Origin of the sequence: Planomonospora sp. ID82291, assembly GCF_015711645.1 — a bacterium.
GTDB lineage: Bacteria > Actinomycetota > Actinomycetes > Streptosporangiales > Streptosporangiaceae > Planomonospora.
In genome coordinates, this window is sequence record NZ_JABTEX010000003.1 from 686,652 (window position 1) to 917,337 (window position 230,686).

Consider the following 230,686-nt stretch of genomic DNA (forward strand, 5'->3'; position numbering starts at 1 on the left):
AGGAACAGGCCGGCGCGGGCGCGCTCGTCCACCGACAGCTCGAGCAGGTCGACGCCGTCCAGCAGGACCTGGCCGCCGGTGACGGTGTACTTCGGGTGACCGGCGATCGCGTAGGCGAGGGTGGACTTGCCGGAGCCGTTGGGGCCCATGATGGCGTGCGTCTCACCGGCCCTCACGGTCAGGTTGACGCCGCGCAGGATCTGCTTGTCCTCGACGGCGACCTGGAGGTCGCGGATCTCAAGGGTTGACCCCGAGCGGACTCGGCTCGAATCAGACACTTATGACTCCTTCGAGAGCGAGACGAGCACGTCGTCGCCGTCGATCTTGACTCGGTAAACGGGAACGGGCTTGTTGGCGGGCGGGCCGGTGGGCTTGCCCGAGCGCAGGTCGAAGCACGAGCCGTGCAGCCAGCACTCCAGGGTGCCGTCGTAGACCTCGCCCTCGCTGAGCTTGACCTCGGCGTGCGAGCACACGTCGTGCAGCGCGTGGACCTCGCCGCCCTGGCGGACCAGGGCGACGGGGGTGTCGCCGACCTCGACGCCGATCACTCCCCCGTCGGGGATGTCGGCGAGCTTGCAGACGGTCTCGAACGTCACCGCTCGAGCTCCGCCTCGACCCTGGCGAACACGCGCTCGCGGAGCTCGGGGAGCTCGATCTTCTCCAGCAGCTGCGCGAAGAAGCCCCGGATGACCAGGCGCCGGGCCTCGTCGAACGGGATGCCGCGGGCCTGCAGGTAGAAGATGTGCTCGTCGTCCAGCCGGCCGGAGGCGCTGGCGTGGCCCGCCCCCGCGACCTCACCGGTGAGGATCTCCAGGTTCGGCACCGAGTCGGCGCGGGCGCCGTCGGTGAGCAGCAGGTTGCGGTTGAGCTCGTAGGTGTCGGTGCCCTCGGCCTCGACCCGGATGATCACGTCGCCGATCCAGACCGCGTGGGCGCCCTCGCCCTGCAGCGCGCCCTTGTAGACCACGTTGCTCCTGCAGTCGGGCTGCGAGTGGTCCACCAGCAGGCGGTGCTCCAGGTGCTGGCCGGCGTCGGCGAAGTACAGGCCGGTCAGGTCGGCGTCGCCGCCGGGGGCGGTGTAGGCGACCGACGGCGAGAGCCGCACCAGGTCGCCGCCGAGGGTGACCACGAAGCTGCGGAAGGTCGCGTCCCGGCCCAGCCGGGCGTGGTGGTGGGAGACGTGCACCGCGTCGTCGGCCCAGTCCTGCAGGCTGACGACCTTGAGCGTGGCGCCGTCGCCGACGACGAACTCGACGTTGTCGGCGTAGACCGCGCTGCCGGTGTGCTCCAGGACGACGACGGCCTCGGCCATCGGCTCCAGCACCACGACGGTGTGGCCGAAGGCCGCGCCCTCGCCCGAGCCGGTGAAGGTGATCACCGTCGGCGCGGAGGCGACCGCCTCGCGCGGGAAGGTGACCACGGTCGCCTTCTCGAAGGAGGCGTAGGCCTGCGCGCTGACCCGGTCGGCCGGCACGTAGGCCGCGCCGATGCGGGCGTCGCCGCGGCCGGCGGTCTCGACCGCGGCCTCGGGGGCCGCGTCCACGGTCACCAGCACGCTGCCGGAGGCGGCGGCGGTGCCGTCGTGCAGGCCCTTCAGCCGGGAGAGCGGGGTGAAGCGCCACTCCTCCTCGCGGCCGGTCGGAACCTCGAAGTCGGCCGGATCATAGGACGACTTCGCGTGCAGGCTCGACAAGGGTTTGGTTTCCAGGCCCATCAGCCGACGGCCCCTTCCATCTGCAGCTCGATCAGGCGGTTCAGTTCCAGCGCGTACTCCATCGGCAGCTCGCGCGCGATCGGCTCGACGAAGCCGCGCACGATCATCGCCATCGCCTCGTCCTCGCCCAGGCCGCGGCTCATCAGGTAGAACAGCTGGTCGTCGGAGACCTTGGAGACGGTGGCCTCGTGCCCCATCGACACGTCGTCCTCGCGGACGTCGACGTAGGGGTAGGTGTCGGAGCGGCTGACCTGGTCGACCAGGAGCGCGTCGCACTTGACCGTGCTGGCGCTGCCGTGCGCGCCCTCCTCGATCTGGACCAGACCGCGGTAGGAGGTGCGGCCGCCGCCGCGGGCGACGGACTTGGAGATGACGGTGGAGGAGGTGTGCGGCGCCAGGTGCACCATCTTGGCGCCGGCGTCCTGGTGCTGGCCCTCTCCGGCGAAGGCGACGCTCAGCGTCTCGCCCTTGGCGTGCTCGCCCATCAGGTAGACGGCCGGGTACTTCATGGTGACCTTGGAGCCGATGTTGCCGTCGATCCACTCCATGGTCGCGCCCTCGTAGGCCACGGCGCGCTTGGTGACCAGGTTGTAGACGTTGTTCGACCAGTTCTGGATGGTCGTGTAGCGGCAGCGGGCGCCCTTCTTCACGACGATCTCCACGACCGCGCTGTGCAGCGAGTCGGAGGAGTAGATCGGCGCGGTGCAGCCCTCGACGTAGTGGACGTAGGAGTTCTCGTCCACGATGATCAGGGTCCGCTCGAACTGGCCCATGTTCTCGGTGTTGATCCGGAAGTAGGCCTGGAGCGGGATCTCGACGTTGACGTTCGGCGGCACGTAGATGAAGGAGCCGCCGGACCAGGTCGCGGTGTTCAGCGCGGCGAACTTGTTGTCGCCGACCGGGATGACCGAGCCGAAGTACTCCTTGAAGAGCTCCTCGTGCTCGCGCAGGCCCGTGTCGGTGTCGACGAAGATGACGCCCTTCTCCTCGAGGTCCTCACGGATCTTGTGGTAGACGACCTCGGACTCGTACTGGGCGGCGACGCCGGCGATGAGGCGCTGCTTCTCCGCCTCCGGGATGCCGAGCTTGTCGTAGGTGTTCTTGATGTCCTCGGGCAGCTCGTCCCAGGAGGTCGCCTGCTTCTCGGTGGAGCGCACGAAGTACTTGATGTTGTCGAAGTCGATGCCCGAGAGGTCGGAGCCCCAGGTCGGCATGGGCTTCTTGCCGAAGAGGCGCAGCCCCTTGAGCCGGAGGTCCAGCATCCATTCCGGCTCGTTCTTGAGCGCGGAGATGTTGCGGACGACCTCCTCCGACAGGCCTCGCCTCGCCGCGGCGCCGGCCACGTCAGAGTCGGCCCAGCCGAACTTGTAATTCCCGAGGCCTTCCAGCTCCGGGCGGTCGGTGACAGTCACCTTCCGGTCTCCTTGCTCGATTCGTCGATCGTTCTATGACGGGGCGGGCTCACGTGGGTGGTGCACACCCCGTCGCCGTGGGCGATGGTCGCGAGCCGCTGCACGGGAGTGCCGAGGATCTGCGCGAACGCCTCCGTCTCGGCCTCGCACAGCTGCGGGAACTCCGCGGCCACGTGCGCCACCGGGCAGTGGTGCTGGCACAGCTGCTCGCCGCCGACCTCGGCCTTGCTCGCCGAGGCGGCGTAGCCGTCGGCCGAGAGCGCCTCGGCCAGGACGCGGACCCGCTGGTCGGCGGGGACCTCGTCCATCCCGGGGCGCAGGCGGCCGACCAGCCCGGACACCTGCGACCGCGCGAACTCGGCCACGGCCTCCTCGCCCAGGCGGTCGGCCAGGAAGCGCAGGGCGCTTCCCGCCAGGCCGTCGTAGGCGTGCTCGAAGGCGCTGCGCCCGGCGTCGGTGATGGCGAACAGTTTCGCCGGCCGTCCCCGGCCACGCTGCCCGCGGGGCCGCGCCGTACGGGGTTCGATCATCCCGTCGGCGAGCAGCGCGTCCAGGTGGCGGCGGACGGCGGCGGGGGTGAGCCCGAGCCGTTCGCCGAGGGCGGCGGCGGTGATGGGTCCGTGCTCCAGGATGAGCCGGGCGACGCGCGCACGCGTGCCGCTCTCGGCGGGCACGCCGGAGTGCCGCGCTTCGGCGGCCTCCCGTGTGTCCGACATCCGGTTCACGTATTTCACAACATCAGTGTGGCGTAATTACTTCCCCCCTGCCAAACCGGAGGGCCGATCGTTGCCAATGCAATACATCACGCAGGCAAGGCTTACCTAACCTGCGGAAACACTCCGGGCCGACCGCCGCAGACCGGTGAAGGCGGCCAGGGCCGCGGCGGCGAACGCCGCCAGCACGACGGCCATCGGCAGCGCCGATCCGCCGCCGCCGATCCCCACCAGCGGGGCCGCGAGGCCGCCGAGCGCGAACTGCAGGACGCCCAGCAGCGCCGAGGCGCTCCCGGCGACCTGCTGGGGCTGGTCGGCCAGCGCCAGCGCCCCGGTGCCGGGCAGCACGAGGCCGGCGCCGCACATCATCACCAGCAGGCCCGCCACCAGCGCGCCGAGCGGCAGCCCGGCGACGGCCACGACGACCAGCGCCGCGCCTCCGGCCACGTACAGCAGCAGCCCGGCCGTGATCAGCCGCGCGGGCGCCGCCCGGCGCCCGGCGAGCCGCCCGCCGGCCTGGGCCGCGGCGGTCAGGGCGAGCGCGTTGAGCGCGAACACCAGCGAGTACGTCTGCGGCGAGGCCCCGTACACCTCCTGGATCACGAACGGGGAGCCGGAGATGTAGGCGAACAGGGCGCCGAACCCCAGGCCGCCGGCCAGTGCGCAGGCCAGGAAGGAGCGGTCGCGCAGCAGGTGGCCGAAGGTGACGAGGGTCTGCCGCAGCCCGCCGCGCTCCCGGTCGCCGGGCGGGAGCGTCTCGCGCACGCCGAGGAGCGCGGCGGCCAGCAGCGCCAGTCCCGTGACGCTCAGCACGGCGAAGATCCCGCGCCAGGAGGTGTGCGCGATCAGCTGCGCGCCGAGGATCGGGGCGAGGATCGGGGCGAGCCCGCTGACCAGCATGAGGGTGGCGAAGATGCGCGCGATGGCGGCGCCCTCGTACAGGTCGCGGACGACGGCGCGCACGATCACCAGCGCGGCGCCGCCCGCGATCCCCTGGAGCAGGCGGGAACCGATCAGCCCCTCGACCGACGGCGCGAAGGCGCACAGCAGCGAGGCCGCGGCGTAGGCGGTGATGCCGATCACCAGCGGCCTGCGCCGCCCGAACACGTCGCTGAGCGGGCCGGCCACGATCTGGCCGGCCGAGACGCCGATGAGGCAGGCGGTGAGGGTCAGCTGCACCTGCGCCTGTCCGGTCCCCAGCTCGGCGGTGATGGCGGGCAGCGCGGGCAGGTACATGTCGATGGAGAGCGGCCCGATCGCCGACAGGGCGCCCAGGACCAGCAGCAGGAGCAGCCCGCCGCGCCGCGCCGCCCCCGGGCGCGCGGCCTCCCCTCGCGTCTCCGGGCGTACGGACTCCTCCGGTGCGACGTCGGCCGCGGTCATCCTGTTCTCCGTCCCTCACAGGCCCCCACGGGCCACGGTGGGCCCACGGGGGCCGGGAGTCCCCAACGAGATCAGGTCATCCGATATTCCCCATATCGGATTTTTCGAAAAGCGGCCGCGTCACCCGGGCCGGTCGGGGGCGAGCAGCGCGAAGGGCGCGAACTCCGGGTCGGCCACCACGGCGGCGGGTCCCCGGGACGTGCTCACCCGCTCGGTGAGGACCGAACCGCCCAGCTCCCCGACCTTCGCCACCGCGGCGCCGAGGTCGGCGACCGCGAAATGGGTCAGCCAGTGCGGCGGCACGTCCGGCGGCGTCCGCGGGCCCATCGGCGCCATCCCGGCCACGGGCCGCCCGCCCGCCCGCCACTCGGTGCGCTCCGCGCCGCCCCGGCCGTCCTCCCGGGCCTCCCAGCCGAAGACCGCCGGGTAGAAGGCCTCCGCCGCCGCGGTGTCGCGGGTGACCAGCTCGCTCCAGGCGAACGCGCCCGGTTCGCCGACCAGTTCCGCGCCGTGCATCTCCTCCGCCTGCCAGGCCATGAAGAAGGCGCCCGAGAGGTCCCGGAAGGCGGCGGTCCAGCCGTGCTCGAAGACCCGCACGGGCTCCAGCACGACCCCGCCCCCCGCCGCGCGCACCTTCGCGGCCGTGGCGGCGACGTCGTCGACCGCCACGTGGACGTTCCAGACCGAGGGCGCGCCCTCGCCGAAACTCGGCGCCACTCCGGCCACCGCCCTGCCGCCGAGCGTGAACCGCCCGTAGCCGCCGGAGTCCGGGCGCGGGTCGACGGCCAGCTCCCAGCCGAAGAGCTCCCCGTAGAACCCCGCCGACAGGGTGACGTCGGTGCTCGACAGGTCGACCCAGCACGGGACGCCGGGCTGGTAGCCGCTCCGCTCGGACACTCCGACCCCCTGTCGGTCATGACTCGGACGCGCCCAGCCTGACATGCGCGTGAGGGGGCCCCGGCGGGCCGCCGGGGCACTTGGCGGGATCCGCCCGAAGCCTTTTACCGGGCGTGGACGGCCCGCCGTCCGCCCGGCCCGCGCCGCTCCGCGGGGAAGGGCGCGAGCGGGACCGCCCGGGACAGTCCCTAAACTCATGGCCATGGACTCCCCAGCCGTCGAGATCATCGATCTGGTCAAACGGTACGGCCGAACGACCGCGATCGACGGCCTGAGCCTGCGCGCCGCCCGCGGCGCGGTCACCGCCGTGCTCGGCCCCAACGGCGCGGGCAAGACCTCCACCGTCGAGATCTGCGAGGGCTTCCGGCGCCCGGACGGCGGCACGGTCAGCGTGCTCGGCCTCGACCCGGCCCGGCCGGAGCTGCGGGCCCGGGTCGGCGTGATGCTCCAGTCCGGGGGCGTGCCTCCGGCGATGCGCTGCGGCGAGTGGCTGCGGCTGGTGGCCCGCTTCTACGCCCACCCGCTCGACCCGGCGGCGCTGCTGGACCGGCTCGGGCTGGCCGAGCACGCCCGCACGCCGTACCGGAGGCTGTCGGGGGGCCAGCAGCAGCGCGTCTCGCTGGCCGCGGCCGTGATCGGCCGCCCGGAGCTGGTCTTCCTCGACGAGCCGACCGCCGGGCTGGACCCCCAGGCCCGCCACGCCTGCTGGGAGCTGGTCGCCGCCCTGCGGGCCGCGGGGGTGTCGGTGGTGCTCACCACCCACCACATGGACGAGGCCGAGAAGCTCTCCGACCACGTGGTGATCATCGATCACGGCCGCGTGGTGGCCGAGGGCACCCCCGCCTCGCTCACCGGCGCCGAGCGGCAGCTGCGCTTCCGCGCCCGGCCGGGGCTCGCCCTGGACGAACTGCTCACCGCGCTGCCCGCGGGCAGCGCGGCCAAGGAGTCCCCCGCGGGGCACTACATCATCGAAGGGCAGGTCGGCCCCGAGCTGCTGGCGACCGTGACGGCCTGGTGCGCCGCCGAGGGCGTCACCGCCGACGACCTCAGCATCGAGCGCCGCACCCTGGAGGACGTCTTCCTCGAACTGACCGGCCGGGAGCTGCGATGACCGTGAACACCCCCGCGCCGGGGCCGGACCTGACCCCGGCCGGCGCCGCCGCGCCGCTGCCCGCCATGGTGCTGGCCCAGGCGGGCGCGGAGATCCGGGCGACGCTGCGCAACGGCGAGCAGCTGCTGCTCACGATGATCATCCCGGTGCTGCTGCTCGTCGGCTTCTCCAGCGCGCCGCTGGTGGACGTCGGCGGCGGCTCCCGGGTGGACTTCACCACCCCCGGCGTGCTCGCGCTGGCCGTGATGTCCACCGCCTTCACCGGCCAGGCCATCGCCACCGGCTTCGAGCGCCGCTACGGCGTGCTCAAGCGGCTGGGCGCGACCCCGCTGTCGCGGACCGGGCTGCTGCTGGCCAAGACGCTCGCGGTGGTCGCGGTCGAGGCCGTGCAGGTCGCGGTCATCGCCGGGGTGGCGCTCGCGCTGGGCTGGCGGCCCGGCGGCTCCCCGCTCGCGGCGCTGGCGCTGATCGTGCTGGGCACCGCCGCGTTCAGCGGGCTCGGCCTGCTGATGGCCGGCACGCTGCGCGCGGAGGCGACGCTCGCCGGGGCCAACCTGGTCTACCTGCTCCTGCTCGGCTGCGGCGGAGTGATCTTCCCGCTCTCGGCCTTCCCCGACGCGGTGGAGCCGGTGCTGGAGCTGCTGCCCATCTCCGCGCTGGCCGGCGGGCTCCGCGCGGTCCTGTCCGGCGGCTCGGGCCTGCCCCTGGCCGGCGCGGCCGTCCTGGCGGCCTGGGCGGCCCTCACGCTGGGTCTCGCATCGCGGACGTTCCGCTGGGAGTAGGCACGGCCATTCCGCGGAGTCGGGCGAGGTCTTCTATCATCCCCCGGTGACCATCACCGGAACGCGGTCCGCGGCCGCTCCGGCGGCACGGCGCACGGGGCGGGTCCTCGGGCCGTACGCGGCCGTGGGGATCATCGCCGCGGCCGTCGCCGCCGTCGGCTCCTGGACGGCCTCCCTGTCGTCGGACGAACTGGCCACCCACAGCGCCGTCCGCCGGAGCGCGGCGGGCCTGTGGGAGCTGGCCCAGCACATCGACGGGCACTTCCTGCCCTACTACGCGTTCATGCACCTGTGGCTGGAATTCGGCCAGGCCGAGTGGTGGATGCGCCTGCCGTCGGCCCTCGCCACCGGCGCCGCCGCGGTGCTCGTGGCCGACCTGGGACGCCGGCTGCACTCCCTGCCCGCGGGGCTGCTCGCCGCCGCGGTCTACACGGCCCTGCCCTCGGTCTCCTACCAGGGGCAGAACGCCCGCTCCTACGCCTTCGCCGCGGCCGCGGCGGCGCTGGCCGCCTGGGCGCTGCACCGGGCGGTCGAGGAGCCGGGGCGCCGCCGCCGGTGGGCGGGATACGCCGCGGCCGTCGCGCTGCTCGGCTCCACCCAGGTGTTCGCGCTGCTCACGCTCTCGGCCCACCTGATCGTCGCGGTGCCGTACGGCAGGAGCGTCCTGGTCCGGGTGCTGCCGGCGATGGGCGCCGGCTGCGTTCCCGGCGCGGTGTGGCTGGCCGTCGGGTTCGCCGAGCGGCACGCCGTCAGCTGGATCCGGCTGCCCGAGCCCTCGGTCTTCCTGGCGCTGCCGAAGATGGTCGGCGGCACCCCGGCCGCCGGCTGGATCCTGACGGGGGTCGCCGCGCTCGCGCTGCTCCCCCGCGGGCGGCGCGCCCCCGGCAACTGGACGGCGGGCCTGGTGGGCTGGGCGCTGCTCCCGCCCGCCCTGCTGTTCGCCGTCTCCCACCTGGTCGCCCCGGTCTACGTCGACCGCTACCTGTTCGCGACCGTGCCCGCCTACGCGCTGCTGGCCGGGCTCGCGCTCGCCTCGCTGCCCCGGGCCGCCGCGCCGCTCGCCCTGGCGGGCCTCGTCGCGGGCGCCGTCCCCGGGCACCTGGGGCATCTGGACCTGCGTGGGCCGGACGGGCGCCAGGAGAACTTCCCCCGGGCGGTCCGGATCATCGAGCAGGGGGCGCGGCCCGGCGACGCGATCGTCTACGGGCGTTCCCGGATGCGGGAGGGGTTCCTCTACTACGGCGGGCGGCGGCTCCCCGACGACGTGCTGCTCGACGGGACCGGCCCCCTGCCGGACTCCTTCGGCTATCCGGAGCGGGACGACGTCGCCGCGGCGACCGAGGGGCGGCAGCGCGTGTGGGTCGTCTGGATCGGGGACACCGGGGCCGCCGCACGCGTCGAGAGGGTCGACGCGCTGACCGGGGCCGGGTTCGCCCGGGTCAAGGCCTGGCATGCCGGCCGGGTGCCCGGCATGACGGTGGCGCTGTACGTCCGGCGGTCGCCCTCCGGCGGCTGAGCGCGGCCGTCCGCCGACCCGTCCGCCGACCCGTCCGCCGGCCCGTCCGCCGGCCGGGACCGCGGAGACGGCGGGCGCCCCGGCGGGACCGGCGGGCCGGCGGAACCCCGGCACAGTAAGGTGCATGCAGCCGTAGAGCCCCTGAAGGAGTGCGATGACCGCCGAAGCCCTGCCGGGAGCAGCAGAGCCGTACCGTCCGGGCCGCGGGCCGGGCGCGCTGCTGCGGAGCGCCGCGGACGCCGTCCCGCCCTCCGGCCTGGTGCTGCTGGCCATCCTGTCGGTCCAGGTCGGCGCGGGGTTCGCCAAGGAGCTCTTCGCGCACCTGCCGCCCAGCGCCGTGGTGCTGCTGCGGATCGGGATGGGCGCGCTGGTCCTGTGCGTGGTGGCCCGCCCCCGGCTGCGCGGGCTGACCCGGGCCGACCTGGGGGTCGGCGTCGCGTTCGGCGCGGCGCTGGGCCTGATGAACATGACGTTCTACGAGGCGCTGGCCCGGCTGCCGATGGGGATCGCGGTGGCCATCGAGTTCCTCGGCCCGCTCGGCGTGGCGGTGGCCGCCTCGCGGCGCCGCCTGGACCTGCTCTGGGTCGCGCTGGCCGCCTCGGGCATCGCGCTGCTGGCGCCCTGGGGCCAGGCGTCCGGGCTGGACCTGGTCGGGGTCGGCTTCGCCCTGGCCGCCGGGGCCTGCTGGGCCGCCTACATCCTGCTCGCGGCCGCGGTGGGGCAGCGCTTCCCGGGCACCGGCGGGGTGTCCTTCGGCATGCTCGTCGCCTTCCTGCTGTCGGCCCCCCTCGGCATCGCCTCCGGCGGCGCCGACCTGCTCCAGCCGGAGCTGCTGCTGATCGGCCTGGGCGTCGGGCTGCTGTCGTCGGTCATCCCCTACTCGATCGAGCTGGAGGCGCTGCGCCGGATGCCCAAGCGGGTGTTCGGCATCCTGATGAGCCTGGAGCCGGCCATGGCCGCCCTGGTCGGCCTGCTCGTCCTGGGGGAGGTCCTCGACGCGCGCGAGTGGGCCGCCATCGGCTGCGTGGTCGCCGCCAGCGTGGGGGCCACCCGCGCCGCACGCTGACCGGGACGGGCCAGCGGCGGGACCACCGCGCCCGCCGCCTACCATGTGACCCGTGAACCAGCTCCTCGACCGGCCCGCCCGGCGCGCCGCGCACCCCTTCCTGAGCGTGTGGTCGCCCACGACCGCCACCATGCGCCTGTGGGCCCTGATCATGGTGGCCGTCAACGCGGGCATCACGGTGACGGGCGCGGTGGTGCGGGTGACCAAGTCGGGACTGGGCTGCCCCACCTGGCCGCAGTGCACCCCGGACAGCTTCGTCCCGGCCGCCCATGACGGGATCTCGCCGCTCAACACGGCGATCGAGTTCGGCAACCGGCTGCTGACCTTCCTGGTGCTGGTCGTGGCGGTGGCCTGCGTGATCGTCGCGCGCCGCCTGCCGGAGCGCCGGCGCGTCCTGGTCCGGCTGGCCTGGATCCAGCCGTTCGGCGTGGCCGTCCAGGCGTTCTGGGGCGGTGTGGTGGTGCACAGCGCGCTCAACCCGGTCACCGTGAACGTGCACTTCCTGTTCTCCGTCGGCATGACGGCCGCGGCCTGCGTGCTGTACGCCCGTGCCGGAGAGGGCGACGCCGCGCCGGAGCCGCTGGTCCACCCCGGCATCCGCACGCTCGGGGCCGTCCTGGTCGGCGCCGTGCTCGCGCTGATCCTGGCGGGCATGATCGTGACCGGCACCGGCCCGCACTCCGGGGACGACCTGGCCTCCCGGTTCCCCTTCGACATCGAGACCGTGGCCAGGATCCACGCCGACGCCGCCTACCTCGTGGTGGGCCTGACGTTCGCGCTGGCGTTCGCGCTGCACGTGACCGGCGCGCCCGGCCCGGCGCGGCGGGCGGCGCTGACGCTGCTGGCCGTGGAGCTGGCGCAGGGCGTCGTCGGCTACGTCCAGTACTTCCTGGCGGTGCCCGCGTTCCTGGTCGGCCTGCACGTGCTCGGCTCGACCCTGGTGTGGATCTGCACGCTGCGGGTGGTCTTCACGCTCCGCTCCCGGGGCCCGGCGGGCGTTCCCGCCGCCGGGGCGTCCGAGGCGGCCGCCCCGGACGCCGTCCGTGCGTGACCCCGCGGACGGTCCCGGACCCCGGCCCGGACCTCCGGCCGGGCGGCCGCGCCGTACGGTCCCCCGCGCCGTGTCCGCCTCCGTGTCCGCCCCCGTGTCCCTCCTCGCGTCCGTCCGGCGCTCCCGCGCGGCGCTGCGCCGCTGCTACCAGGCGGCGGTGGCGCTGAGCGTGCTGGCGGTCGCCCCGCTCACCTGGGCCTGGCTGACCAGCTCCGGCCACCGGGTGGTCGCCGACTCCTCCCCCGGCTGGACGGCCGAGGTGCCGCAGGCGCCCGTCGCGCTGGTGCTGGGCGCGGCCGTGCACGGCGGGCGCCCCTCCCCCATGCTGGCCCGACGGCTGGACGTCGCCGCCGAGCTGTACCGGGCGGGGCGGGTGCGCGCGCTGCTGCTCTCCGGTGACAACGGACGCCGCGGCTACGACGAGCCGACCGCGATGCGCGACCACCTGCTCGCCCGCGGGGTGCCCGGCCGGGCCCTGGTCCTCGACTACGCGGGCTTCGACACCTGGGACTCCTGCGTGCGCGCCCGCGACGTGTTCGGCGCCACCCGGCTGACCGTGGTCACCCAGGTCTTCCACCTGCCCCGGGCCGTCGCGCTGTGCCGCGCGGCGGGCCTGGAGGCCTCCGGCGTCGGCGACGACTCGGCCCGGCGGTGGGCCTCGACCACCTACGCCTACGCGGTCCGCGAGTTCGGGGCGGCGGCGAAGGGGTTCCTGGACGCGGTGGTGCTGCGCTCGGATCCGGTCTTCCCCGGCCCCCGGGAGACCACCCTGGACGCCGCGCTGCGCGCGCGGGGCTGACCGGCTACGGGGCCCGTCCGCCGGGCGGGCGGCTCCAGGGGGCCGCCCCGTTCTCCTGCCCTCCGGCCGGGACCGCCGCCGCGGGGAAGCTGCGGCGGGCCTCGGCCATGCACTGCAGCAGCGCGTACTGCTCCTCGTCGAAGGTCCGCTCGCCGATCGTCCGGTGCGCGGCCCGCTCGTGGAGCAGGCCGAGCTCGGTGGCGGCGAGCTGGTAGTCGGTCATCGCCCGCAGCCCGGCGCGCCCGCCGTTCGTCCTGGCCCAGTGCCGGGCCTGGCGGCGGCCGGGCAGCGAGGAGAGCATGTAGACGTCCTGCGGGCCCACCAGCCCGGTCGCCTGGTAGGCGGGCAGGTAGGTCTGGATCAGGCCGACGATGCGCCTGCGGTCGCGGACCACCACGCCGATGAGCACCAGCAGCACGGTCATCAGCAGCAGGTAGGCGCCGGCCAGCCCGGTGAACCCGGCGTAGAGCGTGAAGCCGTTCCAGATGCCGTGCAGCAGCATCGCGCCGACCCAGCCCGCCGCGATGACGCCCACCTGCCCCGGGCGGTGGCGCTGGGCGGCGTAGGCCACCGCGATGCCGATCATCGAGGTGAACAGCGGGTGCGCGAACGGCGAGAGCACGCCGCGCAGCACGGCGGTCACCGCCAGGCCCTGCGCGCCGGTGTCGCCGAGGGCGCTGACGTAGTAGCTGACGTTCTCGCTCATGGCGAAGCCGAGGCCGACCATGCTGGCGTAGATGACGCCGTCGGTGGGCCCGTCCAGCTCCGCCCGCCGGAACCTGAGCAGGCCCAGCAGCACCAGGCCCTTCATCGTCTCCTCGACCAGCGGGGCGCCGAACGTCGCGGCGAGGTTGCGCGCCTCGGTCTGCTCGAGCATCGCGGACTGCCAGAGGTAGAGCAGGTTCAGGGAGTTGACCACGCCCGCCACCAGGACGGCCACGCCCGCTCCCCAGCCGAAGGCGAAGACCAGGTTGCCGCGCGGCTCGGGTTCCATCCGGTCCAGCGCGAGCACCGCGGCCAGCAGCACCGGGACCGGGGCCAGCGCCAGCGCCAGCGCGATGAGGAAGTGCACCGGGTCGCCGTGGCGCAGGTCGAAGGAGAACGACACCAGCGCGCACAGCCCGGTCGCGACGAGCCCGGCGATCAGCCCGACGGACGGGCGGTCCTTGAACACCCATCGGGGATCGCGGCTCGCCATGGGGCAACGGTAACCGATCGGCCGGAGGCTGTCCCCCGGCCACCCGTCCACCTGCGGTCATGCCGGTGCAGGCCGCCGGCCGGGGCGCTGCCGGACACCGCCGGCTCAGACGAGCATCGAGTCGATCGCGACGGCGAGGAAGAGCAGCGCCAGGTAGGCGTTGGACCAGTGGAAGAAGCGCATCGGCCGCAGGTCCACCCCGGTCTTGCCCGCGTTGACCCGGCCCAGCAGGCTGTGCACCTCCCACAGGCAGGCGGCGCCGAGCACGGCGGCCACCGCCGGGTAGAGCGGGGTGGTGCCCGCCAGCGGCCACAGCAGCAGCGAGCAGAGCACGGTCGCCCAGGTGTAGACGATGCTCTCCAGCACCACGCGGCGCTCGGTGGCGACCACCGGGAGCATCGGGACCTTCGCCGCGGCGTAGTCCTCCTTGTAGCGCATGGCCAGGGTCCAGGTGTGCGGGGGCGTCCAGAAGAACACCACGCCGAACAGCACCACGGGGGCCCAGTCCAGGCGGCCGGTGACCCCGGCCCAGCCGATCAGCACCGGCATGCAGCCGGCGATGCCGCCCCACACCACGTTCTGGGCGGTGCGCCGCTTGAGGACCATCGAGTAGACGAGGACGTAGAAGAGGTTCGCGGCGAGCGAGAGCCCGGCGGCGAGCCAGTTCACCGTCAGCCCGAGGCCGAGGGTCGACACGGCGCCGAGGACGAGGCCGAAGACCAGCGCGTTGCCGGGCGGCACCTGGTCGCGCGCCAGGGGGCGGCGGCGGGTGCGGCGCATCGCGGCGTCGATGTCGCGGTCGATGTAGCAGTTCAGCGCGTTGGCGCTGCCCGCCGAGAGGGTGCCGAACACCAGCGTGTTGACGGCGGTCCAGAGCGGCGGCAGGCCCTTGGCGGCCAGGAACATCACCGGCAGCGTGGTGATCAGCAGCAGCTCGATGATCCGCGGCTTGGTCAGCGCGACGTAGGCCTTGACCACGTCGCCGAGCGAGCGCGGCGCGTCGTCCGGCGCCGCGCCCTCCTGGAGCGGGGCCGTCGGTTGCTTGTCGGTCAGCACCATCTAGGGCGCTTCCAGCACGTGCGGGGTCAACTGCTCAACCTCGTGATCGACGACGCGGATCCGTGAATGCGGGCACCAGCCAGCGTGTGGACTCACTGTAGTTGCAGCGGGGGGCGGTCCCGGCACGGGGGTGCGAAGGCCTCCGGCGAGTCCCCCGTGCGGCCCGCGCCGGGGCCCCGGCGAGGCCCCCGCTCCGGCCCGCAGTGGGACGCCTCTCACTGGGTAGGTCATCGGTGCTGCTCACAACTCCCGTGACCGCGCTCCGGCTGGGCCTACGCCACGGTAGCAAGGTCGAACCGTTAGGGTCCGTTGTGGGCGGGAAATGCCAACCGGCGCCACCGATACGACTAGATCCGGAGATCGAGCACTTGAGCAGCGAACTCGTGCCAGCCCTCGAATGGACCGACCTGGACCGCCGTGCGGTCGACGTCGTCCGGGCCCTGGCGATGGACGCGGTAGAGAAGGCGGGGTCGGGCCACCCCGGCACCGCGATGAGCCTGGCCCCCGCCGCATACCTGCTTTTCCAGCACGTGATGCGACACGACCCCTCCGACCCGGCCTGGGCCGGCCGGGACCGTTTCGTGCTGTCCTGCGGCCACTCCAGCCTGACCCTGTACATCCAGCTCTACCTGTCGGGCTACGGCCTCACCCTGCACGACCTGGAGATGCTGCGCCAGTGGGAGAGCCTGACCCCGGGCCACCCCGAGCACGGCCACACCGCCGGCGTGGAGACCACCACCGGCCCGCTCGGCCAGGGCATCGGCAACGCGGTCGGCATGGCGATGGCCGCCCGCCGCGAGCGCGGCCTGTTCGACCCGGACACCGCGCCGGGCGCCTCGCCGTTCGACCACATGGTCTGGTGCATCGCCTCCGAGGGCGACATCGAGGAGGGCATCAGCCACGAGGTCAGCGCCCTGGCCGGCCACCAGAAGCTGGGCAACCTGGTCGTCGTCTTCGACAGCAACCACATCTCCATCGAGGACGACACCCAGATCGCGCTGAGCGAGGACGTCCTGGCCCGCTACGAGGCCTACGGCTGGCACGTGCAGACCGTCGACTGGACCCGGACGGGCGACTACGTCGAGGACGTCCAGGAGCTGTACGACGCGCTGGAGGCGGCCCGCGCCGTCACCGACAAGCCGTCCTTCATCCGGCTGCGGACCGTCATCGGCTGGCCCTCGCCCGGCAAGCAGAACACCGGCAAGATCCACGGCGCGGCGCTCGGCGAGGAGGAGGTCGCCGCGACCAAGAAGGCCATGGGCATGGACCCGGCCACGTCCTTCGACGTCCCGGCCGAGGTGCTGGAGCACGCCCGCCGCGTCGTCCAGCGCGGCCGCGCCGCGCGCGCCGAGTGGGACAAGGCCTACGCCTCCTGGCGGGAGTCCGCCCCCGAGCGCGCCGAGCTGTTCGACCGGGTCTCCCGGCGGGAGCTCCCCGACGGCTGGCACAAGGCGCTGCCGGCCTTCGAGGCCGGCTCCTCGGTGGCCACCCGCAAGGCCTCCGGCGAGGTGCTCAGCGCGCTCGCTCCGGTCCTGCCCGAGCTGTGGGGCGGCTCGGCCGACCTGGCCGAGTCCAACAACACCACGATGAAGGGCGAGCCGTCCTTCATCCCCGAGGAGCACCAGACCAAGGCCTTCCCGGGCGGCCCCTACGGCCGGACGCTGCACTTCGGCATCCGCGAGCACGGCATGGGCGCGATCCTCAACGGCATCGCGCTGCACGGCGGCACCCGCCCCTACGGCGGCACGTTCCTGGTCTTCAGCGACTACATGCGCCCGGCCGTACGGCTGGCGGCGCTGATGAAGCTGCCGGTCACCTACGTGTGGACGCACGACTCCATCGGCCTGGGCGAGGACGGCCCGACCCACCAGCCGGTCGAGCACCTGTGGTCGCTGCGCGCGATCCCGGGCCTGGACGTGGTCCGCCCGGCGGACGCCAACGAGACCGCCGCCGCGTGGCGGGCCGTGCTGGAGCACACCGACCGCCCGGCCGCGCTGGCGCTGACCCGGCAGAACCTGCCGGTCTACGAGGGCACCGCCGACCCCGGCAAGGTCGCCAAGGGCGGTTACGTCCTGCAGGACGCCTCCGACGGCCAGCCCCGGGTGATCCTGATCGCCACCGGCTCGGAGGTCGAGCTGGCCGTCGAGGCGCGCACGGCCCTGGAGGCCGAGGGCGTGCCGACGCGGGTCGTGTCGATGCCGTGCGTCGAGTGGTTCCAGGCCCAGGACGCCGCCTACCGGCAGACCGTGCTGCCGCCCGCGGTGCGCGCGCGCGTCGCCGTGGAGGCGGGCATCGCGCTGGGCTGGCGGGAGTTCGTCGGAGACGACGGAGTGGTGGTGAGCCTGGAGCACTTCGGCGCGTCGGCCCCCTACCGCACCCTCTTCCAGCAGTTCGGCCTCACCGCCGAGCGCGTGGTGGCCGCAGCGAAGGGAAGCCTCGCGAAGACCGGGGCCGACAAGGGCGAGACGACGGGAAACTGATCATGAGCGAGATCCTGAAGAGCCTCTCCGGCCACGGTGTTTCCATCTGGCTGGACGACATCAGCCGCGAGCGCCTGCGCAGCGGCGACCTTCAGTCCCTCATCCGGGACAAGGGCGTGGTCGGCGTCACCTCCAACCCGACCATCTTCGCCTCGGCGCTGAGCAAGGGCGACGCCTACGCCACCCAGCTGCACGACCTGGCCGTGCGCGGGGTGGAGGTGGAGGAGGCGGTGCGCGCCATCACCACCTACGACATCCGCTGGGCCGCCGACGTGCTGCGCCCGGTCTACGACGCCACCGGCGGCGTGGACGGCCGGGTCTCCATCGAGGTGGACCCGCGCCTGGCCCGGAGCACCGACAAGACGATCGCCGAGGCGCGCGCGCTGTGGTGGATGGTCGACCGGCCCAACCTGTTCATCAAGATCCCGGCGACGGTCGAGGGCCTGCCCGCGATCGCCCAGGCCATCGGGGAGGGCATCAGCGTCAACGTCACGCTGATCTTCTCCCTGGAGCGCTACCGCGCCGTGATGGACGCCTGGCTGACCGGTCTGGAGCAGGCCAAGGCCGCCGGCCTCGACCTGGCCGGCATCGAGTCCGTGGCCTCCTTCTTCGTCAGCCGCGTCGACACCGAGATCGACAAGCGCCTGCAGGCGACCGGCGCCCCCGAGGCCGAGGCGCTCAAGGGCAAGGCCGCGATCGCCAACGCCCGCCTGGCCTTCGCCGCCTTCGAGGAGGTCATGAACTCCCCGCGCTGGCAGGCGCTGCAGGCCGCCGGGGCGCGTCCCCAGCGTCCGCTGTGGGCCTCCACCGGCACCAAGGACCCGAGCTACCCCGACACCCTCTACGTCGACGAGCTGGTCACCGCCGGGACGGTCAACACCCTGCCGGAGAAGACCCTCGACGCCGCCGCCGACCACGGCCGGATCACCGGCGACACGATCCGCCCCTTCTACGAGCAGGCCTGGAACACCATGGCCGCGCTCAAGGAGGCCGGGATCGACTACGACGACGTCGTGCGGACGCTGGAGGACGAGGGCGTGGAGAAGTTCGAGGCCTCCTGGAACGAGCTCCTGGCCACCGTCACCGCCGAACTGCGGAAGGCGTGAGTCCCATGGCAGTCTCCGTGACGTTCAACGAGGACCGTCTGGCCGAGCAGGCCGCCGAGGCGGTCCGGTCCCTCGTCGCCGACGGGGTGCACGAGCGCCTGTCCGCGGGCGACGCCACGCTGTGGGGCGAGGAGGCCCGGGCCGAGGCGGCCGTCCGCCTGGGCTGGCTCACCCTGCCCCTGACCAGCCGGGAGCTGCTCCCCGAGATCGGCATCCTGGTCGAGCGGGCCCGGGCGCAGGGCCTGGACCACGTGGTCCTGGCCGGCATGGGCGGCTCCTCGCTCGCCCCCGAGGTCATCTGCGCCAGCGCCGACGTGCCGCTGACGGTGCTCGACACCACCGACCCGGCCCAGGTCGGCCGCGCCCTGGCCGACCGGCTGGAGCGCACCGTCGTCGTGGTGGCCAGCAAGAGCGGCGGCACGGTCGAGACCGACAGCCACCGCCGGATCTACGAGCAGGCCTTCCGCGACGCCGGGATCGACCCGGCCGAGCGGATCGTCGTGGTCACCGACCCGGGCTCGCCGCTGGAGCAGTCCGCCATCGAGGCGGGCTACCCGGTCATCCTCGCCGACCCCAACGTGGGCGGGCGCTACAGCGCGCTGTCGGCGTTCGGCCTGGTGCCCAGCGCGCTGGCCGGGGCCGACGTGCTGAAGCTGCTCGACGACGCCGCCGCGGTGCAGCCGCTGCTGGCGCAGGCCGAGGGCAACCCCGGTCTGGAGCTCGGCGCCGCTCTGGGCGCCGCCGCGCTGGCCGGGCGCGACAAGCTGGTCCTCGAGGACGGCCTGTCGGAGATCAACGGCCTGCCCGACTGGATCGAGCAGCTGGTCGCCGAGTCCACCGGCAAGTCCGGCAAGGGCATCCTGCCGATCGTCGGCGCCGACCCCACCGACGCCGACGACGAGCTGGTCGCCGGGATCGACTCCGACGGCTCGGTGACCGTCGCCGGCCCGCTGGGCGCGCAGTTCCTCGTCTGGGAGTACGCCACCGCGGTCGCCGGCCGGGTCCTGGGCATCGACCCGTTCGACCAGCCGAACGTGACCGAGTCCAAGGAGAACACCAACCGGCTGCTGGCCGCCGGCGAGCTGCCGGCCGGCGCTCCGGCGCTGGTCGACGGACCCGTCGAGGTGTACGGCGAGGGCCTGGAGGACGCCAAGGACCTGTCGGAGGTGTTCACCCGGCTGCTGCGGGACATCCCGGACGACGGCGGCTACCTGGCGATCATGGCCTACCTCGACCGGGAGGCGGCCTTCGACGCCCCCGTGGCCGAGGGCGCCTCGTTCGAGGCCATGACCGACGCGTGGAGCGCGGCCGACCCGGCCACGCTGCGCGGCCTGCTCGCCGTACGCACCGACCGGCCCGTCACCTTCGGGTGGGGGCCCCGGTTCCTGCACTCCACCGGCCAGTACCACAAGGGCGGCCCGCAGAACGGCGTGTTCCTGCAGATCACCGGTGCGGTCGAGGCCGACCTGGACGTGCCGGGCAAGCCGTACACCCTGGGCCGGCTCCAGCTCGCCCAGGCGCTGGGCGACCAGGGCGCGCTGACCGGCCGGGCGCGCCCGACCGTGCGACTGCACCTGACCGACCGCGCGGCCGGGGTCGCGCGCCTGCTCGCGGCAGCGCGGGAGGTCTGAATGACCGACCAGGAGCAGGTGGGCACCCCCGAGGAGTCCGTGGCCGCCGCATCGGCGGCCGCGGTCACCGGCACCACCGAGGAGGTCGTGGCGGCCAACCCGCTGCGCGACCCCCGCGACAAGCGCCTGCCCCGCGTGGCGGGACCGTGTGTACTGGTCCTGTTCGGCGTGACGGGCGACCTGGCGCGCAAGAAACTGCTCCCGGCGATCTACGACCTGGCGAACCGGGGGCTGCTGCCCCCGGGCTTCTCCCTGGTCGGTTTCGCCCGCCGCGACTGGGCCGACCAGGACTTCGCGAAGCTGACGTACGACGCGGTCAAGCAGCACGCGCGCACGCCGTTCCGCGAGGAGGTCTGGAAGCAGTTGTCGGAGGGCGTCTTCTTCTGTCCGGGCGAGTTCACCGACGACGGTGCGTTCGACGCGCTGGCGATGATGCTCAAGGAGATCGACGAGACCCGGGGCACCGGCGGCAACTACGGGTTCTACCTGTCGGTGCCGCCGAAGTTCTTCCCGGTCGTGGTCGAGCAGCTCAAGCGGACCGATCTGGCGCACGGCCCCGCCGGGGCCTGGCGCCGGGTGGTCATCGAGAAGCCGTTCGGGCACGACCTGAAGAGCGCCCACGAGCTCAACGCGATCACCAGCGCGGTCTTCCCGGAGAGCTCGGTGTTCCGCATCGACCACTACCTGGGCAAGGAGACCGTCCAGAACGTCATGGCGCTGCGCTTCGCCAACAACCTGTTCGAGCCGATCTGGAACCGCGGGTACGTCGACCACGTCCAGATCACGATGGCCGAGGACATCGGCATCGGCGGCCGGGCGGGCTACTACGACGGCATCGGCGCGGCCCGCGACGTGATCCAGAACCACCTGCTCCAGCTGCTGGCGCTGGTCGCGATGGAGGACCCGACCTCCTTCGACGCCGACTCGCTGCGCCGGGAGAAGGAGAAGGTGCTCAAGGCGGTGCAGCTCCCGCACGACCTGTCGCTGGCCACCGCCCGCGGGCGGTACGCCGCGGGCTGGCAGGGCGGTGAGCCGGTCGTCGGCTACGTCGAGGAGGAGGGCATCCCCGCCGACTCCATCACCGAGACCTACGCCGCGATCAAGCTGGAGATCGCCAACCGCCGCTGGGCGGGGGTGCCGTTCTACCTGCGCACCGGCAAGCGGCTGGGCCGCCGGACGACCGAGGTCGCCGTGGTGTTCCAGAAGGCGCCGCACCTGCCGTTCAGCAAGGACGACACCGAGATCCTGGGGCACAACGCCCTGGTCATCCGGGTCCAGCCGGACGAGGGCATCACCGTGCGGTTCGGCTCCAAGGTGCCGGGCACCGCGATGGAGGTCCGGGACGTCTCGATGGACTTCGCCTACGGCGAGTCGTTCATGGAGTCCTCCCCCGAGGCCTACGAGCGGCTGCTGCTGGACGTGCTGATCGGCGACCCGCCGCTCTTCCCGCACCAGCGCGAGGTGGAGCTGTCGTGGAAGATCCTCGACCCGATCGAGGAGTTCTGGGCCTCGCAGGGCCCGCCGGAGGAGTATCCGGCGGGCAGCTGGGGCCCGGCCTCGGCCGACGCGATGATGGCCCGCGACGGACGCGTCTGGAGGAGGCTCTAACGATGACGAGCTTCATGCTCACCGACACCACCGCGTCGAAGATCTCCTCCCAGCTCACCCATCTGCGCCACCAGCTGGGCAGCCCGGCGGTCGGCATGGTGCTGACCCTGGTGGTGCTCTGCGACGAGGGCAGCCAGTACGACGCGGTGCGCGCCGCGACCGAGGCGGCCCGCGAGCACCCCTCGCGGATCCTGGTCGTCATCACCCGCGGCGCCGACGAGCCGAACCGGCTCGACGCGGAGCTGCGGGTCGGCGAGAGCACGCCGGGCGAGGTGATCCTGCTCCGGCTGTACGGCGAGCTGACCCGGCACGCCGACTCGGTGGTCAGCCCTCTGCTGCTCACCGACACGCCGGTGGTCGCCTGGTGGCCGGGGGAGTCCCCGGAGGTGCCCGCCGAGGACCCGGTCGGGGCGCTCGCCCAGCGCCGGATCGTCGACGCCCGTGCGGCGACGCCGTCGGTGCGGGCGATCGCGAGCCGGGCCCGGGCCTACGTGCCGGGCGACACCGATCTGGCGTGGACCCGGCTGACGCCGTGGCGGAGCCTGCTGGCCGCCGCGTTCGACCAGCCGGTGGGCAAGGTCAAGAGGGGCCTGGTGGAGGGCTCGCCCGACCACTCCAGCGCCCCGCTGCTGGCCGCCTGGCTCGGTGAGCGGCTGGGCGCCCCGATGAAGGTGGCGGAGTCCGGCGGCCCCGGCCTGACGGCGGTCAGGCTGACCACCGCCGAGGGCGACATCGTCATCAGCCGCTCCGACGCGCGGCTGGCCACGCTGTCGCGCCCGGGGCAGCCGAACCGCCAGGTGGCCCTGACCCGGCGGCCGACGGCGGAACTGCTCGCCGAGGAGCTGCGCCGGCTGGACCCGGACGAGGTCTACGAGGCGGCGATCCGGCGGGTCGCCCGCACGCACAAGTCCTGACGGGAGGGCGTCCCGCGGCCGGTCCGCGGGACGCCCTCCCGCCGGGTCCCGCGGCTCCGGGCCTTCCGGTTCCTCCGCGACCCCGCGACCCCCGCGGGTCTTCCGATTCCTCGAATCAGAGAGAGCGCGCTGTGAGTGTTCCCAACGTCGTCGTCCACCGCGACGCCGACATGCTGGCCAAGGCCGTCGCCGCCCGGGTGATCACCCGTCTGGTCGACGCGCAGTCGGCCACGGGCTCGGCCTCCCTGGTCCTGACCGGCGGCACCGTGGGCATCGCCACCCTGGCCGAGATCGCCGCCAGCCCGGCCCGCGACGCCGTCGACTGGCGCAACCTGGACGTCTGGTGGGGCGACGAGCGCTTCCTGCCCTCCGGCGACCCCGACCGCAACGAGACGGGCGCCCGCGCGGCGCTGCTGGACCACGTCGACCTCGACCCGGCGCGCGTGCACGTGATGCGCGGCCCCGACGCCGGGCTGACCGCCGAGGAGTCGGCGGACGCCTACGCCGAGGAGCTGCGCCGCGCCGCCCGGCCCGAGGACCACGGCCCGGCGCCCTCCTTCGACGTGCTGCTGCTGGGCATGGGCCCGGACGCCCACGTGGCCTCGCTGTTCCCGGAGATGCCCGCGCTGTACGACACCCGGCCCGCGGTCGCGGTGCACGGCTCCCCCAAGCCGCCGCCCACCCGGATCTCGCTGACGATGCCGGTCATCCGGGGCGCGCGCGAGGTGTGGGTGGTCGCGGCGGGCGCGGACAAGGCGGGAGCCGTACGGCTGGCGCTGTCGGACGACTCGGGACCGGTGCAGGTCCCGGCGGCCGGCGCCCGGGGGCGGCGGCGCACCCTGTTCCTGCTGGACCGCGCCTCCGCGGCGAAGATCCCCGCCTCCCTGAGCCGGATCTCCTCTCCCTGAGGGGACGAAATTCGGATGCGCACCATCTCGTGATTTAGGCATCATTTCGGTCATGACGATGAGGATCGCGGAGCCGGAGCGGCTGGGACGGAGCAGGCTTCCCGACGGCCGGTCGCTGGGCTGGGCCGAGTGGGGGCCGACGGGCGGGGCGCCGGTGCTGCTCTGCCCGGGAGCGGCCACGAGCCGGTGGCTGGGGTTCGGCGCGGACGTCCTGGACGACCTCGGGGTCCGCCTCGTCTCGGTGGACCGCCCCGGCCTCGGCGCCTCCGATCCCGCGCCCGGCCGGACGCTGCAGGGCTGGGCGGACGACGTGCGCCGCCTCGCCGTGGACCGCAGGCTGGACGGCCTGGCGGTCGTCGGCTACTCGCAGGGCGCGCCCTTCGCCCTGGCGTGCGCGGCGGCGGGGCTCGCCACGTCCGCGGCGATCGTCTCCGGCACCGACGAGCTGGCCGCGCCCGGATTCGCCGACGCGCTGATCCCCCAGGTCCGGGGCATGGTGGAGGCCGTGGCGAGCGATCCCGCCGCCGCGGAGGCGTCCTTCGCCGGCTTCGGCGACCCCGAGACGATGTGGCAGATCGCCATCGCGGGGGCTTCCGCCGTCGACCGTGAGGTCTACCTGCAGCCGCCGTTCGAGCGGGCCTACCGCCGGGCCATGGCCGAGGCGTTCTCCCAGGGACCCGCCGGGTACGCCCGCGACACCGTCCTGGCCTCGGGCCGCTGGCCGTTCGACCCCGCGGGCATCGCCGTCCCGGTCGACCTCTGGTACGGCCCGCACGACACCAGCCCGGTCCACTCCCCCGACCTCGGCGCCACCCTGGCCCGCCGCATCCCCACCGCCCGCCGCCGCGTCGTCCCCGAGGCGGGCGGCTCGCTGCTGTGGACCCACTCGGCGGAGATCCTCCGCTCACTGCTCCGAGGCGCCGCCGGCGCCTGAGCGAGCCCGGTCGCGGTCGCGGCCCTCCCGCCGGGCCGGTCACCGCCCGCACGGACCGGTCACCGCCCGCACGGACCGGTGGCGACCGTCTCCGGTCCGTCCTCGACCACCTCGGGCCCGTCACCGCCTCCACGGACCGGTCGCCGGGGCCGGGCCTACATCAGCGCCGACCCGTCGGCGGCGTCCGCCGAGGACTGGGACGCCGGCCGCTTCGCGGCCGAGCACCTGAGCGCCTACCTGGGCGAGTGCGCCGGCTGGGCGGCCGAGGACGGACGGATCGGGTAGCGCCGGGTGCTGCCGGGCCTGGGCGGCGCTCAGGCGCGGATGGCCCCCGGGCATGAACGGCCCTCGGACATCGGCGGCGCTCATCCGCGGGCGGCCTCCGGCGGCGGGTCGCCGGTGAGGGCGGCGATCACGGCGCCGACCAGGTGCTCCTCGACTTCGTCGGCGCTCCTGCCCCGGTCGGCGGTCAGCTGCTCCCAGACGGGGACCGAGGTCATCGCCCACGCCAGGTCGGCGGCGACGTCCGGGGCCAGGCCGGGCCTCAGCCGCCCGGCGGTTCCCAGCCGGCGCGCGGCGAGGAGGAACCCCTCGTGGAGCTCGCCCATCCGGTCGTTCCAGGCCGCGGCGGCGTCGGGGTCGTCACGACGGGAGGCCAGCAGCACCGAGGCCACCGGATGGATCGTCGCCGCGTAGCGCAGCCAGGCGCGCAGGAAGGCGCGGAACGCCTCGACGGGCTCCTCCCCGGTCAACGCCCTCTCGCAGCGCGCGCGGATCCCGTCGCGTTCGTCCATGTCCCGCACGACGGCCACGAGCAGGCTCGCCCGGGAGCCGAAATGGAGGTAGACCGCCTGCCGGGAGATCCCGGCCGCGCGGGCCACATCGGCCATCGAGACCCGGGGCCCCTGCTCGGTGATGAGCCGCCGGGCGGTCTCCAGGATGCGCGATCGCGTGCTTGACACGTGTCAAGCATAGCCCTAGCTTGACACGTGTCAAGCAGAAGGCTCCTGAGGAGGCACCCGATGGACACCACCCACCCGGCGGCCGTCGCCGCGCTCACCGCGATGGGCGCGGTCGGCGCCGGCGACCGGGACGCCTGGCTCGCCTGCTACGCGCCGGACGCCGTGCTCCACGACCCGGTCGGCGGCTCCCCGCTGGACCCCGACGGCACCGGACTGCGGGGGACGGCCGCCCTCGAACGCTTCTGGGATCTCACCGTCGCCGCCAACGAGGTGCGCTTCGAGATCGCCGCGGTGCATCCGGCGGGCGATGAGGCAGCGGTCGTGGCCTCGGTCTCCGTCCGCTTCCCCAGCGGCGCCTCCGCCGGCTACGACGGCGTCTTCGTCTACCGTGCAGGCGGCGACGGGCGGATCGTCTCGCTGCGCGCCTACTGGGACCTGGGACCCGTCCTGTCCGCACTCGGCGGCTGACGAACCCCGGCGACCTCGCGGAGCCGGCCGGGCCGCGGAGTCCTGGTCGGTCCGGGGGCCCGTCGGCGAGCCGGAGACCGGGTCCGGACGCGCGGCGGAGACCATCCCGCCGGGTGCTCTCAGAGCAGGGCGTCGATCTCGGCGGTCAGGGAGCGCTGGGCCGCGGGGTCGAGGTAGGAGGCGGTGACGGCGTTGCGGGCCAGGACCGCCAGAGCCGGGCGGTCGAGGCCGAAGACGTCGGCGGCGACGCGGTACTCGTTCGTCAGCGTGGTGGCGAACATCGGCGGGTCGTCGCTGCCCAGCGTGACGGACAGGCCCTCGGCCAGCAGGCGCGGGAGCGGGTGGTCCTCGATCCGGGCGACCTGGCCGGTGCGGACGTTGGAGACGGGGCAGACGTCCAGCCAGATCCGCTCGTCGCGCAGCCGGGCGACGAGGCGGGGGTCGTCCAGGCAGGAGATGCCGTGGCCGATCCGCTCGGCGCCGAGGTGGTCGACGACCTCCCAGATCGTCTCGGGACCGGTCATCTCCCCCGCGTGCGGCACGCTGTGCAGGCCGGCGGCCGTGGCGGCGCGGAAGGCGTCCCGGAAGGCGTCGCGGTGGTGGACGCGCTCCTGCTCGATCCCCGCCAGGCCGAAAGCTACCAATGCCCGGGGAGGATTCTGCAGAGCGTGGTCCAGGGTGACCCGGGCGGCCTCGGCGCCGTACTCGCCGGGGATGTCGAAGATGTACCCGATCCGGACGCCGTGCTCGTCCAGGGAGCGCCGGGCGGCCAGGTCCAGCGCCTCGGTGACCTCCTTCGGCGGCATCCCGACGACGTGGTGGGCGTACGGCGTGACGGTCACCTCGGCGTAGCGCCCGTTCTGCGCGGCCAGGTCCCGGGCCAGGCCCGTCACCAGGGTGGCCACGTCCTCGGGCTCGCGGACCAGGGCGTTGACCGCCCCGTAGGCGGCGGCGAACTCGGCGAAGTCGCGGAACCGGTAGAACGCCCGCAGCTCCTCCTCGGTGGTCGGCACCCCGCCGCCGGGGTGGCGGCGGGACAGTTCGAGCACCGTGGGCACCGACGCCGAGCCGACGAGGTGGACGTGGAGCTCGGCCTTGGGCAGCGCGTCGATGAAGTCGTGGATCGTCATGCGGCCGACCTTAGGCAGCCGGGGCGGCAACCGGATAGAGATCGGACATAAATCTCACATGAGAATGTCAGGATAGGCCGATCGGCCGGTCCTCCCGCTGGGCGGCGGAACGGGCGCATAGTGGGGGGCAAGAGCAACTCGACGCCCCCATCGGAGGCCCTCCGTGTTCGAGCGCTTCACCGATCGTGCCCGCCGTGTCGTGGTCCTGGCCCAGGAGGAGGCCCGGCGGCTCGGCCACGACCACATCGGCACCGAGCACGTCCTGCTCGGCCTGCTCAGCGAGGAGGGCGGCGTCGCGGCCCGCGCGCTGCAGTCCTTCGGCCTCGGCCTGGAGCAGGTCCGCGGCGACGTCGAGGAGGTCGTCGGCCGGGGCTCGGACCCGCCGCCCGGGCACGTCCCGTTCACCCCCCGCGCCAAGAAGGTGCTGGAGCTGTCGCTGCGGGAGGCGCTCGACCTGCGCCACACCTACATCGGCACCGAGCACCTCCTGCTCGGCCTGATCCGCGAGGGCGAGGGGCTCGCGGCGCGGGTGCTGACCGATCGGGGGGCGCGGCTGGAGGCCGTACGGGCCCACGTGGTCGCGGTGCTCGGCGGCCGGGGCCACCGGGGCCGGCTCGTCACCGCCGAGGAGGTGCTCACCGGGCTGGGGCCGTCGCTGGTCGAGAAGCTGGACCGGATCCAGGAGAGCCTGGACCGGATCGGGCGCCGCCTGGACGCCCTGGGCGCTCCGCAGGGGCCGCACGGGCCGGAGGGCCCGGTGACGCGGCCCGCGGCGGAACCGCAGGGGGCCGGGGCGGCGGAGGCGGCGGTACGGCTCGCGGCGGGGGCGGCGGAAACGGGAACGGCGGAGCCGGAGATGCGGCCCGCGGCGGAGCCGGGGATGCGGCCCGCGGCGGAGCCGCCGGAGGCGGGCACGGCCGGGCGGGAGGGGTGATCCCCCTGGTTCGAAGGGCCCTGAGCTCCCTTCGAACCAGGGGAGCCGGTGACGGGTTCAGCTCGGGGAGGCCGTCGCCATCACGCCTATGGCCAGCCTGGCCTCCACCACGCCGGGGTCGTCGGTGTAGCCGAGGGTCGCGCCGAGCGAGACCAGGAGCCGGCGCATCCGCACGTTGTCGGAGAGCAGCGTCGCCCTCACCTCGGCGAAGCCCAGGTCGCGGGCCTCGGCGACGAGCATCCGGGCCAGGGCGGCGCCCAGCCCCCGGCCCTGCCAGCGGTCCTCGACGAGGAAGGCCATCTCGGCGATCCCGGGGTCGGGGGTGAACATCAGGCTGGCCAGCGCGACCACCTGCCCGTCGCGCCCGGCGACGACGGAGTGCCCGCGCCCGCGGTCGCAGAGCCGGTCGAAGACGCGCTCGGGCAGCGCGGGCATCGCGGTGAAGTAGCGGAAGCGGCGGCTCTCCGGTGAGCAGCGGTCGTGCAGGTCGCGGACGGCCTCGCGGTAGACGGAGGTGAGCGGCCGGATCTCGGTCTCGGTGCCGTCGGCCAGCTTGACGGACCGCTCGGCCGGGTCGACCTCCTCGGCCGGGGGCTGGGCCAGCCGGACGAACGCGGCGGCGCGGGCGGCCTCGGTCAGCGTGAACGGCAGGTCGCCGCGGCGCAGCCGGATCGCCCGGCGGGCGGCCACCGGCAGGGTCAGCAGGGTCGGGTCGGGCAGGTCGCTCATGTCGGAACCGTAGACCCACCGGGCGTCGTCGGCGCGCAGCAGCTCCTTGAGCAGCTCCGGCAGGCGCCAGGGCGCGGTCCGCAGCCGGGAGGCGAGCAGCAGGGCCCGGGTGGGCTCGTCGGTCAGCTCGTGGGCGCAGGCCGGCACCACCTGGACCCGGCGCCCGCCGACCGCCTCCAGCGCCTCCCGCACGGCCTCGGGGGCGGCGGGGATCTCGGCGACGAACTCGTCCACCGTGCCGTCGGCGTCGGGGTGGACGCTCAGGCCGAGGATGTTGCCGCCCTTCTCCGCGAGCGCGGCGGCCAGCGAGGCCAGCCGTCCCGGCCGCTCGTCCACCGTCGTACGAATCCGCAAGAACCCCATCGGAACGCTCCTTCCGTCTGGCACAGAGCCTGACGGAGCCCTGTTACGGCGCTGCTACGCGGGAGTGAGGCCGCCGTTACGTCTCCAAAGATCATTCATGACGCGGTTACGCAACGGTTTCCGTCGGGAGGCGCGGCCCGACTGACGGATATAGCAGGATGTGGGGACATGAGCACGCTTGTCCCCCTTTCGGATGACTTCGTCAACGGTGACGTCTCCTTCTGGTTCCGCTCCCTCGGCGTCCCCGAGGCGGGAACCCCACTGGAGGGCGACCGCGACGCCGACGTGGTGATCGTCGGCGCCGGTTACACCGGCCTGTGGACCGCGTACTACCTGAAGAAGGCCGATCCGGCCCTGCGCGTCGTCGTGCTGGAGAGGGAGTTCGCCGGGTACGGCGCGTCCGGGCGCAACGGCGGCTGGCTGGTCGGCGAGCTGGCCGGGACCCCCGAGCGCTACGCGCGCACGCACGGGGACGACGCGGCCCGGCGCTTCCAGCGGGTGATGTTCGAGACGGTCGACGAGGTCGTCGCCGTCGCCCGGGACGAGCGGATCGACGCCGACGTCGTCAAGGGCGGCGTCACCACCGTGGCCACCAACGCCGCCCAGGAGCGGCGCCTGCACGAGCTTGTCGCCCACGCGCGCCACTGGGGCTGGACCGAGGGCGACCTGCGGCTGCTGGAGCCGGACGAGCGGGAGCGCCGCCTGCGGGTCAGCGGGGCGGTCGGCGCGGTCTGGAGCCCGCACTGCGCCAGGATCCAGCCGGCCAGGCTGGTCCGGGGGCTGGCCGAGACCGTGCGGGGGCTCGGCGTGGAGGTCTTCGAGCGCACCCCGGTGACCGGGATCGCGCCGCGCACGGCGCGCACGCCGTACGGGACGGTCCGCGCGCCGTACGTCATCCGGGCCACCGAGGGGTTCACCGCCGGGCTGCGGCAGTACCACCGGGCCTGGCTGCCGATGAACAGCTCGATGATCGTCACCGAGCCGCTGGGCGCGCTCTGGGACGAGATCGGCTGGGAGGGCTGCGAGCTCCTCGGCGACCTGGCGCACTACTACATGTACGCCCAGCGGACCGCCGACGGGCGGATCGCGTTCGGCGGTCGCGGCAAGCCGTACCTGTACGGCTCGCGGGTGGACGACCGGGGGCGCACGCACGCCTGGACGGTCGAGGCCCTGTGGGAGCTGCTGACGCAGATGTTCCCCGCGGTGCGGGCCTCGCGCGTGGCGCACACCTGGTCCGGGGTGCTGGGCGTGCCGCGCGACTGGTGCGCGACCGTGCACGTGGACCACGCCACCGGGATCGGCTGGGCGGGCGGCTACACCGGCCACGGGGTGACCGCGGCCAACCTCGCCGGCCGTACGCTGCGGGACCTCGTCCTGCGCGAGGAGAGCGAGCTGGCCTCCCTGCCGTGGGTGGACCGCAGGGTGCGAAGCTGGGAGATCGAACCGCTGCGCTGGATCGGGGTGCACACCATGTACGACCTGTACCGCCGGGCCGACGCCCGGGAGCGGACCGGGCTCGGCCGCACCTCCGTGCTGGCCCGGCTGGCCGACTCCATCACCGGCCGCTGACCCGGCCGCCGCCGCCCCTACCACCGACACCGCCGCGTGCGCCGCCGCGGCCCCGGCGGCCGACACCGCCGCCGGGACACCGCGGCCGCCGACCCTGTCGCCGACCCGGCGACCCGATGACCGCAGACCCCCAGGAGACCTCCGAGGTGAACGCATGACGGACCTGCTCTTCCGGGGCGGGCGCGCCTTCCTGGCCGCCGGCTCCTTCGCCGAGGCCGTACTGGTCCGCGACGGGCGGATCGCCGCCGCCGGGGCCGAGGCCGACCTCGCGCGGCTGGCCGCCCCCCGCTGCGAGACCGTCGACCTGGGCGGCGGCCTGCTGATCCCGGGGATCACCGACGCCCACCTGCACCCGGTCCAGGCCGGGCTGGAGCGGGCCAGGTGCGACCTGTCGGGGGTCTACGGTCTCCCGGAGTACCTGGAGAGGATCTCCGGCTACGCCGCGGCCCATCCGGACCGGGAGTGGATCGACGGCGGCGGCTGGGACATGTCGGCCTTCCCCGGCGGCCTGCCGCACCGCGCGCAGCTCGACTTCCTGGACCGGCCCGCCTACCTGATCCAGCGCGACCACCACGCCGCCTGGGTGAACGGCCGGGCCCTGGAGATCGCCGGGATCACCCGCGACACCCCCGACCCTGCCGACGGCCGGATCGAGCGCGACGCCGACGGCACGCCGAGCGGCGTGCTGCACGAGGGCGCGATGGACCTGGTGGGCCTGCTCACCCCGCGCCCGACCGGGCGGGACCTGCTGGAGGCGCTGCTGGCGGCCCAGTCCCACCTGTTCTCCCTGGGGATCACCGGCTGGCAGGACGCGATCGTCGGCTCCTACGCCGGATCGGACGACCAGCTGCCGACCTACGTCTCCGCCGCGTCCTCCGGGAGGCTGAAGGCCCGCGTGGTCGGCGCGCTGTGGTGGGACCGGACGCGCGGCGCCGAGCAGATCGGCGAGCTGCTGGAGCGGCGCAGGGCCGCCGAGGGCCTGGAGACGTTCCGGGCGACCTCCGTGAAGATCATGCAGGACGGCATCGCCGAGAACTTCACCGCCGCGGTGATCGAGCCCTACTGCCGCTGCGGCGGGACGGGCCTGTCCTACGTCGATCCCGAGGCGCTGAAGGGATACGTCGCCGCGCTGGACCGGCACGGCTTCCAGGTGCACTTCCACGCGATCGGCGAGCGGGCGGTGCGCGAGGCGCTGGACGCGCTGGAGGGCACCGACCCGGCCACCCGGCTCGACCGCCGCCACCACATCGCGCACCTGCAGATCGTCACCCCGGCCGACGTGCCGCGCTTCGCCCGGCTCGGCGTCACCGCCAACCTGCAGCCGCTGTGGGCCACCCACCACGCGCAGATGGACGAGCTGACCCTCCCCTTCCTGGGCGAGGAGCGCTCGTCGTGGCAGTACCCCTTCGCCGACCTGCTGCGCGCGGGGACCCGGTTCTGCGCCGGCAGCGACTGGCCGGTCTCCAACGCCGACCCGCTCCAGGGCATGCACGTGGCGGTCAACCGCACCGAGCCGGGCGGCTCGGTGCACGCGGACTACCCGACGGCGCAGACGCCGTTCCTGCCGGGGCAGGCGCTCGACCTGGCCACCGCGCTGACCGCCTACACGGCCGGGTCGGCGTGGATCGACCACGACGACGAGGCGGGCACGATCGCCCCCGGCAACCGCGCCGACCTCGTGGTGCTGGACCGCGACCCGTTCGCCGGGCCGCCGGAGGACATCTGGCGCACGAAGGCGGCCATGACCTTCGTCGGCGGCGAGCAGGTGCACTGACCCGCCTGCACGCGGAGAACAACACCGAATAGGACAAACAGTCATTAACGCATAGCATGCATCGGCAACCGTCGCCCCCGGAAACAGACGTGCATGCGCGAACACCGCTCTCCGCATCCCCCCGCCCGCCCCGAGCAGGCCGTGGGGACCTCCGGCACGCCCCGGCACCGCAGGCGCGCGGGCGGAGGTGCGCGGCCGGGATTCCTGCGGAGCGCGGGCAGGGACGCCCGGCCGGGATCCCTGCGGCGCACGGACGGACGTGCGCGGCCGGGATTCCTGCGGAGTGCACGCGGAAGGGCCCGGCCGGGACCGCTGCGCGGTGCGGGCGGAGGAGCACGGCGGTTCGGCCTGCCCTCGCTCCTCGCCGTCCTGCTCCTCCTCGTCGCGGGGGTCATGCTGTCGTCCACCCGCACCGGCGACGAGACCGTCGTCCTGAAGTTCTACGACGCCGCCGGGAAGGGCGCCGAGCTGACCGGCGCGGCCGTCAAGAAGGTGATGCACGGCAGCGGCGGCTCCGACAGCGACGCGCTGCTCGACCCGGCGACCCTGCAGGTCGTGCGGGAGTGGCCGCTGTACGCCGGGGACCCGCCCGGCCGCTGGCGGTTCGACGTCCCGGACCGGGCGGTGGCCTTCGCCGTCAACTGGCCGACCTCGCGCGGCTACTCCACCGTGATCCTGGACAACGGCGGGACCGGTTTCACCGGCCGCGGGACCGTCGTCTTCAACCACCAGGCGGCGCTGGACGCCCGGCGCAGGCTCGACGCGGCGCTGGCCGTACGGAGCGGCTACCGGCGCTCGGCGGCGTTCGAGCGCGCCTACGCCGCGGCCGCCGCCGAACTGGACCGGGCCCGCGCCGCGGCCTCCGACGCCGAGCGGGGCGGCCACGGCCAGCGCGCGCTGGACGCCCTGCACACCGCGAACGACCTGATGCTCGGCGAGTACGGCCCCGCCTCCGCGGCGGCCCGCGGCGCGGAGACCTGGACGGGCCTGACCGTGACCGAGGTCGCCGGGCACCGCGGGCGGCCGGAGCTGGCGCGCTGGCTGACCGGGCCGGACGGCTGGGTGCGGATCGTCTTCGAGCCGGACGAGGACCGCGGTGACCCCGGGCACTACCGGGCCGCGGTGCGGGCCGCCCGCGCCGCCGGGCTGAAGGTGCTCGGCCAGCCGCTGGACTCGGCCTTCGCCCGGGAGAACACCCGCGCCGCCTACCTGGCCAGGGTGAAGGCCTACGTCGACGCCTACCCGGAGATCGAGGCGTGGGAGGTGGGCAACGAGGTCAACGGCTGCTGGGTGGACGGCGGCTGCACGGGCCAGCGGCCGGTCGCGGACGACGACCGGATCACCAACAAGATCGCCGACGCGGCCGCCTACGTGCGCGCGGTCCGGCCGCAGGCCAAGGTCGTCGTGACGCTCTACTGGCAGCTGGGCACCGACGCCGCCCGGTGGTCCGTCTTCACCTGGGCCAGGGAGAACCTGCCCGCCGCCGTCCGCGAGGACGTCGACGTGGTGGCGCTCTCGGTCTACGCCGAGGACGCGCCGCTGGGGCTCGCCTTCGACCAGGTGATGAACGCCCTGCACGCGGAGTTCCCGGAGCAGAGGATCGCGCTGGGCGAGCTCGGCTACTGGAGCGCCGACACCACCAAGGCGTACTGGGCGTTCGACGCCGCCGACACCGCGGCGGCCCGCCGGGCGCTGGCCGGGCACTACTACGCCGCCGCGCTCGGCTACCCGTGGAGCCTGGGCGGCGGTTTCTGGTGGTACTTCGTCCAGGAGGTGCCGGGCGACGCCGGGCTGCAGAACGCGATCCGCGACGTGTCCGGGCGGCTGTCCGGTGAGGCGCCGTGACCGGCCCGGACCGGCGCGGCGACGGGCTGCAGCGTGTCCGCTCGCTCACCGCACCCCCGCGGACGGTGCGGGCGGTGCGGCCGGTGCGGGCGCGTCACGCGGCCCGGCACCGGCAGCGGTGTCAGGCCTCGGGGACCGCCGCGGCCAGAAGCCGCGCCAGCTCGGCCGGCTTGGTGATCATGGGCCAGTGGCCCGCGTCGAGGTCCACGAATTCGAGGTTCTTGGCCCTGGCCAGCTCGGGCACGTCACCGGCGGCGATCCACTCCCGGGCCTGGGCGGGGGTGAACTCGGGGCACACGACGAGGACGGGGACGGCGAACCGCCGCTCGTCCGTCAGGCGCACCACGCCCTGCGCCACCCCGGCGGGGACGGGAAGCGCCGCGGACGCGAACTCCCGCCGGGCCTCCTCACCGAGGTCGGCGGAGTCCGGTCCTTCGAACGGACCCCAGCCGGGGAAGGGCATCACGCCGTCCTCCAGCGCGAAGAAGTCGGCGTAGGCCTGCCCGTCGGCGGCCGGGAAGCCGCCGACGAGCGCGACCTTGGCGACCCGCTCCGGGCGCGCGTCGGCCGCCAGCCAGGCCAGGGTGCACGCGGCGGAATGCCCCACCACCATGGGCGCTCCGGCCGCCGAGTCCACGGCGGAGAGCACGGCCGCCACCTGGTCGTCCAGGGTGGCCGAGGCCGATCCGTCGCCCTGCCCGGGCAGGGCGACCGGCACGGGGCGGTGGCCGAGCGCCTCGAGTTCGGCCGCGACGTCGCTCCACGCCGATCCGTCGAGCCACAGTCCGGCGATGAGCAGGATGTCCATGATCAGTCCTTTTCCTTCGGCGCGTTCCGGCGAGGTCCCGCCCGCGGGGCCCGGGCAGGACGTCAGACTAGAACCTGCCCCGGACATTCTGCTGTCCGTTCATCCCGCGCCTCCCGACTCGATGACGACCCCGCGCGGCGCGGCGGCGTCCGGCTCCAGGAAGCGCAGCAGCTCCTCCCCCTCCGCGGTCAGCCCGGAGAGCGCCTCCCGCGGCAGCGGCTCGAAGGGGGTCAGCCGCAGCACGGCCGCCTTCCGCCCGACCTCCGCCTGCCAGGTGCCGCGGACGGTGCCGTCCCACAGGAAGACGGCCCGCACCCGGAGGTTCTTGGTGGTGACGCGCCCGCGGTACTCCTCTGCCATCAGCCGGGTGCGGTCGGCGTGGGCGAGCACCAGGCTGTCGAAGTCGGGCAGGAAGCGCGCCGGGGCCGGCGTGTCCTCGTCCGGGCGCGGGGCGCCGGGCAGGTCGAACAGCTCCCTGCCCTTCTCGTCGCGGAAGACGGCCAGCCGGGGGCGGAGCCCGTCCAGTACGGCGCGCAGCCCCTTCAGCCCGGTCCAGGTCTGCGCGTCGGCGGCGGTGGCCGGGCCGAAGGCCGCCAGGTAGCGCAGCACCAGCTCCCCTGCCGGGTCCCCCGGCTCCCCCGGCTCCTCGGTCCTCCCGGTCTCCGTACCAGGCGCGGCATCCGGCGGAGCGTCGGGCGGAGCGTCGGGCGGAGCGTCGGGCGCGGCACCCGACAGCATGTCGGACAGAGCACCCGGCAGCATGTCGGGCGCGGCGCCCGGCAGCCTGTCGGACAGGGCATCACACGGGACGTCCAGCAGCTCCTCGGCCAGGGCGAACTTCGCGGCGGGCGGGAAGGCCCAGCGGTCCTCGGTGGGGACCATGGCCAGGGGCAGGCTCATCCGTACGGCGTAGCCCAGCGCGCGCTCGTCGACCTCGGGGAAGTGCCGCTGGAGCAGGGCGCGCAGCTCGGTGAAGTCCCGCGGCCCCTCGGCGAGGACGGCGCGGGCGACGGGCAGCAGCGCGCCGAGGTCCAGCCCGGCGGTCAGCTCGCCGCGCCCGCGCAGGGCGGCGGCGAGCGACGGCGCCAGGACCGGCCGGAACCTCGCGTAGTCGGCCGCGCTCACCAGGTGCAGCGTGGCCCGCATCATCGTGGCGCGGACCACGGCGCGCTCGTGCAGCGCCCGGTGCAGGTCCTCGCGGCGGAAGCCCTCCAACCGCGTCCACAGGCCGGTGAAGGGGTGCCGGGGCTCCTGCGCCTGCATGCCGCCGAGCCGCTCCACCGCCGTGACGACGTCGCCCTCCTCCCGGGCGAGCAGCATCTGCCGGGCCAGCGTCGCGCGGCCGAGCCGCCGTGCCGTCAGGGTCTCCATGCCCCCATCGTGCCGCCCGTACCTGACAGCCGGCGACAGGTACGGGCGGCTTCTCCGATACGGCAGGCCCGCGCGCCGACCGGAGCGTAAGGTCTCCGCATGCCCGCGAAGAACGACCTCGTATCGCTCGGCGACATCGAGTTCGCCCTGCCCGACGCCCTCAAGGCAGGCTCCCCCGACCCGGTGGTCGCCCGCCTGCTCGCGGCCGTGGACGATCCCTCCCGCCGCGACGACGACTTCGAACCCGCCTTCGCCATGGTCGCGGTGAGCGGGGTCCTGGAGGACTTCGGCCGCCTGGAGGAGGCGCTGGCCACCCTGCGGCGGGCCGACGCCGAGGGCATCCGCGACGACCGGACCGAGCCGAAGGCCTGGATCGCGGCGCTGCTGGTCAAGCTCGGCCGGACCGACGAGGCCGCCGAGGTCTTCCAGGAGGTGCGGCGGGCCGGCCGGGACGACTGGAGCGCCTACGAGATCTACGGCGAGTCCGTCGAGGAGACCGGCGACCTCGCGGGCGCGCTGAAGCTCTTCGCCTCCGGCGAGGCCCGGTCCCGCGACGCCGGGGACGGCTTCGGCACCGAGCAGCTGGGCACGGCGGTCGGCCGGGTACGGCGGGCCATGGGGTTTCCCGACGAGGCTCCCCCGCCGGAGCCGTCGGCGGTGCGGCGTCTCCTCGCCGAGGACCACGGTCTGGGGACAGGCGGCTACGACCTGGAGGCGGACGACCACGACCGCGCCACGACGGACGTCGAACCGTTCTGGCCCCGGGCCGACTTCGAGCGCCTCCTCGGCCGCTGGCCGTCACTGGCGGAGTCCGAGGGGGCGGACTGGGACGCGCACCGGGCGGAGGTGGAGACCGGCGCCCTGGAGGCCGGGGAGCTGGACGTCCGGGTCGCCCTGCTCCGCTGCTCGTTCGAGGACTTCGCGTCCTTCGCGGAGCGGGCCGGCGGGCGGCCCGACGCGGACACGGTTCTGGCCTACGCCGAGAGCCGCGGCCCGGACGCCGACCTGGTGCCCTGGCCACCCGAGCGCAACGCCCCCTGCTGGTGCGGCTCCGGCCGCAAGTACAAGCAGTGCTGCCGCCCCCGGGGCTTCGCCTCCCCCTCCTGAGCTCCGGTCAGGAACGGGAGGCGCGGGAGTGTCCCGCCGTGGTCGCAACGCCTCGGCGCGGTCGCCGTTCACCCGCTCGGCCCTGTGAAAGCGATCCGCTCCGCGAGTTCCCGCGCCTCCCGGTCGAGCCGTTCGGGCGGCGCTCCGAGGTCGAGGACGTGCGCGGTGACGGTGATGCCGGAACCGGTGATGCGGTACGGCCCGGCGGGCGCCTTCCCCGCGGCGTAGACGAGGTGCCCGTGGTCCAGGCCGAGGGCGGTGCAGTAGGAGATCATCTGGAACAGGTGCCCGGCGGGCGGGTCCCCTTCCATCACCTGGTACTTGGCGTCGACCACGGTCACCGGCCGGCCGCGGCGGTGGGCGATGATGTCGGGCCGGAACCGCACCCGCCCGCTCCGGTCCAGACGGTGGCTCCCCCGCTGGGCCTCGCAACGCACGCCGTACGGCGTCAGCAGGTCGCGCAACCGGGCGGTGAGGAAGCGTTCGAAGACCTGGGCCAGGTCGAGGACGAACCCGTTGATCCGTACGGCGGGACGCCCGGCCTGCTGGAGCGACGATCCGGCGAGGACCAGCTCGGCGAAGCGCAGGGCGGGCACGTACCGCTCGTTGAGCCGGGTGGCCCGCCAGCTCGGGAGCGGGGCGCCGGGGCGGACCGGGACGACGCCGATCAGGCGGGCCGCGAGATGGCGCAGAAGCCCGGCCGTGGCGGCGGTGACACCGGGGACGCTCCGTAGCCGCTCCAGGGCGCCGAGCAGGATGCGGTTCTCCGCGATGTCAGCGGTGTGGTCGTCGAAGGCCACCTCCAGCGGCACGGGCATGCCGAGCCTGCGACCGAGCTGGGCGCCGGTGCGGACGCGGCCGCGCACCACGGTGAGCGCCTCCTCCCGGTGGACGTAACCGTGCAGCACCCCGCCGTTCAGGGCCTCCTCCGCCAGGCGCGCGAAGGCGTCCGCGACGGCCGCCACCAGCGTCTCGGCCTCGGCGACCTCGACCCGGCCCCGCCGCCAGACCGGGGCGCCGCCCGCGTGGCCGACCAATCCCAGCAGGTGGCCGACCGGGATCTTGGGATGGAGGCGCAGTTCCAGCGCGCCGTCGCCGGTGCCGAGCCGCACCGTCCCGACTCGCTGCCGCCCGGCCACCCGCCACCGTCCGGAACGGTCCGGGGTGACGGCGACGAGCTCGGGGACCGCGACCAGCGTCGCCACCTGGGCCGGGGTCAGCGGGAGCACCGCCGACGACGTCTCGGTCAGCTCGACGACGGGGACGGTCTCGACAGGTGTCCCGGCGGCGTTCACGGCAGGTCGATCCCCAGCGTCTCCAGGAGCGCGGCCAGGCCGTACTCCTGCTCGACGTCGGTGCCGCTCCCGTAGAGCTGGTCCTCCAGGAGCGGGAGGATCTCGGTCGCCCAGATCCGCTCCAGCCCGCGCCGGTGCGCGGCCTGGCGGGTCATCAGGTAGGACGGGCCGACCGCCCGGTCGGGGTCGGCGAGGCGGCGGTTGACCTCGTCGAGCAGGCGGGCGGAGGTGTCGGGGAGGTTCTTCTCGGTCAGCCAGCGGCGGAGCAGGCCGTCGACGGGCGGCCGGTCGGGGGCGAGCGCGCGGAACGCGAAACGGCGGCGCATGGCCGCGTCGACGAGCGCCACCGAGCGGTCGACGGTGTTCATCGTGCCGATGACGAACACGTTCTCCGGCAGCTTGAACTTCTCGTGCGGGGAGTACTGCAGGCTGATCTCCCGGTTGCGGTACTCCAGCAGGAAGTACAGCTCGCCGAAGACCTTGGCCAGGTCCGCCCGGTTGATCTCGTCGATGACCAGCACGAAGGGCCTGCCCGGTTCGGCCTCGGCCGCCTCGACGGCCCGCTTGAACGGGCCCGGGACCAGCTCGAAGCCGATCGTGCCGTTCTCCGCCGGGCGGGGGCGGAAGCCCTCGACGAAGTCCTCGTAGCCGTAGGAGGGGTGGAACTGGACCAGGTCGGTGCGTTCGGGACCGGCCAGTTCCTCGGCGAGGCGGGTGGCGAGGAAGGTCTTCCCGGTGCCGGGCGGGCCGTAGAGGATGAGCTGGCGTTTGGCCGCCAGCAGGTCGGCGGTCTCCCGCAGCCAGTCATGCGGCATCAACAGCTTGGCCGCGAACGCGGTCGTGATCTCCGGGACCACCAGCGGCTGCGTCTCGTCGACGATCTTGACGTCGTCGGTGACCTCGTCGTCCAGGCCGGCCTCGGCCGCCAGCTCGGCCATCACCCGGGTGAGGTCGACGACCGTGCGGCGGTCGCGCAGCCGCGCCTGGGCCGCCTCGGACAACCGGCGCCGGCTCAGTGGGCTCTCAGTACTCCACTCGACCGGCCGCCGCCGTGCCAGGTCACGGCCGTCGGTGTCGTCGTAGAAGGCGTCGCCGGTGACCTTCCCGACGTAGACGGTGTCCCCGTCCACGGTGGCGACGAGGTCACCGGGCTGCATCTCGGTGAGGAACCGCGAGAGCTGGCGCACGTGGGCGGACCTGCTCTCGTTCACGGCGTCCGGGTACGCCTTGGTGACCACGGCTCCGATCTCCTCCCGGGAGGCCCCGGCGGGGATCTCGTCGGCCTCGGCCCAGGCGACGGAGCAGAACCCCTCCTCCAGCCAGCGGGGGATGACGTTGACATCCTTCACGTTGGCGCCCCGCACTAACCAGCCCTTCTGCGGACGGGGCCGCTCCGGAGGGTGCCACTTCGACCGCCAGGGTTCGGCGTAGAAGCCGACCGGGCGGCCGCTCTCCTGCTCCAGCCTCCTGCGGATCTCGGCGAGGTCGCGGTCGACGTCCCCGGCGGGCCCGGCGAGGCGATCGGCGAAAGCGTCGCGGATCAGTTGCTTGTGCCGCTCGCTGGCGATGGGCTCGTAGGTGCCGGGGAAGAGCAGGAAGAGCAGGATGTGCAGCTGGGACCGGGCGCGGTACTTGCCATCGTGGTCGGCGAACACCGCCTGGGCCAGGTCGCGGAAGGCCCACGGGTCGCCCAGCAGACGCTCCCGCTCCGCGGGCGTCGACTCCAGCAGCCGTACAGTGACCCGGATGAGGAAGGCGAACTGCGCCCAGCGGTAGTTGAGGAACGCCTGCCCTCCCTTGATGGAGCCGGTGGAGGCGGCCTCGGCGAGGTCGGCGGGGATCGCGGCCCGGCGGGGCGTCCACGACAGGACGGTCTCGATGATCTCGAACTTGCGGTCCTGGCCGACCGTCCCGGCGTTCAGCGGCACCAGGTTGACGTACAGCAGCTCGGCCGCGAGCACGACGGCCTCGTCCGAGGCGTCCGAGATCTGGCGTTTGAGCTTGACCAGGAACTCGTCCGTCGAGCCGTCGTAGTTCTCGACGAACCGGTGGAGCAGCTCCCGCGCGGCCGGGAGGGTCCAGGCTTCCAGCTCCGGCGCGAAGGCCGACCGGCCGGTGAGGATCCCGGTCCTGAACACCTTCTGCGCGGCGGTGCAGACGATCGCATGCCGTTCGGCACCCATCAGCCCTCCATCTCGTCGGTCACTCAGCGTTCGGTCATGAGTACCCTACGAGATGGCGCGCGACACACCAAGGCGTGGTTCGAACCAGGCAGCTGGTCGGACGGGAGGCGTGCCGCGAAGGAGGTTCGCCGCCCGGCCGCGTCCGCTCACTCGGTGTCCCGTGCCGACGGCGCCCGGCCACGGCGGTGGAAAGCGAGGGCGGCCAGGCCGAGGAGAACGGCCCACACGACGCAGTAAGCACCGAAGAGCGCACCACCGCGGTCCGAGAGCAGGGCACCGCCCGTCATGCCCACCGCTCCCGCGGCCGCCATCGCCGCACACACCCACAGCAGCACCAGCAGCGTCCGCCGCCACAGCAACCGCCGAACCGGCGCCAGGGAGACCACCAGCAGGGAGATGATGATCAGGCCGGACGCGGCGTTGCCCCACTGGGCCAGTGCGACCTGTCCGGATCCATAGCCGAGGTACTCCTCCGGGGCCACCCGGGGACCCCCGGTGACGCCGAGGCGCCCTTCGAGAGCGAAGTGGACCTTGGACACGACGTAGAGCGACGTCCAGCCGATCGCCGCCCAGGCGATCCAACGCCCGGTCCGAACAGTCATGCGGCGATCTTCTCATTCGTGCGATCTTCCGGAAGATCCGGGGCGCGGAATCCGGCCACCCCGCGAACGGCAGCGGAAGCAGCCACCCCGGAACGTCACGGTAGGCTCTTCAGCGGTCCCCGACCGTCACCCGTCACGCTGTGCACTCCTTGAAACCAAGAACCACCCTCAGAGGAGCTCGGTCGTTCCATCGCTCCCGTGGAAGGCCGTGGTTCGGCCGGGTGCTGGGCTCAGAGGCACTCCACGTATGTTGATCACGGCCTTCTCCTGAGAGGAATCCCCAGCATCATGGCCTCCATCCGCCACGAAATCGTGATCGACGCGTCCCCCGAACACATCTGGGATGCGCTGCGCGACGTCGGCGCCGTACATCGACGCCTGCTGCCCGGCCGCGTCACCGGCACCCGGCTCGAAGGCGACCAGCGCTTCCTGACCTTTCCCGATGGGCACGTGATCCGTGAGCTGATCGTCGCGATCGACGACGACGCCCGCCGCCTGGCCTACTCCGTCGTCGAGGGCGCGCGGCCGACGATCGAGCACCACCACGCCTCGTTCGAAGTCCGCCCCGAAGGCGACCGGGCGGGCCGGCTGATCTGGACCACCGATGTCCTGCCGCACGCGCTCGCCGCCGAGATCCGGATTCGCGTCGAGCGCGGCGCGATGGAGATGAAGCAGGCGATCGAGGCCGCGGCATGCGGGTGAACCCGGGTCGGCACACTGATCCATCCGCACGTTCGCCTGTATCCGGCTCTGTCCGCGAGGCCGTGCACCGGCGATGAGCGTCTTGCGCGAAGCAGGTTCGCTGAGACAACCGGTCGTGTTCTCGGAGAACACTGTTGGCGATTCCACCCCGCAGCGCTGAGGCGCCGCACCAGCTCGCGATCGTCTCGGTTCTGCAGTTCCTGGAGAACCTGTCGGACCGCCAGCCGCCGCATCGAGAGGATCAAGAGTAACCGAACTGGCCGAGGCGGTGCTGGGCGATCTCGATCTCGGCGGGGGTGAACAATTCCGCGAACTCGGGCCGGACGACCAGGGCCTCCACCGTCAGGTCGAGCCGTCCCCGCTCCCACAGCGCCGCGAAGCCGTCGGAGACCGCCGGGGCATTCAGCAGTTTGCGGGCGGTGGTGAGGCTTCCGTGCTCGGCGAGCATGCTCAGGAAGTAGGTGGCGTGGTAGTTCGCCTCGCTGCGGGCACGGTCGTAGATCGAGCGCATCGCCTGGTCGAACGCGACACTCACCGGACCGGCCGGTTCCGGCGCGGTGCCGGGGACCGTCTCCTCCTCACCCGCGACGGTCATATTGCGGCGGTTCACGTAGCCGAGCAGAGCGTCGACGGAGGTGAACACGAGATAACCCAGCTCCTCCAGCCGGGGCAGGTCCGCGACGTCGGGGTCGAGTTCCAGCACCACGGGCCGGTCCTGGCCGAGCTGGAGCCCATCGGGCCAGAACGCCTCGGCCACGGCCAGGGCGCGACCGGTGGCGGGGTCGGCGATCTCACTGTCGAGCGTGGGCTCGGCGTAACCCAGCCGGACGATCTCCTCGACCATGGCCTTGATCTGCGCGGCACGGACGTCGTCCTGCTCGTCGGCCACGACGGTGATCGGCTGGAGCTCGACGGCCGCGGCGGCGGAGGCTCCGTCGCGAAGCTCGCTCAGGAACGACTGCGCGGCCTGGGCCAGCAGTTCCCGGCGGGCGACGAGGAAGTCACGGTAGCGGTCGACGCGCCACAGCTCGGGATCGGTCGGAATCCACTGCGAGGCGAGCACCCCGGGATGCCTCTCCTCCGCCTCGGCGAAGTACTCCTCGGGGGAGCGCTTGCCGATCACGAGGTTGGTGTCCTGGGTCAGGAAGCAGAAGTTCGCGACGGCGTTGACGTCCCCCCGGTCGTATCCGGCCTTGTACAGCAGGGCCTTGGGGAAGATGTGGTGGACCTGGAGCGTGGTGAGCTTGCCGAGCATCTCGGCGCGCAGTTCCAGGCCGCTGCCGAGGTCGCGGGCGCCCTTGACCCGGGTGAGCATGTACAGCAGCGGGTAGAACCGCGATCCCCGGGTGGACGCCTCGAAGTCGTGCGGCCGGATCTCCAGGTTGCCGCCGCGCCAGCGCTGCAGGGTGGAGATCAGCCCGTCGATGCCGGAGCGTTCGGCGACCTCGTAGTCCTGGGCGAGCACGGTCTCCGTCGAGCCGGCGAAGCGCCCCCACAACGCCGAGTGGACGTACCAGAACAGGACCCGGTCGCGCTGGGCCGCGTCGAGGAAGCGCCCGCCGGGCGTCAGGTGGAGCAGCCGGGAGACGACGGGGATCGCGTAGCGGCCCATGAGGACCTGCTCGTGGTCGAGGCCGAGCCGTCCGGAGACCGCGTCGAGGAAGGTGCCGATGTAACCGACGGATTTCGTCAGAGCGGTCTCGAACTCCTTGTCGGCCACCGAGTCGAGCGCGGTGAACACCGCCCGGCCGGTGGCGACGGCGGTGGTGTTGCGCAGCAGCCAGTCCAGGGAGAAATCGAACCCCGCCTCCCGCCACCGCTCCAGGTGGTCGCGCATCACCTGGCGGGCCGGTGACCACTGGGCGCAGATCTTGGCGAGCGCGAGGTCGCCCTTGGACAGTGCGGTGCCGCCGGAGTTGACCCGGTTGAAGATGTCGACGACGACATCGACGTCCTTGTCCGGACCGGTGATCTTCTCTTCGTGGAACTCGCGCTGGAGCAGGTTCGACAGCCGGTTCAGCCGCTCGAGGTAGGTGGCGAACTTCTCCGGGAAGCGGCCGAACTCGCGGATGAACGGCTCGAGCCCTTCGGTGAAGAGCCGGGTGACATCGACCCACCGCACGTCGTCGCGCATCTTCGCGGGGCCGTAGAACTCGAAGGTCTCATCCTCGACGTTGAACCGCAGACCGGTGAAGGCCGCCGGGTCGCCCTCGAAGAACTCCGGGGGGCGCCCGCGGACGACCTCGTACAGCGAGGTGATGCGCTGCTGCCCGTCGAGCAGGAGCAACCGTACTCCGCCATCGGGGCTGCTGCCGCGAACGGAGGCCATGTCGGGCTCGGTCTCCCAGAGCAGAAGGCCGCCCACCGGATATCCCTTGTACAGGGAGCGCATGAGCCCGCGGACCTGGTCGCGGTTCCAGACATATCCCCGCTGGAACTCCGGCAGCAGCACCGTGCCGTTGTCGATCTGGTGGAGGAGCAGCGACAGAGTGGCCATTGTCCGCCTTCCATGGCTTGGCGATCCGATAAGGAGATCAATAATTACGTATTGCGCTTCCCTTGTCACCAAAGGTCATCGAACGAGTCCCGACAGAAAAGGACTCGGTGCGCCGTGCCAGGACACGTTGAGCTGCTCCCGGGCCCGCGTGCACGCGACGAACAGCAGGCAGCGCTCACGCTGCAGGTCCTGGGCGTTGGTGAGCTCGTCCTCTTCCACAGGGGTCACCGCGCTCGACGACGGCAGCTGGTGCTCCCCGACGCCGATGACCGCGACGCACCGGAATTCCAGTCCCTTCATCCGGTGCATGGTCCCGGCGCGCACGACCTCGTCGGCCTCCTGGACCTTCGCCAGCGACCCCGCTCTGACACCCGCCCGTTCCAGGACCGCGATCGCCGTGTCGGCCAGCATGTTGGAACGCGCCGCGATGCCGATCTCGCCGGGGGCGACTCCGGCGTCCAGCCACTGGCGGACCTTCTCGGCGAGCGCCTCCAGTTCACCCCGCTGCGAGCCGAACCCCCTCAGCTCGGGCGGGCGGCCGTGGACCTGCGACCGATAGCCCGCGACCGTGTCGAGTCCTCCGTCCATGTCGTCGATCGGCTCACCGCGCAGCATGCCGAGGCTCCAGGCGAGGATCTCGGCGGTCGTGCGGTAGTTGATGGTCAGCCGGGACGAGCGCCCGGCGACCTTGATACCGACGTCGCGCAGCGAGACGCGGCTGCTGTAGATGCGCTGGTGGGTGTCGCCGGCCACGAAGACGTCGTCGGGCCCTTCGGCGACGGCCGCGCGCAGCAGCCGCCACTGCACCGGATGCAGGTCCTGCGCCTCGTCGACGACGACGTGCCGGTACGGCCTGTCGGCCCGCTCCTCCAGCAGCCGGGTCGCCTCGACGCAGACCGTCTCATGGGTCCACACCTTGCGCCGCTTCAGCTCCTCCTGGAACTCCCAGACGGCCTGCCAGAGCTGCGCCTTCTGCCGGGCGCCGAGGCGGCGGCCCCGCCCGGCTCGCTTGGCCGCGAGGTATCCGGCGGCGTCGGTCACCTGCTGGGCGAGCACAACGTGCCGCCACTCCTCGGCGAGGAAGGTCTCGGTGAAGGACAGCTCCAGCCGTTTGACGATCTTCCGCCAGATCTCCTTCTCCTCCTTGTCCCGGAGGATTGCGGGCCGGCCGTGCCGCTCGGTGAAGACCTGGTGGGAGAGCTGGTCGACGTGGCGCGCGTCGATGCCGTCACGGATCTTGTCCGATCCCGCCAGCAGCCGCAGTCCTGCCTCCAGGGACGCCGAGAGCGTGGAGGTGAAGGTGGTGACCAGGACAGGTCCGCCGGCGAGACCGGCGAGGTGGTGGGCCCGGTGCAGCGCCACGACGGTCTTGCCGGTGCCGGGGCCGCCGGTGACGCGGGCGGAGCCGCTGAACGCGGCCCGCACGACCTGCTCCTGCGCCGGATGGAGGTAGATCTTCCAGAGCGCGAACGGGTTCCGGAACACCTCCATCAGCTCATCCGGGCCGTCGACCAGCACCACCCGCCCGGGAGAGCGCTCGACGGCCGCGGCGATGTCCTCGGTGTCGTACGGCTCCCGCTCCGGGGCCGCGCCGAGCTCGGCCCAGACCTCCTCGGGGGTGAGCCCGGCGGCCAGGCCGTACAGCGCGTCCCACTGGCTCTGCGGCAGGAACGCCCTGGCCGCCTCCAGCTGGATGACGTCGGTCAGCGCGCGGGCGAAGGCGAGGGTCTGCTCGTCGACGCCGAGCCGCGTCAGGTCGGCGTCCGCGACGTCCTCGAACAGCAGCCGGGGGGCGCGATCGGCCATCCTGGCCAGTTCCGGCAGCGTGGCGTCGATGGCGATGCTGTCGCGGATCTCGATGCAGCCGGTGAGCGCGTTCACCGAGGCCTTCCGCCGCCCGGCCCAGGCGTAGGCGTCGTCGTGCGGGAGCACCTTCAGCAGGGTGAAGGTGTCGCCGGTCTCCGGCGCGAGCACGACCCCGCGCCAGAACTTGTCGATGCGGATGGTCCGGAAGCGGTCGTCCTTGGGGTTGTTGAGCTTCTCCAGGTGCAGTCCGGTGTGCGTCGCCTCCTCGAACTTGCCGAAGACCTCGGCGACCCGGGTCTGGACGGAACGCTCCAGTTTCCCGTAGTCGACGAGGAAGTCCTTGTCGATCCCCAGCCTCGCCACGCGTTCCCCTTCCGAGGCGGCCCTTACCGCCCGCACACATCTGTATGAACGATCGGCACCCGGTCTGCCGGTGTTAGCCGTCGAGCCTTTCGAGGACTTCCCGGACCCTGACGGCGTTGATGTGGCCGGGGCCGTACCGCCGTTCCAGGTCGGGGAGGAGTCCTCCCAGCGTCCGCCCGGCCTCGACTCTCCTTCCGGAGCCGAGTTCCAGCAGCCCGATCTGACGGCGGAGCTCCAGGATGCGGTCCTCGTCGACGCCGAGACTCCTCTCGTCGTCGAGGAGCCGCCCGAGCAGTTCCAGGGCGGGACCGGCCTGCCCGAGCATCGCGTGACAGTTGGCCTCCATCAGGCGGCAGCGCAGCACGAGGTCGTCGCCGGGGCCCTCCAGCTCCGCCACGTCGGCGGCGAGCCTCTGGAACTCCGGGGCCGCGCGCCGGTAGTCGCCGCCCAGGAAGAGCACGTCGGCCAGTTCGATCCGCAGGTCGATCACGGTACGGTCGGCCGCGCCGTACAGCCGGACGGCCGGTGCCACGGCCTGCTCGAGCACCCCCGCGGCCTGGACGAACCGCGACTCGGCCTTGAGCGCGGCGGCGTCCTTGCGGGCCACGGCGACGACGAGCGAATCGGCCTCCGAGGGCAGGACGCGCGCCGCGGGCCGGGCCGGCTCACGCGCCGCGGGCCGTACCGGCTCGGCCGTCGGGTGGGCGGCGGGCACGACGGAACGGTCCGCGGGCGGAGGCGCGGGGGCGTCGATGCGGCTGACCACGGCCGCGTACATCCGCGCCGGGTGCAGCGCGGAGGTGTCCACGTAGCCGGGCAGCGGCGGAAGCTCACGGCAGAAGTCCAGCAGCCGTTCGTAGACCACGGCCGCGGAGGACGGACGCTTCTCCGGCTCCTTGGCCAGCAGCCGGAGCAGGAGCCGCTCAAGGCCCTCGGGGGCGTCGCGCCGCCGGGTGCGGAGCGGCTTCGGCGGCTTGTCGGCGTGGTTGCGCATGGATGCCAGGGCGGTGGCACCGGCGAACTGGTTCTCACTGGTGAGCAGCTCGTCCAGCACGACGCCGAGGGAGTACAGGTCGCTTCTGGGGCTGGTGGCGCCCGACTCGGCCTGTTCGGGTGCCATGTACTGGGGGGTGCCGACGGCGACGCCGGTCCCGGTGAGCCGGGTCTCGGTGCCGGAGAGAGCGGCGGCGACCCCGAAGTCCAGCACCTTGACGGTGCCGTCGGGGCAGAGCATCAGATTGCTCGGCTTCAGGTCCCGGTGGACCAGGGAGCTGGCGTGGGCGACGGCCAGCACCGAGCAGACCTGGGCGGCGATCGCCGCGGCCCAGGCGACCGGCACCTCCTCCACCTCGTCGAGCAGCGAGGAGACGGGGCAGCCGTCGAGGAGCTGCATCACCATGTACAGGTCGTCGCCATCCGACCCGCAGTCGTAGACGGCGGGCACGCCGGGGTGCTGCAGCCGGGCGGTGATCCGCGACTCGCGCACGAACCGCTGGATCAGCTCCTGGTCGGGCCGGCCGCCGGGCAGCTTGTCGGTCCGGATGAACTTCACCGCGACGGGCCGGTCCAGGCGCTTGTCGTAGCCGAACCAGACCTCGCCCATGCCGCCGCCCTGCCGGGAGAGCGGATCCAGCTCGTAACGGTCGCCGATCGTTCGCTTCTTCAACCCGCTCCACCCCTCGCCACATCGGTGGTTTCCGGGAAAAACGTACACGCTCCCCTGGCGGTGGGCCGGGCTTCTCCCCTCGCTCCACCTGGGGCGGATCGGCTGTCGCCCGGCCCCGTCACCGCTCCCTCATTTCAGCCTCGTCAACGTGCCCTTGGCACGCAGTTCGGCGATGTGCTCGGCCGCCCGCCGTGGCGCCGTCCCGCCCCTGACGAGCAGCCCGGCCTCGATGTTGCGGGACACCCCGGACTGGGTGAGGTTGGCGCTGGAGACCAGCAGCGCGCGCCGGTCGGCGACGGCGAGCTTGGCGTGCATCTTCGCGCCCTTCGTCTCACGCCTGCCGACCGGCCACTGCCACAGCTGCATTCCCTCGACCGAGGCGAACGCCGAGGCGGGTTCGGCTCCGGCGAGCGCGCTGCCCGCGCCCTGCAGGGTCTCCACCACCGCCATGACCGAGACGTCGCGTGCCACGGCCGCGCGCAACGCCTCCAGCAGCGGTTCGTACGGCATGGCGGAGTAGGTCATGAGCACCAGCTCGTGCGCGGCCTCACCGACGAGCTCGACGAGCACCCGCCCGGTGGAGCGGACCGGTACACCGTGGGTGCTCGGCCCGCTCCACACCGGTTCGACGGAGACCGTCGCCCGGCGGTGTTCGTATCCGGCGGCGACCCCGCGCAGGTAGGCGGCGAACTCGCCGTACGGCATGCCGAGCGCCTCCCTCGCCGCGAGGATCACCTGCGCCGCCTCGGGAAGGCCGGGGACCGGCGCCACGTTCACGACGGAACTCGCCGGCTCCCCCGCGGCGATCCGGTCGGCCAGGGTGCGCACGTGCACCGGGCCGAACCGTTCGACCGCGTCGGCGGCGGCCTCCTCCAGCGCGGCGCGGGCGGCGCTCATGGCAGTTCGGGGTAGATCGCCAGACCGGCGTCCTCGTCGATGGGCACGACGAACCGGCGGTCGAGGAAGCGGTTGCCCCGCTCGCAGGTCGTCTCGGACACGAACAGGCACACGTGGCAGGCGGCGCCGTGCAGGAAGTCCTCCGGTTTGCTCGGCAGCCGTTCGGCGCAGAGCGGGTCGGAGGAGCAGTGCCGGGCGTCGGCCAGCGCACGGCGGGTCAGCCGGACCAGCTCGTCGGGTTCGGCCAGGGAGACCAGGCCGCCGAGGGTGCCCTCGGCGTCGGGCACGGCGGTGTAGATGAGGATGCCGCCGCGCGGGTCGTCCTCGTTGCCCGCGTAGATCCGCTCGGCGAGGCTGGCGGAGTTGTAGCCGCATTCCAGCGCGATGGTGCGGATCAGCAGGTGCGAGAGCGTGTGCAGAGCGTAGTAGCGGGGGCCGGGCCAGCCTCGGTAGCGGGTCTCGTCGTCGAACGTCAGACCGGTCCGGGCGGAGTAGCGGTGCTCGCGGAAGCGGCCGTAGGCCTCGCGGTGCCGCCGGAAGGCCTCGGACTCCTCTACGCGGGCCTCCCAGCCGGTCAGCAGGTCCTCGGGAAGCCGCAGGAAGACGCCCTCTCCGCACACCTCGCTCGCCGGCACCCAGGTGGACTTGGACCGGGAGAGCGGGACCCGGAGCACCAGCTCCGGGTCCTCCGGATCGGGAGCGTCCAGCCGGGTGAAGCCGACCATGGCGCGGACCTCTCGGAGCCGCTCGACCTGGACCACGTCGGAGAAGAAGCCCTTGAGCAGGGGCGGCACGCCCTCCGGATCCCGGTGGGCGGTGAAGTCGTCGCTCGGCTCGGGCAGGACCGGGCTGGAGAACACCTGCCACTCGGGCGTCAGCAGATCCGGGTACCCCTCCGCCTCCTGCTCGTCTCCTGTCTCCTCCTTCTTGCGATGCTGCTGGATGGCCGCCCAGAGCTCCTTGTCGTTCCACTTCTCGAACTCGAAGGAGAGCGGCGGCATCGTCCGCATGAACAGCAGCGTCTCAGGCCCGGCGACGGCCTGCAGGTTGCCCCAGAAGTGCTCGACCTTGCCCTCCAGCTCGCCCGCTCCCACCTGGGGGACGAACAGCGCCGACAGGGTCTGCGGGAACCACTGGTTGGAGGCGCCCACCACGAGCACGTGGAGCTGCTTGTCGCAGCCGTTCTCCGCGTGGGTGCCCAGGTGCGGGTGGCGGCCCCGGCACCGGGGAAGCCGGTCCCGGCCCTTGCGGTCCATCGCCTCGCGGATGTTCCGCGTGGCCTTGCAGCGCTGGCAGCTGATCTGCACGTTGGCGCCGATGTTCCCGCCGCGGTCCTCCATCAGCAGGTTCGGCTTGGACGCGACCGAGCAGGCATCGCCCTGGTGGACGAACTCCAGGTAGGGGAAGTCGTCCAGGTGCCCGGCCGTGCAGGCCAGCACGAAGCGGGCACCGACCACGAGGCGCTTCCTGTTCCCCTTGCCGCACTCGTGGAAGAACTTGGCCTCGTGCGGCTTGCGGGGCTTGTCGTTCTCGAAGCCGAACGCGCGGGAGTCGATACGGGCCAGCAGGTTGCAGGCGGTGCAGCGCATCCAGCCGGGGAACGGCATGACGGGCACGCCGGTCCGCGACGCGTCGCCGTTCGGGTTGGTGTCGGTGCCGGGGATCCACGGGGCGGGCCGCATCTCCTTCACCGTCTTGCCGAGCATCGCCTGCACGGCGGCGAGCAGCCGCGGCTCGGTGATGACGGCGGCGTTGTCGCCCAGCTTGTCGTAGCGCCAGTCGTCGAGCCCTCGCACCAGCACCGAGAAGCTCGGCAGGTCGACGATGGAGCCCACCCCGGAGGTGAACATCAGGTGGCTGGGGCGGACCGCTCCGACCCGGCGCCGGTACGGCGAGAACTCCGCCATCACTTGCCCTCCCCATCCGGCGCGGAAACGGCGTCCGTGCCTGTCTGGCCGCCGTCGGGCGGCAGGAAGCTCCACGGGGGAGCACCGACCGGCGTCTCGAAGATCCCGCCGCCGGAGCCGGCGGACGGGAGCAGCAGGTTGATCTCGTTCTCGGTCTCCCGCATGGAGTTGCCGACCGTGAGCGGCCCCCAGGGCCCGTTCCCGGCCCGCTCCAGCAGCCCGATCACGATCTCCTTGCTGGTGCTCTTCTTCGGCTCGTACCCGAGCCGCGCCGGGCCGTCCTTCGCCGTGTTCCACTTGTCGATCACGGTCTGGATCCGCTCCGCCAGCGCCTCCCGGCCGCGCGGCCCGCCCGCCACCTCGGCCCGCGCCAGGAACCGCTCGACGATCCGCTCGACGACCGGCCCGTCCAGCTTCACGTCCTCGGCGTCGCGGTTGCACGAGTGGGACTCCTCGGCGTTGCGCACCGCCGCCGCGAACGTCGCGGCGGTGCCCCGGTCCAGGGCGCGGCGCGTGTACGGCGTGACGGACAGAGCCTCGACCTGGCGGTAGAACGTCGCGTGGTAGTGCTCGAAGTCCTCGTAGTGCGCCAGGTCCCTCGGGCGCGACCAGTTGTAGAGCGTGACGACCAGGCCCGGCTTGGTGGCCTCCCGGCCGACGCGGGAGGACGCCTGGATGTACTCGGCGGTGTTCTTCGGCTGGCCCGTCATGACCATCAGCCCGAACCGGGGCACGTCGACGCCGACCTGGAGCATCGAGGTGGCGAGCACCACGTCGACGGGCGGCCGGGCGGTCCGGCGCATGCTCCGCAGCTCGCGGTACCTCTCGGCGAGCGGGTGGGCCCGCCGCCGCTTCGTCTCGTCCTTCTCCCGCATGATGTCGGTGATCTCCGCCCGGCACTCCTCGATCCGCCGGGAGGTGTCCAGCTCCGCGTCGAAGCCGATCTCCAGCTGCTTGAGCACCTGGCTGATGTCGCCGGAGGAGATGCGGGAGGTGAGCTCGACGGCGTTCAGCATGTCGGTACGGCTGAGCAGCCGGTTGGACAGGCCCTTGCGGGTGCCGTTCACCCTGACCCGGGTGGTGACGTCGTCGTCGAGGTAGCGGCGCATGCCCGCCAGCTCGCGGGTGGCGTTGAAGTAGCCGACGAGCGTCATGTAGGGGTCGGCGGCCTCGCCGTACCGGTCGAAGACGGTCTGCCCGGCCAGCAGCAGGATCTCGGCGAGCCGGATCTCCGCGGACTTCAGGCGCACGCCGTGCGCGCAGACGCCCAGGTAGCGGCGGCCGGGGGTGGCCGGGGTGACCTCGACCTGCCGGGAGAAGAACGTGTCGGACACGTCGATGACCTGCGGCGGGAAGACCGCCAGGTCGCGGCCGAAGACGCCGAGCACCTGCCGGGCGGCCCGCTTGGTCGTCGCGGTCGAAGCGATGATCTTCGGTCCTGTGGGGCGGCCGCCGACGGTCCAGGTGCACAGCTCGTCCACCGCGGCCTCGAACAGGCCGACCGTGGTGCCCAGGGCGCCGGAGATGAGGTGCAGCTCGTCCTGGATGATCAGGTCCGGTGGGCGGAGCCGCGCCACGGGGCGGCTCTCGGTCTTCGGCAGCCTGCCCTTGGCGTGGTGCTTGCCGCCGCACTCGGCCCGCTCGTCCATGTCGGGGTGGCGGTAGCCGTGCCGGGGGCAGCGCTGGCCGACCCGGCCGAACAGGTGCCCGGCGAACCCGCGCCACGGCAGCTGCGCCAGCTTGTCGACGGTGGCGATGACGAGGCTGGGCACCAGCCGGTAGATCTCCTCGTCGACGGTGAGGATCGGCAGGCCCTCCCGCCGCGCGTACACCGCGTCGTCCAGCTTCGCCCCGGCCGGGGCCAGCGGGTCGCCGGCCAGCAGTCCGCGGAGCATGCGGTCCTCGCCGAGCCGGGAGAACGGGCACACCTCGGCGTCGCCCTCGCTGCCGCGCCCGCAGTAGAGCAGGATACGGCGGCGGCCCTCGTCGACGTCGATGTTCCGGCCGGCGACGAGCTTCTCCCCGCACCAGGGGCACGACAGGGTCTGCAGGACGTTGGCCCGGAGACTGTCGGGAGCCTCCTTGGCCTCGGTGATCTGGTCCGACGCCTCCGCGAACCAGTTGGGCGAGACGCTGCCGCCCACCCAGAGGCCGATGCGGAACGGCTCGGTGCCCCAGGTCGCCGGGTCCTCGCGGCGGACCACCTCGGCCGCGCAGACCAGGGCGGCGGCCCGCTGGAACTGCTGGGCGGTGAGCAGGCGCAGGGTGTAGCGCATGAGCACGGAGACGCCGTCGAGGCCGTTGCGGGCGTGCTCGCCGGTGCCGACGGTCTTCTGCAGCCGCCGGATCGCGAACGTGTAGGCGGTCAGGCCGAGGTAGGCCTCGGTCTTGCCGCCGCCGGTGGGGAAGAAGAGCAGGTCGACGGTGGCGGTGTGGTCGGCGGCCCGCTCGGGGTGCGCGGGGTCGGTCAGCGACGGCAGGTTGAGCAGCACGAACGCGAGCTGGAACGGCCGCCACGAGGCCGCCTTCGCGCCCTGCTCGCCGATCTCCGCCATCGCCTGCGGGTAGCTCAGTCCCTGCTCCTCGCGGAGCTTGGCGACCGCCGTACGGCGCCGCTGCAGCGCCATCGTCCGGTTGGCGAAGCGGAACGCGGCCAGCGCCTGCCCGTGCCGCTCGGCGGTGAACTCGGGCTCGCCGCCCACCGTCTCCGGGGTTCCGCAGAGCAGCCTGATCCCAGCCCGGACGCGGGAGGCGGCCTTGCGCGCCTGGTGCACGGCGACCGCCGCGGCCTCCTGGAGCGGCTCCGGCAGGGTGGGGATGCGGGCCTCCTGCTCGTCCAGCCAGGAGGCGTAGCCGTCGGCGAGCGGGGTCAGCCCGGCGGCCAGCGTCTCGGGCGTGCCGTCGGCGAGGGCGTCCATGGAGAGCTCGACTCCGGCCAGGGCGGTGCCCTCGCCGACCGGTGCGACGGTGGCGGGCACGTCGTGGACCGGCAGCCAGGTGGTGCGGAGCAACTCGGCGCGGCGCTCTCCCTCGGCGACCTCGGCGTGCACGGCGACGTTGCGCCCGTTGGCGTAGCGACGCTCGTCCCGGTAGAGCAGCCGCAGGTGCTTCTCCTCCAGGTCATCACCGGCCCCGCCGGAGGTGCCGGTGGCACCGTCGAGCGGGTCGTCGACCGGGAGGAAGACCGCCGGGCCCTGCCCGGGGACTGCGGTCACGGTCAGCCCGGCCTGGAACAGCCACGCGGTGTCGGACCGCTTCTCCGGCTCGGCCTGCTGGTTGACCAGCGCCAGCTCGACGACCCGCCGCCCGTCCTTCTGCGGCCGTACGGCGAGCGTCAGCAGCACGCCGGGGGCGTCGGGGCCGTCCATGGTGAGCGGGATCTTCTGCGACGGCTCCCCGTCGAGCCGGACCACCCTGTACTGGTTCATCTGCTCGCGCGTCCAGACCGTCCTGGTCCGCGCCTTGCCTTTGGCGTCCTCGACCTGCTTCGATCCGGGGGTGTAACGGCCCCAGGCGGCGGTGACCTCGAGTGCGTCGACGTCGCCGGGCACGGCGAACGACAGGCCCATGGAGGAGGCCCAGAGCCGGCCGAGGTTCTGCGGGGTGGGCCGGTCGGCGAGCTCGCCGTCCTCGGCGTCGCCCTCGACGCCGAGCTCGGTGTCGGGCACCTCGTCGGCGTCGTCCACGGCGAGCTTCGGCGACGGCTTCGGGCCGAGCATGCCGACCAGGTAGCGGTCGCGCGGCCCCATCACGTGGTGCGGCAGCTCCTCCGACTCGCCGTCCCACGGCCCGAGCAGGTCACGCGCCACCAGCTCCTGGAAGGCGTCCCGCACCTCGAACGAGCCGGCCTGCTCGAAGTCCTGCGGCGTCCCCAGCCCGTGCCGGAGCCGGTCGATCCGCTCCTGCTTCGGGTCGTTCTTCTGCTCCTGGTCGGGCATGACCGTTCTCCCCTCCTCGGCGCCGTTCCCGCTGCCGCTCGGAGCGGCACCGGGGCCGAACAGGTCGTCCTGCTCCGCTCCGGCCGCGAACAGCTTCTCCTGCCGGTCGAACACGTGGGGGCGTCCTCTCAAGTTGCGCATGTAGTTGTACAAGTACGGGTAGCATCAGCGCATGGCGAAATTCCTGCAAGTCGAGCCCCTGGCCAGCGCCCGTGCCCAGCTCAGCGAGACGATCGCCCGTATCAGCGAGCAGGGCGTCCAGGCCGAACCCGTCGTGATCGGCCGCCGCCGCAAAGCTGAGGCCGTTCTCATCAGCTTCGAGCTCTACGAGCGGCTCGCCGACCTCATCGACGAGATCCAGCTCGCCCCTCTGCTCCGGGAACGACTCGCCGGAGTGACGGAGAGCCCGGACCTGACCCTGGAGGAGGTCGCCGACTCCCTCGGGATCGATCTCGAAGAGCCGCTCGCGCCCCGCCCGGACGGGCATGAGTCCGTGGCATGAGGTAACGGCCTGACATTCACTCCGAAGGGTAGCGATTCCGCTACTCTTCGACTTATGCTCCCCGCGCACACCGCCATCTACACTCGTGACATGAGCGACAACGCGTTCGAGGTCCCGTTGAACGAGGCCGACGGCCACCTGCCCGACGTCATCACCGCCGCCGCCGAGCGCCACACGATCGCCTACCTCACCGACCAGGGGCGCCGCGTCGCAGCGATCGTCCCCGCCGATGAGGCGTGGTATTGGACGCCCGGCTGGCAGGCGGCCGAGGCCGAGGCGGACGCCGATGCGCGCGAGGGCCGGACTCGCGTCTTCGCCACCGCCGACGGTCTCTTCGCCGAGTTCGACACGGTACGCGGAGACGTCGGCGAGTGAAGTACGAACGCACGGCGTCGTTCCTCCGCGACATCTCACGACTGCCTCCCGAGCACTACGTGATGTTCAGAGACGCCGTCTACAAACATCTGCTTCCGGCGATCGAGCAGGGAGCCCACACGGGCCAGGCGTCCTGGCCCGTACGGCTCCGCGTCCACAAGCTCACCGGCACCGACGTCTACAGCCTGACCTGGAACTTCTCGTCTCCGGACGGTCGGGCCACGTTCCGCTTCGTCGCCACGGACGACGGTGAGCCCGTCCTGCAGTGGCGCAGGGTCGGCGACCACTCGGTCTACGACCGCCCCTGACCCATCGGACATCAGAACAGCTCGCCCGTCGTTCCCTCGGCCGCCTTCAGAGCCCGAGGAACCTTGGACCGGGTGGTCTTCTTGTCGTGGAGCCCCTTGGCGACCTCTTCGGCGTAGCGGGCGTGGTTAAGCTCCAGGAGGCGGTCCACGAACTCCCGCTGCACGTCTACGGAACCAGGCTGTGCGGCGGGTGCCACGGTGTAGCGCATCTCCCGGCCACCGATCTTGTAGTGGCCGTGGCCGAGGCCCTGCTCGATGAGGTTGTCCCAACCGTAGGCGCGGCATACTGCCTCGTCGATGTCCCGGTGGATACGGGCTCTTCGAAGTTAAGCGGGGTTGAGGCATCCGCGACCTCGTCGGGTAGTGGCGCAGCGGGTGCGTAGACGCTGGTTTTCGGGATTGCGGAAACCGTAGGCGTCTCGGGCGACCGTCTTGATCACTCGGTTGGTGCCCTCGGAGCCGGCGTTGGTGACGCCGGTCCGGTACCTGTCAAACCGGTTGGAACATCAAGCTACGTGCGGTGTTTGTGGTGAGGCCTCGGCTTCGGGAGCCGTTGACGGCTTGTTGATCCACACCCGGGAGGGCAGCGGCGGCGGACAGGGCCGCCGGCCGCGGAACCGTTCGGGGTGGGCCAAGAAGGCCGCGTCCAAGGTCGCGACCCGCCGGGCGTGAATCTCGACCGCGGAGCCGTCGTGCACCGACGCCGGAGTGTGCATGCCGATCCCAGAATGGCGATGCTCGTTATTGTAATACTGGAAGAACTGCCCGCAGAAGACGTTGGCATCTTCAATGGAACCGAATTCCCCGGGAAATGCCGGACAATATTTGAGTGTTTTAAACTGCGCTTCGGAATACGGGTTGTCGTTGGACACGCGCGGACGGGAATGAGACTGATCGATTCCCAGCAGTGCGAGCAGGCCGGAAACGGTGTTCGACGTCATCGAGGTACCCCGGTCGGCATGAATCGCCTCCGGGGCGATCCCGCCGTTGGCCTCGATCGCGTGCTCGATGAACTCCTTGGCGAGGATCCCGGTCTCCGTCGGCCAGATCTCCCACCAGACGGTTTTCCGCGAGAAGATGTCGATGATGACGTACAGCAGATAGTACGTACCGCGCGAGGGGCCTTTCAGCTTCGTGATGTCCCACGACCACACCTGGTTCGGGCCGTCGGCCTCCAGCTCGGGTTTCTTCTTGGCCGGGTGGACGGCCTGGGCCCGGCGCTCACCGGCCGTGCCGCGCATCCGCAGCAGCCGGTACATGGTGGCCTGCGAGCACAGGTAGACGCCCTCGTCCAGCAGCATCGCCCACGCCTGGCCCGGAGACTTGTCGGCGAAGCGGGGCGAGTCCAGCACCGCCAGCACCTGCGCCCGCTCGTCCTCGGACAGTTCGGCCGGATGGTGAAACGGGCGGCGCGGTCCCAGCCGGGGCGGGACGGGATTGCGGTGCCGGTGCAGCGTGGCCCGGGATCTCCCCAGGACCGCACATGCCCTGACCGTGCCGATCGTTTCCTCCATCGCGGGGAAATGCTCGTCGAGGATCCGGTTCAGCTCTTGTCGGAGTCCGCGCTGCTTGAGATGTCCTGCAGCAGCGCGAATGCTTTTCCCGCGATGTCCAGGGCGGTCCTGGTCTTCCCCAGCTCGCCGGCGAGTCTTTCATTGCGGGCTTCGAGTTTGGCCGCGTCGGCCTTGAGCTTCTTGTTCTCGGCGCGCAGCCGGGCCATTTCCTCGGACTCGGCGCTGCGCGCGGGCTTTCCCGTCGAGGCGGCCAGGGTGCCGCCTTCAGCCTGCTTGCGCCAGTGCTCGATGTGGGAGTGGTACAGCCGTTCCCTGCGCAGCAGGGCGCCGCGCTCGGGGCTGCCTTCGGGCAGGGCGTCGAAGGCCGCCAGGATCCGCGCCTTGTAGGCCTTGGTGAAGGTGCGCCGCTTGGGCCGGCCCGGCTGCTGGGAGGTCACGCGACCATCCTGCCCGGTCATGGCGGTCTGGTCGGCGAGTGTCATCGTCACTGTCGTGGTGGTCCTGTCTCGCCCTGCTTCATATCAGAGGGAATCGTACGTCCCATGTCTCACAGCAGTCTGACAGAGAGGGGTCTGGATGAACGCGAGGATCTCGGGCCACCAGGTCTCGACCGTGCTCGCCAAGCGGTGGAGCTCGGACAGGCCGGAGGCCGCGCATCGGTCGTAGAAGCGAAACAGCCGCTCGGCGATGACCGCGCGATCGGGGTGCGTGCGGGCCAGCGCGAGCAGGTCGAGCAGGTCTTCCTTGGCGTTCCACGCGGCCAGGATCGGCACACCGATCCGCTTCGGCAGCGCCATCAGGTCATCGACCATCGGATCAAGCTGCGAGCCGTGCATCCGGGCGGCCGAGCGGGTCAGCCGGTTGCGCAGCTCCCATTCCCGGTTGCCCTTGCGCCCGCGCCGGCCCCGCACCTGAACGGTGACGCGGCGGCGGACCTCGGTGACCGCGGCGTTGGCCAGCTGCACGATATGAAAGTGATCGATCACCAGCCTGGCCTGCGGTAACACCGCCCGGACCGCGGACTTGAAGATGGTGCACATGTCGATCGCGACGAAGGCCACGCCATCGCGCCAGGCCTGGCTACGCTCGCCGAGCCAGCCGGTGACGGCGGCGCTGGTACGGCCTTCGACCTGGCCCAGCAGCCCTTGCCCGCCGGAGATGTCGACGAAGCCGACATGCCAGCGGTCCACGACGGTCTGCCAGGTGCCGGTGGTCTCCTCCCAGCTCCAGCGGGGCCGGCCACGGCGGATCTCGTCGATCCCCAGCACCGTGACGGGGGCAGGCTGATCGGGCAGGACGCGGGCGGCGTGCGCGGTGAACGCCGCCCAGGCCACCGGCCAGGACACGCCATGGTCGCGAGCCGACTGCACGATCGTCCTCCCTCCGTCGGCGACCGCCGCCCCGGTGGCCTGGCGTAATCGCGCCGTCAGCCGGGCCCGGGCCGGGACCTGGGCGACGTGCTCGGTGAACGTCCCTCGCGGGCAGGCCGACTCGTCGCAGTACCAGCGGCGTTTACGCCAGCGCAGGTCACAGCGGCGGCCCGCGACCGGCAGATCACGTGGGCGGGTGGTCACCCACTCCTTGACCCGGGCCGCCGGCGTCCCGCACTCGGGGCAGGCCCGGGCGGTCTCGTCGGCGGTGACCAGATGCACGATCGGCCCCTGTCCGCACTCGTTCCCGTCCTGACCTGCTGTGATGACGTCGACGACGGCCAGGCCCTCCAGGCCCAGCAGCCGGGTCGTATCGTTGACCATGCTCGCGGCTCTTCTGTTGTCGTTCTTGCCTAGACAACAGGAATGATCAAGGAGAGCCGCGGGCTCCCTCAAGAGGCGATCTCAGCCCCGAACGGCCCGGTGAGTGTTCAGACCCCGGCTAAGTTCGAAGAGCCGCTCTTCACCGCCCGGTGGATCGTCGCCCCCTCGGCCATGATCTGGTCCAGACCCACTTCCCGAGTGTCCCCCTGGGCCAGAGTGTTGGTGGCGATCAGCCCGGTCTGCCCCGTCGCGTTGAGCAGATCATGAGCACGAAGCACGAAGTACGCGACCAGGTCAGCGCTCCCCCGCGTGCCACGGCCGATCGCCTCCACCAGATATTCTCGGTAGGCCACGCCCAGTGACCCCGTGAGCTTCTGGCCGCCGAGGAACGGCGGATTACCGATGACGGCGTCGAAGCCGGGACCACCCGGTCGGGGCCGGACCAGAGTGTCGCCCGATTCTTTGGAACCTCCACCGGCCCGCTCCGCGAAGACCTCGGGAAAGATCAGCGGCCAGTGGATCGGCCGACGGTCGAGGGAGCCGTCGGCCTGATCGAGGGCCAGCCACCTGCGGAGCTGGATGCGGGCCTTCACCTCCGCCCCCTCCGCCCTCCTGCTCACCGCGTCGGCAAACTCGGCGGCCTTGATCGAGGCGACATCGGCACTCACCTTCCATCCTTCGGCCGTCGAACCGTACCGGCCGCGACCGCCGTCGACATCCAGGTCGGGGGCGGTGACGTCGTAGATCTCCCGCGCCAGCGCGCCGCCCACGGCGAGGTCGGCGAAGAGCCGGAGCTGCGCCGAGGCCACCTCCGCGTCGGCGAGCCGCGACCGCTTCCTAGCCAGTGCGCCCAGCGGATCGTCGCCCAGCTCGATCTCGGCGATCTCCCGGCGGCTCTCGGCCAGTTCCGCGACCTTGACGCGCACTCCGGCCGTCCAATCGAAGATGGCCTCGTGGACCTTCCTGCCCCGCGCCGGATCCATGTGCATGTATTCGAGCTGCTCCAGCGAGGTGATGCCGAGCAGCGCGTCCCCCACCACCAGCCGGTCATCCACGAACGTGAAGGGAAGCTTCAGGTCCCGGTGCATGGAAACGAGCCAGAGGGAGAGCTTGGCCATCTCCACGGCCATCGGGTTGATGTCCGCGCCGTACAGGCAGTGTTCGATGATCTGCCGCCGGGCCCCGACCACCACCGGATCGGCGTCGGCGTCAGTCGCGTGGTCTCCGGCCCGCGCACGGTATTTGAGAGCATCTTCGTCCTCCTCCCGGACCCAGGCGTCGACCAGCGCGTCGCCCAGGTAGCGGGCCGCCGCGACCAGGAACGCCGCCGAGCCCATCGCGATGTCGGCGACCTTTAGACCCAGGATCTCCTGCGACGACTTCGGCTTCCACTGCGAGCGGTCGGCCGTCTGCAGCGGGCCGACGTGGTAGAGCAGCGGCTCCAGCGCGCCCTCGACAACCTTTTCGGCGAGGTCACGCGGCGTGTAGTGGGTTCCGGTGTTCTTCCGCAGCGGCGACTCGGTGACGTACAGCGCCCCAGGCAGGATGACCACGGGCAGGCCTTGCAGATCCTCGCGGATCACTCCGAAGAACGGCAGCAGACGTCGGGCCAGGTCGGCGTCGCCGCCGGTGACGGCGAGCAGGCGGCGGGTCGCCTCCAGCGTGGCGGCCTCGTCCATCGGGGCGAGTCGCTTGCGCAGCGCGGCGACCGAGCCGATACCGGAGTCCTTGTACTTCTCGGCGAGCGCAGCGGCGAGGTCGCCCCCGGCCCCGGCGAGCCTCTCCAGCGCGGTGAGCTCGACCTCCTCCTCCTTGCCGGCCTTGCCGACCAGTCCCACCACGGTGTCGGCGGCGCGGAAGCCCTCGTAGGAGAGCAGGCCCTCGTAGAGCCGATCTGCTCGACGTCGAGGGAGCGGAAGCTGAGCGTGCGGCGCTCGCGGTTCTTACCCGTGCCGACCGTGACGTACTGCACGGCGCGGAGCATGTGCAGCACGGTCCGGTCGTCGATGGTGAGCGGCATCCACGAGTGGGCATCCGGGTCGAACAGGGAGCCGTCGTGGGCGTGCATCGTCAGCCGGGGGTGCTCCACCCCGCGGTGCACCGCCCGGAAGAGGGCGAGCAGGCGGTTCCAGGCGGCGTGGCTGTGGGCCAGCTCCTCCTCGCTGCCTTCCAGCGCGCGCTGCTCCAGCTCCGCGCAGAGCCGACCGGCCGAGTAGGCGGCGGCGTAGACCGCGTTGTCGGAGGGGAGCAGCTTGCGTTCCTCGGCGAAGAGCAGGAAGACGATCCGCATCATGACGGAGACCGCACCGCGGTAGACGTCGTGCGCGCTCACCTCACCGGGTACGCCGGCCCGGCCGAAGGCGGCGACCAGCAGCTCGACGGCCTGGCGGACCTGCACGCCAAGGGCCTCGGTGATGTCCTCCTGGCTGTCCAGGCTGGCCGCCAGCAGGGCGGGCAGCCGTACGGCCTCGGGGACGGAGAAGAAGCGGTCGCGGTTGAGCAGGGAGACGAAGGCGCGCACCACGTCGCGCTCGGCCGCCTCCGGCCAGGAGACGGCGTCGAAGGTGGCCGTGGTGGTGGTCTTGCCGCGGGGCGCCCAGACCAGGGTCCACCAGCGGCCGTCGGTGACCAGGCCCAGTTCGACGCCGTGGTGGCGGCAGAGGTGGGCGACCCGGTCGGCGGGGGTGGCCGCCCACGTGGAGGTCTTCATCCGGGCCGTCGGCCGGCCGCTGCTGATCATGCCGATGAGCCGGGCGGTGGCGGGCGCGGCGGCCTCGCCGGGAACGGCCAGCGCGAAGGACGGCACGAGCGTCGTCTCGTGCTCGGGCACGTCGACCCTGAGGGCGTCGAGCCCGCCGTCGAGACCGCCGAAGTGCACGGCGTCGCCCCAGCGCAGGAGGGTGCGCAGGCAGTACTCGATCCAGGCGCGGCGGTCCCCCGGCCTGTAACCGCCGCCCTTCTGCCAGGCCGCGTGGGCGAGGCGGAGCCGTTCGCGCTCCTGCTTGTCCAGCCCGTCGAGGGCCTTCCAGGTGGAGCGGAGCACCGGCAGGCTGAGGAACGGGCCGGAGACCTCGACCAGGCTCAGCCAGTCGCGGTGGTTGACGTCGCGGGTGAACGTCTTCATCGGGTCGCCTCCCGCTTCGGCACGACGAAAACCACGGCCACCGGGAACCGGTGCGCCTGCGGATCGCGGTAACGCGCTTCGATGACTTCGATCTCGCGATCACGTTCCTCTTTCAGACGGGACAAGCGGCTCTCCCAGGATCTGCGGTCTCTGCGGTACTGTTCGAGCTCTTCCCCGACCTTGGTCAGCTCGATACGGCTGAACAGCGCGTCGGCCCCGTCGCCCTCGGCGAGCTTGGCGCGGAGAGTGGTCTCGAACCGGTCGAGATTCTCGATGATGCGCTTCTTCTCGGCTTCCTTGCGCTGGACCAGCTTGCGGGCGAGCTGGTCGCGCTTCTGGTCCTTGCCGTCGATGCGCCAGTCGATCGACTGCTTGACCGCGTCGCTCACCCCCGGCCAGGCGGCTGCGAGGCGCTGCCGTACCGGGGCGGAGGCAGGGGTGCCCTCGGTGAGGCCGCGGCCGAGGATGCCGCCGAGCTGGCCGAGGTTCTCCAGCCGCCGGAACCGCCCGTTCTCCGGCACCCAGCCGCCGGCGTACAAGACCTCCTCGTGCAGCCGGACGCCGTCGCCGCCGACCAGGACGTAGCGGAAGAACGCGCCGACCAGGGTGGTCTCCAGGGCCGGGTCGTCGCTGACCACGGCGGTGACCCGGTGCAGGCCGATCTCGCTGTTGGAGACGGCGGCGCGCAGCAGCCGGGTGGACATGGCGACGAGCGGGTGGCCCAAGTGGGCGAGGACCACGTCGTCGCGGACGCGGCCCTCCGGGTCGAGCCGGGCGGCCGGGTCGAACGTCACCGGGCGCTGGCGCGGCGGCTTGCCGTCCTTGGTGAGCTTCTCCAGCAGTCCCGCGCCGGCGCGCTCCCACGAGCCGGTGAGCGGCGGCACGCTGTACAGGCCCTCGGCGAGGTGCTTCTCGTCGAGGTGCGGCGTGAGCGGCTGCTGGCGGGCGAGCTCCAGCGCGGTGTCGACGACCCGCTTGACGTTGGCCGGGGTGATGCCGAGCTCCGCGACGGTGTCGTCGAGGTTGGCGCGGAGCCTGCGGACCTGCTCTCCGACCTCGGTCTCGGCCGGAACGGTCTCCCTCCCGCCGGCGTGCTCGACGTCGTAGTCGGCGATGTCGCCGAGCATGCGCCCCTGCACGGCCCTGACAATGACGGCGTTGACCGAGCCGAGGTCCTCCTCCATCCGCGCGACCTTGGTCGCCACCCGGGAGAGGAACTCCAGGTCGGCCTCGTAGGAGTCGACCCGCTTGTCCCAGCCGGCGCCGACGAAGTGGCGGATGTCCGGGGTGTGCTTCTGGCCCCACCGGTCGATCCGGCCGATGCGCTGCTCCAGCTTGTTGGGGTTGAACGGGATGTCGTAGTTGATCAGGCGGTGGCAGTGGTTCTGCAGATCGATGCCCTCGCTGGCGGCGTCGGTGGCCAGCAGGATGCGGACCGGGTGCTCGCCGGGGTCCTGCTGGAAGGCGACGCGGAGCCGTTCCCGCTCGTCGGCGGCGATCCCGCCGTGCAGGATCTCCAGCCGCTCACCGGCCAGGTCCTCCTGGAGGAGCAGGTTCTCCAGCCACTTCTGGGTGTCGCGGTACTCGGTGAAGACCACGACCCGCTCGTCGGTCCAGTGCTCACCGGGGCGGCAGACGCCCTTGAGGTACGTGATCAGCTCGCGGGCCTTGGCGTCGGGCGCGGCCTCGTAGTCGCGCGCCCAGGCGCGCATCCGCTTGAGCAGGGTGATCTCGTCCTGGGTGGCGGCGCCCTGGAGCGGTCCGGCCAGGCCGATCGCGTCGTCCTCGGCCTCGGCGAGCGGCTCGTCGTCGAGGGTGCCGCTCTCCTCCCAGAACTCGTCCATCCAGTCCTCGCCCTCGTCGTCGGCGGGCGAGACGGCCGGGGCGGTCTGGGCGGCGGCCCCGGAGCCGCCGACCGTGTCGAGGTAGACGTCGAGGGTGCGGCCGAAGGCCGAAGGGCTGGAGAACAGGCGCTTCTTCAGCAGCAGCGTGACCAGGTCGGCTGCCTTGCGTCCCTTGACGCTCTTGTTGAGCCGGGCCCGGCGGACCTTCGCGAACTCCTTGAGCAGGTCGTGGATCTCGCGCTCGTCGGCGGGGTAGACGACCGGGATCGCACCGGTCGTGCGGTCGAGGAACTTCTTCGTCCCGTCGGGGTTGACGATGTGCCGCTTGAGGCGGCGGATCACGGTCTCCTTGACGGCGGCCGGGTCGGGGTCGACGCCGCGGGCGAAACGCTGGTCGTCGAGGATCTCCAGCAGCGCGGTGAAGCTCGCCTGGTAGCCGTTGTGCGGGGTCGCCGAGAGAAAGAGCCGGTGGGTGAAGTGCGGGGCCAGGCGGCGGATGAGCTTGGTCTGCTGGGAGTCGACGGCGTAGACCTGCTTGGGCGCGGCGGGGGCGGCGTGGTGGGCCTCGTCGAGGATGAGCAGGTCGAAGCGGCGCTCCGGGCTCCTCGGGTCGAGCACCTCGTCCAGCAGCCGCTGGGCCTTGACCCCGCGCAGCCACGGCAGGCTGACGATGGTGAGGGGATGGACCTCGAAGGGGTTGGCGGCGCTGCCGTGCGTGCGGCGGACGATCGCGCAGCGCTCGGTGTCGACGATCGTGAAGTCCAGGCCGAACTTCTCGGCCATCTCGTCCCGCCACTTGAGCGTGAGACCGGCCGGGCAGACGATCATGATCCGGCGGGCGCGGTGCCGGAGCAGGAGCTCCTGGGCGACGAGCCCCGCCTCGATGGTCTTGCCGAGGCCGACGTCGTCGGCGAGGAGCAGGTTGACCCGGGGCGCGTCGAGCGCCCTGGCCACCGGTTCGAGCTGGTAGTCCTCGACCGCCACACCCGACCGGAAGGGCGCCTGCAGGGTCTTGACGTCGGCGCTGGTCACCGCCGACCAGCGGATGGCGTCGAGGAAGGCGGTCAGCCGCTCCGGCGAGTCGAAGCCGTCGGGGTGACGTCGGGCAGCGAGCCGCTCGGCAGGACGCGCCGGCCGGGCTCGATCTCCCAGATGACGTCGAGGGTCTCGCCGTACCGGCCGTCCTCGACGCTCTGCAGGGTCACCAGCGTGCTGGTCTCGCCGGGATCGACGTTGCTGACCACCCAGCGCTGTCCCCGGATCGCCACCAGGTCACCGTCGTCCGGGAGTCTCTCCGCCGTCGCACTCGTCACTGACCACTCCTCGCCAACCGCTTCTCACCGGCGCACGTTACCGACCGCAGCCCCATCATCACAGAATAGGGAACCCCGCAAGGTCGGACGAACACCCATAAAGTGCATAAAGCCGACTGCAACCAGAGAGCTCACCCTGGAAGCGTGGACGGGACTTTACGCCTCTTCTCTGGTCAATGTCTACAGGCACAAAGTCTCTTGTGTCCTCGATTCACATCTGATACATCTCTCTTATGCATCCAGATCTGCCGTTCTCCCACTAGCACCGGCACGAGACCGCCGAACCGCCGGAACGGCCTCCTCTATCGGTCCCCGGAGAAAGCATGACCGGTCCGCTGCAGCAGGTGAGCGGCGATCGATCTCATTACGGGAACGGTCCACCGCTCCTCCGCGACGCCATCCCCGACACTGTGCCCGCAACGGACCGGCGTTCCGCCTTCGGTGGGCTTCATCCGCTCCCGACACCCCGACAACGGAGGACGCATGGGCACCCTCGACCGAACCGTCGTGATCGCGGAGGAGCAACGCGCCGTGGATCACGCCTACGACTGCGTCGGCCTGGACCAGCAGACGATCAACCGGATGCGCGCCGGATTCCGTTCCGACTGCCCCGACGCCGGGCTCTCCTCCCACCCCGACCTGCCGTCGGAGTTCGGAAGACGTGAGGACCTGGGCGGTCTCGCACTCGTCACCATGCGGGTCGATCTGACCGACGACCCCGACGACCGGTTGACCTGGTACCTCGGCCGCCGCACGGTGCGCGACGGCTCGGGCGACCTCGTGGTGGCGAAGTGGACCAGCCCGCAGGCGACCGAGTGGCGCCTGGCCACTCCCGGCAGGCCGCGGAACGTCCGGCTGCTGCGGAGCCTGCGGTGCGACGAGCGCACGGTGCTGGACTACAGCGACGACGAGATCCAGCCGCGGACGGCGGCCCCCGCTGCTCCGGGGGCCGCTTCCTCCCCCGGCGTCCCGGTCATGCCGGCCGCGGACCCTGTAGCGGAGGAGGACGCCCCGGAGGACGTCGACCCGTTCCTCCTCGCCGACCTCGACCTCGCCCGTGACGGGCGGATGCGCGACATCGTGGAGACCATCCGGCGCGATCAGCTCCGGCTCGTCGCCGACGAACGCCAGGGCCTGCTCGTCGTCCAGGGCGGTCCCGGCACCGGAAAGACCGCCGTCGGCCTGCACCGCGTCACCTGGCTGCTCGACAACAAGCGGTTCGCCTCGGGTGAGGTGCTGGTGGTCGGCCCGCACCGGGAGTTCCTCCAGTACGTCGGCCAGGTCCTGCCCCGCCTCGGCAGCCGGGACGTGAGCACCGTCGACATCGCGCAGCTGTGGGAGGGCGAGGTCCGCGGCGCCGACTCTCCGCGGGCCCACCTCGTCAAGTCCGACGAGCGGATGGCGCAGGTCCTGCGCCGCGCCGTGGAGGAGCACATCCGCCCGGACGCCCTGGCCGACGGGCCGGAGGAGGAGCTCGCCTTCACCTTCAGGGGGGCGACACTGCGGGTCCCGCTCGCGGAGCTCGAGGGAATGGCCCGTGAGGCGCAGAGTGCGGGCGGGCCCTACCTGGTCCAGCGCCGCCGGTTCGTCGACCGCGTCCTGGACCGGCTCATGCACGAGTACTCGTCGGCCACGCGCAGGCAGGCGCTCGACGAGAAGTTCCGGGCCCAGCTCGAGAAGCAGCCACGCGTGGCCAAGCTGCTCAACTCCGCCTGGCCGACGATGAGCGCCGAACGTGCGCTGCGCCAGCTGCTGGACGACGAGGACGCCCTGCGTACGGCGGCCTCCGGCCTCCTCACGGTCGAGGAGCAGCAGGCCGTGCTCCGGCCGCAGGCACGGCGCATCGCCGACGAGCCGTGGACCCTCGACGACCTGGTGTGCCTGGAGGAGCTGCGCCACCTGCTCTCGGGGGACGAGTCCCGGCGCTACCGGCACATCGTCGTCGACGAGGCGCAGGACCTCACCCCGATGCAGGCCCGCTCCCTGGCCCGCCGGTGCCCCACGGGTTCCATGACCGTTCTCGGCGACCTCGCCCAGACGACCGGAACCCGCCAGTACGACGTCTGGGGCCGGCTCGCCGGCATCCTCGCAGGCTCCGACGGCTGGCACATGGCCGAGCTCACCGTGGGGTTCCGGGTGCCCCGGGAGGTCATGGACTTCGCCGCCCCGCTGGCCGCGGAGGTCTCGCCCTCCACCGCCTTCCCCCGGCCGGTACGGCCCGCCGCCGAGGGAGCCCTCACCGTCGCGCGGTTCGATCCTGACGAGATCGCGGGCGAGGCGGCCTCCCGCGCGCTGGAGCTCTCCGAGGCGAGGGATGGTGAGGCCCGCTCGGTCGCGCTGATCGTCCCGGACGACGAGAGGCTCCTCACCGAGGTGCGACGGCACGTCTCGGCCGCCCTGGACCGGGCTCCCGCCGCCGAGCACGAGCGGCGGATCTCCGTCCTCCCCGCGGCCACGGCCAAGGGGCTGGAGTTCGACCACGTGCTGGTGCTGGAGCCGGCCGCGATCGCACAGCAGGGACCCGCCGGGCTGCGGCAGCTGTACGTCGCCGTCACCCGCTGCACCCAGTCGCTCACGATCATGCACTCCGCCCCGCTCCCCGCCGTCCTCAGCGGACCCGAGCCCGAAGCCGCCCCCGCCGAGGAGACCGCCACCATGCACGACACGACCGCCTCTCCGGCCGCCCCGACCTCCGCGATCTCCCCGGCGGCGAACACGACGGCCGTCAGCACCGCGACCGCTCCCGAGCGGTACGACAGCAAGGACCACTTCCTTTCCTCGCTGCACGGCAGGATCCGCGCCGACAGGCAGGGGCATGCGCACCAGCAGCTCCTCTACGGCCTGGTCGCCGAGTTGTTCGGCGCCCGGCTCCAGCCCTCCGCGGACTCTCCCTTGGCGGACATCACCTGCGAGGGACCCGACGGGACCGTCCTGTACGAGATCGCGGCTGAGGGCACCGGGACCTACGCGGAGATGCGGAATGCGGCCGTGCGGTTGCTGGAGATCGAGCACGCCATGGGCGGCAAGCAGGCCGACCACCTGTTCCTCGTCCTCCCCCAGGCACCCCAGGACGCCTGGGCCCCCGATGCTCTCTTCGCGATGTTCAACATCTCGGTGATCTGGAAGACCCCCACCGGCTGGGACGGCGCCAACGCGGACATCGCCCTGGCCCGGTCGTCGACCACCGGACCAGGCTCCGGAGAGTGACGGAACGGGATCGCATAACCTCGGATAGATCGATCGGGAAATGGAAGTTTCCCTGCTCACGGGGGTGCCGATGTCCGTTTGGGAGCTGTGTTGGAGAACCTTCCCTCAGGCTGCTCCGACGACCGTGAATCCGACGTGATGGGGCAGCCTCCCGCGGAGAGCGGGCCCGAGGCGGATGGCGATCCGGGCCGGCGGACGGCCAAGGAGATGCTCAGATCGCTGGAGGAGGACCCGACGCTCGTCACCGGGATCGTCCGGAGCGGCTATCTGGCGGTCGTGCCGCGCGGCGTCGCGCTGAAGGGGGCCGAGCGGCGGGAACAACTGGTCAACGCGCGCACCTACGGCGACGTGAGACGTACTGCGTGGGGCGAGTGGGTCGACGATCGGGACATGCTCCTCGACCACTACTACGACCAGTACGTGGCCGAGCACCCGGACGTCGACCTGGACGGCCTGGCCGACGAGGAGCTGTGGGACCTGGTGAGCCCGTCGGACGACGCGCCGTTCTCGATGGACGGGCATCCGGCCTTCGACTCCTCTGTCTCGGACAGCGCGCAGTCGTACGAGGCCGACATCGATCTCACCACCGACGCCTGGATCCCCCGCGAGATCGCATCCTGCTACGGGGAGAGGCCGAGCGGTTGGTCCGCGATGCCGGCCCGGGAATATGAGGAACCGGACTTCCTCTATCCCGAAAGGCACCGGGAGGAGATCGAGACCGAGCTGCGCGGGCACGGATTCACCGTCGTCCACGACGAGCGGCTCATCCTGAAGTACATGACAGGGCGCTGACCAGCCGATCGAGACACACGCTTGCCACATCTACGGCAGGAGCGAGCCGACGGTCGAATCCAAGACGAGAGGGAAGCGCCGGGCCGATCGGCAACGCCCCTCCTCGCTTTGAGGTGTGCTTCCACCTGCTCTGTATCGATGATCCAGTGAATACAAATTTTTCTCCGTGAGCTCGATTCACCCTTGCAGATCACAATGTTCGTCTATACAGTCATTCGCAGGCTGAAAATGACAAATACCGCTATAGGTGCATTGTCGGCATTATCGGGGTCCAAGGGTCAGGAGGACGCCGAGCCGTACCGTCCCACTCCGCCTGCGCTGACTGGAGTCCCCATGGCAAGTCCCGGAAGGCCGAGCCTCGTCACCGTCATCCAGAAGGCACTGGCGAACGGGCCGGTATCGGCCGATGAGCTGCTCACCACCGCCCATCAGGCTGGACGACGGATCGATCCCGGGGTGCTCTGGGAGACCTGCGCCACCCACGCCCTCGCCGACCTCCGGGACGGCATGTGGGTGCCGCGAGGATGGGCTCAGCCCTCCGCCGCGTTGCCCCTCCCCCGGGACTCCGTCGAGGAGCGGGCCGCTGCGGAGGCGACCCGGCTGGCCATGTCGCTCGGCCTGCCCGCACACGAGCCCGTACCTCCCGCCGGCCCCGTGGCGCCCGAGTGGCCCGACGTGGCCAGAAAGGCGGCGGCAGCGCTCCGCCACGAACTGACGGCCGTCTCCAGACGCCGGGTCCAGACCGATGTGCCCTTGATCGCGGTCACGAGCACGGCGCCGCCGGACGGCCGCCTGCGGCGGTTCGAGGCGCAGGGGGAGGTCGGCGCCTCCGAGGGCACCTCCGCCACCTTGGTCATCAAGAACCAGCAGTTCCAGGCCGAGATCGTGTCGGTGTTCGGCAGCGTGGTCACGCTGTCGGTGTCGCCTGACACTCCGGTGGTGACCGAGGCGACGCTACGCACGGACCTTTCGTGGCTACTGGCCGAACAGAGCAAGCGGCTCAACGAACTCGCCCACGGTGGCCCCGGTTTCGACACGGTGGCCGCCCTGGCGGCCGTGACACCACCCGAAGCCGGGGCACCCGTCCGCCTCACGGAGCCGATCAGCGCCACAGGGCTCAACCAGGGGCAACGCCAGGCGGTACAGCTGGCACTCACCCCCGGTGTGACCTGGCTGTGGGGTCCACCCGGCACCGGCAAGACAACGACCGTCGCCGCCCTGATCGCCGAGCTGTGCACGCGCGGGAAGCGGGTGCTGCTAGCGGCGCCGACCAACGCGGCACTGGACGTGGCGATCCAGGCCTCGCTCAAGCGCCGGGCCGCTCTGGCCGACGGCTCGCTCGTGCGGATCGGCCAGCCCGCCGACCTCTCCCTGGCCCCTCAGGTCCTCGTGGACGAGATCGCCGCCGACCGGGGGGAGCTCCTGGCCCGGCACCGCGTCGATGCGGGGCGCCAGGTACGGCAGGACCGCAAAGCCCTCGACGCGCTCAAGAAGCGGGAACTGACCCCCGCCGAGGAGACCGAACGGTTGCGGCTGGAGAACCGGATCGCCGAATCGCAGGCGCTCATGCGAGAACTGGACCGCAAGCTCAAGCAGGTCCGGCGGCAGATCTGCCGGGAGGCCACCGTGGTGGCCGCCACCGCCCACCAGCTCACGATGGAGACCCTCAAAGAGCTCACCTTCGACGTCGTGATCCTCGACGAGGCCAGCATGACCACGGCCGCGCTCGCCATGCTCGTGGCCGGAGCGGGCAGCGGGCACACCGTCATCACGGGCGACTTCCGGCAGCTGCCGCCCGTGGTGATCACCGACACCCCCGAGGCGCAGGACTGGCTGCGCCGCAGCCCGTTCGAGAAGGCGGGCATCCCCGCCGCGGTCTCGGAGCGCAGGGATCCGCCCCGCCTGGCCGCCCTCACCGAGCAGTACCGCATGCGCCACGGCATCGGCGACGTCGTCAGCACCGCCTTCTACGACGGCCGGCTCTCCACGGCGCCCGGCACGGCGAGCAGAGCCGTGCGCAGCCGAGCGTCCTGGGCCAAGGCCGAGCTGGTCGTCATCGACACCGTGTCCATGCGCAGCCGTACCGCGCGCAGGCAGGGCGGCCTGTCGCGCTACAACCTCGCCCACGCCCAGTTGGCCGCCTCCCTCACCGGCGGCGCCGGCGCGACGGCGGCGGACCTCGGCATGATCACCCCCTTCGCCCCGCAGGCCCGGTTGCTCGAAGCGCTCCTGCCGGACGATCGTCTGGAGGAGTGGGCGGCTTCCACGGTCCACCGCTTCCAGGGCGGTGAGCGGGACATCGTCCTCTACGACACCGTCGACACCGGCCGCGGCGTCCTGCCGCTCAACCGGTGGTTCACCGAAGGCCACGCCGGCGGGGAGGGCGCCCGTCTGCTCAACGTCGCGGCCAGCAGGGCACGCGACCACCTCGTGGTCATCGGCGCGCTGGACGCCCTGCACCGCAGGACCGCCGCCTCCCGCGACCCCGTGTGGACGTTCTTCGCACACCTCATCGACGGCGCCACGCCGATGCCCTGGCAGTCGGCGGTCTCCGCGGGACCGACCGAGCTCATCGAAGACGACCTCCTGGAACGCCTGCGGGACGACATCAAACGAGCCGCGACCGTCGACATGTGGTTGCCCCGCGGCTCCCTGCGCAATCTGCCCTCGCTTCTTCCCGAACTCACCTCCGGCCGCAGTGATGACTCGGGAGCCGAAGCGGTGACGGTCTGGGTGGAGCCGGACCCGGACGGCTACCTGCCCGTCGAAGCCCTCCAGGCCCGGCGGGAGGGGGTCAACATCCGGCCCTGTCTGCCCGTTCTCGAATCCGGTGCCATCCTCGGCGACGTCGTCTGGTCTTCTTCGGAACCGCTGCTCGGTCCGGAACCGGGAGTCGTGCTCCGAACCGAGCACCGTGCCTTCGCCGACGCCGCACGCCGGGCGCAGCGCCGCCGTCCCGGGGCGGGAGCACCGGGAAGCGGGCAGCTCGGCGACGGCTGCGGCCGCTGCCGTCGCATGCTGGTCCGCTACGAACAGGACCGGCGCGGCAGGACCGAGCTCCGCTACGAGTGTCCGGCCTGCGGGGCATAGGCACCCGACCTGCTCGTGATCGCTGCCCTTCCCCATCGCCCGGAGCAGCGGACGGGCCCGCTCCCGCCCGCATCCGGCACGTCAGCCGGAGGAACCGAGGAGGAGAGATCCCTCCGGCATGGCGGAGGGATCTCCGACCTGGGCGGTCGAGCCGCGCCGTCCCTCAGGAGGCGAGGAAGACCTCGTCGAGGTGCCATTCGAGCACCTCGGCGCTGGGCCGGTCGCGGCGCTGGTGCGGGAGGGCGATCTCCGTTCCCGCCCTGCGGTAGAACTCCTCGCCGTTGCCGAACTCCTCCCGGAGCCGGGGGCTGACCCGCAGCCGGTACTTCGGGTCCACCGCCAGGTAGCCGCGGTCGAACAGAGTGTGCACGTCCGAGCGGAGCAGCAGCCCGTTGTCCAGGCGGTGCTGGCCTCCGGCGGCGACGGGGCGGATGTGCGCCGCCTGCAGGACCGGCCGGATCCTGTCCCCGGTGACGGCGCAGCGCCGCTCGTAGGCGTGCAGGACGACGGCCTGGAACGCCTGCTGGCCGAGCCGCCGGGGCGCCAGCCGCGGATCGCCGTAGACCGGGCCGTCGAGGTGCCACGGCTCGGACAGGTCGACCTCCACGCCGATGCCCATCCGGTCGAGCAGGCCGTGGAAGTAGGCCGCTTCGGGGTGGACCGCCAGGTCGTAGCCCTTGCCCTGGACGATGTTGGAGGCGAAGTCCGGCGGCGCTCCGGCATCGACCTCCCCGGGGAAGAAGCAGACGTCGCGGACGATGACGCAGCCGATCACCGGGTCGTCGCCGGGTCCCATCGGCTCGCTGCGGTAGCGGCCGACGCGGCCGCGCAGCTCCGCCAGGCCGGCCGCGCCGTTGCCCTCGCCGAAGAACTCCCACGCCTCCGAGACCCGGAGCCGGGCGAAGCCGCTGTAGAAGCCGCCGCCCACCACGCGGTTGTGCGGATAGTGGCTCTTGAAGAAGAACGGCTCGCCGTGGCTGAGGACCTTGAACTCCCGTGCGCTCGACGGGCGCCAGAAGTTGACCTCGCCCACCTCGGGACGGGCGGCCAGGAAGCGGTACCACTCGGCGTCGGTCACCCCGACATATGCCTTCACACCAGTGATTGTGCATCCTTGAAGATCGCCTGTGCCAGGTGATCCTGAAGTTCACAGCCGATGAAGCGGTCCCGTTGCCCGGCCGGCCTCCTGGAGAACGACCGGTGCAGACCCTGGAGCACCCGTCAGCGCTCCCGGGAACGCGTCTCCCGAATCAGCAGACGAACTTCACTGTTCAGGCGGTCGCGGAGCTCCCTGACCTGGATGCCGGGATCTGGATGCCGGGGACTCGCCCTCGCTCGCGCGGTCGCACGGACCGCACACCGACATCCGAACCGTCACGCCGAGGTCCTGTCAGCAGGCGGCGGTTGCCGGTCGAGGAGGAGGACCGCCGGACCTCCCCACGGATCCCAGCGGAGGGTGACCAGGTCGGAGCCGTATTCCCGGGCCAGCCGCCGGCGCAATTCCTGATCGAAGGCGTTCACATCCAGGATGACCAGGTTCCGCTCGGGGTCGATCCCGGCGCCGAAGACCCTGTCGTCGGCGAGCGGTCCCGGGTCGAGCTCCAGCACGGCCATGAGCTCCGCGGTGCTGTTCCGGGCCCGCCGTACCTCGGGAGTGATCGTGAACGGCGTGCGCACGCCGTTGGGCCAGGACACACCGCGAAGCGGCGCGACGGCCAGCTCACGCCCGTGCGCGCTGGTGTAAGGGGCGACGAGCCGCCATGGATGGCGCAGCAGGTACGGCGGGGCGAGGTCGTCCGGATGCGCCTCGGCCCGGCCCTGGGCCAGGTCCAGCGCGTGGTTGTACGGCTCGATCCGCGAGTCGTAGGGCTCGTCGAGGATGTCCGGCGGTTCCCAGTGGACCTCGACGGACTCCGCGGTCGCGTGCTGCAGGATCACCTTCCCCGGCAAGAGGAAGGCGGGTACCGCCGTGATCCCGTAGAGGAGGAGCAGCACGGCGAACGACCGAAAGGCGCGCATGGGGCGCATGGGATGGAGTCTAGGCCGGCCTGCCCGGTGAACCGGCTCACCGCGGGCGGCCGGGAGCCGCGCCTGCTCCTCGAGCTCACCGGCCGCCGCCGCGCCGTACGAGCCCGGCCCGGAGCCGCCGGGCCCGTCCTGCGGCGGTGGCCCCGCGTCATTTCACGCTGACGTCCAGGAAGATCGGTTTCTTCCCGGCGAACAGCGGGGTCCCGTCCGCGCTGGTCATCTTCCAGAAGATCTTGCATCGGGCCGGGCGGTCGGCGGCGCGGACGCGCACCGCGATGTCGACGACCTCACCCGGCGCGGTCGGCTCGATCTCGACCCGCTCGGGAGCGCGGCACGGAGCGGTGTTGATCCGGGTGAGGTACCGCCCCTGCCAGGGAACGGCTCCGGCGTTGCGGATCCGCCACACCTTGGTGAAGCGCTCCCCCCTGCGCACCTCGGTCCCGTCCGGATACGTGACATCCCCTTCGAAGAGGGAGTCGTCGCGCAACACCGCCGTCCATGCCGACGGCTCGGGCGGCGCGCCTCCTTCCCCCGTGTCATCGCCGTCGAGCGGCGAGAACAGGATGACCATCGCGCCGGTGCCACCCGCGAGAACGGCGGACAGCACGCTCAGGACGGCCGGCTTGCCGATGCGGAACGACCGTGCGGCCGGAACGGACCTCTTCCCCACCGGCCCGTTCCCCACCGGCCCGTTCCCCACCGGTCCATTCCCCACCGGTCCATTCCCTGCCGGCCCGTTCCCCACCGGCCCGCCCTCCATCGCGGAGGAGGCCGGCAGGCTCTCGGTCCTGGCCTGCTCCCAGTACGCCCGCCACTCCCGCTCGGTCTCCCGCTCGTCCTGTCCCAACCGGCCGATCGCGAGGACCCGGACGAACTCCCACGTCGTCTCCCAGCTCGGGAGCGTCCGCCCCCGGGCGGCCGCCGCCAGCGACGACTTCGAGGCCGCCGCTCCCAGACTGGACGACATCTCCGCGAAAGACGGATCTCCCGCTCTCTCCTTGAGCTCCCAGAGCCGGTGCGCGAGCAGCGCCACCGGGCTGGAGTCCGGATCGGGCCGGGCGGGCCTCCGCCCCCGCCGTGGCCCCGGCTTCTCCGGGAGCGAATCCGGTGACCTGCGCACGTCCAATGGCTCCGGCATCCCCCACCCGTTCTGGTCGGCACCGCATTCCATCCGCACCTGCGGATCCGGCGCGACCCTTTCCGGCAACAGTTTCCGAACCGAGGAGATTACCGGAATTCGTCGGGATGCTTCTCCGTAGCCGCCCATGGCGTCACCGCCGCGGGGATTCGACGCGGGCCTACGCGGACCTTCACGGACCTTCACTGGCCATCGCGGACACTCCGGCGGAGGGGTACGGCGTGCGCTGCGCCGTACCCCTCAAGGCCGACCGCGCGGGGTCAGGCGCGGCCTCCGTCGGTGATGGAGACGATCGAGGCGGTCTGGAACTTCTTGTGCCCCTTCCCGTCGGCCCCGACGACCGCCGTGTACGACTTGGTGGTCCAGCCCAGGCTGTACTTGATCTTCAGCTTGCGCTTGTTGTCGCACCGGTTGTGCCAGTACACCGTCACGGAGGTGTTGCCGTCCCCCCACGACCAGGCGAAGCAACCGGCGACGCCCCGGTGGACCTCCGCCGACGCCGGAGCCGCGGTGCCGACGCCGAGACCGGCGACGGCGAGGGAGGCGGCCACGACGACGGCGGCGCGGGTGCGCAGGTTCGTCCTACGGGAATACGCAGACATGGAGGTCTCCTTGTTCGATGAGTGTGGTCTTCTGGATGCGGTCACCGCACCGGTACGGCGCATCCGTCCGTCCGGCCCGGCGCGCGGTCGCACCCGGGACGGAGCGGCGCGTCCGGCGACCGCGGAGGATCGATCGACGATGTGCCATGAGTCCTCACGGCTTACGGATCACTTCGACGCAGACTCCGGATGAGCTAGCAGCTGCCGGGCAGCGTCACCTTGTTGGGCATGCTGTTATCGATCTTCTTGCTGCCCTTGCTCTTGGCGCCGACGGTGAAGCACTTGTAGAAGATCGTGCCGTTCTCCCGGACGAACTGCAGCTTGACGGCCCGCTTCTGGTTGCAGTGGTTGTTGTAGTACACGGTGGTGGTCACGTTGCCGTCACCCCAGGAAACGTTGATCTTCTCTCCGCTGGGCGACGCGCACGCGGCGGACTTCCTGTGGACGTCGGCGGAGGACTCCGCGGTGCCGGCGGCGGCGACGGACGGGACGCACAGCACGGCGAGAGCGGCTACGGCAGGCGCCAGTTTCCTGTAGTTCAAGGTGGCTTCCTTCGTTTTTCCGACACGGCCCGGCCGGCTCGGTGGCCGGCGCGGGAGGGCGCGGTCGCGGTCGGGAACCGCGAGCGCCGGGATCTCCGCCAGCTTGCCCGCCGCTCCCGGTCCGACCAAGCGATCTCCGTCCAGAGCTGCGGCTCTGGACCGACTTTGGACTCTGGACAACCGGCTTTGGACTTTGGACAAATGGGGAGCCGCCCCCGAGCGTCACCGAGAACGCCCCGTCCTGGAGGTCATCGGCCGGGCCAGAGCCCGGTGAGCGCCAGCGCCTCCTCTGGCGTCGAGGCGTACTCGACGCCGGGGACCGGGCGCCCGTCACCGTCCAGGATCCGCCAGCCGCCGAACTGGACCACGGGGACGCCGCCCCGGCGCATCGCGAGCGCCAGTTCCGAGAGCGTGCCCCACGACCCGCCGATGACGATCACGGCGTCGCCCGAGTTGACGATGATGCCGTTGCGCGCCTCCCCGACACCGGTCGGGATCACGATGGACAGGTCCCGGCAGGCATCCCGCCTGTCCTCCCCCGGCAGGACACCCACCACCGTCCCGCCCGCCGAGCGGGCCCCGGCCGCCACGGCGGCCATGACCCCGGTGTGACCACCGCAGATCACCACCGCTCCGCGCTCCGCCAGCAACCGGCCGACCTCGCGGGCGTTGGACTCGTCCCCGCTCGTGCAGTCGCGCGGGCCGCACACCGCCACCTGGATCGCCACAACGGGATCCTGTCAGCGAACGGCGGTCACCGGCCCCGAGACATGGGATGGGCGGCGAACACCGGGTGCCGGCCGAGGGACACGGGGCAGGCGGTGAGCGACGCGGCCGGCCCGAGCGGAGTGGCGCGTCCTGGAGGCCGTCTTCCGGGACGTGCGCCGTCGGGGCCCGTCGGCGGCCCCTTCTCTCCGGAAGCCCCACCGCACGCACGAGAGGTGCTATAGATCTTACGGACCGTGACCCCCAGGAGACCCGATGCCCCTCCACACCGAGCTCACCGGCAACCCGGACGTCGTCCGGCTCTCGGCGAGCGCCCTCGACCGCCGCGAGCGGGACTGCCCCGCGTCCGCCGCCGCCAAGGCCTATCCCGCGATGCGGCCGGTGGTCCGCGACCGGCGGCGCTACCCGCCGTGGGCCTCCTTCCCGCTCGGCCTGGTCGTCTCGGCGCTGGACTTCGTCGAGCACGACGGCTACGACCCGGACGTCGCGGCCGGGATGGCGGTCGAGGAGAGCCGTGATCCGGTGCACCGGGGCGTGGCCCGCTGGGTCCGGCACGCCTGCCGCACCTACGTGGAGACGTCGGAGAGCCTGGCCGCCGAGCTGGCCGCCGAGGGCGTCGAGCTCCACCTGGACGGCCGGCCCCGGGTGGTGCAGCACGGCACGCGGGGCGCCTCGGCGGTGGAGATGCGCGCGCTGACCGCGTGGGGCCGCTGGTACGCCTCGCCGGACGGCTCGGTCGTCGAGTTCCGCCGGCTGCGGATGCGCCGCCCGGCGGGACGGCGCAGCGACCACTCCACGCTCGCCATGGCCTACGTCGCGGCGGCCGGGGACCGGGTCGTCGACCCCCGCGACGTCTACCAGGCCGTTCCCATCCCGGTCGAGGGCGGCGGGGTGCGGCCGCAGCGGATCCGGGTGGTCGAGATGGGCCTCACCGACGCCGACGCGCGGGTGCTCGTCGACGCGGCCCCCGAGGAGGTACGGCAGGCGTACCTGGCCTCCGTCCGGCCGGTGGCCGCGCGGCTGCTGACCGACGACCGCCGTGCCCCCGGGTCCGGCTGCGCCGAGTGCAGGCTGTTCGGGTCCTGCGAGGCGCTCGCCCGGACGCCGGGGCTGCTCGGGCTGTCCGGCCCCGGGACGCACCGCCGTACCTGGTCGGTCACCACGGCCCGGCAGTACCAGGTCTGCCCCGCCCAGTCGCACCTGCGCGACCTGCGCCTGCCCGTGGAGGAGGCCGAGGGCTCGGCGGTCCGGCGCGGGCTGCTGGTGCACCGGTGGCTGGAGACCGCCCACGGCAGGCCGGGGAGTCGGCCGTGCACGCTCGACGACCTGCCCGACCCCACCGGGAGTTTCCGCGGCCTGGCCGAGCAGGTGATGAGTCCGGGCGAATACCGGCAGATCTGGCCCTACCTGGTCCAGCACGTGGACGTGTGCCCGCTGCGCGGTCCCGGGGAGATCACCGGCGTCGCGCCGGAGCCGAGGGTGGCCGCCTACGACTCCGCGGCCGACGTCGTGGTCGTCGCGAATCCGGACCTGCTGCGCCGGGTGGACGGCCGTCTGGTCTACCGGGAGCAGAAGACCTCGCTGACGGACCGCGGCATCACCGCGGAGAACGCCCTGGAGCTGGTCCCGCAGCTCGCCCTGGCGGTCTGCCTGATCGCGGGCGGCGTCTTCGGGGACACCGCCGGGACCGTCGAGCTGGAGCAGCTCACCCCGGCGTCGGGCACGGTGATCGAACTCGACGCGGCCGACCCCGGGGTGGTCGCCGCCGCACGGGCCGTCCTGGCGGAACTGGCCGGTCCCTGGCACCGGGACACCGCCTTCCGGGCGAACCCGGGGCCCTGGTGCCGGTTCTGCCCCGTCTCCCGCTGGTGCGGCGACGCCTCCCGGGCGGACGAGGGACCCTTCATGACGGTCGACGGCCTGGTGATCGACCCGGTCACCGGCGAGATCCTGGAGTCGCCGGGCTGTACGACCAGCCGGGTCGAGGCGGTCACCGGCGTGCTCACCGGGGCGGAGGACGACGACGCGCCGCCCTTCTGAGGGTTCCCGCGCCTTCCGGTCACCGGGATCGCTCTCCGCGGCCCCGCCTTCCGGTCACCAGGATCGCCCTGCGGATCGCCCCGCCGGCCGAGCACCGGGACCGCCCTGCGGATCGCCCCGCCGGCCGAGCACCGGGACCGCCCTGCGGGTCGCCCCGCCGGCCGGTCACCGGGACCGCTGCGGGGCCGCGGAGAGCAGGGTGAGGCGTCTCAGCGCCCATTCGACCGGGCCCTGCCGGTGGCGGCGCAGCCACCAGGCGCTCAGCGTCAGCAGGACCGCGTAGATCACCGCGGCCACGCCCATCACCGCGATCGGGGGCAGCTTCCCCGCCAGCGCCAGGCCGTACCCGGTGAAGACCAGGCAGGCCAGCACCGACTGGCCGATGTAGTTGGAGGCCGCGACCCGGCCGGCCGGGGCCAGCGCGCCGCCGGCCGCCGGGAACCGCCGCACCAGGGCCAGCAGGATGACCACGTAGGCGGCCGACAGCAGCGGGGAGGTCACGTTGTTGACCGCCAGGCCGACCAGTTCCACGGCGCCGCCCGCCTGGGACGACCAGGTGAAGAAGACCGCGGCGGGCAGGCCGACGCCGTAGCCCAGCCACAGGATCCGGGGCGCCAGGTGGGCCCAGCGCTCCCGCTCCTCCAGCAGCCGCGACTTCCCGGCCGCCAGTCCGAACAGGAACAGCGCCATCGCCATCGGGCCCTGGCCGAGCCACACGAACGCCGCGAGCATCGGGTAGGTCTCGACCTGGAACCGCAGGAAGTCCAGCGGCCCGCCGGTGACCAGCGCCTCGGCCCGCGCGGCGGCGGCCGTGTCGGGGAGCGGGGCCGCCGCGCCGCTCGGGTCGAGCAGGACGAGCCCGGCGAGCAGGAGCCAGACCGCCGACATCACGCCGATGATCCAGCAGCCGGCCTTGACGGCGGTCCTGGGTTCGATGCCGCGCATCGTCAGCAGCAGGAGGCCGAGTGCGGCGTAGAGGGTGAGGATGTCGCCGATCCAGAGCAGGAACCCGTGCACCACCCCCAGGGCGAACAGGCCCAGGCAGCGGCGGACCATGCGGGACGTGACCTTCTCGCCCCACGAGCGCATCTGCAGGGTGAAGGAGTAGCCGAACAGGAACGAGAAGATCACGTAGAACTTGGTCAGCACCAGGGTGCTGACGACGAGGGCGACGGGGCCTTCGCTGATGGGCAGGGTGCCGACGCCGAAGGCGTATCCGGGGTCGGCGAGGAAGCCGATGTTGGCGATCAGGATGCCGCCCAGCGCGAAGCCCCGCACGGCGTCGATCTCGTGAATGCGCCTGGACGCCGGCGCCGCGGTCTCGATCATGTCCTCGATGCTAGGAACCCCGTGTACGGCGCACATCGGACTTCGGACGGCGGTGGTGCGACCAAAGTCGACGGCGGCCGTCCGGTCCCGGCGGCAGGGACCGGACGGGACGATCACCCGGGTTCAGGTGGCGGTGGAGATGACCACGCGGCGGTTCTTCGCCCGCCCCTCCTCGGTGGCGTTCGGCCGGACCGGCCGGCCCTCGCCGTACCCGGTGGCCTCCAGCCGCGAGCGGTCCAGCCCTCCCCTGGTCGTCAACCAGTCCAGGACGGCCTGCGCGCGGTCCCGGGACAGGGTGAGGTTGTAGGCGTCCTCTCCCTGGGAGTCGGTGTGGCCGTCGATGCGGATGGTCGCGTCCGGAGCGGCCTTGCGGGCGATCTGCCGGGCGATGCGCCTCAGCTCGGCCGCGGCGGCCGGTTTGACGGCGGCGCTGTCGAAGTCGAACAGGACATCCGCGTCGAGGCTGAAGGCGATCGTGTCCTCGCCTTCCAGGACCTCGCTCTCACCGGCCTCGTACGCCTTCAGCTCGGCCGCGCGGATCTCCACGGCCCTCACCTCCACCGCGGGCACCTCCACCGCGGGCACCTCCACCGCCGGAATGCACTCCCTGCGGTCGTTGCACGTGTACGGCCGGATGAGGAACGGCCGGATGACGAAGTGACGGATGATGTACGGGCGGATGATGTACGGCCGGATCACGTACGGGACGAATCCGCCGCCCTTCGGCTCGGCCTGGCACACCTCGGGCGCCGAGACGCCTTCGGCGCGGACCGCCTCGGCCCTGACGGCCTCGGCCCGTACGGGGTCGATCTCGATGCCCCCCGCGTTCACGCCCGGGATCTCCACCGCGGGGATCTCCACGGCCGGGATCGTCACCGGCGGGATGCTCGCCGCGCCCAGGCAGCCGCCGGGGGCGGGCTTGATCTCGGTGCACTGGGCGGGAACCCGCTGGGCCGGGATGTCCACTCCGGGGATCGTGGCCGCCGGTATCCTCTCGCCGCCGATCACGGCCTCGGGGATGTGGACCGGGTCGGCGTGCACGGCCGGGATCTCCACCGCGGGGAGGAGCTCGCCGTGGGGGCAGGCGGTCGGCTCGGCGGTGGGCTGCGGCGAGGCGGTTCCCCGCTCCGCGGCTGCGGACGAGGAGCCCGCGGCCGGAGGGGTGGGGGTCGAGACCGCGTGAGACCGGTGCTCCCGGTCGCCGTCACCGCCGGTTCCGATCCTGCTTCCGGTTCCGGTTCCGCTTCCGGCCGGCGACAGGCCGCAGGCCGCCAGCGTGGCCACCAGCAGGGCGGAGACGACGGCGATCACTGCTCTCATGCGCGGTCCTTCCCTTGTGCGCCGGCTCCCTTGTGCGCCGACGAGACCGGCATCGGGTCACGGACCCCGTGGGTGCCCTCGCCGGATGAGAGGTCACCGAAGGAACGGTAGGCCCAGAGAGCTCCCGCAGAACATCACCCCCGGTTTGAAACCCGGCTCCACCTTCCGCGGTAGCGCGTCTCCACCTGCCGCGGTAGGCCGCGGCAGGAAGGCGACCGGCGGGCGGCGGGCGGCGGCATCGGAGCCCTTCCGCCCGCCGGCGCCTGCTTCGGCACGCTGGGAGGGCTCGGGGGATCGGCGCATCCGCCGCCCGCCGGCCGCCTTCCTGTGCACCTCCGCCGCGCACCGGTACATGATGGCCTCGATGCCCGCCGCCGAACCCAGACGAGGACCCCGATCATGAACGACTCCGCGACCGCCGTCCCGTACCCTTCCCGCGTCCGGGGGTGCCTGCTCGGCGGGGCCGTCGGCGACGCGCTCGGCAACCCCGTCGAGTTCACGTCCCTGGCCGAGATCCGCGCGCGGTTCGGTCCGGCCGGGCTCACCGGCATGGTCGAGACCGAGATCACCGACGACACCCAGATGACCCTGTTCACCGCCGAGGGGCTGATCCGCGCCCGCCTGCACGGCGGCGATCCCCTGACGGCCGTGCACGACGCCTACCTGCGCTGGCTCGACACCCAGGACCACACCGCCCCGCGCCCCGAGGACGACGGCTTCCGCACCGGATGGCTGCGCACCGAGCGGTGGCTGTACGCCCGGCGCGCCCCCGGCAACGCCTGCCTGTCCGGCCTGCGCTCCGGGATCGCCCCTCCCCCGCCGGAGACGCCCCTCGCCCACGGGCCGGTCAACCCCGGTTCCAAGGGCTGCGGCACCGTGATGCGCTCGGCCCCCTTCGGTCTCGTCCGCGGCCCGCAGGAGCAGCCCTCCACGGGTGATCGGGCCGCCGCGGCCGATCCGGTCGCCCTGGCCGCCGCCGCCGCGCGCATCACCCACGGCCACCCCACCGCCGCGGTCGCCTCCGGCGCCCTGGCCCACCTCGTCGGCCGGCTCGTCGCCGGGGACCCGCTGCCCGAGGCCGTCGAGTCGACCGACCGGATGCTGGCCGCCCTCGACGGGCACGGGCCCGAGCACCGGGAGACCCGCGAGGCGCTGCGCGCCGCCCGGCGGCTGGCGGAGGCCGGCGGCCCCGCGCCGGAGAAGGTGGAGACCCTGGGCGGGGCCTGGATCGCCGAGGAGGCGCTGGCCATCGCCGTCTACTGCGCCCTGGCCGAACCTGACCCGCGCCGGGCCCTGCTGCTGTCGGTCAACCACTCCGGCGACGCCGACTCCACCGGCGCCGTCTGCGGCAACATCGTCGGCGCGGCGTACGGCGAGGCCGCGCTGCCCGCCGACTGGGCCGCGATCGTCGAGGGCCGCGACACCGTCCTGCGGATCGCCGACGACCTCGCCGCCGCCTTCACGGCTCCCGTGCGGGGCGCCGCCGCCTCCGCGGGCCCGGCCCGCGACCTCGCCGCCCGCTATCCCGCGGACCGGCCCTCCCGGCAGCGGTGATCGACACACACCGTGAAGCGACCCTACGCTTGTGTGAACGCCGTCGATCTCCGTCGGATACGCTTCACCCCTGATTTGCGGAGTGCTGGCCGTACGTTCCCCCGTTCGAAGGCGGTTCCTGCCCATGGCATCTCAGGTGACGCGGTTGTACCAGGCGGTGCTGCGTGACCGGGAACCGCCGATCTCGATCCGGCTGCGCCGCACCTTCTCCGCGTGGACCGAGGCGAAGGGCTTCCCGCCCGCGAGCGCGGCCCAGGCCCGGACCGAGCACGAGGCCGGCGGGGCCCGCCTGGTCATGGAGCGCCGGGGCGGCTGCGGGCGCTACACGCTCGACGAGCCGGTCCCGGGCGGGACCCTGCGCACGCAGGTGACCTACGCCGAGTCCGTGCCGGGCATGACGGGCTGGGTCGTCGTCACCGTGGAGCAGCACGGCGGCCGGGAGCCGGAGGCGGTCACCGCCCCCGGCTTCCTCCCGGCGTACCTGCGCACCGCCCGGATCACCGATGGCGCCGTGCACGTCGAGGACGCCGCGGTGGTGCTCGACGAGACCGAGGTGGACCGGTTCGTCCGGACGCTGGCCGATCCCCGCCGCCGGGTCCCGGCCGTGGTCGTCTCCGTGGACGCCCAGCGGTCCGAGGCGGGCCGCGCCCACGCCGACCGCCTGGCCGCCGCCCTCACCGGTGCGGCCCTGGTCGCGCGGCTGGCGGACCTGCGCGCCCAGGACCGGTTCAACGAGGCGCTGGGCGAGCGGCTCGGCGTGTACGGCGGCGGCGTCCGCACCTACGTCACGCCGTTCGACCCCGCCGGGGAGCGCTACCCCGAGCGACACCTGACCATGGGGGGTCCCCGGCTCCGGACCCAGGGCGCCGCCGCGCTCGGCGTGGTCGTCGACGGAGCGCTCGGCAGGACCGCCCGCGCCGAACTCCCCGACGACGTCCGGCGGACGATGGGGGCCGTGCGCCGGGTCCTGTCCGGTACCGCCGAACTGCGTGCGATCGCCGCCGCCGCGGCCCCGGTCCCCGCCCCGGTCGACCTCAGCCGCGAGGAGCTGCGGCGCGGGATGATGGCCCTGACCCGGCAGCCGGCGCCACCCGCCGCATCGAAGAACGCCGCCGCACGATCCGCCCCGCGGCCGGGAGACCCGCGGCCCGGGGATCCGCCGCCGGGCGAAGCGGGGCCGCGAGAGGCGCGGCGGGCCGGGACGGGTCCGGGTGCCTCCGGTTCCGGCGTCCCGGACGTCGGGGACGGCGTCCCGGGTCTCGGGGACGTCGGGGACGGCGGGCGGGGCGTCTCCCCCGTCCCGTCTCCGGCCGCCGGGCCGGGCGCCGGGACCGCGGTGTTCGACGTGGCCGGTCTCGTCCGGGCGGTGGCGGACACGGTGGTCAAGGAGCTGCGCGGTGAGCTGGAGAGCGCGCTGAACCTGGCCGCGTCGTCCGCCTCCCCCGACGACGAGCCGGGCCGGCTGCTCCGTGAGATCCGCGTTCTGGGCGCGCACGTGGCCGGACTGCGCGACCTCGTCGCCGAGCGGTGGCGGGACGTCCCTCCCCGGCCGGCCGAGCAGCAGGCGGGGACGCGGACGGAGGCGCGGACAGGGGCGCGGGCGGGGACACCGACGGAGGGCGGGTCCGGACGCCCGGACCCTGAGCGGTTGCTGCTCCAGAAGGAGTACGCCGATTCCGCCGCCGAGGCCCGCAGGCTGGCCCGGCGGGTGCGCCGGCTGGAGCGGATGCTGGCCGAGGCGGGCCGCCCGGCCTACGGCACGGCCGCCGAGGAGGACGTCTTCGAACCGACCGGCCTGGTGGACGTGCTGGTCAGGGCCCGCACGACCCTGCGGCACGTCTGCATCGGCGACACCGACGGCCCGGCCGCCCGGCTGGACCTGGACCATCCGGCGCTCTGCCGTACCTGGGCGGCCAAGGCCTGGGACGCATTGTGCGCGCTGGACGAGTTCGCGGGGGCGCGCTCCTCGGGCGCGTTCTCCGGCGGGTTCTACGACTGGTGCGCCACCGGCGCGGACGGCCGCCGCACCATCCCCACCGGGATGCTGGCCATGCGCGAGTCCAGGAGCGTGACCGGCAGCGCCAAGTTCAGCGAGCCCCGGGTCTTCGCCGTCCCGGAGGAGGTCGCCCCGGCGGGCCGGCTCCTGATGGAGGCGCACGTGAAGCTGCGGCCCGTCGGCTACCCGGCGCCGCGGATGTACTTCCACGACGACTCCGGCGGCGCCACCGGCAAGGTCTGGATCGGCTACCTCGGGGACCACCTCCCCAACACCCGCACCAACTGAGGCGCCCGGGGCCCGCCCGTTCCCCGTCCCCTCCTCCGGCCCCTCCTCCGTCCGCGCCGCCGCGGCGCCCCGCACCGCGATGCCGCGTACGGCCGCGGCCCGCGGGTTCACCGCCCCCGGACCCGTGCCGTCAACCGACCGCCCGCAGCCCCGCGAGCACCAGTGAGCAGACCGCGTCGAAGGCGGCGCCGATCTCCGGAGCGGACCATTCGGCGAGCAGGGCGTCGACGGCCTCCTCCAGATGGAGGGACAGATGTCGGCATCTGTCCCTCCATATCCGTCGCCCGATCGTCGTGAAGTAAATAATCTTTGACATCATGTCGATCGTGCTTTACGTTCATCATGTCGGCTTTGTTTTACATGGAGGCACGGTGACGACGATGACGGCGACGATGAGAGCGATGGTCCGGGACGCCTACGGCCCGCCCGACCGGCTGGAGCTCCGCGACCTCCGCCGGCCTGCGGCAGGCCCCGACGACGTGCTCGTGCGGGTCCGCGCGGCAGGCGTCGACCAGGGCACCTGGCAGCTCGTCACAGGCCTGCCGTACCTCATCCGCCTGGCGGGCTACGGGCTGACCAGGCCGAAGGTCCCCGTCCCCGGCCTGGACGTCGCAGGACGCGTCGAGGCGGTCGGCGAGCGCGTCACCCGGTTCCGGCCCGGCGACGAGGTGTTCGGCACCTGCGACGGCGCCCTCGCCGAGTACGCGTGCGCTCCGCAGGACAGGTTCACGCCCAAGCCGGCGAACGTCACGTTCGAGCAGGCGGGAGCGGTCCCGACCTCCGCCGTCGCCGCCCTCCAGGGGCTCCGCGACGCCGGCGGGATCCGGGCCGGACAGCGGGTGCTGGTCATCGGGGCGGGCGGCGGCGTGGGGACGTTCGCGGTGCAGCTGGCCAAGACGTTCGACGCGCACGTCACCGGCGTGTGCAGCACGGCCAAGACGGACCTGGTCCGGTCCATCGGCGCGGACGACGTCATCGACCACACCCGCGAGGAGGTCGCGGACGGGTCGCGCCGCTACGACCTCGTGCTCGACACCGGGGGGCACCGCTCGGTCACCCGGCTCCGGCGGCTCCTCACCCCCCGCGGGACCCTCGTCATCGTCGGTTCCGGCGGGAGCGGCCGGGGCGGCGGCCGGTGGACGCAGGGCGCGGGCCGCCAGCTCCGGGCGATGGCGCTCTCCCCCTTCGTGGGCCAGAACCTGCGCGGGCTGATGTCGGCGGCGCGCCAGGAGGACCTCCGGCTGCTCGGAGAGCTCCTGGAGAGCGGGAGGATCACCCCGGTCGTCGACCGGACGTATCCGCTGGACGAGCTCCCCGCGGCGCTCCTGCACCTGAGGAGCGGCCGCGTGGCCGGCAAGGTCGTCATCACCATGTGAGACGCGGCCGTCCGACCGGCGAGGCCGCCGTCGGGTGAGGCACGGCACGGAGTGACCCGGACCACACGGCGGGCCCCTCATCCGTGCCCGCGGGCCGCCGATCGGAGGGAGGCAACCGACGCCGCAGGCGTCCGTCCAGCGGGGACGGCGGCACGGCGTCCCGTGAGGGACAGGACGAATGGAACGCCTCCCCCGACTCCTCCTCGGCGGTGGCCTGGCCGTCGCCCTCGCCTCCTCCTCTGCCGCCGCGCTCCCGGCGGCCGCCGCCGTACCCGGTGGCGCACCGGTCTCCGGGCCCACCACCGGGCCCACCACCGGGCCCGTCACCGGGCCCACCACCGGGCCCGTCACCGGGCCCGTCACCGCGCGAACCGGTGCGTCGGCCGCCGTGTCGGTGCCGCCGGGCATCCGAGGGCTGGACGTCAGCTCCCACCAGCCCGGCGTCTCCTGGCCCACGGTGTACCGGGACGGCGCCCGGTTCGCCTACGTCAAGGCCACCGAGTCGACCACCTACCGCAACCCCCGCTACGCCGAGCAGTACCAGGGGGCCCGGGAGGCCGGCCTGATCAGGGGCGCCTACCACTTCGCCCTGCCGCACAAGTCCGGCGGCGCCGCCCAGGCCGACCACTTCTTCCGCAACGGCGGCGACTGGACCCCCGACGGCTGGACCCTGCCGGGCGTGCTCGACATCGAGTTCAACCCGTACCAGTCCTCCAACGGCCTGGACATGTGCTACGACCTGTCGCCCGCCCGGATGACGGCCTGGATCCGCGACTTCAGCGACCGCTACCTCGCCCTGGCCGGCCGGCGGCCCGCCGTCTACACCAACACCTACTGGTGGCAGACCTGCACCGGCGGCAGCGCCGCCTTCGGCGACCACCCGCTCTGGCTCGCCCGCTACTCCTCGGCCGTCGGGGCCCTGCCCGCGGGCTGGACGGCCCACACCATCTGGCAGCACGCGGACTCCGGCCTCTTCCCCGGAGACCAGAACGTCTTCAACGGCACCTACGAGCAGCTGAAACAGCTGGCCACCGGCCGGAGCACCGTGGGCCCGGTAAAAGAACCGGTGAAGGAACCCGTGACGACGCCCGGGGCGGCGCCCGTGAAGGCACCCGCGACAGCGCCCGTGAAGGCACCCGTGAAGGCGCCCGCGCGCACGGCGGCCAGGGCCGCCACCCGCGTCTCCTCGCTGAACGCCGGCCCCGAGCCGGTCCGGAAGGGCCGGAGGCTGACGGTCTCCGGCACCCTGCGCCTGTCCGCCGGCACCCGGCGCGCCGTCGCCGGGCAGCGGGTCCTGATCAGGTTCCGGCCGCGCGGCTCCGCCGTCTGGCGGACGGCGGGCACCGCCGTGACCGCCGCCGACGGGACCTTCCGCCGGACGTTCCGGGCCGCCGGGGACGGCCACTGGCAGGCGGCCTACAGCGGCGACGCGCTGCGCCTGGCCTCCCGGAGCGGCAGCGACTACGTCGACGTGCGCACCGGCCGGTGGTGACCGGGGCGGGCGCGGAGCTCCGTCAGCGCGTGCGGCGGCGGTAGGGGATCCACAGGCCCAGGCCGTAGACGCCGAGGCCGAGCAGGACCATGAAGGCGATCACCGGCCACTGGAGCGCTTCGGGCAGGTGGAGCGCGAGGAACCAGCTCCGGTCCTCGGTCCCGTTGACCTTGAGGACGCCCGCCACGATGCCCTGCGGGAACAGCGGGATCGCCCCGAGCGACCAGCAGACGGCCGTGATGATCTGCTCGCGCTTCGGCAGGTCGTCGAACCTCGCCCAGCTCCCCGGCTTGGCCGCGGGCCGCTTGCCCGTCCGCATCATGTGCAGCAGCTCGGGTCCCTGGGCGTGCAGCCGCCGCTGGGCGAGCAGCCCGAAGCCCCACAGGCACAGGCCGCCGGTCAGCACGCCGACGGCGACGCCCGCCCAGCCGTACAGCGCCGCCGCCACCGCCGCCGGGGCCCCGGTGAGCGCCACCAGGACCAGGACGGCGTAGGCCAGGCCGGTCATCGCGCCGTCGTCCTCGCTGGAGCGCAGCGGGTTGTTGCCCCGCCGGTGCGGGTCGATGCCGGGCACGAGCGCGTAGACCGCGATCAGCGGCACGAGCCCGGCGGCGCCGCCGAGCAGCGCGGCGGTGAGCGCGAGCGCCATGGGCCAGGGACCGCCGGTCACGGAGGTCAGGCCCAGGGTCAGCGCCGCGGCCACCGGCCCGACGGCCAGCAGCCAGGCCAGCTGCCGGCCCCGCACGTCGGCCGCGCCCGGGGAGAGCAGGGTCAGCCAGAGCTCGGTGCCGTCGACGCCGTAGAGGTTGGCCGACATCGCGGCGGCCATGATGATGAAGATCGGTCCGGCCCAGGGCAGCATGGCGTTCCAGCCCAGGACCAGCGGGGCCGCGGCGAAGAACACGCCGTAGGCGACGGCGAAGGTCAGCTGGTGGGTCCGGACCAGGTCGCGCGACCAGGTCCGCAGTTCCTTGGCCATCACGGCGCCCGTCGCGGTGGCGGCGGTGATCGGTCGCCGCCCCCGGGCGGACGCCTTGACCGAGCCGGCGCGCCGGGCGAGCAGCGCGGCCCAGGTGGCCAGCAGCAGCGCGACGAGCACCGCGAGCGCGCCCAGCGCGAGCCCCGCACGGCCCCACTCCCCGGTTCCGGCGGCCTCGACCGCGGTCAGCCCCCAGCCGGAGGGCAGCAGGCGCACCGCCGCGGACGCCCCGGCCGGGACCCCGCCCGTCTGCCCCAGCGCGACCGCGAAGACCCAGCCCTGGCCGAGGGCCGCCAGGATCGCGCCGTTGACCAGGCCGGCGCCGATCGCACCCGCGCGCGAGCGCAACGCCAGGCCCATCACCGCGACCGCGACCCTCGACAGCAGGACGAAGACCGCCAGTTGCAGGAGCACCGCGGGCAGCGCGACCGGCACGGCCGCCGGGCTCTGCCGTACTCCGAAGACGACCAGCCCGGACAGGGCCAGCAGGCTGATCGCGGGCGCGACCCCGACGAAGGCGGAGACCAGCAGGCCCGCCGCCAGGCGGCGCGGCGCAAGGCCGAGCGAGGTGAAGTACTCGGGGCGGAGCGTCTCGTCGCCGCCCCCGGCGAAGACCGGGCCGAAGATCCAGCCGAGCATCCAGACCGCGTAGGCCGCGGCGAGCAGGTCACCGCTCTGGAAGGCGGCGTACAGCGTGCCGCCCGCCAGGACGAGCCCGAGCACCCCGCCCATCACGATGGAACCGGCCTTCTGCCCGCTCATCGAGTTGCGCAGCACGGCCAGCTTCATCGCGGCCATGGTCCGGGGAACGGTCAGCGCGACAGCCACGACAGCCCCCTCGACCCGGTGTCGGACGAGCCGACGAGCCCGACGAAGGTGTCCTCCAGGGAGCGGTCGCCCCGCACCTGCTCCAGCGGGCCCGCGGCGGCGACCCTGCCCCGGTCGATCACCGCGACGTGGTCGCAGAGCTGCTCGACCAGGGCCATGACGTGGCTGGACAGCACGATGGACCCGCCCCCCGCGACGAACCCCCGCAGGATGGTCTTGATCGTGGCCGCCGAGACGGGGTCGACGGCCTCGAAGGGCTCGTCGAGCACGAGCAGCCGCGGGGCGTGCAGCAGGGCCGCGGCCAGCCCGATCTTCTTGCGCATGCCCGTGGAGTACTCGATCACGAGGGTCTTCTCGGCCTGGTCGAGTTCCAGCACCGACAGCAGCTCCTGCGCGCGGGCGGCGACGACGTCCTTGGCCAGTCCCCGCAGCAGGCCGAGATAGGTGAGCACCTCCCGGCCGGTCAGCCGTTCCGGCATCGCCAGGCCGTCGGGCAGCACACCGACCATCGCCAGGGCGCGGGAGGGGTCGGACCAGACGTCCGCGCCGAAGATCCGGGCGCTGCCCCCGTCGGGGCGCAGCAGGCCGGTGGCCATGGACAGCGTCGTGGTCTTGCCGGCACCGTTCTGACCGACCAGTCCGTAGAAGGAGCCCGGCGGAACGGTCAGGTCGACATGGTCGGCGGCGACCTTCTCACCGAAGGTCTTGGTGAGGCCGGCGATCTCTAGTGCAGGGGTCATGGAGGTCTTCCGTGTCACGGGCGGGGGAAGATCGCCGGGAAAAGGGCGTTCATCCGACGATCGGTAAATTCGATCATGTAGGACGACGCACTGTCCAGTGCCCCGCACGCCGGCGGCGGGTGCGGGTGCGGGTGCGGCGGTCCCCGCTTCCGCGGCGGACCGATGACCGCCGTCGCGAGCCCGGTCCCCGATTCCCGGTCCCCGGCTCACCGCGACCCGCGACCGGTCCCCGGTTCACCGCGACCCACGACCCGCGACCCGCGACCCGCGACCGGCGACCGGCGACCGGCGACCGGAACATTTTCCGGATCATCCGCGACCGGGACGAAAACCCCCACGTCAGCAGAGGTCCGCATGGCGGAAGGACACCTCCTCCCGCTCCGCCCGGACCGTCGACGCGACAACGTTTTCGCAGGTCAGAGCAAACATGAACACACCTTTCACGTTTGCCAGACCTGAACGCCCTGCTCGAGGATGAACGCATCACCGCCGAAACCCCGTCCGGGGTCTCTTCGGCGTGCCCGCATTCCATCCGGACATCCGCGCTCCATCCCGAGGAGGGGACCATGATCCATGCCCGAGGACTCACCCGGAGGTTCACCGTCAAGCGGGAGACCGTCGAGGCCGTGCGCGGCATCGACCTCGACGTGGAGGCCGGCCGGCTCGTCGCCGTCCTCGGTCCGAACGGGGCGGGGAAGTCCACCACCCTGCGCATGCTGACCACCCTGCTCCCGCCGACCTCGGGATCCGCCACGGTGGCGGGCCGCGACATCGTGGCGGATCCGGCCGGGGTGCGCGCCCGCATCGGCTACGTCGGCCAGAAGAACGGCGCCGGCGAGAACTTCCGCGTCCGCGACGAGCTGGTGACCCAGGGCCGCTGCTACGGCCTGACCCGCGCCGCGGCCGACCGGCGGGCCGACGAGATGCTCGACCTGCTGGAGCTCCGGCCGCTGGCCGCACGCAAGCCCGGCACGCTCTCGGGCGGGCAGCGGCGGCGCCTCGACATCGCCCTGGGACTCGTCCACCGGCCCGGCCTGCTGTTCCTGGACGAGCCGACGACCGGGCTGGATCCGCAGAGCCGCGCCGACGTCTGGGAGCACATCCTGCGCCTGCGCGCGGAGTACGGCACGACGATCCTGCTGACCACCCACTACCTGGAGGAGGCCGACGCCATGGCCGAGCGGGTGGTGGTCATCGACCACGGCCGGATCATCGCCGACGGGACCGCCGCCCGGCTCAAGAACGACCTGGCCGGCGACCGGGTCACGGTCACCGTCCACGACGCCGCCGACACCGCGCGGGCGGCCGCCGTCGCCGCGCGGATCGCCGCGCCGGACGGGGTGAGCGCCGAGGGGGTGACCGTGCGGCTCCGGGTGCCCCGCGCGGACGCCGCCCTGCCGGAGTACCTACGGGCCCTGGAGGCGGCCAGGGTGAAGGCCGCCACCGCCGAGACCTCCCGTCCCACACTGGACGACGTGTTCCTCGCCCTCACCGGCCGCACGCTGCGGGAGGGCGACGGCGAGGGCGCCGCCGCGTGAGCCTCCGACTCCACGACCCGTCGACCGCGGGGACGCCTCCGGCGGGCGCTCCCCACCCGGGGGTCCCGGCGGCCGCTCCCGCCGGAACCCCCATGGCCGCTCCCGCCCGGGAGAAACGGCGTCCGCTCGTCCACTCGAGAAGGACGACCGCTCCTCCGCTCAAGAAGAAGGTGTGACATGAACCTGCGATTCGCCCGCGACACCGCGACCGTCTTCTCCCGCGAGTTCGCGCCCGTGCCGCGCGAGGCCCTCGGTCTGCTGTTCACCATGGGCCAGCCCCTGCTCTTCCTCTTCCTGTTCGGCCCGCTGCTGGCGGGCACGCCGGGTTTCGGCGGGGCGGGCGGCGGTTCTCCGTGGCAGTGGTTCGTGCCCGGCATCCTGGTCATGATGTGCCTGTCCGGGCCGATGATGGCCGGATACAACCTCCTGGTCGAGCTCATCGGCGGCTCGCTGGAGCGGATGATGGTCACCCCGCTGAGCCGGACGGCGATGCTGGTCGGCCGGACCCTGAAGGAGTTCGCGATCCTGCTGGCGCAGGCCGTACTGATCATCGCTCTGGCGGTGCCGCTGGGCTTCCGGCTCCACTTCGCCGGGGTGCTGGCGGGGCTGGTGCTGCTGGCCGTGGCCGGGATCGGGCTGGGCACGCTCTCGTTCGCGCTGGCGATCGCCTCCCGGCCCGGCGGCGAGCTGTTCTACGGGGTCACCCAGCTGGTGATGTTCCCGCTGCTGCTGCTGTCGGGCATGCTGCTGCCGATGGACTTCGGCCCGGCGTGGCTGCAGACCGCCGCCGCGTTCAACCCCGTCACCTACATCGTGGAGGCCGAGCGGGCGCTGTTCGCCGGCCGCCTCACCGACGCCTCGGTGCTGTACGGCGCGCTCTGCGCCTGCGCCGTCGCCGCCGCGGGCCTGGCGCTGGGCACCCGGTCGATGCGGCGCGGCGTCTGACCCGGCCCGCCGCCCGGCCCCGCGGCATCAGGGGTGCGGGCGGCTCCGGGACGGCTGCTTGAGCTCCAGATCGCCGAGGAGCGCCTGCGTGGCGGCGGCGACGGCGTCCACCGCCCGCTCGAACGCCTCGGCGTTGCGCGCGGACGGGGAGCGGAACCCGGAGATCTTGCGGACGTACTGCAGGGCCGCGGCGCGCACGTCATCACCGGTCACGTCGCTGCTGTAGGGCTCCCGGAGGGTCTTGATGCTCCGGCACATGAAGGGACCTCGTTTCATCTCCGCCCGGCGCCCATGCCTCCCGGTGGTCGGGACCGCTCCCGCGGAGCGGCCACCGGGAAGGATCGGCGCCGGGAACCGCTCAGGCTCCGACGAGGGTGGCCGGGTCGACCCGGTCGACCGCGTGCAGCGCCCAGCGCATCCGCTCGCGGTACGTCTCCGGGTGGTCTCCGGCCTCCTGGGCCACACAGGCCACGCAGTCGGCGATGTCGTGCCGGCAGACGCGCAGCCGGTCCTCGATGGCGGCGCGCACCTGCTCCGGCGAGGGGTCGTCCGACGCCTGCAGCGCGGAGGCGAACAGGACGTCGGCCAGGTCGGACATGCTCATCACGGTGGTGGGCATCGTGTGCCTCTCTCCCCGGAGACCGCGGGACCCGGTGGGGTCGTGCGGGCTCCTTGAATCGTCCAGCTCGGGCTCACCCCTCCAGCATGCCTCCCGCCACCGACATTTTCCGGCGGGTGCGGCCGGTCACCTGAATCCGAAGACGCCCGCCTCCTCCAGGACCATCCCGGCCAGGGCCCCGGCCGCGTCGACCCGGCCGAGCGACTTGGCCGCCTTCGACATGTCGGCGCAGAGCCGCGGGTCCCCCAGGAGGACGTCGAGCTCGGCGAGCAGGTGCTCCGGCTCGGGACCGTTCTCCAGCAGCGCCCGGGCCGCTCCGGACTCGGCCAGGTAGCGGGCGTTCTGGCGCTGCTCGTCCCCGGCCGACGGCACCAGGGGGACGAGCACGGACGGCTTGCCCACCGCCGTCAGCTCGGCGACGGCACCGGCCCCGCTGCGGGAGACCACGACGTCGGCGGCGGCCAGCACGTCGGCCAGTTCCTCGCCGACGTAGGGGACGGGGCGGTAACGCTCCCGCAGGTGCTCGGGGAGTCCCTCGGCGGTCCGGGTGAGCTGGTCGATCCAGCCGGGACCGCACTGGTGCAGCACCTGCGCCCGCTCCAGCAGCACGGGCAGGATCCCCTCGACCAGCGTGTTGATCTGGCGGCTGCCCTGCGCCCCCCCGGTGACGTACACCAGGGGCACCTCCGGCGAGAAGCCGAAGTGCCACCGGCCGGACGGGGCGTTGCCGCGCAGCAGGTGCGGCCGGACCGGGTTGCCGGTGACGGCGGCCCGCTCGCGTGCCGGGGCGGGCAGGTGCTCGATCGACGAGGGGTGGGTGAGCGCGATCCGGGTGGCGAAGCGCGCCAGGATGCGGTTGGCCAGACCGAGCGCGGTGATCTGCTCGTGCATCACCAGGGGGCGGCGGAGCAGCCGGGAGGCCAGTCCCAGCGGCACGCAGACGTACCCTCCGGTGGACAGCACCACGTCCGGCCGGTAGCGGGCGGCGATGCCGAAGGCCTGGAGGATCCCGACCGGGATGCGGAACATGTCGGCGAGGTTGGCCAGCAGTTCCCTGGGGTTGGGCGACCGTCGCAGCTTCCCCGTCTTGATCGCGCGGAAGGGGATGCCGTTCTCGGCCGCGACGCGGGCCTCCAGGCCGCTCGCCGTCCCCACCCAGAGCACGTCCAGGTCGTGCCCGTGCGCGGCGGCCTGCTCGCGGACGGTGGCGACGGTGGTCAGCGCGGGGTAGGTGTGACCGCCGGTCCCGCCTCCGGTGACGAGCATGCGCAGAGGCTGGCGGTTTCCGGCATTCATGCGTGCGTTTCCTCCGAGGTACGACTGTTCGGTGCCCTCCCGGCGTACCGGGTGGACTCGGGCACGCTACCCGGATATCGACGAAGATCCAATTTCGGCCCCCTCGGGTAACGCCCGCCTCACCTGCGGACCGGCGGCGGCGAGCCTCGAACCGGGCCGGAGCCCCCGGCGGGGACACCGGAAGTGACACGGATCCATAAACGGGTACAAACCATAACAAATAGCAAGTTACAGGATTCCGGAGGAAGCGCCGATTCCATGGCGGGTGGATCGAGGGCATGACGCGTTCCCGCGCGACGAGCGCGCCGCCGAGGCGGTCGGCAGCCACCTCCCGTAAGGAGGCATCCGCCATGCAGACCAAGGAATGGAACGTCCGGATCACCATCGTCGAGGACGACAACGACCGCGTCACCTCGGCCCAGGCCGAGCTGGACATCCCCGACGGACGCCGGTACGAGAGCGTCGAGTACGCACGGCGCAACCCGACCGACCGGCCGGTGCCGGACATCGGCGACGAACTGGCGGCCGGCCGGGTGCTGGCCGACCTGTCCGGCCGGCTGATGGGCGACGCCGCGGCCGACGTGATGGAGGAGGCCGAGATCAGGAGACGGTGAGGACGGTCCCGCGGTCCCGTACGGCACGGCCCCGGCGAAGCCCCGGGCCGTGCCCGCAGGTCCGGGTCCACGGGTCCGCGAGTCCGGGTCCACGGGTCCGCGAGTCCGGGTCCGCGGTCCCGCGGGTCCAGGTCCGGTCGCGGCGGTCCCGGCCGGCCGCCGCGACCGGGGCCCCGCCCCGGCCCGGCCCGTTCAGTCGCGGGACATCAGCCGGACGAACTCCTCGAAGGAGAACCGCCCGTCCCCGTCGGAGTCGGCGTCGCGGTTCAGCGAGCCGATCGCCTCCGGAGGCAGGTCCGGGAAGCGCCCGGTGAGCTCCTCCTCCGTGATGAAACCATCGCCATCGGTGTCGATGGCGGAGAACGCGCTCCTGAGCTCGGTCAACCGCTCCGCCGACATGGTGATCCGCCTTTTCCTCGGGTCCGTTCCGGCAGACAACCTACGGGAGTCCTCGCCGGGCGAGAAGGCGGGACCCGCCCGAAGATCGCGGTAGAGCGCGGCCCTCCCCTGCGGCCGGGCCCCTGGGACCGGCGCGCGACAGGTTCGGCGCGTCCCGGAACCGCGGGCGGGGGACCCGGAGGGCTCCGCGACCGCGGGCGGGCGAGCCCGGAGGGTCCCGGAACGGCGGGCGGCGATCGGACGGCCGCTCCGGAACCGTTGTGCACTGCACAACGCCGTGCCGCGGATATGGCACGGCACCTGCCCGCCCTCTACCGTGGCCACCGTGTTCGACGTGCTCATCCAGGGCGGCCGGGTGGTGGACGGCACCGGCGCCCCGCCGTACCCCGCCGACGTCGGCGTCCGCGACGGCCGGATCGAGGCGGTCGGCGACCTGACCTCCGGAGGCGCCCGTCCCGCCGCGGTCGCGGTCGAGGCCACCGGGCGCCTGGTCCTGCCCGGCTTCGTCGACGCCCACGTCCACGGCGACGCCACCGTGCTCGACCCCGGCGTGCAACTGGCGGCGCTCCGGCAGGGCGTCACGACGTTCGTCCTCGGGCAGGACGGCCTCTCCTTCGCCCCCTCCGGTCCCGAGACGCTGCGCTTCGTCACCCGCTACTTCGCCGCGATCAACGGCGCGCATCCGGCGCTGGACGGCGGTCCGGTGAGCGTGGCGGACCTGCTGGCCACCTACGACCGCACGACCGCCCTCAACACCGCCTACCTGGTCCCGCACGGCACGGTCCGCCACGCGGCCTCCGCGGACCCGGCGCAGATGCTCCGCCTGGTGGAGCGGGGACTGGAGGACGGAGCCGCCGGCCTGTCCAGCGGCCTGGAGTACGTCCCGGGCCGGTACGGCGACGCCGCCGAGCTCGCCGCGCTGTGCGCGCCCGTCGCCCGGGCCGGCCTGCCCTACGTGACCCACATGCGCGGATACGAGGAGGCCGCCGCCACGGGCATGGCCGAGGCGCGCGCGATCGCCGAGCGGGCGGGGGTCGCGCTGCACGTCTCCCACTACCACGGCCCCGGCGAGCGGCTCGCCGGCATGGTCGACCGGGCCCTCGCGGCGGGTCTGGACGTCACCTTCGACAGCTACCCCTACCGCAGCGGGTTCAGCATCCTGGCGATGGTCGCCCTCCCCCGCGACCTCGACGGCCCCGACGGCCCCGACGGCCTCAGGGAACCCGGCGCTCCCGGCGTCCCCGCTCCCGGGACGGACGGCGGGACCGCCGGAAGTCCCGGGAGCGCCGCACCCGGCGGCGCTCCCGGCGCCCCCGGTGGCGGGACCGCCCGCCCCGACCTGGACCGCACGGTGGCGCTCCTGCACGACCCGGCGGTACGGCGCCGCCTGGCCCGCGAGACCGACCCCGCGCTCTGGCGGCGCATCGTGCTCGCGCACGTCCCCTCCCCCGGGCTCGCCTGGACCGAGGGCAGGACCCTGGCCGACGCCGCCGCCGAGGCCGGGCGCGACCCGGCCGGCTTCTGCGCGGACCTGCTGATCGCGACCGGGCTGGCCGCCAGCTGCGTGTTCGCCCAGCCGCCCGGCAACGACGACGCCTCGCTGCGGCTGCTGCTGCGACACCCCGCCCACCTGGGCGGGTCCGACGCCATCCACCTCGGCGGCCACCCCCATCCGCGGGCCTTCGGGGCCTTCGCCCGCTTCCTCGGCCGCCACGTCCGCGAGCTCGGCGACTGGACCTGGCAGGAGGCGGTGGCGCATCTGTCCTCCGGTCCGGCCCGCCGGTTCCGGCTGCCGGACCGAGGACAGGTCCGTCCCGGCATGGCCGCCGACCTCGTGGTCGTCGACCCGGAGCGGGTGACCGACACCGCCGACTACCTCCGGCCGCGCGTCCTCGCCGAGGGGATCGACGACGTGCTGGTCGGCGGCGTGCCGGTGCTGGCGGGCGGCGCCCTCACCGGAGCCCGGCCCGGCCGTCCGCTGAGGCCGCGGTGAGCGCCCCCGGCCGGACGGGCGGCGGGGAGCGCAACCAGTCGGCCTCCCTCCGGCGGGCGCTGGCCGTGCTGGAGTACGTCCGCGACCACGCGGGCGCGGGCCAGGGCCTGTCGCTGTCGCGGCTGGCGGAGGCGCTCGGCCTGTCCAAGAGCACCGTGCTGCGGCTGACCGTCCCCCTGGTGGAGACCGGGCTGCTGGAGCGCGACCGCAGGAGCGGGGCCTACCGGCTGGGCCACGGCACGCTCCGCCTCGGCCAGGCCTACCTGTCCACGCTCGACCTGCGGACCGTGGCCGCGGAGGAGACGCGCCGGCTGATGCAGCAGGTCCGCGAGACCGTCCACCTGGTCGTCCACGACCCGCCGTACGTCGTCTACATCGACAAGGTGGAGAACGAGGCGACGGTCCGGATGGCCTCCCGCATCGGCAGCCGGAGCCCGCTCTACTGCACCGCGGTCGGCAAGGCGATCCTCGCCTGGCAGCCGGAGGAGGCCGTCGAACGGGTCGTGGCCGCCGGACTGCCCGCTCTGACCCGCCACACGATCACCGACCCCGACCGGCTCCGCGGCGAACTGGCCCGGATCCGGCAGCGCGGCTACGCCGTCGACGACCGGGAGAACGAGCCCGAGGTCCGCTGCGTGGCCGCGCCGATCTTCAACCACGACGACAGCGCGGTCTCCGCCGTCTCCGTCTCCGGTCTGACCTCGCGGATCACCGCCGCGCGGGTGCGCGACCTGGGACCGGTGGTGGCGCGGGCCGCCCTGCTCATCTCCAGAAAGCTGGGAGCCCCCCGATGACCGACCTGGTGACCCTCGGCGAGACCATGGCGCTGTTCACCGCCCGCCGTACCGGCCCGCTCCGGCACGCCCGCGACTTCGACCTCGGCGTGGGCGGCGCGGAGTCGAACGCGGCGATCGGCGTCACCCGGCTGGGCCTGCGGGCTGCCTGGATCGGCCGGGTGGGCGCCGACGAGTTCGGCGAACTGGTCCGCTCCACCCTGGCCGGGGAGCACGTCGACGTCTCCGGCGCGGTGGTCGACCCGGACGCGCCCACCGGCCTGATGGTCAAGGGACGGCGCACCGCCGAGGCGGTGGACGTGCGCTACTACCGGGCGGCGAGCGCGGGCTCGCGGCTGCGCCCGGACGACCTCGATCCGGAGCTGATCCGCTCGGCCCGCGTCCTGCACGTCACGGGGATCACCCCCGCCCTCTCGGCGTCCGCCCGCGAGGCGGTCCGGGCCGCCGTGGCGGAGGCACGCGCGGCGGGGGTGCCCGTCTCGGTGGACGTCAACTACCGCCGCACCCTCTGGCCGCCGGAGCGGGCCGCCGCCGTGCTGCGCGAGACCGTCGAGGCCGCCGACGTGCTGTTCGCCACCGAGGCCGAGGCCCGCTTGTTCACCGACGGCGGGCGGGACGCCCCGGGCGGGGACCCCGCCGAGGCGGCCCGTGCCCTGGCCGCGCTGGGACCGCGTCACGTGCTCGTCAAGCTCGGGGCCCGCGGCGCGCTGGAGTTCTCCGGCGGCGAGGTACGGCGCGCCGAGCCGTACCGGGTCACCGAGCTCGACCCCGTCGGGGCCGGTGACGCCTTCGCCGCGGGCTGGCTGGCCGACTGGCTGGGCGGCGCCTCCGCCGGGCAGCGTCTGGCCACCGCCTGCGCCGCCGGGGCGTGCGCGGTCACCGCGCAGGGCGACTGGGAGAGCCTGCCCCGCCGCGCGGACCTGGACCTGCTCCGCCGGACCGGTCCGGCGGGCGCGGCCGACGCGGTCGACCGCTAGGGGGACGGCCGACGCGGTCGACCGGTAGGGGGACGGCCGACGCGGTCGACCGGTAGGGGGACGGCGCACCGGCGACGCGCGGAAAGACCCCGGGGCGCGGGAAAGGCCCCCGGCACGCGCGAAGGCCCCCGGGACGGTGACACCGTCCCGGGGGCCTTCGCGCGGGTGCGGACCGGCCGGGCCGGAACGCGATCGCCTGACCGGCGGCTAGTAGATCGGACGCGAGGAGGAGCGCAGGCGCTCCAGTGCCTCGGCGAGGATCTGCGCGCCGTCCTTGTCGCTGCGACGCTCCTTCACGTAGGCGAGGTGCGTCTTGTACGGCTCGTTGCGAGGAGGAGCCGGCGGGTTGGCCTCGTCCTGACCGGCGGGCAGACCGCACCGGGGGCAGTCCCAGAACTCCGGGATGGCCGCGTCGCTGGCGAAGCTGGGACGGGTCTCGTGCATGTTCGCGCACCAGAACGGGACCCTTACACGGGGAGCCGCCTCGCCACGCTCCGCCTCTCCCATCGGGCCGGCGCCGACACGGCTGCCACGGATCGCGTTGCCACTACCCACGGATGTACTCCTCGCTCGATGGCCCTCCCGCTCGGGATACGGGGAAGGGCTGTACCACTGTCATGCTTCCGGCAAGCCGAATCAGGGCTTCAGGAGCAGGCCCAGCGCGATGATGCACACGAACCAGACCACCCCGGTGATGATGGTGAGCCGGTCGAGGTTGCGCTCCACCACGGAGGAGCCTCCGAACGACGACGAGAAACCGCCACCGAACAGATCCGACAGACCGCCGCCCTTGCCCTTGTGGAGCAGCACGAGCAGGATCATCAGCATGCTCGACAGGATGAGGGCGATGGAGATTCCGATTGTCACCGTTGACCTGTTTCCTAATGTGCGCGACCCGCGTCCGGGCGCGATCCCTGTATGACGCCAGAGGCGTGACGATTCAAACTTGCTCTAAGAGGGTACGACCTGTTGTCAAGTCGTACCCTCCGAACGGCGCACTCAGCCGGATGTTTCCCCGAACCGGCAGATCTTGGCGAACTCGGCCGCGTCCAGACTCGCCCCGCCGACCAGGGCGCCGTCCACGTCGGGCTGGTCCATGATGCCGGCGATGTTGTCGGACTTGACCGATCCTCCGTAGAGGATCCGGACCGCCGCGGCCACCTCGCCGTCGTACAGCTCCGCGAGCCTGGAGCGCAGCGCCCCGCAGACCTCCTGCGCGTCCGCCGGGGTCGCCACCTCACCGGTGCCGATGGCCCAGACCGGCTCGTAGGCCAGCACGATCGAGGTCGCCTGCTCGGCGGTGACCTCGCGCAGCGCGCCCTCGAGCTGGGCGACGCTGTGCGCCACGTGGCCGCCGGCCCGGCGGACCTCCAGGCCCTCCCCCACGCACAGGATCGGCGTGAGCGCGTGCCGGTAGGCGGCCAGCACCTTGCTGTTGACCAGCTCGTCGTCCTCGCGGTGGTACTGCCGCCGCTCGGAATGCCCGATCGCGACGAAGGTGCACCCCAGCTTGGCCAGCATCGCCCCGGAGATCTCCCCGGTGTAGGCGCCGCCGTCGTACGACGACAGGTCCTGCGCGCCGTACAGGATCCGCAGCTTGTCGCCGTCCACCAGCGTCTGCACGCTGCGCAGATCGGTGTACGGCGGCAGCACCGCGACGTCGGCGCGGTCGAAGTCCTTGTCGTTCAGCGCGAACGCCAGCTTCTGGACGGTGGCGATGGCCTCGAGGTGATTGAGGTTCATCTTCCAGTTGCCGGCGAAGAGAGGCTTGCGCTCTGCACTCATCTGTCCCCCACCGTTCCTCGCTCGCTCCGCGGAGCACTCGTCCCGTGCGGGATGCCCCGCCGGCTGCCTCGGCCCACCGCTACTCCTCCAGCGCGGAGAGTCCGGGCAGGGTCTTGCCCTCCAGGTATTCGAGGCTGGCCCCGCCACCGGTGGAGATGTGCGAGAAGCCGTCCTCGGGCAGGCCCAGCCGGCGCACGGCCGCGGCGGAGTCGCCGCCGCCCACGACGGTGAAGGCCTCCGCGGCGATCAACGCCTCGGCGACCGCGCGGGTTCCCCCGGAGAACGCCTCGAACTCGAAGACGCCCATCGGGCCGTTCCAGAAGACGGTCTTGGCGTCGGCCAGCTTGGCGGCGAACAGCTCGCGGCTGCGCGGGCCGATGTCCAGGCCCTCGCGGTCGGCCGGGATCGCGGTGGCGTCGACCACCTCGTACTCGGCGTCCTCGGCGAAGTGGGTGGCGGCCAGCACGTCGACCGGGAGCACGAGCTCCACGCCGCGCTCGGCCGCCTCGTCGAGGAAGCCGCGCACCTTGTCGAGCTGGTCCTCCTGCAGCAGGGACCTGCCGACCTCGAAGCCCTGGGCCGCCAGGAAGGTGTAGGCCATGCCGCCGCCGATGATCAGGCGGTCGACCTTGGCCAGCAGGTTGGCGATGACGCCGAGCTTGTCGGAGACCTTCGCGCCGCCCAGCACCACGGCGTACGGCCGGGCCGGGTCCTCGGTCAGGCGCTTGAGCACCTCGACCTCGGCCGCGATCAGGCCGCCCACCGCGTGCGGCAGGAGCCCCGGCACGTCGTAGACGCTGGCGTGCTTGCGGTGTACCGCGCCGAAGCCGTCGCCGACGTAGAGCTCGGCGAGGCCGGCCAGCTTGCGGGCGAACTCCGCGCGCTGCGCGTCGTCCTTGGACTCCTCGCCCGCCTCGAAGCGCAGGTTCTCCAGCAGGGCCACCTGGCCGTCCTGGAGTCCTTCCACGACGCTCCGGGCCGACTCGCCGACCACGTCGGAGGCGAAGGCCACGTCGGCGCCGAGCAGCTCGCCCAGCCGCCGCGCGACGGGGGCCAGGGAGTACTTCGGGTTCGGCGAGCCCTTGGGGCGGCCCAGGTGGGCGCAGGCCACGACCCGGGCGCCCCGGCCGGCGAGGTCGCGGATCGTCGGCAGCGAGGCGCGGATGCGGCCGTCGTCGGTGATGACGTCCCCGTCGAGGGGGACGTTGAGGTCGACGCGCACGAGCACGCGCCGACCCTTCACGTCGAGCTGAGACAGGTCCTTCATCGCAGGTCGGCGCCCACGAGCTCGATGAGGTCGACGAGGCGGTTGGAGTAGCCCCACTCGTTGTCGTACCAGCCGACGACCTTGACCTGGTTGCCGGTCACCTTGGTGAGGCCGGCGTCGAAGATGCAGGAGGCCGGGTCGGTGACGATGTCCGAGGAGACGATCGGGTCCTCGGTGTAGGACAGGAAGCCCTTGAGCGCGCCCTCGGCGGCGGCCTTGATCGCGGCGTTGACCTCGTCGGCGCTGGTGTCGCGGCCGACCTCGACGGTCAGGTCGGTGGCCGAGCCCGTGGGGATCGGCACGCGCAGCGCGTAGCCGTCGAGCTTGCCCTTGAGCTCCGGCAGCACCAGGCCGATGGCCTTGGCGGCGCCGGTGGAGGTCGGCACGATGTTCAGCGCGGCGGCGCGGGCGCGGCGCAGGTCCTTGTGCGGGGCGTCCTGCAGGTTCTGGTCCTGCGTGTAGGCGTGGATGGTGGTCATCAGACCCTTCTTGATCTCGAAGGTGTCGTGGATGACCTTGGCCATCGGGGCCAGGCAGTTGGTCGTGCAGGAGGCGTTGGAGATGACCGTGTGGTTGGCCGCGTCATAGAGGTCGTGGTTGACGCCCATGACGACGGTGAAGTCCTCGTTCTTGGCCGGGGCCGAGATGATGACCTTCTTGGCACCGTTCTCGGCGTGCGCGCGCGCCTTGTTCGCGTCGGTGAAGAAGCCCGTGGACTCCACGACCACGTCCACGCCCAGGTCGCCCCAGGGGAGCTTGGCGGGGTCGCGCTCGGCGAAGGCCTTGATCGCCTTGCCGTCCACGGTGATCTCGTCGGCGCTGCTCTTCACCTCGTACGGCAGGCGTCCGAGGATGCTGTCGTATTTGAGCAGGTGGGCGAGCGTGGCGTTGTCGGTCAGGTCGTTGACCGCAACGATCTCGATGTCCTTGCCGCTGGCAGCGACCGCACGCCAGAAGTTGCGGCCGATGCGGCCGAATCCGTTGACGCCTACGCGGATGCTCACTGTGCCGATCTCCTCGTACGTCGGTGCGCCGATCGGATGGACCGGCGACTTGAAACAGGCTGGTACCTCAGAACGAACCCTATCGGACCCCAATTGGTTTAGACCACTTGCGGGCCCCTCGTCGCCCTCTCTGGGCTCTCCCCTGATTCGTGCCCTTCTCCCAGACGTTTGCAGTAAAGTGCCCGACTCGTCACGGTAAACACCTCCCCCACCTCAAGGACCTGCAATGACACCCACCGACTCGACCAGGAGCGGTCTCGTCCCCGGCGCCGCCGCCGGCCTGGCCGCCGCACTCGTGGGCGCCGCCGCCTACGGTGCCGTGATCGGTATCACCCATTACCGGATCGGCATCGTCGCCGTGGGCGTCGGCCTCCTGGTCGGCCTGGCGATGACGGCCGTCCGCCCGACCAGCCCGGTGCTGCCCGTCCTGGCCGCGCTGCTCTCGTTCGCCGGAGCCGGACTCGGCGCGTTCGTGGGCTACGCCTGGGCGGACCTCGTGAACCCCGGCGGGAGCCCGCTCAGCGAGCTCCTGCCCATGGCCCGGGAGTTCCCCGACCTCGTCGCCCAGGATCCGATGACCCTGCTCTTCTGGGTGATCGCCGGAGCCGCCGGCTTCGGCTTCGTCAACAACCGCGTCAAGACCGCCCGGGAGTCCCCGTCCGCCCCGTCCGCCCCGCAGCAGGACGAGGCTCCGACGGACTACTTCAAGCCGCACAAGCCGTCGTAGTCCCTTCCGCGTCTCCGGGCCGCCGGACGGCGTCCGGAGGCCAGGTGCACGACGAGAGCCGGCGCCCCCACCGGGGCCCGGCTCTCGTCGTGCACCGGGGTCGTCCGGCGGCGCCCGCCGTCATCCCCGCCGTGCGCCCTGCCGGCCGTGCCCGCCGGCCCGCGGGGCCCGGCGCGCCCGCCGCCGCGGGGCGATCACGTGGTCAGCATGTCCACGGTGAGATTCGCCTCGGTGCTGGGCACGCCCATGTCCTGGGCCCGCTTGTCCGCCATGGCGAGCAGGCGCCGGATCCGGCCGGCGATGGCGTCCTTGGTCAGCGGCGGGTCGGCGAGCTGGCCGAGCTCCTCCAGGGACGCCTGCTTGTGCTCCACCCGCAGCCGACCGGCGATCACCAGGTGCTCGGGCGCGTCGTCCCCCAGGATCTCCAGGGCCCGCTGGACCCGCGCACCCGCGGCGACCGCGGCCCGCGCCGAACGGCGCAGGTTCGCGTCGTCGAAGTTGGCCAGGCGGTTGGCCGTCGCGCGCACCTCCCGGCGCATGCGCCGCTCCTCCCAGGCCAGCACGCTGTCGTGGGCGCCCAGGCGGGTCAGGAGCGCGCTGATCGCGTCACCGTCGCGGACCACCACCCGGTCGACGCCGCGCACCTCCCGGGCCTTGGCGTGGATCTTCAGCCGCCGCGCGGACCCGACCAGCGCCAGGGCCGCCTCCGGTCCCGGACAGGTGATCTCCAGCGACATCGAACGGCCCGGCTCGGTGAGGGAGCCGTGGGCCAGGAACGCGCCCCGCCAAGCGGCCTCGGCGTCGCAGGTCGCCCCGGCGACCACCTGGCGCGGCAGGCCGCGGACCGGGCGGCCGTGGTTGTCGATCAGCCCGGTCTGGCGGGCCAGGGCCTCGCCGTCGCGGTAGACCCGGACGACGTAGCGGGAGCCCTTGCGCAGCCCGGCGGGGGCCAGCACCAGCACCTCGGCCTTGTGGCCGAACACCTCGCCGATGTCCTTGATGAGCCGTCGCGCCGTGACGTTGGTGTCCAGCTCCGCCTCGATCACGATCCGCCCGCCCACCAGGTGCAGCCCGCTCGCGAACCGCAGCAGCGTCGACACCTCGGCCTTGCGGCAGCAGGGTTTCAGGACCGGCAGCCTGCTCAGCTCGTCCTTCACCACACCCGTCATCGCCATGCGCGTACGTCCTCCCCCATGTGACCCCCCTGCGGCCCGAGATACATCAGGCTCACAGAAGTTTCTCGCACTCCTGAGCCAGGCTTACCAGGATCAACGCTTCTCGTGGAAAATCTCGTCCAGGACCGAGGCAAGACGTCGTGCATCGTGCCTCGGCGAGCCGTCGGAGGCCGCCACGTCGGCCAGCACGAGGCGTCCGCCCAGTCCTGCCGCGGCCTTCTCCAGCTCCTCCCGGTCGTCGACCACGCCGGTGTCGGCCAGCACCACGTCGACCTCCAGATCGGGTGCGTGCCGCCGCAGCACCTCCAGGTGCTGCTGGGGGGAGAAGTCGTCGGTCTCGCCCGGCTGCGGCGCGAGGTTCAGCGTGACCAGGCGCCGGGCCCGGGTGGAGTGCAGGGCCTCGGCCAGCTCGGGCACCTTCAGGTGCGGCAGGACGCTGGTGAACCACGAGCCGGGGCCGAGGACGATCCAGTCGGCGTCCAGGACCGCCCGGACCGCCTCGGGACAGGCCGGAGGGTTCTCCGGGACCAGCGAGATGGCCCGGACCCGGCCGGGGGTCAGCGCGCAGGCCACCTGGCCGTGCACCGTGCTGATCTCACCGTCCAGCTCGACCTCGGCGGCGATGTCCAGCGGGACCGAGCACATCGGCAGCACCCGGCCGTGCGCGCCGAGCAGCCGTCCGAGCCAGTCCAGCCCGGCGACCGTGTCCCCGAGCTTCTCCCACAGCGCCACGATGAGCAGGTTGCCGACCGCGTGGCCGTGCAGTCCCCCCTCGCTGCGGAACCGGTGCTGGACGACCTCGCTCCAGGTGCGCCCCCACTCGTCGTCGCCGCACAGGGCCGCCAGGGCCATCCGCAGGTCGCCCGGGGGCACCACGCCGAGCTCGCGGCGGAGTCGCCCGCTCGATCCGCCGTCGTCGGCCACGGTGACGACGGCCGTCAGCGCCGAGGTGACCCTGCGCAGCGCGGAGAGCGAGGCGTAGAGCCCGTGCCCCCCGCCCAGCGCCACGACCCCCGGGCCGCCCGCGGGACCCTCCGGCCCCCCGCCGAGACCTCCGGTCACTCGCGGCCCACATCCCGGTGGCTCACCTGCACGTCCATGCCGCCCCGGTCGCGCAGGCGCGCGCCGATCTGCTCGGCCATGGCCACACTGCGGTGCTTGCCGCCGGTGCAGCCGACGGCCAGGGTGGCGTAGCCCTTGCCCTCGCGGGCGTATCCGGCGGAGATGATGCCGACCACCTCCTCGTAGGCGTCGAGCAGCTCCTTGGCGCCCGCCTGCTCCAGGACGTACTCCCGCACGGGCGCGTCGAGGCCGTTCATCGGGCGCAGCTCGGGCACCCAGTGCGGGTTGGGCAGGAAACGGCAGTCCACGACCAGGTCGGCGTCCACGGGCAGGCCGTACTTGAACCCGAACGAGACCACGTTGACCCGCAGTCCCGGCCGGTCCTCACCGCCGAAGAAGGCGACGATCTTGCCGCGGAGCTCGTGGACGTTGAGATTGGAGGTGTCGATGACCAGGTCGGCGTTGGCCCGCACATCGCGCAGGATGCCGCGTTCGCGGGCGATCCCGTCGACCAGGCGGCCGTCCCCCTGCAGCGGGTGGGGCCGCCGGACGTTCTCGAACCTGCGGACCAACTCCTCGTCGCTGGCCTCCAGGAAGACCACCCGTACGGCGACGCCGCGCCCGTCCAGTTCCTCGATCGCGGCGTTGAGATCGGTGGTGAAGGCGAGGCTGCGCACGTCGACCACCGCCGCCACCTTGTCGGCGGCCAGCTTGACCCGCCCGGCCTCCTCCGCCATCGCGAACAGCAGCCCCGGGGGCAGGTTGTCGATGACGAACCAGCCCAGGTCCTCCAGGGCCTTGGCCGCGGTGCTCCGCCCCGCCCCCGACATTCCGGTGACGATGACGAACGCGGACTCCCGCTCGCTCCCCTCGCTCACGCGCCCTCCTCCGTCGGCCGCGTGCGCGACGCCGCCCCGCCCCCGGCTCGCTCGCTCCGCTCGCTCACATGCCCTCCTCCGTCGGCCGCGTGCGCGACGCCGCCCCGCCCCCGGCTCGCTCGCTCCGCTCGCTCACGTTGGGTTCTCTCCCTTCAACGCCGACACGATCGCCTCAGCCGTCGCAGGGCCGATCCCGGGAACCTCACGGACCTCGGCGGCGGTCGCCTCCCGCAGCCGTTTCACCGACCCGAAATGCTTGATCAGAGCCTGCCGGCGCGCCGGACCGAGCCCGGGGACACCGTCCAGGGCGCTTTCCCGCACGCTCTTCGACCTCTTCGACCGATGGTAGGCGATGGCGAACCGGTGGGCCTCGTCTCTGACCCGCTGCAGCAGGTACAGGGCCTCGCTCGACCGGGGCAGGATGACCGGCAGGTCCTCACCGGGCAGCCAGACCTCCTCCAGGCGCTTGGCCAGACCGCAGACGGCGACGTCGTCCACCCCGAGCTCGTCGAGCGCCCGCCGGGCGGCCGCCGCCTGGGCCGGGCCGCCGTCCACCACGACCAGATTGGGCGGGTAGGCGAATTTCCGTGGCCGCCCCGTCTCGGGATCGATGTCCGGTGCCGGATCCAGGTCGAGGCCCGGTTCCGGATCGGCGTCCGCACCGCCGGGCGTGCCGGTGCCGTCCGCGGTGCCGACGGCGGCTCCCGCGGCCGTTCCCCCGTCCGCCCCGTCGCCGGGCCCGGCCTCCGGTCCGGTGTCGAGCTCACCGGTGGCCGAGCGCTCCTCCAGGTAGCGCTTGAACCTGCGCGAGACCACCTCGTGGATGGACGCGACGTCGCCCTCGGTGGAGCGGACGGAGAACCTGCGGTACTCGCTCTTGCGGGCCAGGCCGTCCTCGAACACCACCATCGAGGCCACCACGTTGGTGCCCTGCAGGTGGGAGACGTCGTAGCACTCGATGCGCAGCGGCGCCTGATCCAGGTCGAGCGCGTCGGCGATCTCCTGCAGCGCCCGGCTCCGCGTCGTCAGATCGCCGGCGCGCCTGATCCGGTGCTGGTTGAGGGACTCCTTGGCGTTGCGCTCGACGGTCTCCATCAGCGCCTTCTTGTCGCCCCGCTGCGGGACGCGGATCTCCACCCGGGCCCCGCGCCGCTCGCTCAGCAGCTCGGCGAGCGCCCCGGCGTCCGGCGGCAGGGCGGGCACCAGCACCTCCCGGGGCAGCGCCTCGGGGGCGGCCTCGCCGTACATCTGCAGCAGGAAGTTCTCGACCAGCTCGCCGGGGCCGGTCTCCCCGACCTTGTCGACCACCCAGCCCCGCTGGCCCCGCACCCGCCCCGCGCGGACGTAGAACACCTGGACGGCCGCCTCCAGCGGATCGTCGGCCAGCGCGACCACGTCGCAGTCGATGTTCTCGCCCAGCACGACGGCCTGCTTCTCCAACGCCCGCTGCAGCGCCTGGACGTCGTCCCGGAGCCTGGCGGCCCGCTCGAACTCCTCCTCGGCGGCGGCCTGGCGCATCTCGGTCTCCAGCCGCCTGATGAACCGGCCGGTGTTGCCCGCCATGAAGTCGCAGAAGTCCTCGGCGAGCGCGCGGTGCTCCGCGGCCGTGACCCTGGAGACGCACGGCGCCGAGCACTTGTCGATGTAGCCCAGCAGGCAGGGCCGGCCGATCTGGGCGGCCCGCCGGAACACCCCCGACGAGCAGCTCCGGATCGGGAAGACCCGCAGCAGCAGGTCGACCGTCTCCCTGATCGCCCAGGCGTGGGAGTAGGGGCCGAAGTAGCGGGTGCCCTTGCGCTTGGCGCCGCGCAGCACCTGGACGCGGGGGAACTCCTCCCCCATCGTGACGGCCAGGTAGGGGTAGGACTTGTCGTCGCGGTACTTGACGTTGAACCGCGGGTCGTACTCCTTGATCCAGGAGTATTCGAGCTGGAGCGCCTCGACCTCGGTGCCCACCACCGTCCAGTCGACGCCCGCCGCGGTCGTGAGCATGCTCTGGGTGCGCGGGTGCAGTCCCGCGAAGTCGGCGAAGTAGGAGTTCAGCCGCTGGCGCAGGCTCTTGGCCTTGCCCACGTAGATGACCCGGCCCCCGGCGTCCCTGAACCGGTAGACGCCGGGGGACTCGGGAATCGACCCCGGCTTCGGCCGGAAGCTCGCCGGACCGTGCACAGATCTCGCCACGTCCCGAAGCCTAGCGGCCTCCACCGACAGGGAGCCCTGTCCCGCAGGACCCGCGACCCGTCGCACCGGCGCCCCGGCCGCCCCTTTCCGAGGACGCCGGTACGGCGGGCCGCACCGGTCAGGCCAGCGTGATCGCGTCTCCGTCGACCTTGATGGTCTTCTCCTCCAGGGGCTTGTTGGCGGGGCCGTTGGTGACGGACCCGTCGGTGATGCTGAACCTGCTGTTGTGGCAGGGGCAGACGATGTCGGTCCCCTCGACGCCGCCCACGTCGCACCCCTGGTGGGTGCAGACGGAGCTGAAGCACTTGAACTCCCCCGCCTTCGGCTGGGTCACGACGACCTTCGCGTCCTTGAAGACCTTGCCGCCGCCCTCGGGGATGTCGGAGGTCTTGGCCAGCGCGTTCGCCGCCGCGTCGCCGGAGCCCGCCGCCGTCTGCGAACCGGTCTCCGCCGCGGACGGGGCCGCGCTGGAGGAGCCCGCGTCACCGCCCGTCGGCTCGCCGTAGCCGGAGCACGCGGTCAGCACCGCCGCGAGTCCCGCGCCTCCCGCGCCCAGCATCACCGCACGCCGTGTCGTGTCCGTCATGGTCACCCTCCCAGGATTCGCGTCCGTATCCGCGCCCATGGCCGTCCGCGGGCGTCCGTGGCCGCCCGTGACCGTCCCCGGCCGTCACTCCGATGCGGGTCAGCATGCCGTACCGGACATCAGGAGACTGTGAAGATTTACACCTTGGCCGCGGCTCGTCGGAGGCGTCCCCCTCAGACCATGACGATGCCGTCGCCTTCGACCCTCAGCGCGAACTCGGCCAGGGGCGCCTCGGCCGGGCCCTTGAGGCACTTTCCCGAGGCGGCGTCGAACTCGCTGCCGTGGCAGGGGCAGCGGATGACGCCCTCGGCGGGACGGCTGACCGCGCACCCCCGGTGCGGGCAGCTCGCGCTGAACGCCTTGAACACCCCTGCGACCGGCTGGGCGATCACGATCTTCCACTTGGTGAGGACCATGCCGCCGCCCACCGGGACGTCGGCGGTCTTCGCGACGACCTGGCCCTTGACGCCCGGCGGCACCACGGCCGGGCCGGGCGGTCCGGCGGCGCAACCGGCCAGCGCCGCGCCGCACGCCACCGCTCCCGCGGCGCCGATCACGTGCCTGCGCGTGGGCATGGCGGAACCATCACTGCTGCTCATTGCGGCCCTTCTCGCACCGTCCCCCGTCACAACCGGGCTCCGCCTCAAGGGTATTGAGGCCGGAGCCCGGTCCGGAATCCGGGTTTGCGGTACCCGGGACGGGGGAAGCAGGACCGCGCCCCGTGGACACCGGTCCCGGCGGTCCCGGCGGTCCGCAGGCGCCCTCAGCCGCCGAGGATCTTGCGCAGGAATCGGCCGGTGTGGCTGGCCTCGACCAGAGCGACGTCCTCCGGCGTCCCGGTGGCGACCACGGTCCCGCCCCGGGAACCGCCCTCGGGACCCATGTCGATGATCCAGTCGGCGGTCTTGATCACGTCCAGGTTGTGCTCGATGACGATGACCGTGTTCCCGCCGTCCACCAGCTTGCCGAGCACGCCGAGCAGCCGCCGGATGTCCTCGAAGTGCAGGCCGGTGGTGGGCTCGTCCAGCACGTAGATCGTCCGGCCGGTGGAGCGGCGCTGCAGTTCCGCGGCGAGCTTGACGCGCTGCGCCTCGCCGCCGGACAGGGTGGTGGCGGGCTGGCCGAGCCGGACGTAGCCGAGGCCGACGTCGTTGAGCGTCTGCAGGTAGCGCCGGATCGACGGGATCGCGTCGAAGAAGCCGAGCGCCTCCTCGATCGGCATGTCGAGCACCTCGGAGATCGTCTTGCCCTTGTAGTGGACCTCCAGGGTCTCCCGGTTGTAGCGCGCCCCGTGGCAGACCTCGCACGGGACGTACACGTCCGGCAGGAAGTTCATCTCGATCTTGATCGTGCCGTCGCCCGAGCAGGCCTCGCAGCGGCCGCCCTTGACGTTGAAGCTGAACCGGCCCTTGGCGTAGCCGCGGACCTTGGCCTCGGTGGTCTGGGCGAACAGGTCGCGCACCTTGTCGAAGACGCCGGTGTAGGTCGCCGGGTTCGAGCGCGGGGTGCGGCCGATCGGCGACTGGTCGACGTGCACGACCTTGTCGACCTGGTCCATGCCGTTGATCCGCGCGTGCCGGCCGGGGACCGTGCGCGCGCCGTTCAGCTCCTTGGCCAGGGCGCTGTAGAGGATGTCGTTGACCAGCGTGGACTTGCCGGACCCGGAGACCCCGGTGACCGCGGTGAACACGCCGAGCGGGAACTCCACGTCCACGCCCTGGAGGTTGTGCTCCCGGGCGCCCTTGACGGTGATCTGCCGCTTGCGGTCGCGCTTGCGGCGCGCGGGCGGGATCGCGATGCTCCTGCGCCCCGACAGGTAGGCGCCGGTCAGCGACTCCTCGCAGGCCAGCAGGTCGGAGACCGTTCCGGAGACGACGACCTGGCCGCCGTGCTCGCCCGCGCCGGGGCCGATGTCCACCACCCAGTCGGCGGCGGCGATGGTGTCCTCGTCGTGCTCGACCACGATCAGCGTGTTGCCCATGTCGCGCAGCCGGATCAGCGTCTCCAGCAGCCGCTGGTTGTCCCGCTGGTGCAGGCCGATGGAGGGCTCGTCGAGCACGTAGAGCACGCCGACCAGCCCGGAGCCGATCTGGGTGGCCAGCCGGATGCGCTGGGCCTCGCCGCCGGCGAGAGTGCCGGCCGCGCGGTCCATGGTCAGGTAGTCGAGGCCGACGTCGAGCAGGAAGCCCATCCGGGCGTTGATCTCCTTGACCACCCGTTCGGCGATCTGCATGTCCCGGTCGGAGAGCTTCAGCCCGGCCAGGAACTCCGCGCAGTCGGCGATCGACAGGGAGGACACGTCGGCGATGGAGCGGTCGTCGACCGTGACCGCCAGGGAGACCGGCTTGAGCCTGGCGCCGTTGCAGGCGGGGCACGGGATCTCCCGCATGTAGCCCTCGTACTTCTCCCGCATGCCGTCGCTCTCGGACTCGGCGTGGCGGCGCTGCACCCAGGGGATGACCCCCTCGAAGGCGGTGTAGTACGAGCGCTCGCGGCCGTAGCGGTTGCTGTAGCGGACGTGCACCTGCTCGTCGTGGCCGTGCAGCAGCGCCTTCTGCGCCTTCTTCGGCAGGCGCTCCCAGGGGGTGTCGAGGGTGAACCCCGTCGCCTTGCCGAGCGCCTCGACCAGCCGGTCGAAGTAGTCGCTGGTGTGGCCGCCCGCCCAGGGGGCCAGCGCGCCCTCGCCCAGGGTCTTCTCCGGGTCGGGCACGACCAGGTCGGGGTCGACCTCCATCCGGACGCCCAGGCCGGTGCAGTCCGGGCAGGCGCCGAACGGCGAGTTGAAGGAGAACGAGCGCGGCTCCATCTCCTCGAACGACAGGTCGTCGTAGGGGCAGTAGAGGTGCTCGGAGTAGAAGCGCTCGCGGTTCGGGTCGTCCTCGGGCAGGTCGACGAACTCCAGCGTGATGGTGCCGCCCGACAGCTGCAGGGCGGTCTCCACCGAGCCGGTGAGGCGGCTGCGCGAGCCCTCCTTCACCGAGAGCCGGTCGACGATGACCTCGATGTCGTGCTTCTCGTACTTCTTCAGCTTCGGCGGCTCGTCGAGCCTGATCACCGCGCCGTCGACCCGGGCCCGGGCGTAGCCCTTGGCCTGGAGCTGGCCGAACAGCTCGGTGTACTCCCCCTTGCGTCCGCGGATCACCGGGGCGAGCACCTGGAAGCGGGTGCCCTCCGCCAGCTCCATCACCCGGTCGACGATCTGCTCGGGGCTCTGCCGGGCGATCGCCCGGCCGCACTTCGGGCAGTGCGGCTTGCCGATCCGCGCCCACAGCAGCCGCAGGTAGTCGTAGACCTCGGTGATCGTGCCGACGGTCGAGCGCGGGTTGCGGCTCGTCGACTTCTGGTCGATCGACACCGCGGGCGAGAGGCCCTCGATGAAGTCGACGTCGGGCTTGTCCATCTGCCCGAGGAACTGGCGGGCGTAGGCCGAGAGCGACTCGACGTAGCGCCGCTGGCCTTCGGCGAAGATGGTGTCGAAGGCCAGGCTGGACTTGCCCGAGCCGGAGAGCCCGGTGAAGACGATCAGCGAGTCCCGCGGCAGCTCCAGCGAGACGTCCTTGAGGTTGTGTTCACGTGCGCCACGCACGATGAGGCGGTCAGCCACAGCAGTCCCGACATCGGTGTAGAGGGTTGAGAAGCGGTCGCGGGAAGACTAGCGACGGGGTCCGACAGTTTTTTCGCCGGCGATCTCGCCCGGCGGTCTCCCCGGTGCGGACGCCCGGGAACCGGGGCTCCCCGCCCGCCCCAGAGTACGGCCTCCGCCCGCGCCCCGACGGGCCGCTTCCCGTTTCAACCGCGTGAACCGGTGCTTTTATGCCCGGGCACGGCGCCGCGGGGGTGCTGGCACGGCCGCCGCCGCGATGATGGAGTAGGGGAATGGATCTGCTAGAGAAACTTCAGGCCGAGCTCTCGGCCTCGACGGAGCGCCTCCTGGGCACCGCGGCCTCCTTCTCCGACGCCGACGTCCCCGAGCCCTCCCGCCTGCCCGGCTGGACCCGGGGCCACCTGCTCACCCACCTGGCCCGCAACGCCGACAGCCTGGTGAACCTGACCGAGTGGGCCCGGACGGGCGTCGAGACCCCGCAGTACCCCGACCCGCGGAGCCGGGACGCCGAGATCGAGGCGGGCGCCGCCCGCCCCGCCAAGGAGCAGCTGGCCGACCTGGAGGAGAGCTCGGCCAGGCTCGCCGCCGCCTTCCGGGACCTGCCCGCACCGGCGTGGTCCGCCGCGGTGCGCGGGCTCCGGCCGCCCGAGCACCCCGCCTGGTACCTCCTGGTCCGCCGCCTGCGCGAGACGGAGTTCCACCACGTGGACCTCGGCGCGGGCTACGCCCCCGCCGACTGGCCGGAGGCGTTCGTCCGCAGGGAGCTGCACGACGCGCTGGTGTGCTGGCCGAAGGAGCAGAGCCCGGTCAGCGAGATCGTGGTGGAGGAGACGATAGACGACTACCTGCACCACCAGGTCTGGCGCGACCTGGGCTCGGGTCCGGTGGTCCAGGGCGACCCGTGGGCGCTGCTGTGCTGGGTCACCGGCCGCACCCAGGGGGGCGGGCTTAGGGTGATGCCGGAGGGGAGCACGGGCAACCAGCCCTCGGCCGGGCCGGTGCCCGCACCGCCGCCGTGGATGGTCCTGCCCGCCCCTCCCGGCCTTTCCCCGACGCCTCCCGAGGAGTACCCGTGACCTACACCGGCGACGTGCGCGTGGGCGGTCCCCCCGACGTGCGGGAGCTGCCCGCCCTGACGATCTCGAAGCTCGCCGTGGGCCCCTTCGACAACAACGCCTACCTGGTGCGCTGCAACGACACCGGCGACGGCCTGCTGATCGACGCGGCCGCCGAGGCCGACCGGCTGCTGGAGCTCATCGGCGGCATGCCGATCAGCAAGATCGTCACCACCCACCGGCACGGCGACCACTGGCAGGCCCTGGAGGAGGTCGCCGCGGCCACGGGCGCCATGGTGATCGCCCATCCGCTGGACGCCCCGGCGCTGCCGGTCCCGGCGACCCTGACGGTCGAGCACGGCGACGGGGTCACCGTCGGCGTGGTCAGCCTGGAGGTCGTCCACCTGCGGGGCCACACGCCCGGCTCGATCGCCCTGCACCACGACGGGCATCTGTTCACCGGCGACTCGCTCTTCCCCGGCGGGGTCGGCAACACCGACAAGGATCCGGAGCGCTTCGAGCAGCTCTTCACGGACGTGTCGGAGCGGATCTTCGACCGTTTCCCCGACGAGACCTGGGTCTACCCCGGCCATGGCAGGGACACCACGCTCGGCGCCGAGCGCCCCTCCCTGCCGGAGTGGCGCGAACGCGGCTGGTAGGGCACCCGTACCGCTCCGGTGGACAAGACCGGCCGGGCGGCGGGCCACCGGTCCGGTGCCCCGGAGTGCGCTCCGGGGCACCGCCGGGCGCGTCAGCCGACGCGCTCGGACTCCTTGCGCTCCCTGCGCTGCTCCCGCTTGAACATCAGGATGCGCAGCGGGATCGCCGCCACGATCGTGATCTGCATGACGGCGCCGACCTTGATGAGGGTGTCGCCCCCCGCCAGCCCCGCGGCCCAGATGGTCAGACAGGCGACGTTGATCATCATCCAGGCGAGCACCACGGCCGCCACGTTCCCCTTGGGCTTGGGGTACTCGATCCGGCTCACCATGAGGTAGGCGATACCGAAGATCGGCAGCACGGCCCCGACCGACGGCTCGAAGAGGAGCACGATCGCGATCACCGTCATGGCGCCCATCGGGATGGGCAGGCCCATGAAGTCGCCGCTCTTGGTCTTCACGCAGGCGAAGCGCGCGAGCCGGATGACCCCGGCCAGCAGCACCGACGCCGCGGCGGCCATCACCATCAGGAACGGCACCCGCGGGTTGAACCCGGCCCAGATGACCACCATGAACGCTGGGGCGAAGCCGAAGCTGATCACATCCGCGAGGTTGTCGAGTTCGGCGCCCATCGCCGAGGCGCGGAAGCGCCGGGCCACCAGGCCGTCGAACAGGTCGCAGGTGGCGCCGAGCAGCAGCAGCACCACCGCGGTGCCGAAGAACTGCGGGTTGGCCTCGAACTTGCTGGTCTGCTGCAGCGAGGTGATCGCCGACCAGGCGAGCACGCAGACGGCGAGGAAGCCGCAGAGCGCGTTGCCCAGCGAGAGCGAGTCCGCCGCCGAGAGCCGGAACGCCTTGCCGACGGGCCCCTGGGGCTCGTCGTCCGCCCCGCCCATCGACCAGCCCGCGTCAGCCGCGGTCAAGGCCGGTCACCCCTGCGACGGTCTTCTGCCCGACGGAGACCGCCGGAGCGATCCCCTCGGGGAGGTAGACGTCCACTCGCGAACCGAACCGGATCAGCCCGATGCGCTCGGCCCTGGCCACCTCGGCTCCCGCCTCCAGGTAGGGCACGATACGGCGCGCGACCGCACCGGCGATCTGGACGAGCTCCAGGTCGCCGAGCGCGGTGTCCAGGTGCCACACGACCCGCTCGTTCTTGTCGCTGTCCTTGTCGAAGGCGGGCAGGAACCCGCCGGACACGTGCTTCACCGAGGTGACGGTTCCGGCCAGCGGCGCGCGGTTGACGTGCACGTTGAGCGGGCTCATGAAGATGGCCACCCGGGTGCGGCCGTCCGGCCACGGGTCGATGCTCTGCACCACGCCGTCCGCGGGCGACAGGATGCGTCCGGGCCCGGGTGTGCGCTCCGGGTCGCGGAAGAACCAGAGCATGCCGCCGGTGAGCGCGGTCAGCGGGACCGCCGCCAGCGCCCAGCGCCTGTCACGGCGGCTGAGCAGCGCGGTCACGGCAGAGGCCGCCACCGTCGGGAGCAGCCACGGAGAGACGCCGCGCGCCAGCCGTATGCGGCCTGACGGTTGGCTTGCTGAATCGTGGGACACAGGGAACCTTTTGTGATGTCTTGCGGCGTTAGACCGGTATGTCTACCCGCCCTGGGGGAGGATGCTACCGATCTCTCAGCCCTTTTACGGCGCAATGAGACAAGCAAAGCGCCTTCCACGACAATCCGCTAGACCTGCTTGCTCTCCACAGGGGTGGCGATGTGGTCGGCCTTGCGCATGTCCCGTCGCGACTTCGTCAGGCTGACCACGGTGGTGATCACCATGGTGACGCCGATGACCGACAGCGACAGCCAGATCGGCACCTCGGGTGCCCATGAGACGCCGCTGGAGTGCAGCGCCTCGAGAATCAGCTTAACCCCGATGAACCCGAGGATGAACGCCAGCCCGTAGCTGAGGTAGATCAGCCGCTGCAGCAGGCCGCCCAGCAGGAAGTAGAGCTGGCGCAGGCCCATCAGCGCGAACGCGTTGGCGGTGAAGACGATGAAGGCGTCGGTGGTGAGACCGAAGATCGCCGGAATCGAGTCGAGCGCGAACAGCAGGTCGGTGGTGCCGATGGCGACCATGACGATCAGCATCGGGGTGACCAGGCGCCTGCCGTGGATCTTGACGAAGACCTTGGAGCCCACGTAGTCGTCGGTGTGCGGCAACGCCCGGCGGGCCCAGCGCAGGACCGCGTTCTCGGTGAACTCCTCGTCGTCGTGGCCGTGCTGGCGGACCAGCTGGACCGCGGTGTAGATCAGGAAGAGGCCGAAGATGTAGAACAGCCAGCCGAAGCTCTGCAGGGCGGCGGCGCCGACCGCGATGAAGATGCCGCGCATGACCAGCGCCATCAGGATGCCGACCAGCAGCACCTTGTGCTGGTAGATCTTGGGCACCGCGAAGCGGGTCATGATGATGTAGAACACGAACAGGTTGTCGACGCTCAGGCTGTACTCGGTGAGGTAGCCGGCGAAGAACTGCCCCGCGGGCGTGGGCCCCGCGAAGATCCACAGGATGACGCCGAAGACGACGGCCAGCGTGACGTAGAAGCCGACCCAGAAAGTGGCCTGCCGCATGGAGAACTCCCGGGGCTCACCCCGGTCGACGATCCACAGGTCGAAGGCGAGGACCAGGAGGAGACCGCCGATCACGGCGATCCAGGCCCACGTGGGTACAGTCATGTTCTCGTCAACCCTCCGGCGCGCATGGCGGAATGCCGGAGGTCTCTCCCGCCCAGCACGGATCGCGTCTGCGGATCACGCGTGGACCGACAGCCCCGGGGGCCTCGTGGATCGAGGCGGCACCGTGATGACGAGACTGTCACGAAGGGATACTCCCCCCCTAACCAAGCCAGTATAGGGAACCGGCCGGGTGGCATCTCATCCAACTTACAGGCAGCGGAATATGTTCCCGGTCGCGTCGCATCGGCCCGCTTCGCGCCCATCGCCGGAGGACCACCCGCGCTCCGCCCGGGTCCTGACGATCAGTGCCACGGCCCGCGGTAGACCGCCAGCACGGCGTCCAGCGCCTCCTGCTCCCCCGGCAGCTCCCGGCCCCGCCGGGCGGCCTCCCCGGCCAGCCTCCGGACGAGTCCGTCGTCGTCGAGCAGGCGGGCGACCGCTCCGGCGAGCGCGGCGGCGTCGCCGTACGGCACCAGCAGTCCGCCCTCCCCGACCATCTCGGGAAGCCCTCCGACGGCGGTGGCGACCACCGGCGTGCCCGCCCGCAGCGCCTCCTGCACGCTGAGCGGCTGCCCCTCCCACCTGCTGGGCACGACCAGCGCCCGCGCCACCCCGAGCAGGTCGCCCACGTCGGCCCGGTCGCCGAGCAGCCGCACCGGCAGCCCCTGCCGGTCGATCCGCCGCCGCAGCTCCTCCCGGAGCGGCCCGTCGCCCGCGACGAGGAACAGCGCCCGCGGCGACGGGCCGGCGGCGAGACGGGCCACCGCGTCCAGGAGCGTCTCCAGCCCCTTCTGCTGGGCGAGCCTGGCGACGGTCAGGAGGACCGGCAGCCCTCCCGCGCCGAACTCCGCGCGGATCTCCTCCGCTGAACGCCCCGAGGCGGCCAGCGGCGGCGCGGGGACGACGGCCGCCGTGACGCGCCGGGCCCCCAGCGCGGTCATCCGCTCCCCCAGGTCGGGCGAGACCACCAGGACCCGGTCGGCACGGCGGGCGACGATCCGCTCCAGCACCCGGTAGACGGCCCCGACGGCGCCTCCGGCCGTGGCGGCGTTGTGCAGGGTCACCACCAGGGGCGTGCCGGTCCCGCTCAGGGCCAGCGCCGCCAGCGCCCCCGCCCGCAGCCCGTGCGCGTGTACGACGTCGGCCCCGCGCAGCCCCCGCAGTGTCCGTACGGCCCGCAGGTCCCCGCCCGGACGCGGCCGGTCGGAGATCGGCACCGGCACGAACCCCGCACCGCGCCGCGCGAACCCGAAGGCCGCGTCCGTGTCGGCCGGTCCGGCGACCACCACCCGGCAGCCCCGGCCGAGCAGCCCGCCGGCCAGCATCGCCACGTGCCGTCCGACCCCGCCCGCGCTGGTCCCCAGCACGAGCGCCACCCGCGTCCCCGCCTCAGCCATCGGCCCGCTCCCTTCCGCCTCCGGACGGTTCCGCCCCGACCGGCCCCTCGTGCCCGGGTGGCCCTCCGTCCCCCGGCGGTTCCTCCGCCCCGACCGGTTCCTCCCGGCTCCGCCTTCCGCCTCCGGACGGCTCCGCCCCGACCGGTTCTCCGTCCCGGCTCGGTCCGCCCCGCCCGCGCGGCCTGCCGACTCCGGGCAGCCGCGCGAGCAGCGCCCTGGCGTCCGGCCCGTCGACCGCCGCGGCCACGGCGGCGAACACCGCCGCGGCGGCCAGCGCGGCCCCGGTCCCGGTCACCGCGCACATCCACTTCGGCACGTCACCGAAGGCCGTCACCACGGCCAGCCCGGCGCCGTACCCCGCGCCCCCGCCCGCCAGCGCGGCGAGCAGCGCCCGCCCCGTCCCGGCGAGCGCCGCGGCGCCCCGGGCCCGCAGCACCGCACCGGCCAGCAGCAGGCCGCCCGCGGTCATCCCGACCGTGCTGCCCAGCGCCAGCCGTCCCACCACGTCGGCCGGGTCTTCGGCCGCGTTCGCCAGCACGATCTGCGCGGCCAGCGCCACGGCCCACCCCGCCACCGAGGCCAGGGCCGCCGAACGGCCCCGGCCGCACGCGTACAGCACCCGGGCCAGGTGGAACACCAGCGCGTAGCCGATCAGCCCCGGCGCGAACAGCGCGACGGCCTCCGCCATCTCCCCCGGCCTGCCGCCCTGGCCGCCCGCGGTGCCCTCCAGGAAGAGCCGCGAGACGGGCAGGGCGACCGCGGCCATCACCCCCGCCGACAGCCCCATCGCCAGCACGATGATCCGCGTGGTGGACGCGGCCAGGTCGTCGAAGCCCGCGCGGTCCCCGTCGGCCGCGCGGACCGACAGCACCGGGAAGGAACTGGTCGCGACCGGTACGGCGAGCACCGCGAGCGGCAGTTGGTACAGCGCCCAGGCGTAGGTGTAGAAGGTGATCCTGCCCCCTCCGCCGAGCTCGTTGGTGAGCATGACCACCGCGGTCAGCGCGACCTGCTGGGCGACGAGCACCGCCAGACCGGCCGTGGCCAGCCGCCTGGCCCGGGCGGCCACGCCCGGCGGGAAGGAGAGCGACGGGCGCAGCCGGAGCCGGAGCCGGGCCACCGGACCGATCACGGTCAGCACCATCACGGCGGCCGCCGCCGTCGCCCCCAGCGAGAGGGTCAGCTCCCCGGCCGGGTCCAGCGCACCCAGACTCCCGGCCGCGTCCTCGTCGATCCGGACGAACAGCAGGTGCGAGACGACGATGACCAGGCTGGAGACCAGCGGCGCGAGGGCCGGCCCCATGAAGCGCCGGTGCGCCTGGAGCACGCCGTACAGGACGACGGCGAGCCCGAAGAAGACCACCCGGGGGGCGAAGACGACCAGCATGCGGGTGCCGACCTCGACGACCTGCGCGGCGTCGCAGTCCTCGGGCAGCCGGACGAGCAGTGCGACGACCGGTCCGGCGAACACCGCGACCAGCAGGGTCAGCGGCACCAGGGCCAGCATCGTCCAGGTGAGCAGCGCCGAGGTGATCCGCCCGGCTTCCGCCCTGGCCTGCGGGTCCTCACCGGCCCGGGAGGCCGCCGAGGCCAGCACCGGCACCACCATCCCGGCCAGCGCTCCTCCGGCGACCAGCTCGAAGACGATGTTCGGCACGTAGTTCGCGGTGGTGTAGGCGGTGCCCAGGCACGCGTTGCCGACGGTGTGCGACTGGACGTAGTACCTGCCGAAGCCGACGATCCGGGCCGCGACGGTCACCGCTCCGATGAGGAGCGCCGCTCCCGCGACCCCCCGGCCGATCCTCGTGGTCATCGGTGACCGGGCGCCTGCTCCACGGGGCGGCGGCCGAGCATGTCGATCCTGTGAAGCACGGGGTCGCCCGCGATCACCTTGGTGAAGCTGATCTTCTCCGAGGCGGCGGTCAGCGCCACGACCGTGCCGAGCGCGGCCAGGCGGCCCGGGCGGCCGAGGGTGACGGAGGCGGTCAGGCCGAGCAGCGCGCCCAGCGCGTTGGCCCCGGCGTCGCCCAGCATCGCCCGCTCGCCCAGGTCCTCGGGCAGCAGCACGGCCGCCGCGCCGAGCGAGAGCCCGGCCAGTCCCGCCCGGACCGGGTCGTCGCGCAGGAGCGCGGCGGCGAGCAGCGGCGCGCCGCAGAGCAGCCCGACCTTGATCGCCCGGCCGGGGCGCAGATCGAAGAGGTTGGCCAGGTTCGCGCTCCCGGCGATCAGCGCGCCGTTGACCGCGGTGTCGGCGACGCCCCGGGAGGTCAGCGCGGCGGCGGCCAGCCCGGTCGCGCCGATACCGGCGATCTTCACCGCGCCGCTGGTCACCTCGCCCTTGGACAGGGCGCTCAGGTGCCCCGTGAAGCCCTTGGAGGACGTCACCCCGTACAGGTCGTCGTAGCCGCCGAACCCGCCGCCGCCCGCGACGGCCAGCAGCACGGCCGCGCGCAGCCGTACCGGGAGCCCCGGGAGCACCGCCGCCGCCGCACCCGCGCCCGCGGCGAACGCGGGCCCTTCGAGCAGGGTGACCGGCTCGCCCCGGTGGTTGGTCCGGTTCCAGGTCTCCGCGTCGCCGACCGGCGGCCTGCGGGTGAACGCGGCGTAGGCGGCCCGGGCCGCCGCGGCGCCGAGCACGGCGCCGGCGAGGGCTCCGAGAAGAGCACGACGAGCCATCGGATCATCCTCCGGAATCGGCGGTGGGGGGCGGGGAGGCCGACGGCGCCGGCGTCGACGCGACGGGCTCGAAGGCCACGGCGCCGGTGCCGACGCCGTACTGGCCGACGCCGCCGGCCAGTTGCTCCCGCAGAGCGTAGACCACCACGGCCCGGCCCGCGGGCATATCGGCGGTGTCCACGCTGGAGACCTTCTCCGCGGCCACGGCGTTCTCGCGCAGCGCGGCGAGGGCGCCGCCGACCGCGGTGGCGGCCTCGGTGCCGGTCAGCACGCTCCCCCGGGAACCCTCGTCCAGGCCGAGCGCCGTCGCCGCGATCGCATCGGCCTGCGCGGTCGCGCTCTCCCCGGCGTACGGCTCCGCGGGCGCGATCAGCACCGCCGCTCCCGCCAGGAAGAGCCGCCCCTCCGGCGCCGCGGAGGCCTCCGGGCCGCCGGCGGTGGGCGTGGCGGCCGCCGCGGCGACGCTGAGCAGCCCGGCGCGCTCGAAGGCGTCGAGGATCGCCCCCGCCTCCGGGTTCTCCTTCCCCGTCCGGGTGGGATCGGAGGTCACGATCGCGCTGGCCAGCACCGCCGCGGCCTTGTCGTACGGCGTGTCCTCGGCGGGGAAGACCACGCTCGCGGGCTTGACCGCCAGGGCGAGCCGGTCGACGAAGCCCGACTGCCCGGCGTCGACGTACTTCTCGGTGAGGGTGACCCGGCCGGTCACCGTCGCCCCGGCCTCGGAGATCGTCTGCTGCACCGCGTCGCGGACGGCCGCGGTGGCGCCGGGGGCCTCGACGATCACCACGCTCTGCCCGGCCAGTCCGCCCCGAACGAGCTCGGGGGTGTGCGCGGCGGCGAAGGCGTCGTTGCCGGCCTCGCGCTTACGCAGGACGTCCAGCTGGTCGCGGAGTTCGGTGTTGCCCTTGCTGAGCTGGTCGGCGAGGGTCTCGGCCGTCTTGATGGCCGGTTCCTCCAGCAGGGTCGTGCCCAGCACGATGCCGACCGAGAGCGCGAGGAAGATCGCGACGATGGAGACGAGGTGATAGCGGAAATCGATCACGAGAAGAGTCCGACCAGCCAGAAGGTGAAGCTGCTCCAGACGTCGCGGAGACTGTCGATCCAGATCTTGCCCACCGGGGACACGAAGATCGCGACCCCCATGGTGATCAGTGTGGTGGCGACGAGCAGGAGCAGGGACGGAGTGGAGATCCGGCTGCGGTAGAGCCGGCTGACGCCCTTCGCGTCGATGAGCTTGCTGCCCACCCGCAGGCGGGTGAGGAAGGTGCTGGCCATGCCGGACCGTCCCTTGTCCAGGAACTCCTCCAGCGTCCAGTGCGTGCCGACGGCGACGAGCAGCTCGGCGCCCTTGTCGTCGGCGATCAGCATCGCGATGTCCTCGCTGGTGCCGATCGCCGGGAAGACCACGGCCTCGCGTCCGAGCTGCTCGACCCGCTCAAGGCCCGGCGCCCGGCCGTCCCGGTAGGCGTGCACGACCAGCTCCGCGCCGCACGACAGCGCCTTGGCGGAGACCGAGTCGAAGTCGCCGACGATGACGTCGGGCACGTAACCGGCCTCCAGCAGCGCGTCGGCGCCGCCGTCGACGCCGATCATCACGGGGCGGTACTCCCGGATGTAGGGGCGCAGCGCCGCGATGTCCTCCTTGTAGTGGTAACCGCGGACCACGATGAGGACGTGCCGCCCCTCCATGTCGGTCCGCAGGTCGGGCACGCCGACCCCGTCGATGAGCAGGTCCCGCTCACGGCGGACGTACTCCATGGTGTTCACGGCGAACGCCTCGATCTGGACGGTCAGACCGGCCCGCGCCTCGGCCATCGCGGCCTCGACGGACGCGGCCGTCTGCGGCTCCCCCTTGCCCGCGATCTCGTCGTCGAGGTAGACCGCGCCCTCGTGCAGGCGGACCAGGTCGCCGTCCTTGATCCGCTCGAACAGCTCCGGAGTGGCGTTGTCGACGAACGGCACGCCGGCCTCGATGATGATCTGCGGACCCATGTTGGGGTAGCGGCCGCTGATGCCCGCGGCGACGTTGACCACGCCCGCCGCGCCGCACGCGACAAGCGCCTCCGCGCTCACCCGGTCGACGTCCACGTGATCGATGATTGCGATCTCTCCGGCTTGGAGGCGTTTTGTCAGCCTCTTGGTCCGCCGGTCGATCCTCGCCACTGCCGTCACCCCGGGAAGGTCCGTGACCTTCCTGCGGCGGAGGTATCCGTTGAGCCTGTGGTGCAGCCCGTCAGTCGGAACCTTCATCGTGTCCATCCTGCCAGAGGGAAAGAGCAAGAGAGCCCCGTACCGGGTCGCGTGTCAACCCCGGCGCCGCACGTCACCGTCCGTGCGCACCCGGCCGGACGTGCGGACGGGCCGCTCACCCCTTGGCCGCCGCGGCCGCCGCCAGCAGCTCCTCGGCGTGCGCCCGGCCGAGCTCGGAGTCCTCCAGGCCCGCCAGCATGCGGGAGAGCTCCCGGATCCGGCCGTCCCGATCCAGCGCCACCACGCCGCTGCGCACCACGCTGCCGTCGTCGGCCTTCTCCACGACCAGGTGCTGGTCGGCGAAGGCCGCGACCTGCGGCAGATGTGTGACCACTATCACCTGCGCGGTGCGGGCGAGGTGGGCCAGCCGCCGCCCGATCTCGACCGCGGCCTTGCCGCCGACACCCGCGTCGACCTCGTCGAACACGAACGTCGGCACCGGGTCGGCGCCGGCGAACACCACCTCGATGGCCAGCATGACGCGGCTCAGCTCGCCTCCCGAGGCCCCCTTGTTGAGCGGCAGCGGCGGCGACGCCGGGTGCGGGGACATGCGCAGCTCGACCTCGTCCACGCCCTGCGGGCCGAAGTCGGCCGCCCGACCGATCTCGACCACGACGCGCGCGTGCGGCATGGCCAGGGCGGTGAGCTCCTCGGTGACGGCCCGGCCGAACCGCTCGGCGGCGGCCCGGCGGATCCGGGTCAGCTCGGCGGCCAGTTCCGCCAGGCGGCCGGTGAGCTCCTCCTGCTCGCGGGTGAGGTCGCCGATCCGGTCGTCGTCGCCCTCCAGCTCGGCCAGGCGGCGCGCGGCCCGCCCCGCCCAGTCGAGCACCGCCCCGGTGTCCTCGCCGTACTTGCGCACCAGGTGGGTGAGGACGGCCCGGCGCTCCTGGACGGCCGCCAGCCGCGCCGGATCGGCCTCGATCGCCTCGGCGTAGCCGGCCAGCTCCGTGGCGACGTCGGAGATGAGGTAGCCGGCCTCGGCGAGCCGGTCGGCGAGTCCGGCCAGCACCGGGTCGAAGTCCCGGACCGCGTCGACCGCGGCACGTGCCTGCCCGACCAGCGAGACGGCGTCCTGCACGGCCTGCTCGGTGGACATGGGGTCGCCGAGCAGCGCGGTGTGCGCCGTCTCCGCGGCGGTCCTGAGCGCGTCGGCGTGGGAGAGCCGCTCCTCCTCCTCCAGGAGGCCGACGTCCTCCCCCGGCTTGGGATCGGCCTTCTCGACCTCCTCCAGCCCGAACCTGAGCAGGTCGGCCTCCTGGCTGCGCTCCCTGGCCCTGGTGGTGAGCTCGGCCAGCTGCTCGGCGACCTCCCGGTGCCGCTTGTAGGCCTGCTCGTAGGCGCGCAGCGGCTTGACCAGCTCATCGCCGGCGTAGCGGTCGAGCGCGGCGCGCTGACGGCCCGGCTGGAGCAGCCGCTGCTGGTCCATCTGGCCGTGCACGGCCACCAGGTCGTCGGCCAGGTAGGTGAGCGTGCCCACCGGGACGCCGCGCCCGCCCAGCCAGGCCCGGCTGCGGCCCTCGGCGGAGACCGTGCGCGAGACGATCAGCTCGCCCTCCTCGACCACCCCGCCGAGATCCTCGACCTGCTGGGCGACCCGGCCCCGCGGGTCGACCACGAGGGTGCCCTCGACGGTGGCCTTGTCGGACCCGGGACGGACGCGGGCGGGGTCGGCCCGGCCGCCGAACAGCAGCCCGAGGCCGGTCACCACCATGGTCTTGCCCGCACCGGTCTCACCGGTGACCACGGTGAACCCCGGCGACAACGCCAGGACGGCCTCGTCGATCACGCCGAGCCCCTGGATGCGGACCTCCTCGACCCTGGGTCGCACTGGTCCCTCCCGTCACATCGAATCGACCGAACATCAGTGCGGTGCGCGGGCACGATCCTACGCGTTCGCACCCGCCACCGCCGGGCCGCGCGCCCTCGGGGCCGCGCGGCCGAACACGGGGCCGCGGACGGACTCTAGGGCCTCGCCCGGCCGCGCCACCCCTGGACGGGGAGGTCGAACTTGGCCACCAGCCGGTCGGTGAACGGCGCCCCGGTGTCCTCCACGCCGTGCAGCCGGGCGAGCCGTACCGGCACCTCCCCCCGGCGGACCTCGACCCGGGCCCCTGCGGGCAGGTCGAACCGCCGGCGGCCGTCGCACCACAGCACCGCGCCCGCGGTCTGCGGCTGGATCTCCAGCGCCAGGGCGGACCGCGGCGAGACCACCAGCGGCCGGGCGAACAGCGCGTGGGCGCTGATCGGCACCAGCAGCAGCGCCTCCACCTCGGGCCAGACGACCGGCCCTCCGGCGGAGAACGCGTACGCGGTCGAACCGGTCGGCGTGGCGCAGATGACCCCGTCGCAGCCCCACCGCGACAGCGGCCGCCCGTCGATCTCGGCGACCACCTCGAGCATGCGCTCGCGCTTCTCCACGGTGGCCTCGTTGAGCGCCCACGTGTCGGCCAGCACCTGCCCGTTGAGGCGGGCGGTGACCTCGATGGTCATCCGCTCCTCGACGTCGTAGCGGCCCTGCACGACGCAGTCCACCGCGGCCGCCAGGTCCTCCACCTCGGCCTCGGCGAGGAAGCCCACGTGCCCGAGGTTGACCCCGAGCAGCGGGACCCCGGCCGGGCGGGCCAGCTCGGCGGCCCGCAGGAGGCTGCCGTCGCCGCCGAGCACGATCATCATCTCGACGTCCTGGATCGCCGACAGGCCGGTGGGCACCACGTCGACGCCCGGGCAGCCGACGGCCTCCGCCTCGGCGCCGAGCACGCGGACGGTCAGGTCCTCCTCCACCAGGCGGCCGATCACCATCCGGGCGCTGTCGACGGCGGCCTCCCGGCCCGTGTGGGCGGTGACGAGCACGGTGCGCTTCGCGGCCGGGGCCCCTCCTCCGGACGGCGCCGCCGCGAGCGCGGCCGAGGGCCCCGTCCCGGGCTCCACCGGAGGCCCGCCGGAGGGTCGCGCGGTCACCGCGGGCCTTCCGCCACCGCGCGCGCGATCTCCGCGTCGATGTCCCCGACCGGCGGAGCGCCCTCCCCCTTGCCCAGCCAGATCACGTACTCGACGTTGCCCGACGGGCCGGGCAGGGGGCTGGCGGTGACGCCCCGCACGGCCAGGCCGAGCGCCCGCGCGGCCTCTGCGACGTCCCGTACGGCCTGCGCGCGCAGGGCCGGGTCACGGACGACGCCGCCCGCGCCGACCCGCTCCCTGCCCACCTCGAACTGCGGCTTGACCAGCATCGCGAAGTCCGCCTCCGGGGCGGCGCAGGCGGTCAGGGCGGGCAGCACCAGCCGCAGGGAGATGAACGACAGGTCCCCGACGACCAGGGTGGGGGCCTCGCCGACCATCTCGGGCGTCAGGTCCCTGACGTTGACCCGCTCCATGACCGTGACCCGCTCGTCGGTCCTGAGCGACCAGGCGAGCTGGCCGTACCCGACGTCGACGGCGAGCACGTGCGCCGCGCCCTCGCGCAGCAGCACGTCGGTGAACCCGCCGGTGGACGCGCCGGCGTCCAGGCAGCGCCGCCCCCGGACGGCCAGCCCCTTCGGACCGAACGCCGCCAGCGCCCCGACGAGCTTGTGCGCGCCCCGCGAGACGTAGTCGGGCCCCTCCTCCGCCGCGGTGACCACGATCGCCGAGGCGGTGTCGACCTGCGTGGCGGGCTTGGCCGCGGTCCGGCCTCCGACGGTGACCCGGCCCGCCTCGATGAGCTGGGCCGCCTGCTCACGGGACCGGGCCAGCTTCCGCCGGACGAGCTCGCTGTCCAGACGCGCCCGCCGGCTCATCGGGGGCCGCCTTGAGCCTCGTCCGCTCCGGCGAGCGCCTGCTCCAGCCCGGCGAGGACCTCCTCGAACACGCCCACGTGCGCCGGCACCGGCAGGTCGCCGAGCACGGCGAGGCCGCCCAGGGCGGCGTCCACCCGTCCGTCCCCGGTCTTCTCCGCGGGATCCCGCAGGTCCGTCATGCGCCCCCTCCGGAGGTGCTCTTCGCCGCCGCGGCTCCCCGCCGGGCGCACCGGCGCGGGGGGATCCGGCCGGCACGCCGGAAATCGATTACATGTTCGATCGACACAACCATACCTCCTCGATCACCGCGCCGCGGGACGTCCTCGGTGCGGCGGGATCCCGCCGCCGGGCCCCGTCCGGAACCCGTCCGTCCGCGCTCCGCCCCACGGGCGGGGCGGAGCGGTCCTCCCCGAATCGAGCCGCCCGCGAACTATCGCGCATGCCCCGCTCGTTGTCATCCCGGCGGGGCCGTCGGCCGCTCCCGCGCCCCGGGACCTCCCGGGGCGCGGACGAGCCGGTCTCCGGCGCGTCCGCCGCACCGGATCGCGCACCGCGTCCATGTGGAACGCTACCGTCCATAGGGAATGGGATCCGGGCCGGTCCTCAAGGAGAAAGGAGCGCCACTCGATGGCGACCATCGACGAGTGCCGGGCGGCACTTCGGAAGCTCGGCGAGCAGTTCGACGAGATCGCCCCGGAGGACCGCGCGAAGCATGTGGTCGAGCGCACCATCAGCTGCCGCATCAGCGACCTGGACGTCACCTTCCACGGCCGCATCCACCACGGCGGCCTCGGCCCCTTCGACGACGCCCCTCCGGCCGACGGCGCCTCCCCCGCGGTGAAGCTGACCATCGGCAGCGACGACCTGGTCGCGCTCGTCAACGGCGAACTCGACATGGGACGCGCCGTCTTCGGCGGCCGGGTCAAGATCGACGCCAGCTTCGGCGACCTCATGCGCCTCCGCAAGCTCCTCTGAGCGCCCGTCCGGCACCGTCCGGCGCCCGGCGGGCGAGGGGTGTCCGGGCTCCCCGGGCCGCGGGGCACGCCGGGCCGCGGGGCACGCCGAGTCGGCGGGCCCCGTGGGAACGATCTCCAAAGGTTCCGGATCCAGGCTACCGGCGCAGGTCGGACCATCTGGAGAACGCGTCCTGCCGGAGCAGCACGGCGAACACGTCCTTCACCGCGTCCTCGTCCGCCCTGCCGTCCCCGGCGGCCTCCCACGCGGCGGTGCAGGCCGCCCGCAGCCCGTCGAGGGGCTCGCCCCCGCCCTCCAGCCGGAATCTCCCCTCGGCCCACCGGGCGGTCCAGCCCGCGCAGGTCCATCCTCCGCCGTCCCGTCGCGGAGCGGTGTACGGCCGGTGCAGCGCCGACAGGTCGGCGGCGACGTAGGTGGGCCGCTGCCGAGGTCCGGCGGTCAGCAGGTCGAGGGGTCCCGCGACGCCGGTCAGCACCAGCAGGCTGTCCACCCCGGCGTTGCGGGCCCCCTCGATGTCGGTGTCGAGCCGGTCTCCGACCACGAGCGGCCGGACGGCACCGGTCCGGATCATCGACTCACGGTGCAGCGGCGGCTCCGGTTTGCCGGCGACGATCGGCTCCACCCCCGTCGCGGTGGCGATCACTCGCGTCATCGCGCCGTTGCCGGGCAGCTCGCCCCGGCCCGTCGGCATGGTCGAGTCCGCATTCGCGGCCACGAACAGGGCGCCCCGCCGTACGGCCAGCACGCCCTCCGACAGCAGGCCGTAGGAGAGGTCGGGCGCGATGCCCTGCACCACCGCCACCGGGTCCTCCAGGGCGGTGCTGACCGGGCGCAGGCCATGGGCGCGCAGCGCGGTGCGCAGCCCCATGCCCCCCACCACCAGGACCGCCGCCCCCGGGCCGACCCGCTCGGCGACCAGCCGCGCCGCCGCCTGGGCCGAGGTGACGACGTCGCCGGGCGTCGCGGGGACGCCGAGCTCGCTCAGATGCCCGGCGATCGCGGCGGGGGTCCGGGAGGCGTTGTTGGTGACGTAGGCGAGCCGTACCCCGCGCGCCCCCGCCTGCCGGAGCGCCTCCGGGGCCCCGGGTACAGCGCGCCGGCCGAGGTACACGACCCCGTCCAGGTCCAGCAGGAGGGTGTCGTACGCGTCGATCAGCGTCTGTGAGTCCACCGGATCATTCCATCATCCGCACCGGCCGTGCTCTCCGGCGGTTCGTTCCCGTCACGCCCGGCGGGCGCGCAGCGTCGCGCGGACGCTCTTCGGTCGGTTCCCGGTCACGCCCGGCGGGCGCGCAGCGTCGCGCGGACGCTCTTCAGCGCCGACACGTAATGCCGCTGGTCGGGCCGCATCGCGACGGCGATGGCCAGCGGCTCCTGGGCGGCCTCCATGTCGCCGGTCCGCCACAGGGCCAGGCCCAGTCCGAAGTAGGCGTAGTCCTCGGTCGGGTTGGCATCGACGATCCGGCGGAAGCTGTCGACGGCCTCGGCGTAGCGCCTGGAGTTGAACTGGGCGCGGGCGAGCGCCTCACGGATGCTCCGCGACCCGGGCTCGGCGTCGGCGGCGCGCTCCAGCAGCGCGGCCGCGGCCGCGGGACTCCCCTCGGCCAGGAGACGCATCCCGCGCTGGAACCATTCGTAGACGCTCCCCGTCGGCATGCCCGCCTCGGGTTCGAGGCCGGAATCGGGGGAATCAGACGGACCACGTCCTTCGACCATTGCCAAGGCCTCCTTCATCGACAGACGACAGATCCGACCGATCTCCCCGATGCGAGCGGAACCACCGCGCCTACAGGGCGACATCCGGACGTTCCAGGCCTTATGGCAGCATGCCCCGTATGGCCAATCCTGAACTGCCGGTGCCCGACGGACTGGTGCTGCGTCCGTTCCGCGGCGTACGGTTCGCGGTCGACGATCTGGCCGAGGTGACCTCTCCGCCCTACGATCTCATCGCGGAGAACGACGTACGCGGGCTTCTCGACGCCCATCCCAACAACGTCGTGCGATTGATCCTTCCCGGAGCCGATCGCCACCGCTACGCCGAGGCCCGCGAGATCCTCCGATCCTGGCTCTCCTCCGGAGTGCTGATCGTCGACGAGACCCCCGCGGTGTACATCTACGAGCAGACCGGCGAGGGAGTGCTCCAGCGGGGAATCATCGGAGACGTGGGACTGGCCGCCCCCGAGCAGCGGGTGATCCTCCCCCACGAGGACGTCATGCCCGGTCCGGTGGCCGACCGCCTCGCCCTCATGCGCACGACCGAGGCCAACCTGGAACCCATCTTCCTGCTCTACGAGGGCCGGGGAGGCGCCGCCACCCGTCTCGTCGACCGGGTCGCCGCCACCCGCCCGCCGCTGACCGAGGCCGAGACGCAGGACGGGCTACGCCACCGGCTCTGGGCCGTGACCGACCCCGCCGAGCTCGCCGAACTCGGCGGTGACCTGCGTGCCCGCAGCGCCCTCATCGCCGACGGCCACCACCGCTACGCCACCTACCGCGCGCTGCAGGCGGAGCGCCGTGCGACCCGCCCCCCGACTCGTGCGACCCGCTCCCCTGAGGAAGATGCTCTCGACCCCTGGGACTTCGGGCTGGCCCTCCTGGTGGACGTCGACGCCTACCCACCGGAGCTGAAGGCCATCCACCGCGTCGTCCCGGGCCTTGCCCTCGACGAGGCCGTGGCCCGGGCGAGAGGTGCCTGGCAGGTGCACGAGCATCCTGACCTGGCCAAGGGTCTCACCGCGCTGGAGGAGACCACCGGCCCCGCCTTCCTGCTCTCCGACGGAGACTCCGCGCACCTGCTCACCGACCCCGACCCCTGCCAGCTCGAGCACGCCATGCCCGCGGACCGGTCCGCCCGGTGGCGCGCACTGAACACCTCGGTCCTCGCGGAGTTCCTGTTGCCGAAGGTCTGGGGGATGCGGGACGACGAGCAGCGCGTGCGCATCGTGCACCACGACCCCGAGGCCGCGGTACGGCTCGCCCGTGAGTGCGGGGGGACCGCCGTGCTGCTGAACCCCCTCAAGGTCGACGACGTGCTCGCCGTCGCCGCACAGGGTGAGCGGGTCCCGCGCAAGTCCACCTCCTTCGGCCCCAAGCCCCGCACCGGCCTGATCCTGCGACTGCTCACCGAACAGCCGTAACCGGTCCGACGCCCCGGCCCGGGGCCTCCGGTGATCGACGCCCGAGCCCATCCTGAGCAGGGGCCTCCGGTGATCGACGTCCGAGCCGCCTCACCGAACGGACTTCGACTTCGTAGCCGGACGCCTTCGCCTCCTCCTTTCCCCACCAGCGGCGGCGCAGGGAACCGACGACCTCGATCATGTCGTCGGGACTCCACCCGGTCGCCGTCTCGACGACGTCGGGCTCGAACGCCACGCACGGGATGGTGTCCACCCGGATGCCGCGCCCCTGCTGCCGCCGCCGGACGATCAACCGCCAGGTGCCGAACCTGGTGCCGTTCTGCAACGACTTGACCTGAACGGGCTCGGGCAGACGGCCGGACAGGACGATCTCATTGCGATCCATCGAATCCTCCTTCGATCTCTGCTGACCGAGGACGACTCTTTACGATGAGAGCTGCGCCGGGATGACCCGAACGTCATTCTGGGGACACCGCTCCCAGTTCTGAGGTGGCCTGTGGACAACATCACCGATCTCGGCGGAGACGTCTACGAGATCGACACGAGAATGGCCGGTTACTCCGGCATAACGGCGGGCTACCTGATCCTGGGTGACCGTCCCTGCTTGGTGGAGACGGGGACGTCCACCTCGGCACCGGTGGTCAGAGACGCCCTGACCTCGCTGGGGGTCGGACCCCGCGATCTCGCGACGGTCGTCGTCACGCACATCCACCTCGACCACGCCGGCGGCGTCGGGGACATCGCCGGGTTCTACCCTGAGGCGGAGATCGTGGTGCACGAGAAAGGTGCCCGGCACCTCGCCGACCCCTCACGGCTCATGGCGAGCGCCCGGATGGTCTGGGGCGACAAGCTGGACGTCCTGTTCGGCGAACTGTCCGCCACGGACGCTTCCCGGATCCGCGCACTCGGCGACAGCGGAGCCGTCGACCTCGGCAACGGACGGACGTTGAACAGCCATTACTCCCCCGGCCACGCCAAGCACCACGTGGGACTGATCGACTCCAGCACCGGCGACCTCTACGTCGGAGACGCCGCAGGCGTCTACCTCCCGCAGACGGGTGACCTGCGTCCCGCCACCCCGCCCCCGGACTTCGACCTGCGGACGGCCCTGGACTCCATCGCACTGTTCGAGGACCTCCGTCCGCAGCGCCTGCTGTTCAGCCACTACGGCCCGGTCGTCGACGTGGCGGAGACGCTCCAGCGCTCGGCGGAGGAACTGCGGATCTGGGTCGACCTGACCCGGCAGGCCCGCTCGGAGGGCATGGACCTCGACCATGCGGTGGCCATGGTCAGGGAGCGCACGCAGGAGCGCTACGCGGCGCTCAAGAGCGACGACGCGACCGCTGAGCAGTTCGAACTGCTCAGCGGCGCCCCGTCCAACGTCGCCGGCATCATGCACTGGCTGGACCGGGTCCAGCCCTGAGGCACCGGATCGGTCGCGGGGGCCGGCCCGCCCCGCCCCCGCGACCGATCAAGGACTACTTCTTCCCGTCCCCGGCGTCCTCCTCGGCATCACGGCCGTCGTCGGCTCCGGTGGAGTCATCGAGGACGTCCCCGAAATCAGGCTCGATGAAGGCCGGCCCGACACCCGTCTCAGGCTTCCGCACGGCTTTCGGCTCCGGGGCGCCCTCTTCACGCGCCCGCTCCCCGACCGCGGGCGGCTCTTCCTCCTCGATCTCGTCGATGACCTGCTCGTCATCCTCATCGAGGTCGTCATCGCCCTCGATCTGCGCGTCCAGCACGCTGAAGCTCTCGAGCCCGGCGTCCGCGCCGTCCCCGGGAGCCTCGTCGAGATCCGCGTCCCCGGCGACGCCGATCCCGGCCTCCTCCGAGTCCGCAGCATCCTCGTCGAGGTCCTCGTCGAGGTCTTCTTCGAGGTCCTCGATGACGGCGCCGGTGAGCTCTGCGTACCGCTCGGCCGCGTCGGTCTCGCCGTCCTCGTCGAAGGCCATCGCACGGCTGAACCACTCCGTGGCCGCGCTTTCGTGCCCCGCGTCCGCCAGGGCATCGGCGTACGCGAAGGCCAACCGGGCCGACCAGGGCTGAGGACGCTCGTCCCGCAGTTCGGGCAGCCGCTGAAGGGTGACGACCGCAGCGTCCTTCTGGCCGAGATCCCGGCGGGCACCGGACTCCACGATGGCCATCTCGATCTTTCCTACCCGGTCGAGGCGCTCGGCCTCCTTCGATCGAGCCAGGTCGAGGGCCCGTTCCGGACGTCCGAGACCGCGTTCGCAGTCCGCCATGATCGGCAGGAACGACTCGGACCCCGTCATCCGGCGAGCAGCGCGCAGATCGCTGAGCGCCTCCGCGAAATGCCCTGCCCGATAGGCGGCGATGCCGACGGCTTCGCGGATCACACCGATCCTGGCGGCGAAACGACGGGCCACCTTGGTGTGCTCGTACGCCTGCTCGGCGTCCTCCTCCCCGAGAGCCCGCTCCGCCGCCACCAGGTGACGGGAGATCAGATCGGCGAGATCAAGGGGAAGGGACCGCAGTTCCTCACGGATCTCCTTGTCGAGTTCTTCCGCAGTGATGTCCGGGGCGAGCGGAGGCAGTTCTTCCCGCTCTCGCGCCGGAGCCTCGTCACCACGTCGCCCTCCTGGCTCCTCACGGCTGTAGCGGCTACGGGAACCGCCTTCGCCGCGGAACCCGCCGTCCCGGTCACCGTACGAACGCGGACCACCCGGACGGTCGTCCCGGTTGAACGGACGACGCTCCCCACCGCGGTCGTCCCGACCGAACGACGGACGATCACCCCGATCCCGCGAACCGTACTGACCCCGCGCCTGATCCCGGTCACCGTACGAACGCTGACCACCCGGACGGTCGTCCCGGTTGAACGGACGACGCTCCCCACCGCGGTCGTCCCGATCCCGGTACCCACCGCCACGAGGCCGATCATCCCGACCGAACGACGGACGATCACCCCGATCCCGCGAACCGTACTGACCCCGCGCCTGATCCCGGTCACCGTACGAACGCTGACCACCCGGACGGTCGTCCCGGTTGAACGGACGACGCTCCCCACCGCGGTCGTCCCGACCCCGGTACCCACCGCCACGAGGCCGATCATCCCGACCGAACGACGGACGATCACCCCGATCCCGCGAACCGTACTGACCCCGCGCCTGATCCCGGTCACCGTACGAACGCTGACCACCCGGACGGTCGTCCCGGTTGAACGGACGACGCTCCCCACCGCGGTCGTCCCGATCCCGGTACCCACCGCCACGAGGCCGATCATCCCGACCGAACGACGGACGATCACCCCGATCCCGCGAACCGTACTGACCCCGCGCCTGATCCCGGTCACCGTACGAACGCTGACCACCCGGACGGTCGTCCCGGTTGAACGGACGACGCTCCCCACCGCGGTCGTCCCGATCCCGGTACCCACCGCCACGAGGCCGATCATCCCGACCGAACGACGGACGATCACCCCGATCCCGCGAACCGTACTGACCCCGCGCCTGATCCCGGTCACCGTACGAACGCTGACCACCCGGACGGTCGTCCCGGTTGAACGGACGACGCTCCCCACCGCGGTCGTCCCGATCCCGGTACCCACCGCCACGAGGCCGATCATCCCGACCGAACGACGGACGATCACCCCGATCCCGCGAACCGTACTGACCCCGCGCCTGATCCCGGTCACCGTACGAACGCTGACCACCCGGACGGTCGTCCCGGTTGAACGGACGACGCTCCCCACCGCGGTCGTCCCGATCCCGGTACCCACCGCCACGAGGCCGATCATCCCGACCGAACGACGGACGATCACCCCGATCCCGCGAACCGTACTGACCCCGCGCCTGATCCCGGTCACCGTACGAACGCTGACCACCCGGACGGTCGTCCCGGTTGAACGGACGACGCTCCCCACCGCGGTCGTCCCGATCCCGGTACCCACCGCCACGAGGCCGATCATCCCGACCGAACGACGGACGATCACCCGCAGGCCGACCACCACGATCACCGTAGGGACGCGGACCACTCTCACGACCGAACGACGGACGATCACCCCGATCCCGCGAACCGTACTGACCCCGCGCCTGATCCCGGTCACCGTACGAACGCTGACCACCCTCGCGGTTGAACGGGCGGTCGCCCCGATCCCGTGAACCATAGGTTCCTTCAGAACGACCCTCTCGGCGCTCCCCATAGCGCGGGCCGTCGCCTGGGCGTCTACCCTGGTTCGCGCGATCGCCGCGATAGCCTCCCTGACCGCCCGATCCGCGGTTCTCGCTCTCCTCGCGGCGGCCCTCGCCGTCACGCCCGTTGTCACTGTTCACTTCTGGTCCATTCGTTTGCTCATTCGGCGAGCGCGTCCCGCCTTGCTGCATGGGACGAATCGTTGTACGGGCGGTCTCCGGCCGCGGGGTGCGCCCCGTTCGCTATCGCTGCCCCGCCCTGTCGTGGTCTGGTGCGACGAAGGCCACCCGCGGTTGGGGGTGGCCCGGCATCTCCAGCCTAGCAAGTCACTCAAAGTCCCCAGACCTTACAGGTCCGGCAGGCGAATTCGATCACCGTCGGCCTCCCGGTCCGTGTCCGAGAGCAGTCCGGAGGCCGGCACGGCACCCCGGACCAGCGGACCCCGCACACCCCACGACACCCCGGGAAAACGGATGACACCCCGAACGACCGGAGAACCCCCCGAAACCGCAGAAAGGGCCGCCCCCACAGGGACGGCCCTCTCCACAAAAATTGTCCGGCGGCGACCTACTCTCCCACACCCTCCCGAGTGCAGTACCATCGGCGCTGAAGAGCTTAACTTCCGGGTTCGGAATGTAACCGGGTGTTTCCCCTTCGCCATAACCGCCGTAACCCCATGAAACACACAAGCAGATGCCTGTTGTCTCAGAATTGCCTAGTGGACGCGAGCAAGAAAAACATGCTTTGAGGTCAAGTCCTCGGCCTATTAGTACCGGTCAGCTCCACACATTACTGCGCTTCCACCTCCGGCCTATCAACCCGGTCGTCTACCGGGAGCCTTACCCCCTCACAGGGTGGGAGACCTCATCTCAAGGCGAGCTTCCCGCTTAGATGCTTTCAGCGGTTATCCCTTCCGAACGTAGCCAACCAGCCGTGCTCCTGGCGGAACAACTGGCACACCAGAGGTTCGTCCGTCCCGGTCCTCTCGTACTAGGGACAGCCCCTTTCAAGTCTCCTGCGCGCGCAGCGGATAGGGACCGAACTGTCTCGCGACGTTCTAAACCCAGCTCGCGTACCGCTTTAATGGGCGAACAGCCCAACCCTTGGGACCTACTCCAGCCCCAGGATGCGACGAGCCGACATCGAGGTGCCAAACCATCCCGTCGATATGGACTCTTGGGGAAGATCAGCCTGTTATCCCCGGGGTACCTTTTAGCCGTTGAGCGACGGCGCTTCCACATGCCACCGCCGGATCACTAGTCCCAGCTTTCGCTCCTGCTCGACCCGTCGGTCTCACAGTCAAGCTCCCTTGTGCACTTACACTCGACACCTGATTGCCAACCAGGCTGAGGGAACCTTTGGGCGCCTCCGTTACCCTTTAGGAGGCAACCGCCCCAGTTAAACTACCCACCAGACACTGTCCCTGATCCGGATCACGGACCGAAGTTAGACGTTCAAAACGACCAGAGTGGTATTTCACCAATGACTCCACCCGAACTAGCGTCCGAGCTTCACCGTCTCCCACCTATCCTACACAAGACGCTCCAAACGCCAATGTCAAGCTGTAGTGAAGGTCCCGGGGTCTTTCCGTCCTGCTGCGCGTAACGAGCATCTTTACTCGTAGTGCAATTTCGCCGGGTCTGCGGTTGAGACAGCGGGGAAGTCGTTACGCCATTCGTGCAGGTCGGAACTTACCCGACAAGGAATTTCGCTACCTTAGGATGGTTATAGTTACCACCGCCGTTTACTGGCGCTTAAGTTCTCAGCGTCGCAGGCTTGCACCCGCTAACCGGTCCCCTTAACGTTCCAGCACCGGGCAGGCGTCAGTCCGTATACATCGTCTTACGACTTCGCACGGACCTGTGTTTTTAGTAAACAGTCGCTTCCCCCTGGCCACTGCGGCCCCCACCAGCTCAGAGCGCAAGACTCGTCACCAGCGAAGGCCCCCCTTCTCCCGAAGTTACGGGGGCAATTTGCCGAGTTCCTTAACCACAGTTCACCCGATCGCCTTGGTATTCTCTACCTGACCACCTGAGTCGGTTTCGGGTACGGGCCGCAACGATGCTCGCTAGAGGCTTTTCTCGGCAGCATAGGATCACCCACTTCGCCACAATCGGCTCGGCATCACGTCTCAAGATACATGAGAGGCGGATTTGCCTACCTCTCTCCCTACACGCTTACCCCAGGACTACCATCGCCTGGGATGGGCTACCTTCCTGCGTCACCCCATCGCTTACCTACTACCAGATCAGGCCAGGCGTTCAGCCTCACCCCCACCCCGAAGGGCAGAAGGGCTTAAGGACCCTTAGTATCACTGGATTCGATATGGGCGCATCACCACGGGTACGGGAATATCAACCCGTTGTCCATCGACTACGCCTGTCGGCCTCGCCTTAGGTCCCGACTTACCCTGGGCGGATTAGCCTGGCCCAGGAACCCTTGGTCATCCGGCGCAGAAGTTTCTCACTTCTGATTCGCTACTCATGCCTGCATTCTCACTCGCACGGCCTCCACAACTCGATCACTCGGCTGCTTCGCCGGCCGCACGACGCTCCCCTACCCATCCACACACCCAGACAGCTCGCGCTGCCAGGCTCAACATGTGAATGCCACGACTTCGGCGGTGCACTTGAGCCCCGCTACATTGTCGGCGCGGAATCACTTGACCAGTGAGCTATTACGCACTCTTTCAAGGATGGCTGCTTCTAAGCCAACCTCCTGGTTGTCACTGCGACTCCACATCCTTTCCCACTTAGCACACGCTTAGGGGCCTTAGTCGGTGGTCTGGGCTGTTTCCCTCTCGAATACGGAGCTTATCCCCCGCAGTCTCACTGCCACGCTCTCACTTACCGGCATTCGGAGTTTGGCTGACGTCAGTAACCTTGTCGGGCCCATCGGCCATCCAGTGCTCTACCTCCGGCAAGAAACACGCAACGCTGCACCTAAATGCATTTCGGGGAGAACCAGCTATCACGGAGTTTGATTGGCCTTTCACCCCTAAACACAGGTCATCCCCCAGGTTTTCAACCCTGGTGGGTTCGGTCCTCCACGCAGTCTTACCCACGCTTCAACCTGCCCATGCCTAGATCACTCCGCTTCGGGTCTACAGCATGCGACTCAAACGCCCTCTTCAGACTCGGTTTCCCTACGGCTCCCCCACACGGGTTAACCTCGCCACACACCATAACTCGCAGGCTCATTCTTCAAAAGGCACGCAGTCACATCACAGCCGCCCGAAGACGGCTACGCTCCTACGGCTTGTAGGCACACGGTTTCAGGTACTATTTCACGACCCCTCACCGGGGTGCTTTTCACCTTTCCCTCACGGTACTAGTGCACTATCGGTCATCAGGGAGTATTTAGGCTTACCAGGTGGTCCTGGCAGATTCACACAGGATTTCTCGGGCCCCGTGCTACTTGGGATCCCCTCCAGCAGTCCAACAGGTTTCGCCTACCCGGCTCTCACGGTCTACGGCGTCCCTTCCCAGAGACTTCGACTACCCACTGGATTTCTCACTGCTCGCGGTCTCGGCAGAAACCGCCAGAAGGTCCCACGACCCCGCACACGCAACGCCTGCCGGCTATCACACGCATACGGTTTAGCCTCATCCGCTTTCGCTCACCACTACTCACGGAATCACATGTTGTTTTCTCTTCCTACGGGTACTGAGATGTTTCACTTCCCCGCGTTACCACCAACCGCCCTATACATTCAGGCGGAGGCAACACCCCATGACGGGTGCTGGGTTTCCCCATTCGGACATCCCCGGATCAACGTCTGGTTGGCGACTCCCCGAGGCTTAACGCAGCCTCCCACGTCCTTCATCGGCTCCTGATGCCAAGGCATCCACCGTGTGCCCTAAAAAACTTGGCCACAAAGATGCTCGCGTCCACTATGCAAATCTCAAACAACAAACAGCCACCGACCCCACCCGCCACCAGACCCTCCCACCCGCACCACCCGAACCACCGAAGCGGTCCAGCCGGCACCTGCGAGCGACAAGCGGTATGACAGAAGATCGGCCCCGTCCGAGGAACACCACGAACCCTCCCACCCCGACCACGTCGAGGCGAGCCGGAACGCGACCTGCCCGCCATCGGCGGGAGCCGCGCCCCACATGGTCCGTTCCCTCAGGACCCAACAGTGTGCTGCAGACCAGCCCCGACCCCCCGACGACCCCGTTCCCACTCCCGACCCCCTCCCGTGAAGAGAGAACGATCAGGCGGTACTGGCGGCCCGGCGACCCGGACTGCTGACTAGCCAGTGCTCCACTAATGAGCGCGCCGAGCGCGGGACACTCGCCCATGACCGCGACATGGACCAGAACCCGGCGAGGTCACCCCCACCCGGACTTCCGACCGGTGCTCCTTAGAAAGGAGGTGATCCAGCCGCACCTTCCGGTACGGCTACCTTGTTACGACTTCGTCCCAATCGCCAGCCCCACCTTCGACCGCTCCCCCCCACAAGTGGGTTGGGCCACGGGCTTCGGGTGTTGCCGACTTTCGTGACGTGACGGGCGGTGTGTACAAGGCCCGGGAACGTATTCACCGCAGCGTTGCTGATCTGCGATTACTAGCGACTCCGACTTCATGGGGTCGAGTTGCAGACCCCAATCCGAACTGAGACCGGCTTTTAGGGATTCGCTCCACCTCACGGTATCGCAACCCTCTGTACCGGCCATTGTAGCATGTTTGCAGCCCAAGACATAAGGGGCATGATGACTTGACGTCATCCCCACCTTCCTCCGAGTTGACCCCGGCAGTCTCCCATGAGTCCCCGGCCGCCCCGAAGGACGCCGCTGGCAACATGGAACAAGGGTTGCGCTCGTTGCGGGACTTAACCCAACATCTCACGACACGAGCTGACGACAGCCATGCACCACCTGTCACCCAGTCCGAAGAGGCCCCCATCTCTGAGGGTTTCCGGGCGATGTCAAGCCTTGGTAAGGTTCTTCGCGTTGCGTCGAATTAAGCAACATGCTCCGCCGCTTGTGCGGGCCCCCGTCAATTCCTTTGAGTTTTAGCCTTGCGGCCGTACTCCCCAGGCGGGGCGCTTAATGCGTTAGCTACGGCGCGGAAACCGTGGAAGGCCCCCACACCTAGCGCCCAACGTTTACAGCGTGGACTACCAGGGTATCTAATCCTGTTCGCTCCCCACGCTTTCGCTCCTCAGCGTCAGGTAAGGCCCAGCAAGCCGCCTTCGCCACCGGTGTTCCTCCTGATATCTGCGCATTTCACCGCTACACCAGGAATTCCGCTTGCCCCTACCTACCTCTAGCCAGCCCGTATCGAATGCAGACCTGGAGTTAAGCCCCAAGCTTTCACATCCGACGCGACAAGCCACCTACGAGCTCTTTACGCCCAATAATTCCGGACAACGCTTGCGCCCTACGTATTACCGCGGCTGCTGGCACGTAGTTAGCCGGCGCTTCTTCTGCAGGTACACGTCACCTTCGTCCCTGCTGAAAGAGGTTTACAACCCGAAGGCCGTCATCCCCCACGCGGCGTCGCTGCGTCAGGCTTCCGCCCATTGCGCAATATTCCCCACTGCTGCCTCCCGTAGGAGTCTGGGCCGTGTCTCAGTCCCAGTGTGGCCGGTCGCCCTCTCAGGCCGGCTACCCGTCGTCGCCTTGGTGAGCCACTACCTCACCAACAAGCTGATAGGCCGCGAGTCCATCCCCGACCGAAAAAACTTTCCACCCGCAGGCCATGCGACCGCGGGTCGTATCCGGTATTAGACCCAGTTTCCCGGGCTTATCCCAGAGTCAGGGGCAGGTTACTCACGTGTTACTCACCCGTTCGCCGCTCGAGTACCCCGAAGGGCCTTTCCGCTCGACTTGCATGTGTTAAGCACGCCGCCAGCGTTCGTCCTGAGCCAGGATCAAACTCTCCAAACAATGTCTGAACAGTTGCATCCCGGCTGAAAGCATCCATGATGGATGATCCAACCAAAGGAATCCGTCCTCCCTGCCGCGACGGCGGGGTGGGACGGGGTTGTGCATCATGCACTGGCTTTTAGCACACTGTTGAGTTCTCAAGAAACGGACGCGTTCACCGTCCGACGGGCCCGGAGGCCGCATCTCGCGAGGCGTTCCACTTCGTTGCGTTCCTATCTTACCGTATCGTCCGTTTCGTGTCAATCCGACCCGATTCGTCCGATCCCGGTTCGACCGGAACCGCCCCGTCTCCGGGGCAACCCCTCTAACTTACCTTGCCATCTGCCTCATGTCCAATCAACCGGTTTTCCGGTGCCACGGACACGGCCGGAGGCCGAGGTTCGTTCGGTGGGGTCTCCCCGAGGCCCGTCCGCCGATCCGGCGTCCGGCCCGCTCTCGGGGCATTGAGAACCTTAGGTCGCCTCCGAAGCATCGTCAAATCCGTGGAATCCTCCGAAACCGCAGGTCAGAGGGATGGCGGGGGAAAGCCCTCCCTCATCGCTACCGGAACGTTACCCCTGGACGGCGAACGCCCCGGCCGGAGCCGGGGCGTTCGCCGTACGAGTCCGAGGGTCAGACGACCTCGACGGCCCCGAACCTCTTGCCGCGGCGCAGGACCAGGTAGCGCCCGTGCAGCAGGTCCTCGGAGGCCGGCACGTAGGCCTCGTCGACGACCTTCACGTTGTTGAGGTACGCACCGCCCTCCTTGACGGCACGTCGGGCCGCGGACTTGGACTCCACCAGTCCGCTCCCCGCCAGGAGGTCGACGAACGGCACCCCGAGCGCGGACACCTCCATCCGCGGCACCTCGGCCAGGGCCGCCCCCAGCGTGTGCGCCGGCAGCTCCTCCAGCGAGCCGCGGCCGAACAGCGCCGCCGACGCCGCGATCACCGCGGCGCACTCGTCCGCACCGTGCAGCAGCGTGGTCAGCTCCTCGGCGAGGGCACGCTGCGCCTCCCGGGCGGCCGGGCGCTCGGCGGCGGCCTTCTCCAGCTCCTCGATCTCCTCACGGGACCTGAAGCTGTAGATCTTGAGGAACTTCACCACGTCGCGGTCGTCGGCGTTCAGCCAGAACTGGTAGAACGCGTACGGCGAGGTCATCTCCGGGTTGAGCCAGACGGCGCCGCCGGCGGTCTTGCCGAACTTGGTGCCGTCCGCCTTGGTGATCAGCGGCACCGTCAGCGCGTGCACGTGGTCGCCGGTCACCCGGCGGACGAGGTCGGTGCCCGCGGTGATGTTGCCCCACTGGTCGCTCCCGCCGATCTGCAGCGCGCAGCCGTGCCGGCGGTACAGCTCCAGGTAGTCGTTGGCCTGCAGGATCTGGTAGCTGAACTCGGTGTAGCTGAGCCCCTCACCGCCCAGCCGGGCGGAGACCGACTCCCGGGCGAGCATGCGGTTCACCGGGAAGTGCTTGCCGACGTCGCGCAGGAAGTCGATGGCGGACATGCCCGCGGTCCAGTCGAGGTTGCTGACCAGGATCCCGCGCGACGCGTCGGAGAAGTCCAGGAACCGCTCCACCTGGACCCTGATGCGCGCCACCCACTCGGCCACGACGTCGGAGGAGTTGAGCGAACGTTCGGTGCTGCGTCCGCTCGGATCGCCGATCAGGCCCGTCGCGCCGCCCACCAGACCGATGGCCCGGTGACCCGCCTTCTGCAGCCGGGCCAAGGTCAGCAGCGGGACCAGGTTGCCGACGTGGAGCGAGGGCGCGGTCGGGTCGAAACCGCAATAGACCGTGATCGGACCCTCGGCCATCGCCGCCCTCAGGGCGTCGATGTCGGTGGACTGCGCGATCAGGCCGCGCCAGGCGAGGTCATCCAGAATGTCGGTCACGATCCTTGCTTTCATGCTCGTGGGGTCATTTACGGCTTCGTCTACAGCCTGCCCGATCCCGGCACCGTTGCGCCACTCGGAACCACCGCGTCGCCACCGCCTCGCCGCGACGCCGGAGCGACCGGACGACGCCCCGGTGGCGCGGTGGTCACCGGGTTCCGCTCCCCGCCGGATCCGCGCTGCCCCGCGGACGGCGCGGGACGTGCCCCCGGTACGGCGAGACGGTCGGATCCCCCTCGATCCAGAAACGCCAGGGCGTCTCCTTGCCCGACGACACGCCGGTGCGCGGTCCCGCCCGGACCTGGCCGGGTCCGGGCGGTTCCCCTTCGAGTACGGCGAGCCGCCCGGAGGGGTCCGGCGTCCCGGCGGAGCAGGCGTCGAGCCCGTTGTGCGCGCGGCCGAAGCCGAGCGCCACCGCCAGCCGGGCAGGACCCCGCGCGAGGTCGCGTCCGGAGACGGCCCGGCCCGCGCCCGCACCCCGGCGGGCCAGCGCCTCTCCCGCTCCCGCGATCACCTCGCCGGCCCGCAGCAGCACGCCCGAGCCCATGCCCTCGGGGAGGCAGACGAGATTGGCGCAGAAGTGCATGCCGTACGTGAAGTAGACGTACAGGTGGCCGGGCGGTCCGAACATCACCGCGTTGCGCGGGGTCGGGCCGCGGTAGGTGTGGGCCGCGGGGTCCTGTCCCGGCAGGCCGTACGCCTCCGCCTCGGTCAGCCGCACCGCGACCGGGCCGTGCACCAGCACCCGGCCCAGCAGGTCGGGTGCGACCTCGTGCGCCGGGCGGTCGAAGAAGTCCCGGGACAGCGGGGCGGATCCGGTGAGCGGGTTCCCGCTGAGCGCACCGGGCACGCCAGAAGAACCGGGCACGTCGACGGCACCGGGTGAACGGGACGCACCGGGCGCGCCCGTCCGGTCGGCTCCGCCGGGCGGACGCCCGCCGGAGCCTCCGCCGCCGGGGGCCGTCAGTCTCCGATCGCCCATGCGGCCTGGCCGTCGACGGCCTCGCGCAAGGCGATGAGCTGGTCGCGGACCCGGTCGGGAGCGGTGCCGCCGTGGGCCTTGCGGGCCGCCAGCGCGCCCGGCACCGACAGGACCTCGCGCGAGTCCGGGGTGAAGTGCGGCGAGACCTTGGCGAGCTCCTCGTCGGTGAGCCCGTCGAGGTCCTTGTCGTTCACCTGGCACCAGACCACCAGGTGGCCGACCGCCTCGTGCGCCTCGCGGAACGGTACCCCCCTGCGGACCAGCAGTTCGGCCAGGTCGGTGGCGAGGGCGAACCCGTCGGGCGCCGAGGCCTCCAGCTTGGCGGTGTTGACCCGCATGGTGGCGACCAGCCCGGCCATGGCGGGCAGGACGAGCAGCAGGGTGTCGACGGAGTCGAAGACCGGCTCCTTGTCCTCCTGCAGGTCCCGGTTGTAGGTCAGCGGCAGGCCCTTGAGCGTCGTCAGCATCGACATCAGGTTGCCGATGAGACGGCCGCTCTTGCCCCGGGCGAGCTCGGCGACGTCCGGGTTCTTCTTCTGCGGCATGATCGACGAGCCGGTGGAGTAGGCGTCGTCCATCTCGATCCAGCGGAACTCCTGCGAGGCCCACAGGACGATCTCCTCGCCCAGCCGCGACAGGTGCGTGCCGATCATCGCCGCGCAGAACAGGAACTCCGCCGCGAAGTCGCGGTCGGCGACCGCGTCCATCGAGTTCGGCGCGGCCGAGTCGAAGCCCAGTTCGGCGGCGACCGCCTGCGGGTCGAGCGGGAGCGACGAGCCGGCCAGCGCGCCGGAGCCGAGCGGGGAGACGGCCGCGCGGCGGTCCCAGTCGCGCAGCCGGTCGATGTCGCGGGCGAAGGCGTGCACGTGCGCGAGCAGCTGGTGGCCGAAGGAGACCGGCTGCGCGTGCTGCAGGTGGGTCATGCCGGGCGCCGCCGTCTCGGCGTGCTCCTCGGCCTGGCTCATCAGCGCGGTCTCCAGCTCGACCAGCCGGGAGACGATGTGCCGGACGTGGTCGCGGAGGTAGAGCCGGAGGTCGGTGGCGACCTGGTCGTTGCGGCTGCGCCCGGCGCGGAGCTTGCCGCCGAGCGTGCCGAGGCGCTCCAGCAGGCCGCGCTCCAGCGCGGTGTGCACGTCCTCGTCCGCCACGGTCGGCCGGAACTCGCCCGCCTTGCAGGCGCGCTCCAGGTCGTCCAGAGCGCCGATCATGCGCTCCAGCTCCTCCGCGGTGAGCAGCCCCGCGCGGTGCAGCACCCGGGCGTGCGCCCGCGAGGCGAGCAGGTCGTACGGCACCAGCCGCCAGTCGAAGTGCACGCTCACCGAGAGCCGGGTCAGCGCGTCGGCCGGACCTCCCTCGAACCGGCCGCCCCACAGCCGCATCGGCTTGCCACCATCAGTCACCGTCTTCTCCCTCCCAGTTCAATCCGCGACCATAGCCCAATCAGGCCTGGCGGGCGTCCCGGGCGGCCGCGATCTTCGAAGGAAGGCTCCACAGCTCGACGAAGCCCCGGGCCAGGGACTGGTCGAAGGTGTCGCCGGTGTCGTAGGTGGCGAGGTTGAAGTCGTACAGGGAGGTCTCGGAGCGCCGGCCGGTGACGGTGGCGCGACCGCCGTGCAGGGTCATCCGGATCTCGCCGGTGACGTGCCGCTGGGCCTCGGCGATGAAGGTGTCGAGGGCCTTCTTGAGCGGGGAGAACCACAGGCCGTCGTAGACGAGCTCGCCCCAGCGCTGGTCCACCGAGCGCTTGAACCGGGCCAGGTCCCGCTCGACGGTGACGTTCTCCAGCTCCATGTGCGCGGTGATCAGCGTGATCGCGCCGGGCGCCTCGTAGACCTCGCGGGACTTGATGCCGACGAGCCGGTCCTCGACCATGTCGAGCCGGCCGACGCCCTGGGCGCCCGCCCGCCGGTTGAGCTCGGAGATGATCTGGAACGGGGTCAGGTGCCGCCCGTCGATCGCCACCGGGACGCCCTCGACGAAGCTGATGATCACCTCGTCGGCCTCGCGGGGCTGGGCGGGGTCGGCGGTGTAGGCGTAGACGTCCTCGGTGGGGCCGTTCCAGATGTCCTCCAGGAAGCCGGTCTCGACGGCGCGGCCCCAGATGTTCTGGTCGATCGAGTACGGGTTCTTCTTGGTGGTCTCGATCGGCAGGTTCCTCTGCTCGGCGTAGGCGATCGCCTTGTCGCGGGTCCACGCGTAGTCGCGGGCGGGGGCGATGACCTTCAGCTCGGGGAAGAGCGCGGCCAGGCCGGCCTCGAAGCGGACCTGGTCGTTGCCCTTGCCGGTGCAGCCGTGCGAGACGTGCGTGCCGCCGAACTGCTTGGCCGCGGCGGCCAGGTGCTTGACGATCAGGGGCCGGGAGAGCGCGGAGACCAGCGGGTAGCGGTCCATGTAGAGGGCGTTGGCCTGCAGCGCGGGCACGCAGAAGTCGGCGGCGAACTCCTCGCGGGCGTCGACGACGACGGACTCGACGGCTCCGCAGTCGATGGCCCGCTTGCGGATGACCTCCATGTCCTCGCCGCCCTGGCCGACGTCGACGGCCACGGCGATGACCTCGGCGCCGGTCTTCTCGGCGAGGAACGGGATGGCGACGGAGGTGTCGAGGCCGCCGGAGAAGGCGAGTACGACCCGGTCAGTCATGGTTGTGCTCTCTTTCGGGAGAAGTCTGCTGGGTGGTTCGGACGGCTGGGGCGGCCCGCCGGAGGCGGGCTAACTACGTCGGTCGGCCAGGCGCAGCAGCGCCTCGGCGACCGACGTCCCGCCCATCGGGTCGCGGCTGATCACGAGGATCGTGTCGTCCCCGGCCACGGTGCCGAGGATGGACTCCCAACCGGCGTGGTCGATGGCGGAGGCGAGGAACTGCGCGGCGCCCGGCGGGGTGCGGACGATCACCAGGTTGGCGGACGCGTCGGCGGCGACGAGGAGTTCCTCGGCCAGGCGGCCGAGCCTGGCCGCCGGGGACTCGCCGCCGGTGCCCAGCCGGTGCAGCGGGATCCGGCCGCCGCCCTCGCCCGGCAGGGCGTAGACCAGGGAGCCGTCCTCGGCGCGCAGCTTCAGCGCGCCGAGTTCGTCCAGGTCGCGGGAGAGCGTGGCCTGGGTGACCTCGACCCCGCTCTCGGCCAGGAGCCTGGCGAGCTCCGGCTGGGAGCGCACCGTCCGCCGCTCCAGCAGCTCGGTGATGCGCGCCTGGCGGGCCACCTTGGTCATGGGGATGGTCATGCGGAGGCCTCGTCGAGGATCGCGGGGAGCGCGGCGGTGAAGGCCGCGGCCTGCTCGGAGGTGATGACCAGCGGGGGCGCGAGCCGTACCGCGTCGGGCTGCAGGGCGTTGACCAGGAAGCCGGCGCGCTGCGCGGCCTGCTGGACCTGGGCGGCGCGGTCGGCGGTGAGCACGAGCGCCAGCCACAGGCCCCGGCCGCGCACGCCGCCGAGCAGCGGGTGGCCGACCGCGGCGAGGCCGGCGGCGAATGCGGCGCCGACCGTGCGGACGTGCTCCAGCAGGCCGTCGGCTTCGATCGTGTCGAGCACGGCGAGCGCGGCGGCGGAGGAGACGGGGTTGCCGCCGAAGGTGGAGCCGTGGTCGCCCTTGGCGAAGACCGTGGCGGCGGGGCCGAAGCCGACGCAGGCGCCGATCGGCAGGCCGCCGCCGAGGCCCTTGGCCAGGGTGAGGACGTCGGGCAGGACGCCTTCGTGCTGGTGGGCGAACCAGTGGCCGGTCCGGCCGATCGCGGACTGGATCTCGTCGGCCACCAGCAGGGCCCCGGCCGCGGTGCAGATCTCCCGGGCGGCGGCGAAGTAGCCGTCCGGCGGGGGCACGACCCCGGCCTCGCCCTGGGTGGGCTCCAGGAAGACGGCGGCGCACTCGTCGGTGACGGCGTTCTTCAGCGCGTCGGCGTCGCCGTACGGGACGAAGCGGACCTCGACCGGGAAGGGGCCGAACTGGTCGCGGATGGCGGCCTTGCCGGTCAGCGACAGGGCGCCGACGGTCCGGCCGTGGAAGCCGTTCTCGGCGGCCACGAAGTAGGTCCGGCCGTTGGCCTTGCCGTACTTGAGGGCCAGTTTGAAGGCGCACTCGTTGGCCTCGGTGCCGGAGTTGGCGAAGAACACCCGGCCCCCGCCGCCGAGCAGGCCGAGCAGGCGCTCGGCGAGCAGCACCTCGGGCTCGTGCAGGAACAGGTTGCTGGTGTGCGCGATCGTGGCGACCTGCGCCGAGACGGCCGCGACCAGCGCGGGGTGGGCGTGGCCGAGGGAGCTGACCGCGATGCCGCCGATCAGGTCCAGGTAGGCGTTGCCGTCGGCGTCCCACACCGTGCAGCCCTCGCCGCGCGCCAGCGCCAGGGGGGGCACGCCGTAGGTGGGCATGAACGCCGCTTCGAACCGCTCGCGCAGGCTCATGTGTCGCTCCCGTTCAGTCGGATGGTGGCGGTCAGCCTGCGCTTGACCAGGTTCGGCACGACCACCGCCCCGGCGGTGTCCGGCACCACCATCGTCCCGACGCCCTGGTCGGTGAAGATCTCCAGCAGGATCGCGTGGGGCGCCCGCCCGTCGAGCACGTGGGCCTGGGGCACGCCCCCCCGCACGGCGGCCAGGCAGGCCTCCATCTTGGGCACCATGCCGCTGGACAGGCCCGGCAGGAGCTCGTCCAGTTCCGTGGCGGTGAGCCGGTCGATCACCTCGTCGCTCTCGGGCCAGTTGCGGTAGAGGCCCTCGACGTCGGTGAGGACGACCAGTTTGGAGGCCTGGAGCGCCACGGCCAGGGCGGCGGCGGCCGTGTCGGCGTTGACGTTGTAGACGGTGCCGTCCTCGCCGCGGGCGACCGAGGAGACCACGGGGATGCGGCCGTCGTCCAGCAGCGCCTGCACGGCTCCGGCCTCGACCCGGACGATGTCGCCGACCTGGCCGATGTCCACCCGCTCGCCCTCGACGACGGCGTGCTTGCGCACGGCGGTGAACAGGTGGGCGTCCTCGCCGGACATGCCGATGGCGAACGGGCCGTGCCGGTTGATCAGGCCGACCACGTCGCGGTTGACCTGGCCGACCAGGACCATGCGGACGACCTGCATGGCCTCGGGGGTGGTGACCCGGAGCCCGGCGGTGAAGGTGGACTCGATGCCCAGCCGGTCGAGGTGGGCGTTGATCTGGGGGCCGCCGCCGTGCACGATGACGGGCTTGAGCCCGGCGTAGCGCAGGAAGACCACGTCGTCGGCGAACTTCTCCCGCAGGTGCTCCTCGGTCATCGCGTTGCCGCCGTACTTGATGACGACGGTCGCGCCGTGGAAGCGGGCCAGCCAGGGCAGCGCCTCGATCAGCGTGGTGGCCTTGGACAGGGCGTCGGAGGTCCTCATGAGGAGTACGCGGAGTTCTCGTGGACGTAGGCGGCGGTCAGGTCCGTGGTGTGCACGGTCGCCGAGTGGGGTCCGGCCGACAGGTCGATGGTGATCGTCACGTCGCGGGGGCGCAGGTCCACCTTGGAGCGGTCGTCCCCGGCGGCGCCGCCCCGGCAGATCCAGATGCCGTTGATGGCGACGTTGAGCCGCTCGGTCGCGAAGACCGCGTCGGTCGTGCCGACCGCCGAGATCACCCGGCCCCAGTTGGGGTCCTCGCCGTGGATGGCGCACTTGAAGAGATTCGAGCGGGCGACGGCACGGCCGACCGTGACCGCGTCGTCCTCGGAGGCGGCGCCGACGACCTCGATGGCGATGGCCTTGGTGGCGCCCTCGGCGTCCACCAGGAGCTGGCGGGCGAGGTCGGCGCAGACGGCGCGGACCAGCTCGGCGAACTCGGCGGGGTCGGGGACGACGCCGGAGGCGCCGCTGGCCAGCAGCAGCACGGTGTCGTTGGTGGACATGCAGCCGTCGGTGTCGAGCCGGTCGAAGGTGAGCCGGGTCGCCTCGCGGAGCACCGCGTCGAGCTGCTCGGCGGCGACCTCGGCGTCGGTGGTGATCACGCAGAGCATGGTGGCCAGGCCCGGGGCGAGCATGCCGGCGCCCTTGGCCATGCCGCCGACCGTGTAACCGCCGTCGGCACGCCGGAAGGAGATCTTGGAGACGGTGTCGGTGGTGCGGATGGCGTCGGCGGCGGCCAGGCCGCCGTCCCGGCTGAGCTGGGTGACGGCGGTGTCCACACCGCCCAGGAGCGCGTCCATCGGGAGCCGCTCGCCGATCAGGCCGGTGGAGCAGACGGCGACCTCTCCGGCGGAGTCGCCCAGCGCCGCGGCGACCTTCTCCGCGGTGGCGTGGGTGTCCTGGAAGCCGAGCGGTCCGGTGCAGGCGTTGGCGCCGCCGGAGTTGAGGACGACCGCGTGCACGCGGCCCCCGGACAGGACCTGCTCCGACCAGAGCACGGGGGCGGCCTTCACCCGGTTGGCGGTGAAGACGCCGGCCGCCGCGCGGGAGGGGCCGTCGTTGACGATCAGGGCCAGGTCGCGGGCGCCGCCGGACTTGATGCCGGCGGCGATGCCCGCGGCCCGGAAGCCGAGGGGGGCGGTCACGCTCATGGGGCGACTCCGTTGAGGGGAAGGCCGAGCTCTTCGGACAGGCCGAGCGCGAGGTTGGCGCTCTGCACGGCGCCTCCCGCCGTGCCCTTGGTGAGGTTGTCGATGGCGATGACGGCGACGACGCGGCCGGCGCGCTCGTCCAGGGCGACCTGGAGGGCGGCGGTGTTGGCGCCGAGGGTCATCGAGGTGGCGGGCCAGCGCCCCTCGGGCAGCAGCCGCAGGAAGGGCTCGGCCTTGACGGCGGCCTCGTAGGCCTCGCGCAGGGCCGGCGCGGACAGGCCGGGCGCGGCGGGGGCCGTGCAGGTGGCGAGGATGCCGCGGCTCATCGGGGCCAGCATCGGGGTGAAGGAGACCGTCACCGGCCGGCCCGCGACGGCGCCGAGGTTCTGCTCCATCTCGGGGGTGTGCCGGTGGACGCCGCCGACGCCGTAGGCGCTGACCGAGCCCATCACCTCGCTGCCCAGCAGGTGCGGCTTGAGCGACCTGCCCGCGCCGCTGGTGCCGGTGGCGGCCACCACCACCACGTCGGGCGCGGCGAGGCCGGCGGCCAGGGCGGGGAACATCGCCAGGGTGACGGCCGTGGGGTAGCAGCCGGGGACGGCGATCCTGCGCGCCCCGCGGAGCCGCTCGCGCTGGCCGGGCAGCTCGGGCAGGCCGTACGGCCAGGTGCCGGCGTGGGCGCCGCCGTAGAAGTGCTCCCAGGCGGCGGGGTCGGCGAGGCGGAAGTCGGCGCCGCAGTCGACGACCAGGGTCTCGTCGCCGAGCTGCTCGGCGACGGCGGCGGACCGGCCGTGCGGGAGGGCGAGGAAGACGAGGTCGTGACCGGCGAGGGTCTCGGCGGTGGTGTCCAGCAGGATCCGGTCGGCCAGCGGGGCCAGGTGGGGCTGGTGCGCGCCGAGCGCGGTGCCGGCGCTGGATCCGGCGGTCAGCGCGCCGATCTCGATCTCGGGATGGGCGAGCAGCAGGCGCAGGAGCTCGCCTCCGGCATAGCCGCTGGCACCGGCGATCGCCGCTCTCATCCCGCTCCCCGCTCTCTGCATGTTCATGCACTGATATTCATAGGCTTACCAGGAAGAGTATGCACGCTCCAGGATTTTCATGCAAGCGGAAGGACCGATTCCGGACGATCGATTCACCGTGCGAAACGGCCCGGAGCCCGCTCGGAGCACAGGGGACGATACGGACGACCATGCATGAACATGCGGATAGAACGCCCGACGGAATTTCCCCCTGTCGCCCGTACCTACCGGTCGGTATCGTGGCGTCTCCGGCCCTTCCACCTTCCGGGAGCAGGTACGCATGACTGTCACTCACGACCAGGTCCAGGCCCGGCTCACCGGCCCCGGACAGCTCTTCGAGATGGAAGAGGTCCCCGGCCACGGCGGCACGGTCAGGACCTGGAAGCACGCTCCCGGCCATTTCCGGGCGCTCCTGGAGACGAGCAGGTTCCACGGCGACAAGGTCTTCCTCGTCTACGAGGACGAGCGCATCACCTACGAGGAGCACTTCCGGCGGGCCGCCACGCTGGCGCGGCGCCTGGTGGAGGAGTACGGCGTCGCCAAAGGCGACCGGGTGGCCATCGCCATGCGCAACTACCCCGAATGGGTCGTCTCCTTCTCCGCCGTGCTGGCCGCCGGAGCGGTCGCCGTCCCGCTCAACGCCTGGTGGACCACGCAGGAGCTGGAGTTCGGGCTCTCCGACTCCGGCGCCAAGGTGCTCATCGCCGACGGCGAGCGCGCCGGGAGGCTGGCCGGCACGGCGGTGCCCCTGATCGTGACGCGCGGCGAGGCCCCCGAGGGCGCCCGGTCGTTCGCGGACGTGCTGGGCGAGGTCGAGGCGGACGCGGCCCTGCCCGCGGTCGAGCTCTCGCCGGAGGACCCGGCCACGATCTTCTACACCTCCGGCACCACCGGCGTCCCCAAGGGCGCGCTCGGCAGCCACCGCAACGTCGGCCAGTCCCCGCTGACGGTGGCCTACAGCCTGCTGCGCGCCGTGGTCCGGGCGGGCAAGGACCCGGCCGAGTCCGCCGGGCAGCGCCGCGTCACCCTGCTGACCGTGCCGCTCTTCCACGTCACCGGCTGCTTCGCGGTGATGACCACCACGATGTTCACCGGCGGCGGACTGGTGCTGATGTACAAGTGGGACGCCGGGCGGGCGCTGGAGCTGATCGAGCGCGAGAAGGTCACCGTCTTCAGCGGCGTGCCCACCAACGTCTGGCAGCTGCTGTCCCACCCGGACCTGGACAAGTACGACGTCTCCAGCCTCGCCTCCCTGGGGTACGGCGGCGCGCCCGCCCCGCCCAGGCTGCTGGAGCGCATCACCGAGCAGCTGCCCAGCCGGGCCCCGTCCAACGGCTACGGCATGACCGAGACCACCGCCCTGGCGATCAACAACAGCGGCCAGGACTACGCGGCCAGGCCCGACAGCATCGGCCTGCCGATGCCCGTGGTCGAGGTCAAGATCGCCGATCCGCTCGGCGACGAGCTGCCCGCCGGCGAGGTCGGCGAGCTCTGCCTGCGCGGCCCGAACGTCATCCTGGGCTACTGGAACCGGCCCGAGGCCACCGCGGAGACCTTCGTGGGCGGCTGGCTGCACACCGGCGACCTGGCCCGGGTGGACGCCGACGGGTTCGTCTACATCGTGGACCGGGCCAAGGACATGGTCATCCGCGGCGGGGAGAACGTCTACTGCGCCGAGGTCGAGGCCGCGCTGTTCGAGCACCCGGCGGTGGACGACGCCGCGGTGATCGGCGTCCCGCACGACGAGCTCGGCGAGGAGGTCGGCGCGGTGGTGCGGCTGAAGTCCCCCGTCGCCCCCGAGGAGCTCCAGGCGTTCCTGCGCGAGCGGATCGCGGCGTTCAAGGTCCCGGTGCGCTTCTGGATCCGCGAGACCGAACTGCCCCGCAACCCCGGCGGCAAGATCCTCAAGACCCACCTCCGCAGGGAGGTCCTGGGCGCCTGAGCGGGCGGGTGCCGGGCGGTCTCCCCGCGCCCGCCCGGCACCCCCGGACCGCCCGCCCGGCAGCCCGGGACGGCGGGCCGGCCGAAAACGGTTTGCCTTCGGGCGGCCCGGAACCGAAACTAGCTGTTCGTGCCTGAAAATCCCGATCGCTCTCTCCGTACGCTCCTCCGCCACCTGCGGATGGACCTGAGTCCCCTGCGCGACTCCCGTGACTTCCGGCTGCTGTTCGGGTCGGGGGTGGTCACGATGTTCGGCACCTTCCTCACCCTCGTCGCGGTCCCGCTGCAGATGAAGCAGCTCACCGGCTCCCCCCTGGCGGTCGGCCTGGTCAGCGCGGCCGAGTTCGTGCCCATGGTCGTCTGCGGCCTGTGGGGCGGGGCGATCGCGGACGCCCTGGACCGCCGGAAGATCATCCTCTACACCGAGGCCGGGCTCTGCCTGACGATCCTGATCCTGCTCGTCAACGCCCTGCTGCCGGAGCCCCGGGTCTGGGTCCTGTACGCGGTCGGCGCGATGTCGGCCGCCTTCGGCAGTCTGCAGCGCCCCAGCCTCGAGTCGCTGATGCCGCGCGTGGTCCGGCACGACCAGCTGACCGCCGCCGCCGCGCTGAGCAGCTTCCGCTGGAACCTCGGCGCCATCATCGCCCCCGGCCTCAGCGGCCTGATCGCCGCCTCGTACGGCGTGGCCGCCGCCTACGCGATCAACCTGGGCACCTTCCTGGTCTCGCTGGCGCTGCTCTGGCCGGTGACGTCCCCGCCGCGGGACGAGGACGCGCCCGCCGCCTCGATCCGGTCGATGGTCGAGGGCGTGCGCTACGCCGTGGGCCGCCCCGACCTGATGGGCACCTACCTGGTGGACGTCGCCGCGATGGTCTTCGCCTTCTCCACCGCGCTCTACCCGTTCCTCGCCGACCAGGTCGGCAGCCCCGAGTCGCTCGGCCTGTTCTACTCCGCCGCCGCCGTCGGCTCGCTGATCGCCTCGGTCACCTCCGGCTGGACCACCCACGTCCACCGGCACGGCCTGGGCGTGATCCTGGCCGCCCTCGTGTGGGGCGCCGCGGTGGCGCTGGCCGCCGTCATGCCGAACGTGTGGGGCATCCTGGCCTTCTTCGCCGTGGCCGGGGCCGCCGACATGATCAGCGGCGTCTTCCGGGCGACCATCTGGAACCAGACCATCCCCGACTCCTACCGGGGCCGCCTGGCCGGGATCGAGCTGCTCTCCTACACCAGCGGCCCGATGCTGGGCAACGCCCGCGCGGGCCTGATGGACCACCTCGGCGGCACCCGCTTCTCCCTGGGCGCCGGCGGCCTGCTCTGCGTGGGCGCCGTCGCCGCCCTGGCCGGGCTGCTGCCGAAGTTCCGCACCTACGACGCCCGCACCGACGAGCACGCCGTCCGCGAGCGCACCCGCCGCGAGGAGCTCGCCCGCGCCTCGGCTCCGTGACCGCTGCGTGATGGCCCTGACGCGCTGCGTGGCGGTTGCTACGCTGGGCGCCATGACAGCCGAGGCCTGGAGCGTGGAGATGTCCCATCCTTCACTGCCCGAGTGGGTGTTCCCTCCCCCGGGAGGTTTCTCGGCGGACGACCTCGATCACATTCCGGATTTGCCCGCGCACACAGAGTTGATTGATGGAAGCTTGGTCTTCGTGAGTCCTCAGGCTTCCTTCCACATGCGGGCCGTAGACCTTCTCGCCTTCGGTCTCCGCCGGACCCTTCCCCGCGATCTCCGGGTACGCCGGGAGATGAGCATCGTCACGGGGAAGAGCCAGCGGCCCGAGCCCGACTTGAGCGTCATCCGGGCCTCGGCGGAGCAGGGTCCGGAGCAGACCTTCTACCGGGCCGAGGACGTCGTGCTCGTGGTCGAGGTGGTCTCGCCCGAGTCCAAGGACCGCGACCGCAAGCGCAAGCCGTCGCTCTACGCCGAGGCCCGGATCCCGCACTTCTGGATCGTGGAGAACGACTCCGGGCGCCCCGTCGTGCACGTCTACGAGTTCGACGAGGTCACCGGCGCCTACGCGATCACCGGCATCCACCACGACCGGCTCACGCTCTCCGCCCCCTTCGACGTCGACGTCGACCTGACGGAGATCGACCGGCTCTGAGGGACTCCGCGCCGGAGCCGGCCGCCCGCTCCGGCGCCCGGGGCCGCCGGTCACGGGATCGATCACTCCGCCTCGCGCCAGCCACCGTACTCCTCGGCCAGCTCGGTCAGGCGGGCCAGGTCGGCCGAGGACAGGGTCTCGTCGGGGTCCTCGACCACCGCCAGCCACTGCGCGTCCTCCGCGTCGTCCTCCCCCGCCAGGGTCTCCCGCACGACGGCGGGCAGGTCCAGGGCGGGGAACTCCTCCGCCACGGTCTCCGCGACCTCCTCGGCGTCGTCGCGGTCGGCGAACACCAGCAGGTGCCTCATCTCGTTTCCTTTCGGCCCCGCCGTCCGGCGGGGCGGATACCGGGGCGGCCGCGCGACACGCCGCCCTGCAAATCATGACCGCCGGACCCGCACACGCGAAGACCCCGGCGGCGGACTTCTCCCCGGCCGCATCCGGCCACGGCCGCACGAGGGCCCCGGCTCTCATCGTGTCCGGCCGGCGCGGAGCCCCGCCTCGCACCGCGTCCGGCCGCAGCCGCACGAAGGCCCCGGCGGTGCCCGCCGGGGCCTTCGCCTACCGCTCCGGCGTCAGGCGCCGCGGAGCCGGGCGCCGGTGCGCTCGCCCGCCAGGGCCACGGCCGCGTCGCGGGCCGCGGTGGTCTCCTCGACGGTCAGCGTCCGGTCCGGCGCGCGGAAGCGCAGCGTGTAGGCCAGGGACTTGTTGCCCTCGCCGACCTGCACTCCGGCGTAGACGTCGAACAGCCGGATCGTCTCCAGGAGCGCTCCGGCCCCCTCGCGCAGCGCCGCCTCCACCTCGGCCACCGGGACGGCCGCATCGACGATCAGTGCCACGTCCTGGGTGGCGACCGGGTAGGCGGAGATCGCGGGCGTCTCCACCGGGCCGGGCAGCGCCGCCTCCAGCCGGGTCAGCTCCAGCTCCATCGCGCAGGTGCGCGGCGGCAGGCCGTACGCCTCCACGACGCGGGGGTGGAGCTCGCCGGCGTGGCCGACGAGGGTCTCCCCGGCGTACAGCGCGGCGCAGCGGCCCGGATGCCAGGGCTCGTGCCGGTCGGCGCGGACCTCCAGGACGACCCCGGCCTCGCGGGCCACCGTGCGGGCGGCCTCCACGGCGTCCGCCCAGGTGGCCGGGGCGCCCTTGCCCCACCAGCCGGAGCGGGCGAACTCCCCGGCCAGGACGACCGCGACCCGCCTCGGCTGCGCGGGCAGCGCCGCCTCGATCGAGGCCAGTTCCTCGTCGGTCGGCCGGCGCTCCACACCCAGCACGGGCGCGGTCGCCGGCGCGTCCGCGCCGGGCCGGTAGACCAGGCCCGTCTCGAACAGCGCGACGTCCCCCGCGCCCCGGCCCGCGTTGCGCACCAGGGTCTTCAGCAGGCCCGGCAGCAGCGTGGTCCGCATCAGCGGCTCGTCCTCGCTCAGCGGGTTGGCCAGCCGTACGGTGCGGCGGCGCGCGTCGCCCTCGGGGAGCTGCAGGCGGTCGAGGTCGCGCTCCCCCATGAACGGGTAGGCCAGGACCTCGACGTAGCCGGCCGCCGCCAGCGCCCGGCCGACCCTGCGGCGCAGCCGCTGGCCCTCGGTGAGACCGGCCCCCGCCGGGGCGGCGGGCAGCACCGAGGGGAGGTTCTCGTAGCCCTCGAGCCGGATGACCTCCTCCGCCAGGTCGTTGGGGTCGGTCAGGTCGGGCCGCCAGGACGGCGGCACGACCGTCAGCATGTCGGCGCCGGTCACCGCGAGCCGGGCCGCCAGGCCGTCGGCCGCCTCGGCTTCCTCGGCGCCCTCGGTGACGGTGCAGCCGACCTGCTCCAGACGGCGGATCACGGTCTGGCGGTCGTAGCGCATCCCGGCGACCCTGCCGGGGTGACCGCTCGGGATGGCGATGCGGACCGGCTCGACCTCGGCCTCGGCGCAGGTCACGCCCGGCTGGATCGTGCCGCCGCCCAGCTCCGCCAGGAGCCGCGCCGCGCGCCAGGAGGCGTACAGCGGCAGCTCCCGGTCCACGCCCCGCTCGAAGCGCTTGGACGCCTCGCTGACCAGGTTGTGGCGGCGCGACATGCGCGCGATCCCGCTGGGGGCGAAGTGCGCGGCCTCGATGACGATGTCGGTGGAGTCGTCGGAGATCTCGGTGTGCAGCCCGCCCATCGTCCCGGCCATCGCGATGGCGCCCGAGGCGTCGGTGATCAGGACGTCCTCGGGGTGGAGCGCGCGCACGACGTGGTCGAGCGTCTCCAGGGTCTCCCCCGGCTCCGCCCGCCGCACCACGATCTCCCCGCTGAGCTTCGCCGCGTCGAAGGCGTGCAGCGGCTGGCCGAGTTCGAGCATCACGTAGTTGGTGACGTCCACGGCGAGCGAGACCGGCCGCATGCCCGCGCGCGTCAACCGGGCCCGCATCCAGAACGGGCTCGGGGCGTGCGGGTCGAAGCCGCGGACGGCGCGCAGCACGAAGCGGTCGCACGCGGTCGGGTCGGCGATCGAGGCCGGGTGGGACGGGCCGGTCTCCGCGGGCGGGGACAGGTCGGCCGGGTCGCGGAAGGCGACGCCGAAGGCGGTGGCGACCTCGCGGGCCACCCCCCGGACGGACAGCGCGTAGCCGATGTCCGGGGTGATCTCCAGCTCGATGACGTCCTCGCGCAGGCCGAGCAGCTCGACCACGTCGGCGCCGATGGGGGTGTCGGCGGGCAGCAGCATGATGCCGCCGTGGTCGTCGCCCAGGCCCAGCTCGCGCTCGGAGCAGATCATGCCCTCGGACATGCGCCCGTAGGTCTTGCGGGCGCCGACCTCGAACCCGCCGGGCAGCACGCCGCCGGGCAGCACGACCGGCACCCGGTCGCCGGCGGTGAAGTTCGTCGCACCGCACACGATCTGGCGCGGCGCGGCCTCCCCCACCTCGACCTGGCAGTGGCGGATGGGCTTCTTGAAGCCCTCGAGCTCCTCGACGGAGAGCACCTCGCCGACCACGACGTTCTTGACGTCGTGGCCGTGGGAGGTGATCGCCTCCAGCTTGAGCCCGGCGGCGGTGAGCCTGTCGGCGATCTCGTGGGCGGTGACGGCGGGGAGATCGACGTACTCCCGCAGCCATGAAAGCGGGACCTTCATCAGACCTCCATTCCGAACGGGAGAGTGAAGCGGGCGTCGCCTTCGACCATGTCGCGCATGTCCTCGGCGTTGTGGCGGAACATCAGGGTGCGCTCGACGCCCATGCCGAACGCGAAGCCGCTGTAGCGGTCGGGGTCCACTCCGCAGGCGACGAGCACCCGGGGGTTGACCATGCCGCAGCCGCCCCACTCGATCCAGCCCTCGGACTTGCAGGTACGGCAGTGCGGGTTGCCCGGGACCGCGGAGGCACCCCGGCAGACGAAGCACTTCAGGTCCATCTCGGCCGACGGCTCGGTGAACGGGAAGTAGTTGGGCCGGAACCGGGTGCTGATGCCCGTGCCGAACATGACCTCGGCGAAGCGGTCCAGGGTGCCCTTCAGGTGGGCCATCGTCAGGCCCTCGTCGACCGCCAGCCCCTCGATCTGGTGGAAGACCGGGGTGTGGGTGGCGTCGAGCTCGTCGGTGCGGAACACCTTGCCCGGCGAGATCACGTAGACCGGCAGCTCCCTGCTGAGCAGCGCCCGGATCTGCACCGGCGAGGTCTGCGTGCGCAGCACCTTGCCCGAGTCTGCCGACTCCACGAAGAAGGTGTCGTGCTCCGAGCGCGCCGGGTGGTCGGGCGAGATGTTGAGGGCGTCGAAGTTGAACCACTCGCCCTCCAGCTCGGGCCCCTCCGCCACCTCGTAGCCCATCGCGACGAACGCGTCGGCGATGCGCTCCTGCAGCGTGGTCAGCGGGTGGCGGGCGCCCCGCGGGAGGCGGTCCCACGGGAGCGTGACGTCGACGGTCTCCTCGACGAGGACCCGCTCGTCCCGCTCGGCCTCCAGTTGGGCCTGGCGTTCGGCGAGGGCGTCGGCGATGGCCTTGCGGGCGCCGCCGACGCGCTTGCCGGCCTCGGCGCGGGCCGCGGGGGGCAGCACGCCGATCTCGCGGTTGGCCAGGGCGATCGGTGAGCGGTCACCGGCGTGGGCGAGCCGTACCTGCTTGAGTTCGTCGAGGTCGCGCGCAGCCGTGACGGCTTCGAGCGCTTCGGCCTGCATGCGCGCCATCTCATCGGCGTGCAGCGGCGTCACCTCGACCGGGTCGTAGTTAGACAAGAGAGAGCTCCGAATCCAGGGCTTGAGCGGCCACGAGTCTAGTCGCTGAAGCGGTCGGGCCCCGCCGGGGAATCCCGGGCGGGCCGGGGTAATCCTCCCGCGGCGCGGGGCGGGCGTGCACGACCGGCGTCAGAGTGCCCACCGGGCCGCGTGCCTCCGCCGTTCAGGCGAAGTCGGGGGTGCCGGTGGGCACGGTAAATCGGAACTCGGCCCCGCCCTCGGGGCCCCGCTGCACGGACACGGTGCCGCCGTGCGCCTCGATGAGGCCCTTGACGATGAACAGGCCGAGCCCGGTGCCGCCGCGGCGGCGGGCGTTGCCCCGCCAGAACTGCCGGAACACGCGCGTGGCCAGCTCGGGCGGGATGCCCTCTCCCTGGTCACGGACGGACACGGTGACTCCCCATTCGTTCGGCTCCATGGCTATTGTCACCGTACCCCGGCCGTGGCGCACCGCGTTTTCCAGCAGGTTGGCCAGGACCTGGTCGATCTTGTCCTGGTCGAGCCAGGTCTCGGGCAGCTCGCCGTCCACCTGGAGCCGGAAGCGGTCCTCCGGCTCTCCGGCGGCGACCCGCCCGGCGATCAGCCGGCGTGCCCGGGCGGGCAGGTCGACCACCTGCCGGTGGATCTCCAGCCGGCCCGACTCGATCCGGGAGACGTCGAGCAACTCGGTGATCAGCCGGGTCACCCGGTCGGCGTCGGCGTTGACCGTCTCCAGCATGACCAGCTTCTGGTCGTCGGTGAAGCGCGACCACTTGGCCAGGAGCGTGGCGGTGAACCCCTTGACGCTGGTCAGCGGGGAGCGGAGCTCGTGGGCGACGGTGGAGACCAGGTCGGCGCGGCTGCGCTCCAGCCGGGCGCGGGCTCCGGCGTCGCGCATCGTGACGACCACGCGGACGACCTCACCGCCCCGCTCGGGCCGGCGCACCAGACGCACGGCGACGAGCAGCTCCTGACCGCCGGGGGTGCGCAGCGGGAGCTCGGGCTGGCGGGTGCGGGTGGGCAGCCCGCCGTACGGGTCGAGCCACTTCCACCAGTCGCGGCCGTCCTGGTCCTGCAGGCAGAACACGTCCCGCACGTGGCGTCCGACGGCCCGCTCCCGGGTGATCCCGGTCAGGCGGGCGGCGGCGCGGTTGACGGTCAGCACGTGGCCGTCGCGGTCGGTCACCACGAGGCCGTCGGGAAGGTCGTCGACGCCGATCGCGCATGGGGAGTCAGCGCCCCGCTCGTCGGTGTGTTCGCCGTGCACGACCCCGCCTCCTCGGACTCCAAGGCCGACAATAGCGGGTTTCCCGCGTCCTACGGCAGCCTCGGCCCGGGGGCCGGGGGCGAACCGGCGCGCTGGAACCGGGCGGATGCGTACAGACACACCGCCGCCGCGGTGGCGAGGTTGAGGCTCTCGGCGCGGCCGTAGATCGGCACCCGGACGACGTCGTCCGCCAGCCGCAGGAGCTCCTCGGGCAGCCCCCAGGCCTCGTTGCCGAAGAGCCACGCGGTCGGCCCGGACAGGTCCACGTCGTCCAGCGTGCGCGTTCCCGCGCCGTCGGCGGCGAGCACGCGCAGCCCGGACTCCTTGAGCCTGGCCACCGCCTGCGCCACCGGCGCCCCCGTGGCGACCGGCAGGTGGAACAGGCTGCCCGCGCTGGCCCGGACGCACTTGCCGTTGTAGGGATCGACCGAGGCGTCGGTGAAGACCACCGCGTCGGCGCCGGCGGCGTCGGCCGAGCGCAGCACCGTCCCGGCGTTGCCGGGGTCGCGGACGTGCGCCAGGACCGCGACCAGGCGGGCGCCGGCGGCGACGGCGCGCTCCAGCGGCACGTGCACGAAGCGGCAGACCGCCAGCAGGCCCTGCGGGGTGACGGTCTGGGCGAGCTCGGCCATGACCTCCCCGCTGGTCCGCAGGACCGGTATCCCCGCGGCCCGCGCCGCGAAGACGATCTCGGCGTGCCGCAGTTCGGCCTCGGCCGTGGTGAACAGCTCCACCACGACGTCGTCCAGGGCCAGCGCCTCGCGGACCGCCTGCGGCCCCTCGGCGAGGAAGGACCGGTCGCGGTCCCGGAAGGCCCGCTTGGTCAGCCGTCTCGCGGCCTTGACCCGCGGCGACTTGATGTTCGTCAGCTCAGAACCCGCCATACCCGTCCCTCGAGAGAACCCGCGTACATGCGAACGCGGCCCGCAGCGTGATCGCTGCGGACCGCGTTCTCAACGGCGCCGGACCCGGCCGGCGACCCGTGTGTCCCGGTCTCAGGCGACCGGCGCGTTCACGTCGGCCGGGAGCGCCTTCTTGGCGGCCTCGACCAGCGTCGCGAACGTGGCGGCGTCGTTCACCGCGAGGTCGGCGAGGATCTTGCGGTCGACCTCGATGGAGGCCAGGCGCAGACCCTGGATGAGCCGGTTGTAGGTGATGCCGTTCTGGCGGGCAGCGGCGTTGATGCGCTGGATCCACAGACGGCGGAAGGTGCCCTTGCGGTCCTTGCGGTCCCGGTAGGCGTAGGTCATCGAGTGGAGCATCTGCTCCTTGGCCTTGCGGTACAGACGCGACCGCTGGCCCCGGTAACCGCTCGCCCGCTCGAGAACGACCCTGCGCTTCTTCTTGGCGTTGATCGCCCGCTTCACGCGTGCCATGTGTATCTATCTCCCCGGGATCGTTACTTAGCGAGCAGCTTCTTGATCTTCTTCGAGTCGGCGTCGGACAGCACGACCTCGGGCTTGAGACGGCGCGTCAGGGTGGACGACTTCCACTCGTTGTAGTGCGCGCGGTTGGCGCGGCGCCGCTTGATCTTGCCGGAGCCCGTGACCCGGAACCGCTTCTTCGCACCGCTGTGCGTCTTCATCTTCGGCATCTCAGCCGTATCTCCCTCGATCGCGCCGATGTCCCGGGCCGGTGACCCGAGTCAAGGGCATGCCTGACTGCGAGACCGGACCCGGTCCCGGATTCTTCTCGCGGCCGCCTGAGCGTTCAGGCTATGCGAGTCACTCCTGCGGAGCGGCCGCCTCGTCGGTGACGGGCGTCTCGGTCCCCGCAGACTCTCCGCCGCGCTGCGCCTTGGCCGCCGCCTTCTCGGCCTTGGCCTCGGCCTTCTTCTTGTGCGGGCCGATCACCATGATCATGTTACGGCCGTCCTGCTTGGGCTGGGACTCCACGAAGCCGAGCTCCGTGACGTCCTCGGCCAGCCGCTGCAGGAGCCGGAAGCCCAGCTCGGGCCGGGACTGCTCCCGGCCGCGGAACATGATCGTGACCTTGACCTTGTCCCCGGCCTTGAGGAACCGCACCACGTGACCCTTCTTGGTCTCGTAGTCGTGCGGGTCGATCTTCGGCCGGAGCTTGATCTCCTTGATGATCGTGTACGCCTGGTTCCGGCGCGCCTCGCGTGCCTTCATGGCCGACTCGTACTTGAACTTGCCGTAGTCCATGAGCTTGCACACAGGCGGGCGAGCCGTCGCCGCGACCTCGACGAGGTCGAGGTCGGACTCCTGAGCCAGCTTCAGAGCATCGCCGATGGAGACGATGCCCACCTGTTCGCCGTTCGGGCCGACGAGGCGCACCTCGGGCACACGAATACGGTCGTTGATGCGGGGCTCGGCGCTGATGGGGCCTCCTAGGTTGCGATCCGCCGCCCTTCGGCGGGCGGCTGCCACGTGCTCGATCGTGCCGGGAGGTCGCGCATGCGCACCCTCACGCGGGAGGGCGTGGAACGCAAAGTGCCCCGCACGTCGCGCATGCGGGGCCACATGGACTCACGAACCCTACGCCGTAAGCCCTCCGGGGTCAGCCGGAGTGATCCTTGACCTGCCGACCTCGCGGCCGACCAGGTGGGAGGGAGACCTCCGCTTGCGCGTCCGGCAGGCATGCCGGACCGATCGAGTAGTCACACTACCACAACCGTGCGCGACCTCCGAATCATCCCCTTGTCGATATACAGATGGTCGATATATAAAGATCACATGAGCGAACGTCCGATGCAGGAGCCCACGTTCCTGATCCTCACGGCCCTCGCCGCAGGCCCCCAGCACGGCTACGGGGTGATCACCGACGTGCGGGAGATCTCCGCCGGCCGGGTCGTCCTGCGTGCCGGGACCCTCTACGCCGCCCTCGACCGGCTCCAGGCCGAGGGGCTCATCGCGGACGACCGCGAGGAGGTCGTGGACGGTCGCGTCCGCCGCTACTACCGGCTGACCGACTCCGGCGGCGCCCGCCTGACGGCCGAGACCGAACGGCTCCGCCGGCACACCGAGGTCGCCACCACCCGGCTGCGCGCCCGCCTCGCCGGCGGCGCGGCCTTCCACGGCCTCGCCGGAGGCGCACTCTCCGGCCGCGGGCTCGCGGGGGGTGCCGCGTGACCGACCTGGAGGACCGTTACCGCAGGCTCTTCGCCTGGTATCCGCCCGAACACCGCGCCCGGCACGAAGAGGAGATGATCGCGGTCCTGCTCGCGTCGGCCCGGTCCGGCCAGACGCGTCCCGGCCTCCGCGACGCGGCCGACCTGCTGCTCGGCGCCCTGAAGATCCGCCTGCGCCACGCCTTCGGCCGCGGATCGGCCCCCCTGTGGCGGGACGCGCTGAACGCGGCGGCGGTCGTCGCACCGCTCTCCCTGCTGGTCACCGAGCTCGGCTCGGTCGCCGGGCTCCTGGCCTCGGCGGGCGGCCTCCCGCCGTCCTACACGCTGATCCAGCTCGCGTTCCTGCTCCCCCAGGCGCTCGTCGTGGCCCTGGCGCTGCGCGGTCCCCGCTGGGGCGCGGCGGCCTGCGCGTGGCTCTGGGCTGGCACGGGAACCGCCGCCTTCGTGTGGGCGGCCCTGGACGTGATCGCCTCTCTCGGTCCAGGCACCTACTCGGTGGATCCCCTCACTCCCGGGATGGTCGCGGAACGGGCCGGTCCGCTCGTCGTCTCCGCGCTCCTGCTGACGGCCGCCCCCGATCCCGCCTCGGGTGCGCGGTCGATCGGCCACCGGACGCTGCTGCGCTGGTCGGCCGCGACCGTCGCAGCGCTGAGCGCCGTCTCCGCCCTCTCACTGATCACCGCGCCCGGTCACGGCCTCGCCGGTCTGCTCCTGCCCCTGCTGACCGCGATGGCCTGCGGCACCGCCAGCCGCCACGCGACCGGGCGGCGCGGCATCGTGCTGCTCGCCCCGCTGTTGCTCGCCGTCGCGGGATACCGCCCGGCAGACCTGCTCTCCTCCGGCGAACCGCTCGTCATGGCGGTCGAGGCGATGCTCCTGGCCGTCGTCTTCGTCGTTGCCCGGCGCGGCTTTCGGCCGTACGGCTCCGGGACGGTCAGCTCGCCCGACCGGCTCGTCTGAGGATCTCCGCCTCACCGGCCGCCCGCATCGCCTCCACCGGCACATCCGTCCGGCCGGTCATCAGCTCGACCTGCCGGACGGCCTGGTGCAGCAGCATCGGGAAGCCGCCGACCACGGTCCCGCCGGCCCGCCGTACGGCGTGCGCCAAGCGGGTGGGCCAGGGGGCGTAGACCACGTCGAAGACCGCGGGGACGCGGGCGGCCACCAGGCCGGCGAAACCGTCCGCCGCCCCGGACGGCAGGGTGGAGACCACCAGGTCCGCGTCCAGGACCGCGTCGAGCTTGTCGAAGGTCTGCACCGCCAGGGCCGTGCCCAGCCGTTCGGCCACCTCGGCGGTCTCCCCCGCCCTGGCCGGGTCGCGGACCACCAGCGTGGCCTCGCCCAGGCCCAGCTCGCGCAGGGCGGCCAGCGCGGAGGCGGCCGTCGCCCCGCCGCCCAGGACCACCGCGGACCGGGGCGGCGCCACCCCGGCCTCGGCCAGCGCCCGCACGATGCCGTACACGTCGGTGTTGTCGCCATGCCGGGCGCCGCCGGACAGGACCACGGTGTTGGCTCCGCCCACCTCGACGGCGAGGTCGGAGACGGTGTCGAGCAGCGGGAGCACCGCCCGCTTGAGCGGCATGGTCAGCGAGAGCCCGGCCCATCCGGGACCGAGCCCGCCGAGCAGCGCGGGCAGGGCCGCCTCGTCGCACTCGATCGCCTCGTAGCTCCAGCCGTCCAGGCCGAGCGCCGCGTAGGCGGCCCGGTGCAGGTACGGCGAGAGCGAGTGGGCGATCGGCGATCCCAGGACCGCCGCCCTCGTCACGGCCTCCGGCACGGACTCCGTCATCCGCCCGCCCGATTCCTCTCGAACTTGGCCTTGAGCCGGATGAACTCCGTCTCGGTCACGGCGAACTCGGTCAGCCGCCGCGCCGGGTCGGTGGTCACGAAGAAGAACCAGTCGCCCTCGGGGGGGTTGAGCGCGGCCTGGATCGCGTGGTCGCCGGGGTTGCTGATCGGCCCCGGCGGCAGCCCGGTCCTGGCGTAGGTGTTGTAGGGCGAGGTGCTCTCGGTCTCGGCACTGGTCGCGGCGATGCCGTACTTGTTCAGCCCGTAGAACACCGTGCTGTCCATCTCCAGCTCCCGCCCCTTCTCCAGGCGGTTGTAGATGACCCGGGCCATCTTGCCCATGTCGCTGACCCGGCCGGCCTCGGCCTGGACGATGCTGGCGATCGTCATGATCTCGTGCGGCGTGCGGCCGAGCTCCTTGGCCCCGGCGACCAGCTTGTCCTTGTCGGCGGTGTCGTGGAAGCGCTCGACCATCGCGGCCAGGATGTCGGCGGCCGACATCTTGGGCGTGATGTCGTACGTGGCGGGGAACGCGTAGCCCTCCAGCCTGCCCCTGGCGTAGCCGGGCAGGCCCAGCGCCTTGGCGTTCTTGGCGGCCTGCTGGAAGTCCTTCAGCGGCCGGCCCGTCGCCTTGGCCAGGGTGGTGAGGGTGTCCGTCAGGCGCAGCCCCTCCTTGAGGGTGACCCGGTCCATCAGCTGCTTGCTCGGGTCGAGGAGCGCGACCGCCGCGGCGGCGGACATCTGCTTGCGCAGGGTGTAGGTGCCCGGCTGCAGGGAGGAGCTCTTGCCGGCCGCGGCGATGGCGTTGGTGAAGGCCTTGGCGCTCTTGACCACGCCCTGCTCCTCCAGCGTCCGGGCGACGTCGGTGGCGCTCTGCCCCGCCGTGATCTCCACGGAGACCTCGCCGGTGCCCTGACCGGTGTAGTCGTCCGGGGTCATCACGTCGCTCAGCCACGTGTAGCCGTAGTAGCCGCCGGCGCCGATGCCGCCCACCAGGATGAGCAGCGCGAGCATGGGGGCCAGGAAGCCGCCCTTGTTCCGGCGCCGCTTGCGGCGGCGGCCACGCCTGCCGCCGTCGCGCCCCGAGGACGCGCGCGACCGGCGCCGCGACCGACCGTCGTCGTCCTCGGCGCCGACCAGGAAGTCCATGTCAAGGTCATTCATGATTCGCTGGCCAATCTCCCGGCACGGACGGTCCGGCGTCAAGTGAATCTTCCGAACCGTGGAGCTTCACCGAGCTGAACATCCAGGTCCACCGGGTCTTCGCCCCCGATGTCCTGATGCGCGCCGCCCGGCTGCGGGGAACGGCGAATCCTCCTCCGGGCATCAGCCTGCCCCGAGGTATCTGCTCAGCTCTTCCCGGTATCCCGCCAACTCACTCTCTTCGTCAAGGAATTTCGCGATTCTATGCTCCGGATCTACAGCCACAAACCGATACCAACCAACTCGATCTGAGTGTGACCCCCACAAAGAGTACGGTGTCGCCCACGCGCACGGGCGGGCCGATCACCTGCCGATCACCGGCCGGTCGTCCGCCCGCCGGACCGGTCATCGGCCGGCCGGACCGCCGCTCTCCCCGCCGGGCCGGCCGTCCGGCGCCGCCACGGGGCTGCCCGGCGCCCTGCCGGTGGCGCGCTCGGCATCGAGGGCCGCCTGGAGCAGCACGACCGCCGCCGCCTGGTCCACCACCCCGCGCTGGTTCTTCGCCTTCACGCCGCTGGCCCGCAGGCCCTGCTGGGCGGTGACCGTGGTGAGCCGCTCGTCGAACAGCCGCACCGGGACGGGCGCCAGCCGCGCGGCGATCCGGACGGCGAACGCGCGGGCGAGTTCCGCGGCCTGTCCTTCCCTGCCGGAGAGCGAGGTGGGCAGGCCGACCACGACCTCGACGGCCTCGTGCTCGGCCGCGAGCTCCGCGAGCCGCTCCAGGTCGCCCCTGCCGCGCCGTACGGTCTCCACCGGGGTGGCCAGCAGGCCCGAGGGGTCGCTGCGGGCCACGCCGATGCGCACCGAGCCGACGTCGACGCCCAGCCGTATGCCGTTTCTCATGCCGTTCTTTCCCGCGCCCGCGCACCGGGGTCCGGTGCGCGGGCGCCGTCCGTCCGTCGGGGCGCCGGCCGTCAGGCGAGCGTCTGCGCGATCGCCTGCTCGACGGCGCCGAGCGCGTCGCCGATCGCCTCGGGACGGGCCCCGCCGCCCTGGGCGACGTCGTCCTTGCCGCCGCCGCCGCCGCCGAGCGCCTTGGCGGCCACGCCGACCAGCGCGCCCGCCTTCAGGCCGCGCCCGCGCCCGGCCTCGTTGACCGCCGCGACGGCGACCGGCCGGTCGCCGGGCACGCCCGCGACCACGACGACCGCGGCGCGGTCGGCGGGGAAGCGGCCCCGCACGTCCAGGGCGAGCTTGCGCAGGTCGTCGGCGGAGGTGCCGTCGGGGGCGCGGTGCGTCACCACGGAGACCCCGTGCACGTCGCGGGCTCCCGCGGCCAGCTCGCCGGCGACGGCGAGCACCTGGGCCGAGCGGAGCCGCTCCAGCTCCTTCTCGGCGGTGCGCAGCCGCGTGACGATGCCCTCGATGCGCTCGGGCAGTTCCTCACGCCGGGCCTTGAGCTGCTCGGACAGCTGGGCCACCAGCACGCTCTCGCGGGCCAGGAAGCGGAAGGCGTCCAGGCCGACCAGGGCCTCCACGCGGCGCACCCCGGCGCCGATCGAGGACTCGCCCAGCACCTTGACCAGGCCGAGCTGGCCGGAGCTGGCGACGTGGGTGCCGCCGCACAGCTCACGGGAGTAGTCGCCGACCTCGACGATGCGGACGGTCTCGCCGTACTTCTCGCCGAACAGGGCCAGCGCGCCCATCGCCCGGGCCTCGGCCTGGGAGGTGTGGAAGGCGTTGACCTGCAGGTCGTTGATGAGGATGGCGTTGACCTCGTCCTCGACGTCGCGCAGCACGCTGGGCGGCACGGCCCCGGAGGCGGTGAAGTCGAAGCGGAAGCGGCCGGGGGAGTTCTCCGAACCGGCCTGCGCCGCCGTCTCGCCCAGCGCGTTGCGGAAGCCGCGGTGCACCATGTGGGTGGCGGTGTGGCTGCGGGAGATGGCCCGGCGGCGCTCGACGTCGATCTCGGCCTGGACCGGGTCGCCCACCCGGATCTCGCCGCCGCGGACCGTGCCGCGGTGCACGACGAGGCCCGCCACCGGCGACTGCACGTCCACGACCTCGACCTCGGCGCCGTCGGCGCGGATGACGCCCTGGTCGGCGAGCTGGCCGCCGCCCTCGGCGTAGAACGGGGTGCGGCCCAGCACGACCTCGACCGTGCTGCCCGCGCCCGCCGCGGGGACGGAGGCCCCGTCGACGAGCAGGCCGACGACCTCGGACTCGGCGCTCACCTGGTCGTAGCCGAGGAACTCGACCTTGCCGGCCTTCTCCAGGATCTGCCCGAACACCGAGATGTCGGCGTTGCCGGTCTTCTTGGCGGCGGCGTCGGCCTTGGCGCGGTCGCGCTGCTCCTTCATCAGCCGGCGGAAGCCCTCCTCGTCGACCTTGAGGCCCTGCTCGGAGGCCATCTCCAGGGTCAGGTCGATCGGGAAGCCGTAGGTGTCGTGGAGCTGGAAGGCCTGGTCGCCGGAGAGGACGGCCGCGGACTTGCGCTTGGTCTCCTCCACCGCCGCGTCGAAGATCGCGGTGCCGGTGCGCAGCGTGCCGAGGAAGGACGCCTCCTCGGCGTCGATGACGCCGTGGACCTGCGGGGCGTCGGCCTTGAGCTCGGGGTACAGCTCGCCCATCACGTCGATCGCGACGGCGGTGAGCTCGTGCATGTAGCGCTCCTCGCCGGAGCCGAGCAGGCGCAGGTTGCGGATCGAGCGGCGCAGGATGCGGCGGAGCACGTAGCCCCGGCCCTCGTTGCCGGGCAGCACGCCGTCGGCGACCAGCATGGTGCCGGTGCGGACGTGGTCGGCGACCACGCGGAGGCTGATGTCGGCGCGCTCGTCGCGGCCGTAGCGGGTCTTGGTGAGCTCGGCGGCGCGGTCGAGGATCTTGTAGGTGGTGTCGATCTCGTAGATGTTGTCGACGCCCTGCAGGATCGCGGCCATGCGCTCCAGGCCCATGCCGGTGTCGACGCTCTTGGCGGGCAGGTCGCCGAGGATCGGGAAGCCCTCCTTGCCGCCGCCCGCGCCGCGCTCGAACTGCATGAAGACGTTGTTCCACACCTCGAGGTAGCGGTTCTCGTCGGCGACCGGACCGCCCTCGCGGCCGTACTCCGGGCCGCGGTCGTAGTAGATCTCGGTGCACGGGCCGCAGGGGCCGGGCACGCCCATCGACCAGAAGTTGTCGGCCATGCCCCGGCGCTGGATGCGCTCGGCGGGCACGCCGACCTTCTTGTTCCACAGCTCGGCGGCCTCGTCGTCGTCGTGGTAGACGGTGACCCAGAGCCGGTCCTCGGGGAAGCCGAACCCGCCGTCGGCCTCGGAGCGGGTCAGCAGCTCCCAGGCGAACGGGATCGCGTCGTCCTTGAAGTAGTCGCCGAAGGAGAAGTTGCCGAGCATCTGGAAGAAGGTGGCGTGCCGGGTGGTCTTGCCCACCTCGTCGATGTCCGGGGTGCGCACGCACTTCTGCACGCTCGCCGCCCGCTTGTAGGGGGGCGTGCGCTGGCCCAGGAAGTAGGGCTTGAAGGGGACCATGCCCGCGGGGACCAGAAGCAGCGTCGGGTCCTCGGCGATCAGGCTGGCCGAGGGCACGACGGTGTGCCCACGCTCCTCGAAGAAGCGCAGGAAGCGGCGGGCGATCTCTGCCGACTCCATGTCAGCGGCCATCCTTTACGTCGTAGTGATAGGTGTCGTCCACACTGTCGAGCCCGAACCGGGACCGCAACTCGGTTTCCCTGCGGGCCGCGTCGTCCAGCGCGTCCGCGGCCACGCCGCGGGCCTGGTCCAGCAGGCCGGAGGCGCCCCGGGCCGCGCGCCGCGCCAGGTGGTTCGGGTGCAGTTCGGCCAGCCTACGCCTGACCCACAGCGCGCCGAACGCGCCCAGCGACAGGTAGAACAGTCTCCGGATCATCGCCGCCGCCTCTCCAGTGCCCGGGCGCCGGACGCGGCCCGCCCGCGGGCGCCGATGGCCCGCCGCAGGCCGTGGCCGAGCGCCACGACCTTGATCATAGGGCCGGTCACCAGCACCTGGGCGACCCCGCTGACCCGGGCCGCGTGCCCGCTGACCTGCTTGACGTCGCGGACGATGGCCTCGACGGCGACGAGCTGGCGGTTGGTCTCGGTGACGGTGACGGCCGCGTCCTCCAGCAGCGGCACCGCCCGGTCGCTCAGCTCGGAGACCATCTTGGTGGTCTCGGTGAGCAGCCGGGACAGCTTGAGCAGGACCACGGCCAGGAAGCAGACCAGGACCACCCAGGCCACGGCCACGATCAGGCCGGCGACCTCTCCTGCGGTAAGCATGCGCCGATCTCCCTGTCTACCCGGCTGGAACGGCACGACCCTATCGTGCCGCGCCCCGTTCCCCCCGCATGCCGCGTCACGGCGGACGCCGGAGGCCCGGAGGAACCGGCGGCGGGACCGCCTAACCGCCCTGGCCGCCCCGGAGGAAGGCGCGGATCCTGGCCCAGCGGTCCGCGAAGCCCGCCTCGGCGCCGTGCCGGGTGGGCCGGTAGTAGCGGCGGCCGCGCAGCGGCTCGGGCAGGTGGTCCTGGCGGACCAGGCCGTGCTCGAAGTCGTGCGGGTAGCGGTAGCCCTGTCCGTGGCCGAGCTTGGCGGCTCCCGGGTAGTGGGCGTCGCGCAGGTGGCCGGGGACCTGGCCGATGTCCCCGCGGCGCACGTCCGCCGCGGCCGCGTCGACGGCGGTGATCACCGCGTTGGACTTGGGCGCCAGCGCGCAGTGGATCACCGCCTGGGCGAGGTTGAGCCGCCCCTCCGGCAGCCCGATGAACTCCACCGCCTGGGCGGCGGCCACCGCCGTCTGCAGGCAGGTGGGGTCGGCCATCCCGACGTCCTCGGAAGCGAAGATCATGATACGGCGGGCGATGAACCGGGGGTCCTCCCCCGCCTCGACCATGCGGGCCAGGTAGTGCAGGGCGGCGTCGGCGTCGGAGCCGCGCATGCTCTTGATGAAGCCGCTGACCACGTCGTAGTGCTGATCGCCCTGGCGGTCGTAGCGGACGGCCGCCTTGTCCACCGCGCGCTCCACCGTCTCGACGGTGATCTCCCCGTCGGCGATCAGCGCGGCGGCCTCCAGGTAGGTGAGCGAGCGGCGGGCGTCCCCGCCCGCCAGCCGGACCAGGTGATCGGCGGCCTCGGGGGTGAGCCGGACCCGCCCGTCCAGGCCCCGGGGGTCGGCGGTCGCCCGCTCCAGCACCGTGCGGACGTCGTCGCCGGACAGGGGCTCCAGGGTGAGCAGCAGGGAGCGGGAGAGCAGCGGGGAGATCACCGAGAAGAACGGGTTCTCCGTGGTCGCGCCGATGAAGGTGACCCAGCGGTTCTCCACCGCGGGCAGCAGGGCGTCCTGCTGGGCCTTGTTGAACCGGTGCACCTCGTCGACGAACAGCACGGTCTGCCGCCCGGACATGCCCAGCTCGCGGCGGGCCTGCTCGATGGCGGCGCGGACCTCCTTGACGCCGGCCGACACCGCGGACACCTCCACGAACCGGCGCGCGGTCACCCCCGCCACGACGTAGGCGAGGGTCGTCTTGCCGGTGCCGGGCGGCCCCCACAGGAACAGGGACATCGGCGCCTCGGCCTCGACCAGCCGGCGCAGCGGGGTCCCCGGGCCGAGCAGGTGGCGCTGGCCGACCACCTCGTCCAGGGAGCGCGGGCGCATGCGCACCGCGAGGGGCTCCTGGCCGCGGTGCGCCTCCTCCGCCGCCGAATCGAACAGGCTGTCCACTCCCCGACAGTACCGCCGCCGCGGGGGATCAGCCTCCCCAGACGGCCGCGGCCCCGCTGTGCCCGGCGCGGACCGTGTAGTAGACCGCCACCGCCGCCAGGAGCACGGTGAGGCCGGAGACGGCGATCTCCACCGGCCGGCCGTACCGGGCGGCGCGCAGGACGTGCAGCATGCCCAGTGCGGCCAGCCCGAGGGCGAGGACGGCCAGTACCAGCGGCGTGCCGAACTCCGCGTGCTCGGCGATGCGCTCGCCCAGCCGCCCCCCGGCGGAGGAGAACCGGCCGCTCCTCAGCTCGGCGCCGCTCTCCTTGGCCGCGAAGGCCGCGGGGGGAGCGGCCACGGCGAGCCCGAGGACCGCCCAGCCCAGGGCGGGGCGCGTGCGCGGGGCCAGGGCGTAGACGGCCGCCGCCACCGCCAGCAGCGGTGTCAGCACCACGGTCGCGTGGATGATCAGGGGGTGGGCCGGCAGGCCCAGGATCTCGTCGAACATGAGGTGACTCCGGTCGTGCGCACGGCTGGCAGTGCGGTGGGCGGGGCGGGTTGGCGGGGCGGCCGGCAGAACGGGTTGGCAGGGCGGCCGGCAGGGTCGTCGCCAGAGCGGAATCCCATCACGGAGGGGATCTGGAACGCGTAAAGTTCTCCGGGCTCTTCCCTCCTGCCCCATCCTGCGCCTTACGCCGCTTACATCCACCACACTCCGGGGCCGGTACGCTTTCGCGGAGTCAACAGTCATGCAGACGGTGATCCTGGAGGACATAGCGGTGAGCGGCGAAGACCGCCAGAGCCAGCTGGCGCGGGAGCACAAGGAGCGTCAGGCCCGGCGGGCCGAGCAGGCGGGCAAGGCCAAGCGGAACACCTTCATCGGAGCCGGCGCCGCGGTGGTGGTCGTGGCCGGAGGCGTGATCGCCGCCTCGGTCCTGATGGGAGGGGGCGACGGCGAGAAGCCGGTGGCCGCCCAGACGCCGGTCCCGTCGGCGAGCGCCTCCGCCCCGGCTGCGCCCGACCTCACCGCCTCGGCGAAGCCGTCCGCCACCACCTGCGAGTACCGCAAGGACACCACCGGCAGCCCGACCAAGTTCGTCGGGTACCCGCCCAAGAAGCCGAACCTGAAGCTGAAGACGATGACGATCACCACCAACCACGGTGACATCGTGATCGACCTGAAGACCGCGGCGACGCCCTGCACCGTCAACTCGCTGGCGTTCCTGGCCAAGAAGAACTTCTACGACGGCACCAAGTGCCACCGGCTGGCCACCCCGGAGAACTCCGGCCTGGGCCTGCTGCAGTGCGGCGACCCGCAGGCCAAGGCCGACGGCAAGAACTCCACCGACGGCCAGGGCAGCTCGGGTTACGTCTTCAACGACGAGAACCTGGGCGGCCTGTCCTACGGCAGGGGCACCGTCGCCCTGGCCCAGGCCTCCGACGCGTCCAACCAGAACGGCAGCCAGTTCTGGATCTCCTACAGCGACGAGACCGCCCAGCTGGACTCCGGCCCGGCCTACACGCCGTTCGGCACCGTCTCCAAGGGCATGGAGATCATCGACAAGATCGTGGCCGGCGGGTGGATCACCAACGAGGCCGACGTCACCGGAGACGGCGGCTCGCACGCCCCCAAGATCCCGGTGCTCGTCAAGGACGTCACGCTCTCCTGAGCCCGTCCGCGCGACAGTCCGTCCGCGCGACGCCCCGGCGCCTGGAGTCCTCCCGCCGGGGCGTCCGCGTTCCTCCGGCGGACGCGGCCCCTCGGCACCGGCCGCCCGGACCTGTGATCCCCGTCACATCGGGCCGCTCCTCCCCCCTCCCTCGTCCACGCTGGGAGGGGGACGTCCGAACCGTGACCGAGGAGCGCCGATGCCGGAGCCGACGCCGGAGAGACTGCCGTTCGAGTTCGTGCTCAGCCCGGAGTTCGGACGCGATCCGTACACCGCGTACGGCGGGCTGCGCGGCCGGTCGCCCGTCCACCCGATCGACTTCCCGCGCGGGATGCGCGCCTTCGTGGTGATCGACCACGAGCACGCCCGCCGGGCGCTGACCGATCCCCGGCTGGCCAAGGGCCTCGACCACGCGCCCGGTTTCTTCCAGGACGCCGTCGCTCGGGGCAACCCGGCCCTCGCCAGGAACATGCTCAACAGCGACCCGCCGGACCACACCCGCCTGCGCCGCCTGGTCGCCGGGGCCTTCACCGCGCGGCGGACCGCGGACCTGGCCCCCCGGATCCAGGAGATCGCCGACCGCCTGGTCGACGCGATGGAGGCCGCGGGCGAGGCCGACCTCCTCGACGCCTTCGCCTTCCCCCTGCCGATCACCGTGATCTGCGAGCTGCTGGGCGTGCCCGCCGCCGACCGGGCCGACTTCCGCGAGTGGTCGGCCAGCCTGATCACGCCCGCCTTCACCGAGGAGGCGGCCCGACGGCGCGACGCGGTGAACACCGCGGTCCGCGCCTACTTCGCCCGGTTGATCGACGAGCGGCGGCGGGAGCCCCGGGACGACATGATCAGCGCGCTGGTCACCGCCCGCGACGAGGACGGGCTGCTGAGCGAGCAGGAACTGCTCGCCACGCTCACCCTGCTGCTCATCGCCGGGCACGAGACCACCGTCAACCTCATCGGCAACGGCGTGTTCGCCCTGCTGACCCGTCCCGACCAGCTCGCGCTCCTGCGGGAGCGGCCCGAACTGCTGCCGGGCGCGGTCGAGGAGTTCCTCCGCTACGAGGGGCCGGTGGAGCGGGCCACGTTCCGCTTCGCCACCGAGGACATGGAGATCGCCGGCGTTCCCGTGCCCAGGGGCAGCGTGGTGCACGTCTCGCTCGGCGCGGCGGGCCGCGACCCGGCGGCGTTCGACGACCCCGACACGCTGGACGTCGCCCGCACCGGCACCCACCACCTCGCCTTCGGCCACGGCGTCCATTTCTGCCTGGGCGCCCCGCTGGCCCGGCTGGAGGCGCGGATCGCCTTCGAGACGCTGCTGCGCCGTCTGCCCGGCATCAGGCTCGCCTGTCCGCCCGAGGAGGTGGCCTGGCGCCACGACGGCTCGCTCATCCGGGGCCTGCGGGCGCTGCCCGTCCGGTTCTGAGGGCGCCGGCCCGGTCCGCCCGCCGACGGGCGGGCCGCTCCGCCGGACCGGACCGGCCACGGCGGAGCGGTCCACCCGGCCGCAGGAGCCGCGTCCGGGAGCGGCCCCCTGACGTGCCGGAGCCCCGGCGGTGTCCGCCCGCCGGGGCTCCGGCGGCCTGCCGGGGCTCCGGCGGCCTGCCGGGATCAGGCCTCGGCCGCCGCCTTGGGCGTGGCGTCGACGCCCGCCTCCTTGCGCTGCTCACCCGTGATCGGGGTGGGCGCGCCGGTCAGCGGGTCGAAGCCGGAGGCCGTCTTCGGGAAGGCGATGACGTCGCGGATCGAGTCGCCGCCCGCCAGCAGCATGCAGACCCGGTCCCAGCCGTAGGCGATGCCGCCGTGCGGCGGCGGGCCGTACTTGAACGCCTCCAGCAGGAAGCCGAACTTGCTCTCGGCCTCCTGCTTGGAGATGCCGAGCACGTCGAAGACGCGCTGCTGCATCTCGGCGCGGTGGATCCGGATCGAGCCGCCGCCGATCTCCATGCCGTTGCAGACCATGTCGTAGGCGTAGGCCAGGGCCTCGCCCGGGTTGTCCTGGAAGGTGTCGGCCCATTCGGGCTTGGGACCGGTGAACGGGTGGTGCACCGCGGTCCAGCCGGACTGGCGGCCGACGTCGTCGTAGACGGGCTCGAACATGGGCGCGTCGACGACCCACAGGAAGTTCCACGCCGACTCGTCGATCAGGCCGCAGCGGCGGCCGATCTCCAGGCGGGCCGCGCCGAGCAGGTCGCGGGAGTCGGCGGGCTTGCCGGCCGCGAAGAAGACCGCGTCGCCCGGCTTGGCGCCGACCTCGGCGGCCAGCCCCGCGGTCTCGGTCTCCGACAGGTTCTTGGCGACCGGGCCGCCGAGCGTGCCGTCCTCGCCGATCAGCACGTAGGCCAGGCCCCGGGCCCCGCGCGACTTGGCCCACTCCTGCCAGCCGTCCAGCTCCTTGCGGGTCTGGGAGGCGCCGCCCGGCATCACCACGGCGCCGACGTACGGCGCCTGGAAGACGCGGAAGGACGTCCCGGCGAAGAACTCCGTCATCTCGACCAGTTCGCAGCCGAACCGCAGGTCCGGCTTGTCCGAGCCGTAGCGGGCCATGGCCTCGGCGTAGGTCATCCGGGGCAGCGGCACCGGCAGCTCGTAGCCGATCGTCTCCTTCCAGATGCGGCCGATCAGCGCCTCGCCCAGGGCGATGACGTCGTCCTGGTCCACGAAGGACATCTCGATGTCGATCTGGGTGAACTCCGGCTGCCGGTCGGCGCGCAGGTCCTCGTCGCGGTAGCACTTGGCGAGCTGGTAGTAGCGCTCCAGGCCGGCGACCTGCAGGAGCTGCTTGAACAGCTGCGGCGACTGCGGCAGGGCGTACCAGCTGCCGGGCTGCAGGCGGACCGGGACCAGGAAGTCGCGGGCGCCCTCGGGCGTGGAGCGGGTGAGCGTCGGGGTCTCGACGTAGACGAACCCGTGCTCGTTCATCACCTCGTTGGCCAGGTAGGTGGCCTTGGAGCGGATCCGCATGGCCTGGGCGACCTGCTGGCGGCGGATGTCGAGGTAGCGGTACTTCAGCCGCGCCTCCTCGGAGACGCCCGCATTGCCCTCGATGGGGAACGGCAGCGGCGCGGACTCGCTGAGCACCTCCACCTCGGAGGCGACGACCTCGATCGCGCCGGTCGGCAGGTCGGGGTTCTCGTTGCCGGCGGGCCGGACCCGCACCTCCCCGACCACCTTCACGCAGTACTCGGCACGCAGGCCGTGCGCGTCGTCCTCCTCGCGGAAGACCACCTGTGCCGAGCCCGAGGCGTCCCGCAGGTCGATGAAGACCACACCGCCGTGGTCACGGCGGCGCGCCACCCATCCGGCCAGCGTCACCTGCTCCCCCGCGTGCTGCTGACGCAGGGATCCCGCGGTGTGCGTGCGAATCACGAAAACTTCCCCTTCAGGATGTCGACGACCTCGGCCAACGGCACCTCGGTCTGCTCTGCGGTGGTCAGGTCCTTCAGCTGTACGGCCTGCGCCTCCAGGTCGCGGTCGCCCAGGATCAGCGCGTAGCGCGCCCCGGAGCGGTCGGCGCCCTTCATGGCCCCCTTGACGCCCTTGCCCCCGAACGACAGGTCGGCGGCCAGGCCCGCCCGGCGCAGCTCGGTGACGAGCCGGAACATCCGGCGGCGGGCCTCCTCCCCCAGCGGCACACCGTACACCTGTACCCGCCGGTGCGCCGTGTCCTCCTCCAGCAGCCCCTCGGCCTCCATGGCCAGGATCGTCCGGTCCACACCGAGGGCCCAGCCGACGCTCGGCAGCGCCGGGCCGCCGATCATCTCGCTCAGCCCGTCGTAGCGGCCGCCGCCGCCGACCGCGGACTGCGAGCCCAGGCCGTCGTGGACGAACTCGAAGGTGGTGCGCGTGTAGTAGTCGAGACCGCGCACCAGCCGCGGGTCGTCGGCGTAGGCCAGGCCGGCGGCGGTCAGCAGCGCGCGGACCTCCTCGTGGTAGGCCTTGCACGCCTCGCACAGGTGGTCGACGACCAGCGGCGCGCCGGCGAGCCGCGCCTGCACCTCGGGCCGCTTGTCGTCCAGCACGCGCAGCGGGTTGATCTCGATCCGGGCCCGGGTGGGCTCGTCCAGGTCGAGGGCGCGCAGGAACTCCTGGAGCGCGGCGCGGTAGGCGGGGCGGCACTCCTTGCAGCCCAGCGTGTTGAGCAGCAGCCGCACCCCGGTCAGGCCCAGGGCGGCGAAGCCGTCGGCGGCCAGCAGGATCAGCTCGGCGTCCAGCGCCGGGTCCTCGGCCCCGAGGGCCTCGGCGCCGACCTGCGAGAAGTGCCGGTAGCGGCCCTTCTGCGCGCGCTCGTAGCGGAACTGGCTCCCGGAGTACCAGAGCTTGACCGGGAGCTGCCCGTTGTGCAGGCCGTGCTGGAGGACGGCCCGCACGACCGGCGCGGTGCCCTCCGGGCGCAGCGTGATGGAGCGCCCGCCCTTGTCGGTGAAGGTGTACATCTCCTTGGAGACGACGTCGGTCGACTCCCCGACGCCGCGGACGAACAGCGCGGTGTCCTCGAAGGTCGGCGTCTCGATGTAGCCGTAGCCCGCGCGGCGGACCGGGGCGACGAGCGCCTCGCGCACGGCGAGGACCCGCTCGGAACGCGGTGGCAGCCAGTCGAAGGTGCCCTTGGGCGCCTGGAAGCTCATGGTGTCAGATTCCCCTGGTGGGACCGGCGAACGGGGCGGCCTCCGCGAGATACGGGTTGGTGGCGCGCTCGGTGCCGATCGTGGTCTGTGGTCCGTGGCCGGGCAGGACCGCCGTGTCGTCCGGCAGCGGCAGGCACGTGGCCGCCAGGCTGCGCAGGATGGTCGGGTAGTCACCGCCCGGGAGGTCGGTGCGGCCGATGGAGCCGGCGAACAGCAGGTCGCCCGAGAACATCACGTCCGGGATCTCGTCCGTGCGGGGCAGCCTGAACGTCACCGACCCCCTGGTATGGCCCGGCGTGTGGTCGACGGTGAGCTCCAGGCCGGCCAGGCGGAGCACCTCGCCGTCGGCGAGCTCGCGCACGTCGTCCGGCTCCGTGAAGGTCAGCCCGCCGAACAGCTGCTGCCGCGTCATCAGCGACAGTCCCTTGCCCGGATCGGAGAGCAGCTCGCGGTCCTCGGGATGGATCCACGCCGGCACGTCCCGGGCACCGCAGACCGGGGCGACCGACCACATGTGGTCGAGGTGACCGTGCGTGACCAGCACGGCGACCGGCTTGAGCCGATGCTCGCGCAGCACGTCGTCCAGGTCGCCGACGGCGTTCTGCCCCGGATCGACGATGACGCACTCCTCGCCGGCGGCGGGAGCGACGACGTAGCAGTTGGTCTGGAACGACCCTGCGGGAAAGCCGGCGATGAGCATCTGCCTCAGCTGTCTCGTCAAGAATGCGGATGGGAATGTAACCGAAGGGTACCGGTGAGGGTCTGCGGGCTGCGAATCATGACCCTCCGGCCGATACGATTCGCCCACCTCGATATCTGAACACTCCGGCACCCGGGAGGGCGAAGCGGTGAGCGGCAAGGACCGCCAGAAGCAACTGGCTCGCGAGCACTACGAGCGGCAGCTGCAGCGACGGGCGGAGCGCGAGGCCAGGGCCAAGCGCATGACGATCATCGGAAGCAGCGTGGCCACCGTGGTGGTCGTGGGCGCCGTCGTCGCCGCGACCGTGCTGCTCGGAGGCGAGGACCCGGTCACTTCGGCGAGTCCGGAGCCCTCCGCGTCGGCGAGCTCGGCCGCGGCCGAGCCGACGGCCTTCGACCCGGCCACCGGCACCTGCGGCTACGTCGCCTCCTCCGGCGGCGCGGTCAAGGACGTCGGCACGCCCCCGGCCAAGGTGGACACCTCCCCCAAGGCGATGACCCTGAAGACCAACCGGGGCGACATCGTCATCGAGCTGGACGCCGCCAAGACCCCCTGCACGGTCGGCTCCTTCGCCTTCCTGGCGGAGAAGGGCTACTTCGACGGGACCAAGTGCCACCGGCTGGGCTCCGAGCGGTTCCCGGTCCTGCAGTGCGGCGACCCGCTGGCCAAGGCCGACGGCAAGGGCGCCGCCGACGGCAAGGGCGGCCCCGGATACCGTTTCGTGGACGAGAACCTCACCGGCGCCAAGTACACCCGCGGCGTGGTGGCCATGGCCAACAGCGGTCCCGACACCAACGGCAGCCAGTTCTTCATCGTCTTCGGCGACGCCGGGCTGGGGCCGAACTACACGCCGTTCGGTACGGTTACCAAGGGTCTGGAGATCGTCGACAAGGTCAACAAGGGCGGTGTCATCGCTCCGGGAGAGGACGGCACCGGAGCCCCGAAGGAAACCGTTGAGATCAAAGACGTGACAATGTCATCCAAGAGCTGACGTAATACAACCAAACAGAATCCGGGACCGACGGTCCTGGGAGGGCTGATGAAAGTGCGGGAGGACACGGTGAGCACCGACCCGTGGGGCCGGGTAGACGACGACGGCACCGTCTACGTGCGTACGGCTGAGGGAGAGCGGGCCGTCGGGTCCTGGCAGGCCGGCGAACCGGAGGAGGCGCTCGCCTACTTCCGCCGCAAGTTCGACGAGCTGGCCGGGCAGGTCACCCTGCTGGAGCAGCGGGTCCGCGGCACCGACCTGCCCCCCGCCCAGGCCGAGGCGACGGTCGCCAAGCTCCGCGAGTCCATCACCGGCGCCCACGCCGTCGGCGATCTGGACGCGCTGCTCAAGCGGCTCGACGCCCTCACCGAACTGGTGGGGCAGCGCCGCGAGGAGGTCAAGGCCGCCCGCGAGGTGGCCCGTGCCGAGGCCAAGGCCGTCAAGGAGCGGATCGTCGCCGAGGCCGAGAGCGTGGCGGAGTCCACCACCCACTGGAAGACGGGCGGCGAGCGCCTGCGCCAGCTGGTGGAGGAGTGGAAGGCCGCCGAGCGGATCGACCGGGTCACCGAGGCGGCGCTGTGGAAGCGCCTGTCGGCCGCCCGCACCGCCTTCGCCAAGCGCCGCAAGGTCTACTTCGCCGGCCTGGACGAGCAGCGCGAGGGCATCCGCTCCGCCAAGGAGCGGATCGTCGCCGAGGCCGAGGCCCTGGCCTCCTCCACCGACTGGGGTCCCACCGCGTCGGCCTACCGTGAGCTGATGCGGCAGTGGAAGACGGCCGGCCGGGCCTCCCGCGAGGTCGAGGACGAGCTCTGGAACCGGTTCAAGGCCGCCCAGGACCAGTTCTTCCACGCCCGCTCCGCGGTCTTCGCCGAGCGGGACGCCTCGTTCGCGGCCAACGCCGAGGTCAAGGAGCAGCTCCTGGCCGAGGCCGAGCGGATCCTCCCGGTCACCGACGCCCGCGCCGCCCGGGCCGTCCTGCGCGGCATCCTGGAGCGCTGGGAGGAGGCCGGCCCCGTCCCGCGCGAGCAGCGCGACCGGCTGGAGGGCGGGCTGCGCAAGGTCGACGACGCGGTCCGCAAGGCCGAGGAGGCGGAGTGGAAGCGCTCCAACCCCGAGGCCCGCGCCCGCGCCCAGACCACGGTGGACCAGCTCCGCAAGTCCATCGAGCAGTTGGAGGCCCGCCGGGCCAAGGCCTCCGCCGCCGGCAAGGACAAGGACGTCAAGGACGCCGAGGAGGCGCTGGCCGCCCGCCGCTCCTGGCTGGAGGAGGCCGAGCGCACGCTCGCCGAGTTCTCCTGACCGGCTGAACCCGACCGGGGACGCGTCCTGCCGCAGGACGCGTCCCCGGTCCGTCTTCCGGCCGGGGCGGCCCCCTGTCCGGACCTTCCTGGAGTCTCGGCGGGCTCGGGACCATCCCCCGTCCGGACCCTCGGCGGGCTCGGAACGGGTTTCCGTCCGGGGCGGGGGCTCCGACCGCCTCCGTCGCCGGCGGGCGCCGTCCGTCAGGACCCGGCGCCGCTCACCCGGTAGACGTCGTAGACGCCCTGGATGTTGCGGACGGCCTTCAGGACGTGGCCCAGGTGCTTGGGGTCGCCCATCTCGAAGGTGAACTTGCTGATCGCGACCCGGTCGCGGGAGGTCGTCACCGACGCCGACAGGATGTTCACGTGCTGGTCGGACAGGGTCCGCGTGACGTCCGACAGCAGGCGGGGACGGTCCAGGGCCTCCACCTGGATGGCGACGAGGAAGACCGAGTCGTCCCCGGGCGACCAGGCGACCTGCACCAGGCGGTCGGGCTCGGAGCGGAGCTGCTCCACGTTGGGGCAGTTGCTGCGGTGCACCGACACGCCGTGCCCGCGGGTGACGAAGCCGACGATCTCGTCGCCGGGGACCGGGGTGCAGCAGCGCGAGAGCCGTACCCAGACGTCGGAGTCGCCGGCGACCACCACGCCCGCGCCGCCGCCGCCCGCGCGGGGACGGCCGCGCAGCTTCGTCGGGACCGCCGTCTCGGCGATGTCCTCCTCGGCGCCCTCCACGCCCCCGATGGACTGCACCAGCTTCTGCACGACCGTCTGGGCGGCCGTGTGGCCCTCTCCGACGGCCGCGTACAGCGAGGAGACGTCCGGGTAGCGCAGCTCCCTGGCGAGCGTCAGCAGGGACTCTCCGGACATCAGGCGCTGCAGCGGCAGCCCCTGCTTGCGCATGGCGCGGCCGATGGCCTCCTTGCCCGCCTCGATCGCGGTCTCGCGGCGCTCCTTGGAGAACCACTGACGGATCTTGTTGCGGGCCCGGCCGGACTTGACGAACTTCAGCCAGTCGCGGGACGGGCCCGCGTCGGGCGACTTGGAGGTGAAGATCTCGACGGTGTCGCCGTTGCTCAGCCGGGACTCCAGCGGCACCAGGCGGCCGTTGACCCGGGCGCCGACGCAGCGGTGGCCGACCTCGGTGTGCACGGCGTAGGCGAAGTCGACCGGGGTCGCGCCCTCCGGCAGGGCCATGACCTGGCCCCGGGGGGTGAAGACGTAGACCTCGGAGACCGACAGGTCGAAGCGGAGCGACTCCAGGAACTCGCCCGGGTCGGCGGTCTCCTTCTGCCAGTCCAGGAGCTGGCGGAGCCAGGCCATGTCGCCGGCGCTCTTCAGCTTCGTGCCCGCCGGCCCGGAGGAGTTCATCTCCTCCTTGTACTTCCAGTGCGCGGCGACGCCGTACTCGGAGCGGTGGTGCATGGCGTGGGTGCGGATCTGCAGCTCCACCGGCTTGCCCTCGGGACCGATCACCGTGGTGTGCAGCGACTGGTACATGTTGAACTTGGGCATCGCGATGTAGTCCTTGAACCGGCCCGGCACCGGGTTCCACCGCGCGTGGATCGTTCCGAGGGCGGCGTAGCAGTCGCGGACCGTGTCCACCAGCACCCGGATGCCGACCAGGTCGTAGATGTCGTCGAACGCGACGTCGCGCGCGATCATCTTCTGGTAGACCGAGTAGTAGTGCTTGGGCCGGCCCTTGACCACCGCGCGGATCTTCGCCTCCCGCAGGTCGGCGAAGACCTTCTCGATGACCTCCTGCAGGAACAGGTCCCTGCGCGGGGCCCGCTCCGAGACCATCCGGGCGATCTCGTCGTAGCGCTTGGGGTAGAGCATGGCGAACGCGAGGTCCTCCAGCTCCCACTTGATCGTGTTCATCCCCAGCCGGTGGGCGAGCGGCGCGAAGATCTCCAGCGTCTCGCGGGACTTCTGCTGCCGCTTGTGCTCCGGCAGGTAGCGCATGGTGCGCATGTTGTGCAGCCGGTCGGCGAGCTTGATGATCAGCACCCGGATGTCGCGGGACATCGCGACGACCATCTTGCGCACGGTCTCGGCCTGGGCGGCGTCGCCGAACTTGACCTTGTCGAGCTTGGTCACGCCGTCGACCAGCAGCGCGATGTTGTCGCCGAAGTCGGCCCGCAGCTCGTCCAGGCCGTAGGCGGTGTCCTCGACGGTGTCGTGCAGCAGCGCCGCGCAGAGCGTCTCGTCGTCGGTGCCCAGCTCGGCCAGGATCGTCGCCACGGCCAGCGGGTGGGTGATGTACGGATCACCGCTCTTGCGCTTCTGATCGCGGTGGTGGTAGGCCGCCACGTCGTAGGCGCGCTCGATCAGCCGCAGGTCCGCCTTCGGATGGGTCGCGCGGACCGTGCGGAACAGCGGCTCAAGAACCGGGTTCATGGCGCCACCCCATTGCCCCCCAAAGCGGGCGAGCCTCCGCCGCACCGCCGGTTTCTCCTCGGTGGCTCCGGACATGGCGGAACCGGCGTCGACTGCCGGGACGGCCATCTCGGAACCGCCTTCGCCGGCGGTCACGTCGGGCACGACCACATCACGGGGCACTCAGACTCCTCGCGTTCGAGTCCAGATCCCTCAGTGTATCCAGACCTGCACGGGTACTTCCCCGGGTGGGGTGGATCAGACGACCACGAGGGGGTGGAGTGCCACCCCGTCGAGCCGCTCGCGGCCCTTGAGGAAGGCCAGTTCCATCAGCACGGCGACGGCCACGACCTCGGCCCCCGTCCTGCGGACCAGCTCCACCGTCGCGCGCGCCGTGCCCCCCGTGGCCAGCACGTCGTCGACGATCAGGACCCGGTCGCCGGGGGCGAACGCGTCCCGGTGAACCTCGACGACCGCGGAGCCGTACTCCAGATCGTAGGACGCCTCGAAGGTCTCGGAGGGCAGCTTGCCCTTCTTGCGCACCGGGACGAACCCGGCACGGGCCTTGTACGCCGCGGGGGCGCCCAGGATGAACCCCCGCGCCTCGATTCCGACGATCTTGTCCACCTCGTGCAGCCCCGCCAGCTCGTCCGTCACCGCGGCGAACGCCCCGGGGTCGGCGAGCAGCGGGGTGATGTCCTTGAACACCACCCCCGGCTGCGGGTAGTCGGGCACGTCGCGGATCCGGTCCAGGATCAACCGGCTCAGGTCACTCATGATCCACCTTGCGGGAGAGGCGCCTCTGGCGAGGACGGGGAGAAAACGCCTCCGCCCCCCGCGGATCGGGGGGCGGAGGCGCGGTCGCGTACGGGTCTACTTCTTCCTGCGCTTGTCGCCGGCGGGCCCGGCGCCGTTGGCCGCGCCGGCGGCCACCGGCTGGCGTCCGGCCTTGGCGCCGGCCCCGCCCGTGGCGGCGAGCCTGCGGGCGATCGCCTGGTAGCGCGGCTCGCGCTCCTTCAGCGTCACCAGCAGCGGCGTCGCCACGCACAGCGAGGAGTAGGTGCCGACGATCATGCCGACGAACAGTGCCAGCGACAGGTCCTTCAGCGTGCCCGCGCCGAACAGCGTGGTGCCGATGAACAGGATCGCCGCCACCGGCAGGATCGCCACCAGGGTGGTGTTCAGCGAGCGGATCAGCGTGTGGTTCAGCGCGTCGTTGGCGGCCTGGGTGTAGGTGACCTTCGAGGTCGTGCCGAGCTTGGCGGTGACCTCCTTGATCATGTCGAACACGACGACCGCGTCGTACAGCGAGTAGCCGAGGATCGTCAGGAAGCCCAGCAGGGTCGCCGGGGTGACCTCGAAACCGGACCACGCGTAGACGCCCGCGGTGATCACCAGGTCGTGGAGCAGCGCCACGATGGCGGCCAGCGCCATCTTCCACTCGAAGGCCATCGTCAGGTACAGGATGATCGCCAGCATGAAGACGATCAGGCCGACGACCGCCTTGTCGGCGACCTGGCCGCCCCAGGAGGCGCCGATCACCTGGAGGGTGACCTCGTTCTGCCGGAGGCCGAAGTCCTCGGCGGCGGCCTTCTGGACCTCGGTCACCTTGGCGGCGGGCAGGCTCTCGGTGGTGACCCGCCAGCCGTTGTTGGTCTGCTGCACGATGACCTGGTGGGCCCCGGCGTCGCTGAAGGTGCCGCGGACCTGTTCGATGTTCGCCGCCGGCGCCTTGAAGGAGAACACCGACCCGCCCCTGAACTCCACGCCCAGGTTCAGGCCGTTGACCAGCAGGCCTGCGAAGGAGACGACCAGCAGGAAGGCGGACAGGCCGTACCAGAGCTTCTGCTTGCCGACGAAGTCGACGTTGGTCTCGCCCCGGTACAGACGGCTTACGAGGCCGGCCATCATGCCTCCTGCGGAACGGTGGTGGAGCCGGCGGACGGTCCGATGCTCATGCGCTCGGCGTCCAGGCCGGAGAGCGGGTGGCCCTTGGCGAAGAACTTCAGGCGCGCCAGCAGGGCGACGAACGGCTTGGTGAACATGAACACCACGACGATGTCGATGAGGGTGGTCAGGCCCATCGCGAACGCGAACCCGGCCACGCCGCCGACCGCCAGGAAGTACAGCACCAGGGCGGCGATGAACATGACCGCGTCGGCGATCAGGATCGTGCGCCGGGCGCGGACCCAGGCGACCTCGACGGCCGAGCGCAGCGTGCGCCGGCCCTCCTTCATCTCGTCGCGGATGCGCTCGAAGTAGACGATGAACGAGTCCGCGGTGATGCCGATCGAGACGATCAGGCCGATGATGTGCGGGAGCGAGAGGCGGAAGCCCGCGAAGTGGCCGAGCAGCACCACCGACTGGTAGGTCAGCACCGAGGCGACCACGAGGCTGAGCACCGAGACGACGCCCAGCCCGCGGTAGTAGATCATCGAGTAGACCAGCACGAGGCCGAGGCCGATGGCGCCGGCGATGAGACCGCCGCGCAGCTGGTCGGCGCCGAGGGTGGAGGAGACCTCCTCGATCGAGCTCTTCTCGAACTTCAGCGGGAGCGCGCCGTACTTGAGCTGGTTGGCCAGCTCGGTGGCGGTCACCTGGGTGAAGCTGCCGGAGATCTGCGCGCGACCGCCGGTGATGGGCTCCTGGATGACCGGCGCGGAGATCACCACGCCGTCCAGGACCATGGCGACCTGGTTGCGGGGGGCCTCGGAGTTGAAGGCCGTGGTGGTGACCTTGGACCACTGGTCCGGTCCCTGGCCCTTGAAGGAGAGCTGGACGAGCCACTCGCCGGTGCTCGGCTCCACGCCCGAGGTGGCGCTGTCGATGGCGGTGCCGGTCACGGCCGCCTTCTCCAGGATGTACTTGGCGCTGCCGTCCTGGTCGCAGCCGACGAACTGCTTGTTCGGGTCGTCCTGGGCGCCCTGGCCCTTGTCCTTCGTGGAGCAGTCGAGCTCCTGGAACTGCTTGAGCACCGCCGGGTCGATCCCGGTGGTGTCGACGCCCGCCAGCGGGTCCTCGGGAGCGGCGCTCCCGCTCGGCGCGGCCGACGGGGCGGCGGAGGGGCTCGCCGTGCCCGTCGCGGAACCGGTCGCCTTGCCGGTCGCCCGGCCGGTCGGCTCGGCCTTCTTCGGTGCGGCCGAGGCGGCGGGGGTGGCGGCGGGGCTCGGGTTGGTCAGCGCCTCCGACAGACCGCGTCCCGCCGGGGAGCCGCTCGGGCTCGGCTCGGCGGTCACCGACGGCTTCGGCGTGCTCTGGCCGGTGGCCGCGGGCGAACCGGACGGAGCCGGCGTCGGCGCCTGGGTGGGCATCTCGCCCGGCGGCTGGGGCGACCCGGCCGCGATCGCCAGCACCTGGCGGAATCTCAGCTCGGCGGTCGTACCGACCAGCTTGACGACCTCCTCCTGGCCGGCGCCCGGAACGGAGATGACGATGTTGTCACCGGCTCTGGCCACCTCGGCGTCGGAGATGCCGCTGCCGTTCACCCGGTCGCGGATGATGTTCACGGCCAGGTCCAGGCTCTCCTCGGAGGGAGCGCCGCCGTTCGGGGTGATGGGCGACAGCGTCACTGTCGTGCCGCCGGCGAGGTCGAGGCCGTATTCGGGGGTGTACGCCCTGTTGAGGAACATCACCCCGCCCATGGCGAGAATGATCGCCAGAAGCAGCAGGAGCACGCGTCCCGGTCTGCTCTGGCCGCTGGTCGGTCGGGCCACTGGTCGTCAGTTCTTTCGGTTATAGGGGATGAGGCGGTGAACTGCGCTCAGGACTTCTTGGGGGTCGAGTCCTGGCTGTCACCCTGCTGCTCGGCGGTCTCCACCGCGACGTCGTCCTCGGCGTCCTCGGTGTCCTTGAGGTCCTTGACGTCCTCGGCGTCGTCCACCGGGGTCAGCACGCGTCCGATGGCGGCCTTGACCCAGCGGGTCTCGACACCGGGCGCGATCTCCAGGATCACGTCGTCGGCGTCGATGCCCACGACGGTCGCGAACAGACCGGTCGTGGTCATGACCCGCGTCCCCGGCGTCAGGGCGTTCTGCATCTGGATCTGCTCCTGCTGCCGCTTGCGCTGCGGACGGATGAGCAGGAAGTAGAACACCACGACCATCAGAGCGATCATGATGAGGCTTGAGTAGTCGCCCATGGGGCCGTTCCTCCACTTGAGAATGACCGGCCTGGCGCCGGACGTCCGTATACGGCCACGCCGCTCAGCACGTCAGCCTACACAGCCAGCCAAGCCACGGAGTTTAGGCGAGCTGTTAGAAGCGCGGCAACGAGGTCACGATCCGGCACACCGGGAAGTTCCCGTTTCGAGACCCTTGTCACCGATCCGTGATCGACTCCGTACCGCCCCGTCGCCGGGAGCGCGCGACCCCGCCACTGGAGAACAACGCCTCCGGTCCCTCCGCTCTTCCTCCTCGGGCACCGTATCCGCGGCCGATCGCTCCCGGCTCCGCCCGCCGCGCCCGACCGCGGCCACCGCGACCGGACCCGGAGGCGACCGGCCGGACCCGTCAGCGGGGGATACGGCCGCCCCGGTCCGCCGCTCCCCGCGCGCCTCAGGCGCCGAACGCGTCCGGCGGCGGGACCAGCCCCAGGTGGCGCCAGGCCGCGGCCGTCGCCACCCGGCCCCGGGGGGTGCGGGCCAGCAGGCCCTGCCGCACCAGGAACGGCTCGGCGACCACCTCGACCGTCTCGGGTTCCTCCCCCACCGCGACCGCCAGGGTGGACAGGCCGACCGGACCGCCGCCGAACCTGCGCAGCAGGACGTCCAGCACCGCCCGGTCCAGCCGGTCGAGTCCTTCGGCGTCGACCTCGTAGAGGTTCAGCGCGGCGGCGGCGACCTCCCGGGTGATCACCCCTTCGGCGCGGACCTCGGCGAAGTCGCGTACCCGGCGCAGCAGCCGGTTGGCGATGCGGGGCGTGCCCCGCGAGCGCCCGGCGATCTCACGCGCCGCGTCCTGCGGGAGCCCCAGGCCGAGCAGCCGCGACGAGCGGTGCAGCACCTGCTCCAGCTCGGCGGTCTCGTAGAAGTCCATGTGCGCGACGAAGCCGAACCGGTCGCGCAGCGGCGCGGGCAGCAGCCCCGCCCGGGTGGTGGCCCCGACCAGGGTGAAGGGCGCGATCTCCAGCGGGATCGCCGTCGCGCCGGGCCCCTTGCCCACCACGATGTCGACCCGGAAGTCCTCCATCGCCAGGTAGAGCATCTCCTCCGCCGGGCGGGCCATCCGGTGGATCTCGTCGATGAACAGGACCTCGCCCTCCGACAGCGTCGACAGGATCGCCGCCAGGTCGCCCGCCCGCTCCAGCGCCGGCCCGGAGGTGATGCGGAGCGGCACCCCCAGCTCGGTCGCGATGATCATCGACAGGGTCGTCTTGCCGAGTCCCGGCGAGCCGCTCATCAGGACGTGGTCGGGGGCCCGCCCGCGGCGCAGCGCGCTGTGCAGCACCAGGGAGAGCTGCTCGCGCACCCGCGCCTGGCCGATGAACTCCTCCAGCCGCTTGGGCCGGAGCGCGGCCTCGATCAGCCGCTCGTCGCCCTCGGCCTCGGGCGACACCAGATCACGGTCGGAACTCACCTCGGACCACCCTCGCTCATCGCACGCTCAGGGCGCGCAGCGCCGCCTTCAGCAACGCCGCGACCTGCGGGGCGCGGCCCGCGGCCACCTCGGCGTCGGCCTGCGGGCCCACCGCGGCGACCGCCTCGTCGGCGTCCCTGGCGGAGTATCCCAGCCCGATCAGCCCCGAGTGGACCTGGTCCCGCCAGGCCGGCGCCGCGGCGCGGCCGTTGAGCGCGGCGCTGACCGCCTCCTCCGGGGTGCCCAGCTTGTCCTTGAGGTCGACGATGATCCGCTGGGCGCCCTTGGGGCCCACGCCCGGCACCCGGGTCAGCGCCTTGACGTCGGCCGCGGCCACGGCCACCCGGAGCGCGTTGGGCGTGTGCACCGCCAGCATGGCCAGCGCCACCTTGGGGCCGACGCCGCTGGCGGCCTGCAGCATCTCGAAGACGCCGCGCTCGTCGTCGTCGGCGAAGCCGAACAGGGTCAGGGACTCCTCGCGGACCACCAGCGAGGTGGCCAGGGCGGCCTCCTCCCCCACCCGCAGCGTCGCGAGCGTGCCCGGGGTGCAGTGCACCAGCACGCCCACGCCGCCGACCTCGACCACGGCCCTGTCATGCGCGAGCGAGGCCACCCGGCCCCGCACCGAGGCGATCACTTCGCGGTTCCTCTCGACTGTCCGGCGCGGCCCCGGCCGCGGAAATAGGCCGCCGCGGTCGTGCCGGGCGCGGTCTTCGCCCTGGCCAGCGCCTCGGCCAGGCGGCTCTGCGCCCCGCCCCGCCAGACGTGGCAGATGGCGAGGGCGAGGGCGTCGGCGGCGTCGGCGGGCTTGGGCATCGCGTCGAGCCGCAGCAGCCTGGTCACCATGGCGCCGACCTGCTGCTTGCCGGCCGTACCGCTCCCGGTGATGGCGGCCTTGACCTCCGACGGGGTGTGCAGCGCCACGGGGATGCCCCGCCGCGAGGCGCACAGGATCGCCACGGCCGAGGCCTGCGCCGTGCCCATCACGGTCCGGAGGTTGTGCTGGGCGAAGACCCGCTCCACCGCCACGGCGTCCGGCTCCAGCTCGTCGAGCCACCGCTCGATGCCGGCCTCGACGGCCACCAGGCGGGCGCCGATCTCCTCGTCGGCGGCCGTGCGCACGACGCCGACCTTCACCAGGTTCAGCGGCGCCCCGGGACGTCCCTCCACGGCTCCGAGCCCGCACCGGGTCAGCCCCGGATCGACCCCCATCACCCGCAGCTCGGGCAAGCGCACCGACACCCCTCCCACCCGCCGAACACCTGTTCGGTGCCCGACTCTACCGCCTGGCCGCGCCCCGCGCACGGAGCCCGCCATAAGGAGCCCACCGCGCGGGCCGCTCACAGGTGCCGGGCCGCGGCCTCCTCCCCGTCGCCCCCGGCCGCCTTCTCCCGCAGCCGGTCCAGCCGGGCCATCACCGGCGTCGCCGTGACGCCGTGCAGCACCAGCGAGACCAGCACGGTGAAGGCCACCACCGCCCACAGCTCCGCGGCGGGCACACCGAAGTCGGCGTGCCCGAGCGCGTAGGCGAGGTAGTACAGCGAGCCGATGCCCCGGATGCCGAAGAAGGCGATCACACCTCCCTCGCGCGGTCCCGCCCGGCCGCGCAGCCCGGCCAGCCAGCCGGTCAGCGGCCGGACCACCAGCAGCAGCGCCAACCCGGCCGCGGCCCCCCGCCAGGTCAGCGCGGACAGGCCCCCGGTCGCCACGAACCCGCCGAGCAGCAGGATCAGCCAGGCGGTGAGCAGCCGCTCGATCTGCTCGATGAACCCGTGGAGCACGCCGTTGTAGCCGTGGGTGCGCTCGGCGGCCCGGATCGTGCAGGCGGTCACGAACACCGCGATGAAGCCGTACCCGCCCGCCAGTTCGGTGCCGCCGTAGGCCAGGAACGTCGCGGCCAGCGCGACGAACCCGTCCCGGTGCTCGGCCAGCCGCAGGTCCGACACCTTCGCCCGGAAGAACAGGCGGCCGAGCAGCGTGCCGGCCGCCAGCCCGCCCGCCACGCCCACCGCGCCCTTGTAGAGCACGTCGACCAGGACCCACTCGCCGATCCACCCGGTGCCGCCGCCGGCCAGGGCCAGGGCGATCGCGGCGTAGACGAACGGGAAGGCCAGCCCGTCGTTGAGCCCGGCCTCAGCGGTGAGGGTGAAGCGCACCTCGTCGTCGGCCTTCTCCGAGTCGACCGGCTCGCCGACCTGCACGTCGGAGGCGAGCACCGGGTCGGTCGGCGAGAGCGCCGCGCCGAGCAGCAGCGCCGCGGCCCACGGCCAGTCCAGCAGCCCGTGCAGGACCAGCGCGACCGCCGCCACGCTCAGCGGCATCGTCCAGGCCAGCAGCCGCCAGACGGACCCCCACCGGCGCCGGCCGAAGGGCCGGTTGATCGCCAGTCCCGCGCCCATCAACGAGATGATCACGCAGATCTCGGTGGCGTGCTCGACGACGGCCCGGTGCGCCACCGGGTCGGGGACCGGCAGGTCGAGCGGGAGGAGGTAGAGGAGCACCCCGACGACCAGGCACGCCAGCGGCAGCGAGAAGGGCCGCCGCCGCAGCACGCGCGGCAGCACGGCCGCCAGCAGGGCGCCGACGCCCGCCAGCGCGAAGACCAGATCCGGGTTCGCCATGATCAAGCGGAAGTACCCCTACAGCCGGGGGCAAACCTCGCGGAACACGGACAGGCCCCCGGAAAGGAGAGCGCCCCTCCGCTTCGGAGGGGCGCCGGGCGATCAGGCTTCGAGCTTCTCCATGACCTCGTCGGAGACGTCGAAGTTGGCCCACACGTTCTGCACGTCGTCGCTGTCCTCGAGCGCGTCGATCAGCCGGAAGACCTTGCGCGCGCCCTCCTCGTCCAGCGCGACGCTCATCGTCGGCATGAAGCTCGACTCCGCCGAGTCGTAGTCGATCCCGGCGTCCTGCAGGGCCTTGCGCACCGGGACGAGGTCGCCGGCCTCGGAGACGACCTCATAGGTGTCGCCCAGGTCGTTGACCTCCTCGGCGCCCGCGTCGAGGACCGCCGTCAGCACGTCGTCCTCCGACAGCCCGCCCTTGGGGACGATCACGACGCCCTTGCGGTTGAACATGTAGGACACCGAGCCGGGGTCGGCCAGGGAGCCGCCGTTGCGGGTCAGCGCGACCCGGACCTCGGAGGCGGCGCGGTTGCGGTTGTCGGTGAGGCACTCGATCAGCACCGCGACGCCGCCGGGGGCGTAGCCCTCGTACATGATGGTCTGCCAGTCGGCGCCGCCCGCCTCCAGGCCGCCGCCGCGCTTGCGCGCGCGCTCGATGTTGTCGATCGGGACGGAGCTCTTGCGCGCCTTGGTGATGGCGTCGTACAGCGTCGGGTTGCCGTCCGGGTCGGGACCACCGGTCCGGGCGGCGACCTCGATGTTCTTGATGAGCTTGGCGAACAGCTTGCCCCGCTTGGAGTCAAGCGCGGCCTTCTTGTGCTTCGTCGTCGCCCATTTGGAGTGGCCGGACATCGCCTAGAACTCCCTCACCATTTCAACAAAGTACGAATGCACGCCGGCGTCCCCGGTCAGCTCCGGGTGGAAGGACGTGGCGAGCAGCGGCCCCTGGCGGACCGCGACGATCCTATCCCCAGGTTCGGCCCGGGCCAGCACCTCCACCGCGGAACCGACCGATTCCACCCAGGGGGCGCGGATGAACACCGCACGCAGCGGGCCGCGGCCGGCGAAGTCGAGGTCGGCCTCGAAGGAGTCGACCTGGCGGCCGAAGGCGTTGCGGCGGACGGTCATGTCGATGCCGCCGAAGGTCTGCTGGCCTGCGGCGCCGTCCTCGATCCGATCGGCCAGCATGATCATCCCGGCGCAGGATCCGTAGACGGGCATGCCGCCGGCGATGCGCTCCCGGACGGGGTCCAGCATGTCGAACGTGACCGCCAGCTTCCACATGGTCGTGGACTCGCCGCCGGGGACGACCAGCGCGTCGACGGTCTCCAGCTCCCCGGGGCGCCGTACGGTCACCGTCTTCGCCCCCGCCTCCTCCAGCGCGCGCACGTGTTCGCGCACGTCTCCCTGGAGGGCGAGCACACCGATCGTGGGCACAGGCATCCTTTCGTCCGGCTCGTCTGGTTCGCTCTACGAGCGTAGCCTCTGCCGCCCGATGCGCCATCCGATGCGCCGCCCGATGCGCCGCCCGATGCGCCATCCGATGCGCCATCCGATGCGCCGCCCGGTCCGGCCGCCCTCCGGGGCGGGCGGTCCCGCCGCGGGAGCGGGAGCCGGGCGGCCGTCAGGGCCGCAGGGTCTCCCGGTCCACGGTCTCCTGGATCGGGTCGGCCTCGGGCGTCCTCGCCGCCGAGGGGTCGAGCGGGCGCAGGTAGGTCTGCCGGACCCCCGGGACCCGGTCCTCGATCACGAACGTCGCCCGGGTGTACGCCGCCGCACCCGGCCGGGTGACCTGGGGGACGACCTTGAAGTCCGCGGTGAGCGCCTCCCGGTCGATCCGGGTGAGCACGTAGCCGCGCTGGTCGTTGTGGAACCTCAGGTGCGGGTTGATCGCCAGGAACGGGTGGGCGGCCGGGTCGGAGTCGCGGCCGTCGCCGCCCGAGGTAATCGAGGAGGTCACCAGCTCGGAGCCGACCGTGCGGCCCGCCGGGTCGTCGTAGTCGAGCTTGAGGTCGCCCGCCCAGTGCGCGTGCACGTCCCCGGTGAGCACGACCGGGTTGCGCACCCCGGCCTCCACCCAGCCCCGGGTGATCCGCTCCCGGGAGGCGGCGTAGCCGTCCCAGGCGTCCTGGTTGGTGATCTTCGCGGGTCCGGCGTCGCTGTCGCGCTGGGCGAAGAAGACCTGCTGGCCCACGATGTCCCAGCGCGCCCGCGACCGGCGGAAGCCCTCCAGCAGCCAGTGCTCCTGCGCCTCCCCGGTGATCGAGCGGGCCGGGTCGGCGGCCTCCGGGCAGTCGCGGTAGCCGTCGCCGCAGCCCTGGTCGTCGCGGTGCTGCCGGGTGTCGAGCAGGTGGAAGACGGCCAGCCGCCCCCAGAGGATCCGCCGGTAGAGCCGCATGTCGGCGCCGCGCGGGACGGACCGCCGGCGCAGCGGCATGTTCTCGTGGTAGGCCCGGAAGGCCGCCTCGCGCCGGGCGGGGAAGCCCGGCTGCGGGACCTCGGGCCTCTCCGGCACCTCGCCGGCCCAGTTGTTGTCCAGTTCGTGGTCGTCCCAGACGACCAGCCAGGGCGCCGCGGCGTGCGCCGCCCGCAGGTCGGGGTCGGTCTTGTACTGGGCGTGCCGCCGCCGGTAGTCCGCCAGGGTCTCGGTCTCCGGCCCCTCGTGGTGGCGGACGTTGCCGCCCGGGATCGTGTAGGTGTCGCGCCGGTACTCGTACAGGTAGTCGCCCAGGTGCAGGACGAGGTCGGGGCGGTCCTCGGCCAGGCGCCGGTAGGCGGTGAAGTGACCGTGCTCGTACTGCGCGCAGGAGGCGAAGGCCATCGCCAGGCCGGAGCCGTACGACAGCGGGTGCGGGGCGGTCCTGGCCCGGCCCGTCGGCGAGACGTGCGGGCCGGCCTTGAAGCGGTACCAGTAGTCGCGGTCGGCGGCCAGCCCGTCGAGTTCGACGTGCACGCTGTGGCCCCGCTCGGGGCGCGCCGTGGCCACCCCGTGCCGCAGGATCCGGCGGCCGGCCTCGTCGCCGTAGACCTGCCAGTGCACGGTGAAGGGCCGGGCCGGCATGCCGCCCGCGCCGTCCTCGGCCAGCGGCCGGGGCGCCAGCCGCGTCCAGATCACGAACCCGCCGGAGTCGGGGTCTCCGGAGGCGACGCCGAGGGTGAAGGGGTCGGAGCGCGGTTCCCGGGAGACCGCGGACGCCTCGGCGGGCCCCGGTCCGGGACCGGCGTGCGCGGCGGGCAGGCCGGCCGCGGCGCCGGCGGTGAGACCGGTGACGAGGAAGGAGCGTCGGCTGAGCTGGGACATGAGGGGGATCCTGCCGGGGCGGGGGGCGCGGACGCCGGCGGCCTCGCGGGAGATCACGACAAGGAGGCGGACTCCTCAGGTGGCGAAAAGGGCGGCACCCCGCGCGGATGCCGCCCTTGACGGAGCCTTGTGCCGGAGCGGACTACCAGCCGCGCTCGGCCAGGCGGTGCGGGACCGGGATGTCGTCGACGTTGATGCCGACCATGGCCTCGCCCAGCCCGCGGGAGACCTTGGCGACGACGTCCGGGTCGTCGTGGAACGTGGTGGCCTTGACGATCGCGGCGGCGCGCTGGGCGGGGTTGCCCGACTTGAAGATGCCGGAGCCGACGAACACGCCCTCGGCGCCGAGCTGCATCATCATCGCGGCGTCGGCCGGGGTGGCGATGCCGCCCGCGGTGAACAGCACGACGGGCAGCTTGCCGGTCCGGGCGACCTCGGCCACCAGCTCGTACGGCGCCTGCAGCTCCTTGGCCGCGACGTAGAGCTCGTCCTCGGGCAGGGAGGACAGCCGCTTGAGCTCGCCGCGGATCGTGCGCATGTGGGTGACGGCGTTGGAGACGTCGCCGGTGCCGGCCTCGCCCTTGGAGCGGATCATCGCCGCGCCCTCGGTGATGCGGCGCAGCGCCTCGCCCAGGTTGGTGGCGCCGCAGACGAAGGGCACGGTGAACCGCCACTTGTCGATGTGGTTGGCGTAGTCGGCCGGGGTGAGCACCTCCGACTCGTCGATGTAGTCGACGCCCAGCGACTGCAGGACCTGGGCCTCGACGAAGTGGCCGATGCGGGCCTTGGCCATGACGGGGATCGAGACGGCCGCGATGATGCCGTCGATCATGTCGGGGTCGCTCATCCGGGAGACGCCGCCCTGCGCGCGGATGTCGGCGGGGACGCGCTCCAGCGCCATGACGGCGACGGCGCCCGCGTCCTCGGCGATCTTGGCCTGCTCGGCGTTGACGACGTCCATGATGACGCCGCCCTTGAGCATCTCGGCCATGCCGCGCTTCACCCGGGCGGTTCCGGTGATGGCGGTCTCGGTGACTTCGGGCGTGCTGCTGGACACGGTCTCTACCTCACGACGACTGGGGTTGCTGCGGACACGGCCGCCCGCGGGGCGGCCGTCACACGCTTCATCGTAGGCGCTGGCTCGCGTGTTCTCCCCCACCACCCTGTCGCACTCCGGCGCCCGGCTTGGACATCCTGTACGGCCGGACCGCGAGCCGGCCGTACAAGGTGTCCGCCCGGCCGTACAGGGCGCCCGCGGGCGGCGCGTCAGGGGACGGCCCGTCGGCGGGGTCGCGGCCGGTCCGGCGCGCTCCCGCGCGGGAGCGCGTCAGGGGTGACCGGCGTGGGCGCCTCAGGGGGTGACCGGCGTGGGCGCCTCAGGGGGTGACCGGCGTGGGCGCCTCAGGGGGTGACCGGTTTGGGCGCGGCGAGGACGATCCAGACCTGGCCGGGGGCGAAGTTCATCGGCTCGCCGCCCTCGGTGGTGAAGACCGTGCCGTCCTCCTCCGTCGCCCGGCTCCAGCGCGCCTTGAACGCCTTGCCGTCGCGCAGGACGACCGCCCGGCCCTTGCCGGTGGTGCGGACCAGGGGGGTGTAGCTCTGGTTCTTGTCGTGGAACTGCGAGCGCTCGGTCCTGGTGTACTGCACGACGATCGTGGGGGCGCCGAGCTGGCCGCCCTCGGCCGCCATGTCCTTCTCGCCGTCCTGCCAGATCAGCCACTTGCCGGCCGCCTCCGACCAGCCGAAGGTGAACCGGGCGGCGGGGTACCTCACGCTGTAGGTCCTGCGGGGCGTGCCGCCCTCGGCCGGGGCGTCGCCGAAGGTGAGGCCGATGTCCTTCGCCCTGCTCGCCTTGGGCGCCGCGGCCAGCAGCTTCCTGGTGTCGGCGAACAGGTTGTAGGGGGCGTAGCGGCCGGGCTGGCGGAAGTAGGCCCCCGGGGCGCGGCTGTCGGAGACGTCGAACAGCGGGGCCTGGGCGATGAACGGCAGCATCTTGGTCTGCGCGCCGGAGTAGGCGAAGGCCGGCCTGCCGAACTGCGGGGCGAGGTGCAGGTCGGAGATGCGGGCGCTGCGCACGGGCCCGATCTTGGCGGGGATCTTCGAGGAGAAGACCGCGATCAGCCGGGTCAGCCCCGCCTCGACCTGGGTGACGTAGACGATGTCGGCGCTCTTGAGGCCGAGCTGGGGCTTGCCCGCCGAGGTGTTCTCGATCTTGGCGGCGAGGACCGGCCTGCGGGCCGCGCCGGGCAGCCCGGTGAAGGGATGGGTCGGCTCCGGGGTCGGCGTGGGCGCCGGGGGCGCGGTGGCCGCCTGGGGGTTCCTGCCCGGAACGGGCTCGTCGGACGAACAGGCCGCGGCCGGCGCCACCACGGCCGCTCCGGCCAGAGCGACGGCGATCATCCGGGGTACCCGCACGGTCATCTCCTCAGCTGGGCAAGAAATCCCCAAGAGCCTACCGGCGCCCGACTTGTCGGGTGTTCCGCTTCATGGAGCGGTTCATGGAGCGGTTCATGGAGCGGTTCATGGAGCGGTTCATGGAGCGGTTCATGGAGCGGTTCATGGAGGTGAGCGGGGAACCCCGGCCGGCGCGGGCCGCCCGGGGCCCGTTCACTCCGCCGCCAAGGCCTGCGGCGGGGCGTCGTCGATCTCGAAGAAGTCCGGGTAGGCGGTGTGCCCGGCCAGCCGGAGCGTGCGGGCCAGCAGGCGGCGCTGGGCGGCCCGGGTCACGCCGACGGCGTTGTTGTAGAAGCGCCGGGCGTAGACGACCTTGGCGACCGCGCTGTCGAGCTCCTGCAGCAGCTCCGGACCCGCCGGGGTCTCGCCCAGCTTCTCCCGGAAGCGCTCCTGGTCGAGCACCGCCCGCAGCGCCCGCGACAGCTCGCTCTCGGCGTGCTCGCGCTCCGGTGGCCCGGCCGTACGGGCCTCGTGGGCGGCGGCGGCCAGCACCAGGCTCGTCGCCGGGTCCAGGATCCGGGAGGCCGCCAGCTCCAGGCAGACGGCGGCCCGCCGTACCAGGGCGGCGTCCAGGGACTCGCGGGCCAGCTCCAGCCGGATGTGCAGCCGGTCCAGCCGGCCCGCCCGCCAGGAGACGTAGACGGCGGTGAGCACCATGATGACGCCCGCCACCAGGATCGTCGTGGCCGTCACGGCGCGTCGTCCTCCTCGACCCCGGCCGGGACCGCCACCGTCTCGTAGACACGGGCGACGTCGCGGGCGACCGTGGACCAGTCGTACTTCCACACGGCGGTGCGCGCCTCGTCCGACAGCTTGGCGCGGCGCGCGGGGTCGTCCAGCAGCGCGGCGGCCTCGCGCGCGAGCGAGGCGGCGTTCCCCGTCTCGAACAGCGCCCCCGCCTGCCCGTCGTCGAGGACCTTGCGGAAGGCCGGGATGTCGCTGGCCAGGATCGCGGCCCCGGCCGACATCGCCTCGGTGAGCACGATGCCGAAGCTCTCTCCGCCCAGGTTCGGCGCGCAGAAGACGTCCACCGAGTGGTAGGCGCGGATCTTGTCCTCCTCGCTGACCATGCCCAGCAGCTCGACCCGGTCGCGGAACTCGGCCGGGACCCGCTCCCGCACCTCGGCGGCGTCGCCGGGCCCGGCGATGAGCAGGCGCAGCCCGGGCCGCCGGGGCGCCAGCAGCGCGAACGCCTCCAGCAGCACGGGCAGGCCCTTGCGGGGCTCGTCCATCCGGCCCAGGAAGCCGATCACCTCGCCGCCGGCCGCGCGCGGCAGCGGCTCGGCCTCGGTGTAGCGGCGGACCGTCACCCCGTTGGGGATCAGTACGGCGTCGCCGCCGATGAACTCCACCAGCGTCTTCCTGGCCGCGTCCGACACGGCGATCCTGGCGCTGATCTTCTCCAGCGCGCTCATGATCACCGGGGTGGCGACCGAGAAGGCCCGCGAGCGCCCGTAGGAGGCGTGGAAGGTCGCCACGATCGGCCCCCGGGCCACCCAGCAGGCCAGCAGGCCGACCGAGGGGATGAACGGCTCGTGCACGTGCAGGACGTCGAAGCGCCCGTCGCGCACCCAGCGGCGCACCCGGTTCGCCGACAGGAAGCCGAACGACATCCGCGCCACCGACCCGTTGAAGGAGACCGGGACCGGGCGGCCCACCGAGGTGACGTAGCCGGGCAGCTCGTCGTCGTCGGCGGCCGGGGCGATCACCGAGACCTGGTGGCCCTCCTCCATGAGCGCCTCGGCGAGGTCGCGGATGTGCACCTGGACCCCGCCCGGGACGTCCCAGGCGTAGGGGCAGACGATGCCGATCCTCATGCGCGGGGCTCCAGGTCGTCGAGCCAGAGGCGCTGGAGCATGTGCCAGTCCTGGGGGTGGGCGGAGATGCCCCGCTCGAAGACGGCCGCCAGGCGCTGCATGGCCGCGGCGGTCCGCTCCTGGCGGGTGCCCTCGTCGGGGATCTCGATCTCCTCGTGGATCTCCAGGCCCCAGTCGCGCCCGTGGAAGTACGGGATGGCCGGCAGCAGGGCCGCGCCGGTGTGCACCGCCAGCAGCCCCGGCCCGGCGGGCATCCGGGTGGCGGAGCCGAAGAAGGAGACCTCGATCCCCTTGGCCGTCAGGTCGCGCTCGGCCGGCAGCGCGACCGCCCGGCCGGCCCGCAGCCGCTGCGCCAGCGTGCCGAAGTTCTGGCCGTCGCCCCCGGTCAGCGGGAGCACCTCCATGCCGAGCCCCTCGCGGAAGGCGGTGTAGCGGCGGAACAGCGACTCGGGCCGGAGCCGCTCGGCGACGGTCGTGAACGGGTGCCCCGAGCCGATGAGCCAGGCTCCCGCCTGGTCCCAGTTGCCCATGTGCGGCAGCGCGAGCACCACGCCGCGCCCCTTGTCGAGGTTCTCGAAGATCCGCTCCGCGCCCTCGACGCGGGTGCGGGCGAGGATCTCCGCCTTCGGCACGGACGGCAGCCGGAAGACCTCGTGGAAGTAGCGGAAGTAGGAGCGCATGCCCGCGCGGCTCAGCGCGCGGACGGCCGGGTCGTCGGGCGAGGTCCCCCGGACGCGGGCCAGGTTGGCCTCCAGCCGGCGCACCGACGGGCCGCGCCGCTTCCACAGGCGGTCGGCCGCGATGTCGAAGGCCCGGCCGGTCAGCCGTTCGGGCAGGTGCGGCACGAGCGCCCAGCCCGCGCCGAATCCGGCGGCGACCAGGCGGTCCTGCAGGGACGGCCGGGGGGCCGCAGGGGGAGCGGAGGGCGCGGCGGACGCCGCGGGCGTGGACGGGTCGGTCATCGCTCTGTCCGATCAGCGGAGGGTCCGGGGAGGGAGGGAGACGGCCTGGCGGTGCACGTGGACCAGTCGCTGGCCCACCGTGACCGCGCTGGCCGCGGCGAGCAGCCAGAGCCCCGCGGCCAGGACGTACGGCACGCCGAGGCCGGACAGCCCGGCCGAGACCAGGCCCACCACCAGCCGCTCGGGCCGCTCGGCCAGGCCGACGTCGCAGGTCAGGCCCAGGCCCTCCGCCCGGGCCTTGACGTAGGACACCAGCGCCCCGGCCACCAGGCAGAACAGGGCGGTCCCGGCCAGCACCCGCTGACCGCTCAGGGCGAGCCAGACCGCCAGCCCCGAGAAGATCGCGGCGTCGCCCACCCGGTCGAGGGTCGAGTCGAGGAAGGCCCCCCAGGTGCTGCCCGGCCCGGTCATCCTGGCCATGACCCCGTCGAGGAGGTCGGCGAAGACGAAGAACGTGATCACCATCGTGCCCGCGAAGAGCCGGCCCTGGGGGTAGAAGAACAGCGCCGCGGCGACCGTGCCGAGCGTGCCGACCGCGGTGACCGCGTCGGGACCGACCCCCCGGTTGACGAGTGCCCTGCCCAGCGGGGTCAGGACTCGGGTGACGGCGGGGCGCAGAAGTTTCAGCATCGCGCTCCGATCGTAGGCCACCCGGCCCGGAGCCGCGCATCCGCGGACCGGCCGCGGGAGCGGATCGGCGGACCGCGCGGGCTCACCGTGGGACCTAGTGCTCTTGTGGGATCCGCCGCGCGGGTATGTGGTGAACACACCGCGTCGGCGAGATGTGCGGGCGCGGAAGCGGACCTTTCGGGTGCGGCCGCACGCGACCGCCCTCTTCGATGACACGGGAGGCGACATGGCGGAGAAATCGACCGGCGCAGCGGGAGCCGCGGGCAGGGCACCCGCGGCCGACCGGCCGGACATGGTGCGCAACGTCGTGCTGGTCGGCCACTCGGGAGCGGGCAAGACGACCTTGGTCGAATCCCTCCTGGTCGCGACCGGGACGATCCAGCGGCCCGGCAGGGTCGAGGACGGCACCACGGTCAGCGACTTCGACGAGGTGGAGATACGGCAGCAGCGCTCGGTGAACCTCACCGTCGCCCCGATGCTCCACGACGGCGTGAAGATCAACCTGCTGGACACCCCCGGTTACGCCGACTTCGTCGGCGACCTGCGCGCGGGCCTGCGCGCGGCCGACGCGGCCCTGTTCGTCGTCCCGGCCAACGACGGCGTGGACGGCCTGACCCGGATGCTGTGGGAGGAGTGCGCGGCGGTCGGCATGCCCCGGGCCGTCGTCATCACCAAGATCGACCACCAGCGGGCCGACTTCGCCGAGGCGCTCGCCGCCTGCCAGGACGCGTTCGGCGACGGCGTGGCCCCGCTGTACCTGCCGGTGGTGACCAACGGCAAGGTCAACGGCCTGATCGGGCTGCTGACGCAGCGGTTCTACAACTACGCCACCGGCACCCGGACCGAGAACGCCCCCGGCCCCGACTACCAGGACCAGATCGACCGGTACCGCGGCGGCCTGATCGAGGGGATCATCCAGGAGAGCGAGGACGAGTCCCTGATGGACCGCTACCTCTCCGGCGAGGAGATCGACGTCAAGGTCCTCGTCGGCGACCTGGAGAAGGCCGTCGCGCGCGGCGGCTTCCACCCCGTCCTGGCCACCGGCACCGGCGTGGGCACCGCCGAGGTCCTCCAGCTCATCACGCAGGGCTTCCCCTCCCCCCTGGAGCACCCGCTGCCGGAGATCACCACGATCGACGGCACGCCGGTGGCCGACATCGCGTGCGACCCCGACGGCCCCCTGGTCGCCGAGGTCGTCAAGACCACCAGCGACCCCTACGTGGGCCGGATCAGCCTGGTGCGCGTGTTCTCCGGGACGCTGCGCCCGGATGCGACCGTGCACGTCTCCGGGCACGGCCTGGCCGACCACGGGCACGAGGACCACGACGTGGACGAGCGCCTCGGCGCGCTCTCCTGCCCGCTGGGCAAGCACCAGCGCCCCGCCGCCCAGGGCATCGCCGGCGACGTCGTCGCGGTGGCCAAGCTGTCCCGCGCCGAGACCGGCGACACCCTGTCGGACAAGGACCGCCCGCTGCTGATGACCGCCTGGACGATGCCGGACCCGCTGCTGCCGGTCGCGATCCAGGCCCGCTCCAAGGCCGACGACGACAAGCTCGGCCAGGCCCTCGGCCGCCTCGTCGCCGAGGACCCCACGCTCCGGCTGGAGAACAACCCCGAGACCAAGCAGCTCGTCCTGTGGTGCATGGGCGAGGCCCACGCCGACGTCCTGCTGGACCGGCTGAGCAAGCGCCACGGCGTCGAGGTGGAGAAGATCGGCCTGCGGGTGCCGCTGCGCGAGACCCTCGGCGGGAGCTGCCGGGTGGTGGGCCGCAACGTCAAGCAGACCGGCGGCCACGGACAGTACGCCGTCTGCCACCTGGAGGTGGAGCCCCTGCCCTCGGGCTCCGGCTTCGAGTTCGTGGACAAGATCGTCGGAGGGGTGGTGCCGCGCCAGTTCATCCCGTCGGTGGAGAAGGGCGTGCGCACCCAGATGGAGCGCGGCGTGGTCGCCGGGTACCCGATGGTGGACATCCGCGTCACGCTGTTCGACGGCAAGGCCCACTCGGTCGACTCCTCCGACATGGCCTTCCAGATCGCCGGGGCGCTCGCGCTGAAGGAGGCCGCCGCCAAGGTGCCCACCCTGCTGCTGGAGCCCGTCGACGAGGTCGCCGTGCTGGTCGCCGACGAGTACGTGGGCGCGGTGATGTCCGACCTGTCCTCGCGCCGCGGCCGGGTCCTGGGCACCGAGCCGGTCGGCGTCGGGCGCACCCTGGTCCGGGCCGAGGTCCCGCAGCTGGAGGTGACCCGCTACGCCATCGACCTGAGATCGATGTCACACGGCACCGGGACCTTCCGGCGCTCCTTCCTCCGCTACGAGCCGCTCCCCTCCCACCTCGTCGACAAGGTGACCGCCTGACCGGCCCGCGGGAGGCGTGCCCGTCCGTCGCACGCCTCCCGGAAGGGCGCTCCCGTCACACGGACATCACGAATCGATTTCTTTTTTCCGGCCGGAGCATCGCGCCGCCGATGACACACTGTGGTCCATGCGTACCGGACGACCACTGCTCGCAGCCGCCGCCCTCTCCGCCGTCACTCTCGGTGCCGCCTACACCTTCGGTCCCCAGGACGAGGCCGCCGCGCCGCGGAGGACCGCGGGCGCCCCCGGCGCGGCCTCCGAGCTCGCCACCGCCACCACCGCGGCCGCGCAGTGCCGTACCGACGCGCGCTACCCCAAGCGGCAGCTGCGCGGGATGTGGATCGCCACGGTCAACAACATCGACTGGCCCGTGCGCACCGGCCAGACGGTCGCCCGGCAGCAGGCCGACTACGTCAAGCTCCTCGACAGCGCCGCCAAGCGCCGGATCAACGCGGTCTTCCTCCAGGTCCGCCCGGCCTCCGACGCGCTCTACCGCTCGGGCCTGGAGCCGTGGTCGAAGTTCCTGACCGGTACGGCGGGCAAGGACCCCGGCTGGGACCCGCTGCCCTTCCTGATCGCCGAGGCCCACAAGCGCGGCATGGAGTTCCACGCCTGGTTCAACCCCTACCGCGCGGCCTACGACGCCGACGTGAGCGCGCTGCCGGCCTCCCACCCCGCGCGCGTGCACCCCGACTGGGTCGTCAAGCACGAGGGCCGCCTCTACTACAACCCCGGCCTGCCCGCGGTCCGCGACCACGTCACCACCGTCATCAAGGACGTGGTCAGGCGCTACGACGTCGACGGCGTGCACTTCGACGACTACTTCTACCCCTACCCCGGCCGGGGCACGAGGTTCAAGGACGGCGCCGCCTTCGCCCGCTACGGCAACGGCGCGACGCTGGCCGACTGGCGGCGCGCCAACGTCAACACGCTGGTCGCCCAGGTGGACGCGGCCGTGCACGCGACCAAGAGGCACGTGAAGTTCGGCATCAGCCCGTTCGGCATCTGGCGCAACAGGTCCAACGACCCGGCCGGGTCGGCGACCAGCGGCATGTCCGCCTACGACTCCATCTACGCCGACGCCCGCCACTGGATCCGCAAGGGCACGGTCGACTACGTCATGCCGCAGCTGTACTGGCCGCGCGGCTTCCGGGTCGCCGACTACGACGTGCTGATGCCGTGGTGGGCCAGGCAGGTCGAGGGCACCGGCGTGCACCTGTACATCGGCCAGGCCCTCTACCGCGTCGGCACCACCGACACCCCGGCCTGGACCAGGCCCGGCGAGCTGCCCGCCCACCTCACCCGCAACCGCAGGCACCCCGAGGTCCGCGGCGACGTCTACTTCAGCGCCACGCAGGTCCGCACCGACCCGCTCAACGCGATGGACCGGATCGCCAAGGCCCACTACTCCCGGCCGGCCCTGATGCCGCTGATCGGCGGCCTGGGCGGCACGGCCCCGGCCCAGCCCTCCGACGTCAGGCTGCGGACGGCCAAGCTGTCCTGGAAGTCCTCCCCCGGGGCCCGCGCCTACGCGGTCTACCGGGTCGCCTCCGGCGGCGTGGACGCCTGCTCGGTGGCCGACGCCCGCAACCTGGTGGCGGTCGTGCCCGCGGCCTCCGGGGCGCGCCAGAGCCTGCCCGCCACCGGCGGCGGGACCTACCTCGTCTCCGCCCTGGACCGGCTGCACAACGAGAGCGCGGCCACCCGGGCGGTCCTCCCCTGACGGGCGGCCGGTCCTCCCCGGAGAGGCCCCGCGCGGCCCGTCCCGGGTAAAACCGGCTTCCGATGGACCGGCGCGCGATCTTCCCCTACGGTGCGAGCAGTCGATGTGGGAACAGGGCCGCAGGGCCCCGGGGAGGTCACCGGTGAGGCGTACGCTGCTCGCATTCGCGCTCGTCCTTGGCGTGCTGTGGCCGGGATCGGCGCAGGCCTCCGCGCCCGCCGACGAACGGGTGGTGCTGATCGGCGTTCCCGGCCTGCGCTGGAGCGACCTCAGCCCCAAGGACACCCCCAACCTGTGGCAGCTGGCCGGGCAGAGCGCGGCCGGCTCCCTGTCGGTCCGCGCGGTGGGCCGGGTGACCTGCCCCTACGACGCGTGGCTGACGGTCTCGGCCGGGATCAGGTCCGCCGTGGGCTACGCCTGCGGCCTGCCCCCGGTGCCCGAGCCCGCCGACGGCGGCGGCGCGGTCATCCCCGGCTACGCCTACCTCACCGACGTCGCCGGGCAGCGCAGCGCCGGGACCCTCGGCGAGGCCGTGCACGCCGCGGGGGACTGCACCCTGGCGGTCGGCCCGGGCGCGGCGCTGGCCCTCGCCGACCGGACCGGGAAGGTGGACCGCTACGCGCCCTCCCCCGCCCAGATCCGGGCGGACGCCCTCGCCGCGTGCCGGGTGGCCGCGGTCGACGTGGACGACCTGATCCGGCCCTACCTGGGCGACGGGCGGCTGCCGGCCGTCGAGGACGCCCTGACCCCGCAGCAGCGGGCGGACGCGCTGCGCCGGGCCGACGTCAAGACCGGCGCGGTGCTCAGCGCGCTCCCCGAGGACGCCACCGTGCTGCTGGCGGGACTGTCCGACCACGGGGCGCAACCGCACCTGCGGGTGGCCCTGATGCGCGCCGGGGCGCAGCTGCGGGACCGGTTCCTCGGCGCGGCCTCCACCCACCGCGAGGACGTCACGATCCTGCCGGACATCACGGCCACCATGCTCTCCGTGACCGGGATCCCGGTCCCGCCGTCGGTGGTCGGCACGCCCTGGGCGGCCGGCGCGGACCGCACCGGCGGGACCGCGGCGGCGCGGGCCGAGCTGCACGGCGCCGACGTGGCCGGCCAGACGATCCGGGAGATCGGCGGGGCCTTCTTCACCACCGTCGCCGTGCTCCAGGTCGTCTTCTACGCCACCGCCTTCCTGCTGCTGCGCCGGGGGCGCGGGCTGGGGCGGGTACGCCTGGCCGCCCTCGTCCTCGCCTCGCTCCCGGTCTCGACGTACCTGGTCAACCTCACCGACTGGCACCGCGCCGGGACGCCGGTGCTCTCCCTGGCCGCGGGGATCGCCGGCTGCGCGCTCCTGCTGGCGGTGGCGGCGCTGGCGGCGCCGTTCCTCTGGGCGCGCTCGCGCGCGCTGACGGCCCACCGGAGACAGGGCGGCGGACGGCGCGGCGGGCCGCGGTCGCGCTCCCGGCGCGCCGCCCTGCGCCGGGGCAGCCCGCTCGGGCCGCTGGCGGTCGTGGCGGGGGTGACCGCGGCGGTGCTCGCCGGCGACCTGCTGACCGGGACGACCCTGCAGCTCAACAGCGTGATGGGCTACTCGGCGGTGGTCGGCGCCCGCTACTACGGCCTGGGCAACATCCCGTTCGCGCTGTTCGCCACCTCGGTGCTGCTGCTGTCGGCGACGATCGCGCACCGGCCGGCGGGCCGGGGCCGCCGGGTCGCCGCGATGGCGGTCTTCGCGGTGCTCGGCGGCACGGCGATGATCCTGGGCGGCTGGCCGGGCGTGGGCAGCGACTTCGGCGGCGTGATCGCGTTCGTGCCGGGCATCGCGGTGGCCGCGCTGCTCGTCGGGGAGCGGCGGGTCTCGGTCGTCAGGCTCGGGGCGCTCTGCGCGGCGGGCGGCGTCACCGTGATGGCGATCGCCTACCTCGACCACCTGCGCCCGCCGGCCTCCCAGACCCACCTCGGCCGGTTCGTCGGCCAGATCGCCGGCGGCGAGGCGCTGGACGTCATCGGCCGCAAGTTCGGCGCGATGGTGGGCACGCTGCTCAGCCCCAACCTGATGCCGATCGTGGTGGCCGCGCTCGCGTTCCTCGTCTACGCGCTGCTGCGGCCGGAGAAGGCCACCGCCGGGGTGCTGCCGGCCGCGTTCGCGTACTCCCCGGCGCTGCGCGCGGGGCTGATCGGCACGCTGGTCAGCGGCGTGGTGGGCATGCTCGTCAACGACTCGGGCGCGGCGGTGCTGTCCATGGCGCTGGCGCTGGCCGTACCGCTGGTGCTCTCGGTGGGCGTCGCGGTGCTGCGCGACGGCGGCCCGCCCTACGCGTCGGGCCAGCAGCCGGCCAGCAGCGACCTGGTGTCGCGGAGCAGCTGAGGCAGCACCTTGGTCTGGCCGACCACCGGCATGAAGTTGGTGTCGCCGCCCCAGCGGGGCACCACGTGCTGGTGCAGGTGGGCCGCGATGCCCGCGCCGGCCGCGTCGCCGAGGTTCATGCCGACGTTGAAGCCCTGGGCGCCGCTGGCCTTGCGCAGGGCGGTCAGCCCGCGCCGGGTGAAGTCGGCGAACTCCGCGGTCTCGGCGGGGTTCAGGTCGGTGTAGTCCGGAACGTGCCGGTAGGGGCAGACCAGCAGGTGGCCGGAGTTGTAGGGGTAGAGGTTGAGGACGGCGTAGACGGCCTCGCCCCGGGCCACGATCAGCCCGTCCGCGTCGTCCAGCTTCGGGATCTCGCAGAACGGGCAGCCGTCCCCCGGACCCGAGCCGGTCGGCTTGTTCTCGCCCTTGATGTACGCCATCCGGTGAGGGGTCCAGAGCCTTTCGAACGCGTCCGGCGTTCCCGCTCCCCGCTGGAGCTCTGGCTCGTTGCTCATGGCGGCCAGCATATTGCCCGGCGGATCGGTCCTTGCGGGCGCCTCCCGGGTGCCGGGCGGGGCGCCCGGGGACCGCGGTGGCGGCGATACGAGGGATAATTCCGGCAGAGTCCCAGCGAGCGTGACAGAACCACAGCCGAGGAGCACCCCATGACGATCGACGTCTCCGCCGCGGAAGCCGCCGAGGACACCGTCGGAGCCGCAGGAACCGCCGAGGGCGTCGATGACGGCGTGTCCCCCGCCGAGACGACCGCGGTGACGCCCGCGATCACGGTGACGGCGGCCGACCCGGCGCCGTCCGCCGTTCGCCCGTTCTCGCTCGGCCTGTCCGTGGCCACCGCCCCGGAACCGGTGTCCGCGGCCGTGGTGAAGGGGCGGATCAAGGTCGCCGACGAGGTGGTCGAGAAGGTCGCCGCACTCGCCACGCTGGAGGTGGCCGGGGTCGCCGACCTGGGCGAGGACGTCGGCCACCTGGCCGAGGCGCACCGGGAGCGCTCCGGCGCGCGGCGGGCCGGCCGGGGCGTCTCCGCCCACGTCCAGGACCGCACCGTCGCCGTCGACGTGGCGATCGTGGCCGAGTACGGCCACGTGGTGATGGACGTGGCCAACGAGGTGAAGACCAACGTGGCCCGCACGGTCAGCCGGATGCTGGGCATGCGGGTCGTCGAGGTCAACGTCACCGTCGACGACGTGCGGCTGCCCGGCGAGCTCGGCTCCGACGGCGCCGAGGACGGCGCCCCGAACCCGGAGTCCTGAGGCCCGGGCACGGAATGCGGCGGGCCGCACGGAGCGGTCCGCCGCGTTCGCGGGAGCGGAAGGCGGCCGGGCCCGCATACGGCGGCCGGACCCACGTGGCGGCCCGGCCGCGCATGGAGGCCGGACGCCGCACGGGCCGGGCTCACGTGAGCCCGGCCCGCGTGGAAGAGGTCAGACCTGGACGCGGTTCTCGATCGCGGCGACGATCTCGTCGATCGCCTGGTCGACCGGGACGCCGTTCTTCTGCTCGCCGTTGCGGAAGCGGAAGGAGACCGCGCCGTTGGCGATGTCCTCGTCGCCCGCCAGCAGCATGAACGGCACCTTGGCCTTCTGCGCGTTGCGGATCTTCTTCTGCATGCGGTCGTCGGAGGCGTCCACCTCGATCCGGACGCCCCGCTCCCGCGCCTTCTTCGCCACGTCCTGCAGGTAGGGCGCGTGGGCCTCGGCGATCGGGATGCCGACGACCTGGACCGGGGCGAGCCAGGGGGGGAACGCGCCCGCGTAGTGCTCGACCAGGACGCCGAAGAAGCGCTCGATCGAACCGAACAGCGCCCGGTGGATCATGACGGGCCGCTGCCGTGAGCCGTCCGACGCCTGGTACTCCAGCTCGAAGCGCTCGGGCAGCATGAAGTCGAGCTGGATGGTCGACATCTGCCAGGAGCGGCCGATCGCGTCACGCGCCTGCACGGAGATCTTCGGCCCGTAGAACGCCGCGCCGCCCGGGTCGAGGACGAGTTCGAGGTTCTCCGACTCGGCGACCTCGCGCAGCGTCTCGGTGGCCTCCTGCCAGGTCGCGTCGTCCCCGATGGACTTCTCCGGGTTCTTGGTGGACAGCTCCAGGTAGAAGTCGCTCAGGCCGTAGTCGCGCAGCAGGTCGAGCACGAAGCGCAGCAGCGAGGCCAGCTCGTCGCGCATCTGCTCGCGGGTGCAGTAGATGTGCGCGTCGTCCTGGGTCAGGCCGCGCACCCGGGTCAGGCCGTGCACGACGCCCGACTTCTCGTAGCGGTAGACCGTGCCGAACTCGAACATGCGCAGCGGCAGCTCGCGGTAGGACCGCCCGCGCGCCCTGAAGATCAGGTTGTGCATCGGGCAGTTCATCGGCTTGAGGTAGTACCTCGCGCCCTCCAGCTCCATGGGCGGGAACATGCCGTCGGCGTACCAGTCGAGGTGGCCGGAGGTCTGGTAGAGGTTCTCCTTGGTGATGTGCGGGGTGTTGACGAAGGAGTAGCCCGCCTCGGTGTGCCTGCGCCGGGAGTAGTCCTCCATGAGCTTGCGGATCACGCCGCCCTTGGGGTGGAAGACCGGCAGACCGGATCCCAGCTCGTCGGGGAAGGAGAACAGGTCGAGCTCGGCGCCGAGCTTGCGGTGGTCGCGCTTCTCGGCCTCCTCCAGCAGGTGGAGGTACTCGTCCTGCTTCTCGCGCGACTCCCAGGCGGTGCCGTAGATCCGCTGCAGCTGCGGGTTCTTCTCGCTGCCCCGCCAGTAGGCGCCGCCGGAGCGCATCAGCTTGAACGCCGGGATGGACCGGGTGCTCGGCACGTGCGGGCCGCGGCACAGGTCCTTCCAGCACAGCTCGCCGGTCTTGGCGTCGAGGTTGTCGTAGATGGTCAGCTGGCCCGCCCCGACCTCGACGCTCTCCTCGTCGGCCGCGCCGCCCTTGAGGCCGATCAGCTCCAGCTTGTACGGCTCGGCGGCGAGCTCGGTGCGCGCGTCCTCGTCGGAGACGGGGCGGCGGGAGAACAGCTGCCCCTGCTTGACGATCTCGCGCATGCGCTTCTCGACGCGCTTGAGGTCCTCGGGGGTGAACGCGGTGGCGACGTCGAAATCGTAGTAGAAGCCGTTCTCGACCGGCGGGCCGATGCCGAGCCTCGCCTCGGGGAAGATCTCCTGGACGGCCTGGGCCATGACGTGCGCGGCGGAGTGGCGGATGATCGCCCGGCCGTCGGCGCTGCCGGCCTCGACGGGCTCGATCACGTCGCCGTCGGCCACGGCCGCCGCGAGGTCCTTCAGCTCGCCGTTCGCCCGGGCGGCGACCACGGAACGGCCGTCGGCGCCGAGGACGTCGCCGTACGTCGTGCCCCCGGCCACCACACGCTCGGCTCCGGCGAGGGTGATGCGAAGTTCTGGCACGGCAGACACGGTTGCTCCTTCGATGAGTGGTCAGAAAACCGATGCTACCGGTGGCGGCGACGCGAAATCCCGGGCGTTCCGCCGCGTCCTCCGCCGGGAGGCGGGGCGCCGCCGTCGGCGAGCCCGTCGGCGGCCTGTCCCGGGGGCATCAATTAGTCTTGGTCGCTGTGAACGCAGCAGCTCAGACTTCCGGCGCCCACGGCGTCGGCATCGCGACCATCACCCCGGACGGGACCGTGCTCGACACCTGGTTCCCCTCCCCCCGGCTGGGCGAGCCCTCCGCACCGGGCACCCGGCGGCTGACCGCGCAGGAGGCCGCCGAGGCCCTCGGCCCGGCCGCCGCCGCGCTGCTCGGCCCCGACGCCGACCGCGGCGTGGAGGTGGTCGCCGTGGAGACCGGGATCGCCGAGCTGTCGGAGCCGCCCGCCGACGCGCACGACGCCTACCTGCGCCTGCACCTGCTCTCCGCGCGCCTGGTCGCGCCGCACGGGCAGAACCTCGACGGCGTCTTCGGCCTGCTGAGCAACGTCGTGTGGACCAACCACGGCCCCTGCGCGGTCGAGGGCTTCGAGGAGGTGCGGCTCCGGCTGCGCGCCCGCGGCCAGGTGACCGTCTACGGCGTCGACAAGTTCCCGCGGATGGTCGACTACGTGGTGCCGTCCGGCGTCCGGATCGCCGAGGCCGACCGCGTCCGGCTCGGCGCGCACCTGGCCGCCGGCACGACGGTGATGCACGAGGGGTTCGTCAACTTCAACGCCGGGACCCTGGGCACCTCCATGGTGGAGGGGCGCATCTCGGCCGGGGTCGTCGTCGGCGACGGTTCCGACGTCGGCGGCGGCGCCTCGATCATGGGCACCCTGTCCGGCGGCGGCAAGCAGGTCATCTCCGTCGGGCGGCGCTGCCTGCTCGGCGCCAACAGCGGCATCGGCATCTCCCTGGGCGACGACGTGGTGGTGGAGGCCGGTCTCTACGTCACGGCCGGGACCAAGGTCACGCTCCCCGACGGCGCGGTCGTCAAGGCCGCCGAGTTCTCGGGCGCCTCCGGGCTGCTGTTCCGCCGCAACTCCACCACCGGCGCCGTCGAGGTCGTCCCCCGCGAGGGCACCGGGGTCGAGCTCAACAGCATCCTGCACGCCAACGACTGACCCGTGGCAGGCCAGGGAACGGCGCCGGACTCCCGGCCCGGCGCGACCGTCGCCCGGTGGGTGACCGACCTCTTCTCGCCCCAGGCGCTGGTCATCGGCCTCCCACCGGTGGTCGGCCTGGCCACCGGCGGCTGGCCGGGCGCCGCGTGGGGGCTGATGGCCTCGCTGCTGTGCGGCGGCGTCCCGGCCGGGGTGATCCTGGCCGGGGTGCGCTCCGGGCGGCTGGACTCCCACCACCTGGTCGACCGGGCGAGCCGGACCACCCCGCTGCTGGTGGCGATGGTCGCGGTGGTCGTCGCCCTGGTGCTGCTGGCCTCCCTGGACGGGCCGCCGCTGCTGGTCGCCACGGTGGCCGCGATGCTGGCCGCCCTCGCCCTGACGGTCCCGATCACCCTCCGCTGGAAGATCTCCTTCCACGCGGCCGTGTCGGCGGGCACCGTGGTGGTGCTCGCCCACACGCTGCCCGCCGTACCGGCCCTGGCGGTGGGCGCGCCGGTCGTGGCGGTGATCTGCTGGGCGCGGGTGCGGCTGCGGCACCACACCCTGGCCCAGGTCGCCGCCGGGGTGGTCACCGGCGGCGGTTCGGCCTGGGCGACCCTGGCCGCGTTCGGCCTCTGACCGCCGCGCCCGCGGGTTCCGGCGCCGGTCGGCGCGCCCCCTTGCGGGGATGCGCCGTACGGCCCCGCGCCGCATCGCGGCGGACCGCCCGGCACGGCGCGGCACGGCGCCGCGCCGCGCGGGGCGGGCGATGCCGGGCCGGGCCGTCAAAGGAGGGTCTTGAGGAACTTCCGGGTCCGGCCGTCGGAGGTGAACTCGGCGGCGGCGAAGTCGGTGACCCCGGCCGCGGCGAGCGCCTCGATCCGGGCGGCGACGGTCTCCTCGTCGCCGACGATCGCCACGTCGGCCGGGCCGGCCGCGCCCTCCCGGTCGAGCACCGCCCGATAGGACGGCAGCTGCCCGTAGACGGCGAACACCTCGGCCGCCCTGGCCCGCGCGGCCTCGACGTCGTCGGTGACGCAGACGGGCAGCGCGCAGACGATCCGCGGCGCGGGGCGGCCGGCGGCCCGGGCCGCCTCGGTGACGGCGGGGGCGATGTGCTCGGCGACGGTCCTGGGGCCGGTCATCCAGAGCACGGTGCCGTCGGCGACCTCGCCGGCCAGCTTGAGCATGCGCGGGGCCAGCGCGGCGATGAGGACCGGCATGTCCCCCGCGCCGGGCGTGCTCAGGCCGATCCGGGCGGTGATCGTCTCCCCTTCGAAGGTCACGTTCTCCCCCCGTGCCAGCGGCATCAGCACCGACAGGTACTCGCGCATGTGCCGGGCGGGCCTGTCGTAGCCGTAGCCGAACATGCCCTCGACCACGACCTGGTGGGAGAGCCCGATGCCCAGGGTCAGGCGGCCGTCCAGGGCGGCGTTGACCGTGAGCGCCTGCTGGGCCAGCGCGGCGGGGTGGCGGGGGTAGGTCGGCACGACGGCGGTGCCGAGCTCGATCCCCGGCACCGCGGCGCCGGCCACGGCCAGGGCGGTGAGCGCGTCGAGTCCGAAGATGTGGGAGACCCATGCCGAGGTGAAGCCCTCATCGGCCCCGCGGGCGATCCTCTCCCGCAGCTTCCCGAGCGCGTCGGGGGACGTGGGCTCATTGATGAACAGGCCGATTCGCATCGCTACCGAACTCCATTCTGGATGATTCGGGCCAGTGTAGGACGCCTTCCGTCATGAACCGAAGGTTGTTCCGGATGGAACGCTCCACTCCTCTCCCGCCGACCGCACCCGGCGGCATGCGGGCGCGCGGACGGGGCACGGGTGGCGTCCGGGGCGGGGGTCACTGCGAGAATCAGGTGACCGCCGGCAGGGAGGACGACCATGGCGCCGTGGGCCGAGCACGCGATCTGGTGGCAGGTGTACCCGCTCGGGTTCACCGGCGCCGAACCGGCCGCGCTCCCGGGCACGTTCCCGGCCGCGCTCCCGGACGGGGCCGCCGACGCGCTTCCGGCCGCGTTCCCGGACGGGGCCGCCGACGCGCTTCCGGCCGCGTTCCCGGACGGGGCCGCCGACGCGCTTCCGGCCGCGTTCCCGGACGGGGCCCCGGTCCGGCACCGGCTGCGGCACCTGGAGGCCTGGCTGGACTACGCCGTGGAGCTGGGCTGCTCCGGTCTCCAGCTGGGGCCGGTCTTCGCCTCGGAGACCCACGGGTACGACACCGTCGACCACTTCCGGATCGATCCGCGGCTCGGCGACGACGCCGACTTCGACCGGCTCGTCTCCGCCGCCCGCGCGCGGGGCCTGCACGTCGTCCTGGACGGCGTCTTCAACCACGTCGGCCGGGGCTTCGAGGCGTTCCGGCGGGCCGGCGCCGACCCCGCCGCGGCGGCGTGGTTCCGCCGGGCGCCGGACGGGGCGGGCCACGCCACCTTCGAGGGCCACCACCACCTGGTGGCCCTGGACCACGACGAGCCCGCGGTGCTCGACCACGTCGTGCGCGTCATGGACCACTGGCTCGGCCGGGGCGCGTCCGGCTGGCGGCTGGACGCCGCCTACGCGGTGCCGCCGCGCTTCTGGCGCCAGGCGCTGGACCGCGTCCGGCCGCTGCACCCCGGCGCCTGGTTCGTCGGCGAGGTCATCCACGGCGACTACGCCGGATACGTCCGGGAGAGCGGCCTGGACTCCGTCACCCAGTACGAGCTGTGGAAGGCGATCTGGAGCTCGATCAACGATGGGAACCTCTACGAGCTGGCCTGGACCCTGGAACGCCACAGCGGGCTGCTCGGCGCCTTCGCGCCCCTGACCTTCGTCGGCAACCACGACGTGACCCGCCTGGCCAGCCGCCTGGACGACGCCCGCCACCTCGGCCACGCGCTGGCCGTGCTGTTCACCGTCGGCGGCGTGCCCAGCGTCTACTACGGCGACGAGCAGGGCCTGCGGGGGGTCAAGGAGGACCGGGCGGGCGGGGACGACGCGGTCCGCCCCGCCTTCCCGGACCGCCCGGAGGAACTGCCCGGCGCCGGGTGGCCCGTCTACCGGCTGCACCAGCGGCTGATCGGACTCCGCCGCCGCCATCCGTGGCTGACCGGCGCCCGCACCACCCTGCCGCACCTGGCCAACCGGACCGCGGCGCTGCTCTCCGCCGACCCGGCCGGCTCGGGCCGGCGGCTCCTCACCCTGCTCAACCTCGGCGACGAGCCCTACCGCTTCCCTCCGGAGACCTTCACGGGATCCTCCACCGGGGCCTCCACCGGGGCCTCCACCGGGACTTCCACCGGGACTTCCACCGGGGCCTCCACCGGGGCCTCCGCCGACGACTCCGCCGGAGCCTCCATCGGGGCCCTGCCCGGCGGGACCGGAGGGCTCACCGTCCTCGAGTCGTCCGGCGGCCCGTCCTCACCGGGAGACCCCGCCCTCGTCCCGGCCCACGGCTGGACGATCCTCGGCGGACGCTGACCCGCCCCGGCCCTCGCCGTACGGCCCGCCCGCCCGGTGGCCGGAGGCCGCCGATCCGTCCGGCCCCGCCGGATCCATCTCTTGACCGCTCCTGGTGATAACGCTAACAATCAGGCGGCACCGGCCCACGCCGCCCGCGTCGGTCACCGAACCGGCCGCGGGCCCGGGGCCGCCCACCACGGCACCGACAGGGAGCAGTCTCCGTGCAGCAGGCACACGTCACGCTCGATCCGGCCTTCCGCATCGCACCGGTGCACCGCCGTACCTTCGGCGCGTTCGTCGAACACCTCGGCCGGTGCGTCTACACCGGCATCCACGAACCCGGCCACGCCACCGCCGACGAGGACGGCTTCCGCCGCGACGTGCTGGAGCTCACCCGGGAGCTGGGGGTGACGACCGTCCGCTACCCGGGCGGCAACTTCGTCTCCGGCTACCGCTGGGAGGACGGCATCGGGCCGGTGGAGGACCGCCCCCGGCGGCTCGACCTGGCCTGGCACAGCACCGAGCCCAACCACGTCGGCCTGGACGAGTTCGTGCGCTGGTCGCGCAAGGCCGGGGTGGAGCCGATGATGGCCGTCAACCTCGGCACCCGGGGCATCCAGGAGGCGCTCGACCTGCTGGAGTACTGCAACGTGGAATCCGGCACCCACTGGTCGGACCTGCGCCGCGCCAACGGCGCCGCGGAGCCCCACGCGATCCGCATGTGGTGCCTGGGCAACGAGATGGACGGCCCCTGGCAGATCGGCCACAAGACGGCCCGCGAGTACGGCAGGCTCGCCGCGGCGACCGGCCGCGCGATGCGCATGCTCGACCGCGACCTGGAGCTGGTGGCCTGCGGCAGCTCCGGCTCGTCCATGCCGACCTTCGGCACGTGGGAGGCCACCGTGCTGGAGGAGGCCTACGACGTGGTCGACTACGTCTCCTGCCACGCCTACTACGAGGAGCACGACGGCGACCTGGCCAGCTTCCTGGCCTCGGCCGTCGACATGGACCACTTCGTGGAGTCGGTGACGGCCACCGCCGACAGCGTCCGGGCGCGGCTGGGCGCCACGAAGCGGATCAACGTCTCGTTCGACGAGTGGAACGTCTGGTACCTGTCCCGCTACCTGAACGCCGAGCCGCCCGCGGACTGGCCGGTCGCGCCGCCGCTGCTGGAGGACCACTACCACCTGGCTGACGCCGTGGTCCTGGGCGGCCTGCTGATCTCGCTGCTCCGCCACAGCGACCGGGTGACCGCCGCCTCCCTGGCCCAGCTGGTCAACGTGATCGCCCCGATCATGACCGAGCCGGGCGGCCGGGCCTGGCGGCAGACCACCTTCCACCCGTTCGCGCTCACCGCGGCGCACGCCCGCGGCGACGTCCTGCGCGTCGAACCGGTCTCCCCCGTCCACGAGACCGCCAAGTACGGCGAGGTCCCCCTGCTCGACGCGGTGGCCACCCGGGACCCCGAGACCGGGGAGACGGTCCTGTTCGCGGTCAACCGCTCGGTGAGCGAACCGCTCGAACTGACCGTGGACGCCCGCAGCCTCGGCACGGCGGCGCCGCCGACGGCCGTCACCCTGTCGGGCCCCGACGTCTACGCCCGCAACACCGCCGACGACCCGGACCGGGTCGCCCCCCGGCCGCTCACCGGCGTCACCGCGGACGGCGGCACGCTGCGCGCGGTGCTGCCCGCCGTCTCCTGGACCATGATCCGCCTGCCCGGCGCCTGAGTCCCGTAGGTCGGCCGCGCGGGGTCCCGGCGACGCGTCCCGCCCGCCCGATCCGCCCGCAGTGCACCGGTCCGCACGGGCGGCGTCCGCGCGGGGCCCGTGCGGCCGGGAACTCCGCGCGGGGCCCGTGCGGCCGGGAACGCGGCCGGGCGAGGGTCCGGCCGCGGCCGGATCCTCAGGCGCGCTCGGCGTTCACCTGGACCACCGCCACCGGCGGATGCGCCGCCGCCTCCCCGCGGTCGCGGCGCAGGAGCGCGTCGAGCGCCCACGGCCCCGGACCGAGCACCGCGACGAGGAAGAAGGACCAGCAGAACAGCGCCGCGAGCTCTCCGCCGTTGAGCAGCGGCAGGAGGTGGTCGGGCTGGTGCACCACGAAGTAGGCGTACGCCATCGAGCCGGAGCAGATCAGCGCGCTGAGGCGGGTGAGGAGCCCGGCGCACACGAGGGCCCCGAAGACCAACTGGACGAGCGCCGCCCACCACCCCGGCCAGACGCCGAACGCGACGGCCTGGCCGGTGCCGCGGTTGCCGCCCAGGACACCGAACATCGACGCCAGCCCGTGGCACAGGAACAGCAGGCCCGTCACGGCGCGGAAGAGCGAGAGCACGGGTTCGGAGAACCGGTCGAGCTTCATGGGATCACCTCTTGTCTCGTGGCGGCCGGTACCCGTCGTCCCCGCGCCCGGGTGGATCCGGGCTTCCGAACGTGCCGGGGAGATCATCATCGGATCGGAGACCCACCACACCGAAAGCGTCGGTCCGGCCGTTCAAACGGTTCTTCTCAGCGCACCCGGCCCGCCATTCCAGATCCAACGGAACTCATCAAAGGCTGCGAGCCCGGCCACCTCGTGTCAACCACCCGCACGGCCTCCCCTGGACGGAGACAGCGGACCACCACCCCCGCCCACCTGGACTTACGTCGCCAAGCTGCCATTTCACCGGAATGCGAACGGCAATTCAGTCGATTCCCCGTCCCCATATCCAATGAAAGTTTCCCGCACATCTCACCATTCGGACGGCCGCGAAAATTTCGGAGGCATGACGGCGTTTCCGCCCGCCGGCGGCCGCAAGGGAACGGCACGTTCCGAAAGCGGCCCGGCCCGCAGCCCCGACAGTCCCCGTCAGCGTCCGATCCGGCGGTGGACACGACGGTGGACACAGCGATGGACATCAATGGACACAGCGGTGGGCACTCCCGTCCCGCAGCCGTTCCCGAGCTCGCCGAAGGCCGCCCGAACGACCGACGGCGACGAGCGCCAGGGGAACGGCGCTCTCCCGCGTCCCGGTCGCGATCCCGAGGAGCGGAGGCCCCGGAGTTCCGGCACGGCCGCATGTCGCCGCTCTTTCGACGGCGGGGGCGCACCGGAGAAGATCTCCCGACTCAGCGCGAAGGCCCGCCGGTTGCTGTCAACCGACGGGCCTTGACCTGCGTCTTACCTGTGTGGGCGATACTGGGATCGAACCAGTGACCTCTTCGGTGTGAACGAAGCGCTCTCCCGCTGAGCTAATCGCCCGCCCTGCGGCCCCTCGCGGCGCCGACGTGGAAAACCATACATCAATCCGGGACCGGTGGCGAAACGACGTGCACGACGACATGATCTTGGAAGTGACGGCACGAGGACGGAACCTCGGAAGGCAAAGGTCCGCGGATGACCCCGGTGGGGGGCTACGGTGTCATACCATCATCCTGATCCACAGAAGTACCGTACGACCCGAGCTGGACCCCTTCGCCCAGGACGCCCCTCCAGGGGAGTCGACCGTGATGGAAACGATGCGCAAAACCCTTGGAAATATGACGCGGTTGATGACGTTTGGCCAGGCTGATGCCCAAATGTCGCACTGTGATGTGCGTTACAGAAGGGCCCGGAGGCGGAATCTTTCCTACGGGCTCCGTCGTTGCGCGTCATAGCCATGGACGAAGCCCGTCACAGCAGTGATAGCCCCGCAGAGGGGACCGACGACGAAAAGGTTTGGCTGACGATGAACAGCACCACCGTCTCTGCCGAGCTGGGCCTTCGGCTTGTGGTCCCCGACCGTAGCACCGTCCCCCTGCTCGCCGGACTGAGCTACACGGCCGACGATCCGTACGCCATCCGGATGGCCTTCCACGTGGGCAACGACGAGCCCGTGGAGTGGATCTTCGCCCGCGAGCTGCTGACCGTCGGCATCGTGCGCCGGGTCGGCGACGGCGACGTCCAGGTGTGGCCCGCCCGCGCCGACGGGGAGCGGACCCTGCACATCAGCCTCACCTCGCCGTTCGGCCAGGCCCTGTTCGAGGTCCCGCTGGCCCCGCTCACCGAGTTCCTGCACCGGACCTACGAGCTGGTCCCCGCGGGCCGGGAGACCGACTTCATGAACCTCGACTCCGAGCTCAGCAACATGCTCTGGAGCTCCTGACCGCCCGGCTCCGCCGTCCCCGGCACGGCGCCCGGGACCACCGGGCAAGCCGGTCCGGCGGCTGCACAGGAAGCCGCAGAGGCGCCGCGTTCCGCGGCATGGACCGAATCCCCCGCCTTCAGGCCGGGAAGGCGTCAGCGTCCGAGCATCCCGCGCATCCGGGCGATCTCGATGCCCTGGCCGGAGACGACGTCGCCCGCCATGGCGATCATGGCCCGGTCCGTGCCGGTCCGCAGCTGCCGCGACGCCATCGTCACCGCGGCCTCGTGGTGACGGATCATCAGGGTCAGGAAGAGCTCGTCGAAGGCCGCGCCCCTGGCCGTCCTGAGCCGGTTCATCTCCTCCGGGGTGACGGTGTGGTCCTCGTGCCCGCCGTGACCGTCCTGGGGGCGGCCGGCCGACTCCAGCCACGAGGCCATGGCCGCGATCTCCGGCCGCTGCGCCGCCGCGATCCGCTCCGCGAGCGTGCGCACCTCCCGCGCCGACGACCGCGCCGGGACCAGCTCCGCCATCTCCAGCGCCTGGCGGTGGTGCGGGATCATGCCTTCGGCGAACCGCACGTCCGCCGCGCCCACCCGGGCCTCGGACTCCCCCAGCCGCTCGCCCGGCGTCGCCGTACGGCCGGCGTCCCCGGGACCGCCCGGCACGATGACCGGCGCGCCGGTGCCCGCCACCAGCGGTGATCCCGCTTCCGGCCGGGGCGCCGCGCACCCCGTCACGGTCGCCGCCCCCATGACCGCGACCAGGACGAGACTCGATCGGCACATAATCCCCATAACATCAATAATGCGGTAAACATTCGAATCAATGGGGGCACTGTGCGATCAACCGTGGCGTTCGCGCTGGCGGCGATGCTCGTGATGGCGGGCTGCGGCGTGGATTCCGAGCCGCCGGACCCCGGCACGGCGCCGTCGTCCGCCGCGGACTCCGGCGCCCCGTCGGCGGCGGCCTCGGCGGCGGACGACGCCGGAGACGTGCTGCACAGCGCCAACGTCACCCACGTCGCCAACATGCCGCCGCAGCCGCCCCTCGACGGCCCCCAGTCCTGGGGCACCGACCTGGCCTTCCAGGGCGACCACGTGTTCACCGGCAACTACGACGGCTTCACCGTGTTCGACATCTCCGACCCGGCCAAGCCGTCCGTGGTCAGCCGGGTGCTCTGCCCGGGCGAGCAGAACGACGTCTCGATAGCGGGTGACCTGCTCTTCCTGTCCGTGGACACCCCGCGCGGCGGCCCGGAGTGCGACGCCGCCCCCGGCGGGCAGGAGGGCGCGGGCTGGGAGGGCATCCGCATCTTCGACGTCTCCGACAAGGCCCATCCGACGTTCGTCTCGGCCGTCAGCACCGCCTGCGGTTCGCACACCCACACCCTCGTGCCGGGGGAGAACGCCGAGACGGTCTACCTCTACGTCTCCTCCCCCGGTCCGGAACCGGGCTCGGCCACCTGCCCGGCCCCGCATAACATCTTCTCGATCGTCGAGGTGCCCGTCGGCGACCCCGCGGCGGCCAAGGTGATCGCCAAGCCGGAGATCTCCGATCCCGGCGGCGAGGCGGAGATCGGCGGCTGCCACGACATCACGGCCTATCCGGAGAAGGACCTGGCCGCCGCGGCCTGCTTCGGCGACGGCATCCTGCTGGACATCTCCGACCGGGTGAAGCCCAAGGTGCTCCAGCACGTGAGCGACGAGGAGAACTTCTCCATCTGGCACTCGGCCACCTTCAACAACGACGCCACGAAGCTCGTCTTCGGTGACGAGCTGGGCGGCGGGGCGGGCGCCACCTGCGATCGCGAGACCCCCCGGACCAAGGGCGCCAGCGCCGTCTACGACCTGGGCGCGGACCGCACCCTCACCCGGCGCGCCTACTTCAAGATCCCCCGGGAGCAGCAGCCCGGGGAGAACTGCGTCGCCCACAACGGCAACCTGCTCCCGATCCCCGGCAAGGACGTCATGGTCCAGTCGTGGTACCAGGGCGGGGTGTCCGTCTGGGACTTCACCGACTCGGCGAACCCCCGGGAGATCGGCTTCTTCGAGCGCGGCCCGGTCAGCGCCCTCGGCGGCTCCTGGTCGGCCTATTACTACAACGGCCACATCTACTCCAGCGACATCACCAAGGGCCTGGACGTGCTGCGGATCGACGACCCGCTGACCGACCCGGCGAAGAAGGCGTCCCTGAAGGAGCTGAACCCGCAGACCCAGACGTCCTACTAGAGCTCGGTGAATCCGGGCCCCGACGGATCGCGACCGCGGGGCCGTTCCCGTCCGTGCGGAGGAACGGCCCCGCGGCGCCCGCCGTACGGGGCCGCGGCGCCGGGCGTCAGGGGTCCAGGTCGTCCGCGGCGCGCTCGGCGAAGATCCGCATCGCCTTGACGGTGATCGGGCCGGGCGCGGCCGGGAGCACGGTCCCGTCGACCGCCCGGATCGGCTGGACGTCCCGGGTGGTCGAGGTCAGGAACGCCTCCTCGGCCCCGCGCAGCGCCGAGAGCGGGACGTCCTCCTCCACCCCGCCGCACCACTCCAGGGTGAGCGCGCGGGTGACGCCCGCCAGGCAGCCGGCGGCGAGGGTCGGGGTGACCAGCCGCCCCTCGCGCACGATGAAGACGTTGCTGCCGGTGCCCTCGCAGAGGTTCCCCGCGGTGTTCCCGAAGATCGCCTCCCCGCCGCCCCGGGCCTTGGCGTGGAAGAGCGCCTTGGCGTTCTCGCCGTAGGAGGTGCTCTTCACCCCGGCCAGCGCGCCGTGCTCGTTGCGCGGCCACGGCACCACGACGACGTCGGCGGTGGCGGGGAAGGGCTTCTGCTCCGCGACGATGATCACGGTGGTGGGGCCCTGGTCGCCCCGGTCGGAGCCGAGGGGGCCCGGACCGCTGGTGTGGGTGATGCGGATCCGGCCGAGGGGCCAGGCGGGCGCCTGGGCCAGGCAGTCCCGCACGCCCTCGGCGATCGCGTCGGCGTCGGGCTCGGGCATCTCCATCCGCCGGGCGGAGAGCCGGAGCCGCTCCAGGTGGCGGGTGAGCGCGAACGGGGCTCCGCCGACGCACTTGACGGTCTCGAACACGCCGTCGCCGACCATGAGCCCGTGGTCGAAGACCGAGACGACGGCCTGCGCCGGATCGGTCAGTCTCCCGTTGACCCATACGGGAACGTTCATCGGAAATCTCCTTCAGGGGTGGAGGCGAGCGCGATGAGCCGGGACGCCTTCAGCTCGGTTTCCTGCCATTCACGCCGCGGATCGCTTCCCCAGGTGATGCCCGCCCCCGTGCCGAAGCGGATCGCGCCGGACGAGAGCCAGAACGTGCGGATTCCCACGGCCAGCGACGCCCGGTGCCGATCGGCGTCGACCCAGCCCACCGCACCACAGTAGGGCCCCCGCGGCTCGGGTTCGAGCTCCTCGATGATGCGCAGAGCAGTATATTTCGGCGCGCCGGTCACCGAACCCGGGGGGAACGTCGCGGCGAGCAGCTCCGGCCAGCCGTACTCCGGCGCGAGGCGGGCCCGGACGGTGGAGACCAGGTGCACCAGCCCGGGATGCTCCTCGACCTCGCACAGCGCCGGGACGCTCACCGAGCCCACCGCGGCGACCCGTCCCAGGTCGTTGCGGACCAGGTCGACGATCATCACGTTCTCCGCGCGGTCCTTGTCCAGCAGGTCCGCCGCGACGGCGCCGGTCCCCTTGATCGGCCGGGACTCGATCACGTCGCCGTCCCGGGACAGGTAGAGCTCCGGCGAGGCCGAGACCACGCTCAGCCCCGGCAGCACGACCGTGGCGGCGTAGGGCGCGGGGTTGCCCTCCGCGAGCCGCAGCGCCAGGGCCGCCGGGTCCGGGTCCCCGGTCAGCGGCGCGGTGAGCACCCGGCACAGGTTGGCCTGGTAGACGTCGCCGCGCTCGATCCGGTCGCGGATCCGGCGCACGCCGTCCTCGTAGGCGGCCCGGTCGAGCGAGCTGCGCCACTGCGACGGGTGCGGGCCGCGCCAGGGCCCGCGGGGGGCGGGCAGCGGCGCGGGCCGGACGTCGGCGAACCGGGCGCACGTGACCTTGCCCTCGTAGTCGACCACGACGGCCCACCACCCCCCGCCGTCGAGCGCGGACAGGTCGGTGGTGACGTCGAGGAGCCGGGTGGCCAGCCGGCCTCCGGCGTGGGCGAACGAGTCGTGCACCCTCCCATTGTCCCGCCTGCCCCGCCTGCCGCCGCAGGAAGCCCGCCGGCGTCCGGGCGGCGGGCCGGGCGGTGCGGATCCGACGGCCGTGGTCGGGCACGTCACCGCGTTCCGCCGAGCGGGGACCGTACGGATCCCCGCCGTCAGGCCAGGGGCCCGGTGACGGTCTCCGCGGCGGCGACGACCGAACCGTCGGCGACCAGCCGGACCACCGCCTCGATCTCCGGGGCGAGGAAGCGGTCGGGGCCGGGGCCGGAGACCGCCTCGCGCAGGGCGGCGACCACGGCCCCGGTGGCGGGCGCGGGCCGGCGCGGCGCCCGCAGGTCGATGGCGCGGGCCGCGGTGAGGAGCTCCACCGCCAGCACCCGGGTCAGCCCGTCCACCGCGCGGCGCAGCTTGCGCCCGGCCGACCAGCCCATGGAGACGTGGTCCTCCTGCATGGCGGAGCTGGGGATCGAGTCCACGCTGGCGGGGACCGCCAGGCGCTTGAGCTCGGAGACGATCGCGGCCTGGGTGTACTGCGCGATCATGTGGCCGGAGTCCACGCCGGGATCGTCGGCGAGGAAGGCCGGCAGGCCGTGGCTGCGGGCGACGTCGAGCATCCGGTCGGTGCGCCGTTCGGAGATGCCCGCCAGGTCGGCGACCGCGATGGCCAGGAAGTCCAGCACGTAGCCGACGGGGGCGCCGTGGAAGTTGCCGTTGGACTCCACCCGGCCGTCCGCCAGGACCACCGGGTTGTCGATCGCGGAGGCGAGCTCGCGCATGGCCACCGAGGCGGCGTGCGCGAGGGTGTCGCGGGCCGCCCCGGCGACCTGCGGGGCGCACCGCAGCGAGTAGGCGTCCTGGACGCGGGTGCAGGTGCCGTCCCGGTGACCGGCCATGATGTCCGAGCCCGCGAGCAACGCGCGGAGGTTGGCGGCGCTGGCGGCCTGGCCGGGGTGCGGGCGCAGGGCCTGCAGATCGGCGGCGAAGACCCGGTCGGTGCCCAGCAGCGCCTCCACGCTCATGGCCGCGCCGACGTCGGCGGTCGTGAACAGCCGCGCCAGGTCGTCCAGCGCGAGGATCAGCATGCCCAGCATGCCGTCGGTGCCGTTGATGAGCGCCAGGCCCTCCTTGGCGGCCGGCTCGACCGGCTCGATGCCCGCCTGCTTGAGCGCCTCGTCCGCGCCGGCGAGGTTCCCGGCGGCGTCCCGGACCACCCCCTCCCCCATGATCGTGAGGGCCACGTGGGAGAGCGGGGCGAGGTCCCCGGAGCAGCCCAGGCTGCCGTACTCGTGCACGACCGGGGTGATGCGCGCGTTGAGCAGGCCCTCCAGCACCTTCGCGGTCTGCGGCCGCACGCCGGTGTGCCCGGTGGCCAGCGTGTGCAGGCGCAGCAGCATCAGGGCGCGGGTCACCTCGGCCTCCACCTCCGGGCCGGATCCGGCGGCGTGCGAGCGGACCAGCGAGCGCTGGAGCCGTGCGCGCAGCGCGGGGTCGATGTGCCGGGTGGCCAGCGCCCCGAAGCCGGTCGAGATCCCGTAGGCCGGGACGGGGCTCTCGGCGAGCTCGTCGACGCGCGTGCGGGCCGCGGCCATCGCCGCCACGGCGTCGTCGGTGAGCCGTACGGCGGCGCCGCGCCTGGCGACGGCGACCACCTCGGCGAAGGTCAGCGGCTCGGGCCCGATGTTCACGACCACGTTGTCGCGCATGGTGTCACTCTCTCGCACTCGATGTAACCGGTGGCCCCCATGCTAGGCCCTTACATTCCGTCGCCGGGCGGCGTGGGAGCGGAATCCGGGTTTGGGGAGTCGCCGCCTATTCGCTAGAGTTCTCTGCGTGAGACCGGCTCGCCCGGAAACACACGCGGAAGTGGCTCAGTGGTAGAGCATCACCTTGCCAAGGTGAGGGTCGCGGGTTCGAATCCCGTCTTCCGCTCGGAGAGGCCCTCGGGCCTCGCTCGGTGGAGTGGCCGAGAGGCGAGGCAACGGCCTGCAAAGCCGTGTACACGGGTTCAAATCCCGTCTCCACCTCTGGTCTTCACGCCCGGACGATTAGCTCAGCGGGAGAGCGCTTCCCTGACACGGAAGAGGTCACAGGTTCAATCCCTGTATCGTCCACCACGCTCCACGGCAGGTCCTGCGGCTCACCGGCCGGGGCCTGCCTTTCGGCGTTCCCGCGCTCCGGCGGTCCCGGTGCGCCGTTCCGCCTCCTGCGGCGATACGGGCCTCCAGGTTCCTCAAGGACGCCGAGGAGCCGCCGATAGTGCGGCGTGGACGGTTCCCGGCTCTGGCGCGCCTACCTCCTCGGCGGTCTCGTCGCCGTGGGGGTCTTCGTGCTGCTGCCGTACGGGATCTTCCGCGACGGGTTCTACGCCTCCGCCGGGCTGGCCGGGGCGGCGGTCTCGTTCCTGGCCGCCGCCCGGCTGCGCGGCACGGTCGGCCTGGCCTGGGCGCTGATGGGCCTGGGACTGGTCGGCACCACCGGCGGCGACCTCCTGTGGCTCTACTACGACCACATCGCCGGAGTGGACCCCTTCCCCTCGCCCGCCGACATCGCCTACCTGCTGCAGTACCCCTTCGTCACGGCCGCCCTGCTGATGCTCGCCCGGCACCGGCGGACCCCCGGCGACCGGGGGGCCCTGCTGGACAGCACCATCGTCACCGTCGGCCTCCTGCTGCCCTACTGGGTGCTCCTGATCGACCCGAACATCGGCGGCCACGACTCCACCTTCGACCAACTGGTCGCCCTGGCCTACCCGCTCGCCGACGTGGTGCTGCTCGCCGGCCTCGTCCGGCTGCTGTCCGTCTCGGGCGCGCGGACGCCGTCCTTCCGGCTGCTCACCGTCGCCATGATCGCCCTCCTCGCCGGTGACGTGATCTTCATCTCCACCCAGGGGGCGGAGGTCTCCGGCCTGCCGCTCGGGGATACGCCCTTCCTCCTGTCGTACGTGCTCTGGGGCGCCGCGGCGCTGCATCCCTCCGCGCGGGACCTGCTGGACACCTCCTCGGGCGGCGTGCCGTTCTTCACCACGCGGCGGCTGCTCACGCTGATGGCCGTCGTCCTGCTGGCCCCCGGCACCATGGCCGCCCAGCTCCTCGCCGGGTTCGAAGTGAGCTCCTGGCCCGTGACCATCGCCTCCGCGCTGCTCTTCGTGCTGGTGGTGGCCCGGATGGCGGACCTCCTGCACCGCCTGCAGGAGCAGGCCCGGATGCTCGACGAGGTCGCGCGCACCGACACCCTGACCGGGCTGCCCAACCGGCGCACCCTCGACGCCCAGCTGGCCCGGGAGTACGAGCGCGCCGAACAGGACGGCACGCCGCTGTGCCTGGCGATGGTC

Annotated in this window: 192 protein-coding genes, 4 tRNA genes, 3 rRNA genes and 2 pseudogenes (2 of these 201 only partly in view); 67 read left to right on the forward strand and 134 right to left on the reverse strand. The window is 72.5% G+C overall.

The window, feature by feature from the left end:
* The 7 genes from sufC to HS045_RS22350 all read right to left on the reverse strand — a co-directional run.
* On the reverse strand, positions 1-236 hold the start of the coding sequence (gene sufC / locus HS045_RS22320; RefSeq protein WP_196453791.1) for a Fe-S cluster assembly ATPase SufC. It extends 496 nt beyond the left edge of the window; 236 of the gene's 732 nt are visible here — the first part of the coding sequence; its start codon is at positions 234-236; its stop codon lies beyond the left edge, outside the window.
* 42 nt (positions 237-278) lie between these two features.
* The gene (locus tag HS045_RS22325; protein ID WP_196453372.1) at positions 279-596 is read right to left on the reverse strand and encodes a non-heme iron oxygenase ferredoxin subunit; all 318 of its coding nucleotides are present in this window, start codon (positions 594-596) and stop codon (positions 279-281) included.
* A complete protein-coding gene (sufD, locus tag HS045_RS22330; protein WP_196453373.1) occupies positions 593-1,714 on the reverse strand; it encodes a Fe-S cluster assembly protein SufD in 1,122 nt (373 codons plus the stop codon). Before sufD ends, HS045_RS22325 begins: the two co-directional genes overlap by 4 nt.
* Entirely contained in the window at positions 1,714-3,126 is a 1,413-nt protein-coding gene (sufB, locus tag HS045_RS22335) for a Fe-S cluster assembly protein SufB (RefSeq protein ID WP_196453374.1), read from the reverse strand. The genes sufD and sufB overlap by 1 nt, the downstream gene beginning before the upstream one ends.
* A complete protein-coding gene (locus HS045_RS22340; protein ID WP_196453375.1) occupies positions 3,123-3,842 on the reverse strand; it encodes a metalloregulator ArsR/SmtB family transcription factor in 720 nt (239 codons plus the stop codon). Before HS045_RS22340 ends, sufB begins: the two co-directional genes overlap by 4 nt.
* Before the next feature lie 105 nt (positions 3,843-3,947).
* A complete protein-coding gene (locus tag HS045_RS22345; RefSeq protein WP_196453376.1) occupies positions 3,948-5,222 on the reverse strand; it encodes a multidrug effflux MFS transporter in 1,275 nt (424 codons plus the stop codon).
* 120 nt (positions 5,223-5,342) lie between these two features.
* On the reverse strand, positions 5,343-6,119 hold the full coding sequence (locus tag HS045_RS22350; protein WP_196453377.1) for a VOC family protein: 777 nt from the start codon (positions 6,117-6,119) through the stop codon (positions 5,343-5,345).
* Positions 6,120-6,321: 202 nt separating this feature from the next.
* On the opposite strand from HS045_RS22350, the gene HS045_RS22355 reads away from it, so the two are divergent.
* The 6 genes from HS045_RS22355 to HS045_RS22380 all read left to right on the forward strand — a co-directional run bounded on the left by HS045_RS22355 (position 6,322) and on the right by HS045_RS22380 (position 12,444).
* The gene (locus tag HS045_RS22355) at positions 6,322-7,230 is read left to right on the forward strand and encodes an ABC transporter ATP-binding protein (protein WP_196453378.1); all 909 of its coding nucleotides are present in this window, start codon (positions 6,322-6,324) and stop codon (positions 7,228-7,230) included.
* Complete coding sequence (locus tag HS045_RS22360) at positions 7,227-8,012, forward strand: ABC transporter permease (protein WP_196453379.1); 786 nt, start codon at positions 7,227-7,229, stop codon at positions 8,010-8,012. Before HS045_RS22355 ends, HS045_RS22360 begins: the two co-directional genes overlap by 4 nt.
* 46 nt (positions 8,013-8,058) lie before the next feature.
* Positions 8,059-9,528, forward strand: coding sequence for a glycosyltransferase family 39 protein (locus tag HS045_RS22365; protein WP_307827649.1), 1,470 nt, complete (start codon positions 8,059-8,061; stop codon positions 9,526-9,528).
* Between the two features lie 154 nt (positions 9,529-9,682).
* Entirely contained in the window at positions 9,683-10,594 is a 912-nt protein-coding gene (locus HS045_RS22370; RefSeq protein ID WP_196453380.1) for a DMT family transporter, read from the forward strand.
* 52 nt (positions 10,595-10,646) lie between these two features.
* Entirely contained in the window at positions 10,647-11,645 is a 999-nt protein-coding gene (locus tag HS045_RS22375) for a COX15/CtaA family protein (protein ID WP_307827650.1), read from the forward strand.
* 70 nt (positions 11,646-11,715) lie between these two features.
* Entirely contained in the window at positions 11,716-12,444 is a 729-nt protein-coding gene (locus HS045_RS22380; protein ID WP_307827651.1) for an ElyC/SanA/YdcF family protein, read from the forward strand.
* Positions 12,445-12,448: 4 nt separating this feature from the next.
* Here the strand turns inward: HS045_RS22380 and HS045_RS22385 are convergent, their stop codons facing one another.
* Together HS045_RS22385 and HS045_RS22390 are read right to left on the reverse strand one after the other, a co-directional pair.
* On the reverse strand, positions 12,449-13,642 hold the full coding sequence (locus HS045_RS22385) for a PrsW family intramembrane metalloprotease (protein WP_196453381.1): 1,194 nt from the start codon (positions 13,640-13,642) through the stop codon (positions 12,449-12,451).
* A gap of 105 nt (positions 13,643-13,747) precedes the next feature.
* A complete protein-coding gene (locus HS045_RS22390) occupies positions 13,748-14,701 on the reverse strand; it encodes a heme o synthase (RefSeq protein WP_196453382.1) in 954 nt (317 codons plus the stop codon).
* 446 nt (positions 14,702-15,147) lie between these two features.
* On the opposite strand from HS045_RS22390, the gene tkt reads away from it, so the two are divergent.
* The 8 genes from tkt to HS045_RS22430 all read left to right on the forward strand — a co-directional run bounded on the left by tkt (position 15,148) and on the right by HS045_RS22430 (position 24,567).
* Entirely contained in the window at positions 15,148-17,181 is a 2,034-nt protein-coding gene (gene tkt, locus HS045_RS22395) for a transketolase (RefSeq protein ID WP_230884713.1), read from the forward strand.
* Between the two features lie 2 nt (positions 17,182-17,183).
* Entirely contained in the window at positions 17,184-18,287 is a 1,104-nt protein-coding gene (tal, locus tag HS045_RS22400) for a transaldolase (protein ID WP_196453384.1), read from the forward strand.
* 5 nt (positions 18,288-18,292) lie between these two features.
* Positions 18,293-19,918: a glucose-6-phosphate isomerase gene (locus HS045_RS22405; RefSeq protein ID WP_196453385.1), complete on the forward strand. Its 1,626-nt coding sequence runs from the start codon at positions 18,293-18,295 to the stop codon at positions 19,916-19,918.
* Entirely contained in the window at positions 19,919-21,526 is a 1,608-nt protein-coding gene (zwf, locus tag HS045_RS22410; RefSeq protein ID WP_230884533.1) for a glucose-6-phosphate dehydrogenase, read from the forward strand. It abuts the gene before it with no gap.
* A gap of 2 nt (positions 21,527-21,528) precedes the next feature.
* Complete coding sequence (locus HS045_RS22415) at positions 21,529-22,440, forward strand: glucose-6-phosphate dehydrogenase assembly protein OpcA (RefSeq protein ID WP_196453386.1); 912 nt, start codon at positions 21,529-21,531, stop codon at positions 22,438-22,440.
* 131 nt (positions 22,441-22,571) lie between these two features.
* Complete coding sequence (gene pgl / locus HS045_RS22420; protein WP_196453387.1) at positions 22,572-23,348, forward strand: 6-phosphogluconolactonase; 777 nt, start codon at positions 22,572-22,574, stop codon at positions 23,346-23,348.
* Between the two features lie 52 nt (positions 23,349-23,400).
* Entirely contained in the window at positions 23,401-24,282 is an 882-nt protein-coding gene (locus HS045_RS22425) for an alpha/beta fold hydrolase (RefSeq protein WP_196453388.1), read from the forward strand.
* A gap of 78 nt (positions 24,283-24,360) precedes the next feature.
* Positions 24,361-24,567, forward strand: coding sequence for a hypothetical protein (locus HS045_RS22430; RefSeq protein WP_196453389.1), 207 nt, complete (start codon positions 24,361-24,363; stop codon positions 24,565-24,567).
* 80 nt (positions 24,568-24,647) lie between these two features.
* Here HS045_RS22430 and HS045_RS22435 read toward each other — a convergent pair whose 3' ends face one another.
* On the reverse strand, positions 24,648-25,244 hold the full coding sequence (locus tag HS045_RS22435) for a TetR/AcrR family transcriptional regulator (RefSeq protein WP_196453390.1): 597 nt from the start codon (positions 25,242-25,244) through the stop codon (positions 24,648-24,650).
* Between the two features lie 60 nt (positions 25,245-25,304).
* Here HS045_RS22435 and HS045_RS22440 point away from each other — a divergent pair, with 60 nt between their 5' ends.
* Complete coding sequence (locus HS045_RS22440) at positions 25,305-25,712, forward strand: nuclear transport factor 2 family protein (protein WP_196453391.1); 408 nt, start codon at positions 25,305-25,307, stop codon at positions 25,710-25,712.
* A gap of 119 nt (positions 25,713-25,831) precedes the next feature.
* On the opposite strand, the gene add is transcribed toward HS045_RS22440, so the two are convergent.
* Positions 25,832-26,842 (reverse strand): adenosine deaminase, encoded by a 1,011-nt coding sequence (add, locus tag HS045_RS22445; protein WP_196453392.1) that lies wholly within the window; start codon positions 26,840-26,842, stop codon positions 25,832-25,834.
* Positions 26,843-27,005: 163 nt separating this feature from the next.
* Here add and HS045_RS34845 point away from each other — a divergent pair.
* Positions 27,006-27,420: pseudogene (locus HS045_RS34845) on the forward strand (Clp protease N-terminal domain-containing protein); the annotation flags it as partial.
* Between the two features lie 413 nt (positions 27,421-27,833).
* On the opposite strand, the gene HS045_RS22455 reads toward HS045_RS34845, so the two are convergent.
* Entirely contained in the window at positions 27,834-28,868 is a 1,035-nt protein-coding gene (locus tag HS045_RS22455) for a GNAT family N-acetyltransferase (protein WP_196453394.1), read from the reverse strand.
* 168 nt (positions 28,869-29,036) lie between these two features.
* On the opposite strand from HS045_RS22455, the gene HS045_RS22460 reads away from it, so the two are divergent.
* The 3 genes from HS045_RS22460 (at position 29,037) to HS045_RS22470 (ending at position 34,056) form a co-directional block, all read left to right on the forward strand.
* Positions 29,037-30,437 (forward strand): FAD-binding oxidoreductase, encoded by a 1,401-nt coding sequence (locus tag HS045_RS22460; protein WP_196453395.1) that lies wholly within the window; start codon positions 29,037-29,039, stop codon positions 30,435-30,437.
* Positions 30,438-30,591: 154 nt separating this feature from the next.
* Positions 30,592-32,211, forward strand: a complete 1,620-nt coding sequence (locus tag HS045_RS22465; RefSeq protein WP_196453396.1) for an amidohydrolase — start codon at positions 30,592-30,594, stop codon at positions 32,209-32,211.
* A 393-nt stretch (positions 32,212-32,604) separates the two neighbouring features.
* Positions 32,605-34,056 (forward strand): hypothetical protein, encoded by a 1,452-nt coding sequence (locus HS045_RS22470; RefSeq protein ID WP_196453397.1) that lies wholly within the window; start codon positions 32,605-32,607, stop codon positions 34,054-34,056.
* A 121-nt stretch (positions 34,057-34,177) separates the two neighbouring features.
* Here the strand turns inward: HS045_RS22470 and HS045_RS22475 are convergent, their stop codons facing one another.
* Complete coding sequence (locus HS045_RS22475; protein ID WP_196453398.1) at positions 34,178-34,864, reverse strand: alpha/beta fold hydrolase; 687 nt, start codon at positions 34,862-34,864, stop codon at positions 34,178-34,180.
* 99 nt (positions 34,865-34,963) lie between these two features.
* Positions 34,964-36,235 carry a winged helix DNA-binding domain-containing protein gene (locus HS045_RS22480; protein WP_196453399.1) on the reverse strand — a complete coding sequence of 424 codons (1,272 nt, stop codon included), beginning with the start codon at positions 36,233-36,235 and terminating at the stop codon, positions 34,964-34,966.
* A 99-nt stretch (positions 36,236-36,334) separates the two neighbouring features.
* Here HS045_RS22480 and HS045_RS22485 point away from each other — a divergent pair, with 99 nt between their 5' ends.
* A complete protein-coding gene (locus tag HS045_RS22485; RefSeq protein WP_196453400.1) occupies positions 36,335-37,342 on the forward strand; it encodes an SEC-C metal-binding domain-containing protein in 1,008 nt (335 codons plus the stop codon).
* A gap of 68 nt (positions 37,343-37,410) precedes the next feature.
* Here HS045_RS22485 and HS045_RS22490 read toward each other — a convergent pair whose 3' ends face one another.
* The 3 genes from HS045_RS22490 to HS045_RS22500 form a co-directional block, all read right to left on the reverse strand.
* A complete protein-coding gene (locus tag HS045_RS22490; protein ID WP_196453401.1) occupies positions 37,411-38,637 on the reverse strand; it encodes an McrC family protein in 1,227 nt (408 codons plus the stop codon).
* Positions 38,634-40,820: an McrB family protein gene (locus HS045_RS22495; RefSeq protein ID WP_196453402.1), complete on the reverse strand. Its 2,187-nt coding sequence runs from the start codon at positions 40,818-40,820 to the stop codon at positions 38,634-38,636. The genes HS045_RS22490 and HS045_RS22495 overlap by 4 nt, the downstream gene beginning before the upstream one ends.
* A 146-nt stretch (positions 40,821-40,966) precedes the next feature.
* Complete coding sequence (locus HS045_RS22500) at positions 40,967-41,422, reverse strand: hypothetical protein (RefSeq protein WP_196453403.1); 456 nt, start codon at positions 41,420-41,422, stop codon at positions 40,967-40,969.
* A gap of 288 nt (positions 41,423-41,710) precedes the next feature.
* On the opposite strand from HS045_RS22500, the gene HS045_RS22505 reads away from it, so the two are divergent.
* The gene (locus tag HS045_RS22505) at positions 41,711-42,124 is read left to right on the forward strand and encodes an SRPBCC family protein (RefSeq protein ID WP_196453404.1); all 414 of its coding nucleotides are present in this window, start codon (positions 41,711-41,713) and stop codon (positions 42,122-42,124) included.
* 241 nt (positions 42,125-42,365) lie between these two features.
* Here the strand turns inward: HS045_RS22505 and HS045_RS22510 are convergent, their stop codons facing one another.
* The 6 genes from HS045_RS22510 to HS045_RS22535 all read right to left on the reverse strand — a co-directional run bounded on the left by HS045_RS22510 (position 42,366) and on the right by HS045_RS22535 (position 55,198).
* Positions 42,366-44,621, reverse strand: a complete 2,256-nt coding sequence (locus HS045_RS22510) for a DUF262 domain-containing protein (RefSeq protein ID WP_196453405.1) — start codon at positions 44,619-44,621, stop codon at positions 42,366-42,368.
* A gap of 75 nt (positions 44,622-44,696) precedes the next feature.
* Positions 44,697-46,790: a UvrD-helicase domain-containing protein gene (locus HS045_RS22515; protein WP_196453406.1), complete on the reverse strand. Its 2,094-nt coding sequence runs from the start codon at positions 46,788-46,790 to the stop codon at positions 44,697-44,699.
* Between the two features lie 73 nt (positions 46,791-46,863).
* On the reverse strand, positions 46,864-48,456 hold the full coding sequence (locus HS045_RS22520; RefSeq protein WP_230884534.1) for a serine/threonine-protein kinase: 1,593 nt from the start codon (positions 48,454-48,456) through the stop codon (positions 46,864-46,866).
* Between the two features lie 129 nt (positions 48,457-48,585).
* Positions 48,586-49,353, reverse strand: coding sequence for a DISARM system phospholipase D-like protein DrmC (gene drmC, locus HS045_RS22525; RefSeq protein ID WP_196453407.1), 768 nt, complete (start codon positions 49,351-49,353; stop codon positions 48,586-48,588).
* Positions 49,350-51,260 carry a DUF1998 domain-containing protein gene (gene drmB / locus HS045_RS22530; RefSeq protein ID WP_196453408.1) on the reverse strand — a complete coding sequence of 637 codons (1,911 nt, stop codon included), beginning with the start codon at positions 51,258-51,260 and terminating at the stop codon, positions 49,350-49,352. The genes drmC and drmB overlap by 4 nt, the downstream gene beginning before the upstream one ends.
* Entirely contained in the window at positions 51,260-55,198 is a 3,939-nt protein-coding gene (locus tag HS045_RS22535) for a helicase-related protein (protein ID WP_196453797.1), read from the reverse strand. The genes drmB and HS045_RS22535 overlap by 1 nt, the downstream gene beginning before the upstream one ends.
* A gap of 172 nt (positions 55,199-55,370) precedes the next feature.
* Between HS045_RS22535 and HS045_RS22540 the strand changes: the two genes are divergently transcribed.
* The 3 genes from HS045_RS22540 to HS045_RS22550 all read left to right on the forward strand — a co-directional run bounded on the left by HS045_RS22540 (position 55,371) and on the right by HS045_RS22550 (position 56,383).
* Positions 55,371-55,700 carry a type II toxin-antitoxin system Phd/YefM family antitoxin gene (locus HS045_RS22540; RefSeq protein WP_196453409.1) on the forward strand — a complete coding sequence of 110 codons (330 nt, stop codon included), beginning with the start codon at positions 55,371-55,373 and terminating at the stop codon, positions 55,698-55,700.
* Between the two features lie 90 nt (positions 55,701-55,790).
* Positions 55,791-56,075 carry a hypothetical protein gene (locus HS045_RS22545; protein WP_196453410.1) on the forward strand — a complete coding sequence of 95 codons (285 nt, stop codon included), beginning with the start codon at positions 55,791-55,793 and terminating at the stop codon, positions 56,073-56,075.
* Positions 56,072-56,383 (forward strand): hypothetical protein, encoded by a 312-nt coding sequence (locus HS045_RS22550; RefSeq protein ID WP_196453411.1) that lies wholly within the window; start codon positions 56,072-56,074, stop codon positions 56,381-56,383. Before HS045_RS22545 ends, HS045_RS22550 begins: the two co-directional genes overlap by 4 nt.
* Positions 56,384-56,394: 11 nt before the next feature.
* Here HS045_RS22550 and HS045_RS22555 read toward each other — a convergent pair whose 3' ends face one another.
* The 9 genes and pseudogenes from HS045_RS22555 to HS045_RS34850 form a co-directional block, all read right to left on the reverse strand.
* On the reverse strand, positions 56,395-56,592 hold the full coding sequence (locus tag HS045_RS22555; protein WP_196453412.1) for a hypothetical protein: 198 nt from the start codon (positions 56,590-56,592) through the stop codon (positions 56,395-56,397).
* A gap of 117 nt (positions 56,593-56,709) precedes the next feature.
* A pseudogene (locus HS045_RS22560) lies at positions 56,710-56,865 on the reverse strand (transposase); the annotation flags it as partial.
* 24 nt (positions 56,866-56,889) lie between these two features.
* On the reverse strand, positions 56,890-57,897 hold the full coding sequence (locus HS045_RS22565; protein WP_196450887.1) for an IS3 family transposase: 1,008 nt from the start codon (positions 57,895-57,897) through the stop codon (positions 56,890-56,892).
* A 29-nt stretch (positions 57,898-57,926) separates the two neighbouring features.
* Positions 57,927-58,385 (reverse strand): hypothetical protein, encoded by a 459-nt coding sequence (locus HS045_RS22570; protein ID WP_196450888.1) that lies wholly within the window; start codon positions 58,383-58,385, stop codon positions 57,927-57,929.
* Positions 58,386-58,418: 33 nt separating this feature from the next.
* The gene (locus HS045_RS22575) at positions 58,419-59,651 is read right to left on the reverse strand and encodes an ISL3 family transposase (protein ID WP_196453413.1); all 1,233 of its coding nucleotides are present in this window, start codon (positions 59,649-59,651) and stop codon (positions 58,419-58,421) included.
* 107 nt (positions 59,652-59,758) lie between these two features.
* Positions 59,759-61,330, reverse strand: coding sequence for an Eco57I restriction-modification methylase domain-containing protein (locus HS045_RS22580; RefSeq protein WP_307827685.1), 1,572 nt, complete (start codon positions 61,328-61,330; stop codon positions 59,759-59,761).
* Complete coding sequence (locus HS045_RS36240; RefSeq protein ID WP_307827652.1) at positions 61,231-62,775, reverse strand: hypothetical protein; 1,545 nt, start codon at positions 62,773-62,775, stop codon at positions 61,231-61,233. The genes HS045_RS22580 and HS045_RS36240 overlap by 100 nt, the downstream gene beginning before the upstream one ends.
* Positions 62,772-65,771, reverse strand: a complete 3,000-nt coding sequence (gene drmD / locus HS045_RS22585; protein WP_307827686.1) for a DISARM system SNF2-like helicase DrmD — start codon at positions 65,769-65,771, stop codon at positions 62,772-62,774. Before drmD ends, HS045_RS36240 begins: the two co-directional genes overlap by 4 nt.
* A complete protein-coding gene (locus HS045_RS34850) occupies positions 65,684-65,932 on the reverse strand; it encodes a hypothetical protein (protein ID WP_230884536.1) in 249 nt (82 codons plus the stop codon). Before HS045_RS34850 ends, drmD begins: the two co-directional genes overlap by 88 nt.
* 483 nt (positions 65,933-66,415) lie before the next feature.
* On the opposite strand from HS045_RS34850, the gene HS045_RS22590 reads away from it, so the two are divergent.
* The 3 genes from HS045_RS22590 (at position 66,416) to HS045_RS22600 (ending at position 73,021) form a co-directional block, all read left to right on the forward strand.
* On the forward strand, positions 66,416-69,139 hold the full coding sequence (locus HS045_RS22590; protein ID WP_196453415.1) for an AAA family ATPase: 2,724 nt from the start codon (positions 66,416-66,418) through the stop codon (positions 69,137-69,139).
* A gap of 207 nt (positions 69,140-69,346) precedes the next feature.
* Complete coding sequence (locus HS045_RS22595; protein ID WP_196453416.1) at positions 69,347-69,931, forward strand: hypothetical protein; 585 nt, start codon at positions 69,347-69,349, stop codon at positions 69,929-69,931.
* A gap of 333 nt (positions 69,932-70,264) precedes the next feature.
* Positions 70,265-73,021, forward strand: coding sequence for a DEAD/DEAH box helicase (locus HS045_RS22600; protein WP_230884537.1), 2,757 nt, complete (start codon positions 70,265-70,267; stop codon positions 73,019-73,021).
* Between the two features lie 163 nt (positions 73,022-73,184).
* On the opposite strand, the gene HS045_RS22605 is transcribed toward HS045_RS22600, so the two are convergent.
* From HS045_RS22605 to HS045_RS22630, 6 genes are all read right to left on the reverse strand, one after another.
* The gene (locus HS045_RS22605) at positions 73,185-74,117 is read right to left on the reverse strand and encodes an HNH endonuclease (RefSeq protein WP_196453418.1); all 933 of its coding nucleotides are present in this window, start codon (positions 74,115-74,117) and stop codon (positions 73,185-73,187) included.
* 278 nt (positions 74,118-74,395) lie between these two features.
* Positions 74,396-75,040: a hypothetical protein gene (locus tag HS045_RS22610; protein WP_230884538.1), complete on the reverse strand. Its 645-nt coding sequence runs from the start codon at positions 75,038-75,040 to the stop codon at positions 74,396-74,398.
* A gap of 157 nt (positions 75,041-75,197) precedes the next feature.
* A complete protein-coding gene (locus HS045_RS22615) occupies positions 75,198-76,082 on the reverse strand; it encodes an NBR1-Ig-like domain-containing protein (RefSeq protein ID WP_196453420.1) in 885 nt (294 codons plus the stop codon).
* Positions 76,083-76,447: 365 nt separating this feature from the next.
* Positions 76,448-76,789, reverse strand: coding sequence for a hypothetical protein (locus HS045_RS22620; RefSeq protein ID WP_196453421.1), 342 nt, complete (start codon positions 76,787-76,789; stop codon positions 76,448-76,450).
* Between the two features lie 194 nt (positions 76,790-76,983).
* Positions 76,984-77,331 carry a hypothetical protein gene (locus HS045_RS22625; RefSeq protein WP_196453422.1) on the reverse strand — a complete coding sequence of 116 codons (348 nt, stop codon included), beginning with the start codon at positions 77,329-77,331 and terminating at the stop codon, positions 76,984-76,986.
* A 248-nt stretch (positions 77,332-77,579) separates the two neighbouring features.
* Entirely contained in the window at positions 77,580-78,059 is a 480-nt protein-coding gene (locus HS045_RS22630) for a TIGR00725 family protein (protein WP_196453423.1), read from the reverse strand.
* A 253-nt stretch (positions 78,060-78,312) separates the two neighbouring features.
* Between HS045_RS22630 and HS045_RS22635 the strand changes: the two genes are divergently transcribed.
* Positions 78,313-80,097 carry a PD-(D/E)XK nuclease family protein gene (locus tag HS045_RS22635; RefSeq protein WP_196453424.1) on the forward strand — a complete coding sequence of 595 codons (1,785 nt, stop codon included), beginning with the start codon at positions 78,313-78,315 and terminating at the stop codon, positions 80,095-80,097.
* Positions 80,098-80,262: 165 nt separating this feature from the next.
* On the opposite strand, the gene HS045_RS22640 is transcribed toward HS045_RS22635, so the two are convergent.
* Positions 80,263-81,426 carry a DUF418 domain-containing protein gene (locus tag HS045_RS22640; protein ID WP_196453425.1) on the reverse strand — a complete coding sequence of 388 codons (1,164 nt, stop codon included), beginning with the start codon at positions 81,424-81,426 and terminating at the stop codon, positions 80,263-80,265.
* A 123-nt stretch (positions 81,427-81,549) separates the two neighbouring features.
* Positions 81,550-82,746, reverse strand: coding sequence for an OmpA family protein (locus HS045_RS22645; protein WP_196453426.1), 1,197 nt, complete (start codon positions 82,744-82,746; stop codon positions 81,550-81,552).
* Between the two features lie 399 nt (positions 82,747-83,145).
* Between HS045_RS22645 and HS045_RS22650 the strand changes: the two genes are divergently transcribed.
* Complete coding sequence (locus HS045_RS22650; RefSeq protein WP_196453427.1) at positions 83,146-84,300, forward strand: ADP-ribosylglycohydrolase family protein; 1,155 nt, start codon at positions 83,146-83,148, stop codon at positions 84,298-84,300.
* A gap of 124 nt (positions 84,301-84,424) precedes the next feature.
* Complete coding sequence (locus HS045_RS22655; RefSeq protein WP_196453428.1) at positions 84,425-86,584, forward strand: hypothetical protein; 2,160 nt, start codon at positions 84,425-84,427, stop codon at positions 86,582-86,584.
* Between the two features lie 130 nt (positions 86,585-86,714).
* Here HS045_RS22655 and HS045_RS22660 read toward each other — a convergent pair whose 3' ends face one another.
* Positions 86,715-86,900 carry a hypothetical protein gene (locus HS045_RS22660; protein WP_196453429.1) on the reverse strand — a complete coding sequence of 62 codons (186 nt, stop codon included), beginning with the start codon at positions 86,898-86,900 and terminating at the stop codon, positions 86,715-86,717.
* Between the two features lie 64 nt (positions 86,901-86,964).
* On the opposite strand from HS045_RS22660, the gene HS045_RS22665 reads away from it, so the two are divergent.
* Both HS045_RS22665 and HS045_RS34855 read left to right on the forward strand, forming a co-directional pair.
* Positions 86,965-87,960: an NAD(P)-dependent alcohol dehydrogenase gene (locus tag HS045_RS22665; RefSeq protein ID WP_230884722.1), complete on the forward strand. Its 996-nt coding sequence runs from the start codon at positions 86,965-86,967 to the stop codon at positions 87,958-87,960.
* A gap of 178 nt (positions 87,961-88,138) precedes the next feature.
* Positions 88,139-89,452 carry a lysozyme gene (locus HS045_RS34855; protein WP_230884539.1) on the forward strand — a complete coding sequence of 438 codons (1,314 nt, stop codon included), beginning with the start codon at positions 88,139-88,141 and terminating at the stop codon, positions 89,450-89,452.
* Between the two features lie 22 nt (positions 89,453-89,474).
* Here the strand turns inward: HS045_RS34855 and HS045_RS22675 are convergent, their stop codons facing one another.
* Together HS045_RS22675 and HS045_RS22680 are read right to left on the reverse strand one after the other, a co-directional pair.
* Positions 89,475-91,259 carry a hypothetical protein gene (locus HS045_RS22675; protein WP_196453430.1) on the reverse strand — a complete coding sequence of 595 codons (1,785 nt, stop codon included), beginning with the start codon at positions 91,257-91,259 and terminating at the stop codon, positions 89,475-89,477.
* Positions 91,244-91,999: an ABC transporter ATP-binding protein gene (locus HS045_RS22680; RefSeq protein WP_196453431.1), complete on the reverse strand. Its 756-nt coding sequence runs from the start codon at positions 91,997-91,999 to the stop codon at positions 91,244-91,246. Before HS045_RS22680 ends, HS045_RS22675 begins: the two co-directional genes overlap by 16 nt.
* Positions 92,000-92,565: 566 nt before the next feature.
* Between HS045_RS22680 and HS045_RS22685 the strand changes: the two genes are divergently transcribed.
* Both HS045_RS22685 and HS045_RS22690 read left to right on the forward strand, forming a co-directional pair.
* Positions 92,566-93,537 carry an ATP-binding cassette domain-containing protein gene (locus tag HS045_RS22685; protein WP_196453432.1) on the forward strand — a complete coding sequence of 324 codons (972 nt, stop codon included), beginning with the start codon at positions 92,566-92,568 and terminating at the stop codon, positions 93,535-93,537.
* Between the two features lie 177 nt (positions 93,538-93,714).
* Complete coding sequence (locus tag HS045_RS22690) at positions 93,715-94,482, forward strand: ABC transporter permease (protein ID WP_196453433.1); 768 nt, start codon at positions 93,715-93,717, stop codon at positions 94,480-94,482.
* A 27-nt stretch (positions 94,483-94,509) separates the two neighbouring features.
* Here HS045_RS22690 and HS045_RS22695 read toward each other — a convergent pair whose 3' ends face one another.
* From HS045_RS22695 to HS045_RS22705, 3 genes are all read right to left on the reverse strand, one after another.
* Complete coding sequence (locus tag HS045_RS22695; protein WP_196453434.1) at positions 94,510-94,740, reverse strand: DUF2277 domain-containing protein; 231 nt, start codon at positions 94,738-94,740, stop codon at positions 94,510-94,512.
* A 100-nt stretch (positions 94,741-94,840) separates the two neighbouring features.
* The gene (locus HS045_RS22700) at positions 94,841-95,101 is read right to left on the reverse strand and encodes a hypothetical protein (RefSeq protein WP_196453435.1); all 261 of its coding nucleotides are present in this window, start codon (positions 95,099-95,101) and stop codon (positions 94,841-94,843) included.
* A gap of 126 nt (positions 95,102-95,227) precedes the next feature.
* Positions 95,228-96,397 (reverse strand): glycosyltransferase, encoded by a 1,170-nt coding sequence (locus tag HS045_RS22705; protein WP_196453436.1) that lies wholly within the window; start codon positions 96,395-96,397, stop codon positions 95,228-95,230.
* A gap of 350 nt (positions 96,398-96,747) precedes the next feature.
* On the opposite strand from HS045_RS22705, the gene HS045_RS22710 reads away from it, so the two are divergent.
* A complete protein-coding gene (locus tag HS045_RS22710) occupies positions 96,748-97,011 on the forward strand; it encodes a dsRBD fold-containing protein (RefSeq protein ID WP_196453437.1) in 264 nt (87 codons plus the stop codon).
* A gap of 192 nt (positions 97,012-97,203) precedes the next feature.
* On the opposite strand, the gene HS045_RS22715 is transcribed toward HS045_RS22710, so the two are convergent.
* The gene (locus HS045_RS22715; protein ID WP_196453438.1) at positions 97,204-97,410 is read right to left on the reverse strand and encodes an EF-hand domain-containing protein; all 207 of its coding nucleotides are present in this window, start codon (positions 97,408-97,410) and stop codon (positions 97,204-97,206) included.
* Positions 97,411-97,735: 325 nt separating this feature from the next.
* On the opposite strand from HS045_RS22715, the gene HS045_RS22720 reads away from it, so the two are divergent.
* The 3 genes from HS045_RS22720 to HS045_RS22730 are packed head-to-tail and all read left to right on the forward strand — an operon-like array spanning position 97,736 to position 101,174.
* Positions 97,736-99,403, forward strand: coding sequence for an amidohydrolase family protein (locus HS045_RS22720; RefSeq protein ID WP_196453439.1), 1,668 nt, complete (start codon positions 97,736-97,738; stop codon positions 99,401-99,403).
* Positions 99,400-100,197: an IclR family transcriptional regulator gene (locus HS045_RS22725; protein WP_196453440.1), complete on the forward strand. Its 798-nt coding sequence runs from the start codon at positions 99,400-99,402 to the stop codon at positions 100,195-100,197. The genes HS045_RS22720 and HS045_RS22725 overlap by 4 nt, the downstream gene beginning before the upstream one ends.
* Complete coding sequence (locus tag HS045_RS22730; RefSeq protein ID WP_196453441.1) at positions 100,194-101,174, forward strand: sugar kinase; 981 nt, start codon at positions 100,194-100,196, stop codon at positions 101,172-101,174. The genes HS045_RS22725 and HS045_RS22730 overlap by 4 nt, the downstream gene beginning before the upstream one ends.
* Positions 101,175-101,381: 207 nt before the next feature.
* Here HS045_RS22730 and HS045_RS22735 read toward each other — a convergent pair whose 3' ends face one another.
* The 5 genes from HS045_RS22735 to gap all read right to left on the reverse strand — a co-directional run bounded on the left by HS045_RS22735 (position 101,382) and on the right by gap (position 105,230).
* The gene (locus HS045_RS22735; protein ID WP_084008585.1) at positions 101,382-101,729 is read right to left on the reverse strand and encodes an RNA polymerase-binding protein RbpA; all 348 of its coding nucleotides are present in this window, start codon (positions 101,727-101,729) and stop codon (positions 101,382-101,384) included.
* Positions 101,730-101,810: 81 nt separating this feature from the next.
* On the reverse strand, positions 101,811-102,041 hold the full coding sequence (gene secG, locus HS045_RS22740) for a preprotein translocase subunit SecG (protein WP_068899030.1): 231 nt from the start codon (positions 102,039-102,041) through the stop codon (positions 101,811-101,813).
* Between the two features lie 132 nt (positions 102,042-102,173).
* Positions 102,174-102,959, reverse strand: a complete 786-nt coding sequence (gene tpiA, locus HS045_RS22745; RefSeq protein ID WP_196453442.1) for a triose-phosphate isomerase — start codon at positions 102,957-102,959, stop codon at positions 102,174-102,176.
* 79 nt (positions 102,960-103,038) lie between these two features.
* Complete coding sequence (pgk, locus tag HS045_RS22750; protein ID WP_196453443.1) at positions 103,039-104,226, reverse strand: phosphoglycerate kinase; 1,188 nt, start codon at positions 104,224-104,226, stop codon at positions 103,039-103,041.
* Positions 104,223-105,230, reverse strand: a complete 1,008-nt coding sequence (gene gap, locus HS045_RS22755) for a type I glyceraldehyde-3-phosphate dehydrogenase (protein WP_196453444.1) — start codon at positions 105,228-105,230, stop codon at positions 104,223-104,225. The genes pgk and gap overlap by 4 nt, the downstream gene beginning before the upstream one ends.
* A 226-nt stretch (positions 105,231-105,456) precedes the next feature.
* Here gap and HS045_RS22760 point away from each other — a divergent pair, with 226 nt between their 5' ends.
* Entirely contained in the window at positions 105,457-105,957 is a 501-nt protein-coding gene (locus HS045_RS22760; RefSeq protein WP_196453445.1) for a hypothetical protein, read from the forward strand.
* 194 nt (positions 105,958-106,151) lie between these two features.
* On the opposite strand, the gene whiA is transcribed toward HS045_RS22760, so the two are convergent.
* From whiA to uvrA, 7 genes are all read right to left on the reverse strand, one after another.
* Positions 106,152-107,132 carry a DNA-binding protein WhiA gene (gene whiA, locus HS045_RS22765; RefSeq protein WP_068899020.1) on the reverse strand — a complete coding sequence of 327 codons (981 nt, stop codon included), beginning with the start codon at positions 107,130-107,132 and terminating at the stop codon, positions 106,152-106,154.
* Between the two features lie 93 nt (positions 107,133-107,225).
* The gene (yvcK, locus tag HS045_RS22770) at positions 107,226-108,194 is read right to left on the reverse strand and encodes a uridine diphosphate-N-acetylglucosamine-binding protein YvcK (protein ID WP_196453446.1); all 969 of its coding nucleotides are present in this window, start codon (positions 108,192-108,194) and stop codon (positions 107,226-107,228) included.
* A complete protein-coding gene (rapZ, locus tag HS045_RS22775; protein WP_196453447.1) occupies positions 108,191-109,072 on the reverse strand; it encodes an RNase adapter RapZ in 882 nt (293 codons plus the stop codon). The genes yvcK and rapZ overlap by 4 nt, the downstream gene beginning before the upstream one ends.
* Positions 109,073-109,204: 132 nt before the next feature.
* Complete coding sequence (uvrC, locus tag HS045_RS22780; RefSeq protein ID WP_196453799.1) at positions 109,205-111,241, reverse strand: excinuclease ABC subunit UvrC; 2,037 nt, start codon at positions 111,239-111,241, stop codon at positions 109,205-109,207.
* A 130-nt stretch (positions 111,242-111,371) separates the two neighbouring features.
* Positions 111,372-111,839, reverse strand: a complete 468-nt coding sequence (locus HS045_RS22785) for a Rieske (2Fe-2S) protein (protein WP_196453448.1) — start codon at positions 111,837-111,839, stop codon at positions 111,372-111,374.
* Between the two features lie 173 nt (positions 111,840-112,012).
* A complete protein-coding gene (locus tag HS045_RS22790) occupies positions 112,013-112,438 on the reverse strand; it encodes a Rieske (2Fe-2S) protein (RefSeq protein ID WP_196453449.1) in 426 nt (141 codons plus the stop codon).
* A 164-nt stretch (positions 112,439-112,602) separates the two neighbouring features.
* Positions 112,603-115,443: an excinuclease ABC subunit UvrA gene (gene uvrA, locus HS045_RS22795; RefSeq protein WP_196453450.1), complete on the reverse strand. Its 2,841-nt coding sequence runs from the start codon at positions 115,441-115,443 to the stop codon at positions 112,603-112,605.
* A 272-nt stretch (positions 115,444-115,715) separates the two neighbouring features.
* Between uvrA and HS045_RS22800 the strand changes: the two genes are divergently transcribed.
* Positions 115,716-116,519, forward strand: coding sequence for a maleylpyruvate isomerase family mycothiol-dependent enzyme (locus HS045_RS22800; protein ID WP_196453451.1), 804 nt, complete (start codon positions 115,716-115,718; stop codon positions 116,517-116,519).
* On the forward strand, positions 116,516-117,157 hold the full coding sequence (locus HS045_RS22805; protein ID WP_196453452.1) for an MBL fold metallo-hydrolase: 642 nt from the start codon (positions 116,516-116,518) through the stop codon (positions 117,155-117,157). The genes HS045_RS22800 and HS045_RS22805 overlap by 4 nt, the downstream gene beginning before the upstream one ends.
* Before the next feature lie 92 nt (positions 117,158-117,249).
* On the opposite strand, the gene pssA is transcribed toward HS045_RS22805, so the two are convergent.
* From pssA to HS045_RS22865, 12 genes are all read right to left on the reverse strand, one after another.
* The gene (pssA, locus tag HS045_RS22810) at positions 117,250-118,080 is read right to left on the reverse strand and encodes a CDP-diacylglycerol--serine O-phosphatidyltransferase (protein WP_196453453.1); all 831 of its coding nucleotides are present in this window, start codon (positions 118,078-118,080) and stop codon (positions 117,250-117,252) included.
* Positions 118,067-118,714 (reverse strand): phosphatidylserine decarboxylase, encoded by a 648-nt coding sequence (locus HS045_RS22815; RefSeq protein WP_196453454.1) that lies wholly within the window; start codon positions 118,712-118,714, stop codon positions 118,067-118,069. The genes pssA and HS045_RS22815 overlap by 14 nt, the downstream gene beginning before the upstream one ends.
* Positions 118,715-118,842: 128 nt before the next feature.
* Complete coding sequence (locus tag HS045_RS22820; RefSeq protein WP_196453455.1) at positions 118,843-119,835, reverse strand: TerC family protein; 993 nt, start codon at positions 119,833-119,835, stop codon at positions 118,843-118,845.
* Positions 119,836-120,137: 302 nt separating this feature from the next.
* Positions 120,138-121,232, reverse strand: a complete 1,095-nt coding sequence (locus HS045_RS22825) for a glycosyltransferase family 4 protein (protein WP_196453456.1) — start codon at positions 121,230-121,232, stop codon at positions 120,138-120,140.
* Positions 121,225-123,045, reverse strand: a complete 1,821-nt coding sequence (murJ, locus tag HS045_RS22830; protein WP_196453457.1) for a murein biosynthesis integral membrane protein MurJ — start codon at positions 123,043-123,045, stop codon at positions 121,225-121,227. The genes HS045_RS22825 and murJ overlap by 8 nt, the downstream gene beginning before the upstream one ends.
* Positions 123,042-123,908: a hypothetical protein gene (locus tag HS045_RS22835; protein ID WP_196453458.1), complete on the reverse strand. Its 867-nt coding sequence runs from the start codon at positions 123,906-123,908 to the stop codon at positions 123,042-123,044. Before HS045_RS22835 ends, murJ begins: the two co-directional genes overlap by 4 nt.
* Before the next feature lie 4 nt (positions 123,909-123,912).
* Entirely contained in the window at positions 123,913-124,950 is a 1,038-nt protein-coding gene (locus tag HS045_RS22840; protein ID WP_196453459.1) for a copper transporter, read from the reverse strand.
* Positions 124,947-126,158 carry a putative cytokinetic ring protein SteA gene (gene steA / locus HS045_RS22845; protein ID WP_196453460.1) on the reverse strand — a complete coding sequence of 404 codons (1,212 nt, stop codon included), beginning with the start codon at positions 126,156-126,158 and terminating at the stop codon, positions 124,947-124,949. The genes HS045_RS22840 and steA overlap by 4 nt, the downstream gene beginning before the upstream one ends.
* A 115-nt stretch (positions 126,159-126,273) precedes the next feature.
* Positions 126,274-127,986, reverse strand: a complete 1,713-nt coding sequence (recN, locus tag HS045_RS22850; protein WP_196453461.1) for a DNA repair protein RecN — start codon at positions 127,984-127,986, stop codon at positions 126,274-126,276.
* A 134-nt stretch (positions 127,987-128,120) separates the two neighbouring features.
* Positions 128,121-129,008, reverse strand: coding sequence for an NAD kinase (locus HS045_RS22855; protein ID WP_196453800.1), 888 nt, complete (start codon positions 129,006-129,008; stop codon positions 128,121-128,123).
* A 104-nt stretch (positions 129,009-129,112) separates the two neighbouring features.
* A complete protein-coding gene (locus HS045_RS22860; protein ID WP_196453462.1) occupies positions 129,113-129,931 on the reverse strand; it encodes a TlyA family RNA methyltransferase in 819 nt (272 codons plus the stop codon).
* Complete coding sequence (locus HS045_RS22865; RefSeq protein ID WP_196453463.1) at positions 129,928-130,110, reverse strand: hypothetical protein; 183 nt, start codon at positions 130,108-130,110, stop codon at positions 129,928-129,930. Before HS045_RS22865 ends, HS045_RS22860 begins: the two co-directional genes overlap by 4 nt.
* Positions 130,111-130,558: 448 nt before the next feature.
* On the opposite strand from HS045_RS22865, the gene HS045_RS22870 reads away from it, so the two are divergent.
* Positions 130,559-130,906, forward strand: a complete 348-nt coding sequence (locus tag HS045_RS22870; protein WP_196453464.1) for an SCP2 sterol-binding domain-containing protein — start codon at positions 130,559-130,561, stop codon at positions 130,904-130,906.
* 136 nt (positions 130,907-131,042) lie between these two features.
* Here the strand turns inward: HS045_RS22870 and HS045_RS22875 are convergent, their stop codons facing one another.
* Positions 131,043-132,077, reverse strand: a complete 1,035-nt coding sequence (locus HS045_RS22875; protein WP_196453465.1) for an HAD-IIA family hydrolase — start codon at positions 132,075-132,077, stop codon at positions 131,043-131,045.
* A 104-nt stretch (positions 132,078-132,181) separates the two neighbouring features.
* Positions 132,182-132,622, reverse strand: a complete 441-nt coding sequence (locus tag HS045_RS22880) for a M48 family metallopeptidase (RefSeq protein WP_196453466.1) — start codon at positions 132,620-132,622, stop codon at positions 132,182-132,184.
* Positions 132,623-132,732: 110 nt separating this feature from the next.
* Here HS045_RS22880 and HS045_RS22885 point away from each other — a divergent pair, with 110 nt between their 5' ends.
* The gene (locus HS045_RS22885) at positions 132,733-134,043 is read left to right on the forward strand and encodes a DUF1015 domain-containing protein (RefSeq protein ID WP_196453467.1); all 1,311 of its coding nucleotides are present in this window, start codon (positions 132,733-132,735) and stop codon (positions 134,041-134,043) included.
* On the opposite strand, the gene HS045_RS22890 is transcribed toward HS045_RS22885, so the two are convergent.
* Positions 134,027-134,428, reverse strand: coding sequence for a single-stranded DNA-binding protein (locus HS045_RS22890; protein ID WP_196453468.1), 402 nt, complete (start codon positions 134,426-134,428; stop codon positions 134,027-134,029). The genes HS045_RS22885 and HS045_RS22890 overlap by 17 nt on opposite strands.
* A 111-nt stretch (positions 134,429-134,539) precedes the next feature.
* Between HS045_RS22890 and HS045_RS22895 the strand changes: the two genes are divergently transcribed.
* Positions 134,540-135,466, forward strand: a complete 927-nt coding sequence (locus HS045_RS22895; protein WP_196453469.1) for an MBL fold metallo-hydrolase — start codon at positions 134,540-134,542, stop codon at positions 135,464-135,466.
* 55 nt (positions 135,467-135,521) lie between these two features.
* Here the strand turns inward: HS045_RS22895 and HS045_RS22900 are convergent, their stop codons facing one another.
* The 14 genes from HS045_RS22900 to argC all read right to left on the reverse strand — a co-directional run bounded on the left by HS045_RS22900 (position 135,522) and on the right by argC (position 154,481).
* Complete coding sequence (locus HS045_RS22900) at positions 135,522-136,490, reverse strand: hypothetical protein (RefSeq protein ID WP_307827653.1); 969 nt, start codon at positions 136,488-136,490, stop codon at positions 135,522-135,524.
* Between the two features lie 14 nt (positions 136,491-136,504).
* Positions 136,505-138,328, reverse strand: coding sequence for a hypothetical protein (locus HS045_RS22905; RefSeq protein WP_196453856.1), 1,824 nt, complete (start codon positions 138,326-138,328; stop codon positions 136,505-136,507).
* Positions 138,329-138,749: 421 nt separating this feature from the next.
* Positions 138,750-138,866, reverse strand: a 5S ribosomal RNA gene (rrf, locus tag HS045_RS22910).
* Positions 138,867-138,941: 75 nt separating this feature from the next.
* Positions 138,942-142,069: ribosomal RNA gene (locus tag HS045_RS22915) — 23S ribosomal RNA — on the reverse strand.
* A gap of 499 nt (positions 142,070-142,568) precedes the next feature.
* Positions 142,569-144,092, reverse strand: a 16S ribosomal RNA gene (locus tag HS045_RS22920).
* Together the 16S, 23S and 5S rRNA genes form the textbook arrangement of a ribosomal RNA operon.
* 612 nt (positions 144,093-144,704) lie before the next feature.
* Positions 144,705-145,964, reverse strand: coding sequence for a tyrosine--tRNA ligase (gene tyrS, locus HS045_RS22925; protein ID WP_196453470.1), 1,260 nt, complete (start codon positions 145,962-145,964; stop codon positions 144,705-144,707).
* A 148-nt stretch (positions 145,965-146,112) separates the two neighbouring features.
* A complete protein-coding gene (locus tag HS045_RS22930) occupies positions 146,113-146,832 on the reverse strand; it encodes a DNA-3-methyladenine glycosylase (RefSeq protein WP_307827654.1) in 720 nt (239 codons plus the stop codon).
* A 95-nt stretch (positions 146,833-146,927) separates the two neighbouring features.
* On the reverse strand, positions 146,928-148,325 hold the full coding sequence (argH, locus tag HS045_RS22935) for an argininosuccinate lyase (protein WP_230884736.1): 1,398 nt from the start codon (positions 148,323-148,325) through the stop codon (positions 146,928-146,930).
* A gap of 61 nt (positions 148,326-148,386) precedes the next feature.
* A complete protein-coding gene (locus tag HS045_RS22940; RefSeq protein WP_196453473.1) occupies positions 148,387-149,586 on the reverse strand; it encodes an argininosuccinate synthase in 1,200 nt (399 codons plus the stop codon).
* A 69-nt stretch (positions 149,587-149,655) separates the two neighbouring features.
* Positions 149,656-150,165 (reverse strand): arginine repressor, encoded by a 510-nt coding sequence (locus HS045_RS22945; RefSeq protein ID WP_196453474.1) that lies wholly within the window; start codon positions 150,163-150,165, stop codon positions 149,656-149,658.
* Positions 150,162-151,340, reverse strand: coding sequence for an acetylornithine transaminase (locus HS045_RS22950; protein WP_196453475.1), 1,179 nt, complete (start codon positions 151,338-151,340; stop codon positions 150,162-150,164). The genes HS045_RS22945 and HS045_RS22950 overlap by 4 nt, the downstream gene beginning before the upstream one ends.
* Positions 151,337-152,290 carry an acetylglutamate kinase gene (argB, locus tag HS045_RS22955; protein ID WP_196453476.1) on the reverse strand — a complete coding sequence of 318 codons (954 nt, stop codon included), beginning with the start codon at positions 152,288-152,290 and terminating at the stop codon, positions 151,337-151,339. The genes HS045_RS22950 and argB overlap by 4 nt, the downstream gene beginning before the upstream one ends.
* Entirely contained in the window at positions 152,287-153,441 is a 1,155-nt protein-coding gene (gene argJ / locus HS045_RS22960) for a bifunctional glutamate N-acetyltransferase/amino-acid acetyltransferase ArgJ (RefSeq protein ID WP_196453477.1), read from the reverse strand. The genes argB and argJ overlap by 4 nt, the downstream gene beginning before the upstream one ends.
* The gene (argC, locus tag HS045_RS22965) at positions 153,438-154,481 is read right to left on the reverse strand and encodes an N-acetyl-gamma-glutamyl-phosphate reductase (RefSeq protein WP_374191411.1); all 1,044 of its coding nucleotides are present in this window, start codon (positions 154,479-154,481) and stop codon (positions 153,438-153,440) included. The genes argJ and argC overlap by 4 nt, the downstream gene beginning before the upstream one ends.
* 259 nt (positions 154,482-154,740) lie before the next feature.
* Between argC and HS045_RS22970 the strand changes: the two genes are divergently transcribed.
* The 3 genes from HS045_RS22970 (at position 154,741) to HS045_RS22980 (ending at position 158,503) form a co-directional block, all read left to right on the forward strand.
* The gene (locus HS045_RS22970) at positions 154,741-156,402 is read left to right on the forward strand and encodes a class I adenylate-forming enzyme family protein (protein WP_196453478.1); all 1,662 of its coding nucleotides are present in this window, start codon (positions 154,741-154,743) and stop codon (positions 156,400-156,402) included.
* A 180-nt stretch (positions 156,403-156,582) separates the two neighbouring features.
* Positions 156,583-157,845 carry an MFS transporter gene (locus HS045_RS22975; protein ID WP_196453479.1) on the forward strand — a complete coding sequence of 421 codons (1,263 nt, stop codon included), beginning with the start codon at positions 156,583-156,585 and terminating at the stop codon, positions 157,843-157,845.
* 79 nt (positions 157,846-157,924) lie between these two features.
* On the forward strand, positions 157,925-158,503 hold the full coding sequence (locus HS045_RS22980; protein WP_196453803.1) for a Uma2 family endonuclease: 579 nt from the start codon (positions 157,925-157,927) through the stop codon (positions 158,501-158,503).
* A gap of 62 nt (positions 158,504-158,565) precedes the next feature.
* Here HS045_RS22980 and HS045_RS22985 read toward each other — a convergent pair whose 3' ends face one another.
* The 8 genes from HS045_RS22985 to infC all read right to left on the reverse strand — a co-directional run bounded on the left by HS045_RS22985 (position 158,566) and on the right by infC (position 166,286).
* Complete coding sequence (locus HS045_RS22985) at positions 158,566-158,811, reverse strand: hypothetical protein (protein WP_196453480.1); 246 nt, start codon at positions 158,809-158,811, stop codon at positions 158,566-158,568.
* 267 nt (positions 158,812-159,078) lie between these two features.
* The gene (pheT, locus tag HS045_RS22990) at positions 159,079-161,601 is read right to left on the reverse strand and encodes a phenylalanine--tRNA ligase subunit beta (RefSeq protein ID WP_196453481.1); all 2,523 of its coding nucleotides are present in this window, start codon (positions 161,599-161,601) and stop codon (positions 159,079-159,081) included.
* A complete protein-coding gene (gene pheS, locus HS045_RS22995) occupies positions 161,601-162,650 on the reverse strand; it encodes a phenylalanine--tRNA ligase subunit alpha (protein WP_196453804.1) in 1,050 nt (349 codons plus the stop codon). The genes pheT and pheS overlap by 1 nt, the downstream gene beginning before the upstream one ends.
* A 211-nt stretch (positions 162,651-162,861) precedes the next feature.
* The gene (locus HS045_RS23000; protein ID WP_196453482.1) at positions 162,862-163,944 is read right to left on the reverse strand and encodes an ATP-binding protein; all 1,083 of its coding nucleotides are present in this window, start codon (positions 163,942-163,944) and stop codon (positions 162,862-162,864) included.
* A gap of 50 nt (positions 163,945-163,994) precedes the next feature.
* Positions 163,995-164,828 (reverse strand): RNA methyltransferase, encoded by an 834-nt coding sequence (locus HS045_RS23005; protein ID WP_196453483.1) that lies wholly within the window; start codon positions 164,826-164,828, stop codon positions 163,995-163,997.
* A gap of 111 nt (positions 164,829-164,939) precedes the next feature.
* Positions 164,940-165,320, reverse strand: coding sequence for a 50S ribosomal protein L20 (rplT, locus tag HS045_RS23010; RefSeq protein WP_068895365.1), 381 nt, complete (start codon positions 165,318-165,320; stop codon positions 164,940-164,942).
* A 23-nt stretch (positions 165,321-165,343) separates the two neighbouring features.
* Positions 165,344-165,538 (reverse strand): 50S ribosomal protein L35, encoded by a 195-nt coding sequence (gene rpmI / locus HS045_RS23015; RefSeq protein ID WP_196453484.1) that lies wholly within the window; start codon positions 165,536-165,538, stop codon positions 165,344-165,346.
* A 130-nt stretch (positions 165,539-165,668) separates the two neighbouring features.
* Positions 165,669-166,286 carry a translation initiation factor IF-3 gene (gene infC / locus HS045_RS23020; RefSeq protein ID WP_307827687.1) on the reverse strand — a complete coding sequence of 206 codons (618 nt, stop codon included), beginning with the start codon at positions 166,284-166,286 and terminating at the stop codon, positions 165,669-165,671.
* Between the two features lie 354 nt (positions 166,287-166,640).
* On the opposite strand from infC, the gene HS045_RS23025 reads away from it, so the two are divergent.
* Positions 166,641-167,036, forward strand: a complete 396-nt coding sequence (locus HS045_RS23025) for a PadR family transcriptional regulator (protein ID WP_230884542.1) — start codon at positions 166,641-166,643, stop codon at positions 167,034-167,036.
* The gene (locus HS045_RS23030; protein WP_196453485.1) at positions 167,033-167,995 is read left to right on the forward strand and encodes a hypothetical protein; all 963 of its coding nucleotides are present in this window, start codon (positions 167,033-167,035) and stop codon (positions 167,993-167,995) included. Before HS045_RS23025 ends, HS045_RS23030 begins: the two co-directional genes overlap by 4 nt.
* Here the strand turns inward: HS045_RS23030 and HS045_RS23035 are convergent.
* The 8 genes from HS045_RS23035 to HS045_RS23070 all read right to left on the reverse strand — a co-directional run bounded on the left by HS045_RS23035 (position 167,970) and on the right by HS045_RS23070 (position 176,189).
* The gene (locus HS045_RS23035) at positions 167,970-168,824 is read right to left on the reverse strand and encodes a shikimate dehydrogenase (RefSeq protein ID WP_196453486.1); all 855 of its coding nucleotides are present in this window, start codon (positions 168,822-168,824) and stop codon (positions 167,970-167,972) included. The genes HS045_RS23030 and HS045_RS23035 overlap by 26 nt on opposite strands.
* Positions 168,821-169,987: an endolytic transglycosylase MltG gene (gene mltG / locus HS045_RS23040; protein WP_196453487.1), complete on the reverse strand. Its 1,167-nt coding sequence runs from the start codon at positions 169,985-169,987 to the stop codon at positions 168,821-168,823. Before mltG ends, HS045_RS23035 begins: the two co-directional genes overlap by 4 nt.
* Positions 169,988-170,371: 384 nt before the next feature.
* Positions 170,372-170,869 (reverse strand): Holliday junction resolvase RuvX, encoded by a 498-nt coding sequence (gene ruvX, locus HS045_RS23045; protein WP_196453488.1) that lies wholly within the window; start codon positions 170,867-170,869, stop codon positions 170,372-170,374.
* Between the two features lie 71 nt (positions 170,870-170,940).
* Positions 170,941-173,613: an alanine--tRNA ligase gene (alaS, locus tag HS045_RS23050; RefSeq protein ID WP_196453807.1), complete on the reverse strand. Its 2,673-nt coding sequence runs from the start codon at positions 173,611-173,613 to the stop codon at positions 170,941-170,943.
* Position 173,614: 1 nt separating this feature from the next.
* On the reverse strand, positions 173,615-173,869 hold the full coding sequence (locus HS045_RS23055) for a hypothetical protein (RefSeq protein WP_196453489.1): 255 nt from the start codon (positions 173,867-173,869) through the stop codon (positions 173,615-173,617).
* On the reverse strand, positions 173,866-174,258 hold the full coding sequence (locus tag HS045_RS23060) for a DUF948 domain-containing protein (protein WP_196453490.1): 393 nt from the start codon (positions 174,256-174,258) through the stop codon (positions 173,866-173,868). The genes HS045_RS23055 and HS045_RS23060 overlap by 4 nt, the downstream gene beginning before the upstream one ends.
* 121 nt (positions 174,259-174,379) lie before the next feature.
* Positions 174,380-175,699: a replication-associated recombination protein A gene (locus HS045_RS23065; RefSeq protein ID WP_307827655.1), complete on the reverse strand. Its 1,320-nt coding sequence runs from the start codon at positions 175,697-175,699 to the stop codon at positions 174,380-174,382.
* Between the two features lie 28 nt (positions 175,700-175,727).
* A complete protein-coding gene (locus tag HS045_RS23070) occupies positions 175,728-176,189 on the reverse strand; it encodes a DUF2231 domain-containing protein (RefSeq protein ID WP_196453491.1) in 462 nt (153 codons plus the stop codon).
* A gap of 241 nt (positions 176,190-176,430) precedes the next feature.
* On the opposite strand from HS045_RS23070, the gene HS045_RS23075 reads away from it, so the two are divergent.
* Positions 176,431-177,351: a peptidylprolyl isomerase gene (locus HS045_RS23075; protein WP_230884543.1), complete on the forward strand. Its 921-nt coding sequence runs from the start codon at positions 176,431-176,433 to the stop codon at positions 177,349-177,351.
* A 199-nt stretch (positions 177,352-177,550) separates the two neighbouring features.
* A complete protein-coding gene (locus HS045_RS23080) occupies positions 177,551-178,771 on the forward strand; it encodes a cytochrome P450 (protein WP_196453492.1) in 1,221 nt (406 codons plus the stop codon).
* A gap of 185 nt (positions 178,772-178,956) precedes the next feature.
* On the opposite strand, the gene aspS is transcribed toward HS045_RS23080, so the two are convergent.
* The 3 genes from aspS to HS045_RS23095 are packed head-to-tail and all read right to left on the reverse strand — an operon-like array spanning position 178,957 to position 182,673.
* Positions 178,957-180,714 (reverse strand): aspartate--tRNA ligase, encoded by a 1,758-nt coding sequence (gene aspS / locus HS045_RS23085; RefSeq protein WP_196453493.1) that lies wholly within the window; start codon positions 180,712-180,714, stop codon positions 178,957-178,959.
* Entirely contained in the window at positions 180,711-181,973 is a 1,263-nt protein-coding gene (gene hisS, locus HS045_RS23090) for a histidine--tRNA ligase (protein WP_196453494.1), read from the reverse strand. Before hisS ends, aspS begins: the two co-directional genes overlap by 4 nt.
* A 4-nt stretch (positions 181,974-181,977) precedes the next feature.
* Complete coding sequence (locus HS045_RS23095; protein ID WP_196453810.1) at positions 181,978-182,673, reverse strand: MBL fold metallo-hydrolase; 696 nt, start codon at positions 182,671-182,673, stop codon at positions 181,978-181,980.
* A gap of 148 nt (positions 182,674-182,821) precedes the next feature.
* On the opposite strand from HS045_RS23095, the gene HS045_RS23100 reads away from it, so the two are divergent.
* Positions 182,822-183,664 (forward strand): peptidylprolyl isomerase, encoded by an 843-nt coding sequence (locus HS045_RS23100; protein WP_196453495.1) that lies wholly within the window; start codon positions 182,822-182,824, stop codon positions 183,662-183,664.
* Positions 183,665-183,712: 48 nt separating this feature from the next.
* The gene (locus HS045_RS23105; protein WP_196453496.1) at positions 183,713-184,963 is read left to right on the forward strand and encodes a DUF349 domain-containing protein; all 1,251 of its coding nucleotides are present in this window, start codon (positions 183,713-183,715) and stop codon (positions 184,961-184,963) included.
* A 203-nt stretch (positions 184,964-185,166) separates the two neighbouring features.
* On the opposite strand, the gene HS045_RS23110 is transcribed toward HS045_RS23105, so the two are convergent.
* The 18 genes from HS045_RS23110 to pgsA all read right to left on the reverse strand — a co-directional run bounded on the left by HS045_RS23110 (position 185,167) and on the right by pgsA (position 204,705).
* Positions 185,167-187,365 carry a bifunctional (p)ppGpp synthetase/guanosine-3',5'-bis(diphosphate) 3'-pyrophosphohydrolase gene (locus HS045_RS23110; protein ID WP_196453497.1) on the reverse strand — a complete coding sequence of 733 codons (2,199 nt, stop codon included), beginning with the start codon at positions 187,363-187,365 and terminating at the stop codon, positions 185,167-185,169.
* A gap of 237 nt (positions 187,366-187,602) precedes the next feature.
* A complete protein-coding gene (locus HS045_RS23115; protein ID WP_196453811.1) occupies positions 187,603-188,124 on the reverse strand; it encodes an adenine phosphoribosyltransferase in 522 nt (173 codons plus the stop codon).
* Positions 188,125-188,217: 93 nt separating this feature from the next.
* Positions 188,218-189,252 (reverse strand): protein translocase subunit SecF, encoded by a 1,035-nt coding sequence (secF, locus tag HS045_RS23120; protein ID WP_196453498.1) that lies wholly within the window; start codon positions 189,250-189,252, stop codon positions 188,218-188,220.
* On the reverse strand, positions 189,252-191,018 hold the full coding sequence (secD, locus tag HS045_RS23125; RefSeq protein ID WP_196453499.1) for a protein translocase subunit SecD: 1,767 nt from the start codon (positions 191,016-191,018) through the stop codon (positions 189,252-189,254). The genes secF and secD overlap by 1 nt, the downstream gene beginning before the upstream one ends.
* A gap of 86 nt (positions 191,019-191,104) precedes the next feature.
* The gene (yajC, locus tag HS045_RS23130) at positions 191,105-191,482 is read right to left on the reverse strand and encodes a preprotein translocase subunit YajC (protein WP_196453500.1); all 378 of its coding nucleotides are present in this window, start codon (positions 191,480-191,482) and stop codon (positions 191,105-191,107) included.
* A gap of 415 nt (positions 191,483-191,897) precedes the next feature.
* Positions 191,898-192,917, reverse strand: a complete 1,020-nt coding sequence (gene ruvB / locus HS045_RS23135; RefSeq protein ID WP_196453501.1) for a Holliday junction branch migration DNA helicase RuvB — start codon at positions 192,915-192,917, stop codon at positions 191,898-191,900.
* A 16-nt stretch (positions 192,918-192,933) separates the two neighbouring features.
* Positions 192,934-193,554, reverse strand: a complete 621-nt coding sequence (ruvA, locus tag HS045_RS23140; RefSeq protein WP_196453502.1) for a Holliday junction branch migration protein RuvA — start codon at positions 193,552-193,554, stop codon at positions 192,934-192,936.
* Complete coding sequence (ruvC, locus tag HS045_RS23145) at positions 193,551-194,138, reverse strand: crossover junction endodeoxyribonuclease RuvC (protein WP_196453812.1); 588 nt, start codon at positions 194,136-194,138, stop codon at positions 193,551-193,553. The genes ruvA and ruvC overlap by 4 nt, the downstream gene beginning before the upstream one ends.
* A 119-nt stretch (positions 194,139-194,257) precedes the next feature.
* Positions 194,258-195,538, reverse strand: a complete 1,281-nt coding sequence (locus HS045_RS23150; RefSeq protein ID WP_196453503.1) for a sodium:proton antiporter — start codon at positions 195,536-195,538, stop codon at positions 194,258-194,260.
* A 102-nt stretch (positions 195,539-195,640) separates the two neighbouring features.
* On the reverse strand, positions 195,641-196,393 hold the full coding sequence (locus HS045_RS23155) for a YebC/PmpR family DNA-binding transcriptional regulator (protein WP_196453504.1): 753 nt from the start codon (positions 196,391-196,393) through the stop codon (positions 195,641-195,643).
* 3 nt (positions 196,394-196,396) lie between these two features.
* A complete protein-coding gene (gene pdxT / locus HS045_RS23160; protein WP_230884545.1) occupies positions 196,397-196,984 on the reverse strand; it encodes a pyridoxal 5'-phosphate synthase glutaminase subunit PdxT in 588 nt (195 codons plus the stop codon).
* A 181-nt stretch (positions 196,985-197,165) separates the two neighbouring features.
* Positions 197,166-198,842 carry an alkaline phosphatase gene (locus HS045_RS23165; RefSeq protein ID WP_196453506.1) on the reverse strand — a complete coding sequence of 559 codons (1,677 nt, stop codon included), beginning with the start codon at positions 198,840-198,842 and terminating at the stop codon, positions 197,166-197,168.
* Between the two features lie 142 nt (positions 198,843-198,984).
* Positions 198,985-199,899 carry a pyridoxal 5'-phosphate synthase lyase subunit PdxS gene (gene pdxS, locus HS045_RS23170; RefSeq protein ID WP_196453507.1) on the reverse strand — a complete coding sequence of 305 codons (915 nt, stop codon included), beginning with the start codon at positions 199,897-199,899 and terminating at the stop codon, positions 198,985-198,987.
* Between the two features lie 344 nt (positions 199,900-200,243).
* Positions 200,244-201,263: a DUF3048 domain-containing protein gene (locus HS045_RS23175; protein WP_374191405.1), complete on the reverse strand. Its 1,020-nt coding sequence runs from the start codon at positions 201,261-201,263 to the stop codon at positions 200,244-200,246.
* A 186-nt stretch (positions 201,264-201,449) separates the two neighbouring features.
* Complete coding sequence (locus HS045_RS23180; protein WP_196453814.1) at positions 201,450-201,953, reverse strand: hypothetical protein; 504 nt, start codon at positions 201,951-201,953, stop codon at positions 201,450-201,452.
* 32 nt (positions 201,954-201,985) lie between these two features.
* Entirely contained in the window at positions 201,986-203,113 is a 1,128-nt protein-coding gene (locus HS045_RS23185) for a glycosyltransferase family 4 protein (RefSeq protein ID WP_196453508.1), read from the reverse strand.
* Complete coding sequence (locus HS045_RS23190; protein WP_196453509.1) at positions 203,110-204,075, reverse strand: phosphatidylinositol mannoside acyltransferase; 966 nt, start codon at positions 204,073-204,075, stop codon at positions 203,110-203,112. The genes HS045_RS23185 and HS045_RS23190 overlap by 4 nt, the downstream gene beginning before the upstream one ends.
* A 12-nt stretch (positions 204,076-204,087) precedes the next feature.
* Positions 204,088-204,705 (reverse strand): phosphatidylinositol phosphate synthase, encoded by a 618-nt coding sequence (gene pgsA / locus HS045_RS23195; protein ID WP_196453510.1) that lies wholly within the window; start codon positions 204,703-204,705, stop codon positions 204,088-204,090.
* 226 nt (positions 204,706-204,931) lie between these two features.
* On the opposite strand from pgsA, the gene HS045_RS23200 reads away from it, so the two are divergent.
* From HS045_RS23200 to HS045_RS23210, 3 genes are all read left to right on the forward strand, one after another.
* Complete coding sequence (locus HS045_RS23200) at positions 204,932-207,061, forward strand: elongation factor G-like protein EF-G2 (RefSeq protein ID WP_196453511.1); 2,130 nt, start codon at positions 204,932-204,934, stop codon at positions 207,059-207,061.
* Between the two features lie 127 nt (positions 207,062-207,188).
* Entirely contained in the window at positions 207,189-208,784 is a 1,596-nt protein-coding gene (locus HS045_RS23205; protein ID WP_196453512.1) for a glycoside hydrolase family 10 protein, read from the forward strand.
* 142 nt (positions 208,785-208,926) lie between these two features.
* Positions 208,927-211,143, forward strand: coding sequence for a hypothetical protein (locus HS045_RS23210; protein WP_196453513.1), 2,217 nt, complete (start codon positions 208,927-208,929; stop codon positions 211,141-211,143).
* On the opposite strand, the gene HS045_RS23215 is transcribed toward HS045_RS23210, so the two are convergent.
* Complete coding sequence (locus HS045_RS23215) at positions 211,089-211,637, reverse strand: HIT domain-containing protein (protein WP_230884547.1); 549 nt, start codon at positions 211,635-211,637, stop codon at positions 211,089-211,091. The genes HS045_RS23210 and HS045_RS23215 overlap by 55 nt on opposite strands.
* 150 nt (positions 211,638-211,787) lie before the next feature.
* On the opposite strand from HS045_RS23215, the gene HS045_RS23220 reads away from it, so the two are divergent.
* Entirely contained in the window at positions 211,788-212,393 is a 606-nt protein-coding gene (locus HS045_RS23220; protein WP_196453515.1) for an Asp23/Gls24 family envelope stress response protein, read from the forward strand.
* A gap of 171 nt (positions 212,394-212,564) precedes the next feature.
* Here the strand turns inward: HS045_RS23220 and thrS are convergent, their stop codons facing one another.
* Positions 212,565-214,532, reverse strand: a complete 1,968-nt coding sequence (gene thrS / locus HS045_RS23225) for a threonine--tRNA ligase (protein WP_196453516.1) — start codon at positions 214,530-214,532, stop codon at positions 212,565-212,567.
* A 158-nt stretch (positions 214,533-214,690) separates the two neighbouring features.
* Here thrS and dapD point away from each other — a divergent pair, with 158 nt between their 5' ends.
* A complete protein-coding gene (dapD, locus tag HS045_RS23230; RefSeq protein ID WP_196453517.1) occupies positions 214,691-215,668 on the forward strand; it encodes a 2,3,4,5-tetrahydropyridine-2,6-dicarboxylate N-succinyltransferase in 978 nt (325 codons plus the stop codon).
* Between the two features lie 3 nt (positions 215,669-215,671).
* Entirely contained in the window at positions 215,672-216,286 is a 615-nt protein-coding gene (locus HS045_RS23235) for a hypothetical protein (protein WP_196453518.1), read from the forward strand.
* Positions 216,287-216,432: 146 nt separating this feature from the next.
* Here HS045_RS23235 and HS045_RS23240 read toward each other — a convergent pair whose 3' ends face one another.
* Positions 216,433-217,329: a TIGR03564 family F420-dependent LLM class oxidoreductase gene (locus tag HS045_RS23240; protein WP_196453519.1), complete on the reverse strand. Its 897-nt coding sequence runs from the start codon at positions 217,327-217,329 to the stop codon at positions 216,433-216,435.
* Positions 217,330-217,530: 201 nt separating this feature from the next.
* Between HS045_RS23240 and HS045_RS23245 the strand changes: the two genes are divergently transcribed.
* Together HS045_RS23245 and HS045_RS23250 are read left to right on the forward strand one after the other, a co-directional pair.
* Positions 217,531-219,105, forward strand: a complete 1,575-nt coding sequence (locus tag HS045_RS23245; RefSeq protein ID WP_196453520.1) for an alpha-amylase family protein — start codon at positions 217,531-217,533, stop codon at positions 219,103-219,105.
* Between the two features lie 203 nt (positions 219,106-219,308).
* Positions 219,309-220,817 (forward strand): alpha-N-arabinofuranosidase, encoded by a 1,509-nt coding sequence (locus HS045_RS23250; RefSeq protein ID WP_196453521.1) that lies wholly within the window; start codon positions 219,309-219,311, stop codon positions 220,815-220,817.
* A 175-nt stretch (positions 220,818-220,992) separates the two neighbouring features.
* Here HS045_RS23250 and HS045_RS23255 read toward each other — a convergent pair whose 3' ends face one another.
* Positions 220,993-221,451, reverse strand: coding sequence for a DoxX family protein (locus HS045_RS23255; RefSeq protein ID WP_196453522.1), 459 nt, complete (start codon positions 221,449-221,451; stop codon positions 220,993-220,995).
* Positions 221,452-222,258: 807 nt separating this feature from the next.
* Positions 222,259-222,330, reverse strand: a tRNA-Val gene (locus tag HS045_RS23260).
* 466 nt (positions 222,331-222,796) lie between these two features.
* On the opposite strand from HS045_RS23260, the gene HS045_RS23265 reads away from it, so the two are divergent.
* Positions 222,797-223,213, forward strand: a complete 417-nt coding sequence (locus HS045_RS23265) for an SsgA family sporulation/cell division regulator (protein ID WP_068895435.1) — start codon at positions 222,797-222,799, stop codon at positions 223,211-223,213.
* A 134-nt stretch (positions 223,214-223,347) separates the two neighbouring features.
* Here HS045_RS23265 and HS045_RS23270 read toward each other — a convergent pair whose 3' ends face one another.
* Entirely contained in the window at positions 223,348-223,980 is a 633-nt protein-coding gene (locus tag HS045_RS23270) for a DUF305 domain-containing protein (protein ID WP_196453523.1), read from the reverse strand.
* A 93-nt stretch (positions 223,981-224,073) separates the two neighbouring features.
* On the opposite strand from HS045_RS23270, the gene HS045_RS23275 reads away from it, so the two are divergent.
* Entirely contained in the window at positions 224,074-225,423 is a 1,350-nt protein-coding gene (locus tag HS045_RS23275) for a hypothetical protein (protein WP_196453815.1), read from the forward strand.
* Positions 225,424-225,529: 106 nt separating this feature from the next.
* Here the strand turns inward: HS045_RS23275 and HS045_RS23280 are convergent, their stop codons facing one another.
* The 3 genes from HS045_RS23280 to hutH all read right to left on the reverse strand — a co-directional run bounded on the left by HS045_RS23280 (position 225,530) and on the right by hutH (position 229,058).
* Positions 225,530-226,360, reverse strand: a complete 831-nt coding sequence (locus tag HS045_RS23280) for an aminotransferase class IV (RefSeq protein ID WP_196453524.1) — start codon at positions 226,358-226,360, stop codon at positions 225,530-225,532.
* Positions 226,357-227,367, reverse strand: a complete 1,011-nt coding sequence (locus HS045_RS23285) for a chorismate-binding protein (protein ID WP_196453525.1) — start codon at positions 227,365-227,367, stop codon at positions 226,357-226,359. The genes HS045_RS23280 and HS045_RS23285 overlap by 4 nt, the downstream gene beginning before the upstream one ends.
* 143 nt (positions 227,368-227,510) lie before the next feature.
* A complete protein-coding gene (hutH, locus tag HS045_RS23290) occupies positions 227,511-229,058 on the reverse strand; it encodes a histidine ammonia-lyase (RefSeq protein ID WP_196453526.1) in 1,548 nt (515 codons plus the stop codon).
* A 154-nt stretch (positions 229,059-229,212) separates the two neighbouring features.
* Here hutH and HS045_RS23295 point away from each other — a divergent pair.
* From HS045_RS23295 to HS045_RS36245, 4 genes are all read left to right on the forward strand, one after another.
* Positions 229,213-229,284: transfer RNA gene (locus HS045_RS23295), tRNA-Gly, on the forward strand.
* Between the two features lie 24 nt (positions 229,285-229,308).
* Positions 229,309-229,379: transfer RNA gene (locus HS045_RS23300), tRNA-Cys, on the forward strand.
* Positions 229,380-229,394: 15 nt separating this feature from the next.
* Positions 229,395-229,469: transfer RNA gene (locus HS045_RS23305), tRNA-Val, on the forward strand.
* Between the two features lie 149 nt (positions 229,470-229,618).
* On the forward strand, positions 229,619-230,686 hold the 5' portion of the coding sequence (locus HS045_RS36245) for a diguanylate cyclase (protein ID WP_196453527.1). It continues 399 nt past the right edge of the window; only the first 1,068 of its 1,467 coding nucleotides appear in the window; the start codon lies at positions 229,619-229,621; its stop codon lies beyond the right edge, outside the window.

What these genes read in the sequence shown, in the direction of transcription:
- sufD (WP_196453373.1), bottom strand. Translation starts at nt 1,714, where the DNA reads ATGGGCCTGGAAACCAAACCCTTGTCGAGCCTGCACGCGAAGTCGTCC.
- HS045_RS22340 (WP_196453375.1), bottom strand. Translation starts at nt 3,842, where the DNA reads ATGTCGGACACACGGGAGGCCGCCGAAGCGCGGCACTCCGGCGTGCCC.
- HS045_RS22345 (WP_196453376.1), bottom strand. Translation starts at nt 5,222, where the DNA reads ATGACCGCGGCCGACGTCGCACCGGAGGAGTCCGTACGCCCGGAGACG.
- HS045_RS22355 (WP_196453378.1), top strand. Translation starts at nt 6,322, where the DNA reads ATGGACTCCCCAGCCGTCGAGATCATCGATCTGGTCAAACGGTACGGC.
- HS045_RS22360 (WP_196453379.1), top strand. Translation starts at nt 7,227, where the DNA reads ATGACCGTGAACACCCCCGCGCCGGGGCCGGACCTGACCCCGGCCGGC.
- HS045_RS22370 (WP_196453380.1), top strand. Translation starts at nt 9,683, where the DNA reads ATGACCGCCGAAGCCCTGCCGGGAGCAGCAGAGCCGTACCGTCCGGGC.
- HS045_RS22385 (WP_196453381.1), bottom strand. Translation starts at nt 13,642, where the DNA reads ATGGCGAGCCGCGATCCCCGATGGGTGTTCAAGGACCGCCCGTCCGTC.
- HS045_RS22390 (WP_196453382.1), bottom strand. Translation starts at nt 14,701, where the DNA reads ATGGTGCTGACCGACAAGCAACCGACGGCCCCGCTCCAGGAGGGCGCG.
- tkt (WP_230884713.1), top strand. Translation starts at nt 15,148, where the DNA reads ATGGACGCGGTAGAGAAGGCGGGGTCGGGCCACCCCGGCACCGCGATG.
- tal (WP_196453384.1), top strand. Translation starts at nt 17,184, where the DNA reads ATGAGCGAGATCCTGAAGAGCCTCTCCGGCCACGGTGTTTCCATCTGG.
- HS045_RS22405 (WP_196453385.1), top strand. Translation starts at nt 18,293, where the DNA reads ATGGCAGTCTCCGTGACGTTCAACGAGGACCGTCTGGCCGAGCAGGCC.
- zwf (WP_230884533.1), top strand. Translation starts at nt 19,919, where the DNA reads ATGACCGACCAGGAGCAGGTGGGCACCCCCGAGGAGTCCGTGGCCGCC.
- HS045_RS22415 (WP_196453386.1), top strand. Translation starts at nt 21,529, where the DNA reads ATGACGAGCTTCATGCTCACCGACACCACCGCGTCGAAGATCTCCTCC.
- HS045_RS22425 (WP_196453388.1), top strand. Translation starts at nt 23,401, where the DNA reads ATGACGATGAGGATCGCGGAGCCGGAGCGGCTGGGACGGAGCAGGCTT.
- HS045_RS22440 (WP_196453391.1), top strand. Translation starts at nt 25,305, where the DNA reads ATGGACACCACCCACCCGGCGGCCGTCGCCGCGCTCACCGCGATGGGC.
- add (WP_196453392.1), bottom strand. Translation starts at nt 26,842, where the DNA reads ATGACGATCCACGACTTCATCGACGCGCTGCCCAAGGCCGAGCTCCAC.
- HS045_RS22455 (WP_196453394.1), bottom strand. Translation starts at nt 28,868, where the DNA reads ATGGGGTTCTTGCGGATTCGTACGACGGTGGACGAGCGGCCGGGACGG.
- HS045_RS22460 (WP_196453395.1), top strand. Translation starts at nt 29,037, where the DNA reads ATGAGCACGCTTGTCCCCCTTTCGGATGACTTCGTCAACGGTGACGTC.
- HS045_RS22465 (WP_196453396.1), top strand. Translation starts at nt 30,592, where the DNA reads ATGACGGACCTGCTCTTCCGGGGCGGGCGCGCCTTCCTGGCCGCCGGC.
- HS045_RS22470 (WP_196453397.1), top strand. Translation starts at nt 32,605, where the DNA reads ATGCTGTCGTCCACCCGCACCGGCGACGAGACCGTCGTCCTGAAGTTC.
- HS045_RS22475 (WP_196453398.1), bottom strand. Translation starts at nt 34,864, where the DNA reads ATGGACATCCTGCTCATCGCCGGACTGTGGCTCGACGGATCGGCGTGG.
- HS045_RS22480 (WP_196453399.1), bottom strand. Translation starts at nt 36,235, where the DNA reads ATGGAGACCCTGACGGCACGGCGGCTCGGCCGCGCGACGCTGGCCCGG.
- HS045_RS22485 (WP_196453400.1), top strand. Translation starts at nt 36,335, where the DNA reads ATGCCCGCGAAGAACGACCTCGTATCGCTCGGCGACATCGAGTTCGCC.
- HS045_RS22495 (WP_196453402.1), bottom strand. Translation starts at nt 40,820, where the DNA reads ATGGGTGCCGAACGGCATGCGATCGTCTGCACCGCCGCGCAGAAGGTG.
- HS045_RS22500 (WP_196453403.1), bottom strand. Translation starts at nt 41,422, where the DNA reads ATGACTGTTCGGACCGGGCGTTGGATCGCCTGGGCGGCGATCGGCTGG.
- HS045_RS22505 (WP_196453404.1), top strand. Translation starts at nt 41,711, where the DNA reads ATGGCCTCCATCCGCCACGAAATCGTGATCGACGCGTCCCCCGAACAC.
- HS045_RS22510 (WP_196453405.1), bottom strand. Translation starts at nt 44,621, where the DNA reads ATGGCCACTCTGTCGCTGCTCCTCCACCAGATCGACAACGGCACGGTG.
- drmC (WP_196453407.1), bottom strand. Translation starts at nt 49,353, where the DNA reads ATGAGCGCCGCCCGCGCCGCGCTGGAGGAGGCCGCCGCCGACGCGGTC.
- drmB (WP_196453408.1), bottom strand. Translation starts at nt 51,260, where the DNA reads ATGGCGGAGTTCTCGCCGTACCGGCGCCGGGTCGGAGCGGTCCGCCCC.
- HS045_RS22535 (WP_196453797.1), bottom strand. Translation starts at nt 55,198, where the DNA reads ATGCCCGACCAGGAGCAGAAGAACGACCCGAAGCAGGAGCGGATCGAC.
- HS045_RS22540 (WP_196453409.1), top strand. Translation starts at nt 55,371, where the DNA reads ATGGCGAAATTCCTGCAAGTCGAGCCCCTGGCCAGCGCCCGTGCCCAG.
- HS045_RS22545 (WP_196453410.1), top strand. Translation starts at nt 55,791, where the DNA reads ATGAGCGACAACGCGTTCGAGGTCCCGTTGAACGAGGCCGACGGCCAC.
- HS045_RS22555 (WP_196453412.1), bottom strand. Translation starts at nt 56,592, where the DNA reads ATGCGCTACACCGTGGCACCCGCCGCACAGCCTGGTTCCGTAGACGTG.
- HS045_RS22565 (WP_196450887.1), bottom strand. Translation starts at nt 57,897, where the DNA reads ATGGAGGAAACGATCGGCACGGTCAGGGCATGTGCGGTCCTGGGGAGA.
- HS045_RS22575 (WP_196453413.1), bottom strand. Translation starts at nt 59,651, where the DNA reads ATGGTCAACGATACGACCCGGCTGCTGGGCCTGGAGGGCCTGGCCGTC.
- HS045_RS22580 (WP_307827685.1), bottom strand. Translation starts at nt 61,330, where the DNA reads ATGGACGAGGCCGCCACGCTGGAGGCGACCCGCCGCCTGCTCGCCGTC.
- HS045_RS36240 (WP_307827652.1), bottom strand. Translation starts at nt 62,775, where the DNA reads ATGAAGACGTTCACCCGCGACGTCAACCACCGCGACTGGCTGAGCCTG.
- HS045_RS22590 (WP_196453415.1), top strand. Translation starts at nt 66,416, where the DNA reads ATGGGCACCCTCGACCGAACCGTCGTGATCGCGGAGGAGCAACGCGCC.
- HS045_RS22595 (WP_196453416.1), top strand. Translation starts at nt 69,347, where the DNA reads ATGCTCAGATCGCTGGAGGAGGACCCGACGCTCGTCACCGGGATCGTC.
- HS045_RS22600 (WP_230884537.1), top strand. Translation starts at nt 70,265, where the DNA reads ATGGCAAGTCCCGGAAGGCCGAGCCTCGTCACCGTCATCCAGAAGGCA.
- HS045_RS22610 (WP_230884538.1), bottom strand. Translation starts at nt 75,040, where the DNA reads ATGCGCGCCTTTCGGTCGTTCGCCGTGCTGCTCCTCCTCTACGGGATC.
- HS045_RS22620 (WP_196453421.1), bottom strand. Translation starts at nt 76,789, where the DNA reads ATGTCTGCGTATTCCCGTAGGACGAACCTGCGCACCCGCGCCGCCGTC.
- HS045_RS22635 (WP_196453424.1), top strand. Translation starts at nt 78,313, where the DNA reads ATGCCCCTCCACACCGAGCTCACCGGCAACCCGGACGTCGTCCGGCTC.
- HS045_RS22640 (WP_196453425.1), bottom strand. Translation starts at nt 81,426, where the DNA reads ATGATCGAGACCGCGGCGCCGGCGTCCAGGCGCATTCACGAGATCGAC.
- HS045_RS22645 (WP_196453426.1), bottom strand. Translation starts at nt 82,746, where the DNA reads ATGAGAGCAGTGATCGCCGTCGTCTCCGCCCTGCTGGTGGCCACGCTG.
- HS045_RS22650 (WP_196453427.1), top strand. Translation starts at nt 83,146, where the DNA reads ATGAACGACTCCGCGACCGCCGTCCCGTACCCTTCCCGCGTCCGGGGG.
- HS045_RS22655 (WP_196453428.1), top strand. Translation starts at nt 84,425, where the DNA reads ATGGCATCTCAGGTGACGCGGTTGTACCAGGCGGTGCTGCGTGACCGG.
- HS045_RS22660 (WP_196453429.1), bottom strand. Translation starts at nt 86,900, where the DNA reads ATGTCAAAGATTATTTACTTCACGACGATCGGGCGACGGATATGGAGG.
- HS045_RS22665 (WP_230884722.1), top strand. Translation starts at nt 86,965, where the DNA reads ATGACGGCGACGATGAGAGCGATGGTCCGGGACGCCTACGGCCCGCCC.
- HS045_RS34855 (WP_230884539.1), top strand. Translation starts at nt 88,139, where the DNA reads ATGGAACGCCTCCCCCGACTCCTCCTCGGCGGTGGCCTGGCCGTCGCC.
- HS045_RS22680 (WP_196453431.1), bottom strand. Translation starts at nt 91,999, where the DNA reads ATGACCCCTGCACTAGAGATCGCCGGCCTCACCAAGACCTTCGGTGAG.
- HS045_RS22685 (WP_196453432.1), top strand. Translation starts at nt 92,566, where the DNA reads ATGATCCATGCCCGAGGACTCACCCGGAGGTTCACCGTCAAGCGGGAG.
- HS045_RS22690 (WP_196453433.1), top strand. Translation starts at nt 93,715, where the DNA reads ATGAACCTGCGATTCGCCCGCGACACCGCGACCGTCTTCTCCCGCGAG.
- HS045_RS22695 (WP_196453434.1), bottom strand. Translation starts at nt 94,740, where the DNA reads ATGTGCCGGAGCATCAAGACCCTCCGGGAGCCCTACAGCAGCGACGTG.
- HS045_RS22700 (WP_196453435.1), bottom strand. Translation starts at nt 95,101, where the DNA reads ATGCCCACCACCGTGATGAGCATGTCCGACCTGGCCGACGTCCTGTTC.
- HS045_RS22705 (WP_196453436.1), bottom strand. Translation starts at nt 96,397, where the DNA reads ATGAATGCCGGAAACCGCCAGCCTCTGCGCATGCTCGTCACCGGAGGC.
- HS045_RS22710 (WP_196453437.1), top strand. Translation starts at nt 96,748, where the DNA reads ATGCAGACCAAGGAATGGAACGTCCGGATCACCATCGTCGAGGACGAC.
- HS045_RS22715 (WP_196453438.1), bottom strand. Translation starts at nt 97,410, where the DNA reads ATGTCGGCGGAGCGGTTGACCGAGCTCAGGAGCGCGTTCTCCGCCATC.
- HS045_RS22730 (WP_196453441.1), top strand. Translation starts at nt 100,194, where the DNA reads ATGACCGACCTGGTGACCCTCGGCGAGACCATGGCGCTGTTCACCGCC.
- tpiA (WP_196453442.1), bottom strand. Translation starts at nt 102,959, where the DNA reads ATGAGTGCAGAGCGCAAGCCTCTCTTCGCCGGCAACTGGAAGATGAAC.
- pgk (WP_196453443.1), bottom strand. Translation starts at nt 104,226, where the DNA reads ATGAAGGACCTGTCTCAGCTCGACGTGAAGGGTCGGCGCGTGCTCGTG.
- HS045_RS22760 (WP_196453445.1), top strand. Translation starts at nt 105,457, where the DNA reads ATGACACCCACCGACTCGACCAGGAGCGGTCTCGTCCCCGGCGCCGCC.
- whiA (WP_068899020.1), bottom strand. Translation starts at nt 107,132, where the DNA reads ATGGCGATGACGGGTGTGGTGAAGGACGAGCTGAGCAGGCTGCCGGTC.
- HS045_RS22785 (WP_196453448.1), bottom strand. Translation starts at nt 111,839, where the DNA reads ATGACGGACACGACACGGCGTGCGGTGATGCTGGGCGCGGGAGGCGCG.
- HS045_RS22790 (WP_196453449.1), bottom strand. Translation starts at nt 112,438, where the DNA reads ATGAGCAGCAGTGATGGTTCCGCCATGCCCACGCGCAGGCACGTGATC.
- HS045_RS22800 (WP_196453451.1), top strand. Translation starts at nt 115,716, where the DNA reads ATGGATCTGCTAGAGAAACTTCAGGCCGAGCTCTCGGCCTCGACGGAG.
- HS045_RS22820 (WP_196453455.1), bottom strand. Translation starts at nt 119,835, where the DNA reads ATGACTGTACCCACGTGGGCCTGGATCGCCGTGATCGGCGGTCTCCTC.
- HS045_RS22825 (WP_196453456.1), bottom strand. Translation starts at nt 121,232, where the DNA reads ATGGCTGAGGCGGGGACGCGGGTGGCGCTCGTGCTGGGGACCAGCGCG.
- murJ (WP_196453457.1), bottom strand. Translation starts at nt 123,045, where the DNA reads ATGACCACGAGGATCGGCCGGGGGGTCGCGGGAGCGGCGCTCCTCATC.
- HS045_RS22835 (WP_196453458.1), bottom strand. Translation starts at nt 123,908, where the DNA reads ATGGCTCGTCGTGCTCTTCTCGGAGCCCTCGCCGGCGCCGTGCTCGGC.
- steA (WP_196453460.1), bottom strand. Translation starts at nt 126,158, where the DNA reads ATGAAGGTTCCGACTGACGGGCTGCACCACAGGCTCAACGGATACCTC.
- HS045_RS22860 (WP_196453462.1), bottom strand. Translation starts at nt 129,931, where the DNA reads ATGAGCCGGCGGGCGCGTCTGGACAGCGAGCTCGTCCGGCGGAAGCTG.
- HS045_RS22865 (WP_196453463.1), bottom strand. Translation starts at nt 130,110, where the DNA reads ATGACGGACCTGCGGGATCCCGCGGAGAAGACCGGGGACGGACGGGTG.
- HS045_RS22870 (WP_196453464.1), top strand. Translation starts at nt 130,559, where the DNA reads ATGGCGACCATCGACGAGTGCCGGGCGGCACTTCGGAAGCTCGGCGAG.
- HS045_RS22880 (WP_196453466.1), bottom strand. Translation starts at nt 132,622, where the DNA reads ATGGTCGAAGGACGTGGTCCGTCTGATTCCCCCGATTCCGGCCTCGAA.
- HS045_RS22885 (WP_196453467.1), top strand. Translation starts at nt 132,733, where the DNA reads ATGCCCCGTATGGCCAATCCTGAACTGCCGGTGCCCGACGGACTGGTG.
- HS045_RS22890 (WP_196453468.1), bottom strand. Translation starts at nt 134,428, where the DNA reads ATGGATCGCAATGAGATCGTCCTGTCCGGCCGTCTGCCCGAGCCCGTT.
- argH (WP_230884736.1), bottom strand. Translation starts at nt 148,325, where the DNA reads ATGCGGCTGTGGGGCGGCCGGTTCGAGGGAGGTCCGGCCGACGCGCTG.
- HS045_RS22940 (WP_196453473.1), bottom strand. Translation starts at nt 149,586, where the DNA reads ATGACTGACCGGGTCGTACTCGCCTTCTCCGGCGGCCTCGACACCTCC.
- HS045_RS22945 (WP_196453474.1), bottom strand. Translation starts at nt 150,165, where the DNA reads ATGACCATCCCCATGACCAAGGTGGCCCGCCAGGCGCGCATCACCGAG.
- HS045_RS22950 (WP_196453475.1), bottom strand. Translation starts at nt 151,340, where the DNA reads ATGAGCCTGCGCGAGCGGTTCGAAGCGGCGTTCATGCCCACCTACGGC.
- argB (WP_196453476.1), bottom strand. Translation starts at nt 152,290, where the DNA reads ATGAGGACCTCCGACGCCCTGTCCAAGGCCACCACGCTGATCGAGGCG.
- argJ (WP_196453477.1), bottom strand. Translation starts at nt 153,441, where the DNA reads ATGAGCGTGACCGCCCCCCTCGGCTTCCGGGCCGCGGGCATCGCCGCC.
- argC (WP_374191411.1), bottom strand. Translation starts at nt 154,481, where the DNA reads ATGCAGAGAGCGGGGAGCGGGATGAGAGCGGCGATCGCCGGTGCCAGC.
- HS045_RS22970 (WP_196453478.1), top strand. Translation starts at nt 154,741, where the DNA reads ATGACTGTCACTCACGACCAGGTCCAGGCCCGGCTCACCGGCCCCGGA.
- HS045_RS22975 (WP_196453479.1), top strand. Translation starts at nt 156,583, where the DNA reads ATGGACCTGAGTCCCCTGCGCGACTCCCGTGACTTCCGGCTGCTGTTC.
- HS045_RS22980 (WP_196453803.1), top strand. Translation starts at nt 157,925, where the DNA reads ATGTCCCATCCTTCACTGCCCGAGTGGGTGTTCCCTCCCCCGGGAGGT.
- HS045_RS22985 (WP_196453480.1), bottom strand. Translation starts at nt 158,811, where the DNA reads ATGAGGCACCTGCTGGTGTTCGCCGACCGCGACGACGCCGAGGAGGTC.
- pheT (WP_196453481.1), bottom strand. Translation starts at nt 161,601, where the DNA reads ATGAAGGTCCCGCTTTCATGGCTGCGGGAGTACGTCGATCTCCCCGCC.
- pheS (WP_196453804.1), bottom strand. Translation starts at nt 162,650, where the DNA reads ATGGCGCGCATGCAGGCCGAAGCGCTCGAAGCCGTCACGGCTGCGCGC.
- HS045_RS23005 (WP_196453483.1), bottom strand. Translation starts at nt 164,828, where the DNA reads ATGGCGGGTTCTGAGCTGACGAACATCAAGTCGCCGCGGGTCAAGGCC.
- rplT (WP_068895365.1), bottom strand. Translation starts at nt 165,320, where the DNA reads ATGGCACGCGTGAAGCGGGCGATCAACGCCAAGAAGAAGCGCAGGGTC.
- rpmI (WP_196453484.1), bottom strand. Translation starts at nt 165,538, where the DNA reads ATGCCGAAGATGAAGACGCACAGCGGTGCGAAGAAGCGGTTCCGGGTC.
- HS045_RS23025 (WP_230884542.1), top strand. Translation starts at nt 166,641, where the DNA reads ATGAGCGAACGTCCGATGCAGGAGCCCACGTTCCTGATCCTCACGGCC.
- HS045_RS23035 (WP_196453486.1), bottom strand. Translation starts at nt 168,824, where the DNA reads ATGACGGAGTCCGTGCCGGAGGCCGTGACGAGGGCGGCGGTCCTGGGA.
- mltG (WP_196453487.1), bottom strand. Translation starts at nt 169,987, where the DNA reads ATGAATGACCTTGACATGGACTTCCTGGTCGGCGCCGAGGACGACGAC.
- ruvX (WP_196453488.1), bottom strand. Translation starts at nt 170,869, where the DNA reads ATGAGAAACGGCATACGGCTGGGCGTCGACGTCGGCTCGGTGCGCATC.
- alaS (WP_196453807.1), bottom strand. Translation starts at nt 173,613, where the DNA reads ATGGAGTCGGCAGAGATCGCCCGCCGCTTCCTGCGCTTCTTCGAGGAG.
- HS045_RS23055 (WP_196453489.1), bottom strand. Translation starts at nt 173,869, where the DNA reads ATGATCCGGAGACTGTTCTACCTGTCGCTGGGCGCGTTCGGCGCGCTG.
- HS045_RS23060 (WP_196453490.1), bottom strand. Translation starts at nt 174,258, where the DNA reads ATGCTTACCGCAGGAGAGGTCGCCGGCCTGATCGTGGCCGTGGCCTGG.
- HS045_RS23070 (WP_196453491.1), bottom strand. Translation starts at nt 176,189, where the DNA reads ATGTTCGACGAGATCCTGGGCCTGCCGGCCCACCCCCTGATCATCCAC.
- HS045_RS23075 (WP_230884543.1), top strand. Translation starts at nt 176,431, where the DNA reads ATGCAGACGGTGATCCTGGAGGACATAGCGGTGAGCGGCGAAGACCGC.
- HS045_RS23080 (WP_196453492.1), top strand. Translation starts at nt 177,551, where the DNA reads ATGCCGGAGCCGACGCCGGAGAGACTGCCGTTCGAGTTCGTGCTCAGC.
- hisS (WP_196453494.1), bottom strand. Translation starts at nt 181,973, where the DNA reads ATGAGCTTCCAGGCGCCCAAGGGCACCTTCGACTGGCTGCCACCGCGT.
- HS045_RS23095 (WP_196453810.1), bottom strand. Translation starts at nt 182,673, where the DNA reads ATGCTCATCGCCGGCTTTCCCGCAGGGTCGTTCCAGACCAACTGCTAC.
- HS045_RS23105 (WP_196453496.1), top strand. Translation starts at nt 183,713, where the DNA reads ATGAAAGTGCGGGAGGACACGGTGAGCACCGACCCGTGGGGCCGGGTA.
- HS045_RS23110 (WP_196453497.1), bottom strand. Translation starts at nt 187,365, where the DNA reads ATGAACCCGGTTCTTGAGCCGCTGTTCCGCACGGTCCGCGCGACCCAT.
- secF (WP_196453498.1), bottom strand. Translation starts at nt 189,252, where the DNA reads ATGGCCGGCCTCGTAAGCCGTCTGTACCGGGGCGAGACCAACGTCGAC.
- yajC (WP_196453500.1), bottom strand. Translation starts at nt 191,482, where the DNA reads ATGGGCGACTACTCAAGCCTCATCATGATCGCTCTGATGGTCGTGGTG.
- HS045_RS23150 (WP_196453503.1), bottom strand. Translation starts at nt 195,538, where the DNA reads ATGGCGAACCCGGATCTGGTCTTCGCGCTGGCGGGCGTCGGCGCCCTG.
- HS045_RS23155 (WP_196453504.1), bottom strand. Translation starts at nt 196,393, where the DNA reads ATGTCCGGCCACTCCAAATGGGCGACGACGAAGCACAAGAAGGCCGCG.
- pdxT (WP_230884545.1), bottom strand. Translation starts at nt 196,984, where the DNA reads ATGCCTGTGCCCACGATCGGTGTGCTCGCCCTCCAGGGAGACGTGCGC.
- HS045_RS23165 (WP_196453506.1), bottom strand. Translation starts at nt 198,842, where the DNA reads ATGTCCCAGCTCAGCCGACGCTCCTTCCTCGTCACCGGTCTCACCGCC.
- HS045_RS23175 (WP_374191405.1), bottom strand. Translation starts at nt 201,263, where the DNA reads ATGACCGTGCGGGTACCCCGGATGATCGCCGTCGCTCTGGCCGGAGCG.
- HS045_RS23180 (WP_196453814.1), bottom strand. Translation starts at nt 201,953, where the DNA reads ATGGTGCTCACCGCCGTCTACGTCTCCTGGCGGGCGGGCCGGCTGGAC.
- HS045_RS23185 (WP_196453508.1), bottom strand. Translation starts at nt 203,113, where the DNA reads ATGAGGATCGGCATCGTCTGCCCCTACGCCTGGGACGTCCCGGGCGGG.
- HS045_RS23190 (WP_196453509.1), bottom strand. Translation starts at nt 204,075, where the DNA reads ATGACCGACCCGTCCACGCCCGCGGCGTCCGCCGCGCCCTCCGCTCCC.
- pgsA (WP_196453510.1), bottom strand. Translation starts at nt 204,705, where the DNA reads ATGCTGAAACTTCTGCGCCCCGCCGTCACCCGAGTCCTGACCCCGCTG.
- HS045_RS23200 (WP_196453511.1), top strand. Translation starts at nt 204,932, where the DNA reads ATGGCGGAGAAATCGACCGGCGCAGCGGGAGCCGCGGGCAGGGCACCC.
- HS045_RS23205 (WP_196453512.1), top strand. Translation starts at nt 207,189, where the DNA reads ATGCGTACCGGACGACCACTGCTCGCAGCCGCCGCCCTCTCCGCCGTC.
- HS045_RS23215 (WP_230884547.1), bottom strand. Translation starts at nt 211,637, where the DNA reads ATGAGCAACGAGCCAGAGCTCCAGCGGGGAGCGGGAACGCCGGACGCG.
- HS045_RS23220 (WP_196453515.1), top strand. Translation starts at nt 211,788, where the DNA reads ATGACGATCGACGTCTCCGCCGCGGAAGCCGCCGAGGACACCGTCGGA.
- HS045_RS23240 (WP_196453519.1), bottom strand. Translation starts at nt 217,329, where the DNA reads ATGCGAATCGGCCTGTTCATCAATGAGCCCACGTCCCCCGACGCGCTC.
- HS045_RS23245 (WP_196453520.1), top strand. Translation starts at nt 217,531, where the DNA reads ATGGCGCCGTGGGCCGAGCACGCGATCTGGTGGCAGGTGTACCCGCTC.
- HS045_RS23255 (WP_196453522.1), bottom strand. Translation starts at nt 221,451, where the DNA reads ATGAAGCTCGACCGGTTCTCCGAACCCGTGCTCTCGCTCTTCCGCGCC.
- HS045_RS23265 (WP_068895435.1), top strand. Translation starts at nt 222,797, where the DNA reads ATGAACAGCACCACCGTCTCTGCCGAGCTGGGCCTTCGGCTTGTGGTC.
- HS045_RS23270 (WP_196453523.1), bottom strand. Translation starts at nt 223,980, where the DNA reads ATGTGCCGATCGAGTCTCGTCCTGGTCGCGGTCATGGGGGCGGCGACC.
- HS045_RS23275 (WP_196453815.1), top strand. Translation starts at nt 224,074, where the DNA reads ATGGCGGGCTGCGGCGTGGATTCCGAGCCGCCGGACCCCGGCACGGCG.
- HS045_RS23280 (WP_196453524.1), bottom strand. Translation starts at nt 226,360, where the DNA reads ATGAACGTTCCCGTATGGGTCAACGGGAGACTGACCGATCCGGCGCAG.
- hutH (WP_196453526.1), bottom strand. Translation starts at nt 229,058, where the DNA reads ATGCGCGACAACGTGGTCGTGAACATCGGGCCCGAGCCGCTGACCTTC.